The sequence below is a fragment of the Winogradskyella ouciana genome (assembly GCF_009709615.1).
GTDB lineage: Bacteria > Bacteroidota > Bacteroidia > Flavobacteriales > Flavobacteriaceae > Winogradskyella > Winogradskyella ouciana.
On the sequence record NZ_WJYA01000001.1, the window covers coordinates 1 to 164,929 of the forward strand.

Annotated in this window: 153 protein-coding genes and 1 other RNA gene; 85 read left to right on the plus strand and 69 right to left on the minus strand. The window is 35.2% G+C overall.

Features of this window, described 5'->3' with window-relative positions; all coding sequences use genetic code 11:
- Positions 1-112: 112 nt before the first annotated feature.
- From F1003_RS00005 to trmD, 7 genes are all read right to left on the minus strand, one after another.
- Positions 113-349: a DUF6095 family protein gene (locus F1003_RS00005; RefSeq protein WP_155087292.1), complete on the minus strand. Its 237-nt coding sequence runs from the start codon at positions 347-349 to the stop codon at positions 113-115.
- Positions 336-1,148, minus strand: coding sequence for an N-acetylmuramic acid 6-phosphate etherase (gene murQ, locus F1003_RS00010; RefSeq protein WP_155087150.1), 813 nt, complete (start codon positions 1,146-1,148; stop codon positions 336-338). The genes F1003_RS00005 and murQ overlap by 14 nt, the downstream gene beginning before the upstream one ends.
- A gap of 123 nt (positions 1,149-1,271) precedes the next feature.
- Positions 1,272-2,087 (minus strand): DUF4249 domain-containing protein, encoded by an 816-nt coding sequence (locus tag F1003_RS00015; protein ID WP_155087151.1) that lies wholly within the window; start codon positions 2,085-2,087, stop codon positions 1,272-1,274.
- A 3-nt stretch (positions 2,088-2,090) separates the two neighbouring features.
- Positions 2,091-4,466 carry a TonB-dependent receptor gene (locus F1003_RS00020; RefSeq protein ID WP_155087152.1) on the minus strand — a complete coding sequence of 792 codons (2,376 nt, stop codon included), beginning with the start codon at positions 4,464-4,466 and terminating at the stop codon, positions 2,091-2,093.
- A 61-nt stretch (positions 4,467-4,527) separates the two neighbouring features.
- Positions 4,528-6,747 (minus strand): NADP-dependent isocitrate dehydrogenase, encoded by a 2,220-nt coding sequence (locus F1003_RS00025; RefSeq protein WP_155087153.1) that lies wholly within the window; start codon positions 6,745-6,747, stop codon positions 4,528-4,530.
- A gap of 872 nt (positions 6,748-7,619) precedes the next feature.
- On the minus strand, positions 7,620-7,970 hold the full coding sequence (rplS, locus tag F1003_RS00030; protein WP_155087154.1) for a 50S ribosomal protein L19: 351 nt from the start codon (positions 7,968-7,970) through the stop codon (positions 7,620-7,622).
- Positions 7,971-8,202: 232 nt separating this feature from the next.
- Positions 8,203-8,880, minus strand: coding sequence for a tRNA (guanosine(37)-N1)-methyltransferase TrmD (gene trmD / locus F1003_RS00035; RefSeq protein WP_155087155.1), 678 nt, complete (start codon positions 8,878-8,880; stop codon positions 8,203-8,205).
- Between the two features lie 189 nt (positions 8,881-9,069).
- Between trmD and F1003_RS00040 the strand changes: the two genes are divergently transcribed.
- Entirely contained in the window at positions 9,070-9,666 is a 597-nt protein-coding gene (locus tag F1003_RS00040; protein WP_155087156.1) for a hypothetical protein, read from the plus strand.
- 108 nt (positions 9,667-9,774) lie between these two features.
- Here the strand turns inward: F1003_RS00040 and F1003_RS00045 are convergent, their stop codons facing one another.
- From F1003_RS00045 to F1003_RS00070, 6 genes are all read right to left on the minus strand, one after another.
- Positions 9,775-10,212, minus strand: coding sequence for a GNAT family N-acetyltransferase (locus F1003_RS00045; RefSeq protein WP_155087157.1), 438 nt, complete (start codon positions 10,210-10,212; stop codon positions 9,775-9,777).
- 127 nt (positions 10,213-10,339) lie between these two features.
- Positions 10,340-10,966, minus strand: a complete 627-nt coding sequence (locus tag F1003_RS00050; RefSeq protein ID WP_155087158.1) for a tRNA (guanine-N1)-methyltransferase — start codon at positions 10,964-10,966, stop codon at positions 10,340-10,342.
- 133 nt (positions 10,967-11,099) lie between these two features.
- Positions 11,100-11,843, minus strand: coding sequence for an LVIVD repeat-containing protein (locus F1003_RS00055; protein WP_155087159.1), 744 nt, complete (start codon positions 11,841-11,843; stop codon positions 11,100-11,102).
- A 5-nt stretch (positions 11,844-11,848) separates the two neighbouring features.
- A complete protein-coding gene (locus tag F1003_RS00060) occupies positions 11,849-12,367 on the minus strand; it encodes a hypothetical protein (RefSeq protein ID WP_155087160.1) in 519 nt (172 codons plus the stop codon).
- A 152-nt stretch (positions 12,368-12,519) separates the two neighbouring features.
- Positions 12,520-13,968, minus strand: a complete 1,449-nt coding sequence (locus F1003_RS00065; protein ID WP_155087161.1) for a glyceraldehyde-3-phosphate dehydrogenase — start codon at positions 13,966-13,968, stop codon at positions 12,520-12,522.
- A gap of 139 nt (positions 13,969-14,107) precedes the next feature.
- Positions 14,108-15,520 (minus strand): S1C family serine protease, encoded by a 1,413-nt coding sequence (locus tag F1003_RS00070; protein WP_155087162.1) that lies wholly within the window; start codon positions 15,518-15,520, stop codon positions 14,108-14,110.
- Between the two features lie 152 nt (positions 15,521-15,672).
- On the opposite strand from F1003_RS00070, the gene dapF reads away from it, so the two are divergent.
- From dapF to F1003_RS00095, 5 genes are all read left to right on the plus strand, one after another.
- On the plus strand, positions 15,673-16,452 hold the full coding sequence (dapF, locus tag F1003_RS00075; protein WP_155087163.1) for a diaminopimelate epimerase: 780 nt from the start codon (positions 15,673-15,675) through the stop codon (positions 16,450-16,452).
- Positions 16,446-16,970: a GNAT family N-acetyltransferase gene (locus F1003_RS00080; protein ID WP_155087164.1), complete on the plus strand. Its 525-nt coding sequence runs from the start codon at positions 16,446-16,448 to the stop codon at positions 16,968-16,970. The genes dapF and F1003_RS00080 overlap by 7 nt, the downstream gene beginning before the upstream one ends.
- A 3-nt stretch (positions 16,971-16,973) precedes the next feature.
- Positions 16,974-18,017 (plus strand): endolytic transglycosylase MltG, encoded by a 1,044-nt coding sequence (mltG, locus tag F1003_RS00085; protein WP_155087165.1) that lies wholly within the window; start codon positions 16,974-16,976, stop codon positions 18,015-18,017.
- Between the two features lie 2 nt (positions 18,018-18,019).
- Positions 18,020-18,925, plus strand: coding sequence for a DUF2279 domain-containing protein (locus F1003_RS00090; RefSeq protein ID WP_155087166.1), 906 nt, complete (start codon positions 18,020-18,022; stop codon positions 18,923-18,925).
- A gap of 117 nt (positions 18,926-19,042) precedes the next feature.
- Positions 19,043-19,699 carry a peptidoglycan-binding protein LysM gene (locus F1003_RS00095; protein WP_155087167.1) on the plus strand — a complete coding sequence of 219 codons (657 nt, stop codon included), beginning with the start codon at positions 19,043-19,045 and terminating at the stop codon, positions 19,697-19,699.
- Here the strand turns inward: F1003_RS00095 and F1003_RS00100 are convergent.
- The 4 genes from F1003_RS00100 to dnaA form a co-directional block, all read right to left on the minus strand.
- On the minus strand, positions 19,696-20,412 hold the full coding sequence (locus tag F1003_RS00100) for an SAM-dependent methyltransferase (RefSeq protein ID WP_155087168.1): 717 nt from the start codon (positions 20,410-20,412) through the stop codon (positions 19,696-19,698). The genes F1003_RS00095 and F1003_RS00100 overlap by 4 nt on opposite strands.
- The gene (locus tag F1003_RS00105) at positions 20,412-21,815 is read right to left on the minus strand and encodes a PQQ-dependent sugar dehydrogenase (RefSeq protein ID WP_155087169.1); all 1,404 of its coding nucleotides are present in this window, start codon (positions 21,813-21,815) and stop codon (positions 20,412-20,414) included. The genes F1003_RS00100 and F1003_RS00105 overlap by 1 nt, the downstream gene beginning before the upstream one ends.
- A gap of 73 nt (positions 21,816-21,888) precedes the next feature.
- Positions 21,889-22,344 (minus strand): low molecular weight protein-tyrosine-phosphatase, encoded by a 456-nt coding sequence (locus tag F1003_RS00110; RefSeq protein ID WP_155087170.1) that lies wholly within the window; start codon positions 22,342-22,344, stop codon positions 21,889-21,891.
- 14 nt (positions 22,345-22,358) lie between these two features.
- A complete protein-coding gene (gene dnaA, locus F1003_RS00115; protein WP_155087171.1) occupies positions 22,359-23,786 on the minus strand; it encodes a chromosomal replication initiator protein DnaA in 1,428 nt (475 codons plus the stop codon).
- Between the two features lie 198 nt (positions 23,787-23,984).
- Here dnaA and F1003_RS00120 point away from each other — a divergent pair, with 198 nt between their 5' ends.
- Positions 23,985-24,392, plus strand: coding sequence for an acyl-CoA thioesterase (locus F1003_RS00120; RefSeq protein ID WP_155087172.1), 408 nt, complete (start codon positions 23,985-23,987; stop codon positions 24,390-24,392).
- Here F1003_RS00120 and F1003_RS00125 read toward each other — a convergent pair.
- On the minus strand, positions 24,387-24,995 hold the full coding sequence (locus tag F1003_RS00125) for an IMPACT family protein (RefSeq protein ID WP_155087173.1): 609 nt from the start codon (positions 24,993-24,995) through the stop codon (positions 24,387-24,389). The genes F1003_RS00120 and F1003_RS00125 overlap by 6 nt on opposite strands.
- 179 nt (positions 24,996-25,174) lie before the next feature.
- Between F1003_RS00125 and F1003_RS00130 the strand changes: the two genes are divergently transcribed.
- A complete protein-coding gene (locus tag F1003_RS00130; protein ID WP_155087174.1) occupies positions 25,175-26,770 on the plus strand; it encodes an aryl-sulfate sulfotransferase in 1,596 nt (531 codons plus the stop codon).
- Positions 26,771-26,774: 4 nt separating this feature from the next.
- Here the strand turns inward: F1003_RS00130 and F1003_RS00135 are convergent, their stop codons facing one another.
- From F1003_RS00135 to F1003_RS00150, 4 genes are read right to left on the minus strand one after another with little or no spacing between them, the layout of a single operon-like run.
- Positions 26,775-27,620: an EamA family transporter gene (locus tag F1003_RS00135; RefSeq protein WP_155087175.1), complete on the minus strand. Its 846-nt coding sequence runs from the start codon at positions 27,618-27,620 to the stop codon at positions 26,775-26,777.
- Positions 27,617-28,234, minus strand: a complete 618-nt coding sequence (locus F1003_RS00140) for an HAD family hydrolase (RefSeq protein ID WP_306461419.1) — start codon at positions 28,232-28,234, stop codon at positions 27,617-27,619. The genes F1003_RS00135 and F1003_RS00140 overlap by 4 nt, the downstream gene beginning before the upstream one ends.
- 23 nt (positions 28,235-28,257) lie before the next feature.
- On the minus strand, positions 28,258-29,262 hold the full coding sequence (gene ribD, locus F1003_RS00145) for a bifunctional diaminohydroxyphosphoribosylaminopyrimidine deaminase/5-amino-6-(5-phosphoribosylamino)uracil reductase RibD (protein ID WP_155087177.1): 1,005 nt from the start codon (positions 29,260-29,262) through the stop codon (positions 28,258-28,260).
- Positions 29,263-29,721 (minus strand): LEA/WHy family protein, encoded by a 459-nt coding sequence (locus tag F1003_RS00150; protein WP_155087178.1) that lies wholly within the window; start codon positions 29,719-29,721, stop codon positions 29,263-29,265. It lies immediately after the preceding gene.
- 61 nt (positions 29,722-29,782) lie between these two features.
- Here F1003_RS00150 and F1003_RS00155 point away from each other — a divergent pair, with 61 nt between their 5' ends.
- The 5 genes from F1003_RS00155 to F1003_RS00175 all read left to right on the plus strand — a co-directional run bounded on the left by F1003_RS00155 (position 29,783) and on the right by F1003_RS00175 (position 34,631).
- Complete coding sequence (locus F1003_RS00155) at positions 29,783-30,274, plus strand: GNAT family N-acetyltransferase (protein ID WP_162306864.1); 492 nt, start codon at positions 29,783-29,785, stop codon at positions 30,272-30,274.
- A gap of 2 nt (positions 30,275-30,276) precedes the next feature.
- On the plus strand, positions 30,277-31,164 hold the full coding sequence (gene prmC / locus F1003_RS00160; protein WP_155087179.1) for a peptide chain release factor N(5)-glutamine methyltransferase: 888 nt from the start codon (positions 30,277-30,279) through the stop codon (positions 31,162-31,164).
- A gap of 50 nt (positions 31,165-31,214) precedes the next feature.
- Positions 31,215-31,796 carry an LOG family protein gene (locus tag F1003_RS00165; RefSeq protein ID WP_155087180.1) on the plus strand — a complete coding sequence of 194 codons (582 nt, stop codon included), beginning with the start codon at positions 31,215-31,217 and terminating at the stop codon, positions 31,794-31,796.
- Positions 31,797-31,798: 2 nt separating this feature from the next.
- Positions 31,799-33,793 (plus strand): NAD-dependent DNA ligase LigA, encoded by a 1,995-nt coding sequence (ligA, locus tag F1003_RS00170; RefSeq protein WP_155087181.1) that lies wholly within the window; start codon positions 31,799-31,801, stop codon positions 33,791-33,793.
- A 100-nt stretch (positions 33,794-33,893) separates the two neighbouring features.
- On the plus strand, positions 33,894-34,631 hold the full coding sequence (locus tag F1003_RS00175) for a hypothetical protein (protein ID WP_155087182.1): 738 nt from the start codon (positions 33,894-33,896) through the stop codon (positions 34,629-34,631).
- Here F1003_RS00175 and F1003_RS00180 read toward each other — a convergent pair.
- Genes F1003_RS00180 through F1003_RS00190 form a run of 3 tightly spaced genes read right to left on the minus strand, consistent with a single transcriptional unit; the run spans position 34,620 to position 36,747 of the window.
- The gene (locus tag F1003_RS00180; RefSeq protein WP_155087183.1) at positions 34,620-35,012 is read right to left on the minus strand and encodes a DoxX family protein; all 393 of its coding nucleotides are present in this window, start codon (positions 35,010-35,012) and stop codon (positions 34,620-34,622) included. The genes F1003_RS00175 and F1003_RS00180 overlap by 12 nt on opposite strands.
- Before the next feature lie 59 nt (positions 35,013-35,071).
- Entirely contained in the window at positions 35,072-35,983 is a 912-nt protein-coding gene (locus F1003_RS00185) for a bifunctional metallophosphatase/5'-nucleotidase (protein ID WP_155087184.1), read from the minus strand.
- A gap of 2 nt (positions 35,984-35,985) precedes the next feature.
- Entirely contained in the window at positions 35,986-36,747 is a 762-nt protein-coding gene (locus F1003_RS00190) for a 5'-nucleotidase C-terminal domain-containing protein (RefSeq protein ID WP_155087185.1), read from the minus strand.
- Between the two features lie 71 nt (positions 36,748-36,818).
- On the opposite strand from F1003_RS00190, the gene F1003_RS00195 reads away from it, so the two are divergent.
- The 18 genes from F1003_RS00195 (at position 36,819) to F1003_RS00280 (ending at position 58,710) form a co-directional block, all read left to right on the plus strand.
- On the plus strand, positions 36,819-37,337 hold the full coding sequence (locus F1003_RS00195) for a DUF6913 domain-containing protein (RefSeq protein WP_155087186.1): 519 nt from the start codon (positions 36,819-36,821) through the stop codon (positions 37,335-37,337).
- Positions 37,337-38,221, plus strand: a complete 885-nt coding sequence (gene dapA, locus F1003_RS00200) for a 4-hydroxy-tetrahydrodipicolinate synthase (protein WP_155087187.1) — start codon at positions 37,337-37,339, stop codon at positions 38,219-38,221. Before F1003_RS00195 ends, dapA begins: the two co-directional genes overlap by 1 nt.
- A gap of 108 nt (positions 38,222-38,329) precedes the next feature.
- Complete coding sequence (locus F1003_RS00205) at positions 38,330-39,130, plus strand: outer membrane protein assembly factor BamD (protein ID WP_202913863.1); 801 nt, start codon at positions 38,330-38,332, stop codon at positions 39,128-39,130.
- 11 nt (positions 39,131-39,141) lie between these two features.
- Positions 39,142-39,468, plus strand: a complete 327-nt coding sequence (locus F1003_RS00210; RefSeq protein WP_155087189.1) for a DNA-directed RNA polymerase subunit omega — start codon at positions 39,142-39,144, stop codon at positions 39,466-39,468.
- A 6-nt stretch (positions 39,469-39,474) separates the two neighbouring features.
- A complete protein-coding gene (coaBC, locus tag F1003_RS00215) occupies positions 39,475-40,686 on the plus strand; it encodes a bifunctional phosphopantothenoylcysteine decarboxylase/phosphopantothenate--cysteine ligase CoaBC (RefSeq protein WP_155087190.1) in 1,212 nt (403 codons plus the stop codon).
- Positions 40,679-41,569: a type IX secretion system protein PorD gene (porD, locus tag F1003_RS00220; RefSeq protein ID WP_155087191.1), complete on the plus strand. Its 891-nt coding sequence runs from the start codon at positions 40,679-40,681 to the stop codon at positions 41,567-41,569. The genes coaBC and porD overlap by 8 nt, the downstream gene beginning before the upstream one ends.
- 85 nt (positions 41,570-41,654) lie before the next feature.
- Positions 41,655-43,307: a DNA repair protein RecN gene (gene recN, locus F1003_RS00225; protein WP_155087192.1), complete on the plus strand. Its 1,653-nt coding sequence runs from the start codon at positions 41,655-41,657 to the stop codon at positions 43,305-43,307.
- A gap of 81 nt (positions 43,308-43,388) precedes the next feature.
- The gene (locus F1003_RS00230; protein WP_155087193.1) at positions 43,389-44,207 is read left to right on the plus strand and encodes an enoyl-ACP reductase FabI; all 819 of its coding nucleotides are present in this window, start codon (positions 43,389-43,391) and stop codon (positions 44,205-44,207) included.
- A gap of 196 nt (positions 44,208-44,403) precedes the next feature.
- Positions 44,404-46,590, plus strand: coding sequence for a T9SS type A sorting domain-containing protein (locus F1003_RS00235; RefSeq protein WP_155087194.1), 2,187 nt, complete (start codon positions 44,404-44,406; stop codon positions 46,588-46,590).
- 68 nt (positions 46,591-46,658) lie between these two features.
- The gene (locus F1003_RS00240; protein WP_162306865.1) at positions 46,659-48,365 is read left to right on the plus strand and encodes an FG-GAP-like repeat-containing protein; all 1,707 of its coding nucleotides are present in this window, start codon (positions 46,659-46,661) and stop codon (positions 48,363-48,365) included.
- Between the two features lie 84 nt (positions 48,366-48,449).
- Entirely contained in the window at positions 48,450-50,183 is a 1,734-nt protein-coding gene (locus F1003_RS00245) for an FG-GAP-like repeat-containing protein (RefSeq protein ID WP_155087196.1), read from the plus strand.
- A 22-nt stretch (positions 50,184-50,205) separates the two neighbouring features.
- Complete coding sequence (locus F1003_RS00250) at positions 50,206-51,915, plus strand: FG-GAP-like repeat-containing protein (RefSeq protein ID WP_155087197.1); 1,710 nt, start codon at positions 50,206-50,208, stop codon at positions 51,913-51,915.
- Between the two features lie 65 nt (positions 51,916-51,980).
- Entirely contained in the window at positions 51,981-53,720 is a 1,740-nt protein-coding gene (locus tag F1003_RS00255; protein ID WP_155087198.1) for an FG-GAP-like repeat-containing protein, read from the plus strand.
- 75 nt (positions 53,721-53,795) lie between these two features.
- Positions 53,796-54,788 (plus strand): glycosyltransferase family 2 protein, encoded by a 993-nt coding sequence (locus F1003_RS00260; protein ID WP_155087199.1) that lies wholly within the window; start codon positions 53,796-53,798, stop codon positions 54,786-54,788.
- A 7-nt stretch (positions 54,789-54,795) separates the two neighbouring features.
- A complete protein-coding gene (locus F1003_RS00265) occupies positions 54,796-55,752 on the plus strand; it encodes a CdaR family protein (RefSeq protein ID WP_162306866.1) in 957 nt (318 codons plus the stop codon).
- 1 nt (position 55,753) lies between these two features.
- Positions 55,754-56,341, plus strand: coding sequence for a dephospho-CoA kinase (gene coaE, locus F1003_RS00270; protein WP_155087201.1), 588 nt, complete (start codon positions 55,754-55,756; stop codon positions 56,339-56,341).
- Positions 56,342-56,412: 71 nt separating this feature from the next.
- Positions 56,413-57,987, plus strand: coding sequence for a sensor histidine kinase (locus tag F1003_RS00275; protein WP_235898257.1), 1,575 nt, complete (start codon positions 56,413-56,415; stop codon positions 57,985-57,987).
- Between the two features lie 9 nt (positions 57,988-57,996).
- Positions 57,997-58,710: a response regulator transcription factor gene (locus F1003_RS00280; protein ID WP_155087202.1), complete on the plus strand. Its 714-nt coding sequence runs from the start codon at positions 57,997-57,999 to the stop codon at positions 58,708-58,710.
- A 36-nt stretch (positions 58,711-58,746) separates the two neighbouring features.
- Here the strand turns inward: F1003_RS00280 and miaA are convergent, their stop codons facing one another.
- The 9 genes from miaA to F1003_RS00325 form a co-directional block, all read right to left on the minus strand.
- A complete protein-coding gene (gene miaA, locus F1003_RS00285) occupies positions 58,747-59,649 on the minus strand; it encodes a tRNA (adenosine(37)-N6)-dimethylallyltransferase MiaA (RefSeq protein WP_155087203.1) in 903 nt (300 codons plus the stop codon).
- The gene (locus F1003_RS00290; protein ID WP_162306867.1) at positions 59,642-60,511 is read right to left on the minus strand and encodes an ion transporter; all 870 of its coding nucleotides are present in this window, start codon (positions 60,509-60,511) and stop codon (positions 59,642-59,644) included. Before F1003_RS00290 ends, miaA begins: the two co-directional genes overlap by 8 nt.
- Positions 60,512-60,536: 25 nt before the next feature.
- Positions 60,537-62,483 (minus strand): DUF3858 domain-containing protein, encoded by a 1,947-nt coding sequence (locus tag F1003_RS00295; RefSeq protein ID WP_155087204.1) that lies wholly within the window; start codon positions 62,481-62,483, stop codon positions 60,537-60,539.
- Positions 62,480-63,850 (minus strand): exonuclease domain-containing protein, encoded by a 1,371-nt coding sequence (locus F1003_RS00300; protein WP_162306871.1) that lies wholly within the window; start codon positions 63,848-63,850, stop codon positions 62,480-62,482. Before F1003_RS00300 ends, F1003_RS00295 begins: the two co-directional genes overlap by 4 nt.
- A gap of 69 nt (positions 63,851-63,919) precedes the next feature.
- Entirely contained in the window at positions 63,920-64,588 is a 669-nt protein-coding gene (locus F1003_RS00305; RefSeq protein ID WP_155087205.1) for a YggS family pyridoxal phosphate-dependent enzyme, read from the minus strand.
- Positions 64,578-65,816, minus strand: coding sequence for a DUF1015 domain-containing protein (locus F1003_RS00310; RefSeq protein ID WP_155087206.1), 1,239 nt, complete (start codon positions 65,814-65,816; stop codon positions 64,578-64,580). The genes F1003_RS00305 and F1003_RS00310 overlap by 11 nt, the downstream gene beginning before the upstream one ends.
- 55 nt (positions 65,817-65,871) lie before the next feature.
- The gene (locus F1003_RS00315; RefSeq protein ID WP_155087207.1) at positions 65,872-66,237 is read right to left on the minus strand and encodes a four helix bundle protein; all 366 of its coding nucleotides are present in this window, start codon (positions 66,235-66,237) and stop codon (positions 65,872-65,874) included.
- Between the two features lie 81 nt (positions 66,238-66,318).
- A complete protein-coding gene (locus F1003_RS00320; RefSeq protein WP_155087208.1) occupies positions 66,319-67,209 on the minus strand; it encodes a 3-hydroxyacyl-CoA dehydrogenase family protein in 891 nt (296 codons plus the stop codon).
- Between the two features lie 175 nt (positions 67,210-67,384).
- Positions 67,385-68,344, minus strand: a complete 960-nt coding sequence (locus F1003_RS00325) for a Gfo/Idh/MocA family protein (RefSeq protein ID WP_155087209.1) — start codon at positions 68,342-68,344, stop codon at positions 67,385-67,387.
- A 143-nt stretch (positions 68,345-68,487) separates the two neighbouring features.
- On the opposite strand from F1003_RS00325, the gene F1003_RS00330 reads away from it, so the two are divergent.
- Positions 68,488-69,129, plus strand: a complete 642-nt coding sequence (locus F1003_RS00330) for a protein-L-isoaspartate(D-aspartate) O-methyltransferase (protein WP_155087210.1) — start codon at positions 68,488-68,490, stop codon at positions 69,127-69,129.
- On the opposite strand, the gene F1003_RS00335 is transcribed toward F1003_RS00330, so the two are convergent.
- The 4 genes from F1003_RS00335 to smpB all read right to left on the minus strand — a co-directional run bounded on the left by F1003_RS00335 (position 69,126) and on the right by smpB (position 74,802).
- Entirely contained in the window at positions 69,126-70,961 is a 1,836-nt protein-coding gene (locus F1003_RS00335; protein WP_155087211.1) for a Xaa-Pro dipeptidyl-peptidase, read from the minus strand. The genes F1003_RS00330 and F1003_RS00335 overlap by 4 nt on opposite strands.
- A gap of 156 nt (positions 70,962-71,117) precedes the next feature.
- The gene (locus tag F1003_RS00340) at positions 71,118-71,648 is read right to left on the minus strand and encodes a hypothetical protein (RefSeq protein ID WP_155087212.1); all 531 of its coding nucleotides are present in this window, start codon (positions 71,646-71,648) and stop codon (positions 71,118-71,120) included.
- Between the two features lie 61 nt (positions 71,649-71,709).
- The gene (locus F1003_RS00345; protein ID WP_155087213.1) at positions 71,710-74,172 is read right to left on the minus strand and encodes a DUF5686 and carboxypeptidase regulatory-like domain-containing protein; all 2,463 of its coding nucleotides are present in this window, start codon (positions 74,170-74,172) and stop codon (positions 71,710-71,712) included.
- 171 nt (positions 74,173-74,343) lie between these two features.
- Positions 74,344-74,802: an SsrA-binding protein SmpB gene (gene smpB / locus F1003_RS00350; protein WP_155087214.1), complete on the minus strand. Its 459-nt coding sequence runs from the start codon at positions 74,800-74,802 to the stop codon at positions 74,344-74,346.
- Between the two features lie 185 nt (positions 74,803-74,987).
- Between smpB and F1003_RS00355 the strand changes: the two genes are divergently transcribed.
- Positions 74,988-75,752 (plus strand): DUF6503 family protein, encoded by a 765-nt coding sequence (locus F1003_RS00355; protein ID WP_155087215.1) that lies wholly within the window; start codon positions 74,988-74,990, stop codon positions 75,750-75,752.
- Here the strand turns inward: F1003_RS00355 and F1003_RS00360 are convergent.
- The 6 genes from F1003_RS00360 to clpB form a co-directional block, all read right to left on the minus strand.
- Complete coding sequence (locus F1003_RS00360) at positions 75,735-76,247, minus strand: phosphoglycerate mutase family protein (protein WP_155087216.1); 513 nt, start codon at positions 76,245-76,247, stop codon at positions 75,735-75,737. The genes F1003_RS00355 and F1003_RS00360 overlap by 18 nt on opposite strands.
- 15 nt (positions 76,248-76,262) lie before the next feature.
- Positions 76,263-76,715 (minus strand): nuclear transport factor 2 family protein, encoded by a 453-nt coding sequence (locus F1003_RS00365; protein WP_155087217.1) that lies wholly within the window; start codon positions 76,713-76,715, stop codon positions 76,263-76,265.
- Positions 76,716-76,792: 77 nt separating this feature from the next.
- A complete protein-coding gene (gene deoC, locus F1003_RS00370) occupies positions 76,793-77,455 on the minus strand; it encodes a deoxyribose-phosphate aldolase (RefSeq protein WP_155087218.1) in 663 nt (220 codons plus the stop codon).
- Positions 77,456-77,692: 237 nt separating this feature from the next.
- A complete protein-coding gene (locus tag F1003_RS00375) occupies positions 77,693-78,556 on the minus strand; it encodes a TraB/GumN family protein (protein WP_155087219.1) in 864 nt (287 codons plus the stop codon).
- A 224-nt stretch (positions 78,557-78,780) separates the two neighbouring features.
- Positions 78,781-79,185 (minus strand): hypothetical protein, encoded by a 405-nt coding sequence (locus F1003_RS00380; RefSeq protein ID WP_155087220.1) that lies wholly within the window; start codon positions 79,183-79,185, stop codon positions 78,781-78,783.
- 117 nt (positions 79,186-79,302) lie between these two features.
- On the minus strand, positions 79,303-81,912 hold the full coding sequence (gene clpB / locus F1003_RS00385) for an ATP-dependent chaperone ClpB (RefSeq protein ID WP_155087221.1): 2,610 nt from the start codon (positions 81,910-81,912) through the stop codon (positions 79,303-79,305).
- Between the two features lie 310 nt (positions 81,913-82,222).
- Between clpB and ytxJ the strand changes: the two genes are divergently transcribed.
- Complete coding sequence (gene ytxJ / locus F1003_RS00390; RefSeq protein ID WP_155087222.1) at positions 82,223-82,600, plus strand: bacillithiol system redox-active protein YtxJ; 378 nt, start codon at positions 82,223-82,225, stop codon at positions 82,598-82,600.
- Between the two features lie 35 nt (positions 82,601-82,635).
- Here the strand turns inward: ytxJ and F1003_RS00395 are convergent, their stop codons facing one another.
- The 4 genes from F1003_RS00395 to fahA form a co-directional block, all read right to left on the minus strand.
- Positions 82,636-83,436: a hypothetical protein gene (locus tag F1003_RS00395; protein ID WP_155087223.1), complete on the minus strand. Its 801-nt coding sequence runs from the start codon at positions 83,434-83,436 to the stop codon at positions 82,636-82,638.
- 142 nt (positions 83,437-83,578) lie between these two features.
- On the minus strand, positions 83,579-84,760 hold the full coding sequence (locus F1003_RS00400; protein WP_155087224.1) for a hypothetical protein: 1,182 nt from the start codon (positions 84,758-84,760) through the stop codon (positions 83,579-83,581).
- Positions 84,761-84,914: 154 nt separating this feature from the next.
- Positions 84,915-85,214, minus strand: a complete 300-nt coding sequence (locus F1003_RS00405) for a GIY-YIG nuclease family protein (RefSeq protein WP_155087225.1) — start codon at positions 85,212-85,214, stop codon at positions 84,915-84,917.
- 108 nt (positions 85,215-85,322) lie between these two features.
- Positions 85,323-86,615, minus strand: coding sequence for a fumarylacetoacetase (gene fahA / locus F1003_RS00410; RefSeq protein WP_155087226.1), 1,293 nt, complete (start codon positions 86,613-86,615; stop codon positions 85,323-85,325).
- 111 nt (positions 86,616-86,726) lie between these two features.
- On the opposite strand from fahA, the gene glyA reads away from it, so the two are divergent.
- On the plus strand, positions 86,727-88,001 hold the full coding sequence (glyA, locus tag F1003_RS00415; RefSeq protein WP_155087227.1) for a serine hydroxymethyltransferase: 1,275 nt from the start codon (positions 86,727-86,729) through the stop codon (positions 87,999-88,001).
- A gap of 92 nt (positions 88,002-88,093) precedes the next feature.
- On the opposite strand, the gene F1003_RS00420 is transcribed toward glyA, so the two are convergent.
- From F1003_RS00420 to F1003_RS00440, 5 genes are all read right to left on the minus strand, one after another.
- Positions 88,094-89,671 carry a right-handed parallel beta-helix repeat-containing protein gene (locus tag F1003_RS00420; RefSeq protein WP_155087228.1) on the minus strand — a complete coding sequence of 526 codons (1,578 nt, stop codon included), beginning with the start codon at positions 89,669-89,671 and terminating at the stop codon, positions 88,094-88,096.
- Between the two features lie 172 nt (positions 89,672-89,843).
- Complete coding sequence (locus tag F1003_RS00425; protein ID WP_155087229.1) at positions 89,844-90,626, minus strand: carboxypeptidase-like regulatory domain-containing protein; 783 nt, start codon at positions 90,624-90,626, stop codon at positions 89,844-89,846.
- Positions 90,627-90,689: 63 nt separating this feature from the next.
- Entirely contained in the window at positions 90,690-91,079 is a 390-nt protein-coding gene (locus F1003_RS00430; protein WP_155087230.1) for an acyl-CoA thioesterase, read from the minus strand.
- A 26-nt stretch (positions 91,080-91,105) separates the two neighbouring features.
- Positions 91,106-92,014 (minus strand): carboxypeptidase-like regulatory domain-containing protein, encoded by a 909-nt coding sequence (locus tag F1003_RS00435; RefSeq protein ID WP_235898258.1) that lies wholly within the window; start codon positions 92,012-92,014, stop codon positions 91,106-91,108.
- Between the two features lie 88 nt (positions 92,015-92,102).
- Positions 92,103-93,131, minus strand: coding sequence for a glutaminyl-peptide cyclotransferase (locus F1003_RS00440; RefSeq protein ID WP_155087231.1), 1,029 nt, complete (start codon positions 93,129-93,131; stop codon positions 92,103-92,105).
- 259 nt (positions 93,132-93,390) lie between these two features.
- Here F1003_RS00440 and ffs point away from each other — a divergent pair.
- The 4 genes from ffs (at position 93,391) to fsa (ending at position 95,636) form a co-directional block, all read left to right on the plus strand.
- Positions 93,391-93,489: signal recognition particle sRNA small type (ffs, locus tag F1003_RS00445), an RNA gene on the plus strand.
- A gap of 126 nt (positions 93,490-93,615) precedes the next feature.
- On the plus strand, positions 93,616-94,419 hold the full coding sequence (locus F1003_RS00450) for an SDR family oxidoreductase (RefSeq protein ID WP_155087232.1): 804 nt from the start codon (positions 93,616-93,618) through the stop codon (positions 94,417-94,419).
- A gap of 48 nt (positions 94,420-94,467) precedes the next feature.
- Positions 94,468-94,896, plus strand: coding sequence for a hypothetical protein (locus F1003_RS00455; protein WP_155087233.1), 429 nt, complete (start codon positions 94,468-94,470; stop codon positions 94,894-94,896).
- Positions 94,897-94,982: 86 nt separating this feature from the next.
- Positions 94,983-95,636, plus strand: coding sequence for a fructose-6-phosphate aldolase (gene fsa / locus F1003_RS00460; protein ID WP_155087234.1), 654 nt, complete (start codon positions 94,983-94,985; stop codon positions 95,634-95,636).
- A 32-nt stretch (positions 95,637-95,668) separates the two neighbouring features.
- On the opposite strand, the gene F1003_RS00465 is transcribed toward fsa, so the two are convergent.
- Positions 95,669-97,132, minus strand: a complete 1,464-nt coding sequence (locus F1003_RS00465) for a TlpA family protein disulfide reductase (protein ID WP_155087235.1) — start codon at positions 97,130-97,132, stop codon at positions 95,669-95,671.
- Between the two features lie 135 nt (positions 97,133-97,267).
- On the opposite strand from F1003_RS00465, the gene F1003_RS00470 reads away from it, so the two are divergent.
- A complete protein-coding gene (locus F1003_RS00470) occupies positions 97,268-98,893 on the plus strand; it encodes an ABC-F family ATP-binding cassette domain-containing protein (protein WP_155087236.1) in 1,626 nt (541 codons plus the stop codon).
- Here the strand turns inward: F1003_RS00470 and F1003_RS00475 are convergent.
- Complete coding sequence (locus tag F1003_RS00475) at positions 98,890-99,447, minus strand: hypothetical protein (protein ID WP_155087237.1); 558 nt, start codon at positions 99,445-99,447, stop codon at positions 98,890-98,892. The two genes, F1003_RS00470 and F1003_RS00475, sit on opposite strands and share 4 nt — an antisense overlap.
- Before the next feature lie 3 nt (positions 99,448-99,450).
- Positions 99,451-99,687 carry a putative signal transducing protein gene (locus tag F1003_RS00480; RefSeq protein WP_155087238.1) on the minus strand — a complete coding sequence of 79 codons (237 nt, stop codon included), beginning with the start codon at positions 99,685-99,687 and terminating at the stop codon, positions 99,451-99,453.
- 216 nt (positions 99,688-99,903) lie between these two features.
- On the opposite strand from F1003_RS00480, the gene katG reads away from it, so the two are divergent.
- Together katG and F1003_RS00490 are read left to right on the plus strand one after the other, a co-directional pair.
- On the plus strand, positions 99,904-102,132 hold the full coding sequence (gene katG / locus F1003_RS00485) for a catalase/peroxidase HPI (RefSeq protein ID WP_155087239.1): 2,229 nt from the start codon (positions 99,904-99,906) through the stop codon (positions 102,130-102,132).
- A gap of 142 nt (positions 102,133-102,274) precedes the next feature.
- Positions 102,275-102,745, plus strand: coding sequence for an ankyrin repeat domain-containing protein (locus tag F1003_RS00490; protein WP_155087240.1), 471 nt, complete (start codon positions 102,275-102,277; stop codon positions 102,743-102,745).
- A gap of 155 nt (positions 102,746-102,900) precedes the next feature.
- Here F1003_RS00490 and F1003_RS00495 read toward each other — a convergent pair whose 3' ends face one another.
- Both F1003_RS00495 and nhaC read right to left on the minus strand, forming a co-directional pair.
- Positions 102,901-103,539, minus strand: coding sequence for a peroxiredoxin (locus tag F1003_RS00495; protein ID WP_155087241.1), 639 nt, complete (start codon positions 103,537-103,539; stop codon positions 102,901-102,903).
- 106 nt (positions 103,540-103,645) lie between these two features.
- On the minus strand, positions 103,646-105,115 hold the full coding sequence (nhaC, locus tag F1003_RS00500) for a Na+/H+ antiporter NhaC (RefSeq protein WP_155087242.1): 1,470 nt from the start codon (positions 105,113-105,115) through the stop codon (positions 103,646-103,648).
- Between the two features lie 161 nt (positions 105,116-105,276).
- Here nhaC and F1003_RS00505 point away from each other — a divergent pair, with 161 nt between their 5' ends.
- A complete protein-coding gene (locus F1003_RS00505; protein ID WP_155087243.1) occupies positions 105,277-106,299 on the plus strand; it encodes a metal-dependent hydrolase in 1,023 nt (340 codons plus the stop codon).
- A gap of 43 nt (positions 106,300-106,342) precedes the next feature.
- Here the strand turns inward: F1003_RS00505 and F1003_RS00510 are convergent, their stop codons facing one another.
- Complete coding sequence (locus tag F1003_RS00510) at positions 106,343-107,557, minus strand: aminotransferase class I/II-fold pyridoxal phosphate-dependent enzyme (protein WP_155087244.1); 1,215 nt, start codon at positions 107,555-107,557, stop codon at positions 106,343-106,345.
- A 158-nt stretch (positions 107,558-107,715) separates the two neighbouring features.
- Between F1003_RS00510 and F1003_RS00515 the strand changes: the two genes are divergently transcribed.
- The 5 genes from F1003_RS00515 to lpdA all read left to right on the plus strand — a co-directional run bounded on the left by F1003_RS00515 (position 107,716) and on the right by lpdA (position 111,796).
- Positions 107,716-108,174, plus strand: coding sequence for an Lrp/AsnC family transcriptional regulator (locus tag F1003_RS00515; RefSeq protein ID WP_155087245.1), 459 nt, complete (start codon positions 107,716-107,718; stop codon positions 108,172-108,174).
- Positions 108,175-108,177: 3 nt separating this feature from the next.
- Positions 108,178-108,804, plus strand: coding sequence for a CPBP family intramembrane glutamic endopeptidase (locus F1003_RS00520; RefSeq protein WP_155087246.1), 627 nt, complete (start codon positions 108,178-108,180; stop codon positions 108,802-108,804).
- 91 nt (positions 108,805-108,895) lie between these two features.
- Positions 108,896-109,750: a hypothetical protein gene (locus F1003_RS16775; protein WP_202913864.1), complete on the plus strand. Its 855-nt coding sequence runs from the start codon at positions 108,896-108,898 to the stop codon at positions 109,748-109,750.
- An 81-nt stretch (positions 109,751-109,831) separates the two neighbouring features.
- The gene (locus F1003_RS00530) at positions 109,832-110,389 is read left to right on the plus strand and encodes a porin family protein (protein WP_155087247.1); all 558 of its coding nucleotides are present in this window, start codon (positions 109,832-109,834) and stop codon (positions 110,387-110,389) included.
- 6 nt (positions 110,390-110,395) lie between these two features.
- Positions 110,396-111,796 (plus strand): dihydrolipoyl dehydrogenase, encoded by a 1,401-nt coding sequence (gene lpdA / locus F1003_RS00535; RefSeq protein WP_155087248.1) that lies wholly within the window; start codon positions 110,396-110,398, stop codon positions 111,794-111,796.
- Positions 111,797-111,886: 90 nt separating this feature from the next.
- Here lpdA and F1003_RS00540 read toward each other — a convergent pair whose 3' ends face one another.
- Positions 111,887-112,477 (minus strand): hypothetical protein, encoded by a 591-nt coding sequence (locus F1003_RS00540; RefSeq protein WP_155087249.1) that lies wholly within the window; start codon positions 112,475-112,477, stop codon positions 111,887-111,889.
- Positions 112,478-112,849: 372 nt separating this feature from the next.
- Here F1003_RS00540 and F1003_RS00545 point away from each other — a divergent pair, with 372 nt between their 5' ends.
- The 3 genes from F1003_RS00545 to F1003_RS00550 are packed head-to-tail and all read left to right on the plus strand — an operon-like array spanning position 112,850 to position 114,468.
- Positions 112,850-113,443 (plus strand): RNA polymerase sigma factor, encoded by a 594-nt coding sequence (locus F1003_RS00545; protein WP_155087250.1) that lies wholly within the window; start codon positions 112,850-112,852, stop codon positions 113,441-113,443.
- Positions 113,427-113,600, plus strand: a complete 174-nt coding sequence (locus tag F1003_RS16780) for a hypothetical protein (RefSeq protein WP_202913865.1) — start codon at positions 113,427-113,429, stop codon at positions 113,598-113,600. Before F1003_RS00545 ends, F1003_RS16780 begins: the two co-directional genes overlap by 17 nt.
- Positions 113,601-113,634: 34 nt before the next feature.
- A complete protein-coding gene (locus F1003_RS00550; RefSeq protein ID WP_155087251.1) occupies positions 113,635-114,468 on the plus strand; it encodes a mechanosensitive ion channel family protein in 834 nt (277 codons plus the stop codon).
- 133 nt (positions 114,469-114,601) lie between these two features.
- Here the strand turns inward: F1003_RS00550 and F1003_RS00555 are convergent, their stop codons facing one another.
- Positions 114,602-115,954 (minus strand): DEAD/DEAH box helicase, encoded by a 1,353-nt coding sequence (locus F1003_RS00555; protein ID WP_162306868.1) that lies wholly within the window; start codon positions 115,952-115,954, stop codon positions 114,602-114,604.
- Between the two features lie 128 nt (positions 115,955-116,082).
- Here F1003_RS00555 and pabB point away from each other — a divergent pair, with 128 nt between their 5' ends.
- Positions 116,083-117,375, plus strand: coding sequence for an aminodeoxychorismate synthase component I (pabB, locus tag F1003_RS00560; RefSeq protein WP_155087252.1), 1,293 nt, complete (start codon positions 116,083-116,085; stop codon positions 117,373-117,375).
- A 90-nt stretch (positions 117,376-117,465) separates the two neighbouring features.
- On the opposite strand, the gene F1003_RS00565 is transcribed toward pabB, so the two are convergent.
- Positions 117,466-118,155: a hypothetical protein gene (locus F1003_RS00565; protein ID WP_155087253.1), complete on the minus strand. Its 690-nt coding sequence runs from the start codon at positions 118,153-118,155 to the stop codon at positions 117,466-117,468.
- Positions 118,156-118,269: 114 nt separating this feature from the next.
- On the opposite strand from F1003_RS00565, the gene tilS reads away from it, so the two are divergent.
- The 23 genes from tilS (at position 118,270) to F1003_RS00680 (ending at position 148,082) form a co-directional block, all read left to right on the plus strand.
- Positions 118,270-119,595, plus strand: coding sequence for a tRNA lysidine(34) synthetase TilS (gene tilS / locus F1003_RS00570; protein WP_155087254.1), 1,326 nt, complete (start codon positions 118,270-118,272; stop codon positions 119,593-119,595).
- Positions 119,596-119,642: 47 nt separating this feature from the next.
- Complete coding sequence (gene ade / locus F1003_RS00575) at positions 119,643-121,283, plus strand: adenine deaminase (protein ID WP_155087255.1); 1,641 nt, start codon at positions 119,643-119,645, stop codon at positions 121,281-121,283.
- A gap of 186 nt (positions 121,284-121,469) precedes the next feature.
- On the plus strand, positions 121,470-122,939 hold the full coding sequence (locus F1003_RS00580; RefSeq protein WP_202913866.1) for a CoA-acylating methylmalonate-semialdehyde dehydrogenase: 1,470 nt from the start codon (positions 121,470-121,472) through the stop codon (positions 122,937-122,939).
- Between the two features lie 67 nt (positions 122,940-123,006).
- Positions 123,007-124,341 (plus strand): aminotransferase class III-fold pyridoxal phosphate-dependent enzyme, encoded by a 1,335-nt coding sequence (locus F1003_RS00585; RefSeq protein WP_155087256.1) that lies wholly within the window; start codon positions 123,007-123,009, stop codon positions 124,339-124,341.
- A 4-nt stretch (positions 124,342-124,345) separates the two neighbouring features.
- A complete protein-coding gene (locus F1003_RS00590) occupies positions 124,346-126,016 on the plus strand; it encodes an NCS1 family nucleobase:cation symporter-1 (protein ID WP_155087257.1) in 1,671 nt (556 codons plus the stop codon).
- Positions 126,017-127,399: a dihydropyrimidinase gene (gene hydA / locus F1003_RS00595; RefSeq protein WP_155087258.1), complete on the plus strand. Its 1,383-nt coding sequence runs from the start codon at positions 126,017-126,019 to the stop codon at positions 127,397-127,399.
- Positions 127,400-127,644: 245 nt separating this feature from the next.
- Positions 127,645-128,040, plus strand: coding sequence for a GxxExxY protein (locus F1003_RS00600; RefSeq protein ID WP_155087259.1), 396 nt, complete (start codon positions 127,645-127,647; stop codon positions 128,038-128,040).
- A gap of 44 nt (positions 128,041-128,084) precedes the next feature.
- Positions 128,085-128,951, plus strand: coding sequence for a nitrilase-related carbon-nitrogen hydrolase (locus F1003_RS00605; protein WP_202913867.1), 867 nt, complete (start codon positions 128,085-128,087; stop codon positions 128,949-128,951).
- Positions 128,952-128,996: 45 nt separating this feature from the next.
- Positions 128,997-129,347 (plus strand): four helix bundle protein, encoded by a 351-nt coding sequence (locus F1003_RS00610; protein WP_155087260.1) that lies wholly within the window; start codon positions 128,997-128,999, stop codon positions 129,345-129,347.
- A 40-nt stretch (positions 129,348-129,387) separates the two neighbouring features.
- Complete coding sequence (locus F1003_RS00615; RefSeq protein WP_155087261.1) at positions 129,388-130,713, plus strand: FAD-dependent oxidoreductase; 1,326 nt, start codon at positions 129,388-129,390, stop codon at positions 130,711-130,713.
- Positions 130,714-130,820: 107 nt separating this feature from the next.
- Positions 130,821-132,155, plus strand: coding sequence for an NAD-dependent dihydropyrimidine dehydrogenase subunit PreA (preA, locus tag F1003_RS00620; protein ID WP_155087262.1), 1,335 nt, complete (start codon positions 130,821-130,823; stop codon positions 132,153-132,155).
- Positions 132,156-132,262: 107 nt separating this feature from the next.
- Positions 132,263-134,158, plus strand: a complete 1,896-nt coding sequence (locus F1003_RS00625; protein WP_155087263.1) for a CocE/NonD family hydrolase — start codon at positions 132,263-132,265, stop codon at positions 134,156-134,158.
- Between the two features lie 151 nt (positions 134,159-134,309).
- Positions 134,310-135,290 carry a YheT family hydrolase gene (locus F1003_RS00630; RefSeq protein WP_155087264.1) on the plus strand — a complete coding sequence of 327 codons (981 nt, stop codon included), beginning with the start codon at positions 134,310-134,312 and terminating at the stop codon, positions 135,288-135,290.
- Positions 135,291-135,300: 10 nt separating this feature from the next.
- A complete protein-coding gene (locus F1003_RS00635; protein WP_155087265.1) occupies positions 135,301-138,750 on the plus strand; it encodes a T9SS type A sorting domain-containing protein in 3,450 nt (1,149 codons plus the stop codon).
- 103 nt (positions 138,751-138,853) lie between these two features.
- Positions 138,854-140,392: a YifB family Mg chelatase-like AAA ATPase gene (locus F1003_RS00640; protein WP_155087266.1), complete on the plus strand. Its 1,539-nt coding sequence runs from the start codon at positions 138,854-138,856 to the stop codon at positions 140,390-140,392.
- A gap of 30 nt (positions 140,393-140,422) precedes the next feature.
- Complete coding sequence (locus F1003_RS00645; RefSeq protein ID WP_155087267.1) at positions 140,423-141,154, plus strand: hypothetical protein; 732 nt, start codon at positions 140,423-140,425, stop codon at positions 141,152-141,154.
- A gap of 135 nt (positions 141,155-141,289) precedes the next feature.
- Entirely contained in the window at positions 141,290-142,399 is a 1,110-nt protein-coding gene (locus F1003_RS00650) for a DUF2891 domain-containing protein (RefSeq protein ID WP_155087268.1), read from the plus strand.
- The gene (locus F1003_RS00655; protein ID WP_155087269.1) at positions 142,392-143,618 is read left to right on the plus strand and encodes an Nramp family divalent metal transporter; all 1,227 of its coding nucleotides are present in this window, start codon (positions 142,392-142,394) and stop codon (positions 143,616-143,618) included. The genes F1003_RS00650 and F1003_RS00655 overlap by 8 nt, the downstream gene beginning before the upstream one ends.
- 49 nt (positions 143,619-143,667) lie before the next feature.
- Positions 143,668-144,411 carry a 5-oxoprolinase subunit PxpA gene (pxpA, locus tag F1003_RS00660; RefSeq protein WP_155087270.1) on the plus strand — a complete coding sequence of 248 codons (744 nt, stop codon included), beginning with the start codon at positions 143,668-143,670 and terminating at the stop codon, positions 144,409-144,411.
- A gap of 6 nt (positions 144,412-144,417) precedes the next feature.
- Positions 144,418-145,149, plus strand: a complete 732-nt coding sequence (pxpB, locus tag F1003_RS00665; RefSeq protein ID WP_155087271.1) for a 5-oxoprolinase subunit PxpB — start codon at positions 144,418-144,420, stop codon at positions 145,147-145,149.
- Positions 145,142-145,990 carry a 5-oxoprolinase subunit C family protein gene (locus F1003_RS00670; protein ID WP_155087272.1) on the plus strand — a complete coding sequence of 283 codons (849 nt, stop codon included), beginning with the start codon at positions 145,142-145,144 and terminating at the stop codon, positions 145,988-145,990. Before pxpB ends, F1003_RS00670 begins: the two co-directional genes overlap by 8 nt.
- An 88-nt stretch (positions 145,991-146,078) precedes the next feature.
- The gene (locus F1003_RS00675) at positions 146,079-146,591 is read left to right on the plus strand and encodes a hypothetical protein (RefSeq protein WP_155087273.1); all 513 of its coding nucleotides are present in this window, start codon (positions 146,079-146,081) and stop codon (positions 146,589-146,591) included.
- Positions 146,592-147,257: 666 nt separating this feature from the next.
- Entirely contained in the window at positions 147,258-148,082 is an 825-nt protein-coding gene (locus F1003_RS00680; RefSeq protein ID WP_155087274.1) for a sensor histidine kinase, read from the plus strand.
- Here F1003_RS00680 and F1003_RS00685 read toward each other — a convergent pair.
- A complete protein-coding gene (locus F1003_RS00685; protein ID WP_155087275.1) occupies positions 148,079-148,780 on the minus strand; it encodes an RluA family pseudouridine synthase in 702 nt (233 codons plus the stop codon). The genes F1003_RS00680 and F1003_RS00685 overlap by 4 nt on opposite strands.
- Before the next feature lie 96 nt (positions 148,781-148,876).
- Positions 148,877-149,695, minus strand: a complete 819-nt coding sequence (gene panB, locus F1003_RS00690; RefSeq protein WP_155087276.1) for a 3-methyl-2-oxobutanoate hydroxymethyltransferase — start codon at positions 149,693-149,695, stop codon at positions 148,877-148,879.
- Positions 149,696-149,798: 103 nt separating this feature from the next.
- On the opposite strand from panB, the gene F1003_RS00695 reads away from it, so the two are divergent.
- Positions 149,799-150,269 carry a nuclear transport factor 2 family protein gene (locus F1003_RS00695; protein WP_155087277.1) on the plus strand — a complete coding sequence of 157 codons (471 nt, stop codon included), beginning with the start codon at positions 149,799-149,801 and terminating at the stop codon, positions 150,267-150,269.
- Positions 150,270-150,333: 64 nt separating this feature from the next.
- Here the strand turns inward: F1003_RS00695 and F1003_RS00700 are convergent, their stop codons facing one another.
- Both F1003_RS00700 and F1003_RS00705 read right to left on the minus strand, forming a co-directional pair.
- The gene (locus F1003_RS00700) at positions 150,334-151,758 is read right to left on the minus strand and encodes an L-serine ammonia-lyase (RefSeq protein ID WP_155087278.1); all 1,425 of its coding nucleotides are present in this window, start codon (positions 151,756-151,758) and stop codon (positions 150,334-150,336) included.
- Between the two features lie 112 nt (positions 151,759-151,870).
- Positions 151,871-152,380 carry a collagen-like triple helix repeat-containing protein gene (locus F1003_RS00705; RefSeq protein WP_155087279.1) on the minus strand — a complete coding sequence of 170 codons (510 nt, stop codon included), beginning with the start codon at positions 152,378-152,380 and terminating at the stop codon, positions 151,871-151,873.
- A gap of 174 nt (positions 152,381-152,554) precedes the next feature.
- Here F1003_RS00705 and dnaK point away from each other — a divergent pair, with 174 nt between their 5' ends.
- The 6 genes from dnaK (at position 152,555) to F1003_RS00735 (ending at position 159,105) form a co-directional block, all read left to right on the plus strand.
- Entirely contained in the window at positions 152,555-154,477 is a 1,923-nt protein-coding gene (dnaK, locus tag F1003_RS00710; protein WP_155087280.1) for a molecular chaperone DnaK, read from the plus strand.
- A gap of 212 nt (positions 154,478-154,689) precedes the next feature.
- Positions 154,690-155,556, plus strand: a complete 867-nt coding sequence (locus F1003_RS00715; protein WP_155087281.1) for a beta-keto acid cleavage family enzyme — start codon at positions 154,690-154,692, stop codon at positions 155,554-155,556.
- A 10-nt stretch (positions 155,557-155,566) separates the two neighbouring features.
- Positions 155,567-156,211 (plus strand): GNAT family N-acetyltransferase, encoded by a 645-nt coding sequence (locus tag F1003_RS00720; protein WP_155087282.1) that lies wholly within the window; start codon positions 155,567-155,569, stop codon positions 156,209-156,211.
- Positions 156,212-156,237: 26 nt separating this feature from the next.
- The gene (locus F1003_RS00725; RefSeq protein WP_155087283.1) at positions 156,238-156,879 is read left to right on the plus strand and encodes a hypothetical protein; all 642 of its coding nucleotides are present in this window, start codon (positions 156,238-156,240) and stop codon (positions 156,877-156,879) included.
- Between the two features lie 9 nt (positions 156,880-156,888).
- Positions 156,889-157,980 carry a sugar-transfer associated ATP-grasp domain-containing protein gene (locus F1003_RS00730; protein WP_155087284.1) on the plus strand — a complete coding sequence of 364 codons (1,092 nt, stop codon included), beginning with the start codon at positions 156,889-156,891 and terminating at the stop codon, positions 157,978-157,980.
- A 21-nt stretch (positions 157,981-158,001) separates the two neighbouring features.
- Complete coding sequence (locus tag F1003_RS00735; RefSeq protein WP_155087285.1) at positions 158,002-159,105, plus strand: sugar-transfer associated ATP-grasp domain-containing protein; 1,104 nt, start codon at positions 158,002-158,004, stop codon at positions 159,103-159,105.
- Here the strand turns inward: F1003_RS00735 and F1003_RS00740 are convergent.
- Together F1003_RS00740 and F1003_RS00745 are read right to left on the minus strand one after the other, a co-directional pair.
- Complete coding sequence (locus F1003_RS00740; RefSeq protein ID WP_155087286.1) at positions 159,102-160,415, minus strand: phenylacetate--CoA ligase family protein; 1,314 nt, start codon at positions 160,413-160,415, stop codon at positions 159,102-159,104. The genes F1003_RS00735 and F1003_RS00740 overlap by 4 nt on opposite strands.
- Positions 160,405-161,091, minus strand: a complete 687-nt coding sequence (locus F1003_RS00745; protein WP_155087287.1) for a NeuD/PglB/VioB family sugar acetyltransferase — start codon at positions 161,089-161,091, stop codon at positions 160,405-160,407. The genes F1003_RS00740 and F1003_RS00745 overlap by 11 nt, the downstream gene beginning before the upstream one ends.
- A 218-nt stretch (positions 161,092-161,309) precedes the next feature.
- Here F1003_RS00745 and F1003_RS00750 point away from each other — a divergent pair, with 218 nt between their 5' ends.
- Both F1003_RS00750 and F1003_RS00755 read left to right on the plus strand, forming a co-directional pair.
- A complete protein-coding gene (locus F1003_RS00750) occupies positions 161,310-162,539 on the plus strand; it encodes a class I SAM-dependent rRNA methyltransferase (protein WP_155087288.1) in 1,230 nt (409 codons plus the stop codon).
- 56 nt (positions 162,540-162,595) lie between these two features.
- Complete coding sequence (locus F1003_RS00755) at positions 162,596-163,543, plus strand: NAD(P)H-dependent flavin oxidoreductase (protein ID WP_155087289.1); 948 nt, start codon at positions 162,596-162,598, stop codon at positions 163,541-163,543.
- Here the strand turns inward: F1003_RS00755 and F1003_RS00760 are convergent.
- Complete coding sequence (locus F1003_RS00760) at positions 163,533-163,895, minus strand: hypothetical protein (RefSeq protein WP_155087290.1); 363 nt, start codon at positions 163,893-163,895, stop codon at positions 163,533-163,535. The two genes, F1003_RS00755 and F1003_RS00760, sit on opposite strands and share 11 nt — an antisense overlap.
- Before the next feature lie 173 nt (positions 163,896-164,068).
- Here F1003_RS00760 and F1003_RS00765 point away from each other — a divergent pair.
- Positions 164,069-164,929, plus strand: an 861-nt coding sequence (locus F1003_RS00765; protein WP_155087291.1) for a phage tail-like protein, incomplete at its 3' end; no start/stop codon positions are given.

A 164,929-nucleotide genomic window follows, 5' to 3' on the forward strand; every position in this document is an offset into this window, starting at 1 on the left:
CTGTGGAAGAGTAGGTCGCCGCCTTTTTTGAATCCCGATTCTTATTGTTAGAATCGGGATTTTTTTCGTTTATAGAGTTGTCGATTTTTAAAATTAGTAGAAAATAGAAGTGCTACTTCTTCTTAAATATACTATCCAAAATAGTATTAAGGCCTTTGAAAAGAAAGTAAATAGCAGATGCACAAAGGATTGCAGCAACAATAAGTATAGGTATATATAGTGATTTTTCTTGATTGGAAAATGCAATATGCATCATAAATGGCCCTAAAAACATTAATAAAAGGCATAAAGCCATTTGCCTGATACCTTTGGTCAATATTTCTTTGTCTGTTCTGTTATTTTCGTCCATAAATGATACTTTGTCTAACACTTTTATGCTCTTGAAGTAATTTTGAGGCTTCTTCTTGAGAAACATTTAATTCGTTCATAATCATTTTAATACCTCTGTCTACTAATTTATTATTGCTTAATTGCATATCTACCATTTTATTCCCTTTAACTTTTTTTAATTGAATCATGGTAGTAGTAGTAATCATATTCAATACGAGTTTTTGAGCCGTACCAGCTTTCATTCTAGAACTTCCAGTTAAAAACTCTGGACCAACAATAACTTCTATAGGAAATTGAGCTACTAAGCTCAAAGGGCTATTTTTATTGCAAGTAATGCAACCAGTAATAATGCTTTCTTCATTACATTTTTTTAAAGCGTGTACAACATAGGGGGTTGTGCCTGAAGCTGCAATACCAATCACTATATCTTTAGTTGATACATTGTAATCTTGTAAATTTTGCCAACCTTGTAATGTAGAGTCTTCAGCATTTTCTACAGCTTTTCTAATGGCGCTATCTCCTCCTGCAATCAAACCAATGACCAGATTATGGGAAACTCCAAAGGTTGGAGGACACTCTGATGCGTCCAGTATTCCTAATCGGCCACTTGTTCCAGCGCCAATATAAAATAGTCGTCCACCTTGCTTAAGTTTTGTTACCACTTGGTCTATTAAAGCCTCAATTTGCGGTAATGCTTTTTCTACTGCCAAAGGAACCGTTTTATCCTCTTTATTTATATTGGATATAATCTCATTAATTGTCATTTTTTCGAGATTATTATAGTTGGAATCTTGCTCTGTTGTTTTTATAAAATCCATAGTATAAAGGTAGGAAAAAGTTTTATGTGTAGGTGTGCGTTAGCGGTAAAAGCGGCATCCTCTAACGGTTCACCGTTAGAGATATAGCGAATGACGCGACCCTTGGGTAACGCCATAACTATTTTACTCTACTGTATAAATAATTTCATCTACTTCTGACAGTCTAAAATATCCAAATGGGTAATTATCTGGATCTGTTTCATTAATACAATTACCTCTCACGGTTGCAGGTTGTGTTTCAAAAGGGCCATCTCCTTCATCGCTACTTTGTTGTAATAATATGAACATAAACTCATAAAAACGTTCTGAAACCCCATAATTACGAATGGTAACTACGTCTCCTGCTTCAAGATCTTCTTCCGTGTAATATCCAAAAATTTGATTTCCGTTTGTAAATTCATCATCATAAACTTCTAGAGTTGGAACAACCGAAATGTCACTTATAAACTCGAAAAAATAATAATTATCTTCATTTTCCGGATCCGTATAATACGCTTTAAGTTCAATATCCTCTCCTGTAAAGCCTCCGTCATTGTTTTGTTCAATATAATCAATTGGCGTTACAGATTTTAAGGTTTCGGTTGCTGTATAAATTTCATTATTATAATTGACTGTAAGTGTGTAAATTCCATCTATTACAGGAATAAAAGTATTATTTAGGTAAATACCTGTATCATTATCTTCTGTAAAACTAAAAACATTGTTGTTCTCGTCCGTAATAACGACCGTTGCACCATTGGCTGGCACAACATTTTCATCAAAGAACGGAGCAGATAAACTTAATTTTATGCTTTGCTCATTGCCTGCTGTATCTTTAAACCAGTTAATTGAAGCTTCTATAATTAATCTTGGCTCAGCTTCATTGAGGTCTATATCAATAACGTCTTCGCATCCAAGGCAAAAGGTTAATATCGCTACTATGTAAAATATCCTTTTCATGGGCTAAAATTTAAAATTATAAGAAACAGAAGGAACAATACCAAAAATGGCAAGCCTAACAGCTTCGTTAGTTCCGGTTATTCTATTTTCACGAAATGAAATACTCGCCGCATTCCTGCGGTTATAAATATTATAAATCCCAAATACCCATTCCCCTTTAAATTCCTTCTCACTTTCTGGTTTTGGGTTATAGTTTACAGCAATATCTAATCGATGATATGATGGTAATCTACTAGAGTTTCTAGATTCATAACTAGGTATAACAATACCATTATAAGCATACTGACCATTAGGGAATGTCGCTGGTTGGCCTGTTTGAAATAAAAAGTTAGAGCTGAATGTCCATTTTTTATTGAGTTCGTAATTTGCTGTTAATGATACATCATGAGTTTTATCAAAGGCTGTATTATACCAATCACCATTATTTATTCCAGACTCAACTGCCGTTCTGCCTGGTGTTTTTTGTTCGGATTTAGATAGTGTATAGGCTAGCCATCCTTTTAATTTACCCTCATTTTTTCTTAATAGAATTTCGAGTCCGTAGGCTCTTGCTTCTCCGTTTAAAATAACTTGTTCTATGGCATTGTTCGCAATAAGGTCTGCACCGTCTATATAGTCAATTCTGTTTTTTATTTTTTTGTAGAATGTTTCAACTTCTAACGAAAACAAATTATCTTCAAATGATTTGAAGTATCCCAGCGCCACCTGATCTAACATCTGAGGTTTTACATATTTGCCACTGGGTGTCCAAACATCTAATGGAGTAGGTGAGCTAGTGTTAGACAACAAATGTAAATACTGATTCATACGGTTATAGCTCGCTTTTACAGATGAATTGTCAGTAAGTTGGTATGCGATTGAAACCCTAGGTTCTATATTCGAAAAGGATTCAATGACGTCGCTTCTCTTAAATGTTTCTGTGTCAATGGGTTCAGCTTTTTCGTAAATCCCAATATCTTCATTGTAAATTACAGGATTGTCATTTTCATATACATTTAATTCATCTTGGCCTAAACGATGAAATGTACTAAAACGTGCACCATAACTCACCGATAATTTATTGTTTAGTTTATGCTCAGCATCAAGATAAAGCGCATTCTCAAAAGCATATTTGTCTATGAGTTTAAAAGGATTAATACCAGAAGTTTCAGTAGTAGGATTTATCTCTCCTGGGTTGAATTTATAATAAATACTATTTAAACCATATTCAAGCTTAAAGTTGTTATTGATGTAGTGTTTAAAATCGTATTTAAGGTTAAAATTTCTGATACCAGACTCCCAGTCAAATTCCACAAACGTGAGTTCTAATCCATAATAGTAATCTGAATAGATGAGTGATAAGTTTGAAAATATTTTATCTGAAAACAAATGATTCCACCTAAAATTTAAAACCGTATTTCCATAGGTGTTTGCGAAACTATTCGCTAATTCAAAGACATCACGTCCAAAATAACCGGAAAGGTAAATGCTGTTATTTTGATTGAATTTGTAGCTCAATTTTGTGTTGAGATCGTAGAAGTAGGTAATGTTGTCTAAATCGAATAGTGGTAAGAATAAATGAGCATAACTACTTCGACCACCAATTAAAAAGGAACCTTTGTCTTTTTTTATGGGACCTTCTGCCAACAACCGACTTGATATTAGTCCAACTCCACCATTCATGTGAAATTCACTACTGTTACCTTCCTTTTGATAAATATCCAAGACTGAAGATACGCGTCCTCCATATTTTGCGGGAATTCCACCTTTATACAATTTTATGTCCTTTATAGCATCTGGATTAAAAACTGAAAAGAAGCCAAATAAGTGCGAAGAATTAAAAATTGTAGCTTCATCTAAAAGAATAAGGTTTTGGTCTGCAGCGCCTCCTCTAACATTGAATCCAGAAGAGCCTTCACCAGCATTGGTAACACCAGGCAATAGGGTTATGGACTTTATAACGTCAACCTCTCCAAGCACGACGGGCATTTGTTTTATGGTGTTTATAGAGAGTGCGTTAACACTCATTTGAGGCTTTTTAATATTCAGTTTTTCAACATCTTCTTTAATTACAACCTCATCGAGACTTTCGGCAGATTCTAAAAGTTTAAAGTTTTTGGTGATGTCTTTATTGAGTATAATAGTTTCTGAAATCGTCTTATAACCGAGATAGCTAATCTGAATTTCATAACTGCCCTCTGGTAATGTAATAGAGTAGAAGCCATATTCATTGGTCATAGTACCTGATTGAATTTTTGGCACGATGATATTAACACCTATAAGAGTTTCGTTACTATCGGAGTCCGTGATGGTTCCACTAAGAGTAAATCTTTCTTGTGCTGAAAGTAAAAGGGAAAAGAAGATTAAAACGAAAAAAGTTTTGGCAATTCTACCGTTCATGATAAATATTTGGACACCATAAAAATAAAAAAGCTTCATTTTGAATGAAGCTTTTTTAACTTTAGTTTATAATAGAATTTAATGTATTGCTTGGTCGCATGGCATTACTTACTAATACCTCATTAGGGTAGTAGTAGCCATCAATATCTACGGACACGCCTTGTATAGTGATTAATTCATCTAAAATTTTGGCTTCGTGTGCTTGTAAATCCCTAAATATCTTAGTGAACTCATGTTTTAGGTCTAAATCTTTATCTTGGTTTGCTAACGCTTCCGCCCAGTACATTGCCAGATAAAAATGACTACCTCTATTATCTAGTTCGTTTACTTTTCGAGATGGGCCTTTTTTATTTTGAAGTAGTTTTTCGGTAGCATCATCTAGGGCTTCACCAAGAATTCTTGCTTTTTCGTTATTGTTAACTTCAGCATAATGGTCTAGTGAAACTGCCAAAGCTAAAAACTCACCTAATGAGTCCCAACGCAAATGGTTTTCTTCAACAAATTGCTGAACGTGCTTAGGTGCAGATCCACCAGCACCAGTTTCAAATAGTCCACCACCATTCATTAATGGTACAATGGAAAGCATTTTGGCACTGGTACCCAATTCTAAAATTGGAAATAAATCCGTAAGGTAGTCTCTCAATACGTTTCCTGTTACTGAAATTGTGTCTTTTCCGGCTTTTACACGTTCTAAGGTAAATTCAGTAGCCTCGATAGGAGATAAAATTCTAATATCTAAATTACTGGTATCGTGGTTAGGTAAATACTGATTTACTTTTTTAATCAATTCAGCATCATGAGCTCTGTTTTTATCCAACCAGAAAACAGCAGGTGTTTTAGAAGCTCTAGCGCGTGTAACAGCTAATTTTACCCAGTCTTGTACAGGTGCATCCTTTACTTGGCACATTCTCCAGATATCTCCAGTTTCAACAGCATGACTTGTTAAAACATTTCCATCTGCATTAATCACTTCAACCTTTCCGTTAGAAGCAATTTCAAAAGTTTTATCGTGCGACCCATATTCTTCAGCTTTTTGAGCCATAAGACCAACATTTGGTACTGTACCCATTGTAGTAGGATCAAAAGCACCATGCTTTTTACAAAAATCTATAGTAGCAATGTAAACACCTGCATAACTACTATCTGGTATAATAGCTTTAGTGTCTTGTTGTTTACCTTCTTTGTTCCACATCTGACCAGAAGTACGAATCATCGCTGGCATTGATGCATCTATGATAATGTCACTTGGTACATGAAGGTTGGTGATCCCTTTATCTGAATTCACCATGGCCAAATCTGGACCTTGGTTAAAAGCAGCATCAATATCTGCTTCTATTTCTTCACGTTTAGCTTGTGGCAGTTCCTCTAGATTATCCAATAAGTTTCCGAAACCATTATTAACATCAACACCTATATCTTCAAACGTTGCAGCATGTTTTTCAAAAACAGGTTTAAAATATGTTTTCACGGCATGACCAAAGATGATAGGGTCAGAAACCTTCATCATGGTCGCTTTCATGTGTAATGACATTAAAACATCTTGAGACTTAGCATCTTTGATTTCTCTTTCTAAGAAACTTAATAATGCTTTTTTGTTCATTACTGTGGCATCTACAATCTCTTTAGCCTGTAAAGCCAAATTGTCTTTTAATACAGTTTGGTTGCCGTCACTATCTGTGTGAACGATTTTTACAGTAGTAGCATTATCAATAGTAACAGACTTTTCGTTATGAGCAAAATCACCTTCACTCATTGTAGCTACGTGCGTTTTAGAGTTAGAAGACCAAGCTCCCATACTGTGTGGGTTATTCTTGGCATAATTTTTAACAGCTTTTGGTGCACGTCTGTCTGAGTTACCTTCTCTTAAAACCGGATTTACTGCACTACCTTTAACTTTATCATAGCGCGATTTAATCTCTTTCTCAGTATCACTTTTTGGATCTTCAGGATAATCAGGAAGTTTATAGCCCTTAGATTGTAATTCTTCAATGGCATCAGTCAACTGAGGAATAGAAGCACTAATATTGGGTAATTTAATAATATTCGCTTCTGGCTTTTTAGCCAATTCACCTAACTCTTCTAAAGCATTAGGAACTTTTTGTTCATCAGTTAAATAATCTGGAAAAACAGCTAAAATTCTAGCTGCCAAAGAGATGTCTTTGATTTCTAGAGTTATTCCTGAAGATTTTGTAAAGGATTGAACAATTGGTAAAAAAGAACGAGTTGCTAAAGCTGGTGCTTCGTCTGTTTTTGTATAAACAATCTTTGCTGTTTTGGTCATAGGTCGTTAAAAATAAAATGATTGTGCTGTGCTTAATTTTAAGCTGTGCAAATATACAAAAACAGTAGCGTTTTGTTGGTATGAGATTGATAAGAGCTTTCTGAAATTGTTGAGGATTTAATAAAAATTGTAATGAAAAATGAAAATCCACACTTAATCCAAATATTGAAGGGGTTATAGCGCTAGTGATTGATTGGACCAATACAAAGAATGCACTATAAAACAAAAAGCCATATCACTACAGAAAACTGCGCTGACATGGCTTCTCTTTGAAACAGTACTACTACGACTTATTTAGTATTACACTAACTCAGCTGTATGGCTTTCGCCATCATCCTTTTCAGTTCAAGCGTTGCTGTTTCGGTGAAACGTTTCATATCTTTCAAAATGTATTGACTTGATACTACTTTGTTTCTTAAGACTTGTTTTTCTTGATGTTTTCTTTTTTACCATTCACTTGCGTGTTTGTTACGTCTAAAAACATTGCTCATCCTTTTCGCGTTCACTTTCGATTCCGTTACTTCTTCAAAGCTTTCCACTTAAAGTTTATAATCTACAAAGTATATTATAATACCAAAGCTTCTTGGCTAGTTACACAGCACTTGCCTACACAAGCAGCTCACTAACCTCAAAAAACAATCTCAATATATAAAGAACGTTACTTTATTACAATTTAACATAAATTCAAAATTTCTTTTAAAACCAAACTGAGTTTGTTGTTAATTGTTCAGCTAAAGTATATTTATATTGTGAATGTACAAATTATTTTAGCAGTTAGATATGCACAACTTATAAACCGAACTTATTAACAAAAGTTAATAACAAAAAAAGCCTTCAATTTTGAAGGCTTTCTCTGTAATATGTGTGTTAGATTATTTTCTAACTTCCTTAATTCTTGCTTTTTTACCAGTAAGACCTCTAAAGTAGAATATACGTGCTCTACGTACTTTACCTCTTTTGTTGACTTCGATTTTCTGTAAAGCTGGCAAGTTAATTGGGAAGATACGCTCTACACCAATTGTTCCTGACATTTTACGGATGGTAAAAGTTTCTGAAGTTCCTGTTCCTTTACGTTGTAATACTACACCTTTAAAGAACTGTGTACGTGTTTTACTTCCTTCTTTAATCTCGTAATACACGGTAATTGTATCACCTGCGCTAAAGTTTGGAATATCTTTTCTGGTTACAAATTCGTCTTGTACAAATTTTACTAAAGAATCCATGTTTTCTCTTTTATAATGGTTGCTTTATACCAACATTCACGATTTTCGCCAGAGGTTAATCTAAAGTGGGTGCAAATATAGTTAAAAAGTACAAAGTAAAAAGTACAAAGTGAAAAGTTTTTTATTGCTGTATAGGTGTTTATTTGTGGAGTCGTTTATTTGTTTATTCGGTGATAGGTTTTGCCCATTAATCATTATTTATCACTTATTATTCATCAATAGTCATTCGTAATTAATCATCCAAAAGATCTGGTCGTCGTTCTTGAGTTCTTTTATAGGCTTGCTCTTCGCGCCATTTTTCTATTTCTCCAAAATTACCACTGAATAACACTTCTGGGACCTTCATACCTTTATATTCTCTGGGCCTGGTATAGATTGGTGGTGCCAATAAATTATCCTGAAACGAATCGGTTAGGGCAGAGGTCTCATTGCCCAATACACCAGGGATTAACCTTATTACTGCATCACATAAAACGGCAGCTCCCAACTCACCTCCAGACAACACATAATCGCCAATTGAAATTTCCCTGGTAATAAATTTATCACGTACACGTTGATCCACACCTTTATAATGACCACAAAGAATAATGATATTCTCTTTTAATGATACTTGGTTGGCAATACTTTGGTTAAGACGTTCACCATCTGGCGTCATATAAATAATGTCATCGTAATTACGTTCTTTTTGTAAACCAGAAATACATTTATCGATGGGTTCTATCATCATTACCATACCAGCACCGCCACCAAATTGGTAATCGTCAACTGATTTATAGTTGTCGGTTGTATAATCCCTGAGGTTATGAAAGTGAACTTCTACCAAACCAGCATCAATAGCACGTTTAAGAATGGATGCCTCAAACGGACTTTTTAAAAGTTCTGGTAATACGGTGATAATGTCTATGCGCATTGCTATACTTTAAGGGTTACAAAGATAGATTAAATACTATAACTTAAATATTCTGAAATCGTTATGCTGTTTTATATTGTAAGTAAAAACTTCAATTATTTAAAATAATAGGTCTTATGGCGAATAAATTTTACTTTAAGCTATGGTATATGTTAACTTTATTGAACGACCAATAAATTATACCTACTTATGAAAACTACAAATAAACTACTTTCACTCTTATTGATGCTATCAGTTTTAGCATGTTCTAATGAACCTATTTCAGATTTTAGTGCTGATACTGAAAATGTATTGGACGAAACAAGAGAAAACACTTCTATGGACAATGGTTCTTCTGATTCGGGTTTAAATGAAGAGCATTGTGTAAACACCAGTCTTATGGCAGGACAACATTACGAAGCGGGTTCAGTAACTATTGATATAGTGGATGGCAACCTAATTGTTACCTATGCGGTTACAGAGGATTGGGAGATTGGAACAACGCATTTAAGCATTGGTAGTTGTGATGATGATTGGGTGCCTTTAACAGGTTCTGGAAATCCCCAGATTGGACAATTTGAATTCACCGAACCTACATCTATAACAGATAATGAAGTTGTTTATATAATTCCTTTACCAGAAGGTGATGAGAATGAAGATTATTGTTTTTCTGCACATGCTGAAGTACAAGGGCCTAATGGTGGCGAAACTGCTTGGGCCGAAGGGCAGCAGTTTTCCGGAAATAGCTGGGCTATGTATGATGAGTTTAATACATCAAGCTGCACTTCAAGTGGAGGTGTGTTTTAGTTCAACTAACATAAAAAATATAGGCCAGAATAAAAATTCTGGCCTATATTTTTTATATTGATTTTTTCTCTGGCAACAATATATAGTATTGTAAATAACCTTCAATCTCTACCTGTTCGTCCAAAAAAAATGTAAGTCAGTATCTGCTTCAAACCCTAATCTTTTATACAAATTTTGTGCAGGATTATCGTGCGCCGTTTGTATGGCTAAACCTTTGTTGTTTTGAGAAATACAAAGTTGTTTGGCTTTGTTTATTAGGGCTTCACCAATGCCTTGTCCTCTGTAATTAGCGTCTATAAATAGATCGTTGAGTAAAAACATGGGTTGTATGGATACAGAAGAGAGCAGTGGATAGAGTTGTATAAAACCAACAGCCTTAGAATCTATATAAGCCATAAAAATTATTGAGTCTTGATTTTTAAAACGCTTTATTAAAAATTGACGTGCACCTACTTCGTCTGAAGCTTGCTTATAGAATATTCTGTAGCTATTAAACAATGGCACTAAATCTTCTAAGTGGTCTATATGTGCTTTAATTATGTTCATAAAAAAAATCCGCAATTAAAATTACGGATTTAAAATATAGTTTTATTAGTGATTTAATTTCATTTGCATTTCGACTGTTCTTACATTTGAGCTTCACCGACACGCGTGCGCTGAGTGTGACAGTATATTATGCCTTATTCTTATTGATCTCGTCTTGAAGTTGACGCCTTACCTTTTGCTCGCGCTCTAAAGCATTTCGTCTGTGCTCTTCAAACTCAGTCTCTACTTCTTCGAGTTTATGTTTAGCTTCTCGCGTTGCAGAGTTACTGCCTTTAAACTTATAAATAAAGAATAGTAAGAATGCTGTAAGTGCAGCAATTATCGTCCACATAATAATATTGTAATTGGTTTTGCTGGTCTGCATTCCCAATAATGCCATATTGTTTTTTTCTTCGTTGGTTTGGTTTAACGTGGTTTGTGTGTTGCCAAGCTTTGCTTGTAGGTCTACAATTTCTTTGGCCTGATTAGCAACGGTATTTTCAGAATTCTCTAATTCTTTATAGGTTGTCTTTAGGGAATCCAATACGTTAGCTTTTAGTTTTAAAAGCCAAGCCTGTTTAACGGCTTCGTAAGGTTGGCCGTTTGTGCCTTTAAAATTTCCAGACTTTCTAAAAACATACTCAAACTGGCTATCTATATTACCGCTGTTTAATGATAGCTGTTCTTCAGCATCATTATTGTTCGTTTGTCCATTTACAGATTGTAGGCTAAATGTAACTATAAGAATTACAGCGACTTTGGTTAAGAATTTCATCTTAAAATAATTTTGGTTGTATAAGATTAATTAAGGTGCCAAGATAATGAATTTATGTGCATATCATAAATAATTACCTAACAAATAGCCTCTCATTTCCTAGAGGCTAATTATATACGAAAGGAATATCTTTTTAGATGTTTATAGTACTTAAATGATTGATATTTGTAATATCACTACTGTCTAAACTATATTGGTACAATCCGTTTTCTCCTATTAAGACTAAAATACCATTGTTAATGATGACATCAAAACTGTTAACGTCAAGAGATGTTACTAGTTCAGATTCTTCTGGGTTTGAAACATCAAACACTTTAACTTCATCATCACATACAAATAAATAATCTCCATAGAGCCCAATGCCAATAGGTCGTGTTAAGTTTCTAGAGGACACTAATACTGGATTGGTGATTTCCGTAACATCATAAATTTCCAAGACATTAATATTTACACCACAGCCAATATTGGTATGTAAAGTAACAAAGGCATGGGTTTCATTAGCAACAACGGGATCGCAAGCCGTAAAGTGTTGCACATCTGACATATAAGTTGGTGTTTCAGGATTGTCAATATTATAAATGTACATACCGTTTCTAGAACCCATATAAAGATAGTTCTTGTAATTAAAAAGTGTTTCTATATTAAACCCAATTGGTACCGTATTAACCTGTACCGGATTTTCTCTGTCCGTAATGCTGAATACATTAAGGTTAGAGTCATCCACCACATATAAATAGTCCACATAAAGTGCAAATCGAGCCAAGGAGCCTCCTTGTCCTGTTTCCGAAAATGTATTAGTGTCGTTAGACGATGTGCTATCTGAGCTACAGCCTAATAAGACCAATGCTATAATTACAGTTGTATATATTTTTCTCATCGCTGTTAGTTTATAAGTTCCCAATCTACAATAACTTCATTGTCCTCTATCGGATAATATATAACACCTTCTGGCGACCATATCTGAGGAAATACATTCTCTAAACGCTTTGTTATGGTTAACGTTTCTGTAGCTTCATCAATTTTAAAAGCTATTAAATCTGTTGCATTATTGGCGTACAACACATCTTCTTTAATACTTAAATCTGAAGAGCCTAAAACTTTAATGAAACCAATATTTATGGGATTTGTAGGATCGGTATTGTTTATTAAATGAAATCCTTGATTCACTTCATTAACAAAAATGAAGTTGTCCTTAACATAGATTTTACCTGAGTTTTCGATAGTTCTTGGAGTGTTTTCTAGAATAGTTGAAGCTTCAAAGTCAGAGCGCTGCATAATCACTGGTTCATAAGAACCAGTAGGGAAGGGGTCAATATCGTCAGCATCATCACTTCCCCAGCCAATACAGGCCTGAAAAAGTAAAGTGGATGTCACCGTGAGCAACAAAAAGAATTTTTTCATAATTAAATTGAGAGGTTTAGTTTCTTAATAGATGCAAATTTTCCTAAATGGTTGCGTTGAATACCAGGTAAATTTCAAAATTCATTCCGTATAAAACAAAAAAAATCTTGCCGTTAGACAAGATTTTCTTCTTTTTTCTTTTTCACAAAGATCTAATAGTAAGCATAGCGTCTTACTTTAGAAATATATTTCGCAAGTCTAATAACCTGATGACTGTAACCATATTCGTTATCGTACCATATATATAATATAACGTTTTTACCATCTCCTCTTACAATTGTTGCTTTACTATCGTAGATGGATGGTGCAGAACTTCCGACAATGTCACTAGACACAAGCTCGTCACTCATTTCGTATTTAATTTGTTCTACCAAGTCTCCTTCAAGAGCATATTTTTTCATGATGGTATTCATGCTATCAACAGAAGTTTCATTTTCTAATTCTAAATTTAGAATTGCCAATGATCCATTTGGTACAGGAACTCTAATGGCGTTAGAGGTTAGTTTACCTTCTAAAGTTGGTAAAGCTTTGCTTACAGCACTTCCAGCTCCGGTTTCGGTAATAACCATGTTTAAACCTGCAGCTCTACCACGTCTGTATTTTTTATGGAAGTTATCCACCAAGTTTTGATCGTTGGTATAAGCATGAATCGTCTCTAAGTGACCAGATTTTACTCCAAATGAATCTTCGACTGCTTTTAAGATTGGAGTAATAGCGTTTGTTGTACAAGATGCAGCAGAAAAGATATCTACTTTATCAGGATTGTGCTCTAGGTGGTTTACACCATGTACAATATTTGGTACTCCTTTTCCTGGTGCTGTTAATAAAACCTTACTAACACCTTTAGCCTTTAGATGTCTACCTAAAGCTGCTTCGTCCCTAAATGCTCCAGTATTATCAATCACTAAAGCTTTATCAATGCCATATTTGGTGTAATCGATATCTCCAGGCGCATTTGCTGAAATAATATTAACCGTAGTTCCGTTAATTATAAGTGCGCTATTTTTTACATCAACACTTACGGTACCAGAGAAATCTCCGTGTACAGAATCGTTTTTTAAAAGTGAAGCACGTTTCTCTAAAACCGTTTGATTGATTTCGCCACGTGTTACAATAGCTCTTAATCGTAATTGATTGCCTTTGCCAGTACGTGTCATTAACTCACGTGCTACCAAGCGACCAATTCTACCAAAACCATAAAGTATAACATCTTTTGGTTCAATGGCTTTTCTTTTCTTTGCCTCTCCCAATTTGGCAGAAACAAATGCTGTGGCATTGTCGTACTTTTGGTCTTCTAAGTGATATTCATATGTTAACTTACCAATATCTAACTTTGCTGGTGGTAAGTTTAATTTTTTGATGGCTTGAGCAATCTCAACAGAATCAAAAATAGAAATTGGCTTCTGAACAAATTCACCTGCATACTCGTGCAAGTTTAAAATTTCGCTCACCTTTCTATCAATTAATTGATTTCTGAATAAAACAAGCTCAATAGAATTGTCATACCAAAGGTCGCTTATAGTTTTTATAAACTCAACCGTTGCTCTGCGACGGTCTGCTTGAAACGCTAACTCTTTTTCGTAAGTGTCGTTAAAACCCATTTTGTTTTGGTTTAGTGGTTTTTAAATTTTGCGCAAAAATACATATTTCAAACGTTTTCGTAACGCTTTTTACCGAAAATAAAAAACCCTTTAAAGAATATTTCCTTAAAGGGTTTTTCAGATTTAATTTTTGATTGATTTATCTGAAATTGTAAACTACTTTTTCGCCTTCTTTATTAATGACCTCAATTTGAAGTGGGTCATTAAACTTTCGAGTTCTAAGTGCGTTTTGAGCATCATCCACCGAATATAATTTTTTACCGTTAATTTGGGTGACAATACTGCCTTCTTCAACTCCATTTTTTCTCCAATAGGATTCCAGTTCTGGATAATCTGATAATTTGGTCAGTTTTAACCCGTAGTCTAAGTCATATTTTTTTAATTCTTTTTTCGGAATATTCTTAACTGTACCAATTGTAGGAATTTCTAGAATAGAATTCTTTAATAGTGTTACAGGCACCACTTTTTCATTGTCATCCCTAATTAATGTAACATCAACAATGTCGTTTGGGCTTTTGGTCTTTAAGTAACCAGAGAGGTCAGAGAATTTATTAATTTCCACTCCATCAATCTTTTTTATAATATCCCCAGATTTTAATCCGGCCTTCTCAGCTCCGGTATCTTCTGTAATTTCACTAATATAAAAGCCTTCGGTAATATCGGTTCCTATTTGTTCTGCTGATTTTCCATTTAATGAAAATCCTTGCACGCCAAGAATTCCATTTTGAACATTTCCAAACTCCATGATATCGTTCACAATTTTTCGGGCTATGTTGCTTGGTACAGCAAATGAGTAGCCAATGTAAGAACCATCCCTAGAGGAAATAGCTGTATTAATGCCAATTAAATCTCCATTGGTATTAACCAAAGCACCACCAGAGTTTCCTGGATTTACAGCAGCATCAGTCTGTATAAAAGACTGAAGATTTCTACCACTTAAATCTCTAGATTTTGCACTGATTATTCCTGCGGTTACGGTAGAATTTAAGTTAAAAGGATTACCAACAGCCAAGACCCATTCGCCAATTTTTGCACTGTCGGAGTCACCAAATGCCATAAATGGTAAATCTTCATCTGCTTCAATTTTAATAAGCGCAATGTCAGTAGCTTCATCAGTACCGATTAGTTCCGCCATGTAAGACTTGTTGTTGTTTAAAGTAATGCTAATCTCGTTGGCATTCTGTATAACATGATTATTGGTAACAATATATCCTGTAGGTGAAATAATTACTCCACTACCAGTACCTACTTGTGCACGCTGAGAATTGCGACCAAAAAATAAATCTTGCATGGTCATTGGTGCAGATACAATTGCCGTATTTTTAACGTGTACTACAGCGTCAATTGACTTTTCTGCAGCTTCGACAAAATTCGGAGCTATGTTAGGTGAGTTATTTAAAGTTGTATTTGTTGGAACATATATTGGTAAATCAGAAACCTGTTCTACGGCCAATTGTTCCTTATCTTCTTGTTCGACAAAAAGCTTGTAACCTCCTAAAGTCAGGAGTCCACCTAATGCCGAAACGAATACTAAAGTTAGAATCTTCTTCATAATTTCATAGGGTTTATGTTTAACTATTTAACGTTTAAAGTTAGATATTTATTGAATTTCATTTTCCATTTTAACGACTATTTAACGCCAACTTTAACGACGTTTTAACACCTTATTTTCCTTGCTATTATTCTTATATTTGTTTCCAGAATATGGCAATAACATTTTACAAATATCAAGGCACCGGAAACGACTTTATTATAGTTGATAATCGTTTACTAGAAATCGACAAAAATAATACCAAACGCATTGCAGAGCTGTGCGACAGACGTTTTGGCATTGGAGCGGATGGATTCATCCTGCTAGAAAATGACAAAAATTCTGATTTTAAAATGGTATATTATAATTCTGATGGCAATGAGAGCAGTATGTGCGGTAATGGTGGTCGTTGCATGACATCTTTTGCAAAGTTCCTGGGCATCATTGAGGGTAAAGCAGAATTTTACGCTATAGATGGTTTGCATAAAGCAAGCATTGAAGAGGACATAGTACATTTACAAATGCAAGATGTAACCACCGTTGAAGTATATGAAAAACACCTTTTTCTAGATACAGGTTCTCCTCATCATGTAGAAATGGTATCAGATATTGAAAATTTTGATGTGAAGAACTGTGGTTCTACTATTAGATATGGAGAGCCTTATGGTAAAGCTGGAAGTAATGTGAATTTTGTTGAACAAATATCTGATAACAAGTTTGCTGTAAGAACTTACGAGCGTGGAGTAGAGGACGAGACCTTATCTTGTGGAACGGGAGTCACTGCAGTAGCACTAGCAATGCACAAAAAAGGTAAGATAACCAGTAATGAAGTAACCCTAATAACACCAGGAGGCGAACTAAGGGTGAAGTTTGAAAACAATGAAAAAGGGTATAACAACGTTTGGTTGATTGGGCCTGCAACACAAGTTTTTAAGGGGAAGATAGAATGGTAAGATTAAAAGGCGAACATATTTATTTAAGAGCCTTGGAACCAGAGGATTTGGAATTTGTACATAAGGTTGAGAATGATACTGCACTTTGGCATTTAAGCGATACTCAGACACCCTATTCTAGGTTTTTGATTAAGCAATATCTCAAAAATGCCAAGCAAGATATTTATGAAGCCAAACAATTGCGTTTAGCTATATGCACAAATAATGACAATACAATCGGTCTAATAGACGTTTTTGATTTCAACGTTAAAAACAAACGTGCAGGTATAGGAATTTTAATTAAAGATGAGCCTAATAGGAGCAAAGGCTACGGTAAGGAAGCACTGCAAATACTGGTGAATTACTGTTTTGAAGCGCTTCATTTGCATCAAGTGTTTGCAAATATTTCAGAAAACAATGAAGCCAGTTTAAAACTGTTTGAAGGTAGCGGCTTTAAAAAAATAGGATTAAAAAAGGACTGGAACTTTGATGGAAAGCAGTTCTCTAACGTGTATATATTACAAAACATTAAAGAGTAACACATGTATATAAAAAAGATACTATGGGCAATAGCCTTAATCGGTTTGGTGATTTTTGCAGTCATTGCCTATTATATTTATGGAGCAATGTTTCAGCCCAATACAACTTTCAATAGTGAAACAAAATACATTTATGTTCCTACTAACGCCACCTACCCTCAAGTTAGAGCACAGCTAGAGCCTTTGTTAGATGATATCGAAACGTTTGATGCTTTGGCGCGTCAAAAAAAATACACTTCAAATATAAAGGCTGGGCGTTTTGCGATTGAAAAAGGAATGAATAATAACGAAATTATTAATTCAATTAGAAGTAAAAACCTACCTCTTAAAATAGCATTCAACAATCAGAACAGTTTAGAAGATTTAGCGGGAAGAATCAGCACACAGATTGAAGCTGATAGTTTGTCGTTAATCAATGCTATGACAGACGAGGATTTTTTAAGTGAGAATGGATTTACACGTGCTACAGCATTGGGCATGTATTTACCAAATAGTTATGAATTCTTTTGGAATACCTCTGCAAAAAATTTCAGAGATAAAATGCTAAAAGAGTATAAACGCTTTTGGAACGACAACAGAAAAGCTAAAGCTGAAGAATTAAACCTTACACCCAATGAAGTTATAACCTTGGCCTCTATTGTACATGAGGAATCTAAACAAGCTGACGAACAGCCAAGGGTAGCAGGGGTTTATCTCAACCGATTACGAATAGGCATGGCGCTACAGGCAGACCCAACTCTAAAATTCGCTGCCTACCAATTACCAAAATACAAGAATACAGTTATCAGACGTGTATTAAATGTACATAAAGAAATTGATTCACCTTATAATACCTATAAAAATAAAGGGTTACCACCAGGACCAATTGCCATGCCAGATTTATCTGCGATAAAGGCAGTTTTAAATCCTGAAAAGCATAGTTACCTTTATTTTGCTGCAGATGCCAAGCGTATTGGTTACCATAAGTTTGCTAAAACTTTGGCTCAGCATAACAATAATGCGAGGGAATACCAAAGGTATTTATCATCACAAGGTATCAATAGATAGATTTGAAATGGGCAAAATTCCATATCATTTTTATATGTTGCGTTTCAGGTTCACTCTTTTCACAATCTAAACTCAATCAATTTCTAAAGCCAAGTGATACTTTAAACAAGCCAAGACGCAATGCTGTTATCATTTCTGAAAGTTCTTTGGCGACTTTAGCTCTCATAGGCTTAGACCAATTGTGGTATGCAGATTATCCTCGTTCTAGCTTTAAAACCATTAATGACAGTGGCGAATGGTTGCAGATGGACAAATTTGGTCATGTGTTTTCATCATATCAATTAGGTAGAATAGGGGCTAATACACTCAATTGGGCTGGTATTAGCAAAAAAGATCAGTTGTTATTTGGTTCAACTTTAGGTTTGGGTTTTTTAACAGCGGTAGAGGTTATGGATGGCTTTTCTGAAGAATGGGGTTTTTCATGGACGGATATGGCTGCAAATGTTACTGGTACTGGGCTTTACATTGGGCAAGAATTACTTTGGAAGGAACAAAGGATACTATTAAAATATTCATTCCATCGTACGGATTTTGCCAAACAACGACCAGATAAATTAGGTAATGGTTTGTTTGAAGAATTTTTAAAAGACTATAATGGTCAGACTTATTGGTTGAGTGCCAATCTCAATTCCTTTTTTAAAACAGATTATATTCCAAATTGGTTAAATTTAGCTTTTGGTTATGGCGCAGATGGAATGTTAACCGGTGAACCTAATGATCCTTTGTTTTTAAACCAAAATAGAACACGCCAATACTACTTGAGTTTAGATATAGACCTAACCCGAATTAAGACAAATTCCAACGTCTTAAAAACCATTTTTGACGTTTTTAACGTAATTAAAGTCCCTTTTCCAGCAATTGAGTTAAATAGTGAAGGTCGCCTAAAGATGCATTATTTCTACTTTTAACAAGTATTAATAACTGTTAATCGGTTGATTTTCAGTATTTAAATAAATGTCGTATATTTGCACGCGAATTTAGTAGGACCTTTTGGGGAAAGTTTTGCTAGTTTAAAATTAGCTGTTATGACAAAGAATAGCATTAAAAAATTTTTATTACCATTTGCAATTTGTTTATTAGTTGCAATGGGATTATATCCAGATTCTACGCTTAATACAGAGTTGTATTCTACAGAAGGGTTAGAGCTAGATTATAATATTTCTGCAGAATTGGCAATGGCAGATTTTTCAAAGGAATCTAAGTCAAATATATTCTCACCTCACTTGGGTAAATCTTTTGAAGGCTTTAAAGAAGCATTGGCTTTTAAAGAGTCTAGAGGTAATTACTTTACAGTAAATACATTAGGTTATTTGGGTAAGTATCAGTTTGGTTCCGAAACGTTGAAACTTATTGGAATCTACAACCCAAATCAATTTTTATACAATCCAGAATTGCAAGAAAAAGCATTTATTGCTAATGCGGCGCGTAATAAATGGATTTTAAGAAAAGATATTAAGCGTTTTGATGGAAAATTTATTGCTGGTGTAAAAGTGACCGAATCTGGTATTTTGGCTGCTGCTCATCTTGCAGGACCAGGTAGTGTTAAAAAGTTTCTTAGAAGCTATGGTGGCAATAATGTTGCTGATGCCTATGGTTCAACCCTTAAATACTATATGAAAAAGTTTTCTGGTTACGATACTTCTATAATTAAGCCAAATAAAAAAGCTAAAGCCAGACTTTAATCTTTTTGTATAATAAAAATAGCTGGTCTCTTATGTAGATCTTCTTTGTTGTGTTTCCAATCTTTGGCAGACATTGTCTTTATAAATTCAGTAGGTAGGGTTAAATCGCAAGCAACGCAAACTCTGGTTTGAGGTTGAAGTACACTAGACAAATCATCAAGCATTTTCATGTTTCTGTATGGTGTCTCAATGAAAATCTGTGCTTGATTATGTTCGGATGATAATCGTTCTAAAGATTTTAGTTTAGACTTCCGCTCACCTTTATCTATTGGTAAATACCCATTAAAGCAAAAACTTTGACCATTCATCCCAGAAGCCATAAGTGCCATTATAATTGAAGACGGACCAACTAAAGGCACCACTCTTATATTCATTTGATGTGCCAAACTTACAATGTCAGACCCAGGATCTGCAATGGCAGGACAACCAGCTTCGGAGAGCAGCCCTATGGACTCACCATCTAAACATGGATTTAAAAAAGTGTTGCGCTCAGCTTCCGTAGTGTATTTATTGAGTATGCTTAGTTTTAATTTAGGCTGGGATTTACCTGGTGATATACGTTTTATAAAACGCCTTGCTGTTTTTTCATTTTCTACGATGTAGTAATCTATATCTTCGATTACTTTTTTTATTGAAATAGGTAACACCTCTAGTGGCGGATTGTCACCTAAACGTGTTGGAATGAGATATAGCTTACCAACTGTCTTACTCATTACTGTATAACAAGTTTATGGGTCATTTGTTCTCCGTTGTCAGCACGGATTTGCAATAAGTATAGACCTTGCGACAATTGCGATGTGTTGATTTTTTGAACCGCATCAGAACTTTTATTTTTACTATTTATAATCTTGCCTTGTAAATCAAAGATTGTCATTTCACTTTTTATGGTAGCATTCACTGATGAAAAATCAATTGTGATCTCATTTTCTGCCGGGTTGGGATAAATAGCAACATTGTTCAAATCAAAGTCTTCCGTGCTAAGTGAGTTATCCACCAGTTTACTAATGTCCCCTCCAAGGGAGCATATATAAAGCTCTCCATTGATGTCTTCCCCAAAAGCGACCAAACTTCCTGAAAACCCTTCAAAAGTTGAGTTCCATGTTCCGTTTTCAAATTCTATATAACCTATTTCTTGGGTGCAAACATCTGCGAAGAAATACAATCCATTAAAACCAGGAAATTCTGATCCTCTGTATCTGTATCCTCCGGTAATTGAGCACCTACCACCAGAATGTGCATATTCGGCTACAGGAAATGTTAAAGAGCTCATAGGTGGACAACCAGATGTATTGTAGGTGTTATTACCTTCATAACATCTCCAGCCATAATTGAGGCCTGCTGAAGTTGATGGGGCATTGTTTATTTCTTCCCTTGCGCTTTGCCCTACATCAGCAATCCATATATCGTCATTCAGACGGTCAAAGGAAAATTTCCATGGGTTACGTAACCCATAGGCCCATATTTCTCCTCTAGCACCAGCAGTACCAATAAATGGATTGTCTGTAGGGATTGCGTATGGGTTAGACATAGTTGAATTATTAACGTCTATACGTAATAATTTACCTAGTAAAGTTCCTAAATCTTGACCGTTATCTTGTGGATCGCCTCCAGAACCTCCATCTCCACTTGAAATGTACAGGTAACCATCTGGCCCAAACTGCAATTCACCACCATTATGATTTGTGAATGGTTGTGTATATGTAAGGATTATCAATTCGGAATTAGGATCTGCTTGTGATGGATCCGTACTACTACGGGTAAATCGGGACACCACAGTTTCATTATCAGTCTGTCCTACTACGTCTCTGGTGTAATTAACAAAAAAATAACCGTTTGTGGCATAATTAGGATGAAAGGCCAAACCTAAAAGTCCCTCTTCACTCCCTCCACTTTCTACACGCGCTTCAATATCTAAAAACGGTGTGGTGTTTACAGAACCATCGGCATTAATGATTTTAATGATCCCGTCTTGCTCAGCAGCAAACAATCTATCGTCTCCAGCATGTTTAAGATTAACAGGTCTGTCTAGTCCAGATGCGAATAATTCCAATTCTAAATCTTGCGTATTGCCTAAGGCGACGCATAGGCAACATATAAGTATGGTAATGTTTTTCATATCATTTTTTTAAGAAAGTTGTGACACTAAGATACAAAAAATAGAGCAGAGGTAAGAATTCCGTTACAGTTGATTATTCTTTTAATTTAGCTGAAAGTATTTTTGAAGTGGCTTCTAATAGATCAAAAACATACTCAAAATCGCTTATGTGTCCATAATAAGGATCAGGGACATTTTTATCGGAAACTGAATTATTCTCTTCTAGGAACAGTTTCACCTTACCAATGTCATCATTATTTCTGGCGAGACTGATAATGTTGTTATAATTAGAAGCGTCCATAGCGTAAATATAATCGGAGGTATCAAAATCTGAAACCCTAAATTGCCTTGCACTATGTCCACTTATGTCAACGCCATGTGTTTTGGCAACCTTGATTGAGCGATGATCTGGGCTATTGCCTATGTGATATGCAGCCGTGCCAGCTGAATCAACATAAAAACTATCTTTAGGAAGTTTTGATTCTAAGATACCATGTGCTAAGGGCGACCGACATATATTGCCGAGACACACCACAAGTATACGAGTCATTATTCTATTTGGGTTTAGAGCGCTAATTTTTTAGCCAAATCTTCAACGTACTTTCTAAATTGTTTGTCAGTTGAAGATAAGTTATCTACTGTTTTGCAAGCATGAAGTACTGTAGCGTGGTCGCGCTGACCAATTTGTGAGCCTATACTAGCCAATGAAGCTTTAGTATATTTCTTAGCAAAGAACATGGCTAATTGACGAGCCTGTACAATATGACGTTTACGTGTTTTAGATTGCAAAGTACTTACGTCCATTTGGAAGTAATCAGAAACTACTTTCTGAATATAATCTATGGACACTTCGCGTTTGGTGTTTTTTACAAACTTCTCTACGATGTCCTTGGCAAGGTTTATTGTAATTTCCTTTTTGTTGAAAGAGGATTGTGCAATCAATGAAATGATAGCACCTTCAAGTTCTCTTACGTTGGTTTTGATGTGCTTCGCAACATACTCAACAATTTCTTCTGGCATTTCCACACCATCCCGATAAAGTTTGTTTTTAAGAATAGAAACTCTAGTCTCAAAATCTGGTGTTTGTAATTCGGCAGAAAGTCCCCATTTAAAACGAGATAATAAGCGCTGCTCAATATCCTGCATATCCACAGGTGCTTTATCACTAGTTAAAACAACTTGCTTACCATTTTGGTGTAAGTGATTGAAGATATGAAAGAATACATCTTGGGTACCAGTTTTACCTGATAAGAATTGTACGTCATCAATAATGAGCACATCAATAATTTGATAGAAATGAATAAAATCATTTCTATTATTCTTTTTTACTGAATCTATATATTGTTGTGTGAATTTCTCAGCAGAAATATATAGAACCGTTTTCTCAGGATATTTGTCCTTGATGTCCACACCAATAGCATGCGCTAAATGTGTTTTTCCTAAACCGACACCACCAAAAATTAACAACGGGTTAAAAGAAGTACCTCCTGGTTTGTTGGCTACTGCAATTCCTGCATTTCTTGCCAAACGATTAGAATCTCCTTCTAGAAAATTTTCAAACGTATAACTAGGATTTAATTGAGATTCAATTTTTACATTTCTAATTCCAGGAATTACGAAAGGGTTTTTTAACTCAGGACTTTTGTTGTCAAAAGGAACATCAACATCTTGAGATTTTACAGCACTTCTGTTTGAGCTAGGGATCTTTTCTGTAAACGGTTGCTTGTTGCCATAAGTGTTTTCCATCTTTATGACGTAAACCAGTTTTGCGTCTTCACCTAGTTCTTTAGTAAGCGATACTTTTAAAATTTTAACGTAATGTTCTTCTAACCATTCGTAGAAAAATTTACTAGGTACTTGAATGCTCAACGCATTTCCAGAAAGTTTTACAGCTTGTATAGGTTCAAACCACGTTTTATAAGCTTGTGGTTGTATATTATCTTTTATAAAGGCGAGACAATTACTCCATACAGATTCCGCTGTGATCTCCATTCGTTAAGTTAAATTATTTGTTGTTAGTTAGATTAGCAAAAAAAAAGAGAACTAGGATTCTCTTGCAGTTTTGAACACGACAAATATGTGAACAAAATTCTTAAAAAAAAAATCAATATCTGTTGAATTTTAAGAAATTTTTCCTCATGTTTAAAACATTTGAAAATTACAAATTTTTTCCTAAACACAAGCATATAATTGAATTTTAACGAAACAAGTATTAGAGTGCGCTATGGCGAGACAGACCAGATGGGTGTTGTATATCATGCCAATTACGCTGTTTATTTTGAAGTGGGTAGAACCGAGTGGTTACGGCAGTTTGGGCTGAGTTACAGTGGCATGGAGGCTGATGGTATTATGTTGCCTGTAATTTCACTATCTATAAATTACAAAAATTCAGCACGTTATGACGACATGCTTAAAGTAAAAACTAAGTTAAAAAAAATGCCCTCTGCCTCAATAGAATTTGAGTATGAATTAAGAAATGAATCTGATGAATTACTGGCAACTGGATCTACTATATTGGCGTTTATAGATATGAAACGAAACCGACCGACGCGTTGCCCAAAATATCTTTTAGATAAACTGCAAAATTATTCGTTATAATTCACGTATCTCTACGCCAAAAAACTGATTAAAAAGTTCAAAAACCTTTAAACTGTTATTTTTTCTGACAGATATTTCCAACAAACAGCTAAGCTCTAAATTCTGCTTGTTTATTTCAACTTGATTTTCTTTTATCAACCGCATTACTTTACTAAGATTTTTATACTCAAATTTTAACTGATAAGTTGTCTTAATAGTTTTTTGAATAATTTTTGCAGAGTCTAATGCCAATTGCGCTCCTGTTCTGTAAGCATTTATTAAACCACCAACACCAAGTTTTACTCCTCCATAATATCTTATTACTACTATAAGAATATTGGTAACATTAAATGATTGTATTTGACCGTAAATTGGCATACCAGCTGAGTTATTTGGTTCACCATCGTCATTTGTCCTGTATTTTATCTTTTCAGTGCCTATTTGATACGCATAACACCAATGTCTAGCTGCATAGTGCTCTTTTTTTAAGTTTTCAAGGTGAGATTTTACCTGGTCTTCACTAATAACCGGAAACACAAACCCAAGGAATTTGCTGTTTCTGTCTTTATAGATGTCTCCCTCAGCAGGTTTTGCTATGGTAAAATATACGTCGTCATTTTGCATAAAAGTATTGCGAATATAATAATTGAATAAAAGAAAAACATATGTGAGCTATAATTATATATAATAATATCCTTGTTAGGAAATTGTGATGTCAGCGTCTAAGAAAACATGCATCTTATAATTAAACCAGAGTTTTCAATTCTTATAAAGGTTAGTTATATTTGTTTAAAAAGCGCCCTATGAAAAAGATTACTTTTGTAGCCCTATTGATTGGGCTTGTTCAACTTGCATATACGCAGGAGACTGTTGGATTAGTGTTTGATGACGTTAATCTAGAAAAATCAAATGGTTATACATTATTTAATGCACTTTCAGATGATAGAGTGTTTCTCATAAATAATTGTGGTGAAGCTGTAAAACAATGGGATTTCTCAGGCCAAATAAGTACTAATTTTTATATTCTAGAAAATGGGAATATACTGCAGTCTAACAGATTTAATGCAGATATAAGAGATTGGAATAACAATATTCTGTGGAGTATTGATTTTTTTAATGATTTAGGTTTTAGTATCCATCATGATATCGAGCCCTTACCAAATGGGAACTTTCTAGTATTAGTTAGAGATACTTATACGAATGCAGAAATGATAGCACAGGGTAAGGACACATCTTTTCAGGAAGCTATTTTTGCATTGGATAAAATTGTGGAAATACAACCCGTTGGCACCAACTCGGCCAACATAGTGTGGGAGTGGAAGTTTTTCGATCACATGGTGCAAGAGTTTGATAGTAGCAAACCTAATTTCGGCTCTGTTGCCAATAATCCACAGCTGTTACATATGGATTATGATAATAATAATCCTGTTGATTATACACATACCAATTCGGTAGATTATAATGAAGACTTGGATCAAATCATTATTTCTGCAAGACATACACACGAAATTTACATAATTGACCATAGTACAACAACTGCTGAAGCGGCATCTCATTCTGGTGGTATATATGGAAAAGGTGGTGACTTTCTTTGGAGATGGGGAAATCCTGAAGTATATGATAAAGGTACTATAAACGATCGTAAACTAGGCAGTCAGCATGATGCTAAATGGATTCCGGATGGCCCACATGAAGGCAAAATATCGGCATTTAGTAATGATGGTTATGGAACTGATTTAACCGCTTCGTCTATTCATATCATAGATCAAAATGATACTAATGGTGTATATAGTCTTTCGGCAGGAGAGTTTTTGCCAAACGATTACTTCTGGTCTTATGATGGCACAATAATGGGTGAAGTAATGCAAGGTTCATCGCGTTGTGGTATGCAAATAATGTCTAATGGGAATGCGCTTATCAATGAAACCGACAAAGGCAGGATTTCTGAAGTTGATGGTTCTGGTAATGTAGTCTGGGTATATATAATTCCAATTGCAGATGGATCTAATATAAATCAATTTGAGGACCCAGATGGTAATAGTGCGTTTAGAGCACATCGCTACCCTGAAAATTATGTTGGCTTTACAGGCTTAAGCTTTAATAATACAGGTATCATAGAGAATGTGAATTCTATTTCTGAGAATTGCAGCAATCTCCTGTCAGTTGAAGATACATTTTTTAACGACTTAAGTGTTTACCCTAATCCAACAAATGGTATTCTACATTTCGATTTCAATAAACCTCTAGATCAAATAGAAGTTTACAGTATTACCGGTAAGATGGTATTGGGCAAAACGAATTCCGACTTTATTAATTTAGAAAGTCTAGCCAAAGGAATGTATATGGTTAAAATTTCTACAGATAGTAATTCTGAATTTATCAAAGTGCTTAAAAACTAAGCAGTTAAAGTGTTACTAAACCTATTGAAACTAGGGCAAGTATAATACCTAACCAATTTTTTACGGATATATGTTCTTTAAAAAGAAAAAGGCCTATTAAAGTTGAAATAGCAACTATGGCTACATTGTTGATTGTAAAAACAGAGGAACTCTCAAATCCATCGACGCGCAATGCTTTTAGTATGTAATGCATGGAAGCGTAGTTTACAATACCCAGAATAATACCAAAGGGTATGCTTTTTAATTTAAAATGGTCTTTTGCTATTATAGATTTATAGCTTAAAATTATAATGCCGATAATGCCAGCTATCCCAAAAATTATAGCTAAAAATAAGGCTTTATTTCCATCTGGTGCAAAATGATTTACACTAGTGTCAATGATACCAGAACCTAAAAACAATATAATAGGTAAATAGATGGATTTGGTTAAAACCACATCTGACTTTGGTTTAATTGAAGTTAATAATACAGCTATTAGTGCTAGAATTATTCCAATCAATTTTTGTAAACCAGTACTTTCGTTGTAAATAACAATTCCGAATAATATTGGAATTATAACACTCATCTTACTTGCAACTGAAGCTACTGAGAGTCCGTTTTTTTGTGCGGTAAGCGCCAAAACATTAAATATTGCGATAAACATAAACCCTAATGCGATTGCTTCAATAAACCAATCTGCATTGATAATATTTAGATTTATTGTTTCATCATACAGAGCTATGCCAGTTATAAAAGCTATAACATAGTTTACAACAATAACCTGCAATGTGTTAACATTGTATTTGCTTAGAATTTTGAATACAACAAATATTGTAGTAGAGGATAAGATGCTAAGGATTAAGTAAATCAAAAGAGGTCTTTTTTTATTTCAAATAAGTTGGCTATATCTTCTTTGGTTTCATCTATATTCCAAATGTTAAATCCCATTGATGCTGCTGTCTCGGTATTTTCTTTTGTGTCATCTATAAATAGACATTCAGTAGGATTAAGATTATTTTCTTTCATAACAAACTCAAATATATCTACATTGGGTTTTCTTAGGTGTATTTCTTGCGAAAGATAAAATTTATGAAAACAGCTTTTAAAATCTTCATAGAACTTTACATTTGATTTAATAAAATCAATATGCATATCATTGGTGTTGCTCAATAGAATAAGCTTGTAAATGCCACTTTGAGCCAAACCTCTTACAAAATCCAAACGATGTTTCGGGAAATCCTTTAGGATATAATTCCACGCTTCTATGATTTGATTCTCGTTTAAATGCGGAAATTTTTTCAAATAAAAGGCAATGAATTCTGAAGTAGATATGTTTCCGGTTTCGTATTGCATATTTGCAGAAAGCATGTCGTCTTCAAAAGTTTTCAACCCAAAAAGCTCTAATGCATTTTGCATTGCACCTTGCTTGTCTAGGTTGATGAACACATCACCAAAATCAAAAATCAACGTTTTTATCATATTCATTTTCCGTGTAAACGGAAGTCTCATTATCTGTTCAAATAAATTTTTAGTGCGTCTTTACTAATTCTGGATTCCGAAATAAGTTTTCCTGTAAATAGCGGAGCTCTAACACCATCTTTAAACTCAATATTGCTGGTAAAAACACGTGCTTCATCCCATAGGTTTTCATCGATAAAAGTTTGAAGCGTTTTTAAACCACCTTCAATAATTACAGAATTAATGTTCTCTCCATGTAAAAGATTGCAAATCTGTTGAGCTATTGGATTTTCAAAATCAATAAGATTGTTCGTTATTCTAATGGTTTTTACTTTATCGTCAAACACATTAAAATTTGATTGTAGTTTCGCATCTTTATCTAAAGCAATTCTAATAGGATTAGACCCTTTCCAATCCCTAACAGTTAAGCTTGGGTTATCTTGAATCACAGTATTTGTGCCAACTAAGATAGCTTGTTCTTCTGCACGCCATTTATGGACTAACTGCCTAGAATACGGGTTGGTAATCCAAACAGGTTTCTTTTCATTTTTTGTTTTTGGTGCGATAAAACCATCACGTGTTTCAGCCCACTTTAAGATAATATAAGGACGCTTTTTGTTATGAAAGGTAAAGAATCGCTTATGATGCGCTTTGCATTCCGCTTCCATAACACCAACGGTTACTTTACAACCTGATGCTTTAAGTTTTTCAACACCTTTACCAGCAACTTCAGGGTTATCATCAATACAGCCAATGACTACGGCTGGAATTTTATGGGTAATGATTAAGTCACTACAAGGAGGTGTTTTACCGTAATGACTGCAAGGTTCTAATGTTACATAGATGGTGCTAATGCTCAATAGCGATTTGTCTTTCACCGAGTTAATGGCGTTAACTTCAGCATGGTTGCCGCCATACGGACTTGTAAAACCTTCACCAATAATAGTATCATTGTAAACAATTACAGCACCAACCGCAGGATTAGGTCTCGTGGTGCCCAATCCGTTTTTTGCGAGTTGTAAACAGCGATTTATATAGTATTCGTGACTGTGCAATTAAAGTTTAATTTTTACATTTTGAGTTTCATCGACGTTATATGTGGAAGAATAACCAAATACTTTATATTTTATTTCTCCTTTGTACTTCACTTCTAGTTTTTGGGATATTAAACTGCCCAATAAACCTCCTAGACTTTTTTTATCAATAATGCTGTCTGTATCAACATCAATAGTAAGCGGAATTTTAAAGTTGTTTTTAGAAGGGACATCAAATGATTCCGAAACAATATTTGCGACTTCCGTATCGTTAATAAAAACTTTTAAATCATCGGTTTTTAGTGTGCCACCAACGTCATTCGGGTTAATGAACAAAGCATCTGCACTGAGTGTAATTTTATTAATGTTAGAATCAACAACTTCTATATTTTCCAGTCCCAAAAACTCAGGTTGCTTATTTACAGTACAGTTAAAAACCAGTGAACAAAACAGCAAAATGAATAAAATTCTTTTAAGCATAAAACGGTAATTATAACTATCTTCATACCGAAAAAAAGTCAGTATAAATTTCATAAATTAAGTGAGTAAAGATACTATTGTTATTCGAGAAATAGAACAAAAGGATGACCCTAAAATAGCTAAGGCCATTCGGTCTGTGTTAATCGAATTTGGTGTACCTAAAGTAGGTACAGCTTATGAGGATAAAGCACTGAATTGTATGACTGAAACTTACAGTAAGCCTCGAAAAGCGTATTTTGTGGTTGAAAAAGGAAACACCATTATTGGTGGCGCCGGAATTTCTCCTTTAGACAATTACGATGGCAACGTATGCGAATTGCAGAAAATGTACTTTATGCCAGAAGCTAGAGGTAAAGGTTTGGGTAGTAAAATGATGGAAAAATGTTTGGCTTTTGCAAAGGGAGCTGGCTTTGAGCAATGTTACTTAGAAACTATGCCGTATATGGACGATGCCAGAAAACTGTACAGAAAGGTTGGTTTTGAGAGCATTGACAAACCTATGGGAGATACAGGTCATTACTCTTGTTCCGTCTGGATGCTTAAAGATTTATAGTCTTGAAAGCACTCGATCTTAAACATATCTTCCACAAGGAATTAGATGTCATCTATGGTAAAAATGAAGTTGAAAGTTTCTTCTTTCTATGTACCGAACACTATCTCAATATTCCTAGAATACAATTGACTTTAGAGCCAGAATTTACATTCACTAAATCTGAAACAGGCACCTTTTTTAAAGTGCTCGAGGACTTAAAAAAACAAAAGCCCATTCAATATATTTTGGGAGAAACAGAATTCTATAGTTTAAAGTTTAAGGTCAATGAACATGTGTTGATCCCAAGACCGGAAACGGAAGAATTGGTTGATTGGAGTGTTAAGTGTCATTCTGAGCGAAGCGAAGAATCTCAAATAAAGATATTAGATATAGGTACAGGTTCAGGATGTATAGCTATTAGTTTGGCAAAGAATTTACCACGTGCAAAAGTTTATGCTTTAGATGTAAGTAAGGAAGCATTAGCAATAGCAAGGAAAAATGCCGAAATCAATAAAGTTGACATTGAGTTTATTGAAGCGGATATCTTAAAGTTGAGTAAGGATTCTTCCCTTTGGGAAGATGTCGCTTTGCGACAGATGGGCTTATTTGACACGATAGTGTCTAATCCACCATACGTAAGAAACCTAGAAAAGGCAGAAATAAAGCCCAATGTATTAGACAACGAACCACATTTGGCATTGTTTGTTGAAGATGAGAAGCCACTGCAATTTTATAAGGCAATTACAAAGTTTGCTGTTGAAAACTTAAAGCCAAAAGGTCAATTATTTTTTGAAATTAACCAGTATCTTGGCGATGAAACTAAGCAATTGTTAATAGATTCAGGTTTAGGTGAAGTAGAATTGAAAAAGGACTTGAACGGCAACGACAGAATGTTGAAAGGGATTAAATAACAAGAAAATTAAAAGCGACACCCTTCCTTTGGAAGGGTTAAGGAAGGCCTATGAAAAACATATCAGTATTTTGTGGAAGTAGCGAAGGAAACGACCAGGAAATTATTTCAATAGCCTATAAGCTCGGTAAAACTTTAGCAGATAGGAATATCGCATTGGTTTATGGAGCCGCAAAGGTCGGTATAATGGGTAAAGTGGCCCAGGGAACCATTGATAATAACGGAAAAACGATTGGTGTAATTCCACATTTTTTAAAAACCAAAGAGATTGTTCATATACAGCTCACTGAACTGATTACTACGGACAACATGCACGACAGAAAAGTAATCATGTACGATAAAAGTGACGGTTTTATTATTATTCCAGGTGGCTTTGGCACTATGGATGAGTTTTTTGAAATCACAACTTGGGGACAATTGGGTTTGCATACCAAACCCATCGGAATTTTAAACATCAACGGTTACTATGATGCCTTAATAAGCCAATGCAAAACCATGGTAGAACGTGGATTTTTAAAACAAGAAAATCTAGACGCAGTAGTTATTGATGATACTATTGATGGCTTACTGGAAAAAATGAATAACTATGTGCCATTACCAGCACCAAAATGGTTGAATAAAGAGCGATTGTGAAAATGGATATAAAATCTAAAATAGAATCATTGCGTAACGAACTTCGCCTACACAATTACAACTACTATATACTCGATAATCCAACAATTACCGATTACGAGTTCGATATTAAGCTAAAGGAACTTCAGGCTTTAGAAGAAGCACACCCTGAGTTTTTTGATGCCAATTCACCGACACAGCGTGTAGGAGGTGCAGTGACCAAGAACTTTAATACGGTCGTTCATGATTTTAGAATGTATTCCCTGGATAATTCGTATTCCAAAGAAGATTTATTGGATTGGGAAAAACGCATTAAAAAAATGGTGGATGGCGACGTTCAGTACACTTGTGAGCTTAAGTACGATGGAGCTTCAATGAACCTCACTTATGAAAACGGTAAGTTGCTTAGAGCAGTAACACGTGGTGATGGAGTGCAAGGGGATGAGGTAACCACCAATGTTAAGACCATTAACACAGTACCACTTCAGTTAAAGGGTGATTACCCAGAACGTTTTGATATTAGAGGAGAAATCATTCTACCTATTGAAGGATTTTTAAAAATGAACGAGGAACGTATCGCTAATGAAGAAGAACCTTATAGAAACCCAAGAAACACAGCATCAGGAAGTTTAAAATTGCAGGATAGCGCAGAGGTAGCTAAACGACCATTAGAATGTTTGTTATATAGTATAAAAGGAAACAACTTAAATATTTCCACTCAGTTTGAAGGTTTGCAAAAGGCTAGGGAATGGGGTTTTAAAGTGCCAAAGGAAGCAAAATTGGTCAACTCAATTGATGAGGTTTTGGAGTATGTTGAATATTGGGATAAACATCGCCACGATTTACCATACGAGATAGATGGTGTTGTAGTAAAGGTAAATAGTCTTTATCAACAAGATGAGTTAGGTTATACAGCAAAAGCACCACGTTGGGCAATGGCGTATAAGTTTAAAGCAGAGCAAGTTTCTACAAGACTTAATGAAATAACATATCAAGTTGGCCGCACAGGTGCTATTACTCCTGTTGCTAATCTAGAACCTGTGCAATTGGCAGGTACAATTGTTAAGCGAGCATCGCTGCATAATGCAGACCAGATTGAAAAGTTGGATATTAGGGAAGGAGATGAGGTGTTTGTGGAAAAAGGCGGTGAAATTATTCCTAAGATCATAGCGGTTGATTTAACCAAACGACCAGAGAATTCCCAGCCTACAGAGTATATTACTAGTTGTCCAGAATGTGAAACAGAATTGATACGGCCAGAAGGAGAGGCTAAACATTATTGTCCTAATTACAGTGGTTGTCCTCCTCAAGTTGTGGGACGTATTCAACATTATATATCCAGAAAGGCTATGGATATTGAAGGGCTCGGAGGCGAGACTGTGGCTCTTCTGGTTAAGGAAGGGTTAATTTCTAACTATGCCGATTTATATGAGTTGACCGTTGAACAAGTGATACCTCTGGAGCGTATGGCAGAAAAAAGTGCTGAAAATTTAGTGAATGGTATTGAAGCTTCTAAGCAAATCCCTTTTGAACGCGTATTGTTTGCCTTGGGTATTCGCTATGTCGGTGAAACGGTTGCCAAAAAATTGGCAAAGCACTATAAATCAATTGACGCACTGATGCATGCTCCAATCCTAGATTTGGTCTCTGTGGATGAGATTGGTGAGCGTATTGCAGAAAGTGTTGTGGAATTCTTTTCGTCCGAAGAAAATAAAATAATTATTGAGCGTTTAAAGTCATTTGGTGTGCAGTTGGAAATTTCAGCGGATAAGTTAGCTAATCAAACCGATAAGTTAAAAGGGTTATCGATTGTGGTTTCTGGTGTTTTTGAAACTGTGTCTAGAAATGAGCTTAAAAAGCTTATAGAAGATAATGGAGGTAAGGTATCCTCGTCTATTTCTTCTAAAACAAGTTATCTGGTGGCAGGAGATAAAATGGGTCCAAGCAAACGTACAAAAGCCGAGAGTTTAAACATACCAATAATCTCAGAACAGGAATTTTTAACTTTATTGAAGTAAATACTTACAAAAAAATATGCATTTCATCGATAAAATGTATTTTTTTATCGTTTATATGTATAATAATTATATATTCGCTTTATAAATAAGGGATTAATTAATGTTTGTAAATAAATTATTAAAAGTAATATTATTGCTTTTAGGTGGTGTCTTCATAATTCTTCAAGGCTTAGCTTATGAAAAAGAGGGTGCTGCGGTAAGTGCGTTTATGCTTGTTTTATTGACCATTCTATATTGTAGATGGACAACTAATAAGTCATTGTTCTTCTTTTGGTTTTTGGTCGCTTTTACGGCTGGGCAACTTTTAAGTTACATCTCGTGGTATGGGCCAGAGATAAAAGTAGGAGAGGTGGATTATTATTATTACGGTGCTAATGTCTTATATATTATATCCTATTTATTCCTAATAGTAAAAATTGCATCATCATTTAAGTTAAGAGATATATTTAAAGAATTATCAATACCAATAATGATTCTCTTGCTTTTGGATGTGTTTTGTGTTGTGCTGGTTACGGATACTACTAAAGGAGCTCTCACAGGATATGAATATACATTGGAATTTACCTATAATGCAGTGATTATGGCTTTGCTTTCTGTGGCGTTAATTGATTATATGTATAGAGATGATAGAAAATCCATGCTGTTCTTAATAGGATCTATTTTTATTGTGTTTTCTGAAATTATTCAGCTAGCATATTATTATGTGTTAGAAGACAAAAGCTTGATTTTTGTTTACTCATTATTTTTAGTAGTTGCGTTTTTATTCTTTTATCTACAGTCGCAATTACAGCTTTCTGAGCCACAGCCAAACTATATAGATGAGCAATTAGAAGCTTAGTTTTTTACCGATAATAGGTATGGCTTTTCTTTGGTTGTACAAAATAATTGCGCTAAGAACAAACGTTGCAATGGCTGTGTAAAACAATGTGCCTCCATCACCCTGCACTTCAATTCCCAATTTTGTAAGATGCATTACAATAGCACCACTCATTAAACCTAAAGCCAATAATGCACCAGCCCAAATGGTTTTTGGTATTAAAAGTAAAATACCAGCTATGAGTTCTAATATGCCAATACCTATTCTTCCGTAAGGTTCTAAACCAACAGTTTCAAATATATAAACACTGACGTCATCTGCAGTAAACTTAAAGCGAAGCGTTTGAATTAGAATTATGGCTACAACAATTCGTAGTACTAAAATGATTTTGTCAGATTTCATAATTTCAATGGTTGAATTGAAATCTTAGACGATTCTATTCTTTTAACTTACAAAAGAACTTATACGATTATTGAAGCACCATCTGATTTTACGGGTTCACCTGGTTCAAAATAGAAGTCAATTTTACCTAGGTACAAACCATAAGCACCAACCTGATTTATAAGTACATTTTTACCTGCGCTATTCTTTTCTATAGTTGGTTTTGGTAAGAAGGTGTGTGTGTGACCGCCTATTATTAGGTCTATATCTTTTGTAGCTCTTGCTAAGTTCAAATCACTAACCCTCTCTGGTCTATTTCTATAATAATAACCAATATGAGACAAGCAGATTACTAAATCACATTTTTGTTCTTCCCTTAGAATACGAGACATGTCTTGGGCAACCTCAATTGGATTTTGGTAAACCGTTTCCTTATACATATTTTTATCAACAAGACCTTCAAGTTGAACACCTAAACCAAACACTCCTATTTTAATACCGTCTTTTACTAAGATCTTGTAGGGTTTTACATGTGTGTCCATTACTGTGTTCGAAAAATCATAATTCGCAGAGACAAATTCAAATTTAGCATGTGGTAGTTGCGCATATAATCCATCTATGCCATTATCAAAATCATGATTACCAATGGTCGCCAAATCGTAATCTAACATGCTCATTAACTTAAATTCTAACTCACCACCATAGTAATTAAAATATGGAGTACCTTGAAAAATATCGCCAGCATCAAGCAAAAGTGTATTAGGGTTTTCTTTTCTAATAGATTCTACTAAAGTAGCTCGTCTTGCCACACCACCTTTATTAGCGTTACGCTCATGGTCTGGTCCAAAAGGATCTATATGGCTGTGTACGTCGTTTGTATGAAGTATGGTAATCTTTTTGGTTTCTGGCCCAAAGGATTGCAAACCTAATCCGCCCAAACCTAGTAATGCTGTTGCTGCCGTAGATTGCTGAATAAATTGTCTTCTTTTCATGTTTAATCCTCTAATTTTATAAAGCGATTATCGCGTTTCGGGTTGATCGTATCTTTCTTTTTAAAATAGTCAATAAGTACGTTGCGTATTTTATAATCCAATACGTATAAGCTGTCGTTGGGATGAAAAAACGTCATGCGATCACCACCATTATATAAATAGTCGTTTGTAGCGACATGATATATGGCGTCTTTATCGATAGGTTTTCCATTTAAAGTAGCAGAACTAATTTCAAAATCCTTTCCAAGTTCCAATTGTAGGTGATTAGAAACGGGATGAGCACGCTTGGCTTGTGCTAAATATTGCATCATATCCAAAACTTGTTCTCCTTTCATCGCTACCACTACTACAGAATTTTCAAAGGGCATAACCTCAAAAGCAGTTCTAGTGGTAACATTTCCTTTGGAAATTATAGAACGAATCCCACCATGATTTAAGAGTACTAAATCAATATTTTTTCCTGTGCGTTGCTTAAAAACAGGATTGCTTTCTTCAAAAACAGCGTCAGCCATGAGGTTACCAATAGCAGTATTTAGTTCACCGTCAGTTTTAGAATAGGTTTCTGGTGCGTAGGATATTATACTATCTAGGTTCTTATTTACGTTTTCCCTGTAGGGTTTAATAAAATTTTCAATTGCGGTATCCGAAGCGATATCGGCATTGATTTCTATACGTTTACCTTCAATTTTAGAGATGTGCGTTTCGTTATGGCACGAAAAAATGAACAGTAAAATAAACAGTTTAAAAAGATGTTTAATTATCATTGAATAACTTCTATATAGTTAACGGATATTTGCAAGTGCTTTTAGTAAATTTGCACAAAGTCTAAAGATAAATGTTTTTAAAAGCTTTTAAGGAAAAATCGAACCGAAAGTACATTAATAAATTGTTAGATATTCCAAAAGCGGCTGTAAATAACAATAAGGTTAAGACTATCGCGGTTTTGCTTAATGCTAATGAATATGATGATTTTGAGTCGTTTAGACTGTATTTTAAAGAACTGAATTTAACATCTCCAAAGCATAAAGTTGTTGCTTTTGTTAATGATGATAAATATGAATCTAGTCAATGGGAAACGTATTTTAGTCCAAAAGACTTCGGGTGGAAAGGCAAATTGAACAATATAGATTTACAGTCTTTTGTTGATGAAGATTATGATGTATTAATCAGTTTTTATAAGCAGGAAAGTTTAGAATTGAATTTAATAACAGCACTTTCAAAAGCAAATTTTAAAGTTGGATTGGCCAGAAATGATGAACGGTTGTACGATTTGATTATAGATCTTAAACCAAAAGAAATAGAAACGTTTAAAAAAGAATTTAAGAAATATCTCAACATTTTAAATAAAATATAATGACCAAATTTATAGGTACAGGAGTAGCATTAATAACACCTTTTAAAGCAGATCTTAGCATAGATTTTGATGCTCTAGAACGGTTAGTAGAACATAATATTGAAAACGGTACGGAATACTTGGTAATTAGTGGTACTACAGGAGAAAGTGTTACTATTACAGCAGAGGAGAAAAAGGAAATAACAAAGTTTATCATAAAAGTTAACAACGGAAGATTGCCGTTGGTCTTAGGCATTGGCGGTAACAATACAAAAACAGTTGTTGATGAAATTAAGACAACAGATTTATCTGGTATTGACGGTATCTTATCTGTATCACCATATTACAGCAAACCAACCCAAGAAGGATTGTATCAACATTTTAAGGCCATTGCTGAAGCGACTTCAAAACCAATTATTTTATATAATGTCCCTGGTAGAACATCTAAAAACATGGAGCCGGAAACAACTTTACGTTTGGCAAAAGATTTTGACAATATCGTTGCGGTAAAGGAAGCGGGTAATAATGTACATCAGTATTTAGAATTATTAAGAACGAAACCAGATGATTTTTTGATAATATCTGGAGATGATGATTTAGCCCTAGGAGTCGCCTTAGCAGGTGGTTCTGGTGTTATATCGGTAATTGGGCAGGCTCTACCTAAAGAGTTTTCAGAAATGATTAGATTGGGAATCGCAGGTAAGGCAAAGGAAGCTTACAAACTTCATTTTGATTTAATGCCAATCACCGGACTTATATTTTCTGAGAACAATCCTTCAGGTGTAAAAGCTGTTTTAGAAGCCTTAAATATATCAAAACCACATGTTCGTTTACCATTAGTGGAAGCGACGGATGGACTAAAGAAAAAAATCACAGAGGCTCTTAAAGTTTTAGGCAAAAGTTAAACTTAATCTAAATTACATTTCGCAATAAAAACTAAGGTTATTTTAGCATAAAATATTTGTTTTTTAAATCCGTTAAAAATGCATACTTTTGCATCCTGTTTAAAATTTATGAAAAGAGGACTTTACATACTATTCACAGCCATTATATTGGTATCTTGTAGCGACTTTCAGAAAACGTTAAGATCTGATGATGTCGCTGAAAAGTTTAAAATGGGTACTGAATTGTTTGAAGCTGGCAAGTGGAGTAAAGCCCATAGGCTATTAAATCAGATTTTACCTCAGTATAGAGGTAAGCCTCAAGCTGAAAAGTTGACCTTTATGCATGCTATGTGCTCTTACCAAATGAAAGATTACTATATAGCAAGTTATCATTTTGATAAGTTTACGGATATTTATCCGCAAAGTGAAAAAGCTGAAGAAGCTGCGTTTTTAGCTGCAAAGGGTTATTATTATAATTCGCCTGTGTATTCAAAAGAGCAGAAGGAAACAGTAGAAGCTATTGAAAAACTGCAATTGTTCGTTAATGCTTATCCAAATTCGCAGTATCTGTCAGAGGCCAATACACTTGTTAAAGAATTGGATTTTAAACTAGAGAAAAAGGCTTTTGAGATAGCAAAACAGTATGATTTAATTAGAGATTATAAAGCTTCAATTAAATCATTCAATAATTTTTTACTTGAATTCCCTGGCACTACATTGAGAAATGAGGCCATGTTTTACAGGTTTGATGCTGCTTATAATTTAGCAATATTGAGTATAGATGAACTGAAAGAAGAACGTTTAAATAACGCTTTAGGTTACTATAACGCATTAAAAAAAGCTTATCCTAATTCAGAGTTTTTAGAAGATGCTGATAGAATGAAAGAGGAATTACAACAAGAGTTAAATACATTTACTACAAAAAGTTAATCATTATAAAGATGGATTTAAAGAAGACCGATGCACCAGTTACTACAGTAACTTATAACAGAAATGAAGTTGATGCTCCAACGGATAACATTTACGAAGCTATTTCTGTAATTGCAAAGCGTGCAGAACAGATTAATACAGACATAAGACGTGAGTTGATTGACAAGCTTGAAGAGTTTGCAACTTACAACGATAGTCTTGAGGAGATTTTCGAAAACAAAGAACAGATTGAAGTATCTAAGTTTTACGAAAAACTGCCAAAACCACATGCTCTTGCAGTGAAAGAGTGGTTAGATGATAAAATTTATCACAGAAATACTGAGGATACTCAGGAATAATATTTCATGTCTATTCTAAAAGACAAAAACATTTTATTGGGCATTACCGCTGGTATTGCCGCTTATAAATCTGCTAACTTAGTAAGATTATTTATAAAAGCAGGCGCTAACGTTAAAGTAGTTATGACGCCTGCTTCTAAAGATTTTATAACTCCACTTACATTATCCACCTTATCCAAAAATCCAGTCTATTCGTCTTTTGTAGATGAAGAAGATGAGGGACAAGTTTGGAATAACCATGTCGATTTAGGTCTTTGGGCAGATTACTTTGTAATCGCTCCAGCTACGGCTAACACTATGGCCAAAATGGCAAATGGTGTTTGTGATAACATATTGTTGGCAACATATCTTTCTGCTAAATGCCCTGTTTATTTTGCTCCAGCTATGGATTTGGATATGTATAAACACGAATCCACTAAAACTTCATTTGAAAAGTTAACCTCTTACGGAAATAAGATGATTCCTGCTGGTACTGGCGAATTGGCTAGTGGTTTAGTTGGAGAAGGCCGAATGGCAGAGCCAGATGATATTATTGATTTTATTGAAAAAGATATTCTGAATCAATTGCCTCTTAGAGGAAAAAAAGTTCTTATTACTGCTGGACCAACTTACGAAGCTTTGGACCCTGTACGCTTTATAGGAAACCATTCTAGCGGTAAAATGGGATTTGAAATTGCAAATGCAGCTGCTAATCTTGGCGCTGAGGTAATTCTGGTCACAGGACCGACACATCAAAAAAACGCACATAGTTTAGTAAAGGTTGTGCCTGTGGTTAGTGCAGAAGAAATGTACAATGAAGTACATAAACATTTCAAGAATTCAGATATAGCGATACTTTCAGCAGCTGTGGCAGACTATAGACCAAAATCTGTAGCAGATAAGAAAATAAAAAAGAAAGATTCAACGTTTAGTGTTGAGTTAGAGAAGACGAAAGATATTCTAAAATCCTTAGGAGAAATTAAGGAACATCAATTCTTGGTTGGCTTTGCGCTAGAGACTAATAATGAACTAGAGTATGCAAAAGGAAAATTAAAATCTAAGAATTTAGACCTAATTGTACTTAATTCTTTGCAAGATAAAGGTGCGGGTTTTGGAGTATCCACAAATAAAGTTACATTTATAACATCGTCTAACGATATTATTGAACATCCGCTTAAATCAAAGGCAGAAGTTGCTAACGATTTAATGAATCAGATTTTAAAACAATTACATGCGTAAGATATTAGTTTTATTGGCCTTTTTACTATCATCAACAGTTGTTCTTGCCCAAGAATTAAACTGCACGGTTAATGTTATAGCTCAGCAAACAGGTAACGACAATAATGTGGTTTTTAAGACTTTAGAAAAACAACTTAGCGAGTTTGTCAATAATACACAATGGACGGAAAAATCGTTCAGCGCAGAAGAGCGCATTAATTGTAGTATGGTTATAAATGTAAATAATTACGAAAATGATAGATTTAGCGCTACGCTTCAAGTATCATCTTCTCGACCAGTATTTAATTCAACATACAGTTCACCAGTATATAACTACAATGACAGGGATTTTAACTTTCAATATTTAGAATTTCAGAATTTGGTATATAACCCACGTCAATTTGAGTCTAACCTTGTTTCGGTATTATCGTTTCATGTATTTATGATTTTAGGTATGGACGCAGATTCTTTTGCGCTCAACGGAGGTGACGAATATTTTGCCCAGGCACAAACTATTGCTAATTATTCTCAGCAATTAAATGGGCAAGGGTGGAAGTTAGAAGACGGCTTACAATCGCGTTTCGCCCTTATAGATAATTTATTGTCACCAACGTTTAAGGAAATGAGATCAACCATGTATAACTATCATATAGATGGTTTGGATATTATGGCAGATGATGCAAAAAAAGGAAAATCCCAGGTTGTTTCAACACTATCAGAACTACAAAAGATTCATAGAAGACGACCAAATTCCTATTTAATGCGTGTGTTTTTCGATGCGAAATCAGATGAATTAATGGATATACTTTCTGGTGGTCCAAGTGTCAATATTACCGAAGCCGTAGATATTTTAAACAAGATTGCACCGATGCACTCCCAAAAGTGGAGAAACATTAAGTTTTAATTTTTACATCATTACGAACTTGCTTGTACTGAACTTGTTTCAGTAACTCAGAATCGATACTTTTGTAATAACTAATTACAAATTATTGCTCACCTCACTTTACATAAAAAACTACGCGCTTATAGACGAACTCAATGTTCAGTTTAATAATGGGATGACCATAATTACTGGTGAAACTGGTGCAGGTAAATCCATTCTTTTAGGTGGCTTGTCATTGGTTTTGGGAAAACGCGCAGATCTTAGTCAGGTAAAGAATACGGATGAAAAATGTATAATCGAAGCAACCTTCGATGTTGCCAATTACAATCTAAAAGCACTTTTTGCATCTTTAGACTTAGATTACGATGTGCAGACCATTATAAGGCGTGAGATTTTACCATCAGGAAAGTCGCGAGCCTTTATTAATGACACTCCTGCGACCCTAGACAGTTTGGTTGCTCTAAGCTCATATTTTATTGATATTCATTCACAGCACCAAACACAGCAATTGATGCAAGACGACTATCAATTTAAGGTCATTGATGCATTGGCAGATAATGGTGCAAACTTAGAATTGTTTACTAAACAATTAAAGGCGTTCAGATCATTACAAAAATCTTTGGAAGATCTACAAACTTCTAAATCAGAAATGCTCAAGGAGTATGATTATAACTTGTTTCTGACTAAAGAACTGAATGAGATTGATCTAGAATCTGTTAATCTTGAAGATTTAGAGTCGCAATATGAGCAGCTTAACAATGTTGAAACTATTGGAGAAAGGCTAGGTAATACCAGAGCTATTTTAAATACCGAAAATCAAGGTGTTATCGACCAATTAAAGACTGCAAAACAAGAACTGAATAAAATATCTACATTTGGAAAGGCATACGAGTCATTATTAGAAAGAGTTTCGAGTGTAACTATTGAATTAGATGATATTTTAACAGAACTAGACAATCTTGAAGAACAATTATCCTCGGATCCTCAAGCACTAGAACGTATTAACGCACAACTTCAAATCATTAATAATTTACTTCAAAAACATGCTTCGAGCAATATTGAAGAATTAATAGAAATAAGGAAAGAGTTAGAATCCAAAATTTCGAATACAGAAAATCTCGATGATGAAATTGCTGAAAAAGAGCAAGAAATTAAAAGTCTTAATATAGAATTGAATCAAGTAGCAGCAAAGGTTCATAATAATAGAGAAGAAGTTATCCCTCTATTAGTACAAAAGTTGGAGGCCATTTTATCTGATTTAGGTATGCCAAATGCTAAGTTCAAAATAGAGCTTGATGATTTGGGACATTTTACGTCAAACGGAAAAGACAGCCTAGAGTTTTTATTTACAGCAAACAAAGGTTCAAACTTTAATGAATTGAAGAAGTCTGCTTCAGGTGGAGAATTATCTCGGATTATGTTGGCGATAAAGTCCATTCTATCTGAATATATGCAGCTACCGTCCATAATGTTTGATGAAATAGATACAGGAGTTTCTGGCGAAATTTCAAACAAGATGGGTGACATAATGAAGCAGATGAGTGGCAAGATGCAAGTCTTTACCATTACGCATCTGCCTCAGATTGCTGCAAAAGGAAATACACATTTTAAGGTGTTTAAAACAGATATGGATAATACAACGCATACACAATTAAAGCGATTGGATGAAGACGAGCGCATTGTGGAAATTGCTCAAATGCTAGGAGGTGTGAATATTACCGAATCTGCTATGGCACACGCCAAGCAATTGCTCAATTAAATATTTAAAATTCAAAGTTTAAAATTCAAAGTTTTGTTAACTTTGACTATATTTCAAATAACTGACAAACAACTAACAACTATGGCATATAACTTACTTAAAGGAAAAAAAGGAATCATTTTTGGAGCATTAGACGAAAACTCAATTGCATGGAAAACTGCAGAACGCGTCCATGAAGAAGGAGGTGAATTTGTACTGACCAATGCACCTGTTGCTATGAGAATGGGACAGATAAATGCCTTGGCCGAAAAAACAGGCTCTCAAATCATTCCGGCAGATGCCACATCTGAAGAAGATTTACAAAACTTGGTAGAGCAATCTATGGAAATTCTTGGTGGTAAATTGGATTTTGTATTGCATTCCATTGGTATGTCTATTAATGTAAGAAAAGGAAAGCACTATACTGACCAAAATTACGCTTGGACACAAAAGGGAACAGATGTTTCTGCAATGTCTTTCCATAAGGTAATGCAAACACTCTACAAGGCGGACGCTATGAATGAATGGGGAAGCATTGTAGCCTTAACTTATATGGCTGCCCAACGCGTTTTTCCAGATTATAATGACATGGCAGATAACAAAGCGTATTTAGAAAGTATTGCACGTAGTTTTGGGTATTTCTTCGGAAGAGATAAAAAAGTACGTGTTAACACCATTTCTCAATCACCAACTCCAACAACGGCTGGTAGTGGAGTAAAAGGCTTTGATGGCTTCTTAGCTTACGCAGATAAAATGTCTCCTTTAGGTAATGCAACAGCTATGGATTGTGCCAATTATACCGTTACCTTATTCAGTGACCTTACAAAACGAGTAACCTTACAGAACCTTTATAACGATGGTGGTTTTAGCAATATGGGAGTGAGTGATGCTGTTATGGATACCTTTGTAGATAAACAGTAATTAGAATTCTAAATTTATCCAAAAGCTGTGTTGCAATTTGCATCACAGTTTTTTTTGTTTATAACATGTTAACAGTGATATATTTAACAGTATTTTAACGTTGTTATTTACATTTCATCGATTTGTGGTTAAGGCATAATAATCTTCTAGATAATTAACATATTTTTAATGAATTACTAACTTAAAATATGTTTTTATGAAGAAAATTACTTTACTCGCAAGCTTTTTATTATTGTTTGCGATGGGTTATGGGCAAACCTTTCCCGGAACTGGTACACCAGCCGATACTCAAGGACCTGGAGGTGGTACAGCCGCGACTTGTGGTACTGCTAATGAATTAAACCTTACTGTTACAGTTACAGGAGTAGGTGTTTTGGGCGTAACCAATTTATTAGATCAAGTAGATATTGATATTACCCATACCTGGTCTGGAGATGTTGAATTATTTTTAATTGCACCAGATGGCACTACTATTGTAGAATTGACGACTGATAATGGTGGGTCTGGAGACGATTATGCGGGTACTCAATTTAGAGATAATGCAGCTACTTCAATTACAGCTGGCTCTGCGCCATTTACAGGTCCGCATATGCCAGAACAGCCGCTATCAACATTTGATGGGGTAGATGCAGACGGTACGTGGACTTTAAATTTCTGTGATGATGCAGGCGGTGACACAGGAACTTTTAACAGTTGGTCATTGACGTTTGCTCCTGTGCCAACTTGTACTCCTCCAGCAGGTACAGCTACATTAGGTACTGTTGATTGTGGTGCTGGTACTTTTGCAGTGGATTTTGACGTTACGGATTTAGGAGACGGTAGTCCAGCAATTTTTGATGGTACAAATACTTTTCCTGTTACTGGTACAGGTCCTTTCTCTCTAGGAGGATATACAACAGGAACACCTGTAACATTTACTTTGCAACACGGTTCTGACCCAGTGTGTGATGTTAATTTAGGTACTTTTCAAGACACATGCCCTCCTGTAGAGGATGTTTGTATGGGTGCTATAAATATCCCTGTAACAACGGATATGTGTACTGGTATTACTACAGGAAACAACACTAACGCTACAGATTCAGACTTAGATACACCTGCACCACCTGCTGCAACATGTACATCGTACGGTGGTGGAGATATATGGTTTAGTGTAACCGTACCAGCTAGTGGTAATGTTACTATATCTGGTGATATTTCTAATTGTTGTTCTTTTTTATGGTATGAAGTGTATGAAGGGGCTGATTGCTCTGGCTTAACGTCGATTGCTTGTTCCGCTACTTCTGGAAATGACCCTTCTGCATATGAAATGGCGCTCACAGGTAGAACTCCTGGTGAAACGCTTTGGATTAGAGCGTGGGACTCTCTTAATGATGATGGGCCAGGCGATTTTAATTTCTGTGCTTATGAACCAAGTTGTGCTGCACCTACGGTAACTATACCAACTGACCCAATTGATTTTACTAATTGCCCTGCTACAGTTGATGTAACGATTTCTATTGATGATTTGGGAGATTCTAGTACTTTAACTATTTCTGGTGAGGATGATATGGGTAATCCAGTTGGTACTGGTGGTACTGCAACTGCTACAGGATTATTCACAATTACTGGCGTACCTGTTCCACAAACTGCGTTTTCTATTAATATTGAACACGAGTCAAATGCGACATGTGATGTTGTTCTTGGACCTTTTGTGTTAGATTGCCCTCCACCTAACGATTTATTTGCTGATGCTATTGCGATATCATGCGGATCATCAACTTTGGGCACTACTTTCTATGCAACACAAGATGAGGCTGGTGCACCAGATGTAGCTACTGTTGAAGCAGACACTCCAGCTGATAATGACTCTCCGTGGGTTTGGTATTCTTTTACCGGTAGTGGTGTAGCAGAGCGTATCACTTTATCAACTTGTAATCTAGGCTCAAGTTTTGATACTGAGATTTTTGTTTATACGGGAACTTCAGGGGCATTGACTTGTATTGATGATGGTTACGATGAGTGTGGCTCACCAGACTTTTTTGCAGAAACTTCTTTCGATTCTGATGGTACAACTACGTATTATATTGCCATTGGTGGTTGGAATGTAGGTAATGAGGGTGATTTTGAGTTATCTGTGAGTTGTGCTACTTTGGGTGTTAATGATGTAGAAAGTGAAGCAGCATTTACTTATTATCCTAACCCAGTAAAAAATACATTAACATTAAATGCTCAAAATAATATTGAGAATGTGACGATGTATAATATGTTAGGTCAAGAGGTATTAAGCGCTATGCCTAATGCTCTTGATAGCGATTTAGATATGTCTCACCTGCAGTCAGGAACTTATTTTGTTCGTGTTACTATTGGTGAAACGAGTAAAACAGTTAGAGTAATTAAACATTAATTTGATATATATTTATGAAAAAAGCTGCTTTTAAAAGCAGCTTTTTTCATTTACGTAAATTTAAGCTAATGAAATCATTATTACCTTACTTTTGGATATTAGTATCTTCGGTTTGTCTAAATGCACAAATTTCATTTTCAAACTTGGCAGAGAACTATGGTGTAGTTGTTAACTGTGGCAATTCTAATTTTGGTAGTGGTGTAAGTTTTTATGATTATAATAATGATGGTTTTGACGATTTAACATTAGCATCGGCAAATAATTATCCGATTCGATTCTTTTTAAACATTGGTGGATTTTTTGTAGAAGAGCAATTTAATTTTGATCATATAGGGACTAGCAAACAAGTTAATTGGGTTGATATAGATAATGATGGTGACGAAGATTTGTTTATCACGAGTAACACAAGTTCCAATAAATTATATCTCAATGATTCAAATTTTAACTTTGTTGATATTTCTGAGAATGCAGGAATACTTCAAGAGATAATGTTTACTTATGGATCTTCTTGGGGAGATTACAATAATGACGGTTATTTAGATTTATTTTTAAGTAATAGAAGTGAGTCAATACCTAACGTGTTGTATAAAAATAACGGCGATAATACATTTACAATTGTGAACTCAGAAGTAGGAATTATAAATTTTGGCAAACTTTCATTCTGTGCGGCATTTTTTGATTTTAATAATGATGGTTTTCAAGATTTGTATGTTGCCAATGATAAATCTATTTATAGTAATGATTTGTATAAAAATAATGGGGACGGAACTTTTACTGAAGTAGGGTTAATCACTGGTGCTGATGTTAGCATAGATGCCATGTCATTAACAATTGATGATCATAACAATGATGGTTGGTTAGATATATATATTACAAATGAGGCAGAAGGCAATGTGTTTCTTAAAAATAATGGAGACGAAACCTTTACTGATATAGCCCCATCGTCTCAAACATCAGTTTTTAGCGAATGTTGGGGTGCCGTTTTTTTAGATGCTGACAATGATAAGGATTTAGACTTATATGTCAGTAGTGATCATGATGGTACAAACCCAAATTTTTTGTCATCAGCTTTTTTTCAAAATAATGCCGATAGTACTTTTTCTTTGTTAAATAACGCGGTGCCCAATGATTATGCTAAAAGTTATTCTAATGCAATAGGCGATATAGATAACGACGGATTTCCTGAAATAGTTGTAAATAACGATAGTCATAACAATATATTTCTGTGGAAAAATCAGACAGAAAATTCAAATAACTGGTTAAAGGTAAAATTAGAAGGGACTGTGAGTAATCGTAATGGTATTGGCTCTTTTATTGAAATTTCTATAAATGGCGAAAAACAATATCGTTATACACTCTGTGGTGAAGGGTATTTATCACAAAATTCCGCTACTGAAATTTTCGGAGTGGGTACAGTTGAAAACATAGATTACGTAAAAGTAAAATGGTTAAGCGGAATAGAAGATGTCATATATAACATTTCTTCAAATCAATTATTAAACATCACTGAAGGTTCAACTTTATCATTGGATGATGTAGAAAATGAAGTAGTATTTACTTATTATCCTAACCCAGTAAAAAACACATTAACATTAAATGCTCAAAATAATATTGAGAATGTGACGATGTATAACATGCTAGGTCAAGAGGTGTTAAGAGCCATGCCTAATACCCTTAATAGTGATTTAGATATGTCGGATTTAGCAAACGGTACTTACTTTGTTAAGGTAATTATTGCTAACTCAACAGAAACGATTAGGGTAATTAAACAATAATTTCTAAATAATATTAGACATTTAAAAAGCCGCTATCGATTAGCGGCTTTTTTATTATCTTTAAAGATATATTATATACCTGTTATGATAGGGAAGAATGTTAATAACCATTTAATTAGTATAATTATAGTGCTTGCAGCTTCGCCCTATAATCTATTCGCCCAAATTTCTTTTAATAATTTTGCTACCGAAGTAGGTATTAATGTTGTATGTGGTAATACATATTTAGGCAATGGAATTAGTTTTTATGATTATGACAATGATGGATGGGATGATATAACTATAGCATCTGCAGATGGTGACCCAATACGCTTTCTAAAAAACATTAATGGTAGTTTTGTAGAGCAAACCTTAAACATAGATCAAAATAATTGGCAAAACAGACAAGTTAACTGGGTTGATATAGATAATGATGGTGATAATGATTTATTTGTAACAAGCGATGACACTCATGTTAGGCTCTATGAAAATATAGGTAATATGATTATGAATGATATTACTAACACAAGTGGAATGTTAATAGAAACATTTTATGTTTATGGTGCATCTTGGGGAGATTACAATAATGATGGGTTTTTAGATGTTTTTTTAAGTATTAGAGACTACGACACACCCAATATTCTATACAAAAACAATGGAGATAATACATTTACACTAGCAAATGCCGAAGCTGGCCTTCTAAGTGAAGGTATGTTGTCTTTTTGTTCGGCTTTTTTAGACTATAATAATGATGGTTATCAAGATATATATGTTTCAAACGACAAACCAAATACTCATAATCTATTGTATAAAAATAATGGTGATGGTACTTTTACGGAAGTAAGTCAAATTTCTGGATCTGATGTTTACATAGATGCAATGAGTGTAACCGTAGATGATATTAATTCAGATGGGTGGTTAGATATTTATATTACAAACGATGATTCCGACAGTGTTCTGTTATTAAATAATGGTGATGAAACCTTTACTGATATAGCAGTTTCTGCACAAGTTACATTTAATAGCTTAGGTTGGGGAGCTGTTTTTATAGATGCTGACAATGATAAGGATTTAGATTTATACGTTAGCGGAGAAACTAACGGTACTGTGCCTGGTTATTTATCTTCGGCTTTTTATATAAATAATAATGATGGCACTTATAGTATTAGTAACTCATCGGTTCCAAATGATTATGCCAGCAGCTTTTCAAATGCCATTGGTGATACTGACAACGATGGTTATCCAGAAATAGTTGTTAATAATATCAACCACGATAATATTTTTCTTTGGAAAAATAATACAGAACCTAATAACAATTGGCTCAAGGTAAAATTAGAAGGAACTCAAAGCAATAGAAATGGAATAGGATCTTTTATTGAAATTTCTATTAATGGCGAAAAACAATACCGCTATACGCTTTGCGGAGAAGGTTATTTATCACAAAATTCTGCTACTGAAAGTTTTGGTCTAGGTACTGCAGAAGTCGTAGATTACGTAAAGGTAAAATGGCTAAGCGGAATAGAAGACGTCATATATAATGTTTCTTCAAATCAATTATTAAACATTACCGAAGGCTCAAACACCTTGTCAATGGGAGAATTTGAAACTCAGAACTCTCTATTGTACTATCCTAACCCAGTAGAGAATACATTGACATTAACCGCTCAAAACGCTATTGAAAATATCGTTCTATATAATATGCTAGGCCAAGAAGTACATAGAACGACACCGAACAATGTTGAAAGTATATTAGACATGTCTACTTTACAAGAAGGAACTTACTATATTAGGGTAATTATCGCAGATATTACTGAAACGGTTAGAGTAATTAAACAATAGATATCAAAATTTAAATAATGAAATGCATTTTAGAATTACATTCTCTCTAATACTATTTTTTGTATTAAGTGATGCTATTGCACAGATAAGTTTTGAAAATCAAGCTACGGAAATCGGAATAAATGTTACTTGTGGAAATACGCTATATGGTAGCGGTATAACATTTTATGATTATGATAATGATGGTTGGGATGATATAACTATTGCTTCAGCTGAGGGTGACCCAATACGATTTTTAAAAAATATTAACGGAAACTTTGTAGAGCAAACCTTAAATATTGATTCCAACAACTGGAAAAATAAACAGGTTAATTGGGTGGATATTGATAATGACGGAGATAACGATTTGTTTGTCACTAGCGATAATAGTAGCAATAAGTTATATGAAAACCTTGGTAACATGATAATGGAAGATATCACCTTATCTTCAGGTATGTTAACAGATGTGCTTGTTACCTATGGAGCATCTTGGGGAGATTATAACAAAGACGGGTTTTTAGATGTTTTTTTAAGTAATAGAAGTACTTCCATTCCTAATGTTTTGTATAAAAACAATGGAGATAATACATTTTCGCTTGTAAATACTGAAGCTGGAATTATTAATATTGGTACGTTGTCATTTTGTTCAGCGTTTTTTGATTATAATAATGACGGTCACCAAGATATTTATGTGGCAAATGATAAAATAGAGAACGCAAATACACTGTATAATAATAATGGTGATGGTACTTTCACAGATTTTAGCGTGGAATCTGGTTCTGATATTACAATTGACGCTATGTCTGTGACCATTGATGATTATAATGCTGATGGCTGGATGGATATTTATATAACAAATGACGTTCCTGGCAATGTGTTTTTAAAGAACAATGGTGATGGCACATTTACCGATGTAGCACAACCTACAGGCACAACATTTAATAGTGTGGGTTGGGGAGCTGTTTTTTTAGACGCTGATAATGATACTGATTTAGATTTGTATGTAAGTGCCGAACACAATGGCTCTGTCCCTGGTTATTTATCTTCGGCATTATACGAGAATTATAATGATGGTTCGTTTAATATCATCAACTCTTCAATACCTAATGATTTTGCGATAAGTTATTCAAATGCTATTGGTGATACCGATAACGATGGCTATCCAGAAATAGTAGTTAATAATATTAATCACGACAATGTCTTCCTCTGGAAAAATAATTCTCCATCAACCAATAATTGGCTAAAAGTAAAACTAGAAGGAACAGAAAGTAACAGAAATGGAATTGGTTCTCTAATCGAAATATCTATAAATGGAGTAAAACAGTATAGATATACATTATGTGGTGAGGGCTATTTGTCCCAAAATTCTTCAAGCGAATTTTTTGGATTGGGTAATGCTACAGTCGTTGACTATGTTAAGGTTAAATGGTTGAGTGGAGTGGAAGATATCATCTACAACGTTGGAGCTAATGAACAAATTTATATTATTGAAGGTTCCGCATTATCAATTAATGATAATGAATTGTCTTCAATGAAAATTTATCCAAATCCTGTTAAAGATAGATTTATGATTAATTCAGAAGCTGATATTGATAAGGTGTTGCTATTTAATGTGTTAGGCGAGGAGGTCTTAAGGGTTTACTCAACTGAATTATATGAAAATATTGATATAACTCATTTACAAGCAGGCACTTATTTTGCCAAAGTTACTTCGTCTAATCATTCTAAAACAATTAAAGTCATTAAATACTAATGGATATACTACGAATTGAATTAAATATTCTTTTTATATTTAGTGTAAAAGAATAAAACCCCTTGATGATTAGAATTATCTTTTTTTCATTGATTCTACCATGTCATTTGGCCTTTTCACAAATCAATTTTGTAGATAGGGCAAATATATTGGGTCTAAATGAGCATACTGGCAACTCGGTTTTTGGAGGTAGTGGCGCGAGTTTTGTAGATTTTGATAATGACGGATTGGACGATATAACATTAGCTACAGGAGCAGGTGTGCCTGTGCAATTTTATAAAAACATTAATGGTCAGTTTTTCGTAGAAACGTCTTTTTTTACCAGCCCTAATACATACAACTACAGAACGAGGAGCGCATGCTGGGTCGATTACGATAATGATGGTGACAAAGATTTTTTTCTCACTAGCGACACTGATGGCAATAGGCTTTTTAGACGAGAAAATAACTCTTTAGTTGATGTTACGGTATCTTCAGGTTTCCCATTGGATAATTTATACACCTATGGAGCATCTTGGGGAGATATAGACAATGATGGCTGTTTAGATGTTTATTTATCAAATAGGATTGGAGATACGACCATTACAAACTATTTGTTTAAGAATAATTGTGATGGCACTTTTTCTGAGGTTACAAATAGTATTGGGTTAAACAACTTACCAGCGCTTAGTTTTTGCTCAGGATTCTTTGACTTTAATAATGACGGTTGGCAAGACCTGTATGTAGCTAACGATAAGTTTAAACCCAATTACCTATATAAAAACAATGGAGATGGCACTTTTACGGATGTCAGTCAATCATCTGGTACAGATGTAGTAATGGACGCCATGTCAGTTACCATTGACGACTTTAATGCTGACGGTTTTTTTGATATTTACATTACCAATACACCAGAAACCATAAGTACACCGCAACCTGGTTGTGTATTGTTTAAAAATAATGGTGATGAAACATTTTCAAACATAGCATTGAGTTCAGGGACTGATTTGGATAGCTTTTCTTGGGGATCAAGTTTTTTGGATGCAGATAACGATAGTCACATAGATTTATACGTAAATACTCAATATAGCGGAGAGAATATGTACGCTACGTATGCATTTTATGTAAATAACGGCGATGAGACATTTGATAATTCCACCATTTCAGGATTTCAAACAAATGCCTATAGAAGTTATGCTTCTGCAATAGGTGATTATGATAACAATGGAGTAGTAGAAATTCTTGTTAATAATGATGTTGACCAAGAGCCATCACTTTGGGAAAACATCGAAGTACAGAGTAATAATTATATTTCAATAGATTTAGAAGGTACAGTTAGCAATAAAGATGCCGTAGGATCCATTATTGAGATTTCAGTTAATGGAACTAAACAATACCGTCATGTAATGTTAGGCGAAGGGTATTTGTCCCAGAATACCGAAACACATCACTTCGGGATTGGTAATGCTACAGTTGTTGATTATATAAAAATTAAATGGCTTAGCGGTATTGAAGACATTGTCTATAATGTATCGCCAAATCAAAAGATAAATATTATTGAGGGCACATTTTTGTCTGTTAATGAATTTAATGATGATTCTATAGTCAACTACTATCCTAATCCTGTAAATGAAGAATTATTTATTAATTCTAAAAAGAAAATAGATTCACTAGAAGTTTTCGATATCACAGGTAGAATAGTATTTGTGTCATACCCTTTGGTAAATAATACTAAGATAAATTTATCTTTAATAGAAAGCGGAAACTACTTTGCTAAATTGACCAGTAATGGTAAGTCAGAAATTATCAAATTCATTAAAAAATAGAAGTTGAAGCTCTATTGTTCATTTTATTATAAAGTTATGTGATAGCTTTAATTACCTTTGTGTTTTGTGCAAACTATGTTTTTTTCATTTATAATTCCTGTATTTAATAGACCAGATGAAATTAAAGAACTTTTAGAAAGTTTTTTAGGTTTAAATGTCGATTATAAGTACGAAATAGTTATCGTAGAAGATGGCTCTACAGAGACTTCAGAGTCGATTGTGAATGACTATAAGAAGCAATTAGATATTTCATATTATTTTAAACAGAACTCTGGCCCTGGTGATTCTAGAAATTTTGGAATGCAAAAAGCCAAAGGGGATTATTTTATCATTTTAGATTCTGATGTTATCCTGCCTTCAAATTATTTAACTGAAGTAGATACTTTCTTAAATAAGAACTATTACGATTGTTTCGGTGGGCCAGATGCTGCACATCCTTCTTTTACTAATCTCCAAAAAGCGATTAATTTTGCTATGACGTCTTTTATTACCACAGGCGGAATAAGAGGAGGTAAACAACAGGTGGAAAATTTTCAGCCAAGAAGCTTTAATATGGGCTTATCTAAAAAAGCGTTCTTGGATTCTGGCGGGTTTGGTAAAATACATCCCGGTGAAGATCCAGATTTATCTTTACGGTTATTAAATTTGGGTTATAAAGCAACATTAATTAAAGATGCCTTTGTATATCATAAACGACGCATATCCTGGTCTAAATTTTATAAGCAAGTATATAAGTTTGGTATGGTAAGGCCTATCCTTAATCAATGGCACCCTCATTCCAAGAGTTTAGTATATTGGTTTCCAACTCTATTTAGTTTAGGCTTTTTAGTTTCAATATTGCTACTGGTTTTTAAGATAGCAATGCCATTTTATGCTTATCTTTTTTATTTTATAATAGCATTTTTAGTATCATTAATTGTGAACAAAAATATAATAGTGGCTTTTCAGTCTATTGTCGCAATTATAGTACAGTTTTTTGGATATGGTTTTGGGTTTTTTAAGTCAACATTCAATTTGGTGGTTTTGAGAAAACAGCCTCAAGAGGCATTTCCTAATTTGTTTTTCTAGATGACCTATGAACGCTAAGAAAAAAATGAAAATATCTGAGTATCTAAAGCGACGAAATGTTAAGCGCTTTAGTCTATTTGTGGTTATAGCTTTTGTGTTTCTTATTTTTTCTAAACTTTCTAATGATTACAAACAGACTATAAACTTAAAAGTAAACCTGATAAATATTGATGATGAAATTATTCTGAATAACGACTCATTAAACACCATGGAAGCTTTAATAGAAGCCAAAGGGTTTGCCTTAATACCATTTGTTTTTAAGGATTCTAAAGAGGTGGTTTTGGACGCAAAGACAGATATAGTGACAATGCCAGATTATTACATTTTTGATGTACAAAAACACAGGTTTTTAATAGAAGGACAACTTGGCTCTGCTTACAAAGTATTGTCCCTGAAACCAGATACCTTGCTGTTGTCTTATTCAACAAGAGCATCAAAGTATGTTCCTGTAGTTATAAAAACCAGTGTTGATTTTGCTGCCGGATATGATATCATAGGCGATTATGAATTAAGCATAGATAGCGTTAAAGTTGTTGGGTCATCAGAGAAAGTAAATGAAATACAATCAATATCTACAGAAGAGCTAACGCTACAGGAGGTCAACTCTAACATTAGCAGAAGTTTAAATTTTGAGAGGTTACAAGATATTGAGATCTTTCCTAAAAATATAAGCGTAAAAGCAGAAGTTAAACGGTTTACAGAGGGCACAATTGAATGTCCGATAACAATAATAAACAAACCAGATAATGTTGAAATTAATTATTTCCCAAAGACGGTGACAATTACATATTATGTAGATTTAGATAATTATAATGCTATTGACGCTTCAGATTTTAGAGTAGAATGCGATTATGAGGCTTTAGTAGATGACCAATCGTTTCTTGTTCCAAAAATTGTTAAAAAACCAGAGTTCGTTAAACGTACAGCTATGAAGCAAAAACGTATAGACTTTATTAAATTATAAGATGATAGTAGTTGGTCTTACAGGTGGTATAGGTAGTGGTAAAACCACTATAGGCAAAGAGTTTCAATCTTTTGGCATACCTGTATATATTGCGGATGAGGAGGCAAAGGCATTAATGAATCGCTCTAAGGTTATAAAACGAAAACTAATTCAATTATTTGGTAAATCTGCATACAAAGGCGATACGCTCAACAGACCTTATCTCGCTTCAAAAATTTTTAATGATAAACAACTTTTAGTTAAGATGAATGCTATTGTTCATCCCAAAGTGGCCTCACACTTTAAGCGCTGGTTAAAAAAGCAGGAAAGTCCTTATGTTATAAAAGAAGCTGCAATTATTTTTGAAAACAACATGGAGAATCAATACGACTATATTATTACTGTTGTTGCTGACGAAGATTTGAGGATAGAAAGAGTAATGCATAGAGATAATGCTTCTAAGGAAAAAATAAAAGCAATAATAGAAAATCAATTAACTGATGATGAGAAGATTGAGAAATCAGATTTTGTCATTGTTAATAACGATTTAAATGTGGCAAAGCAACAGGCTGCAGAAATCCATGAATCTATCCTTAAAAAAATTAAATAACCTTACTCTGCTTTTGTTAATGTAAGGTTAAACCTAATTTGTGCTAAATGTTAAAATGTTAAATTTGGCTGATGGGCAAAAAGCTATTCATCTTATTGGTGGTATTAATGAGTCTATCGCTCATTGGTATAATCTTTGTGCAATCATTTTTTATTAATAATAGTTTAGAAAATGAGGAAAAGAATTTTACGTTAAGTGTTACAAGAGCGCTCAGTTTTGTGTCGAGGGATATAGAAGAATTTGAGCTCAAGAAATACACTAGTTTTATTCAACCTTTTATTGCAGATAACAAAGTGCCGGATTCAACTATACTCAGGCAATTGTATATCACCACAGAAGATGACGTTAATGACGAAACCATAATTCATAGAAATACGGTTTTAGAGGAACGCTTTAAGGTGCCCTCATTGTTCTTTGAAATTGATGCAGACAGCATAGATGTTCCTAGTTTTACTAACGAGCGTGTGACAGAGTATTTTAGTAATAGAAGGCTAAGTGAGAATGATCTGAGTATAAAACCACAACGACGTTTGGTAGAATATTCTAGATTACCAGAAATTGAAAAGCAAATATATGAAGCCACTTTTAAGACGCTTCTTAAAGATGTGCCAATTCATAGAAGGGTATCGATACCATTTGTAGAAAATATGTTAGAACGGGAGTTGCGTAGCGAAGGTATAGATCTAGACTTTGATTTTGCGATATATGATGATGACTTGGCGACTAAGATTCAAACCTTGAATTTTGATAAAAACCCAGAAACAACCGTTGGGATACCAGTCTTTTTAGACAATAACAACGAAAGCAATTATACACTTTATGTAGATTTTCCAAATAGAAAAAAATACCTGTTGTCTTCAATAATGTGGATGGTGGTATTGTCTATTGTTTTTACGGGTATTATCATTTTGGCATTCTCTAGTGCTATTCACCAATTGATAAAACAGCGAAAAATATCGCAGATAAAGACGGATTTTATCAATAATATGACGCATGAGTTTAAAACGCCAATAGCAACTATAAATTTAGCGTTAGATGCCATAAGAAATCCTAAGATAATTAGCGACCAAGATAAGGTAAAGCGCTATTTAGGAATGATAAAGGATGAAAACAAGCGCATGCACGCACAAGTAGAAAATGTATTGCGTATTTCTAAGTTAGAAAAGAACGAGCTTAATATTAGTAAAGAGCGTATTGAGTTACACGACTTAATTGAAGATGCTATTACACATGTAGAGTTAATAGTTGAGGATAGAAAAGGTTATGTGAAAACACATTTAAATGCTGCTATGTCATCAGTTTTGGCTAACGAAACACATTTTACAAATGTGATAGTCAATATACTAGATAATGCCATTAAGTACTCGGACGATGTACCTAAAATTGATGTTTATACCGAAAATATCGGTAATAATGTTATATTAAAGATAGCAGATCAAGGAAATGGGATGTCTAAGCAAGTTGCAAAACGTGTGTTCGAAAAATTTTACAGAGAACATACAGGTAATGTACATAATGTAAAAGGGCATGGGCTTGGATTAGCTTATGTAAAACGAATAGTAGATGATCATCAAGGTCATATATCAGTAGAAAGTGAAAAAGGAAAAGGCAGTACTTTTATTATAAAGTTGCCGTTAATATCATAAAAACGAATCATGGAAGAACAAAACAAGAAAATTCTTTTGGTAGAAGACGATCCAAACTTTGGAACTGTTTTAAAAGATTATTTAATGATGAACGATTACGACGTTGTCCATGCCAAGAATGGAATGGAAGGTTTTGAAAAGTTCAAAAAAGACGATTACGATCTTTGTATCTTAGATGTAATGATGCCTTATAAGGATGGATTTACACTGGCAAAAGAAATTCGTGAGAAAAATACAGATGTACCAATTATCTTTTTAACGGCAAAAGCCATGAAAGAAGATGTGCTTAAGGGCTATAAGGTTGGTGCGGATGACTATCTAAACAAACCGTTTGATAGCGAAGTCTTATTAATGAAGATAAAAGCCATTATGCAACGTAAGGCAACAGATTCTGTTGCAGACAGTAAACAGTTTGAATTTAAGATTGGTCGTTTTGATTTAAATTCTAAACTACGTTTCTTAAAGTTTGATGGTGGTGAACCAACAAAATTATCTCCAAAAGAAAACGAACTGTTACGTTTGTTGGCACTACATGAAAATGACTTAATGCCAAGAGAGTTAGCATTGACCAAGATATGGAGAGATGATAACTACTTTACTTCACGAAGCATGGATGTTTATATTGCTAAGCTTCGTAAATACTTAAAACCAGATCCAAAAGTTGAAATATTAAATATTCATGGTGAAGGATTTAGGTTGGTAGTTAACGGTAACGACAAATAAAAAAAGAAAAAACCCAACTTAGTAAGTTGGGTTTTTTTATAGCTGTTTTTCAATATAGCTAATTATTTTATTCACATCGGTTTCAAAATCAAACCACACTATACTATCGTCTTTTTTGAACCAAGTTAATTGCCGTTTCGCAAAACGTCTGGTGTTTTTCTTTATTTCTGAAATTGCAAAATTCAAGGTAGAATTACCTTCAAAATATTGAAACAATTCCTTGTAGCCAACTGTATTCAGTGCGTTTAAATTTTTATAAGGCAACAAACTTTTAGCTTCTTCCAATAGTCCGTTTTCGATCATTATATCAACACGCTGGTTGATCCTATCGTATATGGTTTGGCGCTCTGCCTTAAGCCCAATGCTTATGGTTTTAAACTGTCGCTTCTTTTTAGGATTGGTTAAAAATGATGAGTATGGTTTCCCAGTGCCAATACAAATTTCTAAGGCTCTAACCAAGCGTTGTGAATTATCAATAGCAATGGTTTTGTAAGCAACTGGGTCTAATTCTTTAAGTTGGTTTTGTAAAGATTCTATTCCAATATCTTCAAATCTTTTATTGAGTTCTATCCTAATGTTTGCATCTACTTCAGGAAAATCATCCAATCCCTTTGTAACGGCTTTTACATATAAACCAGAACCACCAACCATAACGGCGACAGGATTATTTTTGTGAATATCTTTAATTGCAGAAATTGCATCACCTTCAAAATCTCCAACCGTATAGATATCTTTAATGGATTTATGTTGAATGAAATGATGGTTTACTGCGCTCAATTCTTCAGCAGATGGTACAGCGGTACCAATATTCATTTCTTTATAAAACTGACGAGAATCGGCAGAAATTATTTCGGTATTAAAATGTTGAGCCAGTTTGATGCTTAGAGCTGTTTTGCCAATAGCTGTAGGCCCAACTATGGAAATGAGTGTGTTAGTCATAGTGTAACTTACATCCGCATTTATGGCAGAACTCTGCACCATCTTGATGTTTTACCGCAAGACAATTAGCACAGCATTGCGTGTTAAGTGTTACTGTTTTTAACTGCGTTTCTTCTTCTTTAGTAATTTTATCCTTGCTGTTAGTGGCTTTAGTATATTCAGCAGAAACAATTCCGGTAGGCACAGCAATAATACCATAACCCATAACCATAATTACCGCTGCAATAAATTGCCCTAAAGGTGTCACAGGTGCTATATCTCCAAAACCAACAGTAGTTAAGGTTACAATACACCAATAAACACTTTTTGGGATATTTGTAAAACCACTGTCAGCTCCTTCCACTAAATACATTATGGTACCAAAAATTACAGAGGCTATAATTACGGCAAATAAAAAGACCGAAATTTTTGCTCTACTGGCTTTAATAGCACTTGCCAATTGGTTTGATGCGCCTAGGTAACGTGCCAATTTTAAAATTCTGAATATTCTCAATAAACGCAAAGCACGTAAAGCAACCAATGCTTGAGACCCTACGAAAAATAGTGATAAATATTTAGGTATCGTTGATAAAAGATCAACGATACCATAAAAACTTGTAATATACTTTATAGGCTTGTTTACTGTAATAATTCGAACTATATACTCTATTGTAAACAATATGGTAATAACCCATTCACTAACATTTAAAAAAGCGTGATACTTTTCATCAAAACTGCTAATGCTTTCTAGCATTACTAAAACAATACTAGCGAGAATAGCAATGAGCAAAATGATATCAAATAATTTTCCAGCTCTAGTATCAGCTTCATAAATTATCTCATGCAGTTTGGTTTTCCAAGTATGTTTGTTGTCGTTTTCCACGTTTTAAAAATACAAAAAGAAAAGTTTAGATTTTCTCTAGGACTATTACCGTATTATTTTGTGTCTCAACAACAGTATCCATAAACGTTTTAAGGTAATCATAAAATTCTGGAGCATAGATTGCCTTATCAAATTTTACTTTAAAATATAGTGTTAACTGATTGTCTTTATTTTCAACATTAAATAAAAATGTACCTGATTTGTTTGGTAGTGCATAGTTAACAGAACCAGGAATCTCTAAAATATTTAAGTCGTCTCCCAAGTCTATATTCATAATATAGGTATAGGTGTCTTTATAACCAAAGTCTATTGGGTAGGTGCGCTCTTGTAATTTAAATGGGTTTTCTTCAAAGAATTTTATAATAAAAGGATTTAAATAAATTTTATTACCAATAAACTCTGGTTCTAAAGTAAAGTGTATTTCCTCTTCAAAATCATAACTGTTTTTTTCTAAGTCAGAAACATTATGCTCTTCAATACTGATTTCAGTATACTTATCAGCTCTCTGTTCCTTGTATGTTTGAGAGTTTTCAGTATACATACGTTTTAGATCATGGGCTTGATATCCTGTAGACTTACTTTCTATAACACCTCCAAAAATATCTTCTTCAAATGAGTTAATTTGTATGGTGTGTAGCCTTGTGGAATAATCTTTTATCTCAATATCTTCCCAATAACTACCATCTTCTAAATCCATTAACCTTCCATACTGATTAAGTGCTCTAAACGGTAATTCGCCAAAAGACAAGTACGGTTCAGTGGCATCTAAAAAGTAATCTTTGCCATCTATGGTGGTTTTTAAAATTAAATAGTTGAAATCTGTTAAAACGGGATAGATCTTGGTAGCAAAACCATTACCACGAGTAGACACTAAAATAGGAAAGACTTTGAAACCTTCGGAAGATAATAGGTTTTCCAATAGCAAATTGATTTCAAAAGCATTTCCGATTTTTTCTTTAACTGTATTTTTTACAGATACTTCATGTCTCTCATATTTTTGGTTCCATTTGTAATTATCCAAAACAAATTGATGAATGGCCTTAGCTTTTTCTAAATTATCAGGCATTGAAGTTATATCGTCTGGGAGTATATTTTTCGCAAGACTTTTTTTGCTGATTTGCCTTCCGAAATCTTTGTTCGATTTTAGTTCCTTGTCAACATCTGCCCAAGTTTTTGTGAGCTTATCAACACTTCCATCAAATCCTCTTATCACGCTTAGTTCGTATTCAATTCTTGCTATATAATTGAGTGGTGTAGTAGTGAAACCTTCTGGTTTATAAGCAGGAATATTTTTCATTACATATTTAGCTATAGCACAGTCAGCACCAACATCTCCTCTTAGATCAATACAGTTCTTTTTTAAGCTTGTTTCGTTAACCTCTAATGGTATAGAACCTACAAGCTTTATGTTGTATTCGTAATTACCTGGGATGCTGGTGTTATATTCACTATATAATACAGGATCCGGACCTTGAAAATACCAAGGCTGGTACTTAGACATAAAACGAGATTGTGTTTCATAGCTGTAAGTAATAACACTTCCAACTTTTACATTGGGTAAGACAAACTTTACTAAGGTGTAATTTTCATTTTCTTCTTCAAAAATGGCATCTTGGGTTAATTCAGTTTTCACTGTTTTACCATTTTCTAGATTATAGGTAGCGCCTCTTATTTTAAGAATTTTTTCTTTAGAGGATTTGCCTTTATAAAGTTTTACTTCAACTTCACCACGTTCAATACCTTCTTTTCTTAGGATTTTTATTTTTTGCTCAAGCTGAAACCTAAGCCAGAATGTTTCTTCATCAACAAAACTATTACCATAATCATATATGACCAATGCATTTGCAGTTGAATCTTTTGAATAAGATGTGTGCTCTAAGTCACTTTTAGAAACCTGCATAGCTACATTGTAGTTTTGGGCAAAGCAAAATGAGGAAAAAAGAATTGTAAGCAGCGTAAATTTTAATTTCATGCGTTTTGTAGTTCTATGATTTTTAGTCGTTTATTTCTGCGCATATAGCTCTGTATGATATGCTGTGTGTCCCTATTATTTTGCATCGGTGTGATAAGTGATTCAAGTATTTCGCGATTGTTTATCTGGTGATTAAGATCAAAAAAACCAATACCTTTAAAAATACCATCTTCAATAAGTACTACACTTTTTTCATGCACATCTCTCCCCTTATCAATAAGTATCATGTCTTTATTATCATAACTATTTTTTAGGATGACTTCATTAGCTCTTTTGTTGTAATCTTCAGGTGTTTCACCACCTATGCAAGCACCATGGCAACTTTCAATTCCATAATTAAAACAACTTGTTATAGATTTGTCTATGCCACAGAGTTTGTTACACAGCTCGTACACTTCAACCATTCTGTTAATAAAAGAAATACCACTTTTTCTATTGGTGAACGTCGTTATTGGTTTTTCGTTAGGCTTAATATGACTAATCTTAAGATTAACGTATCCATTTTCATCAACAAAACTATAAAGACCTTGAGTAAATCGATTACGTTTTAAAGCTCTATTTAATATAGGTTTGTTTTTCTTTATTTCTTCACTTTCCTTTAGGAGAGCAACGAGTTCACTACCTGTTTTTTCATAAGTAACAGCATTGACCTGTACTTGTATTTTCTTCGATTTAGAATTTTTATTAGTAAAGTGTTGTATAATTCGTTTTCTAATGTTGTTACTCTTACCAATATATATAATATTGCCTTGCGCGTCATGGATATAGTATACTCCTGTATCGCTTGGCAAATCTTCTGTTATTTCTTTAAGATTCGGTGCTAATTTTGACTTCTGTTCAATTTTTACAGCATCCTTTATAATCTTTTTGCTAGTATCCTTATTCAACAACATTTTAAATAACTTCACAGTAGCCATGGCATCGCCATTCGCCCTGTGCCTATCACTTACAGGTATACCTAGCGCTCGTGTCAGCTTACCTAAACTGTAGGATTCCATATCTGGCATGAGCTGTTGTGACAGTTCTACTGTGCAAAGTGTTTTGCGTTTAAAGGGAAAACCAAGACGTTTAAATTCTGTTTTAAGAATGCGATAATCAAAATCGGCATTATGAGCCACGATGATGCAGTCTTCCGTGATTTCTACAATGCGTTTGGCGACTTCATAGAATTTAGGCGCATTTTTGAGCATGTTAGAATTTATACCTGTAAGATTAACAACAAAGGGTTGAATTTCACGCTCAGGATTTACTAAGGAAATAAATTGATCGGTGACTTTATGACCATCAAATTGGTAAACTGCTATCTCTGTGATACCTTCTTCATTATACTTACCACCTGTGGTTTCTATGTCTAGTATTGCGTATATAATTCTAAAATTGGGAGTTTACTAATAAAGCACTAAGTTAAAAAAGTAAATGCTATCCGTATAAGAATATTAATTATAATTTCTAGCTCCAAAGATGCTGCTTCCAACTCTGATCATATTACTGCCGCAATCAATAGCTAACTGGTAGTCACCGCTCATGCCCATAGATATAGTTTGCAGTTGGCAGTTTTTTGTTTGCAGTGGTTTTAGCGCATCAAAGGTGGACTTTAAAAACTTAAATTCACTTTCTACTTGTTTCATGTCATCTGTAAATGTCGCCATTCCCATGAGGCCAACAATCCTAATATTTTTTAATTCTGAAAATGCTTCAGATTGAAGTAGGGAAGAAGCATCCTTAGCTGACATCCCAAATTTGCTATCTTCTTCAGCAATTTTAATTTGAAGTAAACAATCTATAACCCTATCATGACTTTTAGCTCTTTTGTTGATCTCTTTCAATAGTTTGAAGCTATCTACACCATGAATTAAACTCACAAACTCCGCCATATACTTCACCTTGTTACGTTGTACATGACCAATCATGTGCCATTCAACATCCTTTGGTATGTCCTCATACTTATCAGCCATTTCCTGAATTTTGTTTTCTCCAAAAATACGCTGACCTGCGTTGTAAGCTTCCATTAAATCACTAACGGGTTTAGTTTTTGAAACGGCCACAAGAGTGACGTCTTCTGGTATGCTTGATTTTATATTTTGTAAGTTCTCTTTAATACTCATAAATTGTTATTCCGCTTCTTAGTTTAGGTAATATATAAGTGCTTTTTGGTGGCATTTTTAAGCCTTCGTCAGCAATTTGCTTCATTTGTTCAACATTAGATGGGCACATACCAAAACCAACCACAAAGGCGCCACTGTCCACACTGCTTTTTATGGTAATCATCTCGTGCTGACCATTGACATACTCTATGCGATTGTCATTACGAAGATCTTCAATACCTAAAATGGGTTGCAATATAGTTTTGTATAATAATTGTGCATCTAACTCATCTAAAGCGTTGTTGAACTGGTAATTGGTCTTCCTTAAATATAAAGAATAAAACTCACCATCTAAGTACATGCTAAAATGATGAGGTTTAGAAGGTTTGTATGGCATAATACCTCTGTTTTCTATTCGATAACACTCATCTAGTTTTATAAGAAACTCTTCTTTAGTAAGTCCATTTAAATCGGTAACCAACCGGTTAAATTCATGAATGACCAAATCCGATTCCGGAATTAAATACGACATAAAGAAATTATAAGACTCACTTCCATCATGGTTCGAGTTCTTTTCTTTTTCGTCTTTATACAATAAATACGATGAGGCAGATCTATGATGACCATCTGCTATGTAAATGGTTTCCATTTGTTCAAACTCACCTTGAATTGTCCTAATGGTATCTTCATTATCAATTTTCCAGAGATAATGCGTATCTCTGTAGGTCATTGTAAACTCGAAAATGGCATGACCTTTTTGAGTATTTTTAATTATGGAAGAAATTAAATCATTGTCTGGGTAGGTGAGGAGTACTGGCTCTGCATTAAAACCAACGGTTTTAAGGTAGGTTTTAAAGGTTTGCTCACGTTTGGCAATGGTATCTTCGTGTTTTTTAATGACATCATTTTCGTAATCCTCAGCACTTGTTGCAGCGATAATGCCGTTAAATTCTTGTCCGTGTCTATTTACGATTTTATAGACATACAGTGAAGGTTTTTTTTCTTGAACAAATACACCATCTTCCTTAAATTCCTCGTAGCGATTTTTTACCAACCTATACCGTTCCTTCCCGATGACTTCTTGGGCATACTTATAGCCAGGATTTACAATATGAAGAAAACTATAAGGATTATAATCCATTCGAGATTCGCGTTCATCTACTGTGTAACTCTGGTAAGGACGCGCCGCAACCAAGCCAACTATGGCTCTTGTTGGTTTAACTGCTTTAAATGGAATTATTTTGGCCATGCATTTAATATCAAGTGTGGAGTGTAAAGTGTAAAGTATGAAGTATTGTTTTATATTAGTTTGAACCGAATTTTTTAGGATTTAATATCATGTAGTTTAAAAGTTTAGCGACTTCTTCTGATGCTTCATATAGTTCTTTAAATTGCTCTTTAGAAATATACTCGCACGCTAGAGCAAATTCCAACCATGTTTGGGTTTCTCCATTTTCTGCGTCGCTGTCTGTAAGTTTACTGATAAAGTGTTTTTGATAACGTCTTTTTCTGTAGGATTCAGATAGATTAGCACAAACACTTCGAGAGGAACGCCTAACTTGGTCTGTTAGAGAATAGGTTTCTTCTTTTGGAAAAGATTTTGAAATATGATAAATATCCATAGCCAATTTGAACCCTTTTTTATAAGCCAATAAATCTTGAACCTTCATGATTAAATATAATACTTTTCACTAGACACTAGACACTAGACACTAGACACTAGACACTAGACACTAGACACTAGACACTTATCACTTTACAAACTGCTTAGAGACTTTCTCTGCCTTTCGACTTTCAGAATAATCATAAAAACCTTCACCAGATTTAACACCTAGTTTGCCAGCCTGAACCATATTAACTAATAATGGACAAGGTGCGTATTTAGGATTTTTAAATCCATCGTACATTACATTCAAAATTGATAAACATACATCAAGACCTATGAAATCCGCCAACTGTAATGGGCCCATTGGATGTGCCATACCTAGCTTCATAACGGTATCAATCTCTTCAACACCTGCAACTCCGTTGTAAAGTGTTTCAATAGATTCGTTGATCATTGGCATTAAAATACGATTGGCTACAAATCCAGGATAATCATTAACTTCCGTTGGGATTTTACCTAAGGTTTTAGATAAATCCATAATGGTTTTTGTGACTTCGTCACTTGTATTATAACCACGAATGATTTCTACCAATTTCATTATTGGTACTGGGTTCATAAAGTGCATCCCGATAACCTTTTCTGGTCTAGAGGTTGCAGCTGCTATTTGTGTAATGGAAATGGAAGACGTGTTCGTTGCCAAGATGGTATCTTCACCACAAATGTCATCTAGTTGCTTAAAGATTTTGAGTTTGAGGTCTACGTTTTCGGTTGCAGCTTCTACAACCAAATCGACATTCTGTACTCCAGATCCTGAATCGGTAAACGTTTCTATGTTACCAAGGGTTTCTGATTTGTCAGCTTCAGAAATTTTTTCTTTAGCAACCATTCTATCAAGATTTTTAGAAATGGTAGCCATGCCTTTTTCTAGTGAAGCTTCACTAATATCAATAAGGTTAACTTTAAATCCAGATTGAGCAAAAGTGTGGGCAATTCCGTTTCCCATTGTTCCTGCTCCTATTACTGCTATGTTTTTCATTTATAATGTATTTGTCATTGCGAGACTTTTCTAAAGTCGTGGCAATCTGTTTGTATAATAATTTAAAATAAAAATTGAGTTTCAATTAAAAAGATTACTTCAGTCATTGGCTACGCCATATACTTTCAATCAAAATATATTTTAATCTCAGTAATCTTCGTAATGACGTCTTGTTTTAAAACTGATTTATAATCATATTCGCTACACGCAAAGCTTCAGTGCCATCGTGTAAAGTCACTACTGGCTTGGTGTTGTTGTTAATCGCATCTGCAAAAGTTTCGAGCTCGTCTAAAATGGCGTTGTTGTTTTCAATTTCAGGATTGTCAAAATAGATTTGCTTTTTTACACCTTCTGCATTTTGAAGAATCATATCAAAATCTCCAGGGTCTTCTGGTGCATCCTTCATTTTAACGACTTCACATTTCTTTTCAAGAAAATCAACCGAGATATAGGCATCCTTTTGAAAGAATCTTGTTTTACGCATATTTTTTAGTGAAATACGACTTGCGGTAAGATTGGCAACACAACCATTTTTAAATTCAATGCGTGCATTGGCAATATCAGGTGTTTCACTAACAACAGAAACTCCACTGGCAGAAATATGCTTTACAGGCGAATTTACCACACTAAGGATAATATCAATATCATGAATCATTAAATCCAATACCACTGGCACATCAGTACCACGAGGATTAAACTCAGCCAAACGATGGGTTTCAATAAACATCGGATTTTCAATCTTATCCTTTACACCAATAAATGCAGGATTGAAACGCTCTACATGACCAACCTGTCCTTTAACTCCGTGTTCGGCAACCAATGTTCTAATGGTTTCGGCTTCTTCAACCGTATTGGTAATGGGTTTCTCTATAAATATGTGCTTTCCTTTTTTAATGGCTTTTTTGGAACAATCGTAATGTGAAAGGGTAGGAGTTACAATATCTACAACATCAACAGCATCTATTAAATCATCAATGGAATCAAAATACGTGTAACCGTACTCTTCTACAACTCGTTTGGCATTTTCTGGGTCAGCATCATAAAAACCTACAAGCTCATATTTTGTAGATTGTTTTAGTAGTCTAAGATGAATTTTACCAAGGTGACCAGCACCAAGAACACCAGCTTTTAGCATGTTTTTCAGTTTTTAACAAAAATAGGCGTTTTGAATCAGAAATTTAAAAAAGAAAATATAAAATACTGTGAATTCAATAATTCAAATTTAGGATTGGATTTTGCTTTTCTTTCAATTAATTTAGCGAGAAACTAAACTAAGATTTGAAAGATACATTTAAGCATCAAGGGATGCGACAGCAATTGGTTGAAACTCTGATAACAAAGGGAATTAAGGATGAAGCGGTTTTAAAAGCTATTGGTAAAATTCCAAGGCACTTGTTTATGGATTCTGGATTTATAGACCATGCTTATGTCGATAAAGCGTTTCCTATTGCTGCAGATCAAACTATTTCCCAACCTTATACGGTTGCTTTTCAGTCGGAATTGTTACAAGTAAAGCCTGGTGATAAAGTTTTGGAAATCGGAACAGGAAGTGGTTATCAATGTGCTGTATTGATTGAGCTTGGAGCTAAAGTTTATAGTATTGAACGACAACAAGAGCTATTCAAAAAAACCTCTAAATTCTTACCAAAAATAGGCTATAGAGCAAAAAAGCTCATTTTTGGAGATGGCTACAAAGGTTTGCCTGAAGAAGCACCGTTTGATAGTATTATTGTTACGGCTGGTGCACCATTTGTGCCTAAACCATTATTGAGCCAGTTAGCAATTAACGGACGCTTAGTAATTCCTGTTGGTGATGACGTGCAAGTCATGACCTTATTTATTAGAAAAGGTCCAAAGGAATTTGAAAAACATGAGCTTGGCGAGTTCCGATTTGTACCCTTGCTAGAGGATAAAAATTAATCAACAAACTTTTTATACGCTTCTTCGCCACCAACTATTGGTAACACCAACTTTGTTTTGTCTAACTCAATCGTCAACTCTGTACCTGGTTTTGGATGTAGTGTAAACTCCTGATCACTAGAAAAAATCATTAACCCTATTTGTTGACCAGCCTTAATGATTTGGTCGTCTGGTTGCAAATCGAAAGTAAGACTATAAGAACGGCCTGGTACTAAATCCTCTTCTTCTGTTAGCGATTTATAGTTCTTCGGGTCTGCCCATCCACGTGTAATGATGTTGTCGGTAATTTTCACATCACTTCCTTCTTGCCATGGCAACGAAACCAACCAAACAGATAGATTTGCAGCTGATTTGTTGCTAGAAAGCGTGATACTCACTTTAGGTACACCTGATATATGGAGGTCGTTCTTTAATACTGGCGTTACGTATAACAATCTGTTTTCAGAACTTTTAGCAGTTGCCAAATCTTTTCCAGAAAATGACACATCGTCGATTAAGGTTTCTCCAACTTCTGCTGTATCATCTAAGGATAACCCTCCAACACCATTACCACCTGGTGTAAGTCTTAACGTAACGTGTGTGGCACTCGGATTTGGATAATCTGCATATGCAGTTGGTTGTTGCCTGTCATCATGTTCTCTTACGATATGAGCTTTGTGTTTTTCTTTATCAACACCATTATCTACACCATGCAGATATTTAGTAAACCATTTGTTCATCATTGAAGTAGGAGGTGGTCCACCATGACCATTTTGGTGATAATAAATTTGTGTTGTTAAGCCTTTGTCCTTTGCTGCTTTATATATTCTGTAACTGTGTTCTGGCATCACGTTCCAGTCGTTAAAACCATGAGACATTAGCATTGCGGCTTTCATATTATCCATTTGGTTCAAATAATCACGACCAGCCCACCAATCATTGTAATCACCAGTCTGTCTGTCCATGTTATCCATCATTTCGGTATCTCGTACTACTTTATTGTTGTGTGCACGCTTATCTTCATCTCCACTATGCACAAAATCGTATAGTACATCGATATCTTCACCTAAATAACCACCAGGCGAACGTACCAATCCGTGTGAACGATAGTAATGATAATAGGAAGTATTTGGAGCAATAGGAATTATGACTTCTAAACCTTCAACACCAGTTGTGGCAGCAGCTAATGGTAAAGTTCCGTTATAAGATGTACCTGTCATACCAACTTTTCCTGTAGTCCAATAAGCTTTCACTTCTTCGTTGCCATTACGCTCCTTATAACCTTTTGCACGTCCATTTAGCCAATCGATTACCGCTTTAGGAGCTAAAGATTCGTTTTTACCACCAATGGTTGGCGCTCCGTCAGATAAACCTGTTCCTGGTGATGAAGAGTGAACCACAATATAGCCTCTTGGCACCCACTTTCTTATGTGTGAGTTTGAAATGATTGGTCGTTCACCGCGTCGCTTTACTTCTGGGTGAGAACGTTCTTTTGATTTACCTCCTAGCTCATGTTTTACATCCCACATTGTCCCAGGTGCGTCAGCTGCAACTCCAGCAAAGTATGGGCTGGTGACATAAATGACAGGAAGTTTTAAACCTTCTGTTTCGGTTTGTTCTGGTCTAGTTACCGAAACATGCATTCTGTCTTTTTCTCCATCTCCATCGGTATCAAATTCGGTTTCAACCCAAAGATCGTGTCTTAACCAATTATCTGGGTTATTGAAGGCTTCTACGATTTGAGCTTCCCCATCCTTAAAAATGGGCTTAGCGTTTTCTGTAGTGGTTTGGGCACAGCTTAGGATTGAAATTGCTAATGCTATGATTAGGCTTGAAGTGGATTTGAATGTCATTTGTGAATGGTGTTTTTTCTTGTTATAAAAGTAAGGAGTTATTGTTAGACCTCAAATAGGTTTTTAAGACTAATTCTACAAATTTTGTCATTCCGCAACTGATGCGGAATCTGTTTATAAGATGCATTCCTGATTTTGCAGGAATGACAATCAACATTAATTATCTTCAGGTAAATACTCCTCAGGAATTGGATTCTCTTTAGACTCTTGCATCCAGTAGATATTGATAATCCACCAGCGTTCTCCATCGTTCATTAATTGGATGCTATTGATGCCTCGCATAAAAGGCTTTTCGTCGTCTTTGTTTTTAAAGGACTCGTAGGTGCTGAATACCTGGGTAATGTTCCCGAAGGTTTGTGTTTCTCGGTTAATTTCCACCTCGTGAAAACCGTTTTCAAACAGCCATTTTCCAGAGGATTTTATATAATCATCTGGTGTCAAATAGCGTGCTACCGTCTCACCTTCTTGGGTTTTCCCTGTTGGAATTAACTTCGCGTTTTTGTGAAACAGATGTTTAAACAAATCCCAATCGCGCTCAATCCCAGCATCACCAGAGATAACCGAATATAAAGTTTCGATGGTGCTGTCTAAAGTGGCGACTTGTTTTGAGTAGTCTTTGGTTTCTTCTTCTTGTGCTGGAAGGCTAATTGAAGCAAATAGAAATAGTAAAAGGATATATTTTTTCATGATTATTGATTTTATTCATATGATAGATTCCTGCCTATGCAGGAATGACAACTTGATAAAGTTAAAAGAATTTCAGCCCAAACAAAATAGCATCACTTTGAAATCCACTTTGGTACGAACGGATGTAATCCACTCTTAAGAAACGCCATTTTCCCCAACCTATATTATCAACTCCGATACTGTACTCTTGGTAAGGCTTAACATCTGGCGTGGCCAGTAAATGTGCTCCGACAACCAAATTAAAGTTGAGCTTGTTCAGCAAAGGTACTTTTCCTAAAATGAAACCATTAAAATCGTGCTCTGCATGTGCTTCTAAATAAGCATCATTGGTACTGCCTGCATAATATGGTAAGTTATTAAACACATTGGTATAATTGCCTTCTGTACTCACATGGGTTTGGTTACCATTAAAGTGTTGGTAATCTATAAAGGCGATATCATCCGCATTAAAAAACTTGCCTGCTCTCAGGTTATATCTAAAGCGCCCTTTATCAGCCACGTTAAAAGATTGGTACAATCTTGCTTTGATTTGGTCAAAATTATAATCGCTATTGGTGGCACCAAAGCCTTTTTCGTAACTCAAGACCAAAGTAGGGTAGGCGTCATTTCCAATATTGAATTTACTATCAGGATAACTGAGATACTCTTGCCCAAAATTGATTTGCGCCGTCACATTGGCTTTTAGAATATTATGGGTTTCAAAAGGAGCCACTCCATAAGCGGTTTCATCCAATGGATTATTACTCGTGTACATATCATCATCTTCATTGATAAAGACTTGATCTGTAGTGTTGAATAGCGCTTTTCGTCTGTCGTAGCTTAAGGTGGTGTAAAACCTAAAGCCATTAAACAACTCTTCGGAATAGCTGAGTTGAAGAAAACTTCTATCATATAATTTCATATAGTTGTCTTCAAAAAACAAGGTGCTAACACTATTGATAAGTGGTGATATTGTTTCTGAAGGATTAAACTGTTCTGCGCTCACGCCACCTGAAAGCGTTAAAAACCGTCTGCTTGTATTGTTGAATTTGTAGGTTAAGGAACCTGTTGCTCTTAAACGCTCATCAGAAAATCCATATTCTAGATTAGCATTGGCTCTAAAAAAGCGTTTAAATTCGTCATAATTTTTGATATAGAACAGATTAGCTTTTGCTGTGTAGCCTTGAACCGTATTAAACTGAGGAACAGTTGGAATATCCCATCCAGCTCGAAAATCCTTATGCGAATTTTGATAGGTGTAACCCAAGATACTTCCTAATTTGAATCGATTGTTTGCTCGATCAATAGAATCGAGATAGGGTTTAGATTCCTTCACAATTTGAATACTATCTTTTTTGATGTAATCCGTACGTTCTTCAATAGTTAAAGGTACTGGTCTTAGAGTTTTCCAGAATAGTGAATCCTTCTTATTGGCCTCGTTTTCAAAAGCCACAATTTCTCGCCCGAAATCTGCTTTAGTAAGTCCTGTATTAAATTCATAATCACTGTAAACTGCCGTAAAACGCCCATCACCTTTTATGCCCAAAAATTGGTATTTAAAATCGATGCTCTGCGAAATCACTGCCCACATATCAATAGCTTCAGAATACGAAAAACTTTGCTTCAGTGATATAACATCCACCACAGGAATACGAGCTTGTACACCAGTGATATCCAGTTCTAAAGCATAAATAGTCCATTGGTCCTCAACTATGTAGATGGTTCCGGAAAAGACTGGGTCGTTTTCACTTTTAGGAATCACGTTTATTTTATTGATAAGATTGCCACGTTCGTCATAGAACACGCCTTCTAACTTGTATCGATAATAGCCAAAGGCGTTATTGGCAATAGGAGAAACGATTTCATTGCCAAATTCAACCGTATTATTGTAAAAATTGTAATTCACATCAATGGCAGTATTAAAACTAAAACCGTTATCATCTCCACTGACTTTTGAGGCTGTGATTTTTTCCTTGAGCTTGTCTGGTCTTAAGAATTGGATTTTGGATATGGTTTCAGAAAGATATATAATGCCGCTACGTGTAGAATCCAGCCCACCACCTAAATCCCCAACTTCCTGGCCTAATATTTTTTCGGGAGCGTCCTTGATTTTTATCAAACCTCTGGAATAGAAATTGGCTTCAAAAGATTGTATTTTTTCAAGATTTTCCTTTCGATTTGCTATAGCTTGACGTATAATGGCATTGGCAGGATTGTCTTCTGCATCTATAACCACTTCACCTAGGGAAACCGATTCCTCTTGTAGTGTGACATCAATGGTATAGGGAAATTTCTCAACAGCCACTTTTTCCCTCACGGTTTTGTAGCCTAAATAGGTATATATAATAGTATAAGTCTTGGGCTCTGTAATATTGAGCTCGTAATAGCCATCGTCATTACTGGTAGTACCTTTATAGGTGTTTTCGATAAGGATATTTACAAATGGTAAGGGCTCGCCTTTGGTGTTTGTGATTGTGCCGACAACTTGTGCCGAAGCCATAAAACTGATGATAAGAAAGCAAACACTGAGTAATAGTCTGTTCATTGAGTTTGATTGATGGTTAATATTTAGACACGGATTCCGCGGATTAGCACGGATTTCATATACTTAATTAAAATAGACGCTTAAAAATGAAAAATGGTTGCCTGTGATTGTTAAATTCAGTTTCAAACATAGATTAAAAAAACACTGCTGAAAGTTATAACAATCTTAAAGTTATCGAAAACTTTTCTTAATGCGGTCTAAGTTACGCTTGTTGTCGCGGTCTTTAATGGTTTCGCGCTTATCGTAGAGTTTCTTTCCTTTTGCTAATGCAATTTCCAATTTTGCCAAACCCTTATCATTGATAAAAAGTCGTGTTGGTATAATAGCATTACCCTTAATGTTGACTTCTTTTTCTAGCTTTTTTAGCTCACGTTTATTGAGAAGAAGTTTGCGCTCGGCTTTTGGTTTATGGTTGTAGTGGTTACCAAAAGCATACTCTTGAATGGTCATATTTATCACAAAGAGTTCACCTCTGTCGTTAAATTCACAAAACCCTTCAGCAATTGAAGCCTTACCAGCTCTTATCGATTTTATTTCTGTGCCAGTAAGTACAATTCCAGCGGTATATTTATCCAATAGCTCGTACTGGAATTTCGCTTTTTTGTTGAGTATGTTGACCTTTTTTTGCATGGATGGCAAAGGTAGTAAAGTAAGTTTGAAGTTTGAAGACAGAAGTTAGAAGTTTTCTCGCAGAGGCGTAAAGTATTGAAGAGTGGAGTGTAAAGTATATAGTGTAAAGTGGGATTTGATTTGAAGGCTAAGCATATTGTAAACTTATCTTTATTTTTGCGACTGAAAGCACTTAATACTTCTATATGAAACGATTTTCAATTTTATTTTTTGCCCTTTTGATTTTTGGCTGTAAGAATGAGCCAAAAGTTGAGAACTTATCCGCTGATGATATAATCAATAAATCTATTGAAGTAGCTGGCGGCGATAGTTTTAATAAATCGGAAATAAACTTTGACTTTAGAGATAGGCATTACTATGCTAAAAGAAATCATGGAGACTTCTTATTGATGCGTGTTACTATTAATGCAAACAACGACTCAATTTATGACGTTTTGACTAATGCTGGTTATGAACGAAAATTGAATGATATGATTAATGTGGTCGTTCCAGATTCGATGATTACTAAATACTCAGCTTCTGTAAATTCAGTGCACTATTTTTCTGTGTTGCCTTATGGTTTAAATGATAAAGCCGTAAACAAAACCTTAATTGGAGAAGAAGAAATTAAAGCTAAAAACTATTACAAAATCCAAGTCACTTTTGATAAAAATGGTGGAGGAGAGGATTATGAAGATGTTTTTTTGTATTGGATTGATAAAGAAAGTTTTAAAGTCGATTATTTAGCCTATTCGTATAACGAAGCTGACGGAAAAGGAATGCGATTCAGGGAAGCCTATAACGAACGTTATGTCAATGGTTTGCGTTTTGTAGATTATAATAATTACAAACCCAAAGATAAATCCATAAAACTTCAGGATTTGGGAAAAGCTTTTGAAAACAACCAGTTGGAACTGCTCTCTAAAATTGAACTCGAAAATGTTACGGTTGATCTAATCGATCTTCAATAGCTCTGAGGTTTTAGAATCTTCTGTGAGTGTTACTTTAAAGAGGCTGATATTATCAGTTTCGTCCATAGCTTCATATTTTTCCTCGCCTAAAATTCTATTGGTTAACATCGGAGTAGTGTTACTATGACCAACAATCAATACAGTTTTTCCTTTCGTTTTGGTTAGGAATTCCTCAAAATCAATTTTAAACGGATCATAAAAAACTAAATTCAGCTCATTAGCTTCTGCAGTTGGTCTTGCCGTTTCTCTGGTTCTGTTATAATCTGTAGAATATATAGCATCAAAATCTATGTTTTCAAAATAGCTTGCCCATAGTTCGGCACGCTGTTTTCCTTCCTCACTAAGGTTTGGGTCTCTATTTGTTTTGTCAGATCGGTCTTTTTCAGCATGTCTGATTAAATAATAAGTCGTTGTATCTACACTGTTCTCTTTTTTTTGAGCGCAAGAGACTAATGCGAATGATAATAAAAGTGATAAGAGAAAGAAATTTTTCATTTTTTGAATTGAGATTTAATTTGTGTGGGACTTTTCTAAAGGCCCTTCCCAAATGACTTGTTCTATCATCCATTTACCTTCTTCTTTAGAGAGTAACATATAATCAACTCCCCAAAAACCGATAACCTTTGCTGCTGCAATATGGTTACTTATCTCTAAGACTTCTGCTTTTCTAATCACATCATCACCCTTTTGCTGATCGTTTTCTAAAACTCTTTTGGCATAGGCGATAGCTTTTTCATAAGTCATTTGATTAGAATACTCGTATTCTCCAGATTCTTTGTTTTTCCAATAGCCAAACTTATACAATCTAGGCTTTAAGGCTGCTTTTAGTTTAAGCGTGTCGCCTTTGTAAAAGCCATCTAAATAATTGTTTAAAGTCGTTTCAATTTGTGATTCATCTGATGAATCTTGAGCAAAAACTGAAAATGAAAATAATAGCAACAGTGTAGCGAGAAGTGATTTCATAATGAGAGAGATTGATTAATTCTCTCAAATATAAAGCAGAATCGCTATGTTTTTTTTAAATGTTTGTTAAATAAGTTTTATGAAGCCTTGAAAATATTGGCTTCATTTGACATGGCAACACCAGAGGATGTTCCTATTCTGTGCACACCAATTTCAATATACTTTAAAGCCGTTTCAGCATCTCTAATACCACCAGAAGCTTTTATCTTCAATTGGTCTTTAACACTCTTCTTCATGATTTTAACGGCAGTTAAAGTAGCACCACTTGTAGAGAAACCCGTTGAGGTTTTTACAAAGTCAGCTCTGGCATCAATACATATTTCGCAAGCTTTTACGATTTCATTTTTAGACAGTTCGCTGATTTCTAGAATAACTTTTAATGTATTTAGTCCAATAGCACGTTTTACATCGCTTATATCTTTTAGAACGGCAACATGGTTTTTACTTTTAAGGCGTCCGATGTTTATAACCATATCAATCTCTGAAGCTCCGTCTTCAATAGCTTTTTTGGCTTCAAAAATTTTAGCTTCGGTGGACATGGCTCCTAAAGGAAACCCGACTACCGCACAAATTTTAACATTAGATCTTCCCAGGGCCTGTTTAGCAATAGGGACATAGCAACTATTTACACAAACAGAATAGAAGTTGTGTTTTAATGCTTCATCGCAAAGATTAAGGATATCGGCTTCGGTCGCTGTTGGACTCAACAATGTGTGGTCTATGTATCTATTTAATTCCATTTATTTATAAGTAGGGTTTTGACAAAAAAATAACTATAGTAATTCCCTTACGGTTTGAGGGAATACCAGACAAGCTTAATCGTGTCTTAAGTAATGTTGGAATTAAATAGCTCGGTAAAATTAACGATTTATCCGTTAAAATGTATGTTAAAACTCATATTTTATTGTGCATTTCATCGAAAAGTTCAATCTGAAACCTTAATTGCCTGAGAGTGAATTATTAAAAATGAGTAAACTTTACTCAAGTACTGCTGTCACTGTATAGCCAGCATTTCTAAGTAGATTAATCACACCGTTTTTACCCGCTAAATGGCCAGCACCTACACCAAAAAAGGTAGGTTGTTCTTTAGCATATTCAGTGATTTTTGATATCCAATTCTTGTTTCGCTCATCTAATAGAATATCTTGATGCTCTGAAACAGTAATATTGTTTTCATCATTCATCAGTTCTAATAGCTCTGTAATGTTTTCTTTTTTATAGATGTCGAGCATTTTGGCAAAACTTGTTTTATCATATTGAAGATTGTCCTCTGCCATTCTAACTAAATCGGCATATTGGTCCTCTAACGGAATTTCGTCAAATACCTTGAGTTGATCTTCCACGGTTTCCAATCCTTTAATGTCTTCGTTCTGTTCTTTGGCAACTTTCATAAACTCAAGCTCAAAAGATTGCATAGGACAATCGAGCATTTTTGGATATAAGCTAGAACTCAAGAAAAAGGGCTTTACGTTTTCCATAAGTTTTAATGGCATGCCTAACTGATTGGTAAGCAGCGAGTCAATCGCTTTATATTCATCATCAGAAACATAATCTTTTATGCTTTCACCTTCCGAAAGATAAATGCCAGACATTAATTTTGTTTGCATGGTTGGGTCGTCCATGTCTAATTCTAATACAATTTGGGATGTTTCATCGAGAGCTCTTTTAACGTCGTCTTCTAGTGTAGCATCACAGGTCAGATGAATTGTGTCAAAGAGATAAGATGGATTTTCAAGACCGTTGCCTTCAATTTTCCAAAGCGTAGAGTTTTCCAATTCTTGGGCATTTATAGAAAAAATGGATATGAGTGTTGCAACAAATGCAGATAAGATACGTTTCATTTTTAAGGTTTTGAATTGTCTATAGGTAGCTTAAAACTTGATTTGTTACAAAAGGAAAGCAACACGTCAAACTACCGATAGCGACTCGGCTTGAAATCAGTGTTGCTTTAACCAACCAATCATAATAAAGACTGATATTAGGCTCAATTGTTACACAATAATTTAGCTTGAATTCTTTTAAATTTCGGAAAGCGGATTGTACTTTGTAATAAGCGGTAAAACGTCTATGATTTATCTGCAGTCTGTTGGCTGCTTTCTTTTTCCAGAATACTTTGTACCCAAGTCATGGCCTCGGTTAGTGTGTCAAAAATCTCGTAAGGCTTGTCGAAAAAATTACGTTCGTATTCAGCATTTTTTCGCATCACATCCGTTTTGGGAATCATAGCAATGGCAACCAGATTAGGTATGGCTTCTGTTTCTGCATAAATTAAAGGGTTAACAGAGTAGGACTTCACCCGATTGGAAACATAAACCATATTTTTCCCACTAAAATGTTCCTTAATAATTTTGTTAAGATCCTCATTATGTTTTGGCTCAACAACAACACCTTCTTTTATTTGATTGATTAAGAAATCATCAAAAATGAAGCATTCTGTATCTTCAGTACTAAGATATTTAATGATTCCCATAAGTGATTTTTTGAGTATCACTAATATACGACAATAATACCTACAAAAAGAAAAGCAACGCTCATTTTCTAAAGAAAACTCGCGTTGCTTCTATCAACCAATCAATCAAAAAGATCGTTATTCGGTGTCCTCAATGACGAGGTCTCCTTGATTTCTAAATACTAATTTATCATCAAATTCATCAAGAAGAATAATACTATCCGTTGTTACTCGTCCTGCTAAAATCTCTTTACTCAGTTCATTTAAAACTTCTTTCTGAATCACACGCTTTACAGGTCTCGCTCCATATTCAGGATTGTAACCTTTATCAGCCAAGTACGCTTTAGCTTCTGGTGTCGCATCAAACGTGATGCCTTGTTTTGCAATCATTTTTGAAACCCCTTTTAATTGTAGATCAACAATATCTACAATATTTTCCTTTGATAAAGGAGTAAACATTATGGTGTCATCAATACGGTTTAAGAACTCTGGTCTTACGGTCTGTTTCAACAATCCAAGTACATCAATTTTTGCAGCTTGCATGGCTGACTCAATATTTTTTGTAGCTTGAAAACGCTCTTGTATAATGTCACTTCCCATATTGGAGGTCATTATGATAATAGTGTTCTTAAAATCTGCAATACGGCCTTTGTTATCCGTTAAGCGACCTTCATCCAACACCTGTAATAAAATATTGAAGGTATCTGGATGCGCTTTTTCAATCTCATCCAATAGCACTACGGAATACGGCTTGCGTCTTACGGCTTCAGTAAGCTGACCACCTTCATCATAACCTACGTAACCTGGAGGTGCACCAACCAATCTACTGACCGCATGTCGTTCTTGATATTCACTCATATCAATACGTGTCATGGCGTTTTCATCGTCAAATAAATATTCTGCCAATGCCTTTGCGAGTTCTGTTTTACCAACACCAGTTGTACCTAGGAACAAGAAGGTTCCTATTGGTTTTTGTGGGTTTTGTAAACCAGCTCTAGATCTACGTACGGCATCACTCACAGCTTCAATTGCTTCTTCTTGTCCAACTACACGTTTGTGCAATTCATCCTCTAGCTTTAGCAATTTTTCACGTTCGCTCTGTATCATCTTGGTTACAGGAATTCCTGTCCACTTCGCCACAACATCAGCCACATCTTCATACGTCACTTCCTCTTTAATCAAGGCTGTTTCCTGTTGTTCTGCCAATTGCTTTTGGTAACCTTCAAGCTGTTCTGTGGCTTCCTTTATTTTTCCGTAACGGATTTCTGCCACTTTACCATAATTACCTTCACGTTCGGCACGTTCGGCTTCCAGCTTATAGTTTTCTATGTCTTGTTTTATGTTCTGAACGTTTTCAACCAATTCCTTTTCAGATTTCCACTTGGCATTCAGTTCGTTGCGCTCTTCTTTAAGATTTGCCAATTCAGCCTTTAAGGACTTTAATTTGGATTCATCCTTTTCGCGTTTAATGGCCTCGTGCTCAATTTCGAGCTGCATAATCTTTCTATCCAGAACATCGAGTTCCTCTGGTTTAGAATTGATTTCCATACGCAGTTTAGAAGCCGCTTCGTCCATTAGGTCAATCGCCTTATCCGGAAGAAAACGATTGGTGATATATCTGTTGGATAGTTCCACAGCACCAATAATCGCTTCATCCTTAATACGCACCTTGTGATGTGTTTCGTACTTTTCCTTGATACCACGCAGGATTGAAATCGCACTTTCGGTATCTGGCTCATTGACCGTTACCTTCTGGAAACGACGTTCTAAGGCTTTATCTTGTTCAAAATACTTTTGATATTCGTCCAATGTTGTAGCACCAATAGCTCTGAGTTCTCCACGCGCTAAGGCAGGTTTTAGAATGTTAGCAGCATCCATGGCACCTTGTCCGCCACCTGCGCCAACAAGGGTGTGAATCTCATCTATAAAGAGTACGATGTCACCTTCACTGGTGGTCACTTCTTTGATGACCGCTTTTAGACGTTCCTCAAATTCACCTTTAAATTTTGCACCAGCAATCAATGCTCCCATATCCAAGGCAAAGATTTGCTTGTCCTTTAGATTTTCAGGTACGTCACCATCGATAATTCTGTGCGCCAAGCCTTCTGCAATGGCGGTTTTACCAGTACCAGGTTCACCGACCAAAATTGGATTGTTCTTGGTACGACGCGATAAAATCTGAAGTATTCTACGAATCTCTTCATCGCGACCAATAACAGGGTCCAATTTTCCATCTTGTGCCAATTGGTTAAGGTTTTTGGCGTATTTGCTCAAGGAATTATAAGTTTCCTCTTGACTTTGAGACGTTACGCGATCTCCCTTACGCAATTCTTCAATCGCAGCGTTTAAACCTTTTTCCGTTACGCCTTGGTCTTTTAAAATCTGTGCGATTTTACTTTTGGACTTAAAAATAGCCAAGACCAAATGCTCAATGGATACAAAGTCATCGTTCATCTTTTTAGCAATGATGGATGCTTCGTTAAGGGCTTTGCTCGCTTCTCGGGAAAGCATAATCTCTCCACCAGAAACTTTAGCAAAGCTCTCTAGTTCCTTGTCTAAAATCTGTTGTAGTATAGACACATTAACATTCAGCTTCTTGAGCAAAAATGGTAATACGTTTTCATCAACATTAAAGAGCGCCTTAAAAATGTGCTCATTTTCTATCTGCTGATGACCAAAGCCTTGGGCAAGCTGCTGCGCCTGCTGTATGGCTTCTTGTGATTTAATTGTATAATTATTAAAGTTCATCTTTTTATTATGCCTGCGAAAGCAGGTATCTTTTTATCGTTTAACTTGATTCTTATTGTCATTTCGAGCCTGCCTGTCGGCAGACAGGGACAAAGGACGCGGCAATCTCTCGATGAGATTCTACGCTAGCACTCTGAATGACAATACCATTGTTTTATTGTTATGTTTTCCTATCTTTATTCAACAATCTTACCAATACTAAAAGGTAAGAAAAAAACGACAAAATGTCTGATTTAATGTAATTTATAATGACGTTTTGTCAATCTGTAAGTTGTAATTAGTGTTACGACTATATTATAAAATAGAAACTATGTTTAAAAAAATATTCGGGTCATCTGAACCCAAAGAAGAAAAAACATTACCATGGATACCGCTGACCAGTACTGAACAACTCAGTACCATAGAAGACCAATCCAAAACCAAAACCCAGTTGATATTTAAGCACTCTACACGTTGCGGTATCAGCAGAATGGTAATGAACCAGTTTGTTGCTAGTTATGATCTCGATTTAAATGCCGATTTATATTACCTCGATTTACTCAGCTATAGAGACGTGTCCAACGAAACAGGTCATAAATTCCAAGTATTGCACGAATCGCCACAACTTTTGGTGATTAAGAATGGAGTCGTGGTGGCACATGCATCTCATGGTGGAATTAATGAGATAGATTTAACTAGATTTATTTAAAATTATGTAGTTCTCACATAGATATTTTAAACAAATCAATTTAAACTACAAACCAAACCTATACCATAAGAAGGTCCTGTAAAGCTATTACGCCCATCTATTAGGTGAGCATAGGTAATATAGCTTCCAAAGTTTTTGAGAATGTTATAATAAAGGGTCGCACCAATTTTATGATAGCTCACACCAAGTTCCCTAAAGTTTTGTGGAGATGGAGTACCTCTATAATCTATGCCTCCAATGGAGTATTGAAAATCGTAATATACATCGTAATACCAGTTTTTTGTTGCTCTACCAGCTTTAAAAACAAAAGGGATGCTGTTGGGTACTTCTTCTAGTTTATAGCTAAAACCACTTTGTACTGTAACAAACCAGTTAGGGTTCCATTTGTAATGCGCCAAGGCTCTGGTATCTATTACTGTGGCTTGTTGCCCAATGTCATATAATCCACCAATTTTATAGTCGTTAATCGGAGTAGAAAATCCTAAAGCCGCGCTGAGTTGTAATTGTCCATTTCGAGTGGTTTTAGTATAGAATCTATATTTGGAAAACAATGAAATGTCCTGTAAACTTTTGTTCGTATCACTTTCTAAATAAGGTAAACTTACCTGAACGTCTAAGTTGTCCAATACACCATGCGACGCAAAAACACTGATATAGGTTAGTGTTCTGCTGAGTGATGAAGGCTCTCTACCTATGTTATAGCTTTTACTGTCTTCATAACCATAGCCTAATACCAATGTGGTATTACCCTGTCCACGATAAAAGCCATCAATTCTACCTTGGCTATAACTACTAAGAGATAATAACATAAAACACAACAGGACAATAACTTTCATAAAACCGATAAACTTTGATGTACAAGATATACGAAAATTTCCTTGCTTTAGTTTTGTTTTATAAAACACGCACCAAATACAAACCATAAAAAAACCTCCCGCATTTCGACAAGCTCAATGACCGTGAGAGGTTTTTTGTTTACTAACCATTCAATCTATAAGAACTGATAATGTTCTTTAGTTTTAATTTTAAATCTTCACCAGAGTCATAGACCATTTGGGCATCCGTTGGGAAACGTACTTGTCTTTGGTTTAAAAGAACTCTGTCGTCTCTATTTAAAGCTCTTCTGTCGCCTCTAAATCGTCCAAAAACGTTTTCAAAGGTGAAGCCACTATCTATGGTAAAGGCGTCAATCACCTGGTTTTGTTTTAAATCTGTGTAAACTACATCTGCAATCACTTGAACAGATTTGGTTTGTAAGACTTCAAAAAAACGTGCTCTTACATTAGCGATCTTATCGACTTTAATATCGTTACCTAAACTGTCTTTGGCTACGTTGCCGTTATCATCCAACAAATATTCCCAACCATCTACAATTTGCCTTTCTCTCAACAGTTGTCTTTCATTGATTCGCTCTGGCGAAATATTGATTCGCTTTAACTGTAATTCCATAGCATAATCGTAATTGATGTTGCTATCTGCATTGGCGTGATAGCTCGTCCAAAACTGATTTAGTCCATAGGTGTTAAAGTCCAAAAGTTCAGCTTCCAATTGTTGAGGTATGATTTGATGTGTTTCGTTTTTAATGGACACATGTACATAATCCATACCTGCAACGTGTGCTTCTTGCATTAAGGATCTCACATCCTCAAAATTTGGGTTGATGCTATTGACATAGTCAAACAACCTATAAGCCTCTCTTGCATTGAATTTCTCATTGGTGTCTAACAAATCCAATCCTTTATCCATAAAATAATCAGAGGTTTTATATCTGTAGTCAACCAAGGCATTACTGTAATCGTTAAACGTAAAGCTTATGGTTCTGTTACCAATCTTTAAAGGCATGATGCGTTTTATAGCGTTTTGTCTTGCTTCTAAATCGGCATAGCTTTCGTAAATGGTTTTGTATAACTCAGGGTTGCCATCTTGCTTTAAGTGTGCAATACGTGCCAAATCCTCTGCCAAGACTTTATCGTAAGCATCCTTAAGCATCACTACATAAGCTTGCTTACGCTTTTTGTCTTTGTTGTTCTCTAGTTTTCTTAACGCTTCAGAAATAGCTTGGTCATAATTACCATGACTGATGGCGCTTTCAATTTGTTTTTTGGCACTACAAGATACGAGTACCGAAACAAGTGCTGTTAAAAGTAAAATTCGTTTCATAATCTTGTGTTTTATAGGTTATACGAAGTATAAACCAATCATTGTGCCAGACTTCGACTGGCTCAGTCTACAAACTCAAAAATATAACACAAAAAATACTTTAAATGTATGATTATTAGGTGTATAGATTGGGAATGATTTTCTTAATTAAATTTTAATTTCTAGGAAATTGTGTATGGTTTTTAGAAAGCTCTGGAAGTGTTTCTTTTTGATTAAAGATGAGTGCTTCTTTCTTTTTTCTACTCCATCCTTGGAGCTGTTTTTCTCTGTTAAAAGCTAAATCAATTCGCGGAAATGTTTCAACATAAACCAACTTTACTGGAAGATATTTTTTGGTATGATTTGCGCCTTCTCCTATTTGGTGTTGGTGAAACCTCAAAGCTAAATCAATTGTGCTTCCGACATAGTAACTTCCGTTGGAACATTCTAATATATATGTAAAGCCTTTGGGCATAACTAATTATGTTGACTTCGACAAGCTCAGTCAACGGCTTATAAAATACATTTTCTGATTTGCGATAGCTGAGCCTGTCGATTTTTTTGGTAGCTGAGCCTGTCGAAGCTATTTTTTCTTCTTCGGATTAAAAACAGGCAATAACTGTGTTTTTACTTGACCAAATCCAATACGGACATCATCATTTTCACAATAGCCTCGCATAACTACAGTATCATAATCATTAATGAACTTACGCTCAGTACCATCTTTTAGTTTAATGGGTTTAGTGCCTTTCCATGTGAGCTCTAACATAGAACCATAGGAATCTTCAGTTGGGCCAGAGATGGTTCCGCTACCCATCATATCACCAGAATTTACAGGACAACCGTTAACCGTGTGGTGTGCCAGTTGCTGTGCCATACTCCAGTACATATATTTAAAATTGCTTTTGCAAATTATAGTTTCTTTACCACCTTTAGGAATGATACCAGCTTCTAACTTAATGTCGAAGCTATGCTTTCCTTTGGTTTGTAAATAGGGTAGAGGCTTTGGATCTTGTTTTGGGCTCTCCACTCTAAAAGGTTCAAGTGCATCAAGAGTTACAATCCATGGTGAAATTGATGAGGCAAAGTTTTTTCCTAGGAAAGGCCCTAATGGTACGTATTCCCATTTTTGAATATCTCTTGCCGACCAGTCATTAAAAACGACAAGTCCAAAGATGTATTCTTCTGCTTCTTCAATAGGAATAGGTTCACCCAGCTCATTGGCATCAGTGGTGATAAACGCCATTTCCAATTCAAAATCCACTAATTTACTAGGTCCAAAAACAGGTTTATCTGCTCCCTCTGGTAACGTTTGTCCTTGAGGTCTATGAATAGGAATATGTGTTGTAATAATTGATGAACTACGACCATGATACCCAACAGGTAAGTGCAACCAGTTTGGCATTAAGGCGTTGTCCTTACCACGAAACATAGTACCTACGTTAGTCGCGTGTTCTTTACTCGCATAAAAATCTGTATAGTCACCGACTTGCACAGGCATTTGCATTTCGATTTCATCCAATCGAAAACAAATGATCTCTTTGTGCTTGGTGTTGTTTTTTAGTTCGTCATTTTCAGCATCAAAAATTTCAGCAACACGATTACGAACCGCTCGCCAAGTTTTTCTACCATCAGCAATAAAATCGTTTAATGAATCCTGAAGAAAAATATCGTCTGTTAACGGGATACCATCAAAATAGCCCAATTGATGAAGCGCACCAAGGTCAATGGCTGTGTCTCCGATTCGTGTACCTATGGTAATGATATCTTCTCTTGTGAGGAAAACTCCAAAAGGAATGTTCTGAATTGGGAAATCGGAATATTTATTTACGTATAACCAAGAGGCTCTATTTGGATTATTGGCTGATAATGGCATATATAATTGTTGATTAAATGTTATTAATTTCTATTCAAACCTACATAATTTTTGATATTAAAACTAATTGTATTCCTTATTTTTGTTGCTGATTTAATAAAGACTTTATTTATGCAACGCGACGAACAAATTTTTGAACTCATAGAAGCTGAAAGAGAACGCCAAACCGATGGTATTGAGCTTATTGCCTCTGAGAATTTTGTTAGCGACCAGGTCATGGAAGCTGCAGGTTCTGTATTAACCAACAAATATGCTGAAGGTTATCCTGGTAAGCGCTACTATGGTGGTTGCGAAGTGGTGGATGAAGTTGAGCAAATTGCTATTGATAGAGCTAAAGCTTTATTTGGCGCAGCTTACGCTAATGTGCAACCACATTCTGGTAGCCAAGCCAATACGGCTGTTTTTGCTGCGTGCTTAAAGCCTGGCGATACTATTTTGGGATTTGATTTATCTCATGGAGGTCATTTAACACATGGTTCTCCTGTTAATTTCTCAGGAAAGCTTTATAATCCGACATTTTACGGTGTAAAGAAAGACACAGGATATATTGATTATGATATGTTAGCAGATCAGGCAGAAAAAGTAAAGCCAAAAATGATTATTGCTGGTGCGTCTGCATACTCACGTGATATTGACTTTGCCAAGTTTAGGGAAGTTGCTGATAATGTAGGAGCTGTGTTATTGGCTGATATATCGCATCCTGCTGGATTGATTGCCAAAGGCATACTAAATGATCCAATGCCACATTGCCACGTGGTAACCACAACGACACATAAAACCTTAAGAGGGCCAAGAGGTGGAATGATTATGATGGGTGAGAATATCGATAATCCATTTGGAATTACCTTAAAAAGTGGGAAACTTAGAAAAATGTCTGGTCTTTTGGATTCGGCTGTATTCCCAGGAAATCAAGGTGGACCGTTGGAGCATATCATTGCAGCTAAAGCCATTGCTTTTGGTGAAGCGTTAACCGATGACTTCTTACATTATATGCTACAAGTGAAAAGCAATGCTGATGCTATGGCGAAAGCGTTTGTGGCAAAAGACTATAATTTAATTTCTGGTGGAACGGACAACCACATGATGTTGATTGATCTTAGAAATAAAAATATTACTGGTAAAGATGCTGAAAACGCATTAGTAAAAGCAGATATTACGGTAAACAAGAACATGGTACCATTTGATACGGAATCTCCTTTTGTGACTTCAGGTATCAGAGTAGGAACTGCTGCGATTACAACGAGAGGCTTAAAAGAAAACGATATGAGCTATGTGGTGGATTTGATTGATGAGGTGATTACCAATTATGAAAATGAAACGGTATTAGAGGGTATTGCCAAAAAAGTGAATGAATTAATGGGAGGGAGACCTTTGTTTACTGCTTAGAAAATATTTAGAGACAGACCTCACAGGTTTTCTAAACCTGTGAGGTCTAAAGATTGTATAAAAAGCCTTTCGACTTAGTTTGAAGGGATTTTTTAATCCTCCTCAAAAACCACACTTTCATAAGTACCAGCATCAGATGGATTGGCGCGAGCGACATTTAAAATATCAAAAGGTACTTGGCTAGTGAACGTTGCATTACCAATACCATTGGCACCAGAATCTGCGCCAATACGCATTAGGTTTTCAAAAGGGTCTTCAAAATCTGGATCTTGGTTAAAGACATTGCTTTCGTAGAACGTGGTGTTATTAAACTCGTAGTTGCCAGTTCCGCTGAGGTTATCATTATCAAAGCGCAAGAGGCAATTGGTGAACTTAAAGTTGAAAACTGCGCCTTCGTTTTCCAATAAAAACTCAGGATTATCATTACCGTAAATAATACAGTTATTAAAATTGGCTTCCGTTAAATCGTTAATGACTATAGCGTCTTCTTCAACAAAGGTGAAGTCATTGAGGAGTAGGGCAGGGAACTGTCTAAAACTACTGTTCCAATAATTAGCTATGGTGCAATGTGTAAAATTGTATTTGCCTCCTAATGTTCCTGCAAAAGAAGATTGTCCAGAGTTATTAATCACCACATTTTCAGCCGTAATCGATGTTGCTCTCCCTAAAATTCCAAACCCACTGGAATTGTATACTTGTGAATTGGTAATGGTCAATTTATCGTTTGGTGCATTTTGATCTCCTTCTGATAGAATACCAATAGTTGCATTTTTTATGGTCGTATAATTGATAGTATTGTTCTCACTACCATTAAACAACCAAATGGTTCCCCATTGACCAGGAACATCTTCAAAAAGAGGCTCTAAACGATCACCAGAAAGAATGACTTCATTTTCCAGAACTACTTGATCTGTGCTTAGTTCTCCATTGATGTTTAAACTTCCTCCATCAGTGACGATGATACCAGAATCAGCATGGAAATGTACGCGTGTACCTGCTTCCATGGTTAGTGTTTGTCCATCATCAACGCCAGCATAACCGTAAATCACATAAGGTTTTTCGTTGGTAAAGGTGAGTTCGTCATTTTCTAAGAAGCGACCTTGTAAGGTGGTTTCGTCATCATCGCCATCACCATCAACATCAAAAGTCAAGGTTTCTATAATACCAGTGGTTTCATCCCTTGCAGGATATATAAAAACGGCATCCTTTACCAGAGTGACTAAATCTACATCTTGCTGATTATTACCTGAGTCAAACAAGATTCGATCTGTATATAAAAACTGAATATCGGACGCAGAAAGTATTTCAATATCTATGGTGGTTTCAATAAAAATAAACAGGCTATCATTTGCCAAAAGCTCTACATCTTCAAAAAATTTACCTTCTTGTGCACCTTCTAATCCTGTTGTGCCATCAACGTTCATTCTGTAAAAGGAATTCACGCCATTCTCCAATTGAATCGTTGGGATGACAATATCATCATCACTTCGGTTATATACTTTTAAATTGTACGTGCTAGAACCAATGTTGGTAAAAACGGTATCTAAATAAACGGTGTCCTTAGCAAACTCGAGACTTCCGGTACTTGGAGAGAAATCAAAATCCTTACGGCAAGAACTCCAAAATAATAATACAACTAGGCAAATAAAGAATGATAGCAGTCGCTTCATAAACAAAATAATTATGGCTTAAAAATATAACTTTTGAAGTTAGGAATTATTATGATGAGGGTTAATTAATGCAGATTGTGTCATTCAGAGGGAAGTATGACCGAAGAATCTGTTTATTTGTGTTAATGATTATTGAGATTCTTCACTCGTACCTCGTTCTGAATGACATAGGCTAATCCTTTACATTAGCTGCTTCACCATATTCCTCAAGCAAAATGAGAAATAATTGGCTATTTAAAACCAATGCTTCTAAAAGCTCCATTTTCTTTTCATCTTTCAATAACTCAGAACTGATGCCTTTGGCAGAACAGAAATCGTAAAAGAGCTTGGTTTTATTTTCTGGAATATTTAGATTTTCAGTAACAAGCCTTTTATTGAAAAATGAACTTGTGCTGAAAAGTGAGTCCATCTGTTTATAGGTTATTGGCGTGTATTCATGTAATTTTTCCTTTTTTCTTTTAAAAAGCTTAACGACCTGGCCTATTAGGTAAACAAAATCAACTCCATAAGTCGCACCAGCTGGTTGATATAAACCTGGGTTATTTTTTATGTCCTCTTTTATTAAATTATGAAGCTCTACGTTGTAGGTTTCAACTTCAAAAACAGGTTGCTCAGGTTCTGCTTTCACTTCAACTTCGTCTAACGCGTTTGTAATTTTTTTAAGTTCAAAAACATTGGGTTCTTCAAAATGAGTTTGGGTTAAAACCACGGTTTTTTGATGGTAAAAGATGGACTCAAAAGCAATGGTATCGCTAACCTTGGCGACGATACTAAAGTTGCCGTCTTTGTCTGTAACCGTAAGCCTGTTCTGGGTTTTGTTTACTACTTTAATGTCCTTGACCGTAGATTTTGAATCGTAAACTTTTCCTTCAAAGGTCTGCCCAAACAATAAAGTATTGAAGAGCAATAGGCTAAAGACTGAAAAGAATTGACGCATAGCGATGGATTGGTGCAATAAAGAAAAGCTTTTAACACTAAAGTAATACTTACATTAAAAAAACTTTAACCTAAAATACTGTTAATTGAAAAGCGCTGCGATTTCTGGTGTAATGCGTGTTGGTCTCTTGGTTTTGGCATCCATAAAACACCATTTGGTTTCAGACGTTGTAATTAGCTTACCGTTATTTTGATTAAAAATTTCAACATGACGAATGGAAGTGACACCTTCTGACTTTGATACATAGGTTTTAATATTGAGTTGGTCACCTAAAACGGCCTGACTTTTATATTCTATATGATGGCTCACTAAAACCCAAAAGTAGTTGTCTAGTATATCTTGTGAAGTGTTCTGTAGCCAATGTTTTTCAGCAATGTCTTGTACCCATTGTACGTAGCGCACATTGTTGACATGGTTGAGTTGATCTAAATCGTCTTTTGTAACAGTTATGGTTTTTTGAAATATCTGCATCAAATAGTTATTGATGCTTAAAGATATTATTTCTTTGAGAAAAGACTTTTAATACCAAAGAAGAATTTGCCAAAAGCTGTACGTTCTCTTTCTCCATTTTTAATAGCTTCTCGTTTGGCGATGCGTTCAGCCTTCCATTTCGCTCTTCTGGCTTTATTTCTCTCTTTCCATTTTTGATGATGTTCTCTAATAGCTCTGGATTTTTCTTGTTCAGCTTCAGAAGCCACTAATTCTGGTTCATCATAACTCATATTGCAATGGTTAGTGTATTGTTGAACAGCAGTAATACCACCAACGATAACTTCACCTAATAGCAAATCTTCATCTAGTTCAATTACTATGTTGTAAATGTTGGAGTTTCCGATGGTAATTTCAGTTGTTTTCATACCTACGTAAGAGATAATTAGTACATCACCTGTATTTACCTTTATGGAATACTTGCCATCAAAATCAGTTTGAGCACCTGTGTAAGTCCCTTTAATAATTACCGAAGCACCTGGCAGTGGCAAACCATCGTCTGCTGTTGTAACGATTCCGGAAACTGTTCTTTGATTTATAACTGATGTTGCGATTTTCCCTTTTACTTGGGGTGTATTTAAAGAATCAACTTTTACAGTTCTTGGTTCACCTTGTGCATGTATGTCTTGATGACCTAAAGCCATAAACGCAAATAGACCAGACGCGGCTATGGACAAATAGTTGTTTTTGTCTTTTCTGGCTAAAATCTTTTCCCTATTGAGTTGTTGTGTTTTAAATCTGCCACAGAGATTGTTTTCGTTTTCAAAAGTTTTTATGACTTGTTCATCTGACTTGGATGTAAAATCGATAACGGTTTTGTTGCAGGCAGCACAATGACGGCCTTTTTCTCTGGGTGTCATTTTGTTCCAGTCTTCATGGCAAGGCTCTGGAATACTAATGAAAATAGTTTTTTTCATGGTTGTTTGATTTATACATCAAAGAACCAAAAGCAAAGCATAATATAAAATGTAGAATGAGGGAACTGTCCTTTTTGGTGAGTGAAGTTTACTTTTCCTTTATTTTGACCTCAAAAAGTTTGTCCCAATTTTTACCAGTGACAAAGATAGTTCCGCGTTCTGGATGGTATGCAATGCCGTTGAGAACATCTAATTCGTCATGCTGCGTCACTAGTTTTTTAAGTGGTTCAAAATCAATAACGCCTTCTACACCTCCTGTTTTAGGGTTAACGATAACCACACCGTTTCTATGATAGATATTGGCGAAAATTTTTCCGTCAATCCATTCTAACTCGTTAAGTTGAGGTATTTTCCCTTTTTCAGTATATACCTGGACATAACTCTCTTCGGTCAGGGTTTTAGAGTTTATGTACCATATTTTTTCTGTACCATCAGATTTGTAAAGTGTTTCGCCGTCATTACAAATTCCCCAGCCCTCCTTGCTTTTTCCGTAGTTAAAGGAACTTAGCTTTTCCAAAGTATTTACATCATACACAAAGCCTCTATTTTCTTTCCATGTGAGCTGATATATTTTGTCATCAAGAATAGTAAGCCCTTCACCAAAATAGGAGTCATCTAAATTGACGTTCTTCAAAACTTCACCAGTTTCATAGTTTACTTTTCTAAGCTTTGATTCTTTATACTGGCCAGTACTTTCATAGAGTTCTCCATTATGAAACTCAAGCCCTTGAGTGTAAGATGAAATATCGTGAGGATAGGTATTTACAACTTCATAAGTATATATAGTCGGAATGATATTGTTATAAATCTTAATTGGCATGGATACCGTTGCAGATTTATCATCATAAGTTACCGTTGCAGAAATTGTCTTTTCTCCTAAAGTTATGTTGTTGAGTACAGCATCTGCAGTAATAGGTTCACCATCCAATTGATAATCAACGCTAGTGATATTAAGTTGTTTCGGATTATTAATGGATAAATTTAACGTATCTCCAAGTGTAAAAGCTTTGGCTTTAGATTTTATAGATAAACCTGTTTGTTTAGAAGCATTGGTGTCTCCGCAATTGGTGAGTACAAGGCTTAAACAAATGAGAACAAAGTATTTATATAACTGCATATGTTTAATGAATATTTTTGGCAAGTTATTAATAAAAATTCAGTTTAAAAATCATTGTTAAGCCCAAACAGGGCATTGGAACTTCGTAACGAGAATTAAACCTACAATAAAACTGGATTTTTTATAATTTTCAGCATAGCATCACTATAGTTAAACTTAAAAAATAGTGTAATGTTCTGTTTTGCAGTAGGTTTAATTTGCAGTAGATTTTCTAATATTTTGTTTGGGTTATAGTATTAAAAGGTTGTATCTTTGCAGCCGGCAAGTCCTACACAACCAGCTCCTGCTGAATCCCCCAGGACGGGAACGTAGCAAGGGTACGCGGTCGTAGCGGTGTGATGTAGGTAGCTTGCCTTTTTTTATTTATTCTTGCGAAGGCAGGAATCTCTTCATTTAGTTTCCGAATCCATCAACATTTCATATCATCATTCTAAATTTTTGCTGCTGGAATTTTGTATTTTGCAATTTGAATTTTATAAATATTATGTCTAAAGTTGTTTTAATCACAGGTGGTTCTTCGGGAATTGGAAAATCGGTTGGCGAATTTCTTAAAACCAAAGGGTTTGTAGTTTATGGAACAAGTCGTAATCCTGATAAATATCCTGATAGTAAATTTCCTATTGTAGCTTTAGACGTTACCAAAACAGAAAGCATAAAAAGTTGTATTGCTGAAGTCCTAAAGCTCGAAAACAAAATAGATGTCTTAATTAATAATGCTGGTGCAGGCATTACTGGTCCTGTAGAGGAAATTCCTGATGAAGAAATTAAGCGCAATTTTGAAACCAACTTTTTTGGGCCTATTAATGTGATTAAAGCTGTTTTACCGAGTATGCGTTCACAAAATTCTGGATTGATTATAAACATTACATCCATTGCTGGTTACATGGGATTGCCGTTTAGAGGTGTTTATAGTGCGAGCAAGGGAGCTTTAGAGTTAATTACCGAAGCTTTTAGGATGGAACTCAAGGATTTTAATATTGAAATGACCAACGTAGCACCAGGCGATTTTGCTACTAATATTGCGGCAGGTCGCTACCATGCACCTGTATTGGAAGATTCGCCATACAAAGAGAAATATGGACATTCTTTAAAAACAATGGATGCTCATGTTGATGAAGGTGGTGATCCTAATGAAATGGCAAAAGCGATTTACAACATCATTCAGACTTCTAAACCCAAAATTCATTATAAAGTCGGTGCCTTTATGCAGAAATTTTCTGTTGTTTTAAAACGAATCCTTCCAGATAAAGTTTATGAAAAAATGCTGATGAAGCATTATGAGTTATAGTTGATATTTGGTACGCTATTTGAGGTATGTTCTTCAAATCTAGCTATTATGAAATCTAAGAAACTCTTCCCCTTACTGCTTATTACTATTTTGTTTTTTGGCTGCGATGATTTTTTAGACTGTGTAGCAGGTCGCAATCCAAGTTTGCCAGATAAGACATTTCCCATTGCTTCTACCAGTACTTATTATTATGTAGATATTTCAGCTGAGATAAAGAATGAGCCAAGGGATAATAATTATGATTATTTTTTTGAAATTAATGAAGCCGATTTACCAGAAGGTGTGGGTTACTTTATAAATAACAGAATTATTAGCTTTGAAGGACTGCCTGTGGAAACAGGAACTTTTGAAATTGAGGTTTACTTATATGTAGAAGGCCCAGTTAATGTAGAATACGATGATGATGGAGATGCCTACTACACGGATACTTTATGCAATCACAGTACACAGAAGACATATACCTTAATTGTTCAATAACTTGTTAATATATTTTGACTATTTCTTTGAAGTCAACCTAACGAATAGTTGTAAATTTGCAACAACTAAAAACACAACAATTTTTTATGAAATTTTTTATTGATACAGCAAACTTAGACCAAATCAAAGAGGCTCAAGATATGGGCATTTTAGATGGCGTAACAACAAACCCATCTTTAATGGCTAAGGAAGGCATTACTGGTACGGATAACATTATGAAACACTATGTAGATATTTGCAATATTGTAGATGGAGATGTTTCTGCAGAGGTTATTTCTACCGATTTTGATGGCATGGTTAGAGAAGGTGAAGCTTTAGCTGAATTACACGATCAAATCGTTATTAAATTACCAATGATAAAGGATGGTGTAAAAGCTTGTAAATATTTTTCTGATAGAGGTATAAAAACTAATGTTACATTGGTGTTTTCTCCAGGACAAGCAATACTAGCCGCAAAAGCTGGTGCAACTTATGTATCTCCATTTATTGGTCGTTTGGATGATATTTCTACAGATGGTTTAAATCTTATTGCAGAAATTCGTCATATCTATGATAACTACGCTTTTGAAACACAAATACTAGCAGCCTCTATTCGTCACACTATGCACGTTATTGATTGTGCTAAATTGGGAGCAGATGTAATGACAGGTCCTTTAAGCTCAATCGTTGGCTTATTAAAGCATCCTTTAACGGACATTGGCTTAGAGAAATTCTTAGCAGATTACAAGAAAGGAAATTAGAAAAGAATTAATTGATATAATTATAAAGCATCTTAACGTTTAGCGATAAGGTGCTTTTTTTGTAGAAGTCCTTCAAGGGTTTCGTTAAACTCAGAGCTAAAGATATTGGCATTAGGATGCAATATCACAGCATTCTCATCAACAATAATAGCTTTATTTAGATAGTTTACGGCCAATGTCTTACGTGCTGCTTTAGAATCCTTGAACTTAAATTCATTAATTGTAGGAAAATCATAATTGTTGATAATGTTTTTCCAGAATTTATCGTCATTATCGTTAACGTTAATGGATATAAAATCCACCTGTGGAAACATCACTTTTAACTCCGCAACTATATAATGACTGTTTCTATACTGGCTTTTAGAGTTTGAAGACCAAAAATAGATGATGGTCGGTTTATTAATTATAGATCTTAGATAGTGCTCTGTATCATTATAGTTGACCACGGCTAAATTAGGTAGAGGATTACCTTGTCTCAAAAGGCGTAATGAAGACACCAAATCTTTCATAGATGCCTTATCCTCTTCATTGGTACTCTTTGCTAAATAATAATCAAGTAATTCGTTAGCTTCCGCTTCTGTGTGGTTGTAACTGACGTAATCTTTGGTCTTGTATTTAAGCAAGTTGTTTTTTATGGCTTCATCAGAAACAATACTATCAACTAAATCTAATTTAGACTTGTTGTACGCTAGAGAATGTCTATCAAACTTACTGTGATATGGATTGTTTTTGTAATAAGTTTTTATAGCCAAATTATCAATATTGGAAAATAAAAAACGATTGTAAGAAAAGAAATGACTCAAATGATTAGCATTGTAATCTATGTTATCTCTATGAGCATAAAAATCTTCTGGCAAATCTTTAATGTGAATAAGTTTATTGTTCCCAAAGTAGGCAAAAGGATAAATTTCCTTGTCTGCATAGCTATTGTAATTGATATTGGCTTCAATTATGGATTTAAAAAACTCGGATTCGTCGTTGTATTCTAAAAACTGATAGAATTCTTCCAATTGACGCTTTCGTCTTTTTTCAACAAATTCATTGAAAGCCTCAGGTTCCATTTTAGAGTATTTCACTAATTTTTTGGCCTCAGACTCATTAGAAAGGTAAGTTTTAATAAGATAATTGTTCTTTTTTGCTCCTTTCCCAGTAAACACCAATGATTCGTCAAAATCATAAGTGTTAAGTCTAAACATTATACTATCAGAGGGTTCTAACAATACCGTTTGATATTCGCCACCATGTCTAATTAAATATAGGCCAGACTCTAGATTTTCTATTTTATGTATAAACCTGTTATTTGCGTCGAGATTCAGGGTGTCAAAGACTTCTCCCTGAGTATTGTGAAGTATTACACTTTTATTTTTGGGATTTATAATTTCACCACCAATATAGGCATAGTCATTATTTTCTCCACTGCTAGATTTACATCCAAGGACAATGGTTAGCAAAAGTAATGATAAAGCTATGTGTCTAGTCAACATGGGGAATTTCATCAATTTAGTGTAACAAAAATATGTGTTGAAACCTTCATGCCTTGTTAATGCCACGTTAAATCTTGTTATAAGGTGCTTTTATTTCGCTTAATCGCTTAAATTTTCTACTTTTGCGCCAAATTTTAAAGCTATAAAATGTTATCAGTTTCTAATCTTTCAGTACAGTTCGGAAAACGCATCCTTTTTGATGATGTTAATACTACATTTAACAATGGAAATTGTTACGGTATCATTGGTGCCAATGGTGCAGGAAAGTCAACGTTTTTAAAGATTTTAGCAGGAAAAATGGATCCAACATCTGGAAACGTTCATCTTGAGCCTGGTAAGCGTATGTCTGTTTTAGAGCAGAATCACAACAAACACGATGAGGATACGGTTTTAGAAACCGTTTTAAAAGGTAACAAACCTTTATACAAATTAAAGACCGAAATCGACACGCTATACGCTGATTATACAGACGAGAATGCTGAAAAGATAGGTGAGCTACAAGTAGAGTTTGAAGAAATGAACGGGTGGAATGCCGATTCTGATGCTGCGGCATTATTGTCCAACTTAGGCATTAAGGAAGATTTTCATTATACCTTAATGGCAGATTTAGATGGTAAGCAAAAAGTACGTGTACTCTTGGCGCAGGCATTATTCGGAAATCCGGATGTGTTGATTATGGATGAGCCTACGAACGACTTGGATTACGAAACCATTTCTTGGCTGGAAAATTTCCTGGCAAACTATGATAACTGTGTGATTGTTGTATCTCACGATAGACACTTTTTAGATGCCGTTTGTACACATATCTCTGATATTGACTTCGGAAAGATTAATCATTATTCTGGTAACTATACGTTTTGGTACGAGTCGTCTCAATTAGCCGCAAAGCAACGTGCACAACAAAACAAAAAAGCTGAAGAGAAGAAGAAAGAACTAGAGGAATTTATTCGTCGTTTTTCTGCTAACGTTGCCAAATCCAAACAAGCAACAAGTAGAAAGAAGATGATTGATAAGCTGAATATTTCAGATATTAAACCAAGTAGCAGACGTTATCCTGCCATTATTTTTGAGCGCGAACGCGAAGCTGGTGACCAAATTTTAAATGTTGAAGGCTTATCGGCAAGTTTAGATGGTGAAGTATTGTTCAAGAATATTGATATCAACTTAGCGAAAGGTGATAAGGTTGTTGTGTATTCCAAGGACTCAAGAGCAACTACAGCATTTTACGAAATCATCAATGGAAAGCAGAAAGCGGATTCTGGTAAATATAATTGGGGAGTAACAACAAATCAATCTTATTTACCATTAGATAACAGTGAATTCTTCAACAACAAACTAAGTTTGGTGGATTGGTTACGTCAATGGGCAACCACTGAAGAGGAACGTGAAGAGGTATACATCAGAGGATTCCTTGGTAAAATGATTTTCAGTGGAGAGGAAGCCCTTAAAACTTCAGACGTATTATCTGGAGGTGAAAAAGTACGTTGTATGCTAAGTCGTATGATGATGATTAGGGCCAATGTACTTATGGTTGATGAACCAACCAACCACTTGGACTTAGAAAGCATCACAGCTTTTAACAATGCCCTTAAAAATTTTAAAGGAACAGTAATGTTAACCACGCACGATCACGAGTTTGCACAAACTGTTGGTAATAGAATCATTGAGCTCACACCAAATGGAGTCATTGACCGTTACATGACTTTTGATGAATATATGAGTGATAAAAAGATTAAGGAGCAGCGCGAGAAGATGTATGCTGTGACGGCTTAGTATGTAAACTCAATAACAACTATTCTTTTGTGGAAATAATTGTTGAAGTCTGGTCTGAAATGCAGTATGCCATTAACGAAAATTTCGTTTTGCATTAATCCACCGATTTCTCTTCTTTTATAGTATTCCATCATTAAAGTGTCATGCTCTTTTATTTCATAAATAGCTCTCATATATTTACCTACACCGTTTGAGTAATAAGTTAATAAAGAGTCTTTTTTTTCTTCGACGAATTCTAATTCAAGATTATAAACCTCTTTTTTTAAACCACTATTTTCAAATTCCGCACGTGTTTCATCGGATAGAAATCTAAACTTATCCCAATCGGTTTCTTTAGGGTCAATTAAATCTTTTAGATATTGCTCGTAAGCTTTCTGAAGAGATATATTTGGATATACTTTATCTAGATTATTTTCAAAATCAAAGACTAATAAATCTAGAGCTTTAGTTTTTCTTTCGCCCAGAATATTTTCAAACTTTTGAATATATTCATTGGTCTGATTTTTACAACCAAAAAGAAAGACTACAATAAACAAAGGGCGTATAATTCTCATTATTTAAGCTTCCATCTCACCCTTAACCCGTTCCACAATAGCAACCGCTTTATCCAATTCGTCATTATGAACAAAGACTTCCTGAAAGCCTTGGTTCATGGAGCCATAGCCAGCTAAACGTTGCGATTCGCCTTCGTCTTTAATAATTGGAATAATCCCAGTATTCTCTAATTCGCTTTTTAAACGTGTTACAACAACGAAGTTACCGCTGTAAACTTTTGTATATTCTGAAGTACTCATAACTATAGGTGTTAAATGATCACATTAAGTTACAACTTTTTGGTAAGATTTCCTACATCAAGAATCATTTAATATGCATTAATGTTATTCAAATAATCTATATCATAAGTTTTGACTATAAAAACATTAGATAAAAAGATATAGAGACTTTATTAGATGCTCATAATTTCATAAATTTATAGACAACGAAATTAAAACTGATAAAACCAAATACAAATGGATAATAAGAATACTGAAACCTTTGAGCTTAATGAAAGTACAGCTAGTAATTGCCCTTTTTTAAGTGGCAAACAAAATGCAGTTGGTGGAGGAGGAGTAAAAAATAGAGACTGGTGGCCAAATGAACTTAAACTAAATATCTTAAGACAGCATGCAGCAAAGTCAAATCCGCTAGGAGAAGATTTTAATTACGCTGAGGCTTTTAACAGTATAAACTATGACGAATTAAAACAGGACGTTTTAAACCTCATGACCGATTCCCAAGATTGGTGGCCAGCAGATTATGGTCACTATGGTGGTTTTATGATTCGTATGGCTTGGCATAGTGCTGGTACATATAGAGTTGGAGATGGTAGAGGTGGAGCAGGTACTGGCAATCAGAGATTTGCCCCAATTAATAGTTGGCCAGATAATGGCAATCTAGACAAAGCCAGATTGTTATTATGGCCAATAAAAAAGAAATATGGAAACAAAATTTCTTGGGCAGATTTAATGATTTTAGCTGGTAATTGCGCATTAGAATCTATGGGATTTCCAACGTTTGGTTTTGCAGCAGGGCGAGAAGATATATGGGAGCCAGAACAAGATGTTTACTGGGGAAGTGAAACGGAATGGGGAGCAAATGAAGCGCGTTATGACGGTAAGGATTATAACACTAGGGATTTAGAAGATCCTCTTGCAGCTGTAATGATGGGTTGGATATATGTAAATCCTGAAGGTCCTGATGGTAATCCAGATCCTATGGGCTCTGCTAAAGATGTAAGGGAAACATTTGGTCGTATGGCAATGAATGATGAAGAAACTGTAGCTTTGGTTGCAGGTGGTCATACGTTCGGTAAAGCGCATGGAGCTGCAGATCCTAACCAATTTGTAGGTGCAGAACCACATGGAGCACCTATTGAGCAAATGAGTATGGGTTGGAAAAATTCATACCAATCTGGTGTTTTAGAAGATGTTATTACTAGTGGGATTGAAGGAGCATGGACACCAAATCCGACTAAATGGGATGCCGACTATTTTGATGTGCTATTAAATTACGACTGGGAATTAACTAAGAGTCCGGCAGGTGCTCATCAATGGAGACCAACGGCTGAGTCTAAAGCGAGAATGGCACCTAAAGCTGGTGATCCAAACGGAAGACAGGAATTGATGATGACAACGGCAGATATTGCTTTAAAAACTGATCCTGCGTATTTAGAAATCTCTAAGCGCTTTCATAAGGACCATAAAGCATTCGAAGATGCTTTCGCTAGAGCTTGGTATAAATTAACCCATAGAGATATGGGACCAATTGATCGATACTTAGGACCTGAAGTGCCAAAAGAAGAATTGATTTGGCAAGACCCTATCCCAAAAGTAGATTATACATTAACAGATTCTGATATTGAATCCTTAAAGAAAATGATTCTTGCATCTGGTTTATCGATTTCAGAAATGGTAAAAACAGCTTGGGCTTCGGCTTCAACCTATAGAAATTCTGACAAAAGAGGTGGTGCTAATGGTGCACGATTACGTCTAGAGCCACAACGCAGTTGGAAAGTGAACAACCCTGAAGAATTAAATAAGGTTCTTAATGTTTTAGAAGGAATTCAAAATGAATTCAACGGAACAGTTTCAATGGCTGATCTTATTGTATTGGCAGGTACAGTTGGTGTAGAAGAAGCAGCAAGACATGCAGGACACAATATTTCCGTGCCATTCTCTCAAGGAAGAGGTGATGCCACCCAAGAGCAAACAGATATTGAACAATTTAACTACTTAAAACCATTAGGTGATGGTTTTAGAAATTATCAGAATTCTAATGTAGATGTTGCTGCTGAAGATTTATTAATTGATAAAGCAAATTTAATGTCACTTTCTATTCCAGAAATGACTGTACTTGTTGGAGGTATGCGTGTATTGGGAGCTAATTTCGATGGTTCTAAACATGGAGTGTTTACCGAAAATGTAGGGCATCTTACTAATGATTTCTTTAAGAACTTAGTAGATATGACTTATACCTGGAGTGCAACTTCAGAAGGTGAAAAATATTTTGAAGGAAGAGATCGTAGAACAGGAGAAGTAAAGTTTACGGGAACTCGTGCGGATTTAATTTTTGGATCTAATACCGAATTAAGAGCGGTAGCTGAAGTTTATGGTGCAAATGATGCTGAAGAAAAATTTGTAAAGGATTTTGTTGCTGCTTGGACCAAAGTAATGGATGCAGATCGATTTGATTTAAAATAAGACCGATTAACAGTTTATGAATAAAAAAAGGAATGTATTTAATAAATTACATTCCTTTTTTAATTTGTCATTCTTGCCTTTCGACTACGCTCAAGATAATCTACGGCAGGAATCTTATAACCTTTTAAGAAAATATAAAATTATGAACGAACAAGAATTATTCTTTAACACCATAAAATCTGGAAAAGAGGAGAATGTAAGGTTGCAACTTAAGAGAAATCCAGAGTTGGTTAACATAAAAGATTCAAGAGGGTTTACGCCATTGATTTTTGCTGCCTATTTTAATCAAGAAGCTATTGCTAAAACACTTCTGGAGTATAACGCAGATGTCGATGCTAGTGATTCGGCTGGGAATACAGCTTTAATAGGTGTGTCTTTTAAAGGCCATACAGGTTTGGTGAATTTATTGCTTCGGAATAAAGCAGATGTCAATGTTCAAAACAATAATGGAGAGACAGCTCTGATTTTTGCAACCATGTACGACCAGCCACTTGTAGTAAAAATGCTCTTAAATAAAGGAGCGGATAAGTCTTTAAAAGATAATAATAACAAAACAGCACTGGATTATGCTGTTGAAAAGGGATTTAAGAATCTTGAAGAAATTTTGAAATAGAAAAAGATTATCAGAAATAATGTTGAAACTGTCATTCTGAATTTATTTCAGAATCTTTATGGCTAAAGTTTCAATTACAATTAGAATCTGAAACAAGTTCAGATTGACAATGTTTATTTCTGATAATCTCTTTTAAATGAATTAACTATGATAAATTAATTCACATGCTTTTCCAAAAACTCAGCAACACCTTCGTGAGTGGCTTGCATTCCTGTTTTACCTTTGTTCCAGTTGGCTGGGCAAACCTCACCATTTTCTTCAACAAATTGTAAAGCATCTACCATACGTAAAGCTTCATCAACATTTCTTCCTAATGGTAAATCGTTCACTATTTGATGACGAACGATACCTTCTTTATCAATTAAGAACAATCCTCTGTAAGCGATTAATTCGCCTTCAGCTTGTAACATATCATTTTCGTCATAGTAATAGTCACCAGCTAAAACGTCGTAATTCTTAGAAATGGTCTTGTTAGTATCCGCAACTAAAGGATAGGTAATACCTTGGATGCCACCTTTGTTTTTTTCCAATTGTAACCAACCAAAATGCGATTGCTCTGTATCTGTAGATACTGCAACAACTTCTGTGTTACGAGATTTGAATTCTTCTAGTTTTTCTTGGAATGCGTGTAATTCCGTTGGGCAAACAAATGTAAAATCCTTTGGATAAAAGAATAACACAACGTGCTTTTTTCCTATAAATTGATCTAAAGAGAAATTTTCTTCAAATTCGCGACCGTTAACAACCGCTTGTGCATTAAATTGAGGTGCTTTTTTTCCTACTAATACAGCCATTTTTTTAATTTATTTTTTATGTTAAAATTTAAATTCGGCTGCAAAGTTACGCATCAATATAGGATTGGCAATGAAGATGTATTTTAAATATTTATTAAAAGATAGTCTATGCCAATTTACCAGAAAGTTGTCTGATTTTTATTCTGAAAGCGGCAAAAAGTAAGGTCGTAAAAGGACTTAACCAATTAAATACAGCATATACAAAATACTCTCCAACACCAACACCTAAAACACCACTTTGGTATGCTCCACAAGTGTTCCAAGGAATAAGTACCGAAGTTACAGTACCGGAATCCTCAAGGGTTCTACTTAAATTTTCTGGTGCGAGTCCTTTATCTTCAAAAGCTTTTTTGAACATTTTCCCAGGAATAACTATCGCTAAATATTGGTCAGATGCTATGGCATTCAACCCTAAGCAACTAATGACTGTACTAGCAAACAATCCAAAGACAGTGGTGGCAACTGACAACAAGGCTTTTGTAATTCGTGCCAATGCACCAATACCATCCATAATACCACCGAAGACCATAGCACATATGATTAGGAATATGGTCCAAAGCATACCTTTCATTCCTCCTGAAGAAAACAAATCATTTAATTTTTCATTATCTGTTGCGACAGCTGTATCAGTTAATATTGAATTTATAATTGCAGAAAAACTTGAATCTGAAATGTCTTTTAAAACTTCAGGTTGAAAAATAAAAGCAAAAATTGCTGCTAAAATAACACCAGAAGCTAATGCTGCCAAAGGTTTAGTTTTTAATAATATCAATACAATTACTGCAGCTGGAACCAGAAATAGCCAAGGTGTAATATTAAAAGTTTTATCAATTGAAGCAAGTAAGTTGCTAATGTCAGCATTACCAGTAGGTTCAATAGAAGCACTAATAATTCCAAAGACAATTAATGCTATGATTATAGTCGGTACAGTTGTATAGGCCATATATTTAATATGCGTAAACAAATCAGTACCTGCCATAGCGGGAGCTAAGTTTGTTGTGTCACTTAGAGGTGACATTTTATCACCAAAATAAGCACCAGATATAACCGCACCTGCTATCATGCCTGGATTGATTCCTAATGCTGTGCCAATACCTACTAATGCTATACCAACTGTAGCAGAGGTTGTCCATGAGCTTCCGGTTGCAATTGAAATTACGGCTGCAATAATAACAGAAGCTGGTAAAAATATTTCAGGACTTAAAACTTGTAAGCCATAATAAACCATCGCAGGAATCACGCCGCTGATTAGCCAAGTACCTGCAAGCGCACCAACTAAGAATAAAATCATTATTGGTATAAAAACGCTCTTTAGGTTTTCCCAAACTTCTCGTATCATAATTAAAGGTGTCACTTTATTTAGCATACCTCCAACAAAAGCAACAAGTCCACCCATAAGTAAAATGTACTGATTGGAATATTCACCAAGCATTTCACCATCGGCAAAAAAGATATTGTATGCCAAAAGGCCCATTAAAATAACAACAGGTACAAGTGCTTCAAAAATATTAAGCTCTTTGTTGTCAATAATCTTTTGGTCTTCAATATCAATTTTGGATAAATCGTCGTCTTGCATTATAATTTAGTTTAGTTCCGTAATGTTACGATTTTGTACAGCGATTTGCAAATTGTAAATGTTGTTGATTCGTTGAGTTGTTTATTTGTTGAATCGTTTTTCTTTTAGGATTTGGGTTTTGTAATTTGAGATATTAATTGGCTATTTTAGCCAAGTAATTTATGGATTCATTAACTCAGATCGTTTTAGGTGCAGCTTGTGGAGAAGCTGTCCTTGGTAAAAAAATAGGAAACAAAGCGCTTTTGTTTGGCGCTATTGGTGGTACAATTCCAGATTTAGACGTCTTTGTTGGATCTTTATTGTACGGCAATGAAATTGACGCCATGCTGTTTCACAGAGGGTTTATGCATTCCGTGTTATTTTCCGTTTTAGCAGCTTTTTTATTAGGTTGGTTGGTACACAAGTTATACGATTCAGGAAAGCGATTACATACCACAACACAAAAAGACTGGACTAAACTTTTCTTTTGGTCATTGTTCACCCATCCGATTTTAGATTGTTTCACACCTTATGGTACGCAACTATTTGCGCCGTTTTCAAGTTATCGCGTGGCTTTCAATAATATTGCTGTTGCTGACCCTTTATATACGGCACCGTTTTTAATTTGTTTGATTATTTTGATGTTTTTCAAAAGAAAAAGTAACCGAAGACGTTTATGGCTAAAATTAGGAATCGGTATCAGCTCGTTTTATATGCTATTGACCATCTTCAATAAGATATATGTTGATAATGTTTTTGAAAATTCGCTTTCTGATAAAGGCATAAGCTATTCAAGATATAGTGCACAACCTGCCATTTTAAACAACGTACTCTGGTATGGTATCGCAGAAACCGAGGAGGCTTACCAAGTTGGTTTTTATTCTTTGTTTGATTCCTCTAATCGTTTTTCTGATTGGCAAACCATTCCAAAAACAAGAGCGTTGACAAAAGCCGAATACAATGACATTAGAGACTTGGCATGGTTTAGCAATGACTATTTTAATGTAGAATTAACAGCTGAGGATAACTATTTATATAAAGATTTAAGATATCCACTGGTAGAAACTCGCAATGGCTACAAGGCGGTTTTTAATTTAAGATTGTTCAAAGATGGAGACCGATTGAACATGAAACCATTTACGCCAGAAATGGAGGATTTTGAATATACTATGGATGCCCTTTGGCGAAGATTGAAAGGGAGGTGATTAAGACCCGACAGGTTTAAAACCTATCAGGTCTGGACTTTAATTATACCATTTCAGCTTCAAGAATATTCAACTCAATCATACAGGCTTTCATCATGTCATATGTACGTTCAATATCAGCATCTAATCCAATTGAAAAACGTATCAGTCCATCACTTAATCCCATAGCTTCTTTTTCATCTTCTGGTATTTCGGAAGATGTAGAGCTTCCTGGAGCACTAAATAAGGTTTTATAAAATCCTAAACTCACAGCTAAATATCCTAAGTTACGTTCTTGCATCAATTCCATTAAGGCATTAGCTTTGTCTAATGTGCCAACATCGATGGTCAGCATTCCTCCAAATCCGTATTTTTCGTTCATCATGGATTTAAACAACTCATGTGATGGGTGAGAGGCTAATCCTGGGTAAACGGTTGTTAGTCCGTCTTTTTCAAATTTCTCAGCCAAATACGTTGCATTTTGGCTGTGTTGTTGCATTCTAATGTGGAGTGTTCTTAAGTTCTTCAATACTGAAGCAGAGCGCAAACTATCCATTGTAGAACCTAACAACATGGCTGCACCATCATCAACATTTCTCAATTGGTCAATAAATTCTTGTGTTCCACAAACCACACCACCAACGGTATCAGAAGATCCGTTAATGAATTTTGTTAAACTATGAATAACCACATCTGCACCCAAATTTACTGGTGAAATCGATAATGGAGAAAAAGTATTATCCACCACTAATTGTAGGTTGTGTTTTTTGGCTAATTCAGCTAGACCTTTAATATCTGCAACTTCTAACAAAGGGTTGCTTACCGATTCACAATACAACACTTTTGTTTTTGGTGTAATGGCAGCTTCAACGGTATCTAACTTTGTGATATCCACAAATGAGGTGTCTATGCCTAATCGAGGTGCGAAGTTCTTTAGGAAAGCGTAGGTTCCGCCATAAATGGTTCTACTGCTTACAATGTGTTCACCAGAAGCACAAAGTTGTAATAGCACTGGTGTTATGGCTCCCATTCCAGAAGCTGTTACTGTTGCTGTTTCTGTACCTTCCATAGCAGCGAGTGCTTCGCCTAAATATAAATTTGAAGGCGAGGAATGACGTGAGTATAAGTAACATCCATCTGCATTGCCTTCAAAGGTATCGAACATCGTTTTTGCCGATAGGAATGTATAGGTTGATGAATCGGATATTGATGGGTTAACACCACCAAATTCTCCAAAATATTGTAAATCTTGTATTTTGTTTGCAGGTTTAAATTTCATAATTCTAGTATTATTGGTTTTAACAAAAGTCATTATATATAGACTAATAATCAATAGTTAAGCTATTATTTAGAAAATAAAACTATATTTATTAAGTATTGTAGTTATATATTCTTATTTTGTAATCATAAGAGCGTTGTAACAGAAAAAATATAATTATGATGTACGATGAAATTGATAAAAAACTATTAGAGCTATTGCAGCAAGATAGTAAGCAAACTAATAAGGCACTTGCGTATGCATTAGGTTTATCGGTTACAGCGGTTTACGAGCGAATTAAAAAGCTTGAAAACAATGGTACTATTAAAAAATATGTGGCATTAGTTGACCAAAAGAGTGTGGATAAAGATTTTGTGGTATTTTGTAGCATTAAATTAGTTCAGCATACTCAAGATTATGTTGTTAAGTTTGAAAGGGAAGTGGCAAAACTTAACGAGGTGTTGGAATGTTATCATATTAGTGGAGATTATGATTATCTTATCAAAGTTTTAGTTGAGGACATGGAGGCGTTTAGGGAGTTTATGGTAAAAAAATTAACCACAATAGATCATATTGGCAGTACTTATAGTATGTTTATGATTAACGAGGTAAAACACACCACAGCAATTTCAATATAGCTTATGCAAAGCATTCGGTATAGACTTATAGAGTTTTTTGTGATTTTTGTATTGGTTCCCACAAGCTTTGCTTTGGAGTTCAATATCTGGATTAAGATGGCCATAGGTTGTCTGGGCTTTGTGTATGTGGTCTATGTACTTCTTAAGGTGGAAAACAACAAATTCAAGATTAGGCAACACATCAACTGGAAACAATTTTGGATGCGTACCGCAATAAAGCTAATTTCTATCAGCATGTTAACAGCGATATACATGTATATCTTCGATGTAGAAAACTTATTTGTTGTCATAAAGAATAAACGCATGATCTGGGCTTTGATATTGTTTATTTATACCATTTTTTCAGTCTATCCTCAAGAACTGATTTATAGAACGTTTTTCTTTCAACGTTACGAATCTTTGTTTAGAAATGACGCCCTTTTTATTTTGGTGAATGCTGCACTATTTTCCTTAGCGCATCTTTTTTTTAAAAACACGCTGGTGATGGTGTTGACTTTTATTGGCGGAATTCTATTTGCACTTACCTTCAAAAAAACAAAATCCACGCTTTTGGTGTCTATTGAACATGCTATTTATGGCTGCTGGCTGTTTACGGTTGGTATGGGTGAAATGCTCGGATTTCCTTCTTAAATCGAATTTAACTCCAAGTTAATTCTTTGCTAATGATATAAATTGATTGGTATATTATCTATATCTTAATATGACTATTTAAATCAGTCTTATGAAACTATCACAACCAATATCGAGAAGAGCCGTTGTAAAAAGTTCAATTTTTGGGGCACTTGCTGTCTCAATTCCTAGTTTTACATTTGCCAAACAAATTTTATCTTATCAAAATAATGATGTAAAACTGTTTCATCGTTACCCTTCAATAGATGATGAGATTGTTAATGAGGTAGTTGGTAAGTCGCATTTTGACCTTGACCGTGTTAAGGAATTGGTCGATAAACGTACTGAGTTGGCTCGTGCCACATGGGATTGGAGCTTTGGAGATTGGGAATCAGCCATTGGAGCAGCTTCGCATGTAGGTAGAAGGGATATTGTGGATTATTTGATGAGCAAAGGAGCTCGGCCAACCATGTTCACTTATGCGATGCTTGGAGGTTATAATATTGTAAAATCAATGATAGAAATGACGCCAGGAATTCAGAAACTTCAAGGTCCACACGGTATAAGTCTTTTGCAACATGCTGAGGTTGGTTTAAGGATGAAGGACAAAATGACAAGTCAACAGATTTTAAATTCCGAAAAACTTATAGATTATTTGCAAATATTGGGCGATGCTAATGGTGAGACGTATGAAAAACTGGATGAAGATCAAATGCCAAAATATTTAGGTGATTATCGTTATGGAGATGGAGAAAATGAAGGGTTTGCGGTAAAAGTGAATATGCGCAAAATGTTATCTCTGGGCAAATTAGGCAAGTTTGGTGGAGGTCTGTATCCTGTAGGTAATAACAAGTTCTTGTATAATGGAATAAGTTCAGTATATATAACATTTCAGGTTGAAGATGGTATCGTTAAGTCTTTAACTATCAATGAACCAGACCTTGCTTTAGTGGCAAAAAAGGTCTAATAGTTTATAGTTATTTCTAGATTTTATTTCCATTGCCTTCCGACAAAACATTTGTACTTTTGCATCTCATTTTGCAATACAATGAGACTACTTTTTATTCTTCTACTTATAGCAGGAATTAATGGCAATGCCCAAGAACATCCAATGGGTATTAAAATGGGTGGAAACATATCCAATTTATCTGGCGATGGTACTGATAATTTATCTTCAATGGTGAATTTTCATGCAGGATTTTTTATGGAGATAGATGCAGCCAAAGATTTTAAAATTCAGCCAGAATTACTTTTTTCAGTATATGGATTTAAGCTCGATAGTGAGGGAAATACATCTAATGTTAGACTGAATTATATAATATTGCCAGTTATGGCCAAATATTTTGTTTCAGAAAAATTTAGTTTTGATGCTGGTCCACAGGTAGGTTTGTTAGTGACGGCTAAAAACGGAACAGGTTCCTTGGCAGATGTGAAATCAGATTTTTACGATAGGGATTTTGGTATCAATGCAGGAGCAAGTCTTGTAATTTCTGAAAAAGTTAGTGCTTCGGTGACATATTATTTCGGATTAACCGATGTCACTGCAATTGATAATAAAAATTTTAACAGAGCATTTCAATTAGCATTTCAATTTAAAATAAACTAAAACATTATGAAATCATACGATGTAGCAATAATAGGTTCGGGTCCAGGCGGCTATGTAGCAGCAATCCGTTGCGCGCAATTGGGCATGAAAACGGCTATTATTGAAAAATATTCAACACTTGGAGGAACTTGTTTAAACGTAGGCTGTATTCCTAGTAAGGCCTTATTGAGTTCTTCGCATCATTATGAAGAAGCTACAAAACATTTTGAAGATCATGGTATTGAGATTCCTGGTGAAATTAAGGTAAATCTGGAAAAAATGATAGCTCGTAAGCAAGCCGTGGTAGATCAAACCATAGGTGGCATTGATTTCTTAATGAAAAAAAACAATATCGATGTTTACGAAGGTTTAGGTTCTTTTAAGGATGCAACACACATTAAGATTGATGGTAAGGATGCAGGAGAAATTGAAGCAAAAAACACCATTATCGCTACAGGTTCTAAGCCATCTAATTTACCTTTTATAAAATTGGATAAAGAACGTATCATCACTTCAACAGAAGCTTTAAAACTGAAAGAGGTGCCTAAACATTTAATCATTATTGGTGGTGGTGTTATTGGCCTGGAGCTTGGCCAGGTTTATAGACGTTTAGGAGCGGAAGTCACTGTTGTAGAGTATATGGATAGAATACTACCAACAATGGATGCTGGCTTATCTAAGGAATTGAACAAAGTCTTTAAGAAAGCCAAATGCAAGATGATGGTGTCTCACAAAGTGCAATCTGTTGAACGTAAAGGCGATGAAGTGATTGTAAAAGCCGAAAACAAGAAAGGTGAGGTTGTAGAATTTAAAGGAGATTATTGTTTGGTCTCTGTTGGTCGTCGTCCTTACACAGATGGATTAAACGCTGAAGCTGCGGGAGTAAAAATCAACGAGAGAGGACAGGTTGAAGTAAACGATCATTTACAGACTAGCACTAAAAACATTTATGCTATTGGAGATGTGGTAAGAGGAGCGATGTTAGCACACAAAGCTGAAGAGGAAGGTGTCTTTGTTGCCGAAACTTTAGCAGGACAAAAACCTCACATCGATTATAACTTAATTCCAGGTGTGGTTTACACATGGCCAGAAGTTGCTGCTGTAGGTAAGACCGAAGAAGAACTTAAGGAAGATAAAGTTGAATATAAGGTTGGGCAATTTCCATTTAGAGCGCTAGGTCGTGCAAGAGCTAGTGGTGATATAGATGGATTTGTGAAAATTTTAGCCGATAAAACCACAGATGAAGTTCTTGGTGTCCATATGATTGGTGCGCGTTGTGCTGATTTAATCGCAGAAGCGGTTACAGCTATGGAATTTAGAGCGTCTGCTGAGGATATTTCGAGATATTCACACGCACACCCAACGTTTGCAGAAGCCATTAAGGAAGCGGCTTTGGCTGCTACTGATGATAGAGCTTTGCATGCTTAGCTTAAGTTAATTTAGGTTATCTAAAAAGCGAACTGGTCACTGAGCGAAGTCGAAGTGTGGTTCGCTTTTTCTATCTTCAATGCTTTATGATTATAGCTCTTTCATCAAATCCGTAATACGTAACCGTTTAGAATAATCTCCTTCATTAACGTCACGCACAAAACAATAGGCGCTAATCTCTTCGTTTTTCACCTTTTCTGTAAGTTCTTCAACGGTATTTGGGCCAAACTCTTCGGATTTTGAGATGTAATAGAATTCGTGTTCGTAGATAATGTTGCTTACTTTCTTTTTGTACTTCTGCTTTAGGTAAGATTGAATATCTTCAACGGAATTGAGTTCATCTTCGTAATTCGTCGTATTAATATACATTGCAAATTCTTGCTTGTCCTGATGATTCAAAACTAAGATATCGTCATCCTTAAAATAGGCTTTAACTGTAATGATACCATCTTCTGTTTCTATGGTAAAGATATTTTGGATATCTATATCCCATGACGTTTTTATAGAAGCATCCTTTCGTTCAATTTCCAGGATGTTATCTTTTCTAAAGGTGTAAATAGCTTTCTTCTTAGAAATACCATTCACCAGAACCCACTGCTGATTTATAAAATGGGAATCGTGATGCCGATCAAAATCAAAAGGTTTTAGATTAGGAATGGTATTGTATAGATAATCGTTCATTATAAGCGGTTAATAAATAATAGTAAGGGCTATTATAACGTTAGATTTGGTCTTTTATTCATTTAAAATTAAAATTTTTATAGAGGTTTCAAAATTTTTCACCTGGAACTTCGATTAATGGTTGTAGCTTTCCGACAAACTGTAACATGCTCATTAGTAAATAATTGAAAATAAAAAATGGTGAATTGTAAGATTAGTTTTGTAATTATTATAGCTAAAGCTTAATTTTATAAAATATTGCTTCCCATATGGTTAACTCATTAAGACCTAAACGAATATAATAAAGTAGGAATTTTATTAAAATTAATGTGACGTCATAATAAATCCCGTGTCTTAACCTTAATAACCAACGTTAACAGACTAACAAATCAATTGACAACTGAAGCTGTTCATAGCCTAACCGATGAAGCGCTTGTAGAAGCTATCGTAAAAACCAACGACACTATGTTGTTTGAGGTGCTGTACGATAGATATGCTACAATGGTTTATAATAAGTGCTATGGATTTGCCAATGGAGTTGACGAAGCCAAAGATCTTACACAAGATGTATTTTTAAGAGTCTTTATAAAGCTGGCAAGTTTTAAAGGGAAGTCAAAATTTTCTACTTGGCTGTATGCTTTTACATACAATCATTGTGTAAATTATGTGACTAGAAACACCGCCAAAAAGATTGAAAAAAAATCTGTAAGTTCAGAAAGTATTGACATTCAAAATATAGGTGAGGATATTGATTCTACACGTGAGTTCGAAAATATGCGACTAGAGCAGTTAAAGCTAGTGATGGAGTTGATTTCGCCTGATGAGAAAATGATATTATTGCTAAAGTATCAAGAAAATTTATCCATTAAGGAATTATCTGAAGCTTTAGATATTGGTGAAAGCGCAGTTAAAATGCGCTTAAAAAGAGCAAAAGAAAAACTTGTACGTAAGTACGATAATTATACGAAAGATGGAAAATCCATTTAAGCAAATAAACAAGCCTTTAAAGGAAGTTCCGCCAGAACTTAAGGCAAAAGTCATGCACGATATTGCAATGGCCAAGCTGTTTATGGAATTGGCTGAGTTATTTTCGTATAACATAGGTCATATCATTGATAGTGTAACCAGCAAAAGAAAAAAGTAATACTTAATATACCCTAACATTAAAATTAATAAGTATGGACAAAGTGAGTGAATTTTCAGACGTAGCAATGAAGTCCCTAACCAATATATGGTTAGAGATCACTGAAATTTTTCCAAATATAATAGGTGCACTTATAGTACTTATCATAGGATGGATTGTTACTAAATTGGTTGTTAAACTAATAAAGAAAATTTTAAAAGTTGTCAAGGCCAATAAGCTAGATGACAAATTAAACGAAATCGAAATAATAGAAGGTAAAAAGCTAAATTTCGACACTATAAAAGTAGTTTCTAAGATTGTCAAATATCTGATGTATATCGTCATATTTGTGACTGCTTCAGAGATAATGGGATTAGCTATTATTACAGAACAGATTAGTGATCTGCTATCTTATCTACCACAATTATTGGCTGCTTTAGTCATATTTATTCTTGGTTTGTTGTTTGCAAACTTTGTAAAGAATGGTTTAAAATCATTATTTGAATCTATGGATTTATCTGGTGGTAAAATGATCAGCCAGGTGGTCTTTTTCTTAATACTGACCTTTATTTCAATCACGGCATTAAACCAAGCTGGGATTAATACTGAGATTATCACCAATAACATAAACATGATCATTGCTGCATTTCTATTGGCATTCGCCATTGCTTTTGGATTTGGAGCGAGAGAAGTTGTTGGGAAATTGCTCAGAACTTTTTACGCCAGAAAAACATTTGAAGTAGGTCAAAAAATAATTTTCAATGATCAGACCTACACCATTGATGAAGTGAAAAGTATCTCTGTAGTTCTAAAGAACGAAAATGGAAGACTAATAGTGCCAATAAATGACATTACGGAAAATCAAGTACAAATGCAGGACCAACTATAAGGTTAGGGTTATAGATTTTATTTTATAATAAAATGTGGTCCTGCCGTACTTGACATATAAAAGGCACTTTTCATTGATTTGATAAGTGCTTTTTTATTTTAAATATTTTTCACTAGGCACTAGACACTAGAGACTATTTCCGCTTTTTGTTTCTACGATTATAATTTTTATCACCACGGGTTTTAGGCTTTTTGTATTTCTTGGCTATTTCACGTCTGTAAGAACCACCTAAGTTCTCTTTTTTATTCTTTTCTTTTTTCTCATGGAATGCTGGCCCAACTTCATCAGATCTACGTTTTATAGGATTATTGTGCTCACGTATTTGCGGCCGTTCTTCCTCAATGAGTTCAGTAGAAATTTCAACGTCTTCAGGAATGTCGATGGTTTCAATTTTCATGTCCATCAAGGCTTCAATACGCTCTCTGGCTTCTTGTTCTTTTTCTGTTGAAAAAAGCAAAGCATTACCTTCTTTTTCTGCACGCCCAGTTCTACCGATACGGTGCATATAGTTTTCAGGATAATCTGGAGTGTCAAAATTGATAACATGCGATACATCGTCAATATCCAAACCTCTGGCCATAACATCCGTGGCAACTAATAATCGATGTTCTCCCTCACTAAACTGTTCAATACTTCGTAACCTATAGTTTTGGGTTTTGTTGGAATGAATAACACAGCTATCACCAGGAAACAACTCTTCAAGCTGATCAAAAAGACGATCCGCCATCTTTTTATAAGCCACAAAAATCAATACTCTTGAAAATTCATCCTTGTCTTGAAGCAGATGTTCTAGAAGATTGACCTTGGTGTAAAAATTAGGGACATCGTAACGTTGCTGTTTGATATTCTCTAAAGGAGTACCGGAAACAGCAATGGAAATCTTCGTCGGATTAATGAAAAAATCCGTTATCAATTCATCTACATCTTGAGTCATAGTGGCAGAGAACATAATGTTTTGTCTCCGTGGTGGTAGAATATCAAAAATATTCATCAGTTGATGTCTAAAACCTAGATCTAGCATCACATCCACTTCGTCAATCACTAATCTCTGTATCGATTTTAATTGCAAAACACGACTAACAGCCAAGTCGTACAATCGACCAGGCGTAGCTACAATAATATCCTGACCTTGCGCCACAGCTTGTTTTTGTGTGTTGATGTTAGTGCCACCATATACACCCAAAACACGATTGTTAATGTACTTCGACATTTTTTCAATCTCTTCCACAACCTGTACCACTAACTCTCGTGTTGGCACCAAAACCAAAACCCTTGGATTGTCTTGTCTCGAATACTTGAGATGTCGTAAAATCGGAAGCATATAGGCAAAGGTTTTACCAGTACCAGTCTGTGCAATACCAACGACATCCTTACCAGAAGCCACAACATTAAAAGCCTCTGCCTGTATCGGAGTTGGGCTCTCAAAGCCTAAGTCTTCAATAGCGTTGTATAAAGGGGTGTTTAAGTTTAAATCTTGAAATGTCACAGTTTATTTTTAAGCGACAAAGATACGTTTTCAGAATTAAAGGCCTCTTAGTATTCAAAATCCAAACTGGTTTTAAAATTTTTTACTCCAAGTTTAATTTTCGGTAAATTGCACTAATTATTTTTCTATTGAGAACAACACTTAAGCATTCACTAAAACATTCTGAGAATTTCAAGCAACAATTGCTGGTTTGGGCACAGCAATTCGATGATGTGGTTTGGATAGATTCTAACGATCATTCAGGCAAATACAGCAATTTTGATGCTGTTTTAGCGGTAGATGCATTTACATCCATTAAAACGGATTATATAGATGCTTTTGAGCGGCTTAACGAATACCAACAATCAACTAAAGATTGGATTTTCGGTTACCTCACTTATGATCTTAAGAATACCACAGAGGACTTAAAGTCACAAAATTTTGATGGCTTAGCATTTCCGGATTTATATTTCTTTCAACCAAAAAAGCTCTTTTTAGTAAAAGGAGATGAAGTCGAAATTCAATATTTAAAAATGGTGGACGATGAGATTGAAAGTGATTTAGTAAAGATCCAAGAATCTAACAATCTAACAGTCCAAAAATCTAATGATCTAATAAAAATCAAACTCAGAATCCATAAAGACGACTACTTCGACAAAGTCAACAAAATGCTCGCTCACATCCAACGAGGCGACATCTACGAAGCCAACTTTTGTCAAGAGTTCTACGCTGAAGACAGTCAGATTAACCCATTAGAAACGTTTAACAAGCTTAATGCGATATCAAAACCGCCTTTTGCAACCTTCCTAAAACTAGAGGATAAATATTTGTTATCAGCTTCACCAGAGCGCTACATCAAAAAAGAGGGTAATAAGGTCATTTCCCAACCTATAAAAGGAACTGCAAAGCGGTCAGAAGACAAGAATGAAGATAATAAGCTTAAGGAAGCTTTGTCTAAAGATGAAAAAGAACGTAGCGAGAATATTATGATTGTGGATCTAGTACGAAACGATCTATCCCACACGGCAGAGAAGGGAAGCGTTAAAGTTGAAGAACTGTGCAAAGTCTATACATTTCTGCAGGTGCATCAAATGATTTCAACAATTACTTCGAGAGTTTCGGAAAATATTAAGCCTATTGATATTTTAAAAACTACTTACCCAATGGGAAGTATGACGGGAGCACCAAAGATTTCAGCAATGAAAATTATAGAAGAATTAGAAGAAACCAAGCGTGGCTTGTATTCTGGTTCAGTTGGCTATTTTACACCAGATGGCGATTTTGATTTTAATGTGATTATACGCAGTATTCTTTATAACGAGACAAAAAAATATGTGTCTTATTCTGTTGGTAGTGCTATTACAGCTAAAAGTGACCCTCTAAAAGAATACGAAGAATGTTTGATTAAGGCCAAAGCGATGCGTGAGGTTTTAGAGAACTAATATTCAGTAAAAAGCAAATAGACATAAGTATTAATTGGCAAAGCTTTTTTTTGCGCCTTAGCGAGAACCTTCAAGCTATGTACTAAATCCCTATTCAATATGTGTTCTAAAACTATTCTTAACCCTATCAAAAATCAATTTTACCCGATGGTTGCTGATGTTTTTTATTTTGGCAATGTCTTCAAAATTAAGGTTTCCAAAAATATACAAATCCACTATGTTAGAAATGTTAATAGGCAGCCAATTATAAAATCGCCCAAATACTTCAGGAGATCTTTTGATGGGTAAGTTAGAAACGTCAAAAGCTCTAAGTATTGAGGTCTCCTTGTCTTCGTATAAATAAAGCTCATTGTCTTTTTCTCGTTGGTACGAAATGTCGTTAAGCTCAGTATTTAATATTAAATCCATATCAGCATCTATGGTATAATCTTCACCGAGTTTTGCGATTTCTCTTTTACGCATTTCACTTGTGCTAATGGTGTTTTTATGAAAGACCTCTTTTTTAAAGAGTTCATTCATATAATCATCAACCAGCTTAAATAATTCCAATTTTACAGCATGGCGTTCAGCATCGATATTAAACCCATTATTGTAGAGCTGTATAATGCATTCATCAATAATTCCGTTGGAAGAATACATGTTTTTTGGAAGAATACCAGAGGTTTCAGCAATATAAATTCGGTGTTTTACATAAGGGTGCAAATAGCTTACTGCAGAAAGAACTTTTTTATCAAAGGTAATTTTTGCAGATTTTGAAGAGAGTTCTTGTAATGTGCTCATAACCTTTTGTTTTTGTGTTCTTTAAAGTTATCTATAAATAATCATATTTTCAATAATTTTTATCATTTTAACGTATGTAATTGCAGCACTAATTGTATATCGTATCTTTACGAAATGCTTGAGAATTTTAAAAGCCACTTACAACAAAAATTACCTTTTCTGCTGGAAAGTAAAGTAATCATTGCTATTTCTGGCGGAATAGACAGTGTAGTTTTGGCGCATTTGTGTAAAAAACTGAATCTCGATTTTTCACTTGCACACTGCAATTTTAATTTACGTGATGAAGAAAGCGATGCAGATGAAGTCTTTGTTCTGGACTTAGCTGAAGATTTGGATGTTGAAGTCTTTGTCCAGAATTTTGATACTGAAGCTTATGCCAAGGATTTTAAACGTTCCATACAAATGGCAGCTCGAGAACTGCGCTATAATTGGTTTGCTGAATTGGCAGAGCAATTGAAGTTCGATTATATTTTAACAGCACATCACGCAGACGACAATCTCGAAACCTTTCTCATCAACTTCACTCGTGGTACAGGGCTGAATGGCTTAACGGGAATCCCGATGAAGAATGAAAACATCGTTAGGCCATTATTGCCATTTTCAAGACAGGAAATTGAAGCTTACGCAAAAGAAAACCAAATTAAATGGAGAGAAGATAGCAGTAACTCATCCCGGAAATACTTAAGAAACAAACTTCGACACGAAGTCGTTCCGATTTTAAAAGACATTAATCCGCAGTTGTTGGATAGCTTTCAAAATACATTAGACCATCTCAATGATACAGCAGATATTGTTGCAGAAAGTGTTGATTCCGTTGCAAACGAGGCAATCGTTTCATTAGATGAAGATGATGTGTTTTTCAAGGTTTCTGAATTTAAAAACTTGAAGAATCCAAAAGCGTATTTATTTGAACTTTTAAATGAATTTGGATTTACCGAATGGAACGATGTTGTTAATCTCTTGGATGCACAATCTGGAAAGCAAGTGTTTTCCAGCACACATCGTTTGGTAAAACATCGTGACTATTTGATTTTGTCTGAGAAAAAATCTAAAACAACCAAAAGTGTCACACTGAGCGAAGCCGAAGTTATAAATAGTAAAGTAAAAATACCTTTAGGAATCTTATTTTTTGATGAAGCAGACGCTGTAAAAGAAAAAAGCAATACGACTATATATGTTGATAAGGACAAATTGAATTTCCCTTTGGAACTAAGAATTTGGAAAGAAGGAGACGTATTTCATCCTTTGGGAATGAATGGCAAAAAGAAAGTCAGCAAATATTTAAAAGATGAAAAATTGTCTTTAATCGAGAAAGAAAAAACATGGGTATTGACCTCAAATAATGACATAGTTTGGATAGTTGGAAAACGAGCAGATGAACGTTTTAAAGTGACTAATAAAACAGAACAAATTTTAAAAGTAGAATTGGCTAATCCGTGAGAATCTGTGTAACCTGCCTGTCGGCAGGCAGGTCCGTGTCAAAAACAATGAAACTAAAAGGAAACATAATAGACATCTCAAACCGTAAAATATTCAAAGGGGAAATCACCATTGAAAACGGTAAGATTAAATCCATAGAAGAAAAAGACTGCAATGAAAATCATTACATCCTACCAGGATTTGTAGATGCTCACATCCATATAGAAAGTTCCATGCTCGTACCAAGCGAATTTGCCAAAATAGCAGTAAAGCATGGTACTGTCGCAACCGTTTCCGATCCTCATGAAATTGCCAATGTGCTTGGCGTAAAAGGTGTAGAGTTTATGATTGAGAACGGCAAACAAACACCGTTTAAGTTCAATTTTGGCGCTCCAAGTTGTGTGCCTGCTACAAGTTTTGAGTCGGCAGGAGCTGTTATCGATTCCGAAGCTATTAAAACCTTAATGTCAAACCCAGATATTAAGTATTTGGCCGAAATGATGAACTATCCAGGAGTCATTTACGATGACGCCGAAGTACTTAAAAAACTGGAATGGGCAAAACACTACAACAAGCCCATTGATGGTCATGCGCCAGGATTGCGAGGAGATGATTTAACCAAATATATTTCGGCAGGTATTTCTACAGACCACGAATGTTTCACCTATGAAGAAGGTTTAGAAAAACTTCAAAAAGGAATGAAAGTCATAATCCGAGAGGGTAGTGCCGCCAAAAATTTTAATGCACTAATTGGCTTACTCGATGGGCATTTTGAAAATATGATGTTCTGTAGTGACGACAAGCATCCAGATGATTTGCTGTTAGGACATATTAATCAATTATGCGCAAGAGCTGTGGCTAAAGGCATTGATGTGTTTAAAGTACTTCAAGCCGCTTGTATCAATCCTGTAAAACATTATAATCTAGATGTAGGCTTACTAAAGGTTGGTGATGATGCAGATATGATTGTGGTCGAGGATTTAAAAGACTTTAAAACGCTTCAAACGTATATCAACGGTGATTTGGTTTACGATAATGGAGTCTCGAAAATTAAGCATGTAGAATTTGAAAACTTAAACAATTTCAACACAGATAAAAAAGTGGTTTCAGATTTCAGGTTTGAATCCAATGCGAAACAAATTCGAGTTATAGAATGTTTAGATGGTGAGTTGGTGACTAATGAAATTATCGAAGATTCTAAGATTGAAAACGGCAATCTAGTTTCAAATATTGATAATGATGTCCTAAAAATGACTGTTGTCAATCGCTATCAGAACGATAAACCAGCAATAGCATTTATAAAAAATTTCGGATTGAAAGAAGGTGCCATTGCAAGTTCTGTTGGTCACGATTCTCATAATATCATAGCGGTTGGAGTGTCTGATGAAGCCATTTGCGAAGCAGTTAATCTTTTAATTGAAAATGAAGGTGGAATTTGTGCCGTTTCAAACTCAGAAGACCTGTCTGCCGAACAGGCAGAAAAAGTGGTTCCACTTCCTGTTGCAGGCATCATGAGCGATCAAAATGCAGAAACTATTGGTAAAAAGTATTCCGAATTGGATAAAATGGCAAAAGCATTAGGCAGTAAGCTTCATGCTCCATACATGAGTTTGTCCTTTATGGCACTATTGGTTATTCCATCTTTAAAATTGAGTGATAAAGGATTATTCAATGGAGGCGATTTTAAATTTACTTCTGTTGAACTTTAAGTACTAAACTAAAAATCATTCAACATTACGCTCAATTTATTATTGACTTTTCAATAATAAGCTCGTATTAATATATATTTCATATATTTGGATAGAGTGCGGTTAGAAATAGTCAACCCTTTGGCAAATTTTCTACAGCATTCTTATTTTTTGTTCGAATATTAATAAAATTAATCTGATAAGCTGATGATGAATGTAAGCGAAACACTTTCCGAAGTAAAAAATTATATAGATGGTAAATTTGAAAGAAATGGCCAAAACTCTATGGATGTTTTAAGTCCATTAGATGGAAGTAAGATTTCTTCAATTCCTTTATCCACAATTCAAGATGTAGATTCTGCCGTGCAAGCTGCGAAAAAAGCATTTCCATCATGGTCTGATATGACCTTTAAAGAGCGTGTTCAAATCTTTTTCCGATATCGCACTTTACTAGAAAAAAACATGGAAGAACTAACCGAGTTAGTTCAACTAGAAAATGGTAAAACCTATGGCGAAGCTAAAGCTGAAGTTGAAAAAAGTATGGAGCTTTGTGAGTTTGCAGTTTCCATTCCACAAATAATCACAAACGAAGTTCAGGAAGTAAGTAAAGGTGTTGAGTGCAGAATAGAACGCAAACCTCTTGGTGTTGTAGCGTCCATTACACCTTTTAATTTTCCGAATATGGTACCACATTGGACATTACCAAATGCTCTAGTGCTTGGAAATACAATGGTGATGAAACCATCGGAATTGGTGCCACTAAGTACAGTTCGTATGGCAGAATTGCTTAAGGAAGCTGGACTTCCAGATGGTGTGTTTAATATCGTTAATGGCGGTAAGGAAGTGGTTGAGGCCATTTGTGACCATGAAGATATTAAAGCAGTGTCGTTTGTAGGTTCTACTAAAGTGGCGAAAATTGTTTATAAACGTGCAACATCAAACTTAAAACGATGCGTGGCTTTAGGAGGCGCAAAAAACCATTTGTTGGTGTTGCCTGATGCCAATCCAGAAATGACAGCCTCAAACGTTGTGGCCTCTATGTCTGGTTGTGCAGGTCAACGCTGTATGGCAGCTTCTGTAATGGTTGGTGTAGATAAAGTGCAACATATTATTGACAGAATGGTAGAGGAAGCCAAAACCATAATTCCAGGTGAAAATTTGGGTTCTGTTATTACAAAAGAAGCGAAAGAACGCATAGAAGGCTATATCGCTGAAGCGGAAAAAAATGGTGCTAAAATTTTGCTCGATGGTCGTAACGCTACTGTAAAAGGAAAAGAAGGAGGCTATTATGTTGGGCCAACTATTATTGATTATGTAACGACTGACATGTCTGTAGCTCGTGAAGAAATTTTCGGGCCAGTAATTTCAATATTACGTGCTAAAGATTTAGACGAAGCTATAGAGATAGAAAACGGTTCCAATTATGGTAATGCAGCAGCTGTATTCACACAAAGCGGAGGATTGGCAAAACAAGTCATGGAACGCGCAAGTGCAGGAATGATTGGTGTTAATATTGGAGTCCCTGTGCCTAGAGAACCATTTTCTTTTGGAGGTTGGAACGAATCAAAATTCGGAGTTGGTGACATCACAGGTAGAAGTTCCATAGAGTTTTGGACTCAAAACAAAAAAACAACCATTAAATGGAATCCAGAGGCAAAAACCAATTGGATGAGCTAAAGTTCCTGCGAAGGCAGGAATCTCATAATATTTAACTCAAATATTAAATTTCAATCAATTCAACTTAATGAGTAACCAACAAATCATAAAAAACAACCTCGACTACACACTCTTTTCCTGGTCTAAACAAGGTGGGTTAAATCCAATAAACGCATCACATGCCAAAGGCTCTTATGTTTATGATAGAGATGGTAAAAAATACTTAGACTTTTCTTCTCAATTAATGAATGTTAATATTGGTCATGGAAACCAACGCATTACTGATGCTGTTGTAAAACAAATGCAAGAAGTAAGTTATGTGTATCCAGGAATGGCAACTGATGTTCGCGGTCAATTAGGTAAAAAACTTGCTGAAATTACACCAGGAAATCTTGCAAAAACATTCTTCACACTAGGTGGAGCAGAAGCCATAGAAAACGCTATTAAATTAGCGCGAATGTACACAAAACGACATAAAATTATTACACATTACCGAGCATATCATGGTGGAACTTATGGCGCAATGTCAGCAGGAGGAGACCCTAGACGTTTTCCTTCAGATAGTCAAGCAATGCCAAATGTGGTACATGTTGAAAATCCTTATGCATATCGTTGTCCTTGGAATTCTAAATCTATTGAAGAATGTGGTGAACGTGCCATTGTACACTTAGAACGCGTTGTTCAGTTTGAAAATCCTGATAGTGTTGCAGCCATATTATTTGAAGGCGAATCTGGTTCATCAGGATGTATAAAATATCCACCGATGTATTTAAAGCGTGTTCGAGAGCTTTGTGATAAATATGGAATTATGATGATTGATGATGAAGTGATGAGTGGTTTTGGTCGTACAGGAAAAATGTTTGGTATAGACCATCACAATGTCACACCAGACATCATGTGTTTGGCTAAAGGCTTAACTTCTGGTTATTTGCCTCTTGGAGGTGTTGTGGTCACTGATAAAATTGCAGAATATTTCAATGACAATCCTATGGTAATTGGGTTGACCTATTCTGCGCATCCCACTTTATGTGCAGCTGCATTGGAGAATTTAAAAATCATTGAAGAAGACAATTTGGTCGAACGAGCAGCCGAAATGGGACAATATATCGAAGCTGAAGTCGAAAAACTAAAAGCAAAACATCCATCAATAGGAGACTTTAGAAATACAGGATTGCTAGGTTGTATAGAATTGGTTAAAAACCGAAAAACTAAAGAACCTGTTACGCCTTGGAACGCCAAACGAAGTGAGATGGAAGTGACTAACAAAATGGCTGCAAAGATTAGAGAATTGGGCATGTTTACATTTGTGCGCTGGAACTGGATTTTCATTGCGCCTCCTCTAAATGTAACAAAAGAAGAAGTCGATGAGGGTCTTAGTATTATTTCTCAAGCTATAGCTATTGCTGACGAATACTGTAATTAATTAAATGAGCAAAGACATTGTTGAATTACAAGAAGATGTATCTAGCTCTTCACTTTATAGTGAGGATTTAGCTCCTGTACCTACCAACCAAAGAACTTGGAGTAAATGGCATTTGGCTGCTATTTGGGTTGGTATGGCGGTTTGTATTCCAACGTATCTTTTGGCTTCTTACATGATTAAGACTGGCTTAAATTGGTACGAAGCTCTTATCATTATAGGTCTTGCTAATTTAATAATCACTATCCCAATGGTGCTCAACGGCCATGCAGGCGTAAAATATGGTATTCCATTTCCTGTGATCGGTCGAGCCGCATTCGGTACTAAAGGTGTTCACTTAGCTTCAGTCACTAGAGGAATCATTGCTTGTGGTTGGTTTGGTGTACAAACTTGGATAGGTGGATTGGCGATTTATGCGATTTTTAATGCGATTACAGGTTCGACAGGAGAGTTGGGTTTGTCTATTGGCAAATTCGTGAGCTTCGGTATTTTCTGGTTTATTAATATGTATTTCATCTGGAAGGGCACCGAAAGTATCAAATGGCTAGAAACCTATTCGGCTCCCATCTTAATTATCATAGGTATTGTTCTGATTTATTGGAGTTATAATAAAGCTGAAGGGTTTTCAATAGTATTGGACCAAAGTGTTCAGCTTGAAAACACAGCCGTAATTATCACTCATGAAAATGACACTTATTTTCTAAATCTTAATGCATTGCATGATAAAGAAGGAATCCTGAAAGTTTCAGAGTATAATATCGTGTCCAATGAAAATACAACTTGGGAAACTTTTACAAATCAACCTATAGCAATTTCTAATCCTGATAATGTTAAGGTACAATTCAGAAACACAGAAGGAGAATCACCAGTGTTGTCCAGTGTCGTTACAGCAAATATTGTCGACCCAAATTCTAAAGAAAGTAAATTGTGGCGTTATATTTTATGGCTTACTGCTATGGTTGGTTTTTGGGCTACAATGTCCATAAGTATAGCAGATATTACTCGGTATGCATCCACTCAGAAAGATCAAGTTGTGGGACAGTTTTTAGGGCTTCCGGCAACCATGATGCTTTATTCTTTTGTTGGGATCTTTGTGACTTGTGCAGCAATTATTAACTTTAAGGATATATTGATAGCAGATGATGCACCTTGGGATCCGGTTTCGTTAATTGCAAAATTCGAAAACCCAGTCGTCGTCATTGTAGCGCAGGTGTTTATGATAATAGCTACGTTGAGTACCAATATAGCGGCTAACGTTATAGCACCATCTAATGCATTTTCAAATCTATGGCCTAAAAAGATTAGTTTTAAAACAGGAGGAACTATTACTGGAATAATTGGCATTTTAATTATGCCTTGGTGGTTATTAAACGAAATTTCAGGATTCTTGATTTTTGTAAGTGGTTTGTTGGGTCCAGTTCTTGGAATTCTGATTGCCGATTATTTTTTAGTCCGAAAGAAGACAATGGAACTGGCTGAACTCTATAAAGAAGAAGGAATCTATTCCTATAACAAAACAGGCTTTAATAGAGCCGGAATGATTTCATTAGGAATTGGTGTGTTTGCCGCACTGATTGGTTATTGGGTACCTGCATTGAGTTTCTTGTATTCACTATCTTGGTTTACAGGATTCATCATTTCGTTTGTCCTGTATTATTTATTAATGAAGAAAAGGTAAATGTCTATACTAATTAAAAATAGTCGTGTTGTTACGGCTTCCGAAAGTTATATCGCTGATGTCTACACAGAAGGTGAAAAAATTGTTGCCATTGGTAAGGACTTAAATTATGAAGCTGATAAAATTATTGACGCTTCAAATAAACTTGTTTTTCCTGGTGGAATTGACCCTCATGTGCATTTAGATATGCCTTTTATGGGAACCTATTCCAGTGACGATTACGAAACAGGAACTCGTGCTGCTTTGCATGGAGGCACTACAATGGTTATCGACTTCATATTACAAACACAAGGGGACACGCTTCATAATGCCTTAAAAACTTGGCAAGAAAAATCGAAAAAGGCAATTGGAGATTATTCGTATCACATGGCTGTAACCGACTTTAATGATGATGTTGCTAAAGAAGTTGTACAAATGATTGAGGAAGAAGGTATAACATCGTTCAAAACATTTATGGCTTATAAAGGAGCGTTAATGATTGATGATGGACAAATGGTGCAACTGATGAAGGTAGTTAAAAAACATGGTGGATTGGTGACTGTCCATGCTACAAATGGCGACATGATAGATTCGCTCATCGCAAAAAATAAAGCCAAAGGAAATTTGTCACCTTTATATCATTATCTATCACAGCCAGAAGTTACAGAAGCCGAAGCGTCAGCACGTTTTTCAGATATGTTGCACTATACAGATTGTCCAGGTTACATTGTTCATATGACTTGTGAAGGTGCGTTAAACGCCGTTAGAAAAGCCACACAACGTAATCAAAAAGTATTTGTGGAAACCTGTACACAGTATTTAGTTTTAGATGCTTCATTATATGAAAAAGATTTTGATGGTGCTAAATGGGTAATGAGTCCACCATTACGAGAAAAGAAAGACCAAACAGCCTTATGGTCAGGAATCAATCAAGGATTGGTACAAGTAGTTGGTACAGATCATTGTCCATTTATGTGGGAACAAAAGAAAATGGGAAAAGATGACTTTTCAAAAATCCCAAATGGTCATCCAGCCATAGAGCATCGTATGGAAATTTTATTTTCTGAAGGCGTAAACAAAGGCAAAATATCACTACCAAAATATGTTGAAGTGGCTTCAACCAATGCGGCAAAAATATTCGGCATGTATCCTAGAAAGGGAACCATTGCCATAGGAAGTGATGCTGATTTAGTAGTGTTCGACCCTAATAAGGAACACACAATTTCAGTGCATACACATCATATGAATGTCGATTATTCAGCCTATGAAGGAATGAAAATAACAGGAAAAACTGAAACCGTAATTTTAAGAGGACAGGTTGCGATTGAAGATGAAGAATGTAAATTGAAAGCAGGACACGGACAATTTATTCCTCGAGGAACAACATCGAAAACAGTAATATAATGGAACGCAGATGACGCTGATTTTGCAGATTATCACTGATAAAAAGTATTTATAACTGGAATTTATAAAAAGTAAAAATAGAAAAGTAAAAATTCATATTTAATCAAAAAATCACTGTTATCAGCGGTCTATATAGCAGCTTTTCACTGAATATTAAGTAAAACGAAAAAAATAAAGAAAGCGAATAAAATAAATTATATCTAATCATAAAAATCAGCGTCATCAGCGTTCAAATAAATTTATAATTGAAATCCAATAATTACAAACATTCAGATATTACTGAAAAAATAATAAGTTGTTTTTATAAAGTTTATAATAATTTAGGTTATGGCTTTTTAGAGAAAGTTTATGAAAATGCCATGTATATTGAATTGAGAAGGATGGGATTGTTTGTAGAGAAACAAAAACAAATTATTGTTTACTATGAAAATCAAAAAGTTGGTGAATATTATGCAGATTTAATTGTGTCTGAGTCAGTAATAGTGGAATTAAAAGCTGCTGAATCTCTTTGCGAGGAGCATGAGTTTCAATTAATAAATTATTTAAAAGCAACAGAAGTTGAGGTAGGTTTACTTTTGAATTTTGGAAAAGAGCCAGTGTTTAAACGAAAAGTTTTTACAAATAAAATAAATCATATTTAATCATAAAAATCTGCGTCATCAGCGTTCAAAACAAATTATAAATCATGAGTAGAAAAATAAAATCAGGATTAATACAAATGAGTCTTCCAATGACGGAAGGAGAAGGGACCATTCAAGAAATAATGGATGCTATGTACGACAAACACATCCCATACATTGAGGAAGCTGGAAAACAAGGTGTTCAGATATTATGTTTACAAGAAATATTCAATACACCATATTTCTGTCCTGGACAGGATAAAAAATGGTATGCTTCTGCAGAATCCGTGCCTGGCCCAACTACAGAAAAAATGCAAGTGCTTGCTAAAAAACATAATATGGTGATTATCGTTCCAATTTATGAAAAGGAATCACCAGGGGTATTGTATAATACAGCAGCAGTCATAGATGCTGACGGAAGTTACTTAGGTAAATACAGAAAAAATCATATACCGCATACTACTGGATTTTGGGAAAAATTCTTCTTCAAGCCAGGTAATATGGGATATCCCGTATTTCAAACTAAATACGCTAAGGTTGGAGTTTATATTTGCTATGACAGACATTTTCCTGAAGGTGCTAGAGTTTTAGGGCTTAATGGAGCTGAGATTGTATATAATCCTTCCGCTACAGTTGCAGGATTAAGCGAATACTTGTGGAAGTTAGAGCAGCCGGCACATGCAGCTGCTAATGGTTATTTTATGGGTTGTATAAATCGGGTTGGAGAAGAAAAACCGTGGAACTTAGGGAAATTCTATGGACAATCTTACTTCGTAGATCCACGCGGACAAATATTTGCTGAAGCTTCTCGAGATGATGATGAGTTATTAGTGGCAGAGTTCGATTTAGATTTAATAGAGGAAGTACGCTCTACTTGGCAATTTTTCAGAGATAGAAGACCGGAAACCTATGGAAGACTCACGGAGCTTTAAGTATCTGGTATCAGGTATTTGGTAGTAAGTATATAAACTAAAATAATGTATAATTACAAGAAGCTAAATGTTTGGAAGGATTCAGTTGATTTAGTAACAGAAATTTACGTTCTAACTAATGATTTTCCAGAAAGAGAAAAATTTGGCTTAATTAGTCAAATAAATAGATGTTCTGTTTCCATACCTTCAAATATAGCAGAAGGTGCAGGTAGAAACTCTAAAAAAGAGTTTTCGTTATTTTTAGGTTATGCTTTAGCATCAAGTTTTGAATTAGAAACACAACTGATAATTTCAAATAACCTAAAATTTATATCAGACGAGCAAAAAGAAAATCACGTCGATAAATTAAATATGATTCAACGAAAGTTACATAGTTTAATAAAATCATTAAAGTAAGTGTACTAGGTACTAAATACTTAATACCAGATACCATATTATGGCAGAATATAAAAGACCGACCACAAAGGAAGAATTCGATAAGAATTTCAAGCAGAAAAAACCATTGATGAACGATACTGAAGCCTATTATGAAGCTTCACGATGCTTGTTTTGTTATGATGCACCATGTGTTCAAGCGTGTCCTACGCATATTGACATTCCGTTGTTTATTAAACAGATTCATACGGATAATGTAACTGGAGCATCAAAAACGATTTTTGCTGCCAACTGGCTAGGTAATGCCTGTGGAGTGGTTTGTCCAACAGGTGTGTTGTGCGAAGGTGCTTGTGTGTACAATCATCAGGATGTGCCGCCAATTCAAATTGGGAGGCTTCAAAACTATGCAACAAATACAACCATTAGTGAAGACAAAGTCATTTTTAAAGCCGGAAAATCAAATGGAAAAAAAGCAGCAGTTCTTGGTTCAGGCCCTGCAGGAATTGCTTTTGCAAGTGAAGCAAGGACTATGGGTTATGAGGTTGATATTTATGAAGCAAAATCATTACCATCAGGATTGAATGTTCATGGTGTTGCACCATATAAAATAACCAATGAAGAAGTTTTAAGTGAAATTGAATACCTTCAGAAACATTTAGGATTCAATATTAAATACAATTCAGCAATAGATTCCAAAGAACAAATAAAAAAATTAGAGCATAATTACGATGCCATCTTTTTGGGAGTAGGATTAGGAAACACAAGAACTTTAGGATTAGAAGGAGAAGACAAAGCCAATGTTGTAGGAGCTGTAGAGTTTATTGAAGAGCTTCGTAAAAAACAGCACAAAATGAAAGTCCCTCAAAAGGTTGTTGTGTTAGGAGGTGGAAATACAGCAATGGATGCAGCTTCAGAATCGGCTAGGATGGGAGCTAAAAAAGTAGTTTTAGCGTATCGAAATTCTAAAGAGAAAATGGGAGCCTATGGTTTTGAGTATGATTTAGCTATAAGTGCTGGAGTAGATAGTTTGTTTCATGTTACGCCTTTAGAGATTGTAGGAAACGGAAAAGTTGAAGGTGTAAAATTTGCAAAAACAGAAATTGTTGAAGGCAAATTAAAAACCAACATGAAAAACACTTTTGTAGTGCGATGCGATTTGGTAATAAAAGCTACAGGACAAGCCAAAATGGGACGTTTGTTCAAACTTATAGATAATTTGGATATCGACAATAGAACAGTTATCAAAGTAAACGCAGAAACATTCCAAACCTCAAATCCAAAATATTTTGCTGGAGGAGATGCCATTAATGGTGGAGCAGAAGTGGTCAATGCAGCATATGATGGAAAAATGGCAGCACGTGGTATGCATAATTATTTGAATAAATAAAGATTTGTTATTCCGCACTGTCCCACTGAGCGCAGTCGAAGTGTGATGCGGAATCCACAAATAATAAAATAGATTCTTGCCTTGGCAGGAATGAAAAAAACAAAAATATGATAGACTTATCCATAAACTTCGCAGGCATTAAATCACCGAATCCGTTTTGGCTCGCATCAGCACCTCCAACAAATTCAGGATATCAAATAATGAAAGCTTTTGATACTGGTTGGGGAGGAGCCGTTTGGAAAACGCTTGGTGTTCCGGTAGTAAACGTATCGAGTCGTTATGGTTCCGTAAATTATAGAGGTACCAAAATGATGGGATTCAATAATATCGAATTGATTACGGATAGACCTTTAGCTGACAACCTTCGTGAAATTGAAGAAGTTAAAAAATATTTTCCCGATCATGCAGTCATTGCATCTTTAATGGTGGAAAGCAGAGCAGAATGGGAGCAAATTATAAAAGATGTAGAAAACGCTGGAGCAGATGGTATAGAGCTTAATTTTGGTTGTCCACATGGAATGTGTGAACGCGGAATGGGATCAGCTGTGGGTCAAGAACCAGAAGTTTTAAAAACTATTGTTGGTTGGGTTAAGGAAGCAGCCAATATTCCGGTAATTACTAAACTGTCACCAAATATTTCACACATTACTGACCCAGGATTGGCAGCCGTTCAAGGTGGAACAGATTCCATATCCCTAATCAACACTATTAAAAGTATTGTTGGCATCGATTTAGATTCTTATGCACCTTATCCAATCGTAGATGGAAAGGGAACCAATGGAGGTTATTGTGGTCCTGCTGTAAAACCAATTGCAATGCACATGCTCAAGGATTTAGCACAGCATCCAGAAATTGGTAAAGTGCCATTATCTGGTATTGGTGGTATTGAAACTTGGCGTGACGTGGTTGAATTCATTTTGTTAGGTGCGACCTCAGTTCAGGTCTGTACAGCAGTAATGCATTATGGTTTCGGAATTGTACGCGAAATGGAAGCAGGTTTACGCCAGTTTATGGAAGAGAAAAATTACCAAACTATTTATGATTTTGCTGGTAAAGCATTGCCAAATGTTACGGAATGGAAACATTTAAATCTCAAACATAAAGTCGTTGCCGAAATAAATGCAGATAAATGTATTGGTTGTGATTTGTGTTATATCGCTTGTGATGATGGAGCGCACCAAGCTATTGCCTTGTCTGATGATCCAGCAATCAGAATTCCGAGTATTATTGAAGCAAATTGTGTTGGTTGTAATTTATGTTCTTTGGTTTGTCCTGTTGAGGATTGCATTACTATGGTAAAAAGAGATGATGGTAAAGAAAATGTTACATGGTACGAACGTACGGAAAATGATGACATTCCGGTAACTTTCGACGATGATAGAGCAGGAGGTAAAGGACATTTTGTACCGACACCTCAGGATGCTTTAAAACACAGGAAGTAAAACCCATTACACTTAATGTGAGACATAACCTTTTTTAGATGATTCTTTAAAAGGTTTTTTTAATGGCAATACTTATCTTTAGGCTTTTAAAAAATTATACCAAGATCATGATCAAAAAAGTTTTCAGCCTAATTTTAATCGCATTTTTACTTTATAGCTGCAAGGATGACAAGCATCAAGCTATAGATTCACCAGAAATAGCCGAAGGTGAAAACACCTACGCAAAGTACAACTACACCAAAAACGAGGTGATGATTGCAATGCGCGATGGTATTAAATTGCATACCACTATTTATTCACCTAAGGACACTTCAAAAGAATATCCGATACTAATGATGCGAACGCCATACAGTTGCAGACCTTATGGTGAAGATGAGTTTAAGGCAAAATTAGGTCCTAACAAATACCTCATGGAAGAAGGTAATATTATGGTGTATCAAGATGTGAGAGGTCGCTGGAACAGTGAAGGAGTTTACGACAATATGCGTGCTTACATTCCCAATAAAACAGAAAATCAAACCGACGAAGCTAGTGATACTTACGATACCATCGAATGGTTGATTAACAATGTAGAAAACAACAATGGTAAGGTTGGTACTTACGGTATCTCCTATCCTGGATTTTATGCTACGTATTCTTTGTTAGATGCGCATCCAGCGTTAAAAGCAGTATCGCCTCAAGCTTGTATAGGAGATTTCTTTTTTGATGATTTTATTCACAATGGTGCTTATTTACTGAGTTATTGGCGCGCCACTTCGGTGTTTGGCTATATGAAGGATAAACCAACTACTGAGGCTTGGTACGAATTTCCAGATATCGGTACTGAAGATCAATATCAGTTTTTTGTGGACAATATACCGTTGAGTAAACTCGATAAATTCTACGATTCCACCAATGTGTTTATGGAACAACTAAAAGAGCATGTTACTTATGATGAATTTTGGAAAAGTCGAGGCATCATTCAACATTTAAAAGACATTAAGCCAGCAACGATGGTCGTTGGAGGGTTTTTTGATGCTGAGGATTTGTATGGTCCATTCAATACCTATAAAAGTATTGAGAATAATGGCGACAACTACAATACTATAGTTTTTGGTCCTTGGAGTCATGGTGATTGGGCGAGAAGTAATCCAAGACAAGTGATTGGGAATATCCATTTTGGGGATAGCATTTCGGATTATTTTCAGAAGAATATTGAAACCAAATTCTTTAACCATTTCCTTAAAGGTGAAGCTAATGGTGAAACTGGATTGGCTGAAGCGCATATGTTCAATACTGGTACTAAAGCGTGGCAAACTTTTGAAGCATGGCCACCAAAGAATGCGGCAAAGGAAAGCTATTGGCTACAGCCAAATGAAAGGCTAACTCAACAACCAAATCGTATGATGGCAACGTCTGACTTCATAAGTGACCCGTTGAAACCAGTACCATATTCCGAAGACATTAAAGTGGTCTTTACACCACGAAAGTTTATGACCGATGACCAACGTTTTGCGGCAAGACGACCAGATGTATTGGTGTTTGAAACTGACATACTTGAAAAAGACATTACGTTAGCCGGAGATATTTTAACAAAGCTAAATGTGTCCACAACAGGGACAGCAGCCGATTGGATTGTGAAAGTCATTGATGTGTACCCATCAGATATGGAAACACCAGAGGGCAATGAAGATGTACAAGATCATCTAAAACTCAGTAACTACCATTTATTAGTGAGAAGTGAAGTTATGAGAGGACGCTTTAGAAACAGTATGGAAAAGCCAGAACCTTTTGTGCCAAATCAAAAAACAGCGGTAAATTTGAAGTTGCAAGATGTCTTCCATACGTTTAAAAAAGGGCATAAGATTCAGGTGCAGGTGCAGAGTACGTTTTTCCCTTACATCGATGCCAATCCGCAAACCTATGTGGATAACATCTTTGAAGCCAAGGAGTCTGATTTTAAGGTACAAACGCATAGGGTGTTTAATGATTCTTCAATAGAGTTTACAGTTTTGAAGGAATAAATATTTTGGGCTAATGAGTTTCACGCAAAGTCGCGAAGACGCAAAGATGTTATATCTTGATAGATTTTTAAAATCTTATACATCTATTTTAGATGTCAAAATTAATTCTTAAATATTTCCCCTTTGGGGAAATGTCCGTAAGACAAAGGGGATGCCAATAATCCAACCAACATACAAACCACCATTCTGGGCAAAGAAAAGCTTTACATCAACCGTATTTTCAGGTTTAGCAAGACGTGTAAAAGGTGTAGTACAAACACGAGAACGCATCACGTTACCAGATGGTGACTTTCTCGATTTAGATTGGAGTTACGCTGAGCAAAAGTCTAATAAGGTCATTGTTTTGCTTCATGGTTTAGAAGGCAACGCCCAGCGACCCTACATCACAGGAACAGCAAAATTATTCAACGAAAACGGCATTGATGCCTGTGCGGTCAATTTTAGAGGTTGTAGTGGTGAACCCAATCTTTTGTATCGCAGCTACCATTCTGGTGCAACGGAAGATTTGGAAGCCGTTATCAACAGTATATTGGAGAAAAACCAATACGACGAAATTTACATTAAAGGCATCAGCCTTGGCGCTAACATGGCTTTAAAATATGTAGGCGAACGTGATGACGTGCCAAAAGAAATAAAATCAGTAATCGCCATTTCTACACCATGTGATTTAAAAGGCTCGTGTGATGCATTGTTGAGCTTAAAGAATAGGCATTATGCAATCAGGTTTTTAAAACATCTCAAAGATAAGTTGAAACCTAAGTTATCACAATTTCCTGATAATATTAATATTAAGGATTTTAATTCAATAAAAACTTTAATTGGATTCGATGAAGTTTACACCTCTAAAGCCCACGGTTTTAAGGATGCTTTAGATTATTATGAGAAGGCAAGTTGCCTACAATTTTTACCTAATATTAAAGTACCAAGTTTAATAATCAACGCACTAAACGATTCCTTTTTATCTGCAGAATGTTATCCTGTAAAAGAAGCGAAACACAACCCAAACCTATTTTTAGAAATGCCCAAATACGGTGGACATGTAGGGTTTATCGACAAAAGAAATATCTATTATAATGAATGGCGTGCACTGGAATTTGTAAATTCTATCAATAAAGGTAAATTTGAAGTGTAATACATTTATAATGAAACATTTTTACACGTTACTTATTTTAATTTTTGGTTTGCAGCTTGGTTTTGGGCAGCTTGGGTTTGAAAGAGAGATTATTTTTGGTTTAAATTTTTTTATTGATGCCGACCCTTATTTTCCTGCTGATATTGATGGCGATGGAGATATGGATATGTTGTCAGCATCCACCTGGTACGAAAACTTGAATGGTCAGGGTAAATTTGGTGTGCGTAATGTATTTTCTGAAGAGTCGGGCGATTTAGTGTTTGCAGCAGATTTTGATGGAGATAATGACTTAGATGTACTTTCTCAGTCTGGTACTAAAGTAAGATGGTTTCAAAATTTAGATGGTTTAGGAACATTTAGTGATGAAATACTTATTGATTCATCGCTAGGTAATATTCGGTCAATAAAAGTAGGTGACATTGACAATGATGGCGACATAGATGTGTTAGTTGGTTCTCTAACTTTGGGAGAAGCACTATGGTATGAAAATTTAGATGGTCAAGGAAATTTTGGAGATGAGCAAATTATTTCTGATTCAATAAGTTCTTTAGTTTCTTTAGAGGTAGCTGATCTAGACGGTGATGGTGATTTAGATATAGCTTCGATTTCACAGGGCGATGATAAATTAGTCTGGTTTGAAAATACAGATGGCCAAGGAAATTTTGGTGGTGAGCAAATAATAGCACTAAATCTTACATATGTTTACAACAGTATCCATATTGCAGATATAGACAATGATGGTGATATGGATATTTTCATGAAGAATGAACTATATGAAAACCTAGATGGGCAAGGTACATTCTCCGGTGCGCAAGATATTATACCAAATGGTACAATTCTTAATTCAGCAGACATGGACAATGATGGGGACTTAGATTTAATAGTCAGCAGTACTCAACTAAAGTGGTATGAAAATCTTAATGGAAATGGGGCCATGAGCCAAATTCCAGTAAGTAATATAGCCGATCATGATTCCGAAGGATTTCCTTTTATAGTGGATTTGGACGGAGATGGAGATTTGGATGTGACTACAAATAATCAGTGGCACGAAAACCTAAATGGCCTAGGAATTTTTGAATACGATGAGCCCAATATCATCATCTTTACGCCTGGGTTTTCTGATATATTATCCAAAGATATTGATAATGACGGTGATAATGATATTTTAACGACCAGCCTAAGTGATGGTAAAATTGCTTGGTTCGAAAACCAGGATGGCCTTGGTAGTTTCAGTACGCCAAAACTAATAAAAACAAATGCAGATCTAGCGTTTACAGCTTTTATAGCAGATTTGGATGGTGATAACGACATGGACGTTTTAGCCTCATCAGACCATAGAATAGTTTGGTTTAAAAATTTAGATGGTTCAGGAAATTTCGGTCCAGACATTGTAATTAATTCAGAGGCTTATTTTGCCAGAAATATCTTTGTTTGTGATTTAGATGGCGATAATGACAATGATATTGTTTATTCCGTTGAGTCTGGGAACAAAATAATTTGGCATGAAAACTTAGATGGTGAGGGAGATTTCGGTGCTCAGCAGTATGTTGTCGAAAATGAAGAAGCTAATATCGTGCGTTCTGCCGATATTGATGGAGATGGAGACTTAGATATACTCAGTGGTTCGCACATTGGGATTTTTTGGTTTGAGAACTTGGATGGTCAAGGTGTCTTTGGGCCTAAAATAATCATTGATGATGATATTTGGACCACAAAAGCTTTCATAAAGGATATAGACAATGATGGTTTTTTAGATGTAATAACAAACAATAATAGTAACGGAAATATTGTATGGTTTAAGAACTTGGATGGAGTAGCAAATTTTGGAAACGGAAATGTCATCGCAGAAGGTTTATCGTATAGAGACATGTCTGTTGCAGATTTAGATTCTGATGGTGATTTGGATATTGCCGTTGCCTTGTCTCAAGATGATGATATCGTATGGTTTGAGAATGTCGATGGCCTAGGTGCTTTTGGGCAAGAACAATTAGTTCACCATTTTGGGTCGCCGAGTGGTGCAGATCTTTACAGGTCAATAGTGTGTGAGGATATTGATAATGATGGTAAAGTTGACATAGTTTCAGACTACCAATCTAACTGGTATATGCACTGGTTTAAAAATCTTGGGGAATTAAGAAATGAAATTAATGGAGTGTTGTCATTAGATGTAAATAACAATGGTTGTGCAGATGGTAATATAAATCTCTCGGATGTACTTATAAGTACAGAGAGTCCATCAGAAAGTTTTGCCACATTTTCATCAGAAACAGGTGCTTATCAATTTTTTGTTGGAGAGGATACTTACACCACCACAGTTAATAATTTACCAAGCTATTATTCTATATCACCAAATTCTGCGACGTCCACATTTTCGGGTTTGCAAAACACCGATACGGTTAACTTTTGTCTGGAAACCTCGGCAGATATCAATGACTTAAATATTAGTATTTATTCGTCACAAACACCTCGACAATTTATAAATATTACATATTATGTGGTTTATAGAAATGTTGGCACTAATACGTTAGATGGTTCAATAACTTTTGATTATGAACCAGATAAATTAGAGTTCTTAAATGCAGGTACTGAAACCGTAGTGGATACTGGTAATAGTATTGTCTTAGAATTTGAAGATTTAGACCCTTTGGAAACCCGAATCTTACCACTTGAGTTTTTTGTCACTGCTACTATATTTGACACCATTACATTAACAGGTACAATTCATCCCGTTAATGGTGATCTTACACCAGATGATAATACTTTTGAACTATTCGAACCCGTAGTTGGACCGTATGACCCTAATGATATTCGTTGTTTACAAGGAGATGAAATATTAATTGATGATGTGGGCAACTATTTGAACTACATAATTCGTTTCCAAAACATAGGTACTGCTTCAGCTATAAATGTTAGGGTAGATCACCAATTAGACGATAAACTCGATTGGACGACAATGCAACTTGAGTCCCTAAGTCATCAAGGACGTGTAGAAATAACAAATGGTAATTTTGTACAATTTATTTTTGATGAAATAAATTTACCTCATAGTGATGAAGATGAAGAGGGATCTAATGGCTACGTGGCTTACAAAATTAAGCCAAAAGCAGATGTACAAGTCGGCGACATTATCAGCGGAGTAGCAGACATCTATTTTGATTTTAATCCGCCAATAACAACCAATACGGTAAATACGGAAATCGTTGAACCATTAAGTGTGGATGAGGTAGAACTACAGAATGTAAAGTTGTTTCCAAATCCTGCGCAAAACAAGTTGCAAATAACTTTCAATCAAATTATTGATGGATTAACCATCGTTGATATTAATGGTAGGGAACTGAATTCTATAGAAATTTCAGTTTCGGATTATAGTTTGGATGTTTCAGGTTTATCTAATGGTGTCTATTTCTTGGAAATACAATCAGGAGAGTCAAAATCCACTAAAAAGTTCATCAAAAACTAGATGTATAGCTAAAAAGAATGATTTTAAACCTCACAGGTTTTCAAAACCCGTGAGGTTTTTTTGTTTAGCACAATCTTCTTACATTTAGAAAAACTAACCGTTTATGCTCAAAAAAGTTTTCGCAAGTGCCGTATTTGGTGTAGAGGCTTCAACTGTAACCGTTGAGGTCAATGTAGATAAAGGTGTTGGTTACCATTTGGTCGGACTTCCGGATAACGCGATAAAAGAGAGCAATTACCGTATAGCAGCAGCACTTCAAAACAATGGCTATCGTATTCCAGGGAAAAAGATTACCATCAATATGGCGCCTGCCGACCTGCGAAAGGAGGGTTCAGCATACGATTTAACCTTAGCTGTTGGAATACTGGCTGCATCAGGCCAAATAAAAGCCGAAAACTTAGAAGATTACCTCATTATGGGCGAATTGTCCTTAGATGGAAGTTTGCAGCCTATTAAAGGGGCATTGCCAATAGCTGTGAAGGCTAGGGAAGAAGGTTTTAAAGGTTTTATTCTGCCAAGCCAAAATGCGAAGGAAGCTGCTATTGTCAACGATTTAAAAGTTTATGGAGTCGATAACATCACTCAGGTGATTGAGCATTTTGATAAAAATATTCACATTGAAGAAACCATTATAAATACACGAGAGGAGTTTTATAAAAACCTCGATTTTCCGGAATTTGATTTTGCGGATGTAAAGGGACAGGAAAGTATAAAACGCTGTATGGAAATTGCAGCAGCAGGTGGTCACAACATCATTCTTATTGGTCCGCCAGGTTCGGGTAAAACCATGTTGGCAAAACGCTTACCAAGCATTTTGCCACCAATGACGCTTCATGAAGCTTTGGAAACGACGAAAATTCATTCAGTTGTAGGTCGTGTAAAAGCCCATGCTGGCTTAATGGCGCAGCGACCGTTCCGAAGTCCGCATCATACGATTTCGAATGTCGCACTCGTCGGAGGCGGAAGCTATCCACAACCAGGAGAAATTTCATTATCACATAACGGAGTATTATTTCTAGACGAGTTACCAGAGTTTAAGCGTGAAGTTTTGGAAGTAATGCGTCAACCTTTGGAAGATCGAGAGGTCACCATATCAAGAGCTAAATTCACGGTTACTTATCCTTCGTCTTTTATGTTAGTAGCGAGTATGAACCCAAGTCCAGGAGGTTATTTCAATGATCCAGATGCGCCAGTAACGTCTAGTCCTGCGGAAATGCAACGCTATCTCAGTAAAATTTCTGGGCCTTTGTTAGATCGAATAGATATTCACATTGAAGTGACTCCAGTACCTTTTGAAAAACTATCTGACGATAGAAAAGGCGAATCTTCAGTGGATATAAGAAAACGTGTGACTAAAGCAAGAGAAGTACAGACCGAACGCTTTAAAGAATTGGAAAATGTGCACTATAACGCGCAGATGAACACCAAGCAAATCAGAAAATATTGCAAGTTAGACGATGCGTCATTACAGCTTTTAAAATCCGCCATGGAGCGCTTAAACCTCTCTGCCAGAGCTTATGACAGAATTCTTAAAGTTTCTCGAACCATTGCCGATTTAGAAGGTTCTGAAAATGTTTTGGGTGCTCATATTAGCGAAGCGATACAATACCGAAGTTTAGATAGAGAGGGTTGGTTGGGGTAAGTTTAAAATCAAATAAAATCAAATGAGTTTATGAATTATGCTGATTATCCAGTTGTACTGTTAGAAAATGTACAAAAAACTTTTCAAAAATTAAGAAATAAAGTTAAAGAGAATGATGATATTCTCAGGATAGTTAAAGATGAAAATTTAGAATTGAAAATTGAGTATACTAGAAAAGGTTATGACTTTAAATTTAGTGTTGCAAATCCGAACTATTCAAATAACCACGTCTCTTTTAAGGTTTTACATTTGCCAAGTAGTAATAGGGAAAAGGGTTTATTTAATATGCCAATAATATCTTCTTCAAAAGAAGAAATATTGAACAGATTTAATCACTGGCTAAATATTCTAAAAAAATATGAGAACATAAGCATTCATCCTAAAGATAAAGTTCTAAGAGATTATGAAAATAGATTCTTTCAAGTATTCAGTTTTTTGGATGATAAAAGTGATGATAAGGCGTTATCTTTTAAGAACAGAACTTTACTAAATATATTTATAGATAAGACCATTGGGTTTTTAGTTGCAGATGATTCAATTGAAGATAGTGAGGAAAAAAATGAAATCATTGAAGAATTAAAAGAGTTAAATAAATATCTTCCTCAATTAACACAAGGTCAAATTAAAAAAAGGATTGCTGTTTTATATAGTAGAATTTATTTTCAAGGTGTTGATATTATTAATTGGATTGTAAAAGAAGGTAAAAGTGTTGGGTTTGGACAAATTCTAATTGAAGGTTTTAAAGGTTTAATGGGCGGATAATATATAAGCGAAGCTATTCAGTATCGAAGTTTGGATAGAGAGGGTTGGTTAGGGTAACTGTTTTCTATTTGCATGTCACATTGAGCACAGTCGAAATGCTATGGAGCAATTTTGATAAAATTTAAAAGAATTATTATGAAAAATATAGTCCTGTTGCTTTGCTTTTTTATTTTTTGTTGTAATACCAAAAAGGAAAAGAACGCTGACAACGTAACTGCCAAAATTGAAAACGAAAAAATACCAACCTTAAACCTAGAACAAGCCAACCGTTTAGCAGAATTACCACTTGCTTGCGTTGGCACTGAATATCCTAACAAACTCGGTCAAACCTTAGGGAGCGATGACGATTTAAAATCACCAAAAACATTACATCCAACCTTTTACGGTTGTTTTGACTGGCATTCTGCTGTTCATGGACATTGGAGCATGGTGAGTTTATTACGTCAGTTTCAAGATTTGGAAAAGCAAACCGAGATGCAGAGTTGGTTGGTGCAAAGTATTTCAAAAGAAAATATTGAAAAAGAAGTCGCCTATTTTCACGGTAAGCACAATAAAACTTACGAGCGTACTTATGGTTGGGCATGGTTGCTCAAATTGGCTGAAGAACTGCACAAATGGAATCACTCTACAGCAAGGGAACTGGAAAATAACCTCCAACCGTTAACAGATTTAATCGTCAATAAATATTTAGAGTTTCTACCCAAACTTAATTACCCAATCAGAGTGGGAGAGCACCCAAATACAGCCTTCGGGTTGAGTTTTGCCTACGATTATGCAGTAACAGTAGGGCATTCAGAGCTGAAAGCTGTCATTGAAAAACGAGCTAAGGATTTTTATATGGATGATCAAGATTGCCCTTTAGAATGGGAGCCAAGTGGATTCGATTTTTTATCTCCTTGTTTGGAAGAAGCGGCTTTAATGAAGCGTGTATTGTCTAAAGATGAGTTTATGGCTTGGGTAAACGATTTTATGCCAGAGCTCAACAACGAAGATTTTGATATCGAAGTCGGTAAAGTCTCAGACCGAACGGACGGAAAACTCGTGCATCTCGATGGCGTCAACTTTTCTAGAGCATGGAGTCTCAACGAAATTGCCAATGGCATTCCTGAATTTGAGCATCTCAAAAATTTAGCCAACAATCACATTAACTATTCCTTGCCGAGCATTGTAGGAGATAGTTACGAAGGAGGGCATTGGCTAGGTAGTTTCGCTATTTATGCCTTGAACTCCATAGATAATGATTAGGAAATTCTTCAAAAATATAGGACCTGGTCCATTGGTAGCGGCAGCATTTATTGGTCCAGGCACTGTAACACTGTGTACCTTGGCTGGTGTCAACTTTGGCTATGCATTGCTTTGGGCATTAGTGTTATCGGTTTTGGCAACTATTGTATTACAAGAAATGGCAGCTAGATTGGGTATTGTGTCCCAAAAAGGCTTATCCGAAGTTATTAGAGAAGAAATAAAAAGTCCAGTAGCAAGAGGATTAGCCATTGGTTTAATGTTATCGGCTATTGTGGTTGGTAACGCTGCTTACGAAGCTGGAAACATTAGTGGAGGAGCTTTGGGAGTGCAAACGCTTTTCGGTAATCCTGAAATTGTCATTGGTAGTTCAAATTTCACGGTTATTCCCTTCGTTATAGGAGCCGTTGCCTTTATCTCGCTCTTTATTGGAAATTATAAAGTACTTGAAAAAACCTTGGTTGCACTGGTTATCCTGATGAGTTTGGCATTTCTGACTACAGCCATAATTACCAAACCTAATGTTTTGGAAGTGGTTAAAGGTATGCTCGTTCCTAAATTTCCCGATAAGAGTATTCTCACCATTATTGGCCTCATTGGTACAACTGTTGTACCTTATAATTTATTCTTGCATGCATCATTGGCAAAGACCAAATGGCAATCCAAGAGTGATTTAAGCTACGCAAGAAAAGACACTATAATTGCCGTCATTTTAGGAGGTTTGGTGTCGATGTGTATAATTATATCTGCTTCTGCTATTCCACACCAAGATATTTCAAATGCATCAGATCTGGCCAAAGGACTTGAGCCTTTGTTCGGTGTTAATGCCAAATACTTTTTGTCCATCGGTTTGTTTGCTGCTGGCATTACAAGCGCTATAACTGCGCCTTTGGCAGCAGCTTTTGTAGCGAGTGGCTGTTTGGGCTGGGAGGCAAATCTTAAGTCACCAAAATTTAGAACAGTTTGGATGAGTATTCTTGTTTTAGGTGTCATATTCTCTTCAATTGGATTTAAATCTATTGAAATTATCAAATTTGCCCAAGTAGCTAATGGTTTGCTGTTGCCTATTATTGCAGGATTTTTACTCTGGGTTATGAACAAACGGATTGTCCTTGGTACTTATACAAACTCAAAAATTCAGAACATTTTTGGAATTATAATTCTGATAATCACTATCTTTTTAGGTGTAAAAGGAATTTTAAGTGTTTTTAATCTTATCTAAATGTTTTATTGAATAACTGTCCCCTTTAGGGGGCTTTAGGGGTGTTTTTATGAGTCTTTTAATAAAAATAGATATCAATGCTGACGTAGGAGAAGGTATGGGCAATGAGCCTGACTTAATGCCATATTTGTCATCGTGCAATATCGCCTGTGGTGGCCATGCGGGTAACACCTTTACAATGACTGAAGTCGTAAGATTAGCGAGAGCACACAATGTTAAGATTGGCGCACACCCATCGTTTCCCGATAAAACTAATTTTGGAAGGAAGATTATAGAAATGTCAGCCGCAGATTTATATACCGCTCTAAAACAACAAATTAGAGTGCTTCAAAACGTTTTGCATTCAGAAAATGCTATGTTACATCACATAAAGCCACATGGCGCTTTGTACAATTTGGCCGCAAAGGATGAAAAAACAGCAAATGTGATTGTTGAAGTTATAAAAAGTATCGCTTTGCCTTTAAAACTTTATACGCCTTATGGTTCTGTTATTGCTAAAGTAGCGGAAGCAGAAGGTATTGAAGTGACTTATGAAGCTTTTGCAGATAGAAACTATAATACAGATCTTTCTTTGGTGTCTCGAGAAATGGATAATGCAATTTTAACGGAAAAGGATGAAATTCTTAAACATGTCTTAAGGATGATAACGCATCAAAAAGTAAGTACAGTTGATGGGGTAGAAGTACTTCTAAAAGCATCAACTTTTTGTGTTCATGGAGACACTAAAAATGCTTCAGAAATTTTAAAGTTTTTGAATGAAAAACTGCCCGAATATAAAATTCAAATCAGTTAAAAATTTATGTCTTATAATTTAAAATTTTCTCGCTATGGAGAACGTGCTATTTTAATTGAATGGCCAGAGATAATTGATGAAAAAATTCTAAAAGACATCTTGAATTTTAAAAATAGCATCAAAAATTATATAATTAAACAAAAAGTTGAGATAATTAACACATATAACTCAATATTAATAAATTATAATTTGACTATTGATAATATCAATGATGAAATTTCGAGTCTAAAAACTATATATAATGAACAAAATGAGGTTGAATCCACTAACGCTTCTATTTGGGAAATACCTGTTTGTTATAATACCGATTTCGGTCAAGATTTAGAAGATTTTTCGAATCAAAAAAAGCTATCCAAAAGCGAAATAATTGAACTTCATTCTAACGAAATTTACACAGTATATTTCATAGGTTTTTTACCTGGATTTTTATACTTGGGAGGACTCCATCCTAAGCTCTATTTAGATAGAAAGTCAACACCCAATCTCAATATTAAAAAAGGTTCGGTTGCCATAGGAGGGCAGCAAACCGGAATCTATCCGCAAAATAGTCCTGGAGGGTGGCACATCATAGGTAGAACTCCGATAGAATTATTTGTGCCTTCTCAAAATCCACCTTGTTTTATAAAAGCAGGAGATAAGGTAAAGTTCAGGCCTATTGAGGAGAGTGAATACTTAGATATTGAAAACCGTATGTCTAAATCAGCATATCAATTAAAGCCCATAAAACAAAATGCTTAAAGTTTTAAAACCTGGATTTTATTCGACGATTCAAGATTTTGGGCGTTTTGGCTTTAGAAATTATGGAGTGCCAGTTTCTGGTTTTATGGATGCATATTCCGCTCAGTTCGCCAACCTGCTTTTAGGGAATGATATGGATTCAGCCTTAATTGAAATGACCATGATTGGTGGCGAATTTCAGTTTACAAAACCAACTACTATGGTCATTTCAGGAGCAGTAATGAATACAAAGTTGAATAATAGTTTGGTAAAACAAAACGAAGTCATAGGCGTGGAAAAAAATGACATTATAAGTTTTGGAAAGACTAAAACGGGATTTAGAACCTATTTAGCCATAAAAGACGGATTTAAAACCAATGAAGTTTTAGAAAGCCAAAGCCAGTACAGCCCCATTACAGAATTCAACACCATCAGTAAAGGTGATACTTTAGAATATGTGAGCTACGACAGTAGTTACAATGCATCAAAGGCATCAGTAAAATTTGATGATTCTGTAGTGTTAAGTGATATTCTCGAAGTGTATAAAGGACCAGAGTTCAATAAATTATCAACCGAGCTAAAAACGCAGCTTATTAATTCTGAACTTAAAGTTTCAAAATACAATAACCGTATGGCCTATCAATTAGAGCCACTTTTGAAAAATAATCTTGAGTCTATCCTAACCTCACCAGTTTTGCAGGGAACAGTTCAGCTTACACCAAAGGGCAATTTAATAGTTTTGATGCGAGATTGCCAGACCACTGGAGGTTATCCTAGAGTACTTCAATTAACGGAAAAATCTATTAATGTGTTGAGTCAAAAAACTACTGGAAACATCATAAATCTTAGACTAAAAGGCTGAAGTTGTAAGAAAACAATTAATAATAATTTTTTTTGTTAACTAATTTCAATAATTTAGGCTCAACTATTAATTAATTTGAAGACTTATTATGAAAAAATTAGGATTACTTATTCTTGGTGTATTTCTAGGTGCCTTGGCGATGTATTATTATTGTTGTGGATCTATGGAAATGGAGAACGAATCTCCAATCACAGAACCAAAAGGGTTGATTACGCCCAAAGAGGCAAAGACTTTAGATCAAGCGTATAACATTAAACATCGCATTATTAATGATTCTCTTTATAAGAATTCTGCTGACGGAGGTGATAATCGTTCTTCTTGGTGGAAACTTGAGGATATTCAGAACTACATTAATTATGCAGAAAACCAAGCTGGTGAATTAGGTTATACCATGGATGGGATCCGTGTTTATTTAGGAGCACATCCAAATTCTGGTAAAGAAACAGGATTAACAACGATGTTCTTTATACCAACTGGTTATATGAATAAGTCTCAAGGTAGCGTCTTTCCTATGTTTCAAGAGAGTGGAGATATACCAGGTGGTTCAGGGTTAAATCATGGAGGGAATGGAATGCCACCAGGAGCTAATTATCCACAGTAAAAAAACTGACTAAGATGGAATGAATTTTAACGTATTCCTTTTCCATATATTAGAGTTAATTGCAGCCGTTGCTGGATCAATCTATTACATTAAAACTAGAGATTATAAAATAAAACCATTTGTATGGTATCTCTGGATAATGGTCATTGTTGAGACAATTGGTATGTACGGTTACATACTTCAGTATAATTTTGATAATGAGATATTTATTTGGATAAAAAACAGTGTTTTTTGCTACAATTCATGGCTTTATAATCTATTTAACCTAGCAACAATTTTTTTGTTTGGGGTGTTTTATAACAAACTGATAAAGAGTAAAATAGATAAAAATATTATCAAGCTAATTATAATTTTGTATGTAATATTTTCGGTATTGTATTTTGTTTTTTCTGGCGGGTTTTTTATAAAATCAATACCCTATGATTTTCTTTTAAGTACATTTGTTGTATTCGTTTTTGTGATGCTATATTATAAGCAGTTGTTGAATAGCGAAAAGATATTGTTCTTTTATAAATCGCCATATTTTTATATAAGTTCAGGGCTCTTATTATGGTTTTTATGTGTTACTCCATTATTTATCTTTGATGCATATTTCTATGAGATCAATCAAAGTTTCATTGAATTTAGAAGTTTGTATCTTCTAATTGCTAACATTTTTTTATACGTATGCTTTACATTTGGATTTCTTTATACAATTCAATACAAAAAACCATCAGCAACGAAGAGATTGCCTTAATTTCTTATGTCATTTTCTTTTTCCTGATTATAATTGTTGTGTTTGTTCTGTTTTTTATCATGTTTCAAAAACGTAAAAATCAATTATTGCTTGATAAAATAAAACAACAAAAAGAGTTTGAAGAAGAATTGGCTAAAACCCAACAAGAGATTCAAGAAGAAACTCTAAAGCACGTAGGCAGAGAATTGCATGATAACGTTGGGCAAATGCTTGTGCTGGCCACTATGCAAATGAAATCTGCAGTAAAAGTGGTTGGAGAAGAGGTTAAATCTAAAGTTGCTAATGCTTCTCAATACTTAAAAGAATCGTTAGACGAAGTAAGAGCTTTATCAAAATCCTTAAATAGTGATGTCATTTTCAATTTAGGGTTTGATGCCACAGTAAAGAATGAAATTGAACGCCTAAATAAGTCAGGTTTAATACAAGCAAATCTCACTATTAATGGAGATAATGTAGAATTTGAAAACCATAAAGACGAAATCATTCTCTTTAGGATTTTACAGGAATTTACTTCAAACACTTTAAAATATGCTGAAGCAGAACATCTGAATGTTGAAATTAACTATCATAAAGAATTTTTGAACATTAAGGTAGAAGATGATGGTAATGGTTTCGAATTAGCTACTGCAGAGCAAGGGTCTGGAATGATCAATATGAAAAAACGTGCAGAGTTGATAAATGCAGATTTTCAATTAAACACACAACCTGAAAACGGTACTAAACTCAATTTAAAATACCCATACCGAACTCTCTAACTTTCACAAGCTTGCCATAAAGTATCCTTTGGCAGAGGTGCGGTTATGATTACATTTTCTTTCTTTACAGGATGAACAAACTCCAGTCGTCTTGCATGAAGACTAATGCTCGCATCTTTATTACTACGATCAAAGCCATATTTTAAATCTCCCTTAATAGGGCAACCGATTTTAGAAAGTTGACAACGGATTTGATGGTGTCTTCCGGTTTCTAAATCAACTTCGAGTAAATAAAAATTATCTAATGCTTTAATGATTTTATAATGAAGAATAGCTTTTTTACTACCATCAACCTCTTTGCTATATGCTGTTGATTTATTTTTTTTAGGATTCTTTTTTAGCCAGTGGATTAATTGGTCTTCTGTATTCGGAGGTGGATTTTTTACCAAAGCCCAATACGTTTTATTGGCTTTTTTTTCTGCGAATAATTTATTGAGTCTTGGTAAGGCCTTACTGGTTTTAGAAAACAGCACAATACCTGTGGTAGGCCTATCTAAACGATGCACAACACCTAAATATACATTCCCAGGTTTGTCGTATTTATCTTTTATGTAATCCTTTACAACATCACTTAAAGGTTTGTCACCAGTTTTATCCCCTTGCACAATATCACCAGCACGTTTATTGACAACGATGATATGATTGTCTTCGTAGAGGACTTGAAGATTGGTTTTATTTGAAAGGATTTTGTTTGACATTAGAAATTAGACACGAATTTCACGGATTAGCACGGATTTTTTTACACTAATTTACACAAATGGTTTTTTCCCCTCTGGGGAAATTAAAAGGGGCTTTTAGTACTGCTCCTTATCATTAGGAAAATCCTCAGACTTCACATCTTCTACATATTGAGAAATAGCGTTGGTCATGTCATCATAAAGGTTCATATAGCGACGTAAGAAACGAGGATTAAACTCATGCGTCATGCCAATCATATCGTGAAGCACCAGTACTTGTCCATCCACGCCATCGCCAGCGCCAATACCTATAATTGGTATAGAAACGCTTTCTGCGACTTGCCTGGCCAAATCTGCTGGGATTTTTTCTAAGACAATGCCAAAACAACCCGCTTTTTCTAACATTATAGCATCTTCCTTAAGTTGTAAAGCTTCTTGTTCTTCTTTTGCTCTAACAGTATAGGTTCCAAATTTATAAATAGATTGTGGTGTGAGTCCTAAATGTCCCATAACCGGAATACCAGCATTTAGAATACGCTTAATTGAATCCTTTATTTCTTTACCACCTTCAAGCTTTACGGCATGTCCACCAGATTCCTTCATAATACGTATGGCGGAACGTAAGGCTTCCTTTGGGTCACTTTGATAGGTTCCGAAAGGTAAATCAACAACGACTAATGCTCTATCAATGGCACGTACAACAGATGATGCGTGATAAATCATTTGGTCTAATGTAATAGGTAAAGTGGTTTCATGCCCAGCCATAACATTACTTGCAGAATCGCCTACCAAAATTACATCAACACCTGCGCCATCAACAATTTTTGCCATGGTGTAATCGTAAGCGGTGAGCATGGATATTTTTTCGCCTTTGGACTTCATATCCACAAGGGTTTTTACGGTGATTCTTTTGTATTCTTTCTTGGCTACAGACATAATGATTAAATTAGTGATGTAAAAATAAAGAGATTTGTTAAACTTTTGTTTATTCTACGATAGAAATACGGTCTCAGTCGTATTTTGATTAAAATTTTATAAGATGAAAAAACTGTTACTACTTGGAGCGTTCTGCTTCACATTGATTGTAAACGCACAAAAAACTGAAAAGGAAAATGTAAAAGCAACAATCGTTGAATTTTTCGAAGCTTTCCATAAACAAGATACCACAAAGCTTAAGGCTATGGCAAAAGGCGATATAATAATGCAATCCATTTCGGTGGACAAAGAAGGCAAGACAGTTTTACAAGAAAGTGACTACAGCCAGTTTCTTAAGAATATCGCTAGTATTCCTAAGGACAGAACGTTTGAGGAAAAATTGTTGGATTTCAATATTCAAGTAGATGGAAATATGGCAAATGCTTGGACACCTTACGAATTTTGGTATAATGGCAACTTTAGTCACTGTGGAGTGAATTCCTTTCAGCTTATAAAGGTAAATGATGAGTGGAAAATTATTTATTTGGTCGATACAAGAAGGAGAGAAGGGTGTATTACAAATTCCAAAAACTAAAAAACAAATTCCAATTTACGTTTGAGTAAGAGTTCCTTCCCTCTGGGAAGGCTAGGATGGGCTTTTAACAATCCGACATATGAACACCAACAGCCAAACCACCTTCCGAGGTTTCTTTATACTTGGTATTCATGTCTTTTGCGGTTTCCCACATAGTGTTGACGACTTTATCTAATGGTACTTTTACATTTTTCGGATCTGTATCTAATGCCAATTCAGCAGCATTAATAGCTTTAATGGCTCCCATAGAATTACGTTCTATACATGGAATCTGCACCAATCCACCGATTGGGTCACAGGTTAAGCCTAAGTGATGTTCCATCGCAATTTCGGCAGCTACTATAACTTGTTCTGGTGTTCCTCCCATCAATTCGCATAGCCCACCTGCTGCCATGGCTGAGGACACTCCAATTTCTGCTTGGCAGCCTCCCATTGCCGCAGATATAGTCGCCCCTTTTTTAAAGATACTTCCAATTTCGCTGGCCACTAATAAGAACTTTTTAATGTGCTCAAAGTCTGCTTCATGATTTTCAATAACCATATAATACATCAAAACTGCAGGAATTACTCCAGCACTACCATTTGTAGGTGCAGTAACCACACGACCAAGGGAAGCGTTAACTTCATTCACAGCTAGGGCAAAACAACTTACCCATTTTAATATTTGTCTGAATTTGACTTCTGTTTTTCTGATGGTGTTCAACCATGCTTCAGGGTTTTCATATGTATAATCACCTATTAAATTTTTGTGCATATCGTAAGCACGTCTCCTTACATTAAGTCCGCCTGGTAGGTTACCTTCTGTGTGACAGCCTGTGTACATACACTCTAGCATTGTAGTCCAAATACGTTGTAACTCAAAATCTATGGAAACTTCATCTCTAATCGATTTTTCATTTTCCAATACAACTCCAGAAATTGGTAAATTTAACTGATGGCAATATTTTAGAAGTTCATCTCCTTTTTCAACAGGATAAGGGAATGTACAGTAGAAAATAATTTTGTTGGCTTTAGAAATTTTACGTTTTTCTTGTACTACAAAGCCTCCACCAATAGAGTAGTAGGTGGATTTATAATTTCGACCATTTATAAACGCAGTAAAAGTAAGTCCATTGGCATGAAACGGTAAAAACTTACGATTGAATTTTATCTGTTCCTTTGGGTTAAAAGGAAGTGTTTTTTCACCATTAAAATTTAAGGTATTTGTAGTTTTTATATTAGCCACAGTTTTGTCAATATCCTCAACCGGAACGCGCTCAGGATCGGATCCACTAAGACCCAACATTACAGCATAATCCGTGGCATGTCCTTTTCCTGTTAGGGATAATGAACCATAAAGATCTACAGTTATGTTTTCAACCTTATCAAAGCGGTTTTTATCTTTAAGTTCTTGTATCCAGCGCTCAGCAGCACGCCAAGGCCCTAAGGTATGTGAGCTCGATGGTCCAATGCCAATCTTAAGCATGTCAAAAACAGAGATACATTCCATTTGTGTTCTAAATTTCTATTGCAAATATACATTATGTTTATCTGGTTTTTTTTATAAAAAAACAGCCTTGATTTTTAATCAAAGCTGCTAGCTAATTTATATATAGGTTAAGTTAACGTTTTATAAATTCTTCGATTCCGTATGCGCTCATTACAGCATTTAAATCAGATAAATCTACACGGCCAACATTTTCAGCAGGTACCAAAACAACTCTGAATACTTGCGCATCTGTGTAAGAAGAGTCTAATGTTGAAAAGTCTATGGTTCCGTCTAAAAAGAATCGGACATCATTTTGTGTAAAATCAAAATTATAGACTAGAGTTCCATCCTCAAAGTATTCCGTTTGAGGTAAAGGTCGCCATATGTCCTGACCATTGTCTACTTCCCATGAAATATAAACTAGGGCAACAGCTGTAGGTCCAACCTCAAAACCATAAGGTTCTATAAGTTCATAGTTATCTTCAGGAGTAAAATCTAGAACAATTTCGAAAGCTGGCGGAACACCAACACCATCTTGGCCGTCCTGGCCATCAAATCCATCAAAACCCGGAGGACCTTGAGGGCCTTCGCAAGCGGTTAATAATAAAGCAAATACTGAAATAAAGGTTAAAATACGTTTCATGATATCTAAAGTTTTTCTTTATAGCATCAAAGGTTATTCCAAAGTGATGCTCAATAAGAAATACTTTCTCAAAAAGAAATCTGACATCATGTCACATTTTTTGTCATGGCATAGAACTTGACTTATACTAGTCGAGTTAAAAATTAAAAACACAACAAAATATAGATATTAATTATGAGTAAGATTATTGGAATTGATTTAGGTACAACCAACTCTTGCGTTTCTGTAATGGAAGGTAACGAGCCAGTTGTAATCCCAAACGCTGAAGGTAAGAGAACAACACCTTCGGTTATTGCCTTTGTAGAAGGTGGTGAAATTAAAGTTGGTGATCCAGCAAAAAGACAAGCAGTGACAAACCCAACAAAAACGGTTTATTCTATTAAGCGTTTTATGGGTAACAAATATTCTGAATCTAAAAAAGAAGCAGAACGTGTGCCGTATAAAGTGGTAAAAGGTGACAACGATACTCCACGTGTGGATATTGATGGTCGTTTATACACACCACAAGAATTGTCAGCTATGATTCTTCAAAAGATGAAGAAAACTGCTGAGGATTATTTAGGAGCTGATGTAAGTAAAGCAGTTATTACTGTGCCAGCATACTTTAATGACTCACAGCGTCAAGCAACAAAAGAAGCTGGTGAGATTGCAGGATTAAAAGTAGAGCGTATTATCAATGAGCCTACTGCTGCGGCCTTAGCTTACGGATTGGATAAAAAATCTAAAGACCAAAAAATCGTTGTATTCGATTTTGGTGGTGGTACACATGATGTTTCTATTCTTGAATTAGGAGACGGAGTGTTTGAAGTATTATCAACAGATGGTGACACACATTTAGGTGGTGACGATATTGATGAAAGAATCATCGATTGGTTAGCTGATGAGTTCATGAATGATGAAGATATGGACTTACGTAAAGATCCTATGGCTTTACAACGTCTTAAAGAAGCAGCTGAAAAAGCGAAGATTGAATTATCATCTTCTGCACAGACAGAAATCAACTTACCTTATGTAACCGCTACCGCTAGTGGACCAAAGCACTTGGTACGTACATTGACACGTTCTAAATTTGAGCAGTTAATCGATGATTTAATCAAACGTACTATTGAGCCATGTGAAACGGCATTGAAAGCAGCAGGATTATCTAAGTCTGATATTGACGAAGTAATCTTGGTAGGTGGTTCTACACGTATTCCTGCAGTACAGGAAGCTGTAGAGAAATTCTTCGGAAAAGCACCAAGTAAAGGTGTAAACCCTGACGAAGTTGTAGCATTGGGTGCTGGTATTCAAGGTGGTGTATTAACCGGTGACGTAAAAGACGTTCTTTTATTAGATGTTACTCCATTATCACTAGGTATTGAAACCATGGGTAATGTAATGACCAAGTTAATTGATGCCAATACAACGATTCCTACAAAGAAATCGCAAGTATTCTCAACAGCAGCAGACAATCAGCCATCGGTAGAGATTCACGTATTACAAGGTGAGCGTCCTATGGCAGCAGATAACAAAACGATTGGTCGTTTCCACTTGGATGGAATTCCACCAGCAAGACGAGGAACACCTCAGATTGAAGTAACGTTTGATATTGATGCCAACGGTATCATTAAAGTATCTGCGGAGGATAAAGCCACTGGTAAGAAGCAAGATATCCGTATTGAAGCGTCATCTGGATTAACAGAAGAGGAAATCGCTAAAATGAAGCAAGAGGCTGAAGCTAATGCAGAAGCAGATGCAAAAGCTAAGGAAACTGCAGATAAGTTGAATCAGGCTGATGCAATGATCTTCCAAACTGAAAAGCAATTAGAAGAATTTGGTGATAAATTATCTGATGATAAGAAGAAGCCAATTGAAGAAGCTCTAGAGGAATTGAAGAAAGCTTATGAAACTAAAGATATCGCGGTAATAGATCCAGCTTTAGAGAAAATCAATGAAGCATGGAAAGTTGCTAGCGAAGAGATGTACAAAGCACAGGCCGAAGCACAAGGTGCGCCAGAAGGTGGACCAACGGATGCGGGAGCAGGTGCAAAAGGACAAGCTCAAGATGCTAACGATAGTAGTGATGTAGAAGATGTAGACTTTGAGGAAGTGAAGTAAGTTAGATTTTTCATTGACTAGGTCGAATCTTTGATTTCTGAATTTATTTCAGAATCTAGAATATAAAAACGCAATCATTAATTTGATTGCGTTTTTTTGTTGCTACAACTCAAAAAATGTTCAATTTATAGTCATAGACTCCCATTTAATCGGATTATTTGTGTTTTATTTAAGAAATAAGCTAGCTTTCGTCATCATTTAACCCAAATCGAATGAATAAGCTAATCATAAACTTCACTCCTACCGGAATGATACCCACTAAGGACATGACACCTCATGTACCTGTTACAATCAACGAAATTGTAGAAGATGTTCACCGTGCGTACGAGCTAGGGATAACCATGACTCACATACATGCCAGAGATGAAAAGACTGGTGTACCTACTTACAAAAAAGAAGTTTACGCTCAATTGATAGAGGGTATAAGAAAATACGCGCCAGACTTAGTGATTTGTACATCGCTTAGTGGTCGTAATTTTAATACTTTGGATAAGAGAGCAGACGTATTATCTTTAGAGGGTGACTTAAAACCAGATATGGGCAGTTTAACCCTAAGTTCTTTAAATTTTAATAAGGTAGCGAGTATGAACGCTCCAAGTATGATTGAAGACTTGGCAAAAACAATGAAAGCTAAGGGAATTGTACCAGAACTGGAAGTATTTGATGTAGGTATGATTAACTTTGGAAAGTACTTGGTGAAGAAAGATTACATAAGGCCTCCATTATATTATAATCTACTTTTTGGAAATATTGCCTGCGCACAAACCAATTTATTGCATACAGGAGTAATGCTTAATGATATTCCTGAAGATGCTTTGGTTAGTATTGCTGGTATTGGTAATGGACAATTAATGATGAATTCTTTGGCTATTGCTATTGGTAAGGGAGTAAGAGTTGGTTTAGAGGACAATATTTGGTTTGATGCAGAACGTACACGATTGGCAACAAACACATCACTTATAGAACGAATACATACTATTGCCAAAGCCAATAACAGAGAAATTATGACTCCGTCAGAGTTTAGAGTTCAAATGGATATGGAGCCTGGCAATGGTCGCTATGGTCGTATTTATAAATAACCATTAATTTATGGAAGGAGATAAAAAAGGCTTATCCTATAGAGTTAAATGGATGTCCAATATCATAAAACATGGATTGTTTTGGCATGGTGTGCGTAATAATTTAGCCAAGATTGGATTGGATTTTATGCCATATTATTGGGTTAGAGAAGCTACCAGCTCAGTTACACCTCCAGAAATTAGGGGAGAAGATAAAGATTTTGAAATAACCACTTTTGGTGAAGCTGAAATTAATTACATAAAGAATACTATAATTGGTATTGAGCAGAAAGATTTATTGGCTGACCTTAAGAATGGGGAAATTTGTATCGGACTAAAGCACAAAGATGAAATCGCTGCATATATGTTTATAAAATGCAGACCATTTACCTTTAGAAAACGGGTTTTTGATTTGCAACCTACGGAAAGCTATTTGCATAGTATGTACACTTTTGAAGCCTATAGAGGCAAGAACCTTGCACCATTTTTACGCTACCATAGTTACAAGTATTTAGAAAAAAAAGGCATAACAAACTTTTATAGTGTTAGCGAGTATTTTAATAAGTCCACAATAAGGTTTAAGAAGAAATTGAATTCTAAGCCAATGAAACTCTACCTCAGTTTAGTGATCTTTAAAAAATGGACTATGAATTTTACTTTAAAAAACTATAGCTAAAATAGGCTCTATATAGAACTATTATTATGGAAAATAATAAAAAGGGAATTATCAATAGAATAAAGTGGATGTATAAACTTTCCAAACATGGTTTGTTTATGCAAGGTCTGCGTAATAATCTTGCCAAGATTGGTATAGATATAATGCCATATTATTATTTTATTTCAACCAAAGATACTGCTGTGCCTCAGAAAATTAAAGGTGAAAAAATAAATTCTACGGTTACGGTTTTTGATGAGTCTGATTTAAAATTAATAAAGGCTTCAATTAGCGGCTTAGATCAAAAAGATTTTCTTGAAGATCTAAAAAATGGCGATATATGTATGGGCATAAAGCACAATAACGAAATTGTTGCCTATTCTATGATTAAAAACAAACCATTTTATTTTAGAAAACGCTATTTCCATTTAACCGAGAAAGATATTTATATACATAGTCTATATACATTTGATAAGTACAGAGGAAAGAATATTTCTCCCTATATGAAATACGAACGTTATGGGTTATTTGAAAAGCAAGGAGTAATTTACCACCATGCTATTACTGAATATTTTAATAAGTCTGCTTTAAGAATACAATACAAATTAAAGGCTAAAACCGTTGCCCTATATCTTAGTGTTATATTATTTAAAAAGTGGACATTTAACTATACATTAAAGAAATATTAACTTCATGATATGTATCATTTCTTTAAAAATATAGCGACCAAAAACTTCAGTAGGCTAAGAAAACGCGTTCTCGATTTCAATCATGTAATGAACTCTCGCAATAAAGTTAAAGCTTTAATGCGCAATATTGAGGTTTCTAAATTGAGTCCAAATGAAATTAAAGAAGCGAAATCATTTTTTAAGTCAAGAGGTTACAAGTTAAATCATACGGAATGGCATACGTTCTACAAATCCATGAATGGGGAATTTCATAAAGATTATATTCCATTAGGCTTATTTAAAACTAAAATTTCACCAAAGCTTAATGAAAAGATACAGTGGCCAGCTCTGTTGGATAAGAATATAATATATCGAATATTTAAAGGATTTGAACTGCCAAAACGCATAGTTCAGAACATTAACGGCTTTTATTATATAAATGACCAACCTGTTACTTTTGATGAAGCTGTAAATGAAATGTGTAAAAACGGAAACCAACTTATCATCAAACCAAGTATAGATTCAGGTGGTGGTAAAAAGGTTGTAGCTTTTGAGGTTATAGGAAATAAAACGTCACACAAAAATTTAAGTGTTGAGGACCTTTTAAAACTATATAAAAAGGATTTCATTGTACAAGAGTTTTTAGAGCAAAGTGAAACAATGCGTAAACTCAACCCTTCAAGTTTAAATACCTTACGAGTAATATCATATCTAAACGGTAATGGGGTAAATATACTTTCTACTACTGCCAGAGTAGGAGGTTTAAATAGTCGCACGGATAATTACTCCTCTGGTGGCATATTGTGTGGTGTAGATAGTAATGGAAAAATTAAAACCAAAGGCTATTCTAAAAAAGGGGTAGCTCTAGATCAAACATTCTCTGGTGTAAAACTCATTGGATTTACTGTGCCTAATTATAATCGAGTTGTGGATATGGTAAAGTCCATTCACGTTAGAATTCCATATTTTAAACTTGTCTCTTGGGATATCGCCATTAATAAAAACAATAAGCCAGTTTTAGTTGAATATAATACCTACAATCAAGGTTTAGAAGTTCAAATAGTAACAGGGCCACTTTTCGGTAAGTTTACAGATGAAATCTTAGCAAAGGCACTAGAATAGTTTAATAAATAGAGCGTATTTATGTCTATATATCAAAATTTTAAAAATTCATTTGTTAAGCGAATACCTATTATTCAGCAACGATTAACGCAATTGCAATTAGAGATAAGTGCTAGGCGGTATATGAAGACTTTATTGGCAAAAAAAGATTTGCCAAAACTAAGTGCTGAAGAAATTAAAGAAGCCAAATCTTATTTTAAATCAAGGGGTTATAATTTGAAAAACACCTATTGGCACAGGTATTATAAAGGTATAAATGGTGAGTTTCATAAAAATTATGTCCCTTACGATATTTTTAACCCTAGGATTAATCCTATGTTGAATCAGAGAAGACAGTGGCCAGCACTATTAGACAAAAACTTAACGTACCACTTATTTAGGGAGTTTAACCAACCTAAGCGTATTGTTCAGAATATTAATGGCTTCTATTATATTAACGACGAAATTGTGGATTTGCAAGAAGCCATTAACGCCTGTGGATCTATTGAGAGCAAATTAATTATTAAGCCAACTATAGATACTGGACGCGGAAAAATGGTAAATACATTTAGTGTCATAAATTCCAAGACTACATATAAAGATTATAGTATCGAAAAATTGTTTCGATTGTACGGTAAAGATTTTGTGGTTCAAGAATTTCTAGAACAAAGTGATGTGTTAAAATCACTCAACCCTTCGAGTTTAAACACGCTTAGAATAGTATCTTACTTAAATAATGAAGGAGTACATATCTTATCTTCAGTTTTGAGAGTTGGAAAGTTAGGAAGCTCTACAGATAATTTCTCAACTGGAGGTCTTTTTTGTGGCATATTACACGATGGCACCCTAAAAGGAAAAGGTTATAATCCTAAAGGTGAAGTAGTAACAGAAGCTTCAACAGGTGTCAGTTTAGCAGGCTGTAAAATACCCAATTATGCAAAAGTGCAAGAAATGGTAAAGTCCATGCATCATGTGGTTCCGTATTTTAAAATTATTGCTTGGGATATAGGAATAAACAAAGACGATTTTCCATACCTAATAGAGTACAATACTCACAAGCTAGGTATTGATTTGCAAATAGCAGATGGGCCTTTGCTAGGTGGTTTTACAGACGAAATTTTAGCTTTAGCCTTAAAAAAATCTTAGGCTTTTTTGTAATTATTGATTACTTTTCTTCTTTTTCCGGAAGATAATGGTGGAATTTCATCAACATACGTAATGACAACATTGGCATCGCTACCAAAGTCAGATTTTATACTGGTAATTAATTCATCTTCAAATTCAAAATTTTCGCCTTGTAGATTCAGTTTTACTTCATATTCTTTTTCCCCTTGTTGTATAAACTGATACTGCTTTAATAAATGGTAATAGTTGTAAAACTTGGTATAAACCACAAACGAAGACACAATATTGCCTTTAGAGTCATGGATAACATCCATTTTACGACCCTCAATTTGTTCTAATACCTCTACACCATCTTCATTTAAAGCAAGTTTTGCAATATCACCAGTATCATATCTAATTATTGGCATGGCATAATTAAACAAATCAGTAACTACAATTCTTCCAAATTCACCTGGTTTAACAGGCTTGTCATTATCGAGATTCAAAATTTCTACATGGTAACTAGCATGATTAATTACAAAGTTGTTGGGTGATTGCAGCGTTTGCTGGGCAATCATACCCACTTCTTCGCTAGAATATCTTGAAAGTACTTGTGTGTCTAAATGCTTACCCAAAGTTTCTTTTGTATAAGTATTTAAATATTCTGAGTTTGCAATAGCAGCTATTATGCCTGTATCTTTTAAAAAGATATTGTTTCTTTCTAAGTATTGGGCGACCATTTCATAAGAAGACGCAAAGCCTAACATGGTTTTTTTAGACTGCCTATCTTTTTTTATAAGATTTAAAAATGCTTCAATTCTTTCATCGGTCAATCTAGAGATATCAAACTGAACGGCATTCTGCAGCCAAGCTTTTAATTTTCCCTTTTCATTGTGTCCTCTCCAGACTTCAAGTTCATAAAGTCTATTTCCAATTTCAAAACTGGCGGCATTGAAGAAGTATATGATATCAGCATGATTTCTGTTGCGTTTCCCTTTGTTTTGATATAAGAAAAAAGGAACTCCAGTAGAGCCACTCGTAGAGACTTTAAAATTATCTGAATCCTTAAATTTATAGGACTGAAACTGTTCAAAGTTATCCTGAATGGTCGTTTTTCTTATTACAGGAAAATCTGAAATGGTTTTAGCATTATTGAAATTACCATAATAGAGAGTCGTTTCAACCGCATGCTTAATAATGTTGTTGGTATGTTGATTCTTTAAGTCTTTAGCCTTATCAGAATTAGGATACTTAACGCCAAGCTCAACTTCATTAAGTTGGTTTTTTATAAGCCCTCCTTTAAGACCATCAAGTGTCCAAAAAAACTTATTTCGTACCGAGTTAAGAAGCATAAGGCACTTTTTTAACCAGGATTTTAGAACTTGCTTTTTTGTCCTTTATAGTATTTATAGGTACACCAAATGCTAACTTATGATCACCTATAGACTTTAGAACTAATGATGCTCCTCCTATGGTAGTATAATCACCTATGGTTGTATTTTGTGCAACTGATGCGCTTAGGCATATTGTAGAACAAAACCCTATTTTTACATTGCCGCCTATTGTGGCACCAGATGCTAAGCTCGAAAAATCAGACATTATAGAATCATGCCCTAGAGACGATTTTGTATTTAAAAGACAAAACTTCCCAACTTTAGCATTAGCGTTTACTATAGCTCCAGGCATAACTACGGTACCCTCAGGTATTATAATATCATTTGCAAGTATAGCGCTGGGATGTACTATAGGAATAAACTTGAGGTTAGGCGCAACGTCAATAATGTTCTTATATGCAAGTAACCGTGTATCATTATTGCCAATACCAATAACAATTCCGTCAATATCAAACTTTTTGATAAGGCTTGGCAGTAATTCTAAATTACCTAAAACTTTAAATCCATATACATCTTCATTAATAGGCTTATAAGAATCTATAAAGCCCAAGAAATTGTGAGTATTATTCTTCTGTATAATATCCACAATCATCTTAGCGTGGCCAGATGCACCATAAATTAAAATATTTTTCATAGCGTAAGTATAAGTTATTATAGAACCCTCTTAAGTGATTACCATTAAAGTTTGTTCATAGATTTGGATGCATGTCAAAGATATTAACAATTGTTAATAAATAGCATTTATAAGGCTAACAGTAAGTTTTTATCTATTAAAAGACATTTTGTTGATGTATTTAAGGTTAATTTTACCTTCATTTTGCAAAATAGAAGTTTCTCTAATTAAGAATATTCATGCCTTTCCATATATCATTTAAGGATAATGTTAGACCAAAAAATCTGGCTGTAAAACTTAGTTCTAAAGGTGAACAATCTGTAGTAAAAGGTCATCCTTGGGTGTTTTCAAATAGCATTGTAAAGATTAATGATGATGCAAAGACAGGAGATTTAGCAATTATATTCAGCAAAAACAAGAATAAGGTTATAGGCTTTGGATTATACGACGATAATTCACCAATCCGTATTAAGATGATTCACAATGCGGAAACCAAAGCGGAAATTAATACAGATTTCTTTCACCAAAAAATAGAACTGGCTTATAACAAAAGGTTAGAGCTACTGGAAACCAATACCAATAGTTATAGACTGTTATTTGGCGAAAATGATGGTTTTCCAGGCTTAATAGCAGATGTTTATGATTCCGTTTTGGTCGTAAAATTATATTCCGAAATATGGCTTCCTTATTTAGAACCTATAGTAAAAAGTTTGCAACAAGTTTCTATGACAAAAACCATAGTGATGCGTTTGAGTAGGAATCTTCAAAACAGTAAAAATCATAACCTTGAAGATGGTAAGGTAATCTATGGTGATTTAGAAAATGAGGTTGTAGAGTTTAAAGAGCATGGAGTTAAATTTTCTGCCAACGTGATAAAGGGCCATAAAACAGGTTACTTTTTAGACCACAGGCATAATAGAAAAAGAGTAGGCGAGTTAAGCTCGCACAAAACAGTTTTGGATGTATTTTCTTATGCAGGTGGATTTTCTGTACATGCATTAGCTAATGGAGCAACTGAAGTCACAAGCTTGGACATAAGCAAGCAAGCACTAGAAATCGCTTTAGAAAATGGAAGCTTGAACGACTATTCAGGACTTCATAAAACCATTGTAGGTGATGCTTTTACCGAAATGAAAAAATTGATTAAGAGAGGCAAACGTTATGATGTCGTTGTAATCGACCCACCAAGTTTCGCCAAACAAAAATCTGACGTAGAACTGGCAAAGAAAAAGTACGCACAGTTGGCATCACTAGGAGAGAAGCTCACAGCAAAGAAAGGATTGCTGGTATTGGCATCTTGCTCCTCAAGAGTTCTGGCACAATCTTTTTTTGACTTAAATAGCAGAGTGTTAAATGAACAATCCAGACTTTTCGAAACCGCTCTAAAAACCCAGCACGATGTTGATCATCCGATTTCATTTCCAGAAGGAGCTTATCTAAAATGTGGATACTATAGATTTTTAGAGTAAAAAGTATTATGCATGCATAGTAATTATTAGTATATTTGCTCAAATCAATTTCTGGCATGAGTACTCAACTAACCCAACTCCTAAACATAAAATACCCAATCATACAAGCACCAATGTTCTTGGTGTCTAACGTGGCTATGGTTACTGAAGCGATGAAAGCTGGTATTGCAGGTTGTATTCCTGCGTTGAATTACAGAACACTTGAAGAGTTAAGAGATGCCATAAAAGAACTGAAAGCAAATAAGGTTGAAGGAGGTTCTTTTGGTTTCAACTTAATTGTGAATAAATCTAATATTAAATACAAAGGACAATTAGAAGTCATTTGTGAAGAAGGTTGTGATTTTATTATTACCTCTTTGGGAAGTCCAGAGGAAACTATCAGACAAGCACATGCCGTTGGTATTAAGGTATTCTGCGATGTAACGGATTTAAAGTTCGCCAAAAAAGTGGAAAGCCTTGGAGCTGATGCAGCCATTGCTGTAAATAATGAAGCAGGTGGTCATAGAGGAAATTTATCTCCAGAAGATTTGACGAGTTTATTAAACAAGGAATTATCCATTCCCATAATTTCTGCTGGTGGAGTAGGATGTAAAGAAGATATTGATAAAATGTTGAGTTATGGAGCAGCAGGCGTTTCTGTTGGAAGTCCATTTATTGCTTCAATTGAAGCTGGTGTCACTGACGAATACAAACAAGCTTGTGTAGATTATGGTGCTGATGATATTATAATGACCGAACGTATTTCTGGTACTCCATGTACAGTTATCAACACGCCTTATGTTCAGAAAATTGGCACTAAAGCCACTTGGATTGAAAATCTACTGAACAAAAATCGAAAACTAAAAAAATGGGTGAAGATGATTCGTTTTTCCATGGGAATGAAAGCAACAGAAAAAGCCGCTAAAAAAGCGACTTATAAAACAGTGTGGGTTGCAGGACCAAGTATTGAGCATACTAAGGAAATCCTTCCTGTAAAAGATATTGTTGCGAAACTTATAAATTAAGCAGCGCTAATTCTTCCTCTAGCTTTTTTTTCTTTTGTTTACCAGTAAAAATATTGAAGGTGTAACTGGCAGTAAGACCACCTAACATCGTTGCTACTAATTCGCTCGTATCAAACTTGCCACTAATAATATTACCGTCATAGAATTCTTTAGAAAACCCAGCTAGAGAAGAAAGTCCGAAACTGTACCAAAAGGCCTTACTTTTACTTTTTGTTTTAGAATACACTAGGGCATATGTTCCGCTAGATATGGCTGCACCCACTGCAAAATGTAAGCCATCATCTTCTAGAGTGACTTGCGATAAACTTAGATTAAAAAATGCAAAAGCAAGTAACGTAATAATAATTTTCATGATTGGTTGGTTGATTGAGCGTAAAGTAATCTTTTATAGATTAATCTTTTAGTATAATCGTTAGAGCTTATATTTATACGATTAAATGGTAAGACTATATTTCTTTTTTCATTCAGAGATGATGACATTTTTATTTCTCTACGATGCAATGGTAAACTACAAAACCGCTCATCATGAAAACCCTAAAATTTCTTTTCATTTGTTTTTGCATTAATTTATCATTCTCCCAAGTGGGTATTGGTACAACTAATCCTGATGCTTCATCAATGTTGGATATTGAAAGTACCACCTCAGGTTTATTGATTCCAAGAATGACAGAGTCAGATCGGCTTGCCATAGCATCACCAGCCGAAGGACTTATGATATATCAAACCAATTTTTCTTCTGGTTTTTGGTTTTATGATGGTTCTAGTTGGAATCAATTGACCTTTGGGGCTTCTGGTGAGTTTCAAAGTATCGGAGGAATTGTTCAAAATACTACCAATATTGGTAGCGATGATTTTGTATTTGGAAGTACAACTTTATCAGGTTCAGGCTCACGATTCTTTTTTGATAAGAGTAAAGGTGCCTTTAGAGCAGGGCAAGCTTTAGGAAGTGAATGGGATGATATTAATGTAGGAAATAATTCTACAGCTCTAGGTTCAGGAAATACAGCCTCAGGTGATGGAAGCTTCGCCTTTGGTCAGTTTGCGATAGCTTCGGGCTCAGGTTCGGTGTCATTTTCTGGCAGCAACGCAGCAGGCAGCCAAAGTCTGGCAGGTATCAACAGTGCGACATCGGGAACTTTTGCAATAGCATTGCAAGGCGGTAATGCTACTGAAGAGTCCAGTATTTCAATAGGACCAAATTCATCATCAGAAGCTCAAGAGGGCATCGCTATAGGAAGCTCAAGCACAGTATCGGCATCGGCAACCAATGGCTTGGCATTAGGTTCATCCAACTCGGTCACTGCTGCCAACGGAACGGCCATTGGCTACAATAATACAGCCTCAGGTGATGGAAGCTTCGCCTTTGGTCAGTTTGCGATAGCTGGG

What these genes read in the sequence shown, in the direction of transcription:
- F1003_RS00760 (WP_155087290.1), bottom strand. Translation starts at nt 163,895, where the DNA reads ATGAAAATTATTATTACGTTACTTGCTTTTGCATTTTTTAATCTAAGT.
- F1003_RS00610 (WP_155087260.1), top strand. Translation starts at nt 128,997, where the DNA reads ATGTATAATTACAAGAAGCTAAATGTTTGGAAGGATTCAGTTGATTTA.
- F1003_RS00550 (WP_155087251.1), top strand. Translation starts at nt 113,635, where the DNA reads ATGGACAAAGTGAGTGAATTTTCAGACGTAGCAATGAAGTCCCTAACC.
- F1003_RS00680 (WP_155087274.1), top strand. Translation starts at nt 147,258, where the DNA reads ATGCTTTACATTTGGATTTCTTTATACAATTCAATACAAAAAACCATC.
- F1003_RS00645 (WP_155087267.1), top strand. Translation starts at nt 140,423, where the DNA reads ATGAATTATGCTGATTATCCAGTTGTACTGTTAGAAAATGTACAAAAA.
- F1003_RS00375 (WP_155087219.1), bottom strand. Translation starts at nt 78,556, where the DNA reads ATGAAACGTATCTTATCTGCATTTGTTGCAACACTCATATCCATTTTT.
- F1003_RS00020 (WP_155087152.1), bottom strand. Translation starts at nt 4,466, where the DNA reads ATGAACGGTAGAATTGCCAAAACTTTTTTCGTTTTAATCTTCTTTTCC.
- F1003_RS00080 (WP_155087164.1), top strand. Translation starts at nt 16,446, where the DNA reads ATGGTAAGATTAAAAGGCGAACATATTTATTTAAGAGCCTTGGAACCA.
- F1003_RS00045 (WP_155087157.1), bottom strand. Translation starts at nt 10,212, where the DNA reads ATGAACATAATTAAAGCACATATAGACCACTTAGAAGATTTAGTGCCA.
- F1003_RS00615 (WP_155087261.1), top strand. Translation starts at nt 129,388, where the DNA reads ATGGCAGAATATAAAAGACCGACCACAAAGGAAGAATTCGATAAGAAT.
- F1003_RS00345 (WP_155087213.1), bottom strand. Translation starts at nt 74,172, where the DNA reads ATGAACAGACTATTACTCAGTGTTTGCTTTCTTATCATCAGTTTTATG.
- F1003_RS00490 (WP_155087240.1), top strand. Translation starts at nt 102,275, where the DNA reads ATGAACGAACAAGAATTATTCTTTAACACCATAAAATCTGGAAAAGAG.
- F1003_RS00505 (WP_155087243.1), top strand. Translation starts at nt 105,277, where the DNA reads ATGGATTCATTAACTCAGATCGTTTTAGGTGCAGCTTGTGGAGAAGCT.
- murQ (WP_155087150.1), bottom strand. Translation starts at nt 1,148, where the DNA reads ATGGATTTTATAAAAACAACAGAGCAAGATTCCAACTATAATAATCTC.
- F1003_RS00005 (WP_155087292.1), bottom strand. Translation starts at nt 349, where the DNA reads ATGGACGAAAATAACAGAACAGACAAAGAAATATTGACCAAAGGTATC.
- F1003_RS00260 (WP_155087199.1), top strand. Translation starts at nt 53,796, where the DNA reads ATGTTTTTTTCATTTATAATTCCTGTATTTAATAGACCAGATGAAATT.
- pxpB (WP_155087271.1), top strand. Translation starts at nt 144,418, where the DNA reads ATGTCTTATAATTTAAAATTTTCTCGCTATGGAGAACGTGCTATTTTA.
- F1003_RS00605 (WP_202913867.1), top strand. Translation starts at nt 128,085, where the DNA reads ATGAGTAGAAAAATAAAATCAGGATTAATACAAATGAGTCTTCCAATG.
- F1003_RS00295 (WP_155087204.1), bottom strand. Translation starts at nt 62,483, where the DNA reads ATGAAATTAAAATTTACGCTGCTTACAATTCTTTTTTCCTCATTTTGC.
- F1003_RS00495 (WP_155087241.1), bottom strand. Translation starts at nt 103,539, where the DNA reads ATGGCTGTATTAGTAGGAAAAAAAGCACCTCAATTTAATGCACAAGCG.
- rplS (WP_155087154.1), bottom strand. Translation starts at nt 7,970, where the DNA reads ATGGATTCTTTAGTAAAATTTGTACAAGACGAATTTGTAACCAGAAAA.
- F1003_RS00695 (WP_155087277.1), top strand. Translation starts at nt 149,799, where the DNA reads ATGAAAAAACTGTTACTACTTGGAGCGTTCTGCTTCACATTGATTGTA.
- coaBC (WP_155087190.1), top strand. Translation starts at nt 39,475, where the DNA reads ATGTCTATTCTAAAAGACAAAAACATTTTATTGGGCATTACCGCTGGT.
- F1003_RS00355 (WP_155087215.1), top strand. Translation starts at nt 74,988, where the DNA reads ATGAAACGATTTTCAATTTTATTTTTTGCCCTTTTGATTTTTGGCTGT.
- F1003_RS00040 (WP_155087156.1), top strand. Translation starts at nt 9,070, where the DNA reads ATGAAAACTACAAATAAACTACTTTCACTCTTATTGATGCTATCAGTT.
- dapA (WP_155087187.1), top strand. Translation starts at nt 37,337, where the DNA reads ATGACCAAATTTATAGGTACAGGAGTAGCATTAATAACACCTTTTAAA.
- F1003_RS00320 (WP_155087208.1), bottom strand. Translation starts at nt 67,209, where the DNA reads ATGAAAAACATAGCAGTAATAGGAGCAGGAACAATGGGAAACGGAATT.
- F1003_RS00700 (WP_155087278.1), bottom strand. Translation starts at nt 151,758, where the DNA reads ATGGAATGTATCTCTGTTTTTGACATGCTTAAGATTGGCATTGGACCA.
- F1003_RS00635 (WP_155087265.1), top strand. Translation starts at nt 135,301, where the DNA reads ATGAAACATTTTTACACGTTACTTATTTTAATTTTTGGTTTGCAGCTT.
- ade (WP_155087255.1), top strand. Translation starts at nt 119,643, where the DNA reads ATGAAACTAAAAGGAAACATAATAGACATCTCAAACCGTAAAATATTC.
- F1003_RS00210 (WP_155087189.1), top strand. Translation starts at nt 39,142, where the DNA reads ATGGATTTAAAGAAGACCGATGCACCAGTTACTACAGTAACTTATAAC.
- ligA (WP_155087181.1), top strand. Translation starts at nt 31,799, where the DNA reads ATGGATATAAAATCTAAAATAGAATCATTGCGTAACGAACTTCGCCTA.
- F1003_RS00315 (WP_155087207.1), bottom strand. Translation starts at nt 66,237, where the DNA reads ATGAAGGTTCAAGATTTATTGGCTTATAAAAAAGGGTTCAAATTGGCT.
- F1003_RS00625 (WP_155087263.1), top strand. Translation starts at nt 132,263, where the DNA reads ATGATCAAAAAAGTTTTCAGCCTAATTTTAATCGCATTTTTACTTTAT.
- trmD (WP_155087155.1), bottom strand. Translation starts at nt 8,880, where the DNA reads ATGCGCATAGACATTATCACCGTATTACCAGAACTTTTAAAAAGTCCG.
- F1003_RS00055 (WP_155087159.1), bottom strand. Translation starts at nt 11,843, where the DNA reads ATGAGAAAAATATATACAACTGTAATTATAGCATTGGTCTTATTAGGC.
- F1003_RS00740 (WP_155087286.1), bottom strand. Translation starts at nt 160,415, where the DNA reads ATGCTTCTTAACTCGGTACGAAATAAGTTTTTTTGGACACTTGATGGT.
- F1003_RS00235 (WP_155087194.1), top strand. Translation starts at nt 44,404, where the DNA reads ATGAAGAAAATTACTTTACTCGCAAGCTTTTTATTATTGTTTGCGATG.
- tilS (WP_155087254.1), top strand. Translation starts at nt 118,270, where the DNA reads ATGCTTGAGAATTTTAAAAGCCACTTACAACAAAAATTACCTTTTCTG.
- F1003_RS00655 (WP_155087269.1), top strand. Translation starts at nt 142,392, where the DNA reads ATGATTAGGAAATTCTTCAAAAATATAGGACCTGGTCCATTGGTAGCG.
- F1003_RS00480 (WP_155087238.1), bottom strand. Translation starts at nt 99,687, where the DNA reads ATGAGTACTTCAGAATATACAAAAGTTTACAGCGGTAACTTCGTTGTT.
- F1003_RS00705 (WP_155087279.1), bottom strand. Translation starts at nt 152,380, where the DNA reads ATGAAACGTATTTTAACCTTTATTTCAGTATTTGCTTTATTATTAACC.
- F1003_RS00250 (WP_155087197.1), top strand. Translation starts at nt 50,206, where the DNA reads ATGCATTTTAGAATTACATTCTCTCTAATACTATTTTTTGTATTAAGT.
- F1003_RS00180 (WP_155087183.1), bottom strand. Translation starts at nt 35,012, where the DNA reads ATGAAATCTGACAAAATCATTTTAGTACTACGAATTGTTGTAGCCATA.
- F1003_RS00205 (WP_202913863.1), top strand. Translation starts at nt 38,330, where the DNA reads ATGAAAAGAGGACTTTACATACTATTCACAGCCATTATATTGGTATCT.
- F1003_RS00630 (WP_155087264.1), top strand. Translation starts at nt 134,310, where the DNA reads ATGCCAATAATCCAACCAACATACAAACCACCATTCTGGGCAAAGAAA.
- F1003_RS00580 (WP_202913866.1), top strand. Translation starts at nt 121,470, where the DNA reads ATGATGAATGTAAGCGAAACACTTTCCGAAGTAAAAAATTATATAGAT.
- F1003_RS00475 (WP_155087237.1), bottom strand. Translation starts at nt 99,447, where the DNA reads ATGAGAATTATACGCCCTTTGTTTATTGTAGTCTTTCTTTTTGGTTGT.
- F1003_RS00275 (WP_235898257.1), top strand. Translation starts at nt 56,413, where the DNA reads ATGGGCAAAAAGCTATTCATCTTATTGGTGGTATTAATGAGTCTATCG.
- F1003_RS00585 (WP_155087256.1), top strand. Translation starts at nt 123,007, where the DNA reads ATGAGTAACCAACAAATCATAAAAAACAACCTCGACTACACACTCTTT.
- ytxJ (WP_155087222.1), top strand. Translation starts at nt 82,223, where the DNA reads ATGTTTAAAAAAATATTCGGGTCATCTGAACCCAAAGAAGAAAAAACA.
- F1003_RS00265 (WP_162306866.1), top strand. Translation starts at nt 54,796, where the DNA reads ATGAACGCTAAGAAAAAAATGAAAATATCTGAGTATCTAAAGCGACGA.
- F1003_RS00725 (WP_155087283.1), top strand. Translation starts at nt 156,238, where the DNA reads ATGGAAAATAATAAAAAGGGAATTATCAATAGAATAAAGTGGATGTAT.
- nhaC (WP_155087242.1), bottom strand. Translation starts at nt 105,115, where the DNA reads ATGCAAGACGACGATTTATCCAAAATTGATATTGAAGACCAAAAGATT.
- F1003_RS00105 (WP_155087169.1), bottom strand. Translation starts at nt 21,815, where the DNA reads ATGAAAAACATTACCATACTTATATGTTGCCTATGCGTCGCCTTAGGC.
- F1003_RS00745 (WP_155087287.1), bottom strand. Translation starts at nt 161,091, where the DNA reads ATGAAAAATATTTTAATTTATGGTGCATCTGGCCACGCTAAGATGATT.
- F1003_RS00755 (WP_155087289.1), top strand. Translation starts at nt 162,596, where the DNA reads ATGAGTACTCAACTAACCCAACTCCTAAACATAAAATACCCAATCATA.
- F1003_RS00240 (WP_162306865.1), top strand. Translation starts at nt 46,659, where the DNA reads ATGAAATCATTATTACCTTACTTTTGGATATTAGTATCTTCGGTTTGT.
- clpB (WP_155087221.1), bottom strand. Translation starts at nt 81,912, where the DNA reads ATGAACTTTAATAATTATACAATTAAATCACAAGAAGCCATACAGCAG.
- F1003_RS00280 (WP_155087202.1), top strand. Translation starts at nt 57,997, where the DNA reads ATGGAAGAACAAAACAAGAAAATTCTTTTGGTAGAAGACGATCCAAAC.
- F1003_RS00640 (WP_155087266.1), top strand. Translation starts at nt 138,854, where the DNA reads ATGCTCAAAAAAGTTTTCGCAAGTGCCGTATTTGGTGTAGAGGCTTCA.
- F1003_RS00100 (WP_155087168.1), bottom strand. Translation starts at nt 20,412, where the DNA reads ATGAGTAAGACAGTTGGTAAGCTATATCTCATTCCAACACGTTTAGGT.
- porD (WP_155087191.1), top strand. Translation starts at nt 40,679, where the DNA reads ATGCGTAAGATATTAGTTTTATTGGCCTTTTTACTATCATCAACAGTT.
- F1003_RS00440 (WP_155087231.1), bottom strand. Translation starts at nt 93,131, where the DNA reads ATGCAGTTATATAAATACTTTGTTCTCATTTGTTTAAGCCTTGTACTC.
- F1003_RS00420 (WP_155087228.1), bottom strand. Translation starts at nt 89,671, where the DNA reads ATGAAGCGACTGCTATCATTCTTTATTTGCCTAGTTGTATTATTATTT.
- F1003_RS00340 (WP_155087212.1), bottom strand. Translation starts at nt 71,648, where the DNA reads ATGAAAAAATATATCCTTTTACTATTTCTATTTGCTTCAATTAGCCTT.
- F1003_RS00185 (WP_155087184.1), bottom strand. Translation starts at nt 35,983, where the DNA reads ATGAAAAGAAGACAATTTATTCAGCAATCTACGGCAGCAACAGCATTA.
- F1003_RS00245 (WP_155087196.1), top strand. Translation starts at nt 48,450, where the DNA reads ATGATAGGGAAGAATGTTAATAACCATTTAATTAGTATAATTATAGTG.
- coaE (WP_155087201.1), top strand. Translation starts at nt 55,754, where the DNA reads ATGATAGTAGTTGGTCTTACAGGTGGTATAGGTAGTGGTAAAACCACT.
- F1003_RS00400 (WP_155087224.1), bottom strand. Translation starts at nt 84,760, where the DNA reads ATGAAACGAATTTTACTTTTAACAGCACTTGTTTCGGTACTCGTATCT.
- F1003_RS00715 (WP_155087281.1), top strand. Translation starts at nt 154,690, where the DNA reads ATGAATAAGCTAATCATAAACTTCACTCCTACCGGAATGATACCCACT.
- fsa (WP_155087234.1), top strand. Translation starts at nt 94,983, where the DNA reads ATGAAATTTTTTATTGATACAGCAAACTTAGACCAAATCAAAGAGGCT.
- F1003_RS00405 (WP_155087225.1), bottom strand. Translation starts at nt 85,214, where the DNA reads ATGCCCAAAGGCTTTACATATATATTAGAATGTTCCAACGGAAGTTAC.
- F1003_RS16775 (WP_202913864.1), top strand. Translation starts at nt 108,896, where the DNA reads ATGAAACTATCACAACCAATATCGAGAAGAGCCGTTGTAAAAAGTTCA.
- F1003_RS00065 (WP_155087161.1), bottom strand. Translation starts at nt 13,968, where the DNA reads ATGGGTTTTAACGACACTTACGAAAAAGAGTTAGCGTTTCAAGCAGAC.
- F1003_RS00735 (WP_155087285.1), top strand. Translation starts at nt 158,002, where the DNA reads ATGTCTATATATCAAAATTTTAAAAATTCATTTGTTAAGCGAATACCT.
- F1003_RS00365 (WP_155087217.1), bottom strand. Translation starts at nt 76,715, where the DNA reads ATGAAATCACTTCTCGCTACACTGTTGCTATTATTTTCATTTTCAGTT.
- F1003_RS00070 (WP_155087162.1), bottom strand. Translation starts at nt 15,520, where the DNA reads ATGAAGAAGATTCTAACTTTAGTATTCGTTTCGGCATTAGGTGGACTC.
- F1003_RS00095 (WP_155087167.1), top strand. Translation starts at nt 19,043, where the DNA reads ATGACAAAGAATAGCATTAAAAAATTTTTATTACCATTTGCAATTTGT.
- F1003_RS00310 (WP_155087206.1), bottom strand. Translation starts at nt 65,816, where the DNA reads ATGGCCAAAATAATTCCATTTAAAGCAGTTAAACCAACAAGAGCCATA.
- F1003_RS00335 (WP_155087211.1), bottom strand. Translation starts at nt 70,961, where the DNA reads ATGACATTCAAATCCACTTCAAGCCTAATCATAGCATTAGCAATTTCA.
- dnaK (WP_155087280.1), top strand. Translation starts at nt 152,555, where the DNA reads ATGAGTAAGATTATTGGAATTGATTTAGGTACAACCAACTCTTGCGTT.
- F1003_RS00510 (WP_155087244.1), bottom strand. Translation starts at nt 107,557, where the DNA reads ATGAAATTTAAACCTGCAAACAAAATACAAGATTTACAATATTTTGGA.
- F1003_RS00675 (WP_155087273.1), top strand. Translation starts at nt 146,079, where the DNA reads ATGAAAAAATTAGGATTACTTATTCTTGGTGTATTTCTAGGTGCCTTG.
- F1003_RS00685 (WP_155087275.1), bottom strand. Translation starts at nt 148,780, where the DNA reads ATGTCAAACAAAATCCTTTCAAATAAAACCAATCTTCAAGTCCTCTAC.
- F1003_RS00230 (WP_155087193.1), top strand. Translation starts at nt 43,389, where the DNA reads ATGGCATATAACTTACTTAAAGGAAAAAAAGGAATCATTTTTGGAGCA.
- F1003_RS00565 (WP_155087253.1), bottom strand. Translation starts at nt 118,155, where the DNA reads ATGAGCACATTACAAGAACTCTCTTCAAAATCTGCAAAAATTACCTTT.
- F1003_RS00050 (WP_155087158.1), bottom strand. Translation starts at nt 10,966, where the DNA reads ATGAAATTCTTAACCAAAGTCGCTGTAATTCTTATAGTTACATTTAGC.
- F1003_RS00465 (WP_155087235.1), bottom strand. Translation starts at nt 97,132, where the DNA reads ATGAAATTCCCCATGTTGACTAGACACATAGCTTTATCATTACTTTTG.
- F1003_RS00015 (WP_155087151.1), bottom strand. Translation starts at nt 2,087, where the DNA reads ATGAAAAGGATATTTTACATAGTAGCGATATTAACCTTTTGCCTTGGA.
- pxpA (WP_155087270.1), top strand. Translation starts at nt 143,668, where the DNA reads ATGAGTCTTTTAATAAAAATAGATATCAATGCTGACGTAGGAGAAGGT.
- F1003_RS00590 (WP_155087257.1), top strand. Translation starts at nt 124,346, where the DNA reads ATGAGCAAAGACATTGTTGAATTACAAGAAGATGTATCTAGCTCTTCA.
- F1003_RS00470 (WP_155087236.1), top strand. Translation starts at nt 97,268, where the DNA reads ATGTTATCAGTTTCTAATCTTTCAGTACAGTTCGGAAAACGCATCCTT.
- F1003_RS00530 (WP_155087247.1), top strand. Translation starts at nt 109,832, where the DNA reads ATGAGACTACTTTTTATTCTTCTACTTATAGCAGGAATTAATGGCAAT.
- F1003_RS00140 (WP_306461419.1), bottom strand. Translation starts at nt 28,234, where the DNA reads ATGAATATGATAAAAACGTTGATTTTTGATTTTGGTGATGTGTTCATC.
- F1003_RS00125 (WP_155087173.1), bottom strand. Translation starts at nt 24,995, where the DNA reads ATGCAAAATGACGACGTATATTTTACCATAGCAAAACCTGCTGAGGGA.
- F1003_RS00395 (WP_155087223.1), bottom strand. Translation starts at nt 83,436, where the DNA reads ATGAAAGTTATTGTCCTGTTGTGTTTTATGTTATTATCTCTTAGTAGT.
- miaA (WP_155087203.1), bottom strand. Translation starts at nt 59,649, where the DNA reads ATGACTAACACACTCATTTCCATAGTTGGGCCTACAGCTATTGGCAAA.
- F1003_RS00130 (WP_155087174.1), top strand. Translation starts at nt 25,175, where the DNA reads ATGAAAAAGATTACTTTTGTAGCCCTATTGATTGGGCTTGTTCAACTT.
- dnaA (WP_155087171.1), bottom strand. Translation starts at nt 23,786, where the DNA reads ATGGAGATCACAGCGGAATCTGTATGGAGTAATTGTCTCGCCTTTATA.
- F1003_RS00435 (WP_235898258.1), bottom strand. Translation starts at nt 92,014, where the DNA reads ATGAAAAAAACTATTTTCATTAGTATTCCAGAGCCTTGCCATGAAGAC.
- F1003_RS00360 (WP_155087216.1), bottom strand. Translation starts at nt 76,247, where the DNA reads ATGAAAAATTTCTTTCTCTTATCACTTTTATTATCATTCGCATTAGTC.
- F1003_RS00670 (WP_155087272.1), top strand. Translation starts at nt 145,142, where the DNA reads ATGCTTAAAGTTTTAAAACCTGGATTTTATTCGACGATTCAAGATTTT.
- F1003_RS00305 (WP_155087205.1), bottom strand. Translation starts at nt 64,588, where the DNA reads ATGAGTATTAAAGAGAACTTACAAAATATAAAATCAAGCATACCAGAA.
- F1003_RS00520 (WP_155087246.1), top strand. Translation starts at nt 108,178, where the DNA reads ATGCAAAGCATTCGGTATAGACTTATAGAGTTTTTTGTGATTTTTGTA.
- F1003_RS00430 (WP_155087230.1), bottom strand. Translation starts at nt 91,079, where the DNA reads ATGCAGATATTTCAAAAAACCATAACTGTTACAAAAGACGATTTAGAT.
- fahA (WP_155087226.1), bottom strand. Translation starts at nt 86,615, where the DNA reads ATGCCATTATCAGCCAATAATCCAAATAGAGCCTCTTGGTTATACGTA.
- F1003_RS00455 (WP_155087233.1), top strand. Translation starts at nt 94,468, where the DNA reads ATGAAATCTAAGAAACTCTTCCCCTTACTGCTTATTACTATTTTGTTT.
- preA (WP_155087262.1), top strand. Translation starts at nt 130,821, where the DNA reads ATGATAGACTTATCCATAAACTTCGCAGGCATTAAATCACCGAATCCG.
- F1003_RS00650 (WP_155087268.1), top strand. Translation starts at nt 141,290, where the DNA reads ATGAAAAATATAGTCCTGTTGCTTTGCTTTTTTATTTTTTGTTGTAAT.
- F1003_RS00060 (WP_155087160.1), bottom strand. Translation starts at nt 12,367, where the DNA reads ATGAAAAAATTCTTTTTGTTGCTCACGGTGACATCCACTTTACTTTTT.
- F1003_RS00025 (WP_155087153.1), bottom strand. Translation starts at nt 6,747, where the DNA reads ATGACCAAAACAGCAAAGATTGTTTATACAAAAACAGACGAAGCACCA.
- F1003_RS00195 (WP_155087186.1), top strand. Translation starts at nt 36,819, where the DNA reads ATGTTTTTAAAAGCTTTTAAGGAAAAATCGAACCGAAAGTACATTAAT.
- F1003_RS00540 (WP_155087249.1), bottom strand. Translation starts at nt 112,477, where the DNA reads ATGAACGATTATCTATACAATACCATTCCTAATCTAAAACCTTTTGAT.
- F1003_RS00720 (WP_155087282.1), top strand. Translation starts at nt 155,567, where the DNA reads ATGGAAGGAGATAAAAAAGGCTTATCCTATAGAGTTAAATGGATGTCC.
- smpB (WP_155087214.1), bottom strand. Translation starts at nt 74,802, where the DNA reads ATGCAAAAAAAGGTCAACATACTCAACAAAAAAGCGAAATTCCAGTAC.
- F1003_RS00380 (WP_155087220.1), bottom strand. Translation starts at nt 79,185, where the DNA reads ATGGGAATCATTAAATATCTTAGTACTGAAGATACAGAATGCTTCATT.
- katG (WP_155087239.1), top strand. Translation starts at nt 99,904, where the DNA reads ATGGATAATAAGAATACTGAAACCTTTGAGCTTAATGAAAGTACAGCT.
- mltG (WP_155087165.1), top strand. Translation starts at nt 16,974, where the DNA reads ATGTATATAAAAAAGATACTATGGGCAATAGCCTTAATCGGTTTGGTG.
- F1003_RS00255 (WP_155087198.1), top strand. Translation starts at nt 51,981, where the DNA reads ATGATTAGAATTATCTTTTTTTCATTGATTCTACCATGTCATTTGGCC.
- lpdA (WP_155087248.1), top strand. Translation starts at nt 110,396, where the DNA reads ATGAAATCATACGATGTAGCAATAATAGGTTCGGGTCCAGGCGGCTAT.
- deoC (WP_155087218.1), bottom strand. Translation starts at nt 77,455, where the DNA reads ATGGAATTAAATAGATACATAGACCACACATTGTTGAGTCCAACAGCG.
- F1003_RS00165 (WP_155087180.1), top strand. Translation starts at nt 31,215, where the DNA reads ATGAAAAACATATCAGTATTTTGTGGAAGTAGCGAAGGAAACGACCAG.
- F1003_RS16780 (WP_202913865.1), top strand. Translation starts at nt 113,427, where the DNA reads ATGGAAAATCCATTTAAGCAAATAAACAAGCCTTTAAAGGAAGTTCCG.
- F1003_RS00175 (WP_155087182.1), top strand. Translation starts at nt 33,894, where the DNA reads ATGTTTGTAAATAAATTATTAAAAGTAATATTATTGCTTTTAGGTGGT.
- F1003_RS00325 (WP_155087209.1), bottom strand. Translation starts at nt 68,344, where the DNA reads ATGCTAAAAGCTGGTGTTCTTGGTGCTGGTCACCTTGGTAAAATTCAT.
- dapF (WP_155087163.1), top strand. Translation starts at nt 15,673, where the DNA reads ATGGCAATAACATTTTACAAATATCAAGGCACCGGAAACGACTTTATT.
- glyA (WP_155087227.1), top strand. Translation starts at nt 86,727, where the DNA reads ATGCAACGCGACGAACAAATTTTTGAACTCATAGAAGCTGAAAGAGAA.
- hydA (WP_155087258.1), top strand. Translation starts at nt 126,017, where the DNA reads ATGTCTATACTAATTAAAAATAGTCGTGTTGTTACGGCTTCCGAAAGT.
- F1003_RS00750 (WP_155087288.1), top strand. Translation starts at nt 161,310, where the DNA reads ATGCCTTTCCATATATCATTTAAGGATAATGTTAGACCAAAAAATCTG.
- F1003_RS00450 (WP_155087232.1), top strand. Translation starts at nt 93,616, where the DNA reads ATGTCTAAAGTTGTTTTAATCACAGGTGGTTCTTCGGGAATTGGAAAA.
- F1003_RS00730 (WP_155087284.1), top strand. Translation starts at nt 156,889, where the DNA reads ATGTATCATTTCTTTAAAAATATAGCGACCAAAAACTTCAGTAGGCTA.
- F1003_RS00190 (WP_155087185.1), bottom strand. Translation starts at nt 36,747, where the DNA reads ATGATAATTAAACATCTTTTTAAACTGTTTATTTTACTGTTCATTTTT.
- F1003_RS00110 (WP_155087170.1), bottom strand. Translation starts at nt 22,344, where the DNA reads ATGACTCGTATACTTGTGGTGTGTCTCGGCAATATATGTCGGTCGCCC.
- F1003_RS00515 (WP_155087245.1), top strand. Translation starts at nt 107,716, where the DNA reads ATGATGTACGATGAAATTGATAAAAAACTATTAGAGCTATTGCAGCAA.
- F1003_RS00150 (WP_155087178.1), bottom strand. Translation starts at nt 29,721, where the DNA reads ATGCTTAAAAGAATTTTATTCATTTTGCTGTTTTGTTCACTGGTTTTT.
- panB (WP_155087276.1), bottom strand. Translation starts at nt 149,695, where the DNA reads ATGTCTGTAGCCAAGAAAGAATACAAAAGAATCACCGTAAAAACCCTT.